The 228,601-nt window shown below is 70.2% G+C and carries 214 protein-coding genes, 1 tRNA gene, 8 pseudogenes and 1 riboswitch; of the genes and pseudogenes, 65 read left to right on the forward strand and 158 right to left on the reverse strand.

Annotated features, from left to right (window positions below; genetic code table 11):
* Positions 1-3: 3 nt before the first annotated feature.
* The 3 genes from H0524_RS03455 to H0524_RS03465 all read right to left on the reverse strand — a co-directional run bounded on the left by H0524_RS03455 (position 4) and on the right by H0524_RS03465 (position 4,301).
* Positions 4-77 (reverse strand) — tRNA-Met (locus H0524_RS03455).
* A 116-nt stretch (positions 78-193) separates the two neighbouring features.
* Complete coding sequence (locus tag H0524_RS03460; RefSeq protein ID WP_180197348.1) at positions 194-3,178, reverse strand: UPF0182 family protein; 2,985 nt, start codon at positions 3,176-3,178, stop codon at positions 194-196.
* Between the two features lie 109 nt (positions 3,179-3,287).
* Positions 3,288-4,301, reverse strand: coding sequence for a PDZ domain-containing protein (locus H0524_RS03465; protein WP_180197349.1), 1,014 nt, complete (start codon positions 4,299-4,301; stop codon positions 3,288-3,290).
* A 182-nt stretch (positions 4,302-4,483) separates the two neighbouring features.
* Here H0524_RS03465 and H0524_RS03470 point away from each other — a divergent pair, with 182 nt between their 5' ends.
* On the forward strand, positions 4,484-5,698 hold the full coding sequence (locus H0524_RS03470; RefSeq protein ID WP_180197607.1) for a zinc-dependent metalloprotease: 1,215 nt from the start codon (positions 4,484-4,486) through the stop codon (positions 5,696-5,698).
* 19 nt (positions 5,699-5,717) lie between these two features.
* Here the strand turns inward: H0524_RS03470 and H0524_RS03475 are convergent, their stop codons facing one another.
* Both H0524_RS03475 and H0524_RS03480 read right to left on the reverse strand, forming a co-directional pair.
* Entirely contained in the window at positions 5,718-6,380 is a 663-nt protein-coding gene (locus H0524_RS03475) for a hypothetical protein (protein WP_180197350.1), read from the reverse strand.
* Between the two features lie 29 nt (positions 6,381-6,409).
* A complete protein-coding gene (locus H0524_RS03480; RefSeq protein WP_026322487.1) occupies positions 6,410-6,928 on the reverse strand; it encodes a M48 family metallopeptidase in 519 nt (172 codons plus the stop codon).
* 478 nt (positions 6,929-7,406) lie between these two features.
* Between H0524_RS03480 and H0524_RS03485 the strand changes: the two genes are divergently transcribed.
* The 3 genes from H0524_RS03485 to H0524_RS03495 all read left to right on the forward strand — a co-directional run bounded on the left by H0524_RS03485 (position 7,407) and on the right by H0524_RS03495 (position 10,192).
* A complete protein-coding gene (locus tag H0524_RS03485; RefSeq protein WP_012014940.1) occupies positions 7,407-7,574 on the forward strand; it encodes a DUF5679 domain-containing protein in 168 nt (55 codons plus the stop codon).
* A gap of 179 nt (positions 7,575-7,753) precedes the next feature.
* Complete coding sequence (locus H0524_RS03490; protein ID WP_180197351.1) at positions 7,754-8,806, forward strand: TOMM precursor leader peptide-binding protein; 1,053 nt, start codon at positions 7,754-7,756, stop codon at positions 8,804-8,806.
* A 39-nt stretch (positions 8,807-8,845) separates the two neighbouring features.
* Entirely contained in the window at positions 8,846-10,192 is a 1,347-nt protein-coding gene (locus tag H0524_RS03495; protein WP_180197352.1) for an AarF/ABC1/UbiB kinase family protein, read from the forward strand.
* Positions 10,193-10,530: 338 nt separating this feature from the next.
* Here the strand turns inward: H0524_RS03495 and H0524_RS03500 are convergent, their stop codons facing one another.
* The 3 genes from H0524_RS03500 to H0524_RS03510 all read right to left on the reverse strand — a co-directional run bounded on the left by H0524_RS03500 (position 10,531) and on the right by H0524_RS03510 (position 13,561).
* On the reverse strand, positions 10,531-10,893 hold the full coding sequence (locus H0524_RS03500; protein WP_018726079.1) for a WhiB family transcriptional regulator: 363 nt from the start codon (positions 10,891-10,893) through the stop codon (positions 10,531-10,533).
* A gap of 131 nt (positions 10,894-11,024) precedes the next feature.
* Positions 11,025-11,279 carry a hypothetical protein gene (locus H0524_RS03505; protein WP_180197353.1) on the reverse strand — a complete coding sequence of 85 codons (255 nt, stop codon included), beginning with the start codon at positions 11,277-11,279 and terminating at the stop codon, positions 11,025-11,027.
* Positions 11,280-11,401: 122 nt separating this feature from the next.
* The gene (locus H0524_RS03510) at positions 11,402-13,561 is read right to left on the reverse strand and encodes an ATP-dependent DNA helicase UvrD2 (RefSeq protein ID WP_180197354.1); all 2,160 of its coding nucleotides are present in this window, start codon (positions 13,559-13,561) and stop codon (positions 11,402-11,404) included.
* Positions 13,562-13,642: 81 nt separating this feature from the next.
* Here H0524_RS03510 and H0524_RS03515 point away from each other — a divergent pair, with 81 nt between their 5' ends.
* Entirely contained in the window at positions 13,643-13,885 is a 243-nt protein-coding gene (locus H0524_RS03515; protein ID WP_018222747.1) for a mycoredoxin, read from the forward strand.
* Here the strand turns inward: H0524_RS03515 and H0524_RS03520 are convergent.
* Positions 13,854-15,194, reverse strand: coding sequence for an MFS transporter (locus H0524_RS03520; protein WP_180197355.1), 1,341 nt, complete (start codon positions 15,192-15,194; stop codon positions 13,854-13,856). The two genes, H0524_RS03515 and H0524_RS03520, sit on opposite strands and share 32 nt — an antisense overlap.
* A gap of 158 nt (positions 15,195-15,352) precedes the next feature.
* On the opposite strand from H0524_RS03520, the gene H0524_RS03525 reads away from it, so the two are divergent.
* From H0524_RS03525 to H0524_RS03535, 3 genes are all read left to right on the forward strand, one after another.
* A complete protein-coding gene (locus H0524_RS03525; protein WP_026322488.1) occupies positions 15,353-16,333 on the forward strand; it encodes a helix-turn-helix transcriptional regulator in 981 nt (326 codons plus the stop codon).
* Positions 16,334-16,404: 71 nt separating this feature from the next.
* On the forward strand, positions 16,405-16,632 hold the full coding sequence (locus H0524_RS03530) for a DUF397 domain-containing protein (RefSeq protein ID WP_180197356.1): 228 nt from the start codon (positions 16,405-16,407) through the stop codon (positions 16,630-16,632).
* A gap of 238 nt (positions 16,633-16,870) precedes the next feature.
* Entirely contained in the window at positions 16,871-17,146 is a 276-nt protein-coding gene (locus tag H0524_RS03535) for a hypothetical protein (protein WP_018726085.1), read from the forward strand.
* A gap of 182 nt (positions 17,147-17,328) precedes the next feature.
* Here the strand turns inward: H0524_RS03535 and nudC are convergent, their stop codons facing one another.
* The 9 genes from nudC to dapE all read right to left on the reverse strand — a co-directional run bounded on the left by nudC (position 17,329) and on the right by dapE (position 30,879).
* A complete protein-coding gene (gene nudC / locus H0524_RS03540; RefSeq protein ID WP_018726087.1) occupies positions 17,329-18,276 on the reverse strand; it encodes an NAD(+) diphosphatase in 948 nt (315 codons plus the stop codon).
* The gene (locus tag H0524_RS03545; RefSeq protein WP_018726088.1) at positions 18,273-19,616 is read right to left on the reverse strand and encodes a pitrilysin family protein; all 1,344 of its coding nucleotides are present in this window, start codon (positions 19,614-19,616) and stop codon (positions 18,273-18,275) included. Before H0524_RS03545 ends, nudC begins: the two co-directional genes overlap by 4 nt.
* Positions 19,613-20,926, reverse strand: a complete 1,314-nt coding sequence (locus H0524_RS03550; protein ID WP_180197357.1) for a pitrilysin family protein — start codon at positions 20,924-20,926, stop codon at positions 19,613-19,615. Before H0524_RS03550 ends, H0524_RS03545 begins: the two co-directional genes overlap by 4 nt.
* 51 nt (positions 20,927-20,977) lie before the next feature.
* Positions 20,978-21,160 carry a hypothetical protein gene (locus tag H0524_RS03555; RefSeq protein ID WP_018222739.1) on the reverse strand — a complete coding sequence of 61 codons (183 nt, stop codon included), beginning with the start codon at positions 21,158-21,160 and terminating at the stop codon, positions 20,978-20,980.
* Positions 21,161-21,273: 113 nt separating this feature from the next.
* Positions 21,274-24,753, reverse strand: a complete 3,480-nt coding sequence (locus H0524_RS03560; protein WP_180197358.1) for an ATP-dependent DNA helicase — start codon at positions 24,751-24,753, stop codon at positions 21,274-21,276.
* Complete coding sequence (locus H0524_RS03565; protein WP_180197359.1) at positions 24,750-28,220, reverse strand: ATP-dependent DNA helicase; 3,471 nt, start codon at positions 28,218-28,220, stop codon at positions 24,750-24,752. Before H0524_RS03565 ends, H0524_RS03560 begins: the two co-directional genes overlap by 4 nt.
* A 136-nt stretch (positions 28,221-28,356) precedes the next feature.
* On the reverse strand, positions 28,357-28,902 hold the full coding sequence (locus H0524_RS03570; RefSeq protein ID WP_180197360.1) for a TIGR00730 family Rossman fold protein: 546 nt from the start codon (positions 28,900-28,902) through the stop codon (positions 28,357-28,359).
* 2 nt (positions 28,903-28,904) lie between these two features.
* The gene (locus H0524_RS03575) at positions 28,905-29,756 is read right to left on the reverse strand and encodes a TIGR00730 family Rossman fold protein (protein WP_180197361.1); all 852 of its coding nucleotides are present in this window, start codon (positions 29,754-29,756) and stop codon (positions 28,905-28,907) included.
* A 49-nt stretch (positions 29,757-29,805) separates the two neighbouring features.
* On the reverse strand, positions 29,806-30,879 hold the full coding sequence (dapE, locus tag H0524_RS03580) for a succinyl-diaminopimelate desuccinylase (RefSeq protein WP_180197362.1): 1,074 nt from the start codon (positions 30,877-30,879) through the stop codon (positions 29,806-29,808).
* 24 nt (positions 30,880-30,903) lie between these two features.
* On the opposite strand from dapE, the gene dapD reads away from it, so the two are divergent.
* Positions 30,904-31,863, forward strand: a complete 960-nt coding sequence (dapD, locus tag H0524_RS03585) for a 2,3,4,5-tetrahydropyridine-2,6-dicarboxylate N-succinyltransferase (RefSeq protein WP_180197363.1) — start codon at positions 30,904-30,906, stop codon at positions 31,861-31,863.
* Positions 31,864-31,869: 6 nt separating this feature from the next.
* On the opposite strand, the gene H0524_RS03590 is transcribed toward dapD, so the two are convergent.
* The 5 genes from H0524_RS03590 to fdxA all read right to left on the reverse strand — a co-directional run bounded on the left by H0524_RS03590 (position 31,870) and on the right by fdxA (position 35,764).
* Complete coding sequence (locus tag H0524_RS03590) at positions 31,870-32,517, reverse strand: nucleoside/nucleotide kinase family protein (RefSeq protein ID WP_180197364.1); 648 nt, start codon at positions 32,515-32,517, stop codon at positions 31,870-31,872.
* Positions 32,517-33,155, reverse strand: coding sequence for an SIMPL domain-containing protein (locus H0524_RS03595; RefSeq protein WP_180197365.1), 639 nt, complete (start codon positions 33,153-33,155; stop codon positions 32,517-32,519). Before H0524_RS03595 ends, H0524_RS03590 begins: the two co-directional genes overlap by 1 nt.
* 118 nt (positions 33,156-33,273) lie before the next feature.
* Complete coding sequence (locus H0524_RS03600) at positions 33,274-34,314, reverse strand: prephenate dehydrogenase (RefSeq protein ID WP_180197366.1); 1,041 nt, start codon at positions 34,312-34,314, stop codon at positions 33,274-33,276.
* 20 nt (positions 34,315-34,334) lie between these two features.
* Entirely contained in the window at positions 34,335-35,441 is a 1,107-nt protein-coding gene (dapC, locus tag H0524_RS03605; RefSeq protein ID WP_304610796.1) for a succinyldiaminopimelate transaminase, read from the reverse strand.
* Complete coding sequence (fdxA, locus tag H0524_RS03610; protein ID WP_018216902.1) at positions 35,438-35,764, reverse strand: ferredoxin; 327 nt, start codon at positions 35,762-35,764, stop codon at positions 35,438-35,440. Before fdxA ends, dapC begins: the two co-directional genes overlap by 4 nt.
* 79 nt (positions 35,765-35,843) lie before the next feature.
* Between fdxA and H0524_RS03615 the strand changes: the two genes are divergently transcribed.
* Entirely contained in the window at positions 35,844-36,818 is a 975-nt protein-coding gene (locus H0524_RS03615; protein WP_180197367.1) for a GNAT family N-acetyltransferase, read from the forward strand.
* Between the two features lie 6 nt (positions 36,819-36,824).
* On the opposite strand, the gene H0524_RS03620 is transcribed toward H0524_RS03615, so the two are convergent.
* The 3 genes from H0524_RS03620 to mshB form a co-directional block, all read right to left on the reverse strand.
* Entirely contained in the window at positions 36,825-37,292 is a 468-nt protein-coding gene (locus H0524_RS03620; RefSeq protein ID WP_180197368.1) for a hypothetical protein, read from the reverse strand.
* A gap of 81 nt (positions 37,293-37,373) precedes the next feature.
* Entirely contained in the window at positions 37,374-37,817 is a 444-nt protein-coding gene (locus tag H0524_RS03625) for a hypothetical protein (protein WP_180197369.1), read from the reverse strand.
* Positions 37,818-37,828: 11 nt separating this feature from the next.
* Positions 37,829-38,836 (reverse strand): N-acetyl-1-D-myo-inositol-2-amino-2-deoxy-alpha-D-glucopyranoside deacetylase, encoded by a 1,008-nt coding sequence (mshB, locus tag H0524_RS03630; RefSeq protein ID WP_180197370.1) that lies wholly within the window; start codon positions 38,834-38,836, stop codon positions 37,829-37,831.
* 85 nt (positions 38,837-38,921) lie between these two features.
* Between mshB and H0524_RS03635 the strand changes: the two genes are divergently transcribed.
* Positions 38,922-41,054 carry a prolyl oligopeptidase family serine peptidase gene (locus tag H0524_RS03635; RefSeq protein WP_180197371.1) on the forward strand — a complete coding sequence of 711 codons (2,133 nt, stop codon included), beginning with the start codon at positions 38,922-38,924 and terminating at the stop codon, positions 41,052-41,054.
* A 68-nt stretch (positions 41,055-41,122) separates the two neighbouring features.
* Here the strand turns inward: H0524_RS03635 and H0524_RS03640 are convergent, their stop codons facing one another.
* A complete protein-coding gene (locus H0524_RS03640) occupies positions 41,123-41,623 on the reverse strand; it encodes a glyoxalase/bleomycin resistance/extradiol dioxygenase family protein (protein WP_180197372.1) in 501 nt (166 codons plus the stop codon).
* A gap of 104 nt (positions 41,624-41,727) precedes the next feature.
* Here H0524_RS03640 and H0524_RS03645 point away from each other — a divergent pair, with 104 nt between their 5' ends.
* The 4 genes from H0524_RS03645 (at position 41,728) to H0524_RS03660 (ending at position 46,615) form a co-directional block, all read left to right on the forward strand.
* On the forward strand, positions 41,728-42,486 hold the full coding sequence (locus H0524_RS03645) for a helix-turn-helix transcriptional regulator (protein WP_218941416.1): 759 nt from the start codon (positions 41,728-41,730) through the stop codon (positions 42,484-42,486).
* Positions 42,487-42,767: 281 nt separating this feature from the next.
* Positions 42,768-43,586, forward strand: coding sequence for a hypothetical protein (locus H0524_RS03650; protein WP_033665905.1), 819 nt, complete (start codon positions 42,768-42,770; stop codon positions 43,584-43,586).
* An 11-nt stretch (positions 43,587-43,597) separates the two neighbouring features.
* Positions 43,598-45,511: a fumarate reductase/succinate dehydrogenase flavoprotein subunit gene (locus H0524_RS03655; RefSeq protein ID WP_180197374.1), complete on the forward strand. Its 1,914-nt coding sequence runs from the start codon at positions 43,598-43,600 to the stop codon at positions 45,509-45,511.
* A gap of 3 nt (positions 45,512-45,514) precedes the next feature.
* Positions 45,515-46,615, forward strand: a complete 1,101-nt coding sequence (locus tag H0524_RS03660; RefSeq protein WP_180197375.1) for a succinate dehydrogenase/fumarate reductase iron-sulfur subunit — start codon at positions 45,515-45,517, stop codon at positions 46,613-46,615.
* An 84-nt stretch (positions 46,616-46,699) separates the two neighbouring features.
* Here H0524_RS03660 and H0524_RS03665 read toward each other — a convergent pair whose 3' ends face one another.
* Positions 46,700-47,140, reverse strand: coding sequence for a (deoxy)nucleoside triphosphate pyrophosphohydrolase (locus H0524_RS03665; RefSeq protein WP_180197376.1), 441 nt, complete (start codon positions 47,138-47,140; stop codon positions 46,700-46,702).
* A gap of 188 nt (positions 47,141-47,328) precedes the next feature.
* Here H0524_RS03665 and H0524_RS03670 point away from each other — a divergent pair, with 188 nt between their 5' ends.
* Both H0524_RS03670 and H0524_RS03675 read left to right on the forward strand, forming a co-directional pair.
* A complete protein-coding gene (locus H0524_RS03670) occupies positions 47,329-47,625 on the forward strand; it encodes a 4a-hydroxytetrahydrobiopterin dehydratase (RefSeq protein WP_018216914.1) in 297 nt (98 codons plus the stop codon).
* 88 nt (positions 47,626-47,713) lie between these two features.
* On the forward strand, positions 47,714-48,076 hold the full coding sequence (locus H0524_RS03675; RefSeq protein WP_018252323.1) for a PH domain-containing protein: 363 nt from the start codon (positions 47,714-47,716) through the stop codon (positions 48,074-48,076).
* A gap of 39 nt (positions 48,077-48,115) precedes the next feature.
* Here H0524_RS03675 and map (H0524_RS03680) read toward each other — a convergent pair whose 3' ends face one another.
* On the reverse strand, positions 48,116-48,922 hold the full coding sequence (gene map / locus H0524_RS03680; RefSeq protein ID WP_180197377.1) for a type I methionyl aminopeptidase: 807 nt from the start codon (positions 48,920-48,922) through the stop codon (positions 48,116-48,118).
* Positions 48,923-49,003: 81 nt separating this feature from the next.
* On the opposite strand from map (H0524_RS03680), the gene H0524_RS03685 reads away from it, so the two are divergent.
* Together H0524_RS03685 and H0524_RS03690 are read left to right on the forward strand one after the other, a co-directional pair.
* Positions 49,004-49,270, forward strand: a complete 267-nt coding sequence (locus H0524_RS03685) for a helix-turn-helix domain-containing protein (protein WP_018726113.1) — start codon at positions 49,004-49,006, stop codon at positions 49,268-49,270.
* Between the two features lie 560 nt (positions 49,271-49,830).
* Positions 49,831-51,096 carry a DUF1214 domain-containing protein gene (locus tag H0524_RS03690; RefSeq protein ID WP_180197609.1) on the forward strand — a complete coding sequence of 422 codons (1,266 nt, stop codon included), beginning with the start codon at positions 49,831-49,833 and terminating at the stop codon, positions 51,094-51,096.
* A gap of 179 nt (positions 51,097-51,275) precedes the next feature.
* Here the strand turns inward: H0524_RS03690 and H0524_RS03695 are convergent.
* The 5 genes and pseudogenes from H0524_RS03695 to H0524_RS03715 form a co-directional block, all read right to left on the reverse strand.
* A pseudogene (locus tag H0524_RS03695) lies at positions 51,276-51,850 on the reverse strand (endonuclease V).
* A gap of 79 nt (positions 51,851-51,929) precedes the next feature.
* A pseudogene (locus H0524_RS25315) lies at positions 51,930-52,283 on the reverse strand (hypothetical protein); the annotation flags it as partial.
* Between the two features lie 333 nt (positions 52,284-52,616).
* Positions 52,617-53,813 (reverse strand): helix-turn-helix transcriptional regulator, encoded by a 1,197-nt coding sequence (locus H0524_RS03705; protein ID WP_180197378.1) that lies wholly within the window; start codon positions 53,811-53,813, stop codon positions 52,617-52,619.
* A 173-nt stretch (positions 53,814-53,986) separates the two neighbouring features.
* Complete coding sequence (locus H0524_RS03710; protein ID WP_180197379.1) at positions 53,987-54,883, reverse strand: GNAT family N-acetyltransferase; 897 nt, start codon at positions 54,881-54,883, stop codon at positions 53,987-53,989.
* 106 nt (positions 54,884-54,989) lie between these two features.
* Entirely contained in the window at positions 54,990-57,323 is a 2,334-nt protein-coding gene (locus H0524_RS03715) for an acylase (protein WP_180197380.1), read from the reverse strand.
* Between the two features lie 98 nt (positions 57,324-57,421).
* On the opposite strand from H0524_RS03715, the gene H0524_RS03720 reads away from it, so the two are divergent.
* The gene (locus H0524_RS03720) at positions 57,422-58,120 is read left to right on the forward strand and encodes a GNAT family N-acetyltransferase (protein ID WP_180197381.1); all 699 of its coding nucleotides are present in this window, start codon (positions 57,422-57,424) and stop codon (positions 58,118-58,120) included.
* Here H0524_RS03720 and H0524_RS03725 read toward each other — a convergent pair.
* From H0524_RS03725 to H0524_RS25320, 3 genes are all read right to left on the reverse strand, one after another.
* Positions 58,024-59,283: a DUF418 domain-containing protein gene (locus H0524_RS03725; RefSeq protein WP_180197610.1), complete on the reverse strand. Its 1,260-nt coding sequence runs from the start codon at positions 59,281-59,283 to the stop codon at positions 58,024-58,026. The genes H0524_RS03720 and H0524_RS03725 overlap by 97 nt on opposite strands.
* A gap of 362 nt (positions 59,284-59,645) precedes the next feature.
* Positions 59,646-59,858: a hypothetical protein gene (locus tag H0524_RS03730; RefSeq protein ID WP_180197382.1), complete on the reverse strand. Its 213-nt coding sequence runs from the start codon at positions 59,856-59,858 to the stop codon at positions 59,646-59,648.
* 133 nt (positions 59,859-59,991) lie between these two features.
* Positions 59,992-60,288, reverse strand: coding sequence for a hypothetical protein (locus H0524_RS25320; RefSeq protein ID WP_309224993.1), 297 nt, complete (start codon positions 60,286-60,288; stop codon positions 59,992-59,994).
* A gap of 580 nt (positions 60,289-60,868) precedes the next feature.
* On the opposite strand from H0524_RS25320, the pseudogene H0524_RS03735 reads away from it, so the two are divergent.
* Positions 60,869-61,249, forward strand: a pseudogene (locus H0524_RS03735) (helix-turn-helix domain-containing protein); the annotation flags it as partial.
* Between the two features lie 30 nt (positions 61,250-61,279).
* Here H0524_RS03735 and H0524_RS03740 read toward each other — a convergent pair.
* Positions 61,280-62,478 (reverse strand): IS3 family transposase gene (locus tag H0524_RS03740; protein ID WP_375371987.1). Its coding sequence is split into 2 segments (ribosomal slippage): positions 61,280-62,190 and positions 62,190-62,478, totalling 1,200 coding nucleotides; the frame shifts between segments, so codons are not numbered across the junction.
* A gap of 74 nt (positions 62,479-62,552) precedes the next feature.
* On the opposite strand from H0524_RS03740, the pseudogene H0524_RS03745 reads away from it, so the two are divergent.
* Together H0524_RS03745 and H0524_RS03750 are read left to right on the forward strand one after the other, a co-directional pair.
* A pseudogene (locus H0524_RS03745) lies at positions 62,553-63,302 on the forward strand (transcriptional regulator); the annotation flags it as partial.
* Positions 63,299-63,907 carry an HD family hydrolase gene (locus H0524_RS03750; protein WP_180197384.1) on the forward strand — a complete coding sequence of 203 codons (609 nt, stop codon included), beginning with the start codon at positions 63,299-63,301 and terminating at the stop codon, positions 63,905-63,907. The pseudogene H0524_RS03745 and the gene H0524_RS03750, both read left to right, overlap by 4 nt.
* Positions 63,908-63,959: 52 nt before the next feature.
* On the opposite strand, the gene ychF is transcribed toward H0524_RS03750, so the two are convergent.
* The 3 genes from ychF to H0524_RS03765 form a co-directional block, all read right to left on the reverse strand.
* The gene (gene ychF / locus H0524_RS03755; protein ID WP_180197385.1) at positions 63,960-65,045 is read right to left on the reverse strand and encodes a redox-regulated ATPase YchF; all 1,086 of its coding nucleotides are present in this window, start codon (positions 65,043-65,045) and stop codon (positions 63,960-63,962) included.
* 65 nt (positions 65,046-65,110) lie between these two features.
* The gene (locus H0524_RS03760) at positions 65,111-65,842 is read right to left on the reverse strand and encodes a peptidase E (RefSeq protein WP_180197386.1); all 732 of its coding nucleotides are present in this window, start codon (positions 65,840-65,842) and stop codon (positions 65,111-65,113) included.
* Positions 65,843-65,895: 53 nt separating this feature from the next.
* Positions 65,896-66,396, reverse strand: a complete 501-nt coding sequence (locus H0524_RS03765) for a hypothetical protein (protein WP_018726123.1) — start codon at positions 66,394-66,396, stop codon at positions 65,896-65,898.
* A gap of 139 nt (positions 66,397-66,535) precedes the next feature.
* Between H0524_RS03765 and H0524_RS03770 the strand changes: the two genes are divergently transcribed.
* The 4 genes from H0524_RS03770 to H0524_RS03785 are packed head-to-tail and all read left to right on the forward strand — an operon-like array spanning position 66,536 to position 72,242.
* On the forward strand, positions 66,536-67,978 hold the full coding sequence (locus H0524_RS03770; RefSeq protein ID WP_180197387.1) for an AlkA N-terminal domain-containing protein: 1,443 nt from the start codon (positions 66,536-66,538) through the stop codon (positions 67,976-67,978).
* Entirely contained in the window at positions 67,975-68,487 is a 513-nt protein-coding gene (locus tag H0524_RS03775) for a methylated-DNA--[protein]-cysteine S-methyltransferase (protein WP_180197388.1), read from the forward strand. Before H0524_RS03770 ends, H0524_RS03775 begins: the two co-directional genes overlap by 4 nt.
* Positions 68,488-68,523: 36 nt before the next feature.
* Positions 68,524-70,341, forward strand: a complete 1,818-nt coding sequence (locus H0524_RS03780) for an ABC transporter ATP-binding protein (RefSeq protein ID WP_180197389.1) — start codon at positions 68,524-68,526, stop codon at positions 70,339-70,341.
* On the forward strand, positions 70,338-72,242 hold the full coding sequence (locus H0524_RS03785) for an ABC transporter ATP-binding protein (RefSeq protein ID WP_180197390.1): 1,905 nt from the start codon (positions 70,338-70,340) through the stop codon (positions 72,240-72,242). Before H0524_RS03780 ends, H0524_RS03785 begins: the two co-directional genes overlap by 4 nt.
* 13 nt (positions 72,243-72,255) lie before the next feature.
* On the opposite strand, the pseudogene H0524_RS03790 reads toward H0524_RS03785, so the two are convergent.
* Both H0524_RS03790 and H0524_RS03795 read right to left on the reverse strand, forming a co-directional pair.
* Positions 72,256-72,997: pseudogene (locus H0524_RS03790) on the reverse strand (ABC transporter ATP-binding protein).
* A gap of 3 nt (positions 72,998-73,000) precedes the next feature.
* Positions 73,001-74,134, reverse strand: a pseudogene (locus H0524_RS03795) (FtsX-like permease family protein); the annotation flags it as partial.
* A gap of 93 nt (positions 74,135-74,227) precedes the next feature.
* Between H0524_RS03795 and H0524_RS03800 the strand changes: the two are divergent.
* Positions 74,228-74,500 carry a LuxR C-terminal-related transcriptional regulator gene (locus H0524_RS03800; RefSeq protein ID WP_180197391.1) on the forward strand — a complete coding sequence of 91 codons (273 nt, stop codon included), beginning with the start codon at positions 74,228-74,230 and terminating at the stop codon, positions 74,498-74,500.
* A gap of 58 nt (positions 74,501-74,558) precedes the next feature.
* On the opposite strand, the gene H0524_RS03805 is transcribed toward H0524_RS03800, so the two are convergent.
* Genes H0524_RS03805 through H0524_RS03820 form a run of 4 tightly spaced genes read right to left on the reverse strand, consistent with a single transcriptional unit; the run spans position 74,559 to position 78,010 of the window.
* Positions 74,559-75,269 (reverse strand): ABC transporter permease, encoded by a 711-nt coding sequence (locus H0524_RS03805; RefSeq protein WP_180197392.1) that lies wholly within the window; start codon positions 75,267-75,269, stop codon positions 74,559-74,561.
* A gap of 2 nt (positions 75,270-75,271) precedes the next feature.
* Positions 75,272-76,228, reverse strand: coding sequence for an ABC transporter ATP-binding protein (locus H0524_RS03810; protein WP_018726132.1), 957 nt, complete (start codon positions 76,226-76,228; stop codon positions 75,272-75,274).
* On the reverse strand, positions 76,225-77,103 hold the full coding sequence (locus H0524_RS03815) for an ABC transporter permease (protein ID WP_180197393.1): 879 nt from the start codon (positions 77,101-77,103) through the stop codon (positions 76,225-76,227). The genes H0524_RS03810 and H0524_RS03815 overlap by 4 nt, the downstream gene beginning before the upstream one ends.
* Positions 77,096-78,010, reverse strand: coding sequence for an ABC transporter ATP-binding protein (locus H0524_RS03820; protein ID WP_018726134.1), 915 nt, complete (start codon positions 78,008-78,010; stop codon positions 77,096-77,098). The genes H0524_RS03815 and H0524_RS03820 overlap by 8 nt, the downstream gene beginning before the upstream one ends.
* A 125-nt stretch (positions 78,011-78,135) precedes the next feature.
* Here H0524_RS03820 and H0524_RS03825 point away from each other — a divergent pair, with 125 nt between their 5' ends.
* Entirely contained in the window at positions 78,136-78,714 is a 579-nt protein-coding gene (locus H0524_RS03825) for a DM13 domain-containing protein (RefSeq protein WP_180197394.1), read from the forward strand.
* A 91-nt stretch (positions 78,715-78,805) separates the two neighbouring features.
* On the forward strand, positions 78,806-80,332 hold the full coding sequence (gene cysC / locus H0524_RS03830; RefSeq protein ID WP_180197395.1) for an adenylyl-sulfate kinase: 1,527 nt from the start codon (positions 78,806-78,808) through the stop codon (positions 80,330-80,332).
* Positions 80,333-80,642: 310 nt separating this feature from the next.
* Here the strand turns inward: cysC and H0524_RS03835 are convergent, their stop codons facing one another.
* The 3 genes from H0524_RS03835 to H0524_RS03845 form a co-directional block, all read right to left on the reverse strand.
* A complete protein-coding gene (locus tag H0524_RS03835; RefSeq protein ID WP_018216947.1) occupies positions 80,643-81,857 on the reverse strand; it encodes an NADP-dependent isocitrate dehydrogenase in 1,215 nt (404 codons plus the stop codon).
* A gap of 235 nt (positions 81,858-82,092) precedes the next feature.
* Positions 82,093-83,043: a malate dehydrogenase gene (locus H0524_RS03840; RefSeq protein WP_018726137.1), complete on the reverse strand. Its 951-nt coding sequence runs from the start codon at positions 83,041-83,043 to the stop codon at positions 82,093-82,095.
* 122 nt (positions 83,044-83,165) lie between these two features.
* A complete protein-coding gene (locus H0524_RS03845; protein ID WP_180197396.1) occupies positions 83,166-84,026 on the reverse strand; it encodes a bifunctional methylenetetrahydrofolate dehydrogenase/methenyltetrahydrofolate cyclohydrolase in 861 nt (286 codons plus the stop codon).
* A gap of 432 nt (positions 84,027-84,458) precedes the next feature.
* On the opposite strand from H0524_RS03845, the gene H0524_RS03850 reads away from it, so the two are divergent.
* The 6 genes from H0524_RS03850 to H0524_RS03875 all read left to right on the forward strand — a co-directional run bounded on the left by H0524_RS03850 (position 84,459) and on the right by H0524_RS03875 (position 91,512).
* Positions 84,459-86,060 carry an ABC transporter substrate-binding protein gene (locus H0524_RS03850; RefSeq protein WP_180197397.1) on the forward strand — a complete coding sequence of 534 codons (1,602 nt, stop codon included), beginning with the start codon at positions 84,459-84,461 and terminating at the stop codon, positions 86,058-86,060.
* An 89-nt stretch (positions 86,061-86,149) separates the two neighbouring features.
* Positions 86,150-87,088 carry an ABC transporter permease gene (locus tag H0524_RS03855; protein WP_180197398.1) on the forward strand — a complete coding sequence of 313 codons (939 nt, stop codon included), beginning with the start codon at positions 86,150-86,152 and terminating at the stop codon, positions 87,086-87,088.
* A complete protein-coding gene (locus H0524_RS03860; RefSeq protein ID WP_180197399.1) occupies positions 87,081-88,049 on the forward strand; it encodes an ABC transporter permease in 969 nt (322 codons plus the stop codon). The genes H0524_RS03855 and H0524_RS03860 overlap by 8 nt, the downstream gene beginning before the upstream one ends.
* 5 nt (positions 88,050-88,054) lie before the next feature.
* Positions 88,055-89,140, forward strand: coding sequence for an ABC transporter ATP-binding protein (locus H0524_RS03865; RefSeq protein ID WP_180197400.1), 1,086 nt, complete (start codon positions 88,055-88,057; stop codon positions 89,138-89,140).
* Positions 89,124-90,164 carry an ABC transporter ATP-binding protein gene (locus H0524_RS03870; RefSeq protein WP_180197401.1) on the forward strand — a complete coding sequence of 347 codons (1,041 nt, stop codon included), beginning with the start codon at positions 89,124-89,126 and terminating at the stop codon, positions 90,162-90,164. Before H0524_RS03865 ends, H0524_RS03870 begins: the two co-directional genes overlap by 17 nt.
* A 154-nt stretch (positions 90,165-90,318) precedes the next feature.
* Positions 90,319-91,512, forward strand: coding sequence for a helix-turn-helix transcriptional regulator (locus tag H0524_RS03875; RefSeq protein ID WP_180197612.1), 1,194 nt, complete (start codon positions 90,319-90,321; stop codon positions 91,510-91,512).
* A gap of 691 nt (positions 91,513-92,203) precedes the next feature.
* On the opposite strand, the gene H0524_RS03880 is transcribed toward H0524_RS03875, so the two are convergent.
* From H0524_RS03880 to purN, 4 genes and pseudogenes are all read right to left on the reverse strand, one after another.
* Positions 92,204-93,469, reverse strand: coding sequence for an ATP-binding protein (locus H0524_RS03880; RefSeq protein WP_180197402.1), 1,266 nt, complete (start codon positions 93,467-93,469; stop codon positions 92,204-92,206).
* A gap of 64 nt (positions 93,470-93,533) precedes the next feature.
* Positions 93,534-93,608: pseudogene (locus H0524_RS24435) on the reverse strand (transcriptional regulator); the annotation flags it as partial.
* Between the two features lie 88 nt (positions 93,609-93,696).
* The gene (purH, locus tag H0524_RS03885; RefSeq protein WP_180197403.1) at positions 93,697-95,268 is read right to left on the reverse strand and encodes a bifunctional phosphoribosylaminoimidazolecarboxamide formyltransferase/IMP cyclohydrolase; all 1,572 of its coding nucleotides are present in this window, start codon (positions 95,266-95,268) and stop codon (positions 93,697-93,699) included.
* Complete coding sequence (gene purN, locus H0524_RS03890) at positions 95,265-95,885, reverse strand: phosphoribosylglycinamide formyltransferase (RefSeq protein ID WP_180197404.1); 621 nt, start codon at positions 95,883-95,885, stop codon at positions 95,265-95,267. The genes purH and purN overlap by 4 nt, the downstream gene beginning before the upstream one ends.
* A 212-nt stretch (positions 95,886-96,097) precedes the next feature.
* Here purN and H0524_RS03895 point away from each other — a divergent pair, with 212 nt between their 5' ends.
* Positions 96,098-96,718 carry a DUF4190 domain-containing protein gene (locus H0524_RS03895; protein WP_180197405.1) on the forward strand — a complete coding sequence of 207 codons (621 nt, stop codon included), beginning with the start codon at positions 96,098-96,100 and terminating at the stop codon, positions 96,716-96,718.
* Between the two features lie 11 nt (positions 96,719-96,729).
* Here H0524_RS03895 and H0524_RS03900 read toward each other — a convergent pair whose 3' ends face one another.
* A complete protein-coding gene (locus H0524_RS03900) occupies positions 96,730-97,998 on the reverse strand; it encodes a DUF6350 family protein (protein WP_180197406.1) in 1,269 nt (422 codons plus the stop codon).
* Positions 97,999-98,223: 225 nt separating this feature from the next.
* Between H0524_RS03900 and H0524_RS03905 the strand changes: the two genes are divergently transcribed.
* Positions 98,224-98,475, forward strand: coding sequence for a hypothetical protein (locus tag H0524_RS03905; protein ID WP_180197407.1), 252 nt, complete (start codon positions 98,224-98,226; stop codon positions 98,473-98,475).
* A gap of 60 nt (positions 98,476-98,535) precedes the next feature.
* Here H0524_RS03905 and sucD read toward each other — a convergent pair whose 3' ends face one another.
* The 3 genes from sucD to H0524_RS03920 form a co-directional block, all read right to left on the reverse strand.
* Positions 98,536-99,423: a succinate--CoA ligase subunit alpha gene (sucD, locus tag H0524_RS03910; protein ID WP_180197408.1), complete on the reverse strand. Its 888-nt coding sequence runs from the start codon at positions 99,421-99,423 to the stop codon at positions 98,536-98,538.
* A gap of 3 nt (positions 99,424-99,426) precedes the next feature.
* The gene (gene sucC, locus H0524_RS03915; protein ID WP_180197409.1) at positions 99,427-100,605 is read right to left on the reverse strand and encodes an ADP-forming succinate--CoA ligase subunit beta; all 1,179 of its coding nucleotides are present in this window, start codon (positions 100,603-100,605) and stop codon (positions 99,427-99,429) included.
* A 412-nt stretch (positions 100,606-101,017) separates the two neighbouring features.
* Positions 101,018-101,422, reverse strand: coding sequence for a cobalamin B12-binding domain-containing protein (locus H0524_RS03920; protein ID WP_012015020.1), 405 nt, complete (start codon positions 101,420-101,422; stop codon positions 101,018-101,020).
* A 418-nt stretch (positions 101,423-101,840) separates the two neighbouring features.
* Here H0524_RS03920 and H0524_RS03925 point away from each other — a divergent pair, with 418 nt between their 5' ends.
* Positions 101,841-102,554 carry a M23 family metallopeptidase gene (locus H0524_RS03925; protein ID WP_033665908.1) on the forward strand — a complete coding sequence of 238 codons (714 nt, stop codon included), beginning with the start codon at positions 101,841-101,843 and terminating at the stop codon, positions 102,552-102,554.
* A 273-nt stretch (positions 102,555-102,827) separates the two neighbouring features.
* A complete protein-coding gene (locus H0524_RS03930) occupies positions 102,828-103,661 on the forward strand; it encodes a M23 family metallopeptidase (RefSeq protein ID WP_180197410.1) in 834 nt (277 codons plus the stop codon).
* Between the two features lie 59 nt (positions 103,662-103,720).
* Here H0524_RS03930 and pcrA read toward each other — a convergent pair whose 3' ends face one another.
* On the reverse strand, positions 103,721-106,108 hold the full coding sequence (gene pcrA / locus H0524_RS03935) for a DNA helicase PcrA (protein WP_180197411.1): 2,388 nt from the start codon (positions 106,106-106,108) through the stop codon (positions 103,721-103,723).
* A gap of 366 nt (positions 106,109-106,474) precedes the next feature.
* Between pcrA and H0524_RS03940 the strand changes: the two genes are divergently transcribed.
* The gene (locus tag H0524_RS03940) at positions 106,475-106,813 is read left to right on the forward strand and encodes a chorismate mutase (protein WP_180197412.1); all 339 of its coding nucleotides are present in this window, start codon (positions 106,475-106,477) and stop codon (positions 106,811-106,813) included.
* A gap of 75 nt (positions 106,814-106,888) precedes the next feature.
* Here H0524_RS03940 and H0524_RS03945 read toward each other — a convergent pair whose 3' ends face one another.
* From H0524_RS03945 to H0524_RS03975, 7 genes are all read right to left on the reverse strand, one after another.
* The gene (locus H0524_RS03945; protein WP_180197413.1) at positions 106,889-107,899 is read right to left on the reverse strand and encodes an ABC transporter ATP-binding protein; all 1,011 of its coding nucleotides are present in this window, start codon (positions 107,897-107,899) and stop codon (positions 106,889-106,891) included.
* Positions 107,892-108,929 (reverse strand): ABC transporter ATP-binding protein, encoded by a 1,038-nt coding sequence (locus H0524_RS03950; protein WP_180197414.1) that lies wholly within the window; start codon positions 108,927-108,929, stop codon positions 107,892-107,894. The genes H0524_RS03945 and H0524_RS03950 overlap by 8 nt, the downstream gene beginning before the upstream one ends.
* Positions 108,930-108,934: 5 nt before the next feature.
* The gene (locus H0524_RS03955) at positions 108,935-109,876 is read right to left on the reverse strand and encodes an ABC transporter permease (RefSeq protein ID WP_180197415.1); all 942 of its coding nucleotides are present in this window, start codon (positions 109,874-109,876) and stop codon (positions 108,935-108,937) included.
* A 74-nt stretch (positions 109,877-109,950) separates the two neighbouring features.
* Complete coding sequence (locus H0524_RS03960) at positions 109,951-110,961, reverse strand: ABC transporter permease (RefSeq protein WP_018726167.1); 1,011 nt, start codon at positions 110,959-110,961, stop codon at positions 109,951-109,953.
* Positions 110,962-111,068: 107 nt separating this feature from the next.
* Entirely contained in the window at positions 111,069-112,694 is a 1,626-nt protein-coding gene (locus tag H0524_RS03965; protein ID WP_180197416.1) for an ABC transporter substrate-binding protein, read from the reverse strand.
* A 241-nt stretch (positions 112,695-112,935) separates the two neighbouring features.
* A complete protein-coding gene (locus H0524_RS03970; RefSeq protein WP_180197417.1) occupies positions 112,936-113,622 on the reverse strand; it encodes a response regulator transcription factor in 687 nt (228 codons plus the stop codon).
* Positions 113,622-114,869, reverse strand: a complete 1,248-nt coding sequence (locus H0524_RS03975; RefSeq protein ID WP_180197418.1) for a PspC domain-containing protein — start codon at positions 114,867-114,869, stop codon at positions 113,622-113,624. The genes H0524_RS03970 and H0524_RS03975 overlap by 1 nt, the downstream gene beginning before the upstream one ends.
* A 197-nt stretch (positions 114,870-115,066) precedes the next feature.
* Between H0524_RS03975 and H0524_RS03980 the strand changes: the two genes are divergently transcribed.
* From H0524_RS03980 to H0524_RS03990, 3 genes are all read left to right on the forward strand, one after another.
* Positions 115,067-116,458, forward strand: coding sequence for a PspC domain-containing protein (locus H0524_RS03980; protein WP_180197419.1), 1,392 nt, complete (start codon positions 115,067-115,069; stop codon positions 116,456-116,458).
* Positions 116,455-116,724 (forward strand): hypothetical protein, encoded by a 270-nt coding sequence (locus tag H0524_RS03985; protein ID WP_180197420.1) that lies wholly within the window; start codon positions 116,455-116,457, stop codon positions 116,722-116,724. Before H0524_RS03980 ends, H0524_RS03985 begins: the two co-directional genes overlap by 4 nt.
* Positions 116,725-116,899: 175 nt before the next feature.
* A complete protein-coding gene (locus H0524_RS03990) occupies positions 116,900-118,153 on the forward strand; it encodes a phosphatidylserine decarboxylase (protein WP_180197421.1) in 1,254 nt (417 codons plus the stop codon).
* Positions 118,154-118,231: 78 nt separating this feature from the next.
* Here H0524_RS03990 and H0524_RS03995 read toward each other — a convergent pair whose 3' ends face one another.
* From H0524_RS03995 to H0524_RS04005, 3 genes are all read right to left on the reverse strand, one after another.
* Positions 118,232-119,134 carry a phosphatidylcholine/phosphatidylserine synthase gene (locus tag H0524_RS03995; RefSeq protein ID WP_180197422.1) on the reverse strand — a complete coding sequence of 301 codons (903 nt, stop codon included), beginning with the start codon at positions 119,132-119,134 and terminating at the stop codon, positions 118,232-118,234.
* 434 nt (positions 119,135-119,568) lie between these two features.
* Positions 119,569-120,549, reverse strand: a complete 981-nt coding sequence (locus H0524_RS04000) for an NUDIX hydrolase (protein ID WP_180197423.1) — start codon at positions 120,547-120,549, stop codon at positions 119,569-119,571.
* A 94-nt stretch (positions 120,550-120,643) separates the two neighbouring features.
* Positions 120,644-121,591, reverse strand: coding sequence for an NUDIX hydrolase (locus tag H0524_RS04005; protein ID WP_180197613.1), 948 nt, complete (start codon positions 121,589-121,591; stop codon positions 120,644-120,646).
* 144 nt (positions 121,592-121,735) lie between these two features.
* Here H0524_RS04005 and H0524_RS04010 point away from each other — a divergent pair, with 144 nt between their 5' ends.
* Complete coding sequence (locus H0524_RS04010) at positions 121,736-122,035, forward strand: PspC domain-containing protein (RefSeq protein WP_180197424.1); 300 nt, start codon at positions 121,736-121,738, stop codon at positions 122,033-122,035.
* Between the two features lie 7 nt (positions 122,036-122,042).
* On the opposite strand, the gene guaA is transcribed toward H0524_RS04010, so the two are convergent.
* From guaA to guaB, 5 genes are all read right to left on the reverse strand, one after another.
* On the reverse strand, positions 122,043-123,596 hold the full coding sequence (gene guaA, locus H0524_RS04015; protein ID WP_180197425.1) for a glutamine-hydrolyzing GMP synthase: 1,554 nt from the start codon (positions 123,594-123,596) through the stop codon (positions 122,043-122,045).
* A gap of 99 nt (positions 123,597-123,695) precedes the next feature.
* Positions 123,696-125,387, reverse strand: a complete 1,692-nt coding sequence (locus H0524_RS04020; RefSeq protein WP_180197426.1) for an FAD-dependent oxidoreductase — start codon at positions 125,385-125,387, stop codon at positions 123,696-123,698.
* 43 nt (positions 125,388-125,430) lie between these two features.
* Positions 125,431-126,846, reverse strand: coding sequence for a M1 family metallopeptidase (locus H0524_RS04025; protein ID WP_180197427.1), 1,416 nt, complete (start codon positions 126,844-126,846; stop codon positions 125,431-125,433).
* Positions 126,847-126,895: 49 nt separating this feature from the next.
* Complete coding sequence (locus H0524_RS04030; protein WP_180197428.1) at positions 126,896-128,059, reverse strand: GuaB3 family IMP dehydrogenase-related protein; 1,164 nt, start codon at positions 128,057-128,059, stop codon at positions 126,896-126,898.
* Between the two features lie 30 nt (positions 128,060-128,089).
* On the reverse strand, positions 128,090-129,652 hold the full coding sequence (gene guaB, locus H0524_RS04035; RefSeq protein ID WP_180197429.1) for an IMP dehydrogenase: 1,563 nt from the start codon (positions 129,650-129,652) through the stop codon (positions 128,090-128,092).
* A 205-nt stretch (positions 129,653-129,857) separates the two neighbouring features.
* Between guaB and H0524_RS04040 the strand changes: the two genes are divergently transcribed.
* The gene (locus H0524_RS04040) at positions 129,858-130,265 is read left to right on the forward strand and encodes a DUF5319 domain-containing protein (protein WP_180197430.1); all 408 of its coding nucleotides are present in this window, start codon (positions 129,858-129,860) and stop codon (positions 130,263-130,265) included.
* Between the two features lie 4 nt (positions 130,266-130,269).
* Here H0524_RS04040 and H0524_RS04045 read toward each other — a convergent pair whose 3' ends face one another.
* Positions 130,270-131,076: a response regulator transcription factor gene (locus H0524_RS04045; RefSeq protein ID WP_180197431.1), complete on the reverse strand. Its 807-nt coding sequence runs from the start codon at positions 131,074-131,076 to the stop codon at positions 130,270-130,272.
* Between the two features lie 1,368 nt (positions 131,077-132,444).
* Between H0524_RS04045 and H0524_RS04050 the strand changes: the two genes are divergently transcribed.
* Entirely contained in the window at positions 132,445-132,957 is a 513-nt protein-coding gene (locus H0524_RS04050) for a GNAT family N-acetyltransferase (protein ID WP_180197432.1), read from the forward strand.
* A 216-nt stretch (positions 132,958-133,173) separates the two neighbouring features.
* Here H0524_RS04050 and H0524_RS04055 read toward each other — a convergent pair whose 3' ends face one another.
* The 3 genes from H0524_RS04055 to groES all read right to left on the reverse strand — a co-directional run bounded on the left by H0524_RS04055 (position 133,174) and on the right by groES (position 136,915).
* On the reverse strand, positions 133,174-134,769 hold the full coding sequence (locus H0524_RS04055; RefSeq protein WP_180197433.1) for a molybdopterin-dependent oxidoreductase: 1,596 nt from the start codon (positions 134,767-134,769) through the stop codon (positions 133,174-133,176).
* Between the two features lie 127 nt (positions 134,770-134,896).
* Positions 134,897-136,528, reverse strand: coding sequence for a chaperonin GroEL (groL, locus tag H0524_RS04060; protein WP_180197434.1), 1,632 nt, complete (start codon positions 136,526-136,528; stop codon positions 134,897-134,899).
* A gap of 72 nt (positions 136,529-136,600) precedes the next feature.
* Positions 136,601-136,915 (reverse strand): co-chaperone GroES, encoded by a 315-nt coding sequence (gene groES, locus H0524_RS04065; protein ID WP_018222648.1) that lies wholly within the window; start codon positions 136,913-136,915, stop codon positions 136,601-136,603.
* A gap of 307 nt (positions 136,916-137,222) precedes the next feature.
* Between groES and H0524_RS04070 the strand changes: the two genes are divergently transcribed.
* Complete coding sequence (locus H0524_RS04070) at positions 137,223-138,479, forward strand: methyltransferase domain-containing protein (protein ID WP_180197435.1); 1,257 nt, start codon at positions 137,223-137,225, stop codon at positions 138,477-138,479.
* 147 nt (positions 138,480-138,626) lie between these two features.
* Entirely contained in the window at positions 138,627-139,556 is a 930-nt protein-coding gene (locus tag H0524_RS04075) for an alpha/beta fold hydrolase (RefSeq protein WP_255435762.1), read from the forward strand.
* A gap of 171 nt (positions 139,557-139,727) precedes the next feature.
* On the opposite strand, the gene H0524_RS04080 is transcribed toward H0524_RS04075, so the two are convergent.
* Both H0524_RS04080 and H0524_RS04085 read right to left on the reverse strand, forming a co-directional pair.
* Positions 139,728-140,465 carry an ABC transporter permease gene (locus tag H0524_RS04080; RefSeq protein ID WP_180197437.1) on the reverse strand — a complete coding sequence of 246 codons (738 nt, stop codon included), beginning with the start codon at positions 140,463-140,465 and terminating at the stop codon, positions 139,728-139,730.
* Positions 140,446-141,355: pseudogene (locus H0524_RS04085) on the reverse strand (ABC transporter ATP-binding protein). The gene H0524_RS04080 and the pseudogene H0524_RS04085 overlap by 20 nt, the downstream one beginning before the upstream one ends.
* 87 nt (positions 141,356-141,442) lie before the next feature.
* On the opposite strand from H0524_RS04085, the gene H0524_RS04090 reads away from it, so the two are divergent.
* From H0524_RS04090 to H0524_RS04110, 5 genes are all read left to right on the forward strand, one after another.
* Entirely contained in the window at positions 141,443-142,033 is a 591-nt protein-coding gene (locus H0524_RS04090; protein ID WP_180197439.1) for a TetR/AcrR family transcriptional regulator, read from the forward strand.
* A gap of 198 nt (positions 142,034-142,231) precedes the next feature.
* Positions 142,232-143,320, forward strand: coding sequence for a sugar ABC transporter substrate-binding protein (locus H0524_RS04095; RefSeq protein WP_180197440.1), 1,089 nt, complete (start codon positions 142,232-142,234; stop codon positions 143,318-143,320).
* A gap of 106 nt (positions 143,321-143,426) precedes the next feature.
* Complete coding sequence (locus tag H0524_RS04100) at positions 143,427-144,242, forward strand: ATP-binding cassette domain-containing protein (RefSeq protein WP_018729165.1); 816 nt, start codon at positions 143,427-143,429, stop codon at positions 144,240-144,242.
* Positions 144,239-145,501, forward strand: coding sequence for a sugar ABC transporter permease (locus H0524_RS04105; RefSeq protein WP_018726195.1), 1,263 nt, complete (start codon positions 144,239-144,241; stop codon positions 145,499-145,501). The genes H0524_RS04100 and H0524_RS04105 overlap by 4 nt, the downstream gene beginning before the upstream one ends.
* Positions 145,502-145,565: 64 nt before the next feature.
* Entirely contained in the window at positions 145,566-146,747 is a 1,182-nt protein-coding gene (locus H0524_RS04110) for an ROK family transcriptional regulator (protein ID WP_180197441.1), read from the forward strand.
* Positions 146,748-146,782: 35 nt separating this feature from the next.
* Here the strand turns inward: H0524_RS04110 and H0524_RS04115 are convergent, their stop codons facing one another.
* The 11 genes from H0524_RS04115 to glmS all read right to left on the reverse strand — a co-directional run bounded on the left by H0524_RS04115 (position 146,783) and on the right by glmS (position 156,874).
* Positions 146,783-147,037, reverse strand: coding sequence for a hypothetical protein (locus tag H0524_RS04115; protein ID WP_180197442.1), 255 nt, complete (start codon positions 147,035-147,037; stop codon positions 146,783-146,785).
* Positions 147,038-147,039: 2 nt separating this feature from the next.
* Positions 147,040-148,098: a tRNA (adenosine(37)-N6)-threonylcarbamoyltransferase complex transferase subunit TsaD gene (gene tsaD / locus H0524_RS04120; protein WP_180197443.1), complete on the reverse strand. Its 1,059-nt coding sequence runs from the start codon at positions 148,096-148,098 to the stop codon at positions 147,040-147,042.
* A complete protein-coding gene (gene rimI / locus H0524_RS04125; RefSeq protein WP_180197444.1) occupies positions 148,091-148,594 on the reverse strand; it encodes a ribosomal protein S18-alanine N-acetyltransferase in 504 nt (167 codons plus the stop codon). Before rimI ends, tsaD begins: the two co-directional genes overlap by 8 nt.
* Positions 148,591-149,268, reverse strand: a complete 678-nt coding sequence (gene tsaB, locus H0524_RS04130) for a tRNA (adenosine(37)-N6)-threonylcarbamoyltransferase complex dimerization subunit type 1 TsaB (protein WP_180197445.1) — start codon at positions 149,266-149,268, stop codon at positions 148,591-148,593. Before tsaB ends, rimI begins: the two co-directional genes overlap by 4 nt.
* A gap of 55 nt (positions 149,269-149,323) precedes the next feature.
* Positions 149,324-150,025, reverse strand: coding sequence for a uracil-DNA glycosylase (ung, locus tag H0524_RS04135; RefSeq protein ID WP_180197446.1), 702 nt, complete (start codon positions 150,023-150,025; stop codon positions 149,324-149,326).
* Positions 150,026-150,176: 151 nt separating this feature from the next.
* Positions 150,177-150,686: a tRNA (adenosine(37)-N6)-threonylcarbamoyltransferase complex ATPase subunit type 1 TsaE gene (gene tsaE / locus H0524_RS04140; protein ID WP_180197447.1), complete on the reverse strand. Its 510-nt coding sequence runs from the start codon at positions 150,684-150,686 to the stop codon at positions 150,177-150,179.
* A complete protein-coding gene (locus H0524_RS04145; protein WP_180197448.1) occupies positions 150,683-151,777 on the reverse strand; it encodes an alpha/beta fold hydrolase in 1,095 nt (364 codons plus the stop codon). Before H0524_RS04145 ends, tsaE begins: the two co-directional genes overlap by 4 nt.
* Positions 151,774-152,892, reverse strand: coding sequence for an alanine racemase (gene alr / locus H0524_RS04150; RefSeq protein ID WP_018726203.1), 1,119 nt, complete (start codon positions 152,890-152,892; stop codon positions 151,774-151,776). The genes H0524_RS04145 and alr overlap by 4 nt, the downstream gene beginning before the upstream one ends.
* Before the next feature lie 21 nt (positions 152,893-152,913).
* A complete protein-coding gene (locus H0524_RS04155) occupies positions 152,914-154,419 on the reverse strand; it encodes an NAD(P)H-hydrate dehydratase (RefSeq protein WP_180197449.1) in 1,506 nt (501 codons plus the stop codon).
* 45 nt (positions 154,420-154,464) lie between these two features.
* The gene (locus H0524_RS04160) at positions 154,465-154,833 is read right to left on the reverse strand and encodes a holo-ACP synthase (RefSeq protein ID WP_018222629.1); all 369 of its coding nucleotides are present in this window, start codon (positions 154,831-154,833) and stop codon (positions 154,465-154,467) included.
* A gap of 127 nt (positions 154,834-154,960) precedes the next feature.
* A complete protein-coding gene (gene glmS, locus H0524_RS04165; RefSeq protein ID WP_180197450.1) occupies positions 154,961-156,874 on the reverse strand; it encodes a glutamine--fructose-6-phosphate transaminase (isomerizing) in 1,914 nt (637 codons plus the stop codon).
* Positions 156,875-157,036: 162 nt separating this feature from the next.
* Between glmS and H0524_RS04170 the strand changes: the two genes are divergently transcribed.
* Entirely contained in the window at positions 157,037-158,224 is a 1,188-nt protein-coding gene (locus tag H0524_RS04170) for a pyridoxal phosphate-dependent aminotransferase (protein WP_180197451.1), read from the forward strand.
* Between the two features lie 43 nt (positions 158,225-158,267).
* On the opposite strand, the gene glmM is transcribed toward H0524_RS04170, so the two are convergent.
* The 6 genes from glmM to H0524_RS04200 form a co-directional block, all read right to left on the reverse strand.
* Positions 158,268-159,623, reverse strand: coding sequence for a phosphoglucosamine mutase (glmM, locus tag H0524_RS04175; protein ID WP_180197452.1), 1,356 nt, complete (start codon positions 159,621-159,623; stop codon positions 158,268-158,270).
* A gap of 114 nt (positions 159,624-159,737) precedes the next feature.
* Positions 159,738-160,202, reverse strand: coding sequence for a 30S ribosomal protein S9 (gene rpsI / locus H0524_RS04180; RefSeq protein ID WP_180197453.1), 465 nt, complete (start codon positions 160,200-160,202; stop codon positions 159,738-159,740).
* A gap of 20 nt (positions 160,203-160,222) precedes the next feature.
* The gene (rplM, locus tag H0524_RS04185) at positions 160,223-160,666 is read right to left on the reverse strand and encodes a 50S ribosomal protein L13 (protein WP_018217015.1); all 444 of its coding nucleotides are present in this window, start codon (positions 160,664-160,666) and stop codon (positions 160,223-160,225) included.
* 241 nt (positions 160,667-160,907) lie between these two features.
* A complete protein-coding gene (locus tag H0524_RS04190; RefSeq protein WP_180197454.1) occupies positions 160,908-162,275 on the reverse strand; it encodes a NarK family nitrate/nitrite MFS transporter in 1,368 nt (455 codons plus the stop codon).
* A 199-nt stretch (positions 162,276-162,474) separates the two neighbouring features.
* Positions 162,475-162,780, reverse strand: a complete 306-nt coding sequence (locus H0524_RS04195; RefSeq protein ID WP_180197455.1) for a type II toxin-antitoxin system PemK/MazF family toxin — start codon at positions 162,778-162,780, stop codon at positions 162,475-162,477.
* Positions 162,758-163,015 (reverse strand): DUF6364 family protein, encoded by a 258-nt coding sequence (locus H0524_RS04200; RefSeq protein ID WP_018222622.1) that lies wholly within the window; start codon positions 163,013-163,015, stop codon positions 162,758-162,760. The genes H0524_RS04195 and H0524_RS04200 overlap by 23 nt, the downstream gene beginning before the upstream one ends.
* Positions 163,016-163,136: 121 nt before the next feature.
* Between H0524_RS04200 and H0524_RS04205 the strand changes: the two genes are divergently transcribed.
* The 5 genes from H0524_RS04205 to H0524_RS04225 are packed head-to-tail and all read left to right on the forward strand — an operon-like array spanning position 163,137 to position 170,657.
* Entirely contained in the window at positions 163,137-165,284 is a 2,148-nt protein-coding gene (locus H0524_RS04205; protein WP_180197456.1) for a molybdopterin oxidoreductase family protein, read from the forward strand.
* Complete coding sequence (locus H0524_RS04210) at positions 165,281-166,717, forward strand: FAD-dependent oxidoreductase (RefSeq protein WP_180197457.1); 1,437 nt, start codon at positions 165,281-165,283, stop codon at positions 166,715-166,717. Before H0524_RS04205 ends, H0524_RS04210 begins: the two co-directional genes overlap by 4 nt.
* Positions 166,714-169,227, forward strand: coding sequence for a nitrite reductase large subunit NirB (nirB, locus tag H0524_RS04215; protein WP_180197458.1), 2,514 nt, complete (start codon positions 166,714-166,716; stop codon positions 169,225-169,227). Before H0524_RS04210 ends, nirB begins: the two co-directional genes overlap by 4 nt.
* Positions 169,224-169,568, forward strand: coding sequence for a nitrite reductase small subunit NirD (gene nirD / locus H0524_RS04220; RefSeq protein ID WP_180197459.1), 345 nt, complete (start codon positions 169,224-169,226; stop codon positions 169,566-169,568). The genes nirB and nirD overlap by 4 nt, the downstream gene beginning before the upstream one ends.
* Complete coding sequence (locus tag H0524_RS04225; protein WP_180197460.1) at positions 169,569-170,657, forward strand: uroporphyrinogen-III synthase; 1,089 nt, start codon at positions 169,569-169,571, stop codon at positions 170,655-170,657.
* Between the two features lie 114 nt (positions 170,658-170,771).
* On the opposite strand, the gene H0524_RS04230 is transcribed toward H0524_RS04225, so the two are convergent.
* From H0524_RS04230 to H0524_RS04245, 4 genes are all read right to left on the reverse strand, one after another.
* Positions 170,772-171,389, reverse strand: a complete 618-nt coding sequence (locus H0524_RS04230) for an ATP/GTP-binding protein (RefSeq protein ID WP_180197461.1) — start codon at positions 171,387-171,389, stop codon at positions 170,772-170,774.
* Positions 171,370-171,735, reverse strand: a complete 366-nt coding sequence (locus tag H0524_RS04235) for a DUF742 domain-containing protein (RefSeq protein ID WP_180197462.1) — start codon at positions 171,733-171,735, stop codon at positions 171,370-171,372. The genes H0524_RS04230 and H0524_RS04235 overlap by 20 nt, the downstream gene beginning before the upstream one ends.
* An 86-nt stretch (positions 171,736-171,821) precedes the next feature.
* Entirely contained in the window at positions 171,822-172,229 is a 408-nt protein-coding gene (locus tag H0524_RS04240; RefSeq protein ID WP_026184686.1) for a roadblock/LC7 domain-containing protein, read from the reverse strand.
* Entirely contained in the window at positions 172,229-175,390 is a 3,162-nt protein-coding gene (locus H0524_RS04245; RefSeq protein ID WP_180197463.1) for a sensor histidine kinase, read from the reverse strand. Before H0524_RS04245 ends, H0524_RS04240 begins: the two co-directional genes overlap by 1 nt.
* Positions 175,391-175,822: 432 nt before the next feature.
* Here H0524_RS04245 and H0524_RS04250 point away from each other — a divergent pair, with 432 nt between their 5' ends.
* Positions 175,823-177,001 (forward strand): ABC transporter substrate-binding protein, encoded by a 1,179-nt coding sequence (locus H0524_RS04250; protein WP_180197464.1) that lies wholly within the window; start codon positions 175,823-175,825, stop codon positions 176,999-177,001.
* A gap of 56 nt (positions 177,002-177,057) precedes the next feature.
* Here H0524_RS04250 and H0524_RS04255 read toward each other — a convergent pair whose 3' ends face one another.
* Together H0524_RS04255 and H0524_RS04260 are read right to left on the reverse strand one after the other, a co-directional pair.
* Entirely contained in the window at positions 177,058-177,906 is an 849-nt protein-coding gene (locus H0524_RS04255; RefSeq protein ID WP_018726219.1) for an ABC transporter permease, read from the reverse strand.
* 87 nt (positions 177,907-177,993) lie between these two features.
* Positions 177,994-179,013: an ABC transporter substrate-binding protein gene (locus tag H0524_RS04260; RefSeq protein ID WP_180197465.1), complete on the reverse strand. Its 1,020-nt coding sequence runs from the start codon at positions 179,011-179,013 to the stop codon at positions 177,994-177,996.
* A 260-nt stretch (positions 179,014-179,273) separates the two neighbouring features.
* On the opposite strand from H0524_RS04260, the gene H0524_RS04265 reads away from it, so the two are divergent.
* The 4 genes from H0524_RS04265 to H0524_RS04280 all read left to right on the forward strand — a co-directional run bounded on the left by H0524_RS04265 (position 179,274) and on the right by H0524_RS04280 (position 182,715).
* A complete protein-coding gene (locus tag H0524_RS04265; protein WP_018726221.1) occupies positions 179,274-180,050 on the forward strand; it encodes an ABC transporter ATP-binding protein in 777 nt (258 codons plus the stop codon).
* On the forward strand, positions 180,050-181,000 hold the full coding sequence (locus H0524_RS04270) for an LLM class F420-dependent oxidoreductase (protein WP_180197466.1): 951 nt from the start codon (positions 180,050-180,052) through the stop codon (positions 180,998-181,000). Before H0524_RS04265 ends, H0524_RS04270 begins: the two co-directional genes overlap by 1 nt.
* Complete coding sequence (locus tag H0524_RS04275) at positions 180,997-181,299, forward strand: cupin (RefSeq protein ID WP_180197467.1); 303 nt, start codon at positions 180,997-180,999, stop codon at positions 181,297-181,299. The genes H0524_RS04270 and H0524_RS04275 overlap by 4 nt, the downstream gene beginning before the upstream one ends.
* Before the next feature lie 78 nt (positions 181,300-181,377).
* A complete protein-coding gene (locus H0524_RS04280) occupies positions 181,378-182,715 on the forward strand; it encodes a hypothetical protein (RefSeq protein WP_180197468.1) in 1,338 nt (445 codons plus the stop codon).
* A gap of 91 nt (positions 182,716-182,806) precedes the next feature.
* On the opposite strand, the gene thiC is transcribed toward H0524_RS04280, so the two are convergent.
* The 55 genes from thiC to rplK form a co-directional block, all read right to left on the reverse strand.
* Positions 182,807-184,399, reverse strand: coding sequence for a phosphomethylpyrimidine synthase ThiC (thiC, locus tag H0524_RS04285; protein WP_180197469.1), 1,593 nt, complete (start codon positions 184,397-184,399; stop codon positions 182,807-182,809).
* 17 nt (positions 184,400-184,416) lie between these two features.
* Positions 184,417-185,205, reverse strand: a complete 789-nt coding sequence (gene thiD, locus H0524_RS04290) for a bifunctional hydroxymethylpyrimidine kinase/phosphomethylpyrimidine kinase (protein WP_180197470.1) — start codon at positions 185,203-185,205, stop codon at positions 184,417-184,419.
* Entirely contained in the window at positions 185,202-185,810 is a 609-nt protein-coding gene (locus H0524_RS04295; protein WP_180197471.1) for a thiamine phosphate synthase, read from the reverse strand. The genes thiD and H0524_RS04295 overlap by 4 nt, the downstream gene beginning before the upstream one ends.
* Positions 185,807-186,586 carry a thiazole synthase gene (locus H0524_RS04300; protein ID WP_180197472.1) on the reverse strand — a complete coding sequence of 260 codons (780 nt, stop codon included), beginning with the start codon at positions 186,584-186,586 and terminating at the stop codon, positions 185,807-185,809. Before H0524_RS04300 ends, H0524_RS04295 begins: the two co-directional genes overlap by 4 nt.
* On the reverse strand, positions 186,583-186,783 hold the full coding sequence (thiS, locus tag H0524_RS04305) for a sulfur carrier protein ThiS (RefSeq protein ID WP_018726228.1): 201 nt from the start codon (positions 186,781-186,783) through the stop codon (positions 186,583-186,585). Before thiS ends, H0524_RS04300 begins: the two co-directional genes overlap by 4 nt.
* Entirely contained in the window at positions 186,774-187,970 is a 1,197-nt protein-coding gene (gene thiO, locus H0524_RS04310) for a glycine oxidase ThiO (protein WP_180197473.1), read from the reverse strand. The genes thiS and thiO overlap by 10 nt, the downstream gene beginning before the upstream one ends.
* Positions 187,964-188,590 (reverse strand): thiamine phosphate synthase, encoded by a 627-nt coding sequence (locus H0524_RS04315; RefSeq protein ID WP_180197474.1) that lies wholly within the window; start codon positions 188,588-188,590, stop codon positions 187,964-187,966. The genes thiO and H0524_RS04315 overlap by 7 nt, the downstream gene beginning before the upstream one ends.
* A riboswitch (TPP riboswitch) is annotated at positions 188,585-188,694 on the reverse strand. It overlaps the preceding gene by 6 nt.
* A 142-nt stretch (positions 188,695-188,836) precedes the next feature.
* Positions 188,837-189,805 (reverse strand): aldo/keto reductase, encoded by a 969-nt coding sequence (locus tag H0524_RS04320; protein WP_180197475.1) that lies wholly within the window; start codon positions 189,803-189,805, stop codon positions 188,837-188,839.
* Positions 189,806-189,821: 16 nt separating this feature from the next.
* Positions 189,822-191,501, reverse strand: a complete 1,680-nt coding sequence (locus tag H0524_RS04325; RefSeq protein WP_180197476.1) for an ATP-binding cassette domain-containing protein — start codon at positions 191,499-191,501, stop codon at positions 189,822-189,824.
* Between the two features lie 59 nt (positions 191,502-191,560).
* Positions 191,561-192,166 carry a methyltransferase gene (locus H0524_RS04330; protein WP_018726233.1) on the reverse strand — a complete coding sequence of 202 codons (606 nt, stop codon included), beginning with the start codon at positions 192,164-192,166 and terminating at the stop codon, positions 191,561-191,563.
* Positions 192,167-192,204: 38 nt separating this feature from the next.
* Positions 192,205-193,035: a tRNA pseudouridine(38-40) synthase TruA gene (gene truA / locus H0524_RS04335; protein ID WP_180197477.1), complete on the reverse strand. Its 831-nt coding sequence runs from the start codon at positions 193,033-193,035 to the stop codon at positions 192,205-192,207.
* A 69-nt stretch (positions 193,036-193,104) separates the two neighbouring features.
* Entirely contained in the window at positions 193,105-193,677 is a 573-nt protein-coding gene (gene rplQ / locus H0524_RS04340) for a 50S ribosomal protein L17 (RefSeq protein WP_180197478.1), read from the reverse strand.
* Between the two features lie 32 nt (positions 193,678-193,709).
* Positions 193,710-194,732, reverse strand: coding sequence for a DNA-directed RNA polymerase subunit alpha (locus H0524_RS04345; RefSeq protein ID WP_018217041.1), 1,023 nt, complete (start codon positions 194,730-194,732; stop codon positions 193,710-193,712).
* A gap of 97 nt (positions 194,733-194,829) precedes the next feature.
* Complete coding sequence (gene rpsD, locus H0524_RS04350) at positions 194,830-195,456, reverse strand: 30S ribosomal protein S4 (RefSeq protein WP_018217042.1); 627 nt, start codon at positions 195,454-195,456, stop codon at positions 194,830-194,832.
* A 14-nt stretch (positions 195,457-195,470) separates the two neighbouring features.
* Positions 195,471-195,878, reverse strand: a complete 408-nt coding sequence (gene rpsK / locus H0524_RS04355; RefSeq protein ID WP_007073011.1) for a 30S ribosomal protein S11 — start codon at positions 195,876-195,878, stop codon at positions 195,471-195,473.
* Positions 195,879-195,896: 18 nt separating this feature from the next.
* Positions 195,897-196,277, reverse strand: a complete 381-nt coding sequence (gene rpsM / locus H0524_RS04360; protein WP_018726236.1) for a 30S ribosomal protein S13 — start codon at positions 196,275-196,277, stop codon at positions 195,897-195,899.
* Between the two features lie 264 nt (positions 196,278-196,541).
* A complete protein-coding gene (gene rpmJ, locus H0524_RS04365; protein WP_012015104.1) occupies positions 196,542-196,655 on the reverse strand; it encodes a 50S ribosomal protein L36 in 114 nt (37 codons plus the stop codon).
* A gap of 92 nt (positions 196,656-196,747) precedes the next feature.
* The gene (gene infA / locus H0524_RS04370) at positions 196,748-196,969 is read right to left on the reverse strand and encodes a translation initiation factor IF-1 (protein WP_007073013.1); all 222 of its coding nucleotides are present in this window, start codon (positions 196,967-196,969) and stop codon (positions 196,748-196,750) included.
* A 271-nt stretch (positions 196,970-197,240) separates the two neighbouring features.
* Entirely contained in the window at positions 197,241-197,837 is a 597-nt protein-coding gene (locus H0524_RS04375) for a DUF1707 domain-containing protein (RefSeq protein ID WP_180197479.1), read from the reverse strand.
* Between the two features lie 61 nt (positions 197,838-197,898).
* A complete protein-coding gene (gene map / locus H0524_RS04380) occupies positions 197,899-198,744 on the reverse strand; it encodes a type I methionyl aminopeptidase (RefSeq protein ID WP_180197480.1) in 846 nt (281 codons plus the stop codon).
* A 79-nt stretch (positions 198,745-198,823) separates the two neighbouring features.
* Entirely contained in the window at positions 198,824-199,477 is a 654-nt protein-coding gene (locus H0524_RS04385; RefSeq protein WP_180197481.1) for an adenylate kinase, read from the reverse strand.
* Positions 199,478-200,803 (reverse strand): preprotein translocase subunit SecY, encoded by a 1,326-nt coding sequence (secY, locus tag H0524_RS04390; protein WP_180197482.1) that lies wholly within the window; start codon positions 200,801-200,803, stop codon positions 199,478-199,480.
* 913 nt (positions 200,804-201,716) lie between these two features.
* Positions 201,717-202,160: a 50S ribosomal protein L15 gene (gene rplO, locus H0524_RS04395; RefSeq protein WP_018217048.1), complete on the reverse strand. Its 444-nt coding sequence runs from the start codon at positions 202,158-202,160 to the stop codon at positions 201,717-201,719.
* Positions 202,160-202,342, reverse strand: coding sequence for a 50S ribosomal protein L30 (gene rpmD, locus H0524_RS04400; protein WP_012015110.1), 183 nt, complete (start codon positions 202,340-202,342; stop codon positions 202,160-202,162). Before rpmD ends, rplO begins: the two co-directional genes overlap by 1 nt.
* Positions 202,342-202,956, reverse strand: a complete 615-nt coding sequence (rpsE, locus tag H0524_RS04405; RefSeq protein ID WP_018217050.1) for a 30S ribosomal protein S5 — start codon at positions 202,954-202,956, stop codon at positions 202,342-202,344. Before rpsE ends, rpmD begins: the two co-directional genes overlap by 1 nt.
* Before the next feature lie 34 nt (positions 202,957-202,990).
* Positions 202,991-203,380 (reverse strand): 50S ribosomal protein L18, encoded by a 390-nt coding sequence (gene rplR / locus H0524_RS04410; RefSeq protein ID WP_018217051.1) that lies wholly within the window; start codon positions 203,378-203,380, stop codon positions 202,991-202,993.
* Positions 203,377-203,919, reverse strand: a complete 543-nt coding sequence (gene rplF, locus H0524_RS04415) for a 50S ribosomal protein L6 (RefSeq protein WP_180197483.1) — start codon at positions 203,917-203,919, stop codon at positions 203,377-203,379. The genes rplR and rplF overlap by 4 nt, the downstream gene beginning before the upstream one ends.
* Positions 203,920-203,935: 16 nt before the next feature.
* A complete protein-coding gene (gene rpsH / locus H0524_RS04420; RefSeq protein WP_012015114.1) occupies positions 203,936-204,343 on the reverse strand; it encodes a 30S ribosomal protein S8 in 408 nt (135 codons plus the stop codon).
* A gap of 93 nt (positions 204,344-204,436) precedes the next feature.
* On the reverse strand, positions 204,437-204,622 hold the full coding sequence (locus tag H0524_RS04425; RefSeq protein ID WP_007073023.1) for a type Z 30S ribosomal protein S14: 186 nt from the start codon (positions 204,620-204,622) through the stop codon (positions 204,437-204,439).
* A 1-nt stretch (position 204,623) separates the two neighbouring features.
* Complete coding sequence (rplE, locus tag H0524_RS04430) at positions 204,624-205,193, reverse strand: 50S ribosomal protein L5 (RefSeq protein ID WP_012184318.1); 570 nt, start codon at positions 205,191-205,193, stop codon at positions 204,624-204,626.
* A complete protein-coding gene (gene rplX, locus H0524_RS04435) occupies positions 205,193-205,513 on the reverse strand; it encodes a 50S ribosomal protein L24 (RefSeq protein ID WP_013288626.1) in 321 nt (106 codons plus the stop codon). The genes rplE and rplX overlap by 1 nt, the downstream gene beginning before the upstream one ends.
* The gene (gene rplN / locus H0524_RS04440; protein WP_007465279.1) at positions 205,510-205,878 is read right to left on the reverse strand and encodes a 50S ribosomal protein L14; all 369 of its coding nucleotides are present in this window, start codon (positions 205,876-205,878) and stop codon (positions 205,510-205,512) included. The genes rplX and rplN overlap by 4 nt, the downstream gene beginning before the upstream one ends.
* Positions 205,879-205,976: 98 nt before the next feature.
* On the reverse strand, positions 205,977-206,252 hold the full coding sequence (gene rpsQ / locus H0524_RS04445) for a 30S ribosomal protein S17 (RefSeq protein WP_018744657.1): 276 nt from the start codon (positions 206,250-206,252) through the stop codon (positions 205,977-205,979).
* Positions 206,249-206,485, reverse strand: coding sequence for a 50S ribosomal protein L29 (rpmC, locus tag H0524_RS04450; RefSeq protein ID WP_180197484.1), 237 nt, complete (start codon positions 206,483-206,485; stop codon positions 206,249-206,251). The genes rpsQ and rpmC overlap by 4 nt, the downstream gene beginning before the upstream one ends.
* The gene (gene rplP / locus H0524_RS04455; protein WP_007465292.1) at positions 206,485-206,910 is read right to left on the reverse strand and encodes a 50S ribosomal protein L16; all 426 of its coding nucleotides are present in this window, start codon (positions 206,908-206,910) and stop codon (positions 206,485-206,487) included. The genes rpmC and rplP overlap by 1 nt, the downstream gene beginning before the upstream one ends.
* 3 nt (positions 206,911-206,913) lie before the next feature.
* A complete protein-coding gene (gene rpsC / locus H0524_RS04460; RefSeq protein WP_180197485.1) occupies positions 206,914-207,780 on the reverse strand; it encodes a 30S ribosomal protein S3 in 867 nt (288 codons plus the stop codon).
* On the reverse strand, positions 207,780-208,235 hold the full coding sequence (rplV, locus tag H0524_RS04465) for a 50S ribosomal protein L22 (RefSeq protein ID WP_180197486.1): 456 nt from the start codon (positions 208,233-208,235) through the stop codon (positions 207,780-207,782). Before rplV ends, rpsC begins: the two co-directional genes overlap by 1 nt.
* Positions 208,236-208,275: 40 nt before the next feature.
* Complete coding sequence (gene rpsS, locus H0524_RS04470; RefSeq protein ID WP_012015121.1) at positions 208,276-208,557, reverse strand: 30S ribosomal protein S19; 282 nt, start codon at positions 208,555-208,557, stop codon at positions 208,276-208,278.
* Positions 208,558-208,569: 12 nt separating this feature from the next.
* Positions 208,570-209,409, reverse strand: coding sequence for a 50S ribosomal protein L2 (rplB, locus tag H0524_RS04475; protein ID WP_018217060.1), 840 nt, complete (start codon positions 209,407-209,409; stop codon positions 208,570-208,572).
* Positions 209,410-209,421: 12 nt separating this feature from the next.
* Entirely contained in the window at positions 209,422-209,724 is a 303-nt protein-coding gene (gene rplW / locus H0524_RS04480) for a 50S ribosomal protein L23 (RefSeq protein ID WP_012015123.1), read from the reverse strand.
* Positions 209,721-210,371, reverse strand: coding sequence for a 50S ribosomal protein L4 (rplD, locus tag H0524_RS04485; protein WP_018217061.1), 651 nt, complete (start codon positions 210,369-210,371; stop codon positions 209,721-209,723). The genes rplW and rplD overlap by 4 nt, the downstream gene beginning before the upstream one ends.
* Positions 210,368-211,027: a 50S ribosomal protein L3 gene (rplC, locus tag H0524_RS04490; RefSeq protein WP_018217062.1), complete on the reverse strand. Its 660-nt coding sequence runs from the start codon at positions 211,025-211,027 to the stop codon at positions 210,368-210,370. The genes rplD and rplC overlap by 4 nt, the downstream gene beginning before the upstream one ends.
* An 11-nt stretch (positions 211,028-211,038) precedes the next feature.
* Entirely contained in the window at positions 211,039-211,347 is a 309-nt protein-coding gene (gene rpsJ / locus H0524_RS04495) for a 30S ribosomal protein S10 (RefSeq protein ID WP_007073037.1), read from the reverse strand.
* A gap of 348 nt (positions 211,348-211,695) precedes the next feature.
* Positions 211,696-212,889, reverse strand: coding sequence for an elongation factor Tu (tuf, locus tag H0524_RS04500; protein ID WP_180197487.1), 1,194 nt, complete (start codon positions 212,887-212,889; stop codon positions 211,696-211,698).
* Between the two features lie 221 nt (positions 212,890-213,110).
* Positions 213,111-215,207: an elongation factor G gene (fusA, locus tag H0524_RS04505; protein WP_180197488.1), complete on the reverse strand. Its 2,097-nt coding sequence runs from the start codon at positions 215,205-215,207 to the stop codon at positions 213,111-213,113.
* A gap of 74 nt (positions 215,208-215,281) precedes the next feature.
* On the reverse strand, positions 215,282-215,752 hold the full coding sequence (gene rpsG / locus H0524_RS04510) for a 30S ribosomal protein S7 (protein ID WP_012015128.1): 471 nt from the start codon (positions 215,750-215,752) through the stop codon (positions 215,282-215,284).
* 1 nt (position 215,753) lies between these two features.
* On the reverse strand, positions 215,754-216,128 hold the full coding sequence (gene rpsL / locus H0524_RS04515; protein ID WP_007465318.1) for a 30S ribosomal protein S12: 375 nt from the start codon (positions 216,126-216,128) through the stop codon (positions 215,754-215,756).
* A 482-nt stretch (positions 216,129-216,610) separates the two neighbouring features.
* Complete coding sequence (locus tag H0524_RS04520; RefSeq protein WP_180197614.1) at positions 216,611-216,982, reverse strand: hypothetical protein; 372 nt, start codon at positions 216,980-216,982, stop codon at positions 216,611-216,613.
* 372 nt (positions 216,983-217,354) lie between these two features.
* Entirely contained in the window at positions 217,355-217,726 is a 372-nt protein-coding gene (locus H0524_RS04525; protein WP_180197489.1) for a hypothetical protein, read from the reverse strand.
* A gap of 127 nt (positions 217,727-217,853) precedes the next feature.
* A complete protein-coding gene (locus tag H0524_RS04530) occupies positions 217,854-221,747 on the reverse strand; it encodes a DNA-directed RNA polymerase subunit beta' (RefSeq protein ID WP_018726249.1) in 3,894 nt (1,297 codons plus the stop codon).
* Positions 221,748-221,827: 80 nt separating this feature from the next.
* The gene (locus tag H0524_RS04535; RefSeq protein WP_180197490.1) at positions 221,828-225,259 is read right to left on the reverse strand and encodes a DNA-directed RNA polymerase subunit beta; all 3,432 of its coding nucleotides are present in this window, start codon (positions 225,257-225,259) and stop codon (positions 221,828-221,830) included.
* A gap of 579 nt (positions 225,260-225,838) precedes the next feature.
* Positions 225,839-226,225, reverse strand: a complete 387-nt coding sequence (rplL, locus tag H0524_RS04540) for a 50S ribosomal protein L7/L12 (protein ID WP_018217070.1) — start codon at positions 226,223-226,225, stop codon at positions 225,839-225,841.
* A 55-nt stretch (positions 226,226-226,280) separates the two neighbouring features.
* Positions 226,281-226,826: a 50S ribosomal protein L10 gene (rplJ, locus tag H0524_RS04545; protein WP_018217071.1), complete on the reverse strand. Its 546-nt coding sequence runs from the start codon at positions 226,824-226,826 to the stop codon at positions 226,281-226,283.
* Positions 226,827-227,224: 398 nt separating this feature from the next.
* Positions 227,225-227,941 carry a 50S ribosomal protein L1 gene (gene rplA / locus H0524_RS04550; RefSeq protein ID WP_018217072.1) on the reverse strand — a complete coding sequence of 239 codons (717 nt, stop codon included), beginning with the start codon at positions 227,939-227,941 and terminating at the stop codon, positions 227,225-227,227.
* 80 nt (positions 227,942-228,021) lie between these two features.
* Positions 228,022-228,456: a 50S ribosomal protein L11 gene (gene rplK / locus H0524_RS04555; RefSeq protein WP_180197491.1), complete on the reverse strand. Its 435-nt coding sequence runs from the start codon at positions 228,454-228,456 to the stop codon at positions 228,022-228,024.
* Positions 228,457-228,601: the final 145 nt, after the last annotated feature.

A 228,601-nucleotide genomic window follows, 5' to 3' on the forward strand; every position in this document is an offset into this window, starting at 1 on the left:
AAGTAGCGGGGACAGGATTTGAACCTGCGACCTCTGGGTTATGAGCCCAGCGAGCTACCGAGCTGCTCCACCCCGCGTCGGCTCGTAAACGTTAGCGCACTACCCCGGGCCAACGCAAAACGTCCTCCGCCGAGCCCCCACAACAACGCCCCCGGGGAATCCCGGAGGGCGTCGTTGATCGTACGTGCTGGGGTCAGCCGCCCGGCGACGGTGAGCCCGACGGTGCCGTGGTCGGCGTGGCAGCGGGTGGCGACCCCGCTGCCTGCTCGAAGGCCGCGGTCGCCTCATCCAACGCCTGCAGCGCCCGGCCGTAGCGCTCGAAGTCGCCGGACTCCTGCGCGGCCCGGAGCTCCACGATCGCCTCCTGAACCCGCTGGGCCGCCGCCGCCACGTCGCCCGTGAGCGGGGGTGGGGTAGCGCTCGGAGTCGTCGGTGTCGGGGTCGGACCCGGGCTTGGGGGCGTCTCGTCGTCGGAGGGTGGCGGCGATGGTGCGCCGGCCTCTTCGCCCTGCTCGACGAGCTGTTTGATGCCGTCGGTGAGGTTGTCGGCCAGGACGACGAACGACCCACCGTCGCCGTAGGAGAGAAGCACCTTCTGCAACAGGGGATAGGCCTGCTGTTGGTTGCTCTTCACATAAACCGGCTCGACGTAGAGCATGCCGTTGCCGAACGGCAGGGAGAGCAGGTTGCCGTACTGGACCTGTGCCTGGTTCGACGAGAGCAGGTTCAGCTGCTGCCGAATCTGGGCGTTGTTGGTCATCTGCTGGTGCACCTGCACCGGGCCGGAGATCCGCGTGTCTTCCGGCAACTCGTACACCTCAAGCCGCGGCTTGCCGTCCACGTACGAGCCAGACATCAGCGCCGCGAGGTTCTGCCGTCGGTTCGGCGTCACCGCCGAGGTTAGCTGGAACCGCGGCTCCTCCTGCCCCGGCATCTGGGTGAAGAGGTAGTACGGGGGCTGCTTCTGACCGCTGTCCGGCGCGTCCGGCACGTTCGGCACCTGCCAGAAGTCCTGCCCGGAGTAGAAGTCACCAGGGCTGGTCACGTGGAACCGGGTGTACACGTTTCGCTGCACCTTGAACAGGTCAGCCGGGTAGCGGAAGTGGGCGCTCAGCTCGGTCGGAATCTCCGTCTTCGGCTTGATCAGGTCGCCGCCGAAGGCCTTGTTCCACGCCCGGAGTACCGGGTCACCGTCGTCGAACTCGTAGAGGGTGACCGTGCCGTCGTACGCGTCGACCGTCGCCTTGACCGAGTTCCGGATGTAGTTGATGTTTTCCCGGGCCTGCTGGAAGGTGCCCCGGTTGGTGAGCTCGTCGGTGGTCTCGGTCTGGAGGTTGATCCGCTCGGCGTAGGGGTAGGTCGCGGCGGTGGTGTAGCCGTCGATGATCCAGGTCACCCGGCCATCGATCACCGCCGGATACGGGTCGCCGTCCACGGTGAGGAACGGGGCGACCTTCTCCACCCGCTCCCGGGGGTTACGAACGTAGAGCAGCTTCGAGTTCTCGTTGACCGCCTCGGAGAGCAGGAAGTTCGACTCCTGCTCCTTGATCGCGTAGAGCAGCCGGCGACCGAACGAGCCGACGTCCACACCGCCCGAGCCGGTGTAGGTGTAGTAGGACTCGGATCCGTCCTCGCCGACCGGCCGGTCGAACTCGGCGGGGCTGGCCTCCGGGTTCGTCTTACCGACGATGGCGTAGTCGCCGGCCTCCATCCGCTCGCCGTAGTAGATCCGCGGCTGGCTGGCCGGGATCTGGTCGACCTGGGCCGCGCACCCCTCCTGCGACCGCTCCCCGAGGAAGCCGGAGACGAAGTACGGCTGGCCACCGCAGACCACCCGGTTCGCCGGGGCCGCGACCAACCCGTAACCGTGGGTGTAGACGGTGTGCCGGTTGATCCAGTTGCTCTGCTGCGTGGTCAGCTCGCCATAGTTGATCTCACGGACCCCGACCACGTAGTCCTGGGTCGCCCCATCGACGGTGTAGCGGTCGATGTCGAGCTTGGGGCCGAAATCGTAGAAGCCGCGGACCTGTTGAAGCTGCGTGTACGTCTCGCTGACCAGCTGTGGATCCAACAGCCGGGCATTTGGCACCACCGCGGTGTCGGTGGCGAGACTCGCCGGTGGTTGCAGGTTACTCGCCGCGTATCGCGTGGTATCGGCCTCGCCCAGACTGAAGGCCGCCCGAGTCGCCTCGATGCTGCGCTCGATGTACCGCGCCTCCTTGTCCCGGGCACTCGGCTTGACCTCGAAGGTCTGCACCGCCCACGGATAGATGCCGCCGATGGCGACCGCGGAGACCCCGAGCAGGGCCAGCGAGATGCCCGGCCAGACCAGGTTCCGCATCCAGGCGTTGGAGAAGACGAGGACCGCGATCGCCACGACGACCGAGATGTAGGCGAGGATCTCCTTCGCCGGAAGCAACGCGTTGACGTCGGCGTAACCGGCACCGTAGACGTTGGCGCCGTCGTTGTACTCCAGCAGCATCGTCCGCCGGTCGAGCACGTACGCGACGGCCTTGAGCAGCACGAAGAGCGCGATCAAACTGCTCAGGTGCGCCCGCGCCGCGGTGCTCATCCGGTCCCCCACGCCCTGGAGCCGGATCCCGCCGAAGACATAGTGCACCGCGAGCGCCCCGAGCAGGGCCAACACCACGGCGGTGAAGGCGGCCCCGAGCAGATAACGCCAGAACGGCAGGTCGAAGATGTAGAAGCCGATGTCCACCCCGAACTCCGGGTCCTTGACTCCGAAGTCCCCACCGTTGCGGAACAGCAGCCACTCGCTCCACCTGCCCTGCGCGGACAGCCCCGCGAAGAGGCCGACCACGACGGCGACCGTCGTGAACCAGATGCCGAGCCGAGGGCTGAGCAGCATCCGGTACCGCTCCAGGGTGGCCTGCTCCGGCGACTGCGGTCGCAGCCGGGGCCGCAGGCGATGCGCCAGCCAGAGGTTGCCACCGACGATGGCCGCCATGGCCAGGCCGACCACGAGGAAGAGCAGCAGCCGGGTGACGAGCACCCCGCTGAAGACCGCGGTGTAGTCGACCTCGCCGAACCAGAGCCAGTCGGTCCAGGCCTGCACCCCCCAGCCGAGCAGGGTGAAGAGCACGAACACCCCGACCAGGACACCAATCGTGACGCGTCCGCGTCGGCTCATCCTCGGCATGGGGGCGCTGCTACGCATAACCACTGTTGGCTCCGCACGTTCGATTGATCGGCTCCGACCAGGCCACCAGAGTACGGGGTCTTCCCAAACCTGTCGTCCGCGGTCACGCCGAGTGCCGGCGGTTGGGTCAGCAGCGGGTCGGTTCGCCCCCTGCTCGCAGCTCCTCGAGGGCGGTCAACGCGTCATCCAGCGTCGCCACCCTGAGCAGCGGCAGGTCCGGCTGGCGGTTGCGGACCGCCTCGGCGCAGTTCTCGGCCGGGACCAGGAAGGCGGTGGCGCCGGCGTCCTTGGCGCCGACCAGTTTCTGGGGGATGCCGCCAATCGGGCCGACCCGGCCCAGGTCATCGATCGTGCCGGTGCCCGCGATGATCTGCCCACCGGTCAGATCCTCCGGGGTCAGCTTGTCGATGATGCCGAGGGCGAACATGAGCCCGGCGCTCGGGCCACCGATGTCCGTGAGGTCGATCGTCAGCGTGAACGGGTGCGGTTGCTGCTGCTCGATCCCGATCCCGATCCGGGGCTTGCCGTCCCGCTCCTGGGTCGTGATCCGCGCCGTCGCGGGGGTCCCGTCGCGGGTGTAGCCGACCTCCAGGACGGTGCCGGCCGGCTCGGCCTGGATCAACTCGGTCAGCCGGACGGCCACCGGGACCGGCTGACCGTCAACGGAGGTCACCACGTCGCCCGGACGGAGCAGACCGGCCGCGGGCCCGTCCACGGCCACCGTCTTGACCTGGACCGTCACCGGGAATCCGAGCTCGCGCAGCGCGACCGTCTCCGCGCTGGACTGGGAGGCCTCGAAGTCCTCCGCGTTGCGTTCCTCGACCTCCTCGCGGCTCTCCCCCGGCGGGTACACCAGTTCCCGCGGTACCACCGCCTCGTCGTCGGAGAACCAACCCTGGATCGCCCCGCGCAGCTTGACCGAGGGCTGCACCCCCACCGTGGTCAACCGCAGCTCTCCCGCCGAGGTGAAGGTCTCCCGGTCCTTGACCTGAATGACCTCCTTGTCGTCCTCGACGCCCAGCGTGTTGACGGTGGGGCCGGGACCCAGCACCACGTACGGAATGGGCGCCGCGAGCACACCGATGCCGAGCAGGGCAACAAAGATGGCACCGAGCAGGACGGTCATGCCGCGACGTCTCATGCGGCAGAGCGTACCGACCGGGTGCGCTGGCACCGGCGGACCTTCCAGGACTTCACCGTTGACGCGATGCCAGCCGACGCGACCTGGGGCGCGGCGCGCGTACCGTAGACCCCGTGCCTGATATTCCGTTCGGTTTCGCGCTCCCCGGTGGCCAGCCACCCGACCCCAACGACCCCGCGCAGATGCAGCAGTTCATGTCCCAGCTGCAGCACCTGCTCGCCGCGCCCGGCAGTGGACCGGTGAACTGGGACCTGGCCCGCCAGGTGGCGGCGAGCCAGCTCAGCGCCGGTGGTGATCCGGCTGTCTCGCCGTACGAGCGCAACGCGGTGGAGGAGGCGCTACGCCTGGCCGACCTCTGGTTGGAGTCGGGCTCGGCGCTCCCGTCGGGCATCCGCGCCTCGGTGGCGTGGAACCGGAATGAGTGGATCTACAAAACCCTCGACGTCTGGCGCAAGTTGTGCGACCCGGTGGCCAGCCGGATGGTCGGCGCCATGGGTGACCTGGTGCCGCCGGAGGCGCGGGCCCAGCTCGGCCCGATGCAGTCGATGGTGGCCACCCTCGGCGGGGCCCTGTTCGGGGGCCAGTTGGGCCAGGCCCTCGGCTCGCTCGCCGCGGAGGTGCTCTCCGCCGGCGACATCGGGCTGCCGCTCGGCCCGGCCGGCACGGCGGCACTCGTCCCGGCCAACATCCGGGAGTACGGTGCCGGGCTGGAACTGCCGGAGGACGAGGTACGCCTCTACGTGGCCCTGCGCGAGGCCGCCCATCAGCGCCTCTTCGAGCACGTGCCGTGGCTGCGCGGACACGTGCTCAACGCGGTGGAGATGTACGCCTCGGGCATCCGGGTCAATCGCGAGGCGATCGAGGAGGCGATGGGTCGGGTCGACCCGACCGACCCGGAGTCGATGCAGGCGATCGCGCTGGAGGGGATCTTCACCCCGGAGGACAACCCGGCCCAGAAGGCGTCGCTGGCCCGGCTGGAGACGGCCCTCGCGCTCGTCGAGGGCTGGGTCTGCCACGTGGTTGACAGCGCGGCCGGGGAGCGGTTGCCCAACGTCGTCCGGCTCGGGGAGGCGTTCCGGCGGCGGCGGGCCGCCGGAGGTCCGGCCGAGCAGACCTTCGCCGCCCTGGTCGGCCTGGAGCTTCGGCCACGGCGGCTGCGCGAGGCGGCGGCGCTCTGGGCGGCCCTCACCGAGCACCGGGGGATCGCCGGGCGGGATGCGCTCTGGGGTCACCCCGACCTGCTGCCCTCCGACGACGACTTCGCCGACCCGGTGGCCTTCGCCCAGGCCCGGCTCGATGCGGACGAGCTGGAAAGCTTCGACTTCAGCGCGCCGGGTGGCCCGCCGGAGAAGGCCCCCGGCGAGCCCGGCGGGGAGGACCCACCCACCGCCAGCTGACGCTCCGGACCCGGCGCGGTCAGCGCAGGATGCCGGCGGCGGCGAGCAGGGTGCGGGTGGCGTCCCAGCCAGCCAGGGCGGGGTCAAGCCGGGCCAGGTCGGCCGGACTGCGCAGTCGATGCCACCCCGCGGTGACGGCGAGCTCGCCGGGGTGCGGCGCCGCCGCACGCACCGCGGCGGGCACCGCCCGATCCAGGTCCAGCGCCGGTAGCCACTCCGGTAGGGGCAGTCGGGCCGCCGCACCGAGCAGGCCGGTGTCGGCACCCACCACCGGGGCCACGGCCATCGGCCGGGTGGTGAGCGGCCGAAGTAGCTTGCCGATGGTCAACCCCGGCAGGTCCGGGGCGTCCCCGGCGACCACGGCCACCTGGTCGTATCCGTGCCCGGCCCCGGCACGGTTGACGTTGGCCGGCCGGCTCGGCCGGGCGGTCCGCCCGCAGCTGGCGAGGACGGCCGCAACGGTGGGACGCGGGAGCTGGTAGACGGTGGTGCCGGGCCAGACCACGGCGTCGGCCAGCCACCGGTCGGCCTCGGCCACGGCAACGGCGGTCTCCACCTCGTTCAGCGTGGCGAGTAGGTCAACCACGTCCTCGGCGAGCGCCGTCCGCCAGTCAGTCGGGTCGATCTCCGGCGGCGTCCAGGAAACCGGCGCGAGTAGGGCAACCACCAACCGTCGTACCACGCACCGACCCTACGCCCCGCCGACCGGGGTCAGGAGGAGGCGACGGCCGCGACGCCCTCCAGGTAGCCGCGGGCCCGTTCGGTCTTCGGGTACCGGCCGACGAGCTGCCAGAACCGGGCGTTGTGACTCGGGACGATCAGGTGGGCCAGCTCATGCAACAGGACATAGTCGATCACCCAGTCCGGCATGTCCTGCAGCCGGTGGGAGATGCGAATCGTCCGATCGGCTGGGGTGCATGAGCCCCAACGGCCGGTCTGATTGGTCACCCAACGGACGCTGGCCGGGATCGCGTCACGCCCATGGTCGGCCAGGTAGAGGGCGATCAGTCGAGTGGCGCGGGCGAGCAGTTCGTCGTCGGACCGGACCAGCCGGCCCTCCCGGGCGGCGAGCCGAGCAAGCATTCGGTCCACCCACTCGCTCTCCTCAGCTCGGGAGAACTGGTCGGGGATCAGGACGACAACCCGCTCGCCGTCGCGGTACGCGGACACCGTGCGCCGGCGGCGCTGGCTGCGCCGCACCTCGACCACCGGCTTCCGCGGTGCTGCCATCAGCCGGCCGTGCCGCCTCGGATTCCTGCCACGAGGAAAAGTTACTTCGTGGTGGCCAGGGGTCCGCAAGGGTCAACCCGCGACACGCGCCCGAAAAATAAGCGTTGGTCGCCAGGAGTCCCGAAATTTTTCCGCGTTAGAGTGCTCGGGAAATAGTCCGAAGGCAAGCCCCCGCACCAGGTGATCACGTCGGCTCCCGTCACCTGTGGGCACCCTGCGCCGTTTTTCAGGGCATCCGTCCGGCGTGTCCCCACCAAACTCACTTATCCAAGCTAATTCGCCGTGCACACTCTCGTCGTCAACTTGCTCACAGTGTCGATGAGGAGTTGACATGGAACCCCCCAGTCCTGGGTAGGGTCCGCGGACCAGTGGTCACGCCTGTGACCACGACGGAAGGCCTAGCGCCGGCGCCCTCATGGCCCGCCGCTGGAACCCCGCCGGATGAGCGTTCGCCGGTGGACGAGACGAGGAGGCACCCGTGGCCGACCAGGCCCAGACTTACAACGGCTACTGCGTCAAGTGCAAGGAGAAGCGAGACTTCGAGGGGCGCGTCGAGGTTTCCAAGACCGGGATGAACATGGCCAAGGGCAAGTGTCCGGTGTGCGGCACAACAGTGAACCGCATTCTGGGTAAAGCGAAGGTCTAACGCCTTTCTGGGTGGTGGAAGGGCGATCCTTCCACCACCCAGCCAATGTCGGTTGCCGGACAGGCGGGTCCGCGGCCTGTGGAGAACCCACCACTTCCTGTGGAAAACCCCGGGCCGGACTCCGCGCACCTGTGGACAACGTTCGACGGAAAGCTCAGACACGATCACTATTCGTACTCATGAGCCTTACCGCCCTGCCCCGGCCAACCCTGCTACCCGGTCTCACCCGCCTCTGGCGGGACCGACACACGCTGCAACTGGGTGTCGATCCGAGCCGGGCCGTCCTGCTGGAGCTGGCCAACCCCCGCACCGCCCGCCTCCTCGACCTACTCGACGGCGCGCACAGCGAGCGGCACGTCCTGGACCAGGCCAACCGAATCGAGGTGGGACGAGACGAGGCCCGCACCCTGCTCGAGGCGCTCCGCACCGCCGGCCTGGTCGTACCCGCGCACACCCTCCTACCCCGTGACCTGACCGGTCCGCCACGAACCCGGCTCGCCGCCGAGGCCGGCGCCCTCGCCCTGGCCAACCAGCGAAGCGCCGGCACGCCCGCACAGGTACTGCGCCGCCGTCGCACGGCACGGGTGCTGGTAACCGGCGCCGGTCGCCTCGGCGCTCCCGTCGCCGTCGCCCTGGCCCAGGCCGGGGTCGGGCACGTGCAGCCACGCCTGGCCGGCCCCGTGGCGCCGGCGGACCTCGTCGGCACCGGAATACCCGCCGCCGACCTCGGCCAGCCACTCACCAACGCAGTCCGGGACGCCCTCGGCCGCACCGCCCCCGGCACCGCCACCGGCCCGCTCCGACCCGGCCGGATCGACCTCGTGCTCCAGTGCGGTACGGACCGCCCGGCTCCCCTGCTCGCCGCCGCTCACCACCAACGCCGGCAGGTACACCTGCTGCTCGACCTCCGGGAGGGCGTGCCGGTCGTCGGCCCGCTGGTCCGGCCACCGACCGGTCCCTGCCTGAACTGCCTCGACCTGCATCGAAGGGACCGCGACCCGGGCTGGCCGACGCTCGCCGCCCAGCTCGCCGGCGGCACACCGGAGTGGGCCTGCGCGACGACAACGCTGCTCGCCGCCGTGGCGTACGCCGCCAGCGAAGCCCTGGGCCACCTCGACGGCGGCGTCCCGGCCACCGTCAGCGGTTCCGTCGAGGTCACCGCCGACGGCCGGCTACGTCGCCGGCATTGGGCACCCCACCCCTCCTGCACCTGCTCCGGTCGCGGAACGTGAGGCGCCGCGCTCGCCGTCGCGGTCGGTCACAATAGCCAGGTGACCGAAATCCCGCGCCGGGCCGTCTCCCGGACCGCCAAGCTCGCCACCCTGCCGCTCGGCTTCGCCGGCCGGACCGTCCTCGGTGTGGGCAAGCGCGTCACCGGGCTCGCCTCTGACGTAATCTCCGCGGAGATCCAGCAACGTACCGCCGAACAGCTCTTCAGCGTCCTCGGGCAGCTCAAAGGCGGCGCGATGAAGTTCGGCCAAGCGCTGTCGGTCTTCGAGGCGGCGCTACCCGAGGAGATGGCCGCCCCCTACCGACAGGCGCTGACCAAACTCCAGGAGGCCGCGCCGCCGCTACCCGCCGCCTCCGTACACCGGGTGCTCGCCGAGCAACTCGGCCCGGACTGGCGGGACCGGTTCGTGGAGTTCGACGACACACCGGTCGCCGCCGCCAGCATCGGGCAGGTACACCGTGCGCAGTGGCGGGAACCGGGCTACGACGCGAACGGCGCGCCGAACACCCGCGACGTGGCGATCAAGATTCAGTACCCCGGCGCGGGGGAAGCCCTGCTCACCGACCTCAAACAGCTCTCCCGGCTCGGTGGGATGTTCCGGGCGATCCAGCCGGGGCTGGACATCAAACCACTCCTCACCGAGCTCCGGGAACGCATCACCGAGGAGCTCGACTACGAACTGGAGGCCGAGTCGCAGCGCGCCTTCGCCACGGCGTACGCGGATGACCCGGAGATCTGCATCCCGGCCGTGGTCGCCGCGTCGCCTCGGGTCCTCGTGACCGGGTGGGTCGAGGGAACTCCGCTGTCTCAAATCATCCGGGAGGGCTCCGAACAAGAGCGGGACGAGGCCGGCCGGTTGATGGCCACCCTGCACCTCTCCGCGCCCATGCGGGCCGGGCTGCTCCACGCCGACCCGCATCCGGGCAACTTCCGGTTGCTGGCCGACGGCCGGCTTGGGGTGGTGGACTTCGGCGCGGTGGCCCGGCTACCCGAGGGGACCCCCGAGCCGATCGGCCGCATCGCCGGACTGGCCTTGCGGGGAGATGCCGAAGAGGTGATGGCCGGCTTGCGTGACGAGGGCTTCGTCAGCAACAGCGCGGCGATCGACGGGCCGGCGCTGTTGGACTTCCTCCAACCGATGCTGGCGCCGGTCGCCGCCGAGGAGTTCCGGTTCACCCGGGCCTGGCTACGAGCTGAGGCGGCCCGGCTGGCCAACCCTCGCTCCCCCGCCTACCAACTCAGCCGACACCTCAACCTGCCCCCGTCGTACCTACTGATCCACCGGGTCACGCTCGGCTCGATCGGGGTGCTCTGCCAGCTGGAGGCGAAGGCGCCGTACCGGGGAATCCTGGAACGCTGGCTACCCGGCTTCGCCCCGATAGCGTGATGCGGTGACGGGCGCATCCGGCGGTAGCCGAACGCGCCCGTCCCAGCGGTGTTAGCCAACGGGCCCGCTCCCCACCGAAAGGGAAGCGGGCCCGCTGTCTAACCGATGCCCAACTCGCGCGCCGACCGCCTGCGAGCGGCCATGGCGACGGTACGGGCGGAGCGATAAGCCTCAGTGCTCGTGGTGGTGCGACCGGCCTGAGGCCGGAGCATTCGAGCCCTCGACAACACTTCGTTCAGTAATTGCAGTTCGAAACCGTTCGATTGCTTCAGCATCCTCGTCAACTTTCTCGTGGCCAGTGCGAACACCGGCGAAGGGTGGAACAGATCGGGTGGTTGTCAGGCCGCCAGCCGGACCGTGTCGCGCCGGGCCAACCCACTGGCCTCCAGTCGCGCCTCGGCCTCGACCCGGAGCGTGGCGTCTCGGGCAACATCTTCCTTACGGGGACGGCCTCGGGGCCGCTTCCGCGGGACCACCGCGCCACGCTCGAAGATCTCGCCACCCCAGACGCCCCAGGGCTCAGCTCGCTCCACCGCGCCAGCAAGGCACTCGACGCGCAGCGGGCAGTCCCCGCAGAGCGACTTGGCCACCTCAAGCTCGGGGGGCGAGTCAGAGAACCACAGGTCGGGGTCGAACTTCCGGCAGGGCAGGTTCGCCTCCAACTCGACGCTCAGGTCGAGTGGGGCCAACGCCAGACTCATCGCCCGGTCACCTCTCTCTCACTTTTCGATCTCTTGGATCGCATTTCCGACATACTTCGGCGGGACAAAAACTAAGGCCGCGGATCCCGGTATGCGGGTTCCGCGGCCTCAAGGTGAGCCGGTGGTCTGGATCAGACCGGTCTACCTCGAGGTGGAACACCGCGGACGTCCATGCGCCGCTTGGCGCTATCAACGCCCTTGCCCGTGAAACCACTGGTGCCCTGGGTGCCGCATGGCGCCAGCGCGAGAATCAGCTCGGCCTGGGTCTCGACCTGGTGCGTCTGCGGAGCCAACGGTCGCGCAGCGGTGAGGGCCACCTGGACGGCCGACAGCGGAGCGACGGCAGCGGGGGACACCAACGGACGCGCGTTGTTGTAGATCTCCATTGGGGCCACCTCCCTGACTTTCTCTCGTGCCGACCGAATCACGCCCGTGAGCAGCCCGAATGCCGCCGCTCGCGAGGTATGCCCCGAGGCTATGCCGCGCCCAGGGGCGAGGGCAAACGAATTTACGGCAAGATTTCGGAAGTTTTCTCTGGGCAGACCTCGTCCACCGTCGCGCCGGCTACCAAGGCAAGCACCGCCTCCCCGTAGAGCCCCAGCTTGCGGGCCCCGATCCCCGCGATCGCGGTGAGGTCGCGGGGCTGCTGCGGGCGCCGCTCCGCCAACGCGACCAGGGTCGCGTCGGTGAACACCACATAGTCCGGTACCCGCTGGCCGCCGGCCACCCGACGCCGCCACTCACCCAGCCGCCCGTGCAGCTCCTTGTCCAGGTCAGACGGACAGGCGGTGCACCGGCCCAGCTTGCGCTCCGCGCCAGCAAGCAGCGTCGTACCGCAGACCCGGCAGGAGACGATCTGGGTACGCCGACGTTCCGCCCGCCGTACCCCGCTCGCACCGGCCCGCCCACTGGTACCGGAGGAGTCCAGCCGGGGCAGGAAGCGACAGGGCCGCCGGGGACGCCCACCCGGTGCACGGGCTGAGGCGTACGACAGCCAAAGCCACTCCCGCGCCCGGGTGATGCCCACGTAGAGCAGCCGGCGCTCCTCCTCCACCTGCTCCGGTGTCTTCGCGTAGGTGGTGGGCAGGGTGCCCTCGGCGAGGCCGACCAGGAAGACGGCATCCCACTCCAGCCCCTTCGCCGAGTGCAGGGAGGCGAGGGTGACGCCCTCCACCGTCGGCACGTGCTGAGCGGCGGCCCGGCGGGCCAGCTCATCGGTGAAGTCGGCCAACGTGGCCGGCCGCTCGACCGCGGCAGCCGGCCCGATCGGCAGCACCGGGGCGCTGGCCGCGTACTCCTCGGCGAGTTGGACCAGGGCGGCGAGGGCCGCCCACCGTTCCCGGGCGGCGCCACCAGCCGGCGGCGCATCCGGTGCCCACCCGACCGCGGCCAGCGCCTCGACCACGGCCGCCGGCAGCGGGGTGTCACCGGGAAGGGAGCGGGTGGCGGCGCGCAGCGCGACCATCGCCTGTCGTACCTCGGTGCGCTCGAAGAACCGCTCCGCACCCTGCACCTGGTACGGCACCTCGGCCTCGGTCAGCGCCTCCTCGTACGCCTCGGACTGCGCGTTGGTCCGGAACAGCACGGCGATTTCCCGGGCCGGAGTACCGGCGTCCACCAGGGCACGGCAGCGGGCGGCGACGGCGGCGGCCTCGGCCGGCTCGTCGGTGAAGATCCTCAACTCGGGCTCGGGGCCCGGCGGGCGCTGGCCGACCAGCTCCAGCCGAAGCCGCGCCTCAGTGCCCCGCGCCGGCGCGATGACCGAGTTGGCCAGCCCGACCACCTGGGGGGTGGAGCGGTAGTCGCGCACCAGGCGGACCACCGTCGCGCCCCGGTGCCGACGGGGGAAGTCAACCAGGTAGGACGAGGTCGCGCCGGTGAACGAGTAGATCGTCTGACTCGCGTCACCCACCACCGTCAGGTCGTCTCCACCGCCGAGCCACGCCTCCAGCAGCCGCTGTTGCAGCGGGTTGACGTCCTGGTACTCGTCGACGACGAAGTGCCGGTACTGGGCGCGTACCTGGTCGGCCACGTCCGGGTGTTCTTCGATTCCCCAGATCGCGGCGCGCAGCATGTCCTCGAAATCGATCACTCCGCCGGCGCGTTTGACCTTCTCGTACGCGGCGAAGACCTCGGCCACCTTCGCCGGCTCGTACGGGGTGTCCCGCAGCGCCCGGGCGGCCGCGACCACGTACTCCCCGGGCTCGACCAGGGACGACTTCGCCCACTCGATCTCGCCCGCGAGGTCCCGTACGCCGGTCCGGTCGGAGCGGATCCCCACCTTCGCCGCGGCGAGGGTGACCAGCCGGACCTTACTGTCCAGCAGCTCGGGCATCGCCCGACCGGCGAGCAGCCGGGGCGCGAAATAGCGCACCTGACGCAGCGCCGCGGCGTGGAAGGTGCGCGCCTGCGCACCCGGCACCCCGAGGGTGGTGAGTCGGCTGCGCAGTTCGGCGGCGGCCCGCGCGGTAAAGGTGACCGCGAGCAGGTGCCGGGCCAGGATCTCCCCGGTCAACGTCCGGTGCGCGATCCGGGAGGTGACCGCCCGGGTCTTCCCGGTGCCGGCGCCGGCCAGGACGCAGACCGGGCCGGCCGGGGCGGTTACCGCCGCCCGCTGCTCTGGGTCGAGGCCGGCGAGCACCCGGTCGGACGCTGAGTGGGACACCACAGCGAGGAATTGTTCCAGCCGCTCCCAACGTTGGTGTGGTTAGCCTGGCTTGAATCACGACCAACCCTTGGAGGTCTGCCGATGTTGACGATGTACTCCACGCCCTGGTGCGGCTACTGCCACCGGCTGAAGTCACAGCTGGACCGGGAGGGCATCGGGTACGAGGTGGTCGACATCGAGCAGGAGCCGGCGGCCGCCGAGTTCGTGATGAGCGTCAACGGCGGCAACCAGACCGTGCCGACGCTGCGCTTCGCGGATGGCAGCGCGCTGACCAACCCCACTATTCGTCAGGTCAAGGAGCACCTGTCGGAGATCTCCGCCTGACCGGTGCGGGCCCGTCGGGCGCCGGCTGGGCCGATGGGCTCAACCGGCGCCCGCCCCAGAGGTAGCTGCTGGCCAGGAGGGTGACCAGGCCCACCGCCACGAAGAGCAGCCGGTAGTCGACGACGCCGACGAGCAGTGCGCCACCCCCGATGGAGATGGCCCGCGGGCCGCTGATCACCGCGTCGGCGCCGGCGGCGACCCGGCCGATCAGCGGTGCCGGCGTACGCCGCTGGATCAGCGTGTGCAGGCCGACCATGGTGAGCGGCAGCGACACCCCGGCCAGCAGGAGGGCGGCGCAGCCCAGCCAGAGGTTGGGGTGGGCGAGCGTCAGCGCGGCCGACCCGAACAGCGCCACCCCCACGGCGAGCGCGCCGACCTCTCCCACCCGCCGGATCACGCCGGAGGAGACCAGCCCACCAGCGAGGCCACCGACTCCCTGCACGGTCACGAGCACTCCCACGAACGCCGCGTCGCGGCGAAGGCCGTGGTCAACGTAGGCGAAGATCAGCGACTCGCTGAAGCCCATCACCAGCGAACCGAGACCGTAGCCGAGCAGTGCCCGGCGCAGCGCCGGCTCGTCGGCCAGGTACCGCAGGCCCGCGCCGAGTTCGGCCGACCAGCGCGACGGGCGGCGCGGTCGCCGCGCCGCGCTGGACGGCTGGGTGCAGCCCCGGGGGCAGTAGCCGCATCGAGCCGCTCCGGCCGGTCGGTCGGGACGGCTACGCCCCGGTCGCGGCCGGGGCGACTCGGTGACTCGGAGCAGGCCCACCAGCACTGCCGCGGCCACGAAGCCGACGATCGCCACGCCGGCCAGCAGTCCGCCGCCGACGGCGGTGTAGAGGGCGGCCCCCGCCAGCGGGCCGAGCAACCGCAGTCCCTGCCGCACCGTCTGGAGCACGCCGTTCGCGTCGGCCAGCAACGCTGCCGGCACCAGGTGCCGCAGGAGGCCGCTGAGCGCCGCGCTGAGGGTGATGTACGACAGACCGTAGAAGATGGCGACCAGGTAGATGAGCCAGAGGTCGGTACGGTCTCCGACGGCGAACAACGGGGTGAGTAGGGCGGCCGTGACCAGGTTGGCAGCCACGAACAGGGGCTTGCGCGGATACCGGTCGACGACCCAGCCGACCAGGGGTGCCAGCGTCATCGGGGCGATGATCGCGAAGATGGTGGCCCCGGCCAGTCCACTCGACCCGGTCAGTTCCTTGACCCAGATGGCGAGCGCGAGCAACAAGATCGACTCGGCGGTCATGCTGGCCACCAGGCCACCGAAGAGCAGCCGGAAGTCCGGGCGGCGCAGGACGGTACGCATCTTCCCTCCGTCAGAAGTGGTACACGGCGTGCCGCCTTTGGTCGAGACACGCCCCCACCAGAACCTCCGGCGCCGGCCGCGTCGTTCCATACTGAGGGTTAGGGGCGAATTCAGAGAGTTACCGTCGCATCTACGACGGTCTACGGAAAAGAGGACACGTGCCTCCAGTCGCACCCAGCCCCATCCTGCGGCGCCGCAGGTTGGGCTCCGAACTGCGGCGGTTACGCGAGACCACCGGCCTCACCGGGGACCAGGTAGTCGAGCGGGTCGGTTGGGCCTCCGCCTCCAAACTGTCTCGCCTGGAGAATGGCCGCAGCCGGCCAGACCCGCAGGATGTCCGCGCACTGCTCGATCTCTACCGGGTCGACATCACACTGCGGGACGAGTTGCTGACCATCACCGGCGAGGCCGGCGACATCCGTGGCTGGCTGCGGAACTACCCGGTCATGACCCCACAGCAGCGCGGCTTCGCCGAGTTGGAGGCGGGCTGTGTGGAGATCTCGGAGTATCACCCGCTGCTCGTACCGGGGCTACTCCAGACGCCCGGTTACGCCCGCATTCGCATCGCCTCCGCCCGGGATGTCGACGAAGCGGCTGGCGAGCCGGATGGCACCGAGGACATCGAGACCGAGGTGGGCGCCCGGCTGGCCCGCCAGTCGCTGCTCACCCGGGGACCGGACGCACCCCGCTACACGGCCGTACTCGAGGAGACGGCGCTCGGGGGCCGCGCCGGGCCGGCCGACGTGCTCCGGGAGCAGCTCGGGCAGCTCTACGAGTTGGCCAAGCTGCCCAATGTCACGCTGCATGTGCTGCCTCGGGACACCCAGGCGAGCGGTTGGTACCTGCCGCCGACGGCGTTCTCCCTCTACCGGTTCACCGACCCGCAGGATCCCGAGACCCTGGCGATCGAAAGCGGGTTCTTGAACACCATGTCAACCGAGGCAAAAATCCTAAATCGCTATAAAGTGGTCTTTGAGTGGTTATGCACGGCAGCACTCCCCGCATCGGAGACTCTCTCCTGGCTGAATCAGGCCAGGAGACAGCCATTCGAGGCAGCACCCTCGTCGGCATCGGCGTTCGGGGCGGCAACACCGCCGGCCCAGCGCCGCCGACGCCCCGGGCGATTGACGGAACGCTGACCCACCGGCACCCAGCGTCGGTCCGTGCGGGCACTACTCGTCCATCGGCCGGTTCACACAGGAGTGCAACCATGAACGAAATCCACGACACGCCGACTGCCTGCCCCGACCTGGCGCGGGCAGCGTGGCGAAAGAGCACCCGCAGCCAGACCTCAAACTGCGTCGAGGTAGCGCCGCTGCCAGCCACGGTGGCCCTGCGGGACAGCAAGGATCGGGGCGGTCCGGTGCTGCTGTTCGACCGAGGTGAGTGGCAGAGCTTCCTGGCCGCGGCCAAGGAAGGCCAGCTCGACCGGATCTGACCCGCCTCCGTCGGGGCCGCCGGTGCGTAGGTGCACCGGCGGCCCCGCGTCGTCCTCGCACGCCAGGGCGGCGGTCAGTTCGGGCACCCGGCCCGGACGCCCCTCGCCCGATCGGCCAGTCTGCCGGCCCATCGCGGCATTTCGGTTGCCAGGCCCGCTACGCGGCGTAGCATGACCCGCAGTGACGTGGAACTTCCACTCCGTTCCCGATCGTCGCGGCACCCATCCGGAGACCGACATGCGGTTCCTGATCGTTCGCACCGACGTCCGCGCGGCGGCTGACGTGGACCTCACCACCGCCTGGGCCGGCGGCGGCCGGCTGCGCGACGAGACCGTCGCGCCCGAGCCACGCCGGCAGGTCGTCCACGCCGACGACCGCGAAGCCGCACTCCTGCTCGCCCGCGCCCTCGCCGCGGTCGGCGCGGTCCGTGCCGGCCGGCAACGGGTCAAGGTGCTCCCGCTCGACGAACCCCCGTCCGCCTGGCCGAGTTGGCCGGACGACCGAGGCGGCTGAGCGGTTACCCGTCCGTCGGAACCGGCCCGGCTCCCCGCCGTGCTCCTCACCCCAGCCGGTCTCGACGGCACGGTCCCCGGCCCGTGACCGTCGCGGCAACGGCGGTCGCGGGCCGGGACCACGTTCGGAACCGACCACCACCGCCCGGCGACGCCCGCCCGCAACCGCCAGCGGCGCCGCCGTCAACAGTGGCCGTCGAGCCAGTAGCGCAGCAGGAAGGACGCGATCGAAGACGACGGCGGCAGGACCAGCCGAGCCTCCTGGACGGCAACGCTCTGCCCGCCCAGCGCCGCGCTGACCTCGGACCGGGTGAACCAACGGGCCGCCGTGATCTCCGCCGGGTCGACCCGCACCGGATGCCGCGGGTCGGCCACCGCCTGAAAACCCAGCATCAACGAACCGGGGAACGGCCAGGCCTGGCTACCCACGTACGTGATATCCGTGACCGGGACGTCCACCTCCTCGCGTACCTCACGCAGCACCGCCGCCTCGGCCGACTCCCCGGGCTCCACGTAGCCGGCGAGGCAGGAGAAGCGCAGCTCACCCGGCACCCGCGGCCAGGCGGCATTGTTGCCCAACAGGCAGCGCCCATCCCGACCGGACCGCCCGTCGTGCACCAGGACGATCATCGCCGGGTCGGTCCGCGGCCACATCCGCTCCCCCGCCGGGGCAACCCGGGACCATCCGGCCTCATCCATCGTGGTTTCCTGCCCGGTCCGTGGGGAGTACCGGTGCCCACGGTGCCAGTTGAGCAGCGCCAGACCGGTGGTGAGCAGGCCCGCGTCCCGGTCGCTGAGCAGGTGGCCGACCTCCAACAGGTGCGCCGCGCGGACGCCGGGGAGCACCGGCAGGGGCGCGTCCACCGTAAACACTGGTACGCCATCGGGCTCAACGCCGAGGAAGATCGCCCGGGCAGCTGCGTCCGCCGGCACCTCCTCCGGGTCGACCAGCACCAACACCGGCGACTCCGGACCGGCGGACACCAACGCCCGCCCCACGTTGCCGCTGTCCAACACGAGCACCCGGCACCGTCCCCAGGCCCGACCCAACCAGTCGGGATCGGTACGCCGGTGTGCGGCCCGGTCCAGGGTGGAGCGGGCCAGCGCCGGGGCCGGGCCACCGTCTGTCACGGAGCCGCCGGTTCGGTCACAACCTCGGCGAGCGCCCCCAACTGCCCGGCGACCCGCTGCGCATCCCCCAGCACGACGGTGACCGCGCGGGCCGGGGCGAGGTACCGGGCCGCCGCGTCGGCGACATCAGCCACCGTCGCCTTCGCCAGCCGGGCCGCGTGCTCGGCCAAGAAGTCCAGACGCAGGCCACTACTGGCGTACGCACTGGTCAGCGCCGCCAGCCCAGCCTGGGTGGAGATGCCGAGCTGGAGCGTGCCGAGAGCGTACTGACGGGCCTGCTCCAGCTCCTCCGCACCCGGTGCGACGCAGGCCAGCCGACCCAACTCGTACTGGGTCTCCAGCAGCGCCGCACCGGTCACGTCGGTGGCCACCTCGGCGGCGGCGAGCAGGACCGACCCGGCGACCGAGTGCTCGACCAACGAGTACGGTCCGTACGTGTAGCCCTTCTCCTCGCGAATGTTCTCCACCCATCGGGACGAGAAGTAACCTCCGAAGATCAGGTTCGCGAGCTGCAGGGCGGCGTGGTCGGGGTCGGTGCGCGGCACCGCCGGCAGTGCGATCCGCAGCGACGACTGAACCGATTCGGGGCGGTCAACGAGGAGCAGCGGCCCCGGTTCCAACGGCGGCGTCGCCGGTAGCCCGACAACCTGACCGGCGCCATTCCACCCGCCGAGCGCCTGCTCGGCCGCGTCCAACGCCCGTTCCGGCTGGACATCACCGACCAGCACCAGGACCGCACCGGTCGGATGCACCCGCTGGTCATGCAGCTTCCGCAGCACGCTCGGACGCACCGCGCGGACCTGATCCGGGGTCGGTGTCTGCACCGCGTACGGGTGCCGGCCGTAGATCCGCTTGAGCAGGGCGGTACGGGCCAGGTGCCCCGGCTGGCACTGGGCCAGCTGGATCCGGTCGACCAGCCGATCCCGCTCGGTGGCGACCTCGTCGGCCGGGTAGGCCGCCGCAGTCAGCACCCCGGCCAGCAGCTCCAACATCCGGTCCAGGCCAGTCGCCAAGCCCGCGCCGGAGAGCATCAACCGGTCTGGGTCAACCCCGGCGGAGAGCCCACCACCGACCTTCTGCAACTCCGCGGCGATCTGCACCCCGGTCAGCGTCGTCGTACCGGAGAGCAGGGTCTCTGCGAGCATCGCGGCCCGGGCTGGATGCACCTGCCCGAACGGTATCCCGAGCCGCACCTCGACCAGGGGCACCGCCGGCCGGCGGACCGCGATCACGGTGAGACCGTTGCCGAGCCTCCGCTCGGCCTGCTTCGGCAGCTTCAGTTTCCGGGTCGGCCCGAGCGGCGGCAGGGCGCGCGAGGCGGTCGTCATCGCGGCGCTCACTGCTCCGCCCCCGCGAGCACCTCGACGGTGGCCCGACGCTGGGGGCGCAGGGTGGCGGCGGCGGTACGGATCGACTCCTCGGTGACCTCGCCGACCAGGCGGGGCAACTCGTTGAGCAGACCGGGCTCACCGCGTTGCTGCTCCAGGACGGCCATTCGTAGGGCCCGCCCCAGCACCGCGTCCGTGTCGCGCAACAGGTGCGTGGCCATCCGAGCCTGGGTACGGGCCAGCTCACCGTCGGCCAGCCCGTCGGTGGCCAGCCGGTCCAGCTCCTCATCCACCGTCTGCAGCACCTTGTCCACGTCACCATCGGGTGGCAGGTGTGCTTGGAGCAGGAGGGCCGTCGGATCGCGGACGTCGAACGGGTCCCCCATGAAGCCCAGATAACCGCCGACGCCGGTGACCGACCGGTCCCGCTGGACCAGCCGTTCGACCAACCGGGCGGCGTCCCCGTCGGTGAGCACCTCGGCGAGCACCGCGTACGGGAGGTAGCCGGCGAAGTCGCCGATCGGGTCCGGCACCCGCCAGGCCGAGGCGACCGCCGGCAGTGGGGCCAGTCGATCGGTGTACGACACCCGCCGCTCGGCGGTCAGGTCCGGCTCGGCGAAGCTTGGCCGGACCGGGGCCGGACGGGCCGGCACATCGCCGAAGTGCCGCTCGACCAGCTCGACCGCCTCGGCTACGTCGATGTCGCCGCTGACCGCCAGTACCGCGTTGCCGCTGGCGTAGTAGTGCTGGAAAAAGTCGGCGGCGTCGGCCACCGTGGCCGACTCAAGGTCCGTGAAGGACCCGTAGCCGTCGTGCGCGTTGGGGAAGGTGTCGAAGAGCACCGGTGGCAGGGTGAGCCACGGAAAACCGCCGTACGGCCGGTTGAGCACGTTGACCCGGATCTCCTCCTTGACCACGTCGACCTGGTTGCGCAGATTCTCCTCGGTCAACCGGGGGCCGCGCATCCGGTCCGCCTCAAGGAAGAGAGCCCGTTCGAGGGCGTTGCCGGGCAACGTCTCGTAGTAGTCGGTGTAGTCCAGGTGGGTGGAGCCGTTGAAGGTGCCGCCCGCCCCCTGTACGTGCCGGAAGTGGGCCAGCTTCTCCAGATTCTCCGAACCCTGGAACATCAGGTGTTCGAAGAGGTGCGCGAAGCCGGTGCGCCCCTCCGGCTCGGAGCGAATACCGACGTCGTAGACGACTGCCACCCCGATCACCGGGGCGCTACGGTCCGGGGTGAGCACCACCCGCAGACCATTGTCGAGTGTGAAGCGCTCGACGGGGTACCTCGTTGCGGGAATCGTCGCTCTGCGGGTGGTCGACACGCGTCGACCCTAACCCGTCCACGCGGACGCACCGATGGCCTCCCGCCGCACTCAGCCCACGGTCGCTGTCGGTTCCGGACTGCGCAGCTCAACCGGGGCCGCCGGCGCGGCCTTGTCCGGCACGGCGTGCCACGGGCTGAAGACGACGATCAGGGCGAGCAGTACCCCGACCCCGGCGACCGCCGCCACCAACAGTAGTTCCCGTACCGCGTCCAGGCCGCTTTGCCCCGTCATGCATACCCCTTCCACCCTGAGCGGACGGCGGTGTCATCCCCCTCGGACCAGCCTCGCGGGCCCTGCCGCCGGACGCAATCACCATTCGGACCCATCCGCCGCCAATTGCTGACTCAGCCAGCGATGGTTCCCTCCGCCCCACGTTCCGGGACCGAGGCGATCAGCGCGGCGAGACCCGCGGCGTCAAGCAGGTCCACCGGCCGCACCGTCGCCCCGTCCCGGACGTAGTGGAACGCCGCACCCACCTGCGCAACCGGAACCCCCGCCAGCTCCGCCCAGGCCAGTCGATAGACCGCGAGCTGCACCGCTGCCGCCGCGGCGGCGGCTCCGGTGGGCTGCCGGCCGGTCTTCCAGTCCACCACGTCGAACCGGCCGCCGGGCCGACCGAAGACCGCGTCCATCCGGCCCCGGACGACCACCCCGGCGATCACCGTCGCGAACGGCACCTCGGCCTCGACCGGCGTCCGATCCGCCCACTCACTGGCCAGGAAGCGCTCCTGGAGTTCGGTGAGCGCCTCGTCCGGTGCGGCGTCCGCATCCGCCGCACCGGGTAACTCGTCCACGTCGAGCAGCCGGCCAGCCCCGAACCGCTGCTCCAGCCAGGTGTGGAAGGCGGTACCCCGACGGGCGTACGGATTTGGTTCGGTGGGCAGGGGCCGGCGCAGTGACCGGGCCAGGGCCGCCGGGTCCCGTCGCAGCGCCACCAGTTGGGTGACCGAGAGCGCGGCGGGCAGCACGACCTCAATCGGGCCAGCCTGTCGGGTCAGCTCGGCCCGCTCGGCGAGCAGCAGATCGGCCTCCCGGCGCCAACGCGCCACCTCCGGGTCGTCGCCACCCAGGACATTGCCACCCAGATCGTCGCCGCCCAGATCGTCGCCACCCGGATCGTCGCCACCCGGTTCGCCCACGCTCGGCACCGGCGGGCCGGCCACCGCGATGCCGCCGGCTGCCGGACGGGGCGGCACCCCCGCTGTCAGGTAGCGCCGCACCAGGGTTGCCGCCTCGGTGAGCACCGGTCGACGGGCACCCAACGGGTCAGCCGGCCACTCCGCCCGAAGCACCACCTCGGTCGTGGGATTCACGGCGTCCGGGGCGGGCTCCGCCGCCCACTCGTCCACCACCTGCCCAGCGCCCCCGTCCCGGCAGGCCTGATGCAGGTCCCGCAGGAGCGCGGAGGGGCCGCGCGGACGTTTGGTGCCCTCCCCCCACCAATGCCCGGAGCAGAGCAGCAGCCGGCGGGGACGAGTCACCGCGACGTACGCCAACCGCCGCTCCTCCCGCTCGTCGTGCGCCCGCCACGCTGCGGTGAAGTCCGCCAGAGCCTGCGCCACCCCGCGCTGCTCCTCCGCCGCGGCCAGCGCCAACACCGGCAACCCGGCAGCGTCGCCGCGCAGCGGGAACGGCAGCACGCCCAGCCCGCCCAGCCAGTGATCGGAGTTGCGCGCCGGACCCGGCCACACCCCGCGACTCAGCCCCGCCACCGCCACGATGTCCCACTCCAGGCCCTTGGCCGCGTGCGCGGTGAGAACCTGCACCGCTCCCTCGACCACCTCCACCTCGCCGGGGGCGAGCCCACGCTCCTCGTCCTCCGCCGCCGCCAGGTAGGCCAGGAAGGCCGAGAGCGTGGCGCCCGGTGTCTCCCCGCTGAACCGGGCCGCGACGTCACCGAGCGCATCCAGGTGCCCCCGGGCCAGCCCAGCGTCGCCGGCCTCGTCCCGGCCGGCACGCACCGCCACCTCCACGTCCAGCCCGATCGTCCGCTCAATGTCCGCGATCAGGTCTGGCAGCGACTGATCCAGCCGGTAACGCAGCAGGCCCAGTTCCTGGGCGGCGGCGCGGAGCCGGGCATAGCCCTCCGCCGAGTATGCCGGCGCCGGCCCCAGATCGGCCAGGGCCTCCACCAGGGTCGCCTCGTCCAGCACATCCGGGACGATCTCCGGCTCGTCATCGGCCGCGAGCTGCCGGCGTGCGGCGGCGATGGCCCGAGCCCGACGGTGCAGGGCCACCAGGTCCCGCGGCCCGATCCGCCACCGGGCACCGGTCAGCAACCGAAGCAGCGCCGCCCCGTCGGTCGGGTCGGCCAGCACCCGCAGGGTGCAGACCACGTCCCGCACCTCCGGGGTGTCCAGGAGGCCGCCCAGCCCCACCACCTCGACCGGCAGGCCCCGGGCCCGCAGCGCCGACTCGATCGCCGGAATCTGGCTGCGCAGCCGGACCAGCACCGCGGTGGTGGGACGCGCCACGACCGGAAGGTGCTCGGGCAACGCCCCGGGCATCCCCGCCGCTCCCTGCCAGGCGCGCAGCAGGCTGTCGGCGATCCAGTTCGCCTCGTCCGCGTAGGTGTCCAACAACGCGCAGTGGACGGTGCCGGCAGCCACCCCACGGGGGGTACGGTGCGGGATCGGGTCCTTGACACTGAGCGCCGCACGTAGCTCCGGCACCCGGGCGCCGGCGGCGCGGAGCGGGGTGGCGAGGGCGTTCGCCACCGCCAGAATCTCCGGCCGGTTACGCCAACTGGTGGTCAGGGTGCGTACCTCGGCCGGAGCGCCGTCGGCCTGGGCGAAATCCGTGCGGAACCGGTCGAGGGTGCCCGCACTCGCCCCCCGCCAGCCGTAGATCGACTGGCAGGGGTCACCGACCGCGGTCACCGGGTGCCCGGCACCGAAGAGCGCGTTCAGCAGCACCACCTGGGCATGGCTGGTGTCCTGATACTCGTCGAGCAGCACCACCCGGTAGCGGTCCCGCTCGAGCGCACCGACCACCGGGTGGTCCCGGGCGACCCGGGCCGCCCGAGCCAGCTGGTCGGCGAAGTCCATCGCCTCGAAATCCTCCTTGCGCCGGGCGTACGCCCGGACCAGCGGCAGCAGCTTCAACCGGACCTGCGCGAGGGTGAGCGCCCGGCGCACGTCGGCGTAGACCCGGCCGGGGCGGGACTGCACGTCGGCGAAGAACCGCCCGGTCCAGGCCGCCAGCTGGTCCGGCTCGACCAGGTGCTCGTCCAACTCACCGGCGAGGGCCAGCACCGCGTCGGTGATCGTGCTCGGCATCCGGTCCACCTCGGACATGTCGCCGTCGTAGGTCCGCACGATCAGGTCAACGAGCTGCCAGCGGGACGCCTCGGTGAGCAGCCGGGTGGCGGGCTCGTACCCAGCGCGCAGCCCGTGTTCGGTCACCACCCGCCCGGCGTACGAGTGGTAGGTGGCGACCGTCGGCTCGCCGGACAACGGATCGTCGAGCGGGTGTCGCCCGGTGCGCCCGAGCCGGCGAACGAGCTGACCGAGCCGGGTCCGGACGCGGTGCGCCAGCTCCCCGGCGGCCTTGCGGGTGAACGTCAGACCGAGCACCTGCTCCGGTTGGACGTACGAGTTGGCCACCAGCCAGACCACCCGGGCGGCCATCGTCTCGGTCTTGCCGGAACCGGCGCCCGCGACGACGAGCAACGGCTCCACCGGGGCGGCGATGATCGCCGCCTGTTCCCGGGTGGGCGCCGGCAGTCGCAGCAGCTTCGCCAACTCGACCGGGGTGTACCGGGGCCCGGCGTCGGCCCGGCGGGGAGTCGGGGTCGCCGCGCTGAACAGGGTCGGCTGGGTCACGGGCCCTCCGCTGGGCGAGTACTCGGCGGTTCGACGACCTGGCGCCCCTGCCCAGACACCGGGCAGCTGGTGCGCACCGGGCAGACCCGACACTTCGAGTTGGCGACCGCGGCGAAGGTGGCGGCGGCCATCGTCTCGGCGGTCCGCCGGACCAGGGCGGTCGCCCAGCCAGCCGCCGGCCCCTCGCCGGCCGGCGGCTGGGCCTGTTCCCGGGCTTCCTTGGTGCCGGTGCCGAGCTGCACCAGGGATGCGCCCCCGGACTCGGTCCCGAACTCGCCGAACGCACCCGCCTCGACCGCGGCCTGGTACGCGCCCAGCTGCGGATGCTCGGCGAGGTCCGCTGCGGTCACCGCGGTCGACTTGCCGGTCTTGAGGTCAACCACCACGAGCCGGCCGTCCGGGTCCACCTCCAGCCGGTCCACCCGGCCCACCAGGTCGACGGGGTGGCGTGGGTCGTCCAGTCGGACGGCGAACTCGTGCTCGATGGCGAGCAGCCGACGCGGGTTGGTGGCCAGCCAGCGCAGCAGCTTGTCCACCATCGCCTCGGCGCGGGCCTGCTCCGGGCCGACCAGCCAACGGGCCGCCAGCTCGATCGCGTCGAACCGGGCCGCCACGTAGTCGAGCAGCGCCCGCCGGTCCGAGCTGGCGTTCTCGGCCAGCATCGCGGCGGCGTGCACCAGATTTCCCACCCCCTGCGCCGCGCTGGCCGGCGCGCCACCGCCATGCCGTTCGAGCAGCCAGCGCAGGCTGCACCGCAGGGCGCTCTCCATCCCGGACGGGGTGACCCGCACCGGCTCGCCGTCGGCGACCAGCGGCCGTTCGTCGGAGAGCGGACGCAGGCCCCACCAGTCGTCCGGGTGCGCCCCGGCGACCCCCTCGGCGGCGAGCCGGGCCAGCTCAGCCGCGGCCGCCCGCCGCCGGGGCACCGGCGCGCTCGGGTCGGTCACCGCGGTGCGCAGCTCCGCCACCAGCGACGCCAGCGTGAGCGCCCGGGGCGGCCGGCTGAGCGGCAACGTGGCCGTCCGGGCGTCGTCCGGTCCCGCGCCCTGGCCGGGTCGCACACCTCCGTCCGGTCCCGCGCCCGCGGCCGGTGGCGCGGCTCCGTCCGGTCCCGCATCCTCGGCCGGTGACGGGTCGGCCACGCCGAGTTCGTGCAGGAACCGGCTCGGCTGCTCGTCGTGGTCATCGCCCCCGACGGCGGCGCTGGCCACGGCGCTGACCAGCAGCCGGCGTCGGGCCCGGGTCACCGCGACGTGGAAGAGCCGCCGCTCCTCGTCCAGCAGGGCCGAGGTCTGGCCAACGACGGAGACCCGCCGCCCCTCGCCGGCCGAGCGGCCGGCGAGCACGTCCACGAGGCGCTCCGACCCCAGCAGACTGCCCCGCAACCGCAGGTCGGGCCAGACCCCCTCCTGCACTCCGGCGACGGCGACCAGATCCCACTCCAGCCCCTTCGCGGCGTGCGCGGTGAGCAGCCGGACCGCGTCGCCCCGGTCCGCGGTCGGGGCGAGAGTGTCGGCGGGCAGGTCCTGCCCGAGCACGTGGTCGAGGAAGACCTCGACCCGCGCCCCGGGCAGCCGGTCGGTGAACCGGGCGGCGGCGTCGAAGAGCACCAGCACCGCGTCCAGGTCCCGGTCGGCGGCCTCGGCGCGACGACGCCGGGCGACCTCCCCCTCCCCGGCCGCCGCCGGGGTGCGGGCCAGCGCCGCCGACCAGAGGTCGGCGAGGCCACTGGCCCGCCACACCGCCCAGAGCACCTCCTCGGCGGTGGCGCCCGGCCGGGCGGCGGCCTCGCGGGCAATCGCCAACAGACCGGCCACCGTCTGCGCCGGCTCCGCCCACCGGCGGTCGATGCCGGCCAGCTCGGCCGGGTCCCGCAGCACCTCGACGATCAGCTCGCCGGAGGGTCGGCGGTCGCCGGCGGCCAGAGCCATAACCCGCAGCCCCTGCCGCAGCCGCCGCTCCGCCAGCGGATCCGCCCCGCCCAACGGTGAGTGCAGCAGGGCGACGGCCGCCTCCTCATCGAGCCGGTCCGGGGCGAGCGCACAGCGCAACAGCAGCAGCAGCGGGGCAACCGCCGGTTGCAGGTGCAGCGGCAGGTCCTCGCCATGCACCACGGTGGGCACCCCGGCGGCGTGCAGGGCACGCCGCAGCGAGGGCAGCGCTCGCCCGGTGGAGCGCACCAACACGGCCATCTCCGACCAGGGCACCCCGTCGAGCAGGTGCGCCGCCCGCAGCGCATGCGCCAGCCAGGCCGCCTCGCTGGCGGCCGAGCGGAACGTACGGACCTCCGCCGTGCCCGCCGCCGCTGCGGGTAACGCCCGGGTCCGCCGGTGTGTGGCCGGGCCACGCAGCCGGCGGGCCAGCCGCGCGTGCGCCGCCAGCAGTCCGGGACCGGCCCGGTACGACGTGGTGAGGACGACCCGCGCCGCCGGCGCACCGGAGGCGGTCCGGAATCGGTGCGGAAAGGTCACCACACCGTCCGGGTCGGCACCACGGAAGGCGTACGTGGAGGAGTCGGGATCGGCGAGGACGACCAGCGCCTTGCCGCCCCCCGCCACGGTCGCCAGCAGCTCCTGCTGGGCAGGGTCGGTGTCGGCGTACTCGTCCACGTAGACGTGCGCCAGCCGGCGCCGCTCCGCGGCCAGCAGCGCCGGATCGTCGAGCAGCATTCCGGTGGCGGCGCGGACCAGCTCGGCCGGGTCGTAGGCGATCGAACCGCGGTTGCCGACATCGCGCAGCGCCAGCACGGCGACGTACTCCCGGAGGAACCGGGCGGCGGCCGGCCAGTCGGCCCGGCCGAGCTGCTCACCCAGCCGAGCCAGCTCCACCGGACCGACGCCCCGCTCGGCGGCCCGCATCAGCAGGTCCCGCAGCTGGCTGGCGAAGGCGCGGGTACGCAGGGCCGGGCGCAGGTCCTCCGGCCAGCCCACCGGATCGTCGTCCGGCTCCTCGCCCACCAGGTCCAGCAACTCCCGAATGATCAGATCCTGCTCGGGGCCGGTGAGCAGCCGGGGCGAGGGTTCGCCGCGCTCCGCGGCGGCCCGACGCAGCAGCCCGAACGCGTACGCCGGGAAGGTGCGTACCAGTGGTTCCCGCAGCACCCGGTGGCCCGCGGCGGCGATCCGGGACTCGATGCGCTGGCGCAGGCCGGTCGCTTGTCGACGACTGAAGGTGAGCACCAGAACGCGCTCGGGATCCACCCCCTCGGCTACCCGCGCGGCAACCGCCTCGACCAGGGTGGCGGTCTTGCCGGTGCCCGGACCACCGAGCACCAGCATCGGCCCGACGGCGTGGCCGATCACCTCCGCCTGCCGGGGGTCGTCGAGCCGCTCGCCCCACCGGCCGTGCTCACCGAACCGACCGTGCTCGCCCCACCGACCGTGCTCGCCCACCGGGGCACGGTCGCTCGGCGGAGTGAACGCCCCTGCCGGCCCGCCGGACCGGCGTACCAGCCGGTATGCCTGCATCCCCTCATCCCACCAGATCCGGCCGACAGATCCACATCCGCCCACGCCCACCGGGCGTCCTGACCTTCACACCGGCGGGGGCGGCCAGGTCGGGCTGCCGCCGACCGGGCCCAACGCAGGAACCGTGCGGTGGCGCTCAGCTCAGCCGGGACTCCAGGAGATCGAGGGCCGCGGGGACGGTCGCCACGACCGGGAGCAGTTCCAGGCCCGCGGGCTTCAGGAAGGTCTGCCTGGCCAGACCACCCAGCCAGTCGAGGAGCGGACGGTAGAAGCCGTCGGCGTCCACCACCGTCATCGGCTTGCTGTGCAGCGTCAGGGTGGCGGTCGTCCAGACCTCGAAGAGCTCGTCCAGCGTGCCGAGGCCACCGGGGAGGGTGAGGAAGGCATCCGACTTGTCGATCATTACCGTCTTACGGTCGGCCATCGACTCGGTGACCAACAGCTCGTCGGAGGCGAGGTCGGCTACCTCCAGATCGACCAGGGCCTGCGGGATTACGCCCAGCGTCCGCCCGCCGGCGGCCCGCGCGCCGGCCGCCACCGCTCCCATCATCCCGACCCGACCACCACCACTGACGAGCGTGTGACCACGGCGGGCCAGCTCCGCGCCGGTCTCGGTCGCCAGGTCCAGAAAGCGTTGGTCAAGCGTGCGGGAAGACGCGCAGAAGACACAGATCGCCGCCATGGTCAGCCCCGACCCCCCTCTTCCGCCGCGGCCTGCTGCTCGGCCGCGGTGACGGCGACGGACTCCTCGCGGATCGACTCCTGCTCGGCGGAGAGCACCGCCTCCGCCTCGACGATGTGCCGCACGGCCGCGTTCACGTCGTCGGTGAGGCAGATCAGATCAAGATCAACCGCTCCGATCTTACCCTCGGCCGCCATCGTGTCCCGCAGCCAGTCGAGCAACCCGCGCCAGTAGTCAGCGCCCATCAACACCACCGGGAACCGGGTCACCTTGCCGGTCTGCACCAGGGTGAGGGCCTCGAACAGCTCGTCCATCGTGCCGAAACCACCCGGAAGCACCACGAACGCCTGGGCGTACTTGACGAACATGGTCTTCCGCGCAAAGAAGTACCGAAACTCGATCGCGACATCGACCCAGTCGTTGAGGCCCTGCTCGAAGGGGAGCTCGATGCCCAGGCCGACAGAGAGCCCGCCGGCCTCGCTGGCCCCCCGGTTCGCCGCCTGCATCACCCCCGGCCCCCCGCCGGTGATGACCGCGTAGCCGGCCCGGGCCAGTGCCCCACCCAACTCCTCGGCCAGCTGGCACTCCGGGCTGTCCGGCCGGCTCCGCGCCGAACCGAAAACGCTCACCGCCGGCTGCAGGTCGGAGAGGGTGTCGAAGCCCTCGACGAACTCGGAGAGGATCCGCAGCGCCCGCCACGCGTCCCGGGTCTTCCAGTCACTGCGTTGGCGGGAGTCGAGCAGCCGCTGATCGGCGGTACTGCCGCCGATCACTGACCGACGTGGTGCCCCGGTGCCCCGGTGCTGGTCCCGCGGGGCCGCACCGGCCGCCTCCCGCCCGTTGCTCTCGCTCATGCAGGCAACCGTAGTGGAGATACGCCGACGGGCGGGGGGACCGGGCCGTTCAGGCGACCGACAGCCAGCGACGCAGCACCGCCGCACCGTCGCGGATCTTCCCGATCTCGACGTGTTCGTCCGGGTGGTGGGCGAGGTTGGGATCCCCCGGGCCGAAATTCAGCGCCGGCGTGCCCAACGCCGCGAAGCGGGCAACGTCCGTCCAGCCCAGCTTGCCGACCGGTGCGGTACCGACGGCGGCCAGGAACTCCTGCGCCGGCGCGGCCTCCAGCCCCGGCAACGCGCCGGACGCCAGGTCGGTGATCGCCACCTCGAAGTCGGCGAACACCTCGCGCACATGCGCCTCGGCCTGCTCCGGGCTGCGGTCCGGGGCGAACCGGTAGTTGACCTCGACCGTGCAGCGGTCCGGCACCACGTTGCCAGCGACCCCGCCGTTGATGCGCACCGCGTTCAAACCCTCGCGGTACTCGCAACCATCGACCGTCACCCGGCGGGCCTCGTACGCCTCGAGCCGGCGCAGCACCTCCCCGGCGGCGTGGATCGCGTTCACGCCGTGCCAGGAGCGCGCCGAGTGCGCCCGTACGCCGCTGGTGCCGACGGTGGCCCGCAGGGTGCCCTGGCAGCCCGCCTCGACGATCCCGTGCGTCGGCTCCAGCAGCAGCGCGAAGTCCGCCGTGAGCCACTCCGGGTGCGCCTCGGAGACGAGGAAGAGACCGTTGTACGCCGACTCGATCTCCTCCGCCTCATAGAAAAAGTACGTCACGTCGTACCGCGGCTCGGTCAGGGCCACCGCGAGGTGCAGCGCGTACGCGACCCCGCTCTTCATGTCCGAGGTGCCGCAGCCGTACATCAGGTCACCGCGCACGGTGGCGGGAAAGTTGTTGTTGATCGGGACCGTGTCGAGATGGCCGGCGAGCACCACCCGCTGGTCCCGGCCGAGGCTGGTACGGGCCATCACGGTGTTGCTGTACCGGTAGGTGGTCAGGTGCGGCACCCCGCGCAGCACATCCTCGACCCAGTCCGCGATCGCCTTCTCGTTCCGGGAGACGGACTCGATGTCGACCAGGGCGCGGGTCAGGGCCACCGGATCAGCAAGGACCTCGGGGGTCAACGGGTTCTTCATAATCCGCACGGTACCGTCACAGAGGTGACCACTACGCAGTCTGCCTGGGGCATCGGCCTGGCCACCGTGACCGCTGACGACCAGGTGCTCGATACCTGGTACCCGACCGGCAAGCTGGGCCTCGGCGAGCTGCCGCTGGTCCCGGGCGAGGATGAGGCGGACGTCCTCGACCTGCCGCCGGGGGCGGTCGGCGACCGGGCGCTGCCGGGTCTGCGGACCGTCCAGCTGGTGACCGTTCTCGGCTCACTGGCCGACCCGATCAAGGACGCCGCGGACGCGTACCTCCGGCTGCACCTCCTCTCGCACCGGCTGGTGCGGCCCAACGAGCTCAACCTCGACGGCATCTTCGGCAAGCTGGCCAACGTGGCCTGGACCTCGGCCGGGCCCTGCCCGCCGGAGCGGGTGGACGAGCTGCGGGTCATCGAGCGGTCCGCCGGCCGCCACCTCACCGTGTACGGGGTGGACAAGTTCCCCCGAATGACCGACTACGTGGTGCCCTCCGGCGTCCGGATCGCCGACGCGGACCGGGTCCGGATCGGCGCCCACCTCGCCTCCGGCACGACGGTGATGCACGAGGGCTTCGTGAACTTCAACGCCGGGACGCTCGGCGCCTCCATGGTCGAGGGGCGCATCACGCAGGGCGTGTTGATCGGGGACGGCTCCGACATCGGTGGCGGCGCCTCGATCATGGGCACCCTCTCCGGGGGCGGCACCGAGAAGATCCGCATCGGTGAGCGGAGCCTGATCGGCGCGAACGCGGGCGTGGGCATCTCGCTCGGCGACGACTGTGTGGTCGAGGCGGGCTGCTACATCACGGCCAGCTCCAAGCTCACGCTGCCGGACGGTCGGGTGGTGAAGGCCCGCGAGCTGACCGGCGTCGACGGTCTGCTCTTCTGGCGCAACTCGGTCACCGGCGGACTCGAGGCGAAGCCGCGTACCGGGCAGGGCATCGCGCTGAACGCCGCGCTGCACGCCAACGACTGACCGGACTCAGCCCGGCGGTGGCTCGGCAAGGCGCACCACCAGGTCAGCCCGGTGCGTCGTGCCCGCCACCAGCTCAGCGTTCACCTCGTCGGTGCCGCCTGCCCAGGCCCGAGCCTGGGCAGGCGAGCGTCCGTACGCCTCGTGCCGGGCGGTGAGCCGGCGCCGCCGCTGCTCCGCATCGAGATCCAGGAACCACGCCTCGTGCAGCAGCGGCCGGATCTCCTCCCACGGCCAATCCGGCAGCAACAAATAATTGCCCTCGGTAACCACCAGCCGGACCGAGGGCGGCACCTCGACCGCCCCGGCGACCGGCTCCTCCCACTCCCGCCGGAACTCCGGCGCGTAGACCGAGGTGGGCTCGGGACGCCGCAGCCGGCGCAGCAGCGAGACGTAGCCGTTGGCGTCGAACGTGTCCGCGGCGCCCTTGCGCTCCGCCCGGCCCAATCGGACGAGCTCGGCCTGCGCAAGGTGGAACCCGTCCATCGTCACCAGCCGGGCCGCCGGCCCGACCGCGGCGACGATCTGCGCGGCCAGGGTGGACTTGCCCGCACCGGGAGCGCCGGTGATGCCCAGCAGCTGGCGGGGGCCGGTGTCGGCGAGCGCGCGGGCCCGCGCCACCAACTCGGCAACAGGTACGACTCGGGCCGGCCCCATCAGCGCAGGACCGGCTCGCTGATCGTGAACCGTGCCTGCACCGCCGCCTGCACCGACTGGGGTTGCGGGTCCAGATCGAGCTCCGGCAGCCTTTCGGCCGTGGCCGAGTAGGACCGGGCGGCCAACGTGGCTGGTCGATCGATGCCGGCATCGGCGAGCTCGACCAGCGCGGTCACCCGGGCGCCGAGGGCCTCCGCGTACTCGTGGGCCCGCCGCAGCGCGTCGGCGATCGCCGCGTGCCGGGCCTCGCGGTAGACCGGGCTGTCCGGACGCAGCGACCACCACGGCCCCGACACCTCGACCTGGTCCTGGTCAGCCAGGCGCAGCATCATCTCGCCCAGGGTGGTGAAGTCGGTAACCGTGACGGTGGTGCGCACGCTGCCGTGGTAGGCGCGCACCTTCTCCCCCGAGCGGCGTAGCTCCGGGGAGACCCGCAGCTCGCCGGTCTCCCGCCGCTCAATCATCGGGCCGTAGGCGTCAAGGAGCACCCGGACGGCGGCCGCCCGCTCGGCCAGCCGGCTCAGCGTGGTCTCCCGGTCCCGGTCCCGGGCCAGCACGGCCACGGCGAACCGGGCCCGCTCCGGCGCGATCTCCCGAAAGGACTCCCCGCGAACCGCCACCACCGGTCCAGCCACCATGCGCACACCCTAGCCGCGATCAGACGACGCCGGCAGGCCCGCCGGCCGCGCGTCACACCCCACCGAGCCGCTCATCACGCCCCACCGGGCCGCACGTCACGCCCCACCGGGCCGCACGTCACGCCCGGCTGGGCCGCGGCAGCCCGGCGGTGTAGCGGACCCGGCCCGCGCGCAGCTGGCAGCCGCCCAGATAACCGCCGGCCGCGCCGACCTCCCGAAGCCAGCCGACCTCCGCGGTGTAGTCCGCACCGACCGGGAATTCGCGGACCTGGGTGGTGTACTCCCGGTCGGACAGCAGGCCCCGGATCGCCCCCGCCTCGTCGTAGCGCGCGGAGAGGCGCTCCCGGTCATCGGAGCGCAGTGCCTCGACCAACTCGTCCAGGTAGGCCCGCACCCCGGCCAGCTCCCGCAGCACCTCGTCCCGGTTGCCCAGCAGCAGGTTGGCCGTCCGCGCCGCCGGGGTGGCCGCGACCCGGGTGCCGTCGCGGAAGCTGCCGGCGGCGAGGGCGAGAACGGCATCCGGTGCCGCTGCCCGACCGGTCGCCCCGGCCAGCGCCCCGGCGAGCAGGTGCGGCACGTGCGACGCGAGGGCGGCGGCCCGGTCGTGCTCGGCCGCGGCCAGCGGCACCACCCGGGCCCCGAACACCGCCAGGAGGAGCCCGGTGAGCCAGCGGAACGGGGCCGTCGCCGGCCCCGGGCACAGCACCCACGCGGCCCCGTCGAGGAGCGTCGGCCCGGCCGCCGCGAGCCCGGCGAACTCGGCGCCCGCCATCGGGTGCCCCGGCACGAACCGGTGTAGCAGACCAAGCCGGGCCGCTGCCGCGGCCACCTCGGCCTTGGTACTACCCACGTCGGTGAGGACGCAGTCGGGCCCGCTGGCCGTGGCAACGGTCGACAGGGTGGCCGGCAGGGTCGGTAACGGTCCGCACAGGAATACCAGCTCCCGTCCGGCGACCGCCGCCTCGACGGTCTCCGGGACCGCCACTCCCCGCTCCCGCGCCTGGTCCCGGGTCGTGGGGTCCGGATCCCAGCCGGTGACGTCCAGCCCGGCATCGCGGAGCCGAAGCAGGATGGACCCGCCGATCAGACCGGTCCCCACGACCGCGGCCCGGACCCCGCGGTACGCCGCCCCGGCCGCGGTGCTCCCCGCATCGGTCACGGTCACACCACCCGCCGTGCTCAGCCGGCCAACCGGTCGGCGACCGCCGCCACGTGCTGGTCGGACGCGGTCAGCGCCACGCGGACATGTCGAGCGCCGGTGGGACCGTAGAGGGCGCCCGCCGCCACCAGGATGCCCCGCCGGGCCAGCCAGTCGACCGTGGCCCAGCAGTCCTCGTCCCGGGTCAGCCACAGGTAGAGCCCGGCCTCCGAGTGCTCGACGGTGAACCCGGCGGCGGTGAACGCGGCGCGCAGCACGGCCCGCCGAGCCCGGTAGCGCTCCCGCTGCTCGGTGGCGTCCCGCTCGTCCGCAAGGGCGGTCACCATCGCGGCCTGCACCGGCGCCGGCATGATCATCCCAGCGTGCTTGCGCACCTTGAGCAGCTCGGCGGCGAGCACCGGGTCGCCGGCGACGAAGCCGGCCCGGTAGCCGGCGAGGTTGGACCGCTTGGAGAGCGAGTGCACGGCCAGGACGCTGTCGTACGAATCGCCGCAGACCTGCGGCGACAGCACCGAGACCGGCTCGGCCTCCCAGCCCAGCGGCAGGTAGCACTCGTCACTGGCGACGACCGCACCGCGCTCCCGGGCCCAGTCGACCACCTTGCGCAGATGGGGTGCAGGCAGCACCCGCCCCGTCGGGTTCCCCGGCGAGTTCACCCAGACCAGGCGGACCCGGGGGGTCGGACCGAGGGCGGTCAACGAATCAGCCCGCACGACCGTCGCTCCGGCGAGCCGAGCCCCGTCCTCGTAGGTCGGGTACGCCACCGACGGCACCACGACCACATCCTGCGGCCCGATCCCGAGCAGCGTGGGCAGCCAGGCGACCAGTTCCTTCGACCCGACCACCGGAAGCACGCCGAGCCCTTCCGGGTCGGCACCGCAGGCCCGCGCCGCCCAGGCCACCATCGCGGCCCGCAGTGCCGGCGAGCCGGCGGTCAGCGGGTACCCGGGGGCGTCCGAGGCGTCCGCCAGCGCCTGCCGGATCGACGGCGGCACCGGGTCAACCGGCGTACCGATGGAGAGGTTGATCAGGCCCCCCGGGTGCGCCGCGGCCAGAGCGGCCGCGGCCTCCAGGGCGTCCCAGGTGAACTCCGGCAGCCGCGCCGAGACCGGCGTGGGCCGGTTCAGTTCGCCTCTCCACGCGGCGCCTGTGCCGCGACGAAGGTGGCGTCCTTCTCCACCTTGCCGATCTTCGAGGCCCCGCCGGGCGAACCCAGGTCCTCGAAGAACTCGTAGTTGGCCGCGGTGTAGTCCTTCCACTGCTCCGGCACGTCGTCCTCGTAGAAGATCGCCTCGACCGGGCACACCGGCTCACAGGCACCACAGTCGACGCACTCGTCGGGGTGGATGTAGAGCATCCGGTTGCCCTCGTAGATGCAGTCGACCGGGCACTCCTCGATGCAGGCCTTGTCGAGCACATCCACGCACGGCTCGGCGATGATGTAGGTCACCGATCTTCTCCTCCGCAGACACGCCGCGATCATCCGCGACGGGTATGAGCCTAGTATCTCCTCGGGGAGGAGGTCGATCGTGCTCCAACCAGAGGATGTGGGACAGCGGGTGGTGGTCCGCCGAATTGTGGGGATTCGCGCAGGACGGCCCCGCTTTTCCGACGCCCTCGGCGAGTTGACCGAGCTGAGCGAGAGCCATCTCACCCTCGTCACCGCGCAGGGTCGACTCAGAGTGCCGAGGTCCGAGATCCACCGGGCGCGGCGGGTACCCCCCTCCCGCCGGCCGGCAGCTGCCGCGGTGGCCGCGCTGGAGCACGCAGCCGACGCTGCCTGGCCCGCACCCACCCGGGCCCGGCTGGGCGACTGGCTGCTGCGCAGCGCCGACGGCTGGACCGGACGCGCCAACTCGGCGTTACCCGTCGGTGACCCGGACCGGCCGCTGCCCGCCGCGATCGACGCGGTGCAGCACTGGTACGCCGACCTCGGCCGACCCGCCCTGATCAACACGCCGCTTCCACTCGCCGCGCCGATCGGCGCGGAGCTCGACGCCCGGGATTGGCGCGGTGGCCCGCCGGTACTCGTCCAGACAGCACCGCTGGCCGCACTGCTGGCCGCACTGCCGCCCGCCCGGCCCGACACCGCCGACGCACCGCCGGTCGAGCTGACCGCCGCGCCGTCGACGGACTGGCTGGCGGTCGCCGCCAACCGCAAGGGCGACCTGCCGGCCGCCGCCCGGCAGGTGCTCACCGCCGTACCCCAGATCCGCTTCGCCCAGGTACGCGTTGCCGGCCGGCTGGTCGCCATCGGCCGGGGAACGGTCACCGGGGCGGGCCGCTGGCTGGGCCTGAGTCTGATCGAGGTGGCACCCGAGGCACGCCGGCGAGGACTGGCCCGGCAGGTGGTCCGCGCCCTGGCCGACTGGGGTACGGCGGTCGGCGCGACGAACGCCTTCCTCCAGGTCGAACAGGGCAATGCCGAAGCGGTGCCGCTCTATCGAGCGCTCGGCTTCACCACCCATCACACCTACCGGACCCGAACCGCACCGGCGGACTGACCGGGGTCAGCGGCGGACCGGCTTCTGCGGCTTCGCCGCCCTCGACTCGGCGTACCGCTTCAATGCCTGGGAACGGTGGTCCAGGCCGAGCGCGACGGCCAGCAGATAACCCAGCAGCACCCCGACCCCGGTGACCGCGGCGTAGAGCCAGATCTGCGCGAAGAAGGTCCCCGCACCGTCACCAAACGGGTTCCTCCCCACCAGCAGCGGCCCGACCAGTACGGTCAGCGCCAGCGCGACGCCGACGGCGGCGGCGATGTCCGCCCCCCACTCGGCGGCAGGCCGGCGTCGGCTCCAGACGAAAGTGACCGCGGCCAGGCCCACCCCGATCACCACGAACATCCCGAGCGACACCCGATCAGCCGCGGTCGTGTCCGTATCGTCGAACCCCAACCAAATGATCAACCGAGCGACCATGTTCGCTACGAACAGCGCACCCGCCAGCCCTCCGGCCGTCCGCCACCGCTGCCTCATCGCACCCTCCCGCCATACCGCCCGCCACCACTCGTACGGGACGTCCTGGCAGGAATGTCTACCACCGGAGGGCGGGTGCCGTCAGGCCCCGGGTCGGCCAGTCGGCGGGGCGGCCAGGATCTGCCGGAACCCCAGCACCGCGAAGGTCATTGCGCCGGCCACGACGAGCAGCAGGTCCACCCAGGTGCCGGCCAGCAGCACGTCCCCCTCCGTGGTGCGGATCCCGGCGACCGCGACCAGGAAGAACCACGGCACGGCGGGCAGCGCCACCGCCCACCGGCGTCCGACAGTAGCCAGGGCGAACCAGCTCAGGGCCACGTTCAACCCGACCGCGACCAACACGGTCACCCCGATCAGATGGTTGCCGACCCGCAGCGGGGCGAGCAGGAGCTCCAGCACCGCGCTGAGGGCCCCGCCGACGACGGCCAACACGCCGCCGGCGAGCCGCAACGCCCGGCCGGCCAGCCGGGCGTTGCCCCGGGCCGGCGGCGGAGCGCTCTCGTCGGGCATCACCGACACCGGCATGGCAGGCAGACTCACCACTGACCGGTCGCGCCGACCGGGGCCCGGTTGACGCCGTCGGCGAGAGTCCGGTCCGAGACCTCCGCGACCGCAGTCCGGTCGTCCGACCCCTCCCCGGCCGAAGTCCGGGCCGAGCCCGCCCCGACCGGCAGCCCGGCGAAGAGGTCGTCCTCCCACCCGTACGGGCCGGAGCCGGGGCCCTTGTCACCGCTGGCGAGGGTGTAGTACTCCACCCCCATGAACTCGCTGCCGAAATTGCCGGCGATCGAGTACAGCCAGGAGTTGTCCGGAATCTGGGTGGCGTGCGCGCGCATCGCCGCCTCCTTCGCGGCGTGCTGCCCGCTCGCGTCGACCCGGGCGGCGATGCGCTCGTCCGGGGTGCAGAACGGCAACTCCACCGCCTCCTGGATGCCCGCGAACGGGTTGTCCGACGAGCCGGCGAAGTGGGTCATTCCGGCCTCCAGCACGCTGCGCGGCATCGCCGTCCAGTAGACCTTCGCCGGAGCGAACCCTTCGGCGGCGGCCAACTCGTGTGCCCGCATCGCCACCCGGTGGGCCTGGATGTGATCCGGATGGCCGTAGAACCCGTTGTCGTCATAGGTGACCATGACCTGGGGCCGGAGCTCCCGCATGAGCTCCACCAACTGCCCGGCGGCCACATCGAGATCGGCCTGCCAGAAGGCGCGCGGGTGCTCGTTGGTGGCCAGGCCCATCATCCCGGAGTCGCGATAGCGGCCGGCGCCGCCGAGGAACCGGTGGTCGGTGACCCCGAGCGCGCGGCAGGCCGCCGCCAGCTCCCCGATCCGGTAGCCGCCGAGCTGGTCAGCTTCGGCCGCGGCGAGCTGCGCCAGCTCCGGCACGTGCACCTCGCCCTCCTCACCCAGGGTGCAGGTGACGAGCGTGACGTGGGCGCCGGTGGCCGCGTAGTGGGCCATCGTCGCGCCGGTGCCGATGGCTTCGTCGTCGGGGTGCGCATGGACCAGCAGGAGCCGGCGATCGGGCAGTGTCGTCACGTCGGTCACTCTATCCGGCGGTTCTCGCCGCCGACCCGGATGCGTCCGGGCAGGTCCGCCACATCACCCACCGCGCCGCCCTACGATCCGACGTGTGGACTATCCGGAGCTGGCCGCACGGACCCGTCGGTTCCGCCACGGAGCGCCGCGGGCGATCTCGGTGGCCGACGACGGCTCCCGGGTGCTCTTCCTTCGCTCCGGCGGGCCGACGGACCCGACCGAGGCGCTCTGGCTCCTCGACGTCGACACCGGGCAGGAGCGGCTTGTCGCCGATCCGGCGGCGCTCCGGTCGGAGGACGCCGACCAGCTCAGCCCGGGAGAGCGCACGCTGCGGGAGCGGCTGCGGTTGAGCGCCGCCGGCATCGGCTCGTACGCCCTCGACTCGGCTGGCCGGGTGGCGATCTTCGCCCTCGGTGGCCGGCTCTTCCGGGCCGACCTGATCCACGGGGACGTGGTCGAGGTGGCCGCCGCCGGCCCGGTGCTCGACCCCCGCCCCGACCCGACCGGGCAGCGGCTGGCGTACGTGACCGATGCCGCGGCCGGGGTCCGTCGGGGGGAGCTTCGGGTGGTCGAGTACGACGGCACCGACACCATGCTCGCCGGCGAGGACGCGGGGGTCATCTGGGGGCTGGCCGAGCACGTCGCGGCGGAGGAGTTCCACCGGTTCCGGGGCTACTGGTGGGCGCCGGACGGTCGCTCGGTGCTGGCTACCCGGGTGGACGAGTCCCGGCTGGGCCGGTGGCACCTGCATGATCCGGCCGAGCCGGCGACCGCGCCCACCACCGTCGCCTACCCCCAGGCGGGCGGACCCAACGCCGAGGTCAGCCTGCACCTGCTCGATCTCGACGGCGGCTGGGTCGACGTGCACTGGGACCGGGAGACCTACCCGTACCTGACCGCGGTGCACTGGACCGACGGCGGACCACTGATCACCGTGCTGCGCCGCTCCCAGCAGCACGGACTGGTGCTCGCGGTGGACCCACGCACCGGGGAGACCCAGGTGCACGCCGAGCTGGCCGATCCGCGCTGGGTGGAGCCGGTCCCCGGTACTCCCGCCCACCTGCCGGACGGGCGGGTGCTGGTCGGCGGGGAACTGGCCCACGACGGCTACGACGCACGGTGCCTCTTCGCCGACGGAACGCTGCTGACGCCGCCGTCGCTCTACGTGCGCCGGGTGGTGGGCCGGCTCCCGGCCGGCTCCGGCACCGGAGCGGCCGACCTGCTGGTGGAGGCGGCCGAAGGCGAGCCGAGCGAGCAGCACCTGTTCCGGGTCCGCACCGCGGTCGGCGGCGGTATGAACGTCCGCCGGATCACCCCGGACTCCGGCTGGCACGTCGGTGTCGTCGGCGGGGACGTGTTGGTGGTGGGCAGCGCCTCCCTGGACCACCCGGGTCTGCGCTGGACGGTCTGGCGCGGTGACCGGGAGGTGGCGACGCTGCGGTCGTTCGCGGCGACCCCGCCGTACGCTCCGCTGCCGTTGTTGGAGCGGGTGACCGATCGGCGGCTGCCGGCGGCGGTGCTCTACCCGGAGAACCACGTCTCCGGCCGCCGGCTGCCGGTGCTGCTGGACGTGTACGGCGGCCCCGGCCACCAGGAGGTGCTGGCGGCGCGGTCGGCGTGGTTGGAGCGGCAGTGGTGGGCCGACGCCGGGTTCGCGGTGGTCGTGATCGACAACCGTGGTACGCCGGGGGTCGCGCCGTCGTTCGAGAAGGCGATCCACCGGCGGGTGGCGGACATGGTCCTCACCGACCAGGTGGAGGGGCTCACCGCGCTCGCCGACAAGCATCCGGACCTGGACCTCGACCGGGTGGCGGTGCGGGGCTGGTCGTTCGGCGGCTGGCTGGCGGCGCTGGCGGTGCTGCGCCGCCCGGAGCTGTTCCGGTGCGGGATCGCCGGGGCGCCGGTGACCGACTGGAGCCTGTACGACACCGCCTACACCGAACGCTACCTGGGCCTGCCCGAGGACGGGATGGACGTGTACGCCCACCATTCCCTGGTGGAGTTGGCCGCCGCCGCCGAGCAGGCCCGGCCGCTGCTGCTGGTGCACGGGCTGGCCGACGACAACGTGGTGGCGGCGCACACGCTGCGGCTGTCGGCCGCGCTGGTCGCCAACGGGCACCCGCATTCGGTGCTGCCGCTCACCGGCGCGACACACATGGCGGCGGGTGGTGTCAGTGAGCAGCTGCTGAGACTGGAGCTGGCCTTCCTCCGTACCCACCTGGGGTGAGCGCCGTCCCCGGCGGGTACGGAGAAAGTCGGGTCAGCCCGCGCGGTGCTGCCCGTTGCCCGCGCCGGTCACCCCACCTGTTTCCGGGCCCAGTCGGCGACCCGTCGCGCGCTCTCCTCCTCGGAGAGATCCTCCACCCGGGTCAGGACCGACCACCGTACGCCGAACGGGTCCCGGATGCTGGCGAAGCGGTCACCCGAGACGAACGTGGACGGGGCTTCCCGGATGATGGCGCCGGCCGCCCGGGCCCGTTCGACCACGGTGTCGACGTCCGGGCAGTAGAAGCCGATGGAGTAGCAGTCCTGCTCCCCCTCGGGGCCCGCGACGAGCCCATACTTGGGCATCGGCTCCCCGAGCTGCAGCAGCCCCTGGCCGAAGTCGAGGACGGCGTGGGCCACGACACCACCCAGCTCGGTCACGTCAACCACCCGCGCACCGAAAACCTTCTGGTAGAAATCGATGGCCCGGCGGGCGTCCGGGATGGCCAGAAAGGGAGTCAGGCTGGTAGCTCCGTGCGGCATGCCGTTCGTGGTGTGCGCGCCGTCGGCGGCTTGGTTCGGATCAGTCATGGGAGTTGACCATAGGTAGGCGCAGCACGCAGCGGCTTGAAGATTCGCGACAGGAATCCGAGCCGGGTACGGCGAACCGGCGGGGTGTCCTCTATCCGGCGCGGCTGCCCACGTTCGCCCGTCTTCCGGCACCAGATTCGGTGGCACAGCTGGTGCGCTGGTTCTGGATTCCAGAGTGGTGTCTCCCGGCCGGGCAGACCTCCCGACAGCAGCTGATCGCGTTTCCCGCCTGCAATCTCGTGGTCGAACCAGCCGGGGTCGGCCTCGCCGGGCCAACGACCCGCAGCTCGTACCGCGACCTCACCGGCACCGGTTGGGCGGTCGGAGCTCTGCTCCGGCCAGCGGCGGCGCCCCACTTCACCGGCGCGCCGGCGGCGCTGCGGGACCGGTACCAACTCCTGGACCTCCCGGTCCTGCGGGAGCGGGTGGGCCGAGCGATGCTCGGATCCCAGGATCCGCCCACCCGGCACCGCCAGGCGGTGGACGCCTTCGCAACGTGGCTTACCGGTACGGTGCCGCCGCCGCAGCACGAGGCGCTGTTGGCCAACCGGATGGCCGATCTCATCGACGGCGATCCGACGGTGCGCACCGTCGAGGATGTCGCCCGCCACCTACGCCTCTCCGCCCGGTCGGTGCAGCGGCTCGCTGCCCGGTTCGTCGGGTTGCCGCCGGCAGTGATGATCCGCCGCCGCCGACTACAGGACGCCGCCCAACGCCTACGGAATGATCCGGAGATGACGCTGGCCGATGTCGCTGCTGACCTCGGCTACAGCGACCAGGCCCACCTCGCGAACGAATTCCGGTCGGTGCTCGGCCTCACGCCGGGCGCGTACCGGCGTGAGGCCGGACCAACGGTCGGCTGATCCGCGACCGCCGGCCACCGCGGGCGGCCGGGCCGGGCCGTCGCGGTCAAAACGAACGGATGGGCCTCGATATGCCGACAGGCCTTTTCAAGAACGGGGACACACGGGACACTGCCTTGCGCGGACGGCTCGCAAAGATCGGCGTAACGTGTGTCAGTTAGCTGCGCCGTTTCTCCGGCGCGGTCGTTGGTGTGCGCATGACGTTGGCAAGCGGGTGCGGCCTGGTTGCCTACCGAACTTGATCCGCCGCCCATCCGGGGCCCGTCAGGGAGACGACTGGAATGACATCAACGGCAACGAGGCCGGGAGGACCGGGCGCGCGTCCACGTGCCGCCATCGCGGCCCGAACGTTGCGTACCGACCGCTGGTGGGTGCAGCCCGTCGGCATCGCCGCGATCCTGCTCTTCTTCATCGTCTATTCGACAATCCGCGTCTTCATGGCGAAGTGGTACTACGTGGAGGACTACCACTACCTCACGCCGCTGTACTCGCCGTGTCTGACCGACTCGTGCGTACCCGGCTCGTCGCACTTCGGCACCCCGTTCGGCGAGTTCCCCTTCTTCCTCCCCCTCGGCATCGTCGCCTTCCCGATCGTCGCCGGGTTCCGGGTGACCTGCTACTACTACCGCAAGGCGGGCTACCGCTCGTTGTGGGCGTCCCCGCCGGCCTGCGCGGTGACCGAGCCGCACCAGAAGTACACCGGGGAGACCCGGTTCCCGCTGTTCGTCATGAACTGGCACCGGTACTTCTTCTACCTGGCCTTCGTGGTCCTGCTGATCAACATCTACGACGCGATCCTCGCCTTCCGGGGACCGGACGGGGCTTTCGGCGTCGGTCTGGGCACCCTGATCATCCTGGTCAACATCGTCGCGCTGGCCGGCTACACGCTCTCCTGCCACGCCTGCCGGCACGTGATGGGCGGACGACTGAAGCACTTCTCCCGGAACCCGGTGCGGTACCGCTTCTGGACGGTGGTCTCGAAGCTGAACGTCCGACACGGCACGTTCGCCATGGTGTCGCTGTTCACGGTGCTCTTCACCGACTTCTACATCATGGCCGTCTCCGCCGGCTGGTTCACCGACCTGCGGTTCATCAACTAGAGGGCCCCGACATGACCACTACCACGCGAATCGAACGACACCACTACGACGTCGTCGTGATCGGGGCCGGCGGCGCCGGGCTGCGGGCGGCGATCGAAGCCCGGCTGGCCGGCAAGAAGACCGCGATCATCTCGAAGTCGCTCTTCGGCAAGGCGCACACGGTGATGGCCGAGGGCGGCGCCGCCGCCGCGATGGGGAACGTGAACAGCCGGGACAGCTGGCAGGTGCACTTCCGCGACACCATGCGCGGTGGCAAGTTCCTGAACAACTTCCGCATGGCCGAGCTGCACGCGAAGGAGTCGCCGCAGCGAATCTGGGAGCTGGAGACCTACGGCGCCCTCTTCGACCGGACGAAGGACGGGAGGATCTCCCAGCGCAACTTCGGCGGGCACGAGTACCCGCGCCTCGCGCACGTGGGCGACCGCACCGGCCTGGAGCTGATCCGTACCCTCCAGCAGAAGATCGTCTCGCTCCAGCAGGAAGATCGGCGCGAGCACGGCTCGTACGACGCCCGGATCCGGGTGTTCGCCGAGACCACCGTCACCGAGCTGCTGCTCGACGGCGACCGGGTCGCCGGCGCCTTCGGCTACTACCGGGAGTCGGGCGAGTTCATTCTCTTCGAGGCGCCGGCCGTGGTGCTGGCCACCGGTGGGGTCGGCCGCTCGTACAAGGTCACCTCGAACTCCTGGGAGTACACCGGGGACGGCCACGCGCTGGCGCTGCGCGCCGGGGCGACGCTGATCAACATGGAGTTTCTCCAGTTCCACCCGACCGGCATGGTCTGGCCACCCTCGGTGAAGGGCATCCTGGTCACCGAGTCGGTCCGCGGGGACGGCGGGATCCTGAAGAACTCCGAGGGCAAGCGGTTCATGTTCGACTACGTGCCGGATGTGTTCCGGAAGCAGTACGCGGACAGCGAGGCCGAGGCGGACCGCTGGTACGAGGACCCGGACAACAACCGGCGACCACCGGAGCTGCTGCCGCGCGACGAGGTGGCCCGGGCGATCAACAGCGAGGTCAAGGCGGGCCGGGGCACCCCTGCCGGCGGCGTCTACCTGGACATCGCCTCCCGACTGCCGGCGGAGGAGATTCGCCGTCGCCTCCCGTCGATGTACCACCAGTTCAAGGAGCTGGCCGACGTCGACATCACCCGGGAGCCGATGGAGGTCGGGCCGACCTGTCACTACGTGATGGGCGGGGTGGAGGTCGACCCCGACTCCGGTGCGGCCTTCGGCCACGTCCGTGGGCTGTTCGCCGCCGGTGAGGTCTCCGGCGGCATGCACGGCTCCAACCGGCTCGGCGGTAACTCCCTGTCGGACCTGCTGGTCTTCGGCAAACGGGCGGGCGGGCACGCCGCCTCGTACGCGGACGGGTTGGCTTCCCGACCCCGGGTCCCGGTGCCGGCGGTGGAGACCGCGGTGGAGACGGCCCTGGCCCCGTTGCAGCGGGACACCGGCGAGAACCCGTACGTCCTGCAGCAGGATCTCCAGGCGGTGATGGGCGAGCTGGTCGGCATCATTCGCCGGGAGGGCGAGCTGGTTGACGCGCTGGCCCGCCTCGGCGAGCTCCGCGAACGCGTGGCGAAGGTGAGCGCGGCGGGCGGCCGGCGCTACAACCCGGGCTGGCACCTCGCCCTGGATCTCCGCAACATGCTGGTGGTCTCGGAGTGCACCGCGAAGGCAGCGCTGGAGCGGCGGGAGTCGCGGGGCGGCCACACCCGTGAGGATCATCCGACGATGGACCCGGCCTGGCGACGGGTCAACCAGGTCTGCTCCCTGGAGGGCGACATCGTGCACCTGGACCGCAAGCCGCTACCGCGGATGCGGCCGGAGCTGTTCGCGCTCTTCGACCGCGCGGAGTTGGCCAAGTACCTGACCGACGAGGAGCTGGCGGAGTTCGACGGCCTCACCGAGGAGGAGCGCTGAGGAATGGGAACTGAGAAGAGCCAGGCGGCCGGCGCACCGGCCACGAAGCGACAGTTCCGCATCTGGCGGGGCGACGAGACCGGCGGCGACCTGAAGGAATACCTGGTCGAGGTGAAAGAGGGCGAGGTCGTCCTCGACATCATCCACCGACTGCAGAGCACCGAGGCGCCGGACCTCGCCTGCCGCTGGAACTGCAAGGCCGGCAAGTGCGGCTCCTGCTCGGTGGAGATCAACGGCAAACCGAAGCTGGCCTGCATGACCCGGATGTCGACCTTCACCGCGGACGAGACGATCTCAGTCACGCCGCTACGGACGTTCCCGATCGTGCGGGACCTGGTCACCGATGTTTCGTTCAACTACGAGAAGGCCCGGGAGACACCGGCCTTCGCACCGCCACCCGGTGTCACCCCGGGCGACTACCGGATGCAGCAGGTTGACGTCGAGCGCTCGCAGGAGTTCCGCAAGTGCATCGAGTGCTTCCTCTGCCAGACGGTCTGTCACGTGATCCGGGACCATGAGGAGAACAAGCCCGCCTTCGCCGGGCCGCGGTACTTCATTCGCGCGGCCGAGTTGGACATGCACCCGCTGGACGCGCGGGACGACCGCAAGGAGTACGCGCAGGCCGAACAGGGCTTGGGCTACTGCAACATCACCAAGTGCTGCACCGAGGTCTGCCCCGAGCACATCAAGATCACGGATAACGGGATTATCCCCATGAAGGAGCGGGTAGTCGACCGGAAGTATGATCCTCTTGTTTGGCTCGGTAACAAGATCTTCCGGAGGGGTCAGGTGCCTCAGACCAGCGTGACCAGCGAGCACTCCCCGGGCGCCGTGCGCACCCCCGCCGCCGGCCCGCCCGGGTTCCACTCCCACGCGGGAGCCTCGCACGACCCGGAGGCCGAGGCGCAGGCGCAGGCGGGTGTCAACTGGCACCGCGAGGTGCCGAAGCCGACCGCCCCAACACTCGACGAGTCGGGCAAGCTGCCCCTGACCGAGCTCACCTTCGACCGGCCGGCGGCACCGTCACCGTTCGGCGAGGACGTGAGTTTCCCGCTGCCGCCGGAGCACCTGAACTACGCCCACCCGGAGCAGGACAAGCACTGAACACGGCAGCGACGATGACAGGGCCGGCGGCTAACTCCGCCGGCCCTGTCCGTTTTCGGGTCGCCCTTCCGGTTCTGCTGCGGGTCAACCAGCCGCCAGCAGTCGGCGGAGCGCGGCGACAATCGGAGCATCGGCGGGTAGCCAGGTGACGCTGTCCAACTCGGCGGCCGAGAGCCAACGCAGCGCCGAGTGTTCCAAGGCCTGCGGCTGGTCGCCGGGGAGCAACCGGGCCAGATACACCTTCAGCACGGAGCGCCCGTGGGCCATCCGCACACTCCGGCCGACCCGCTCGCCGATCTCCACCCGGACAGCCAGTTCCTCGGCGCACTCGCGCCGTAGCGCCGCGGTCTCGGTCTCCCCCGGCTCCACCTTGCCGCCGGGGAACTCCCACCGGCCCGCCACCTCCGGCGGGGCAGACCGTGCGCAGGCCAGCACCCGGCCGTTCTGGATAATTGCCGCGCCGACGACCACCTTCGGCTCGGATCGCTCGACCCGGCCGCCATCGCTTGCCTGTTCGGTTCGCACGAGCGTCCAGCGTGCCAGATCAATCGTCGGTTTGGGTACCGTGACCAACCCATCAGGCCAGGAAGACCCAGAAGTGTGGCCGTGGACACAGCTCCCACCAAGGGACAGACTTAGGCCACCGAAAAGACACGGAAAAGCGACGTTTAGGCTACAAGACCGCAACGATGCCGGGAGGTGTGGTGGTACGGATGCCGTTCGGGCGGGGTAAGCACAACTATCTCAACGATGCGCTGACGCTGCTGCCCGGTTGGACCCGGGAGGGCGAAGGGATCCGACGGACGCTCCCCATCGACGACTCACAGCACGCGGCCCTCACCGAGCGGGTGAAGGTGGTCGCCGACGCGCTGCACCTCCGTCCCGACATCAGCCGCTACGCCGACCAGACCGAGATCCGAGTCGGCCACGAGACCGTGCCGCTGACCGAGGGCGAGGTCCTACTGGCCGCCCGCATCGAGGACGCGTACCGCGCCGTCACCGAGCCCTGAGACGACGACGGGCCACCGGCAGCCACGAGCCGTCACCGCAGGTCATTTCGTCAAGCTTCGATGTGCTTTCCACGCCTACGCTGAGGTCATGGCGAACGCGACGTACGACCGCAAGGAGCAGTTCCAGCAGATCCAGAGCGGGCTGCTCGAGGGCGAGCAGATCATCGCCGTCTACGACGCCGTCGGCACCGGTACCGGCTTCATCGGCGTGACCGACCGACGCGTGATCATTCAGGATCGCTCGTTCATCGGCAAACGCTACGCGATCACCAGCATCCCGTACGCGAAGATCACCAGCGTGAGCGTGGTCAGCAACAAGTCGTGGGGCGGCTCGTTCTTCTCCACCGGCGCCATCGCCATTCACGTCGGCACGCACACCTACGAGGTGGAGTTCCGCGGCTCCCAGAAGAGCCACCACGTGCACAACGTGATCCTGCACTACATCAGCTGACCCGCCCCGATCCGGGTACGGCGGTCTCTTGGGGTCGGGTCAGGAGGCCGCCGCAGGCACGCCGCCGGCGGCACCGCGGCCGGGGCGGCGGGTCAGCACCTGCGGGCCCGTGGCGGTGATGGCGATCGTGTGTTCGGAGTGGGCGGTACGGGAGCCGTCGGCGGAGCGGATCGTCCAGCCATCCTCGTCAAACTTAATCTTGTTGGTGGAGGCGCAGAACCAGGGCTCGATGGCGATGGTGAGGCCGGGCTGCAGCTTCAGGCCGCGACGGGCACGGGCATTGTTGGCCACGTGCGGAGCCTCGTGCATGGTGCGGCCGACGCCGTGCCCACCGAACTCGCCGTTGACCCGATAGCCGTAGGAGTCCGCGACCCGACCGATCGCGGCGGAGATGTCGCCGAGCCGGCCCCCCGGCTGGGCGGCGGCGATGCCGGCGTCGAGGGCGACCTCGGTGGCCTCGATCAGCTTCAGGTCAGCCGGGGCGGGGGCGCCCACGATGAGGGAGACCGCGGAGTCGGCGACCCAGCCCTGGATGCTGACCGCCATGTCGATGCTGAGCAGGTCACCGTCGCGGAGGAGATAGTCGTGCGGCAGGCCGTGCAGCACCGCGTCGTTGACCGACAGGCACAGGACGTTACGGAAGGGGCCGCGGCCGAAGGACGGAGCGTAGTCCCAGTAGCAGGACTCGGCGCCGCGTTGCGCGATTCGACGGCGGGCGTGGTGTTCGAGGTCCATCAGATTCACGCCGACCGCGGCGACCTCGCCCAGTTCGGCGAGCAGCTCGCCGACGAACCGGCCGGTGACCGACATCTGGCCGATCTCCTCGGCGGACTTCAGCTCGATCACGACGCCTCCCAGGCAGCGGTATTTTAATACGGTATTTTTATACCACCCCCGGGGGAGAACGCCGGGAGCTATCCTGCCGGCATGGTTCGCCAACCCCTGACCGCCGAACAGATCGCCGCGGGTCAGCGCCTCGGGACCGCCCTCCGGGCCGCGCGGGCCGACCGCAGCCTCGTCGAGGTGGCCCTGGCGGCCGGCATCTCCCCCGAAACCCTGCGCAAGATCGAGTCGGGTCGCCTGCCCGCACCGGCGTTCGGCACCGTGGTCTGCCTCAGTCGTGCCCTCGACGCCCCCCTCGCCGACCTGGCCGAGGCGTGGCTCACCAACCCGTCCATCCGCCAGGCATCCTGACCAACAGCGGCGGCCGATCCCCGGCCAACCAGCCCGGCGGCCACCTCCACGTGCCGGAGCCCCCGGTCAAGCGCCGGAACTACTCCGTTGCCGTGGGCCGCAAGGCGCACACCCGCCCCACCGCCGGCAACCCAGAGCCCCGCAAAGGCCCGTCAATCGACGGATCTCGAACCCTGGGTCGGACCCTCGCCCGCCATGCGAATCTTCAAAGCTACCGCAGCGACCCAGGGTTCGGTGCGCGAAGCCGGACAGACTCCGCCTTCGGGTGACACGAGCTGTTTCGCGGAATTGCGGCTCATAGTTTGCGAGACTGTGAACGATCATCAGATTTGGTCTGAAGTAATCGCCCACTCGGTTGCGAATTCGTGATGCCCACCTACGCATCATTTGAAGGAGGCTTCATGGCCCGCTTGATCCGATCCCTCTGTGCCTCCCTCTGCGCCGTGGTGATCCTACTTACCGTCCCCTCGCACACCACTGCGAGATCACCATCTTCCGGGGGATCAGAAGGAGGGGCCGACAGTCAGGCAACGGACGTTTATGACGTGACTCGCCGTTATGTGACGAAATTCTATCCCCGCTGGTTCACCCACCAACAACAGCTCATCCTGGTCCCCAACCTGCTTTTCGGGCCAGACCGGATGTCCCCACTATTTCGCTCCGTCGTAGCACCCAATGACGACACGCTGTACACTTCTGCGCTCGTCGGCGTACGGAACGAACCAGCGGTACTGGAAATCCCGGACACCATGGCCACCTACGGCGTACTCGTCACAGACGTCTACGGAAACATCATCAAGACGGATATCTCGACAACCTCTGGGGGGCGCTACGCCCTTACCGGACCCGGCTGGAGCGGAACCCTTCCTCCGGAACTAACCGAGATCCCACTTCCGGTGACGAATCCGCTGATGATCATCCGAACCAACAGATTCTCACCCGACGGGGAGAACCAGATCGCGCTGGCCGAAGAGTTCCGGCGATCCCTCCGCATGGGCCCCCTGCTGGCCTACGAGCGGGGCGTACTGGCAGAGACCCTGATTGTCCCGGTGTCTTTCTGGGCTCGCTCGTTCAAACTCGACGCGGACCGGATGATCAGAGACAACCCACTTCGCTTCCTGCGAGAACTCCAGCGGGGGGTTATGGATATCCGGACACCACCGCTCACTGGCGACAACAGGGCACTTGCGGAAGAGTTCGACCGGCTGTTCGCTACCGGGATGTTCGAGGACGAATTCGCGCGAGCAACCCAGGACGCGCAGGCCGACATCATTTCGAACTATCTTGACAACACCGACCAGAACAACTGGATCAACTTCCGGAACATCGGCTTCTGGGGAACCAACTACCTCGACCGATCCTCGATTACCCAATTCTGCCAGTACTGCAATGACATCGAGAGTTCAGCGTACTATGACGTTTTCCGAGACAGCAATGATCAACAACTGAATGGCGCCTCCGGCGGATATGTCCTCACGTTCGAAAGAGACCAAATCCCCCAGGCCCGCGAGTTTTGGTCCGTTACCTCCTACATATCCGAAACAATTACCCTGCATCGCAACCCGGAGGACAAGTACGTCGTAGCAGGCTATACGCCCGGGCTCGAGACCAACGAGGACGGATCGATCAGCATCTACGCAACGCCAACTCCGCCACCCGGAGTGAGTATCGCCAACTGGCTACCCGTTCCCGATGGGCCCTTCAGCATGATGCTCCGCGTCTACGGCCCGGAGGGGAGCGTGGCCGCCGGAACGTACGTCCCGCCGGCCGTCCGCGAGATCAACCGACCTGGACGGAGCGGAAGCGGTCCCCGTGGGAGCGGTTGAGCCTCCCTCGTAGCGAATCACGCACCGCCCACCTCGACGAACGACCGTGTGAGGGCGGGAACCGGAAAGCGCCCTCCGGGCTGGGCCGACGGGACCATGCCGAGTTAACCTCACTCCGCCCGGGGCGTTCTGGGGATCCGGCAACGAAGACTCCGTCCTCGACCAGGCCAGCCGCCCGATCAGCCTCCGGACCGGCCCGACCCGCGCAGCCTTCGACGGGACACGATGTCCGCCTGACGGGTCGCCTCAGGATTCGATAGCGCCGACACAAGCTCAGGGTTATGTCGCACGCCTGATCAAGACCAATTCGGTGGCCAACCGAAACGAAGACGGGCTTGACCCCATCCCGCGTACGTAGCGCACGCCCAAGCGTCTCCCCACCCTCCTCCAGCGGCGATCCGGCGCCACGGCGAAGGTCTGGGTACGCAAAATCGGCGGTGAAGGAGGTCTTGGCGACCCCGAACGCTGGCAGCCCAGTCAACACACCGACATGGCAGGCCAGGCCGAAGCGCCTCGGATGTGCGACGCCGTAGCCGTCACAGACCAACACCTCCGGCTCATCCGCCAACCCCTGGAGCGCCTCCAACAGAATCGGCGCCTCCCGAAACGCCAGCAGGCCAGGGACGTACGGAAACGTGACCTCCCCGACCACGGTCGCCACATCTGTCACCGCCAACGACTCCAGCTCGATCACCACCGCCGCCGCACATACCCGGTTGGTAGCTTTCTCGTAGGACACGTCGAGCCCCACCACCGACTCCGGGAAGGAGGTCAGTCGGGTCGACAGGTCAACCTGACGCCGAAGCTGTCGCTGAACTTCCTCAGCATCCTCTTCACTCCAGGGCACAGCTGAGGCTATCCAGGAACCGGGCGACGCTCGCGCGCGCCTGCCGCCGGGTCGCCCACTCCACCTGCCAACACGGGTACAGCACCAACCGCGACCACCACGCCAGACAGCCGACACACATGCCGTCGTGCCCCCGAAGGTGCACCGTGAGGATCGTCCGCTCCAACTCGCCGCTCACCACTCCCCCTCCGCTGGCCAGTGGCCGCGATTAATCGGAATCTGATGTCGCGCACGGCACGGTAATTCTCCGCCACATCGGCAGATCCGCCGCCACCGTCGCCAGCACCAGACCGAACGATGCCGACGCGCCAGGGTCAGCGCGACCGCCAAGACGTACGCGTCATAAGGGACCCGCCGCTCCACAGACATCAAAACCTCTACCTGCTGCCTGTTGCCGACTGCTGATGCGCGCCTCGCGCCTGCTCCAACAGGCGCTGTCGCGCGGCTTCCTGTTCCATTTCCTGGATGCGCTGGCCGACACCTGAGCCAGCCGGTGCCGACACGAGGTATCGACTGACGATTCGACGCAGAAAGCCAATTGCCACGGCCATAGGTCCGCCCCTCAATCCTGAAAGCGCGGAGGGACATCTGCCCATGTATCTCGTTCCGCGCCCGGTGTGGTCAGGTCCAGCGTCCCGCCGGGCACGTCATCGATCCAGCAGCTAAGTGTCCGCTAACCAGGTTTGCTGTCCGCTGGTAGTCGGCGTCCCGGGGCGTACTCCACGCACAGGTCACGCAAGGTCGCGGCCTCCGGTGCCCCCGACTGTTCCACCTTTGTCAACAGTTCCGCAGCTCGCCACCAGTTCGACGGCACCACCCGCCCGGACGCCACAGCCTGCACCCCCAGAGCGACCGCCTCGTCGGGCTGACCGGCGGCGACCAGGGCAAGGCCAAGATCGAGACGAGCTGACGCGGACCGGCGAGGCCGCGCTCCCCCATCTCCGTGCGGGTCCAAGTCAGCCAGCACCGCCCGCGCTACCTGCTCGGCACCGGGGTCCCCCGCCCACGCCAACGTCGTGGCCGTATAGGCGGCAGCCTTGGCCGGGTCGTAACGATAGTGGTGCTCGGCCCGCTCCGGAACGGGCAGATTCGCCGTCAACCGCTCCACCCGGTCCAGCACTCGACGGGTCGCACCGACCTCGCCCATCCGTGCCCACGCACGTGCCTCCTGAGCGGTCGCCTGGATGCGAGCAGAGCTGCCCTTCGGGGCGACCCGCTGAGCTTGAATGGAAAGATCGAGCGCCCTCCGGTAGTCACCTTGAGTCAGCACGTCCCAGGCCCGGGTTTCCAGGCACCATGCCTGAATCTCACCGTGCTCGGCATGTTCGGCAAGGTCCCGCGCAGCTCGCAGGTGGGCAGCCGCAGCGACCCGCTGCCGAAGGTCAATGTGAACGGTCGCCCGTAGCACCGCCAACCAGGCACCAGCAACCAACAACCGCCGTTGGTGAGCAAGCGTGACCCGTCCATCCAGTAGCCGCCGCACAACGGCGAGGTGCCGCCGTACCAGCGGCAACAGGTCCGCCGGAGCCAACGTCGGATAGGAACTGGCCAGGTCGTCAACGCCCTGCTCGATCCGGTCGAGCACCTCTCCACTCACATCACTGGCAGCGACTCTCGCCCGGAGTTCGCCGGCCTCCGCCGCATGGTCGATCGGCGCGTCAACCAGGCGAGCCAGCACGCCTCCCGCGCCGAGAATCCGGTCCAGGTGGCGCGCCGTGTCGAGTGTCGGAGCCTTGATTCCTGCCTCCAGCTCCTGCAGATGGCTCTTACTCCGATGAGCGAGCTGCCCGAGGGATCGAAACGACAGACCACGCCGCTCCCGGAACTCACGCAGTGCTACCCCGAAGCGCGGGTCGACGGACGAGGCCATAACGCCACTCCAAGCTAAACAGGCCCGGCGAACTCACCCAGCCGGCCATCACATTGACGGTACCCCGAACGTCATGAATCGATGCCCCCCCGACACGTTACCGACCGCATCGATGCCACCCTCCACCCCGATGCTGTCCCCTACAGCTCCCCGCGGGCCGCACGCCGAGTGGGTCACCGAGGGCCGCGGCGCAGATCAGTCACCTCGGCGGACGGAGTGAAGCCGGCCGAGGCGTAGGTGGCCATGGCACCGAGGTTGGAGCTCTGCACGCACACGCCCGCGCTGGAGGAGCCCAGGTCGCGAAGGGTCGCGGCGGCGGCGAGCGTGACCGCGGTGCCGTAGCCACGGCCTCGGTGACCATGGTGGACGCCGATCGGTTCCAGCAGTCCCGGCCGTCCGGGGCCGGCTGACCACACGGCCGCCACCGCCACGGCATCGTCGTTCTCGTCGAATATGGCGAGGCTGCGTGCGTCACCGTAGAACGGGCCACCGGCCATCGTGAGCCAACGCCCGACCGTACGGCGTCGGTCGGCATCAGTGCGGACCGAGCCACGGAATGCGGACCAGTGAACGGCGACCCACACCTCGGCGCGATCGGGCTCGATCGTCTCGACGCGCAGACCGCGCTCCTCCACCGGGTCCGAGAGGGTTCGATGGAACGTTGTCCACGGCTCGTCCCGTTCCCAACCCCGCTCCAGCAGCAGCTGGGTCAGAAGCTCCGCACCCCGGGCTTCAACGGTTGCGCCGCCGTCGCCGTCGCCGGCCAGGACACCTGCCGGGTCGTCCAGATCGGCGGTGAGCCGGCGGGCCAGTGCCGCATCCTCGCGCCGGTGCGGAGCGACCGCCAGGCGCACCAGCCCCCGGCCGTCCAGCAGCCCGATCGCGACAACCTCCCCGTCGCGCGACCACATCCGAATCGCAGCGGCGGTAGCCTCGACACCGTTTTGCGAGTGCCAGCCGAGGTCGCCGGAGTGCAACTGCAGCGCTCCCTCGTCGAGCTGCCACCGCTTGAGCGCCTCGGCCGCCGATGACAGCTCGTCGACCTTCGGAGTGCTCAGAATGATGCTCATCGACGCATCCAATCCCACGAATCGGCCTGGCACCATCGAGTTTCGCCGGTAGCCGGGCGGTGGGGTCGGCGACCGGTGGGGCTGGCCCACCGGCCGCCAGCCGCGGTCAGTCGCGCCGCTCCCCCACCCGGTACGTGACCAGGTTCGGGTCGGCTCGGAGCTGGCGCTGCGTGAATTTGATGGTGTCCCAACCCTTGCCCGAATACAGCCGGGTCTGATCGGCGTACCAGGGGGAGTTCGGGTTGGTCGACTGCGAGTAGGTGAGGATCTGCCGGCCCGACGGCCCGTCGCTACCCAGCTCGACGGCCATCAGGAACGAGGTGCCATGGACAATCTTGGAATAGCCGACGCCGGGCTCAAACCCTCCGTGGATCAGGTTGAAGACGCCGGCGTCGTCATGTCCACCGTGGATCGGAATGCGTTCGGCACCCCGCGGCTCGGTCTGGATGTCGCCGAGCCGGGCGTCGAGCGGGATGCCCTCCAGTTTCTGGACGGCGTCCGCGAGCGCGGTCCGCACCTCCGGGTCGGCGACGGCGAGTCGGCTCGGCGTGGTCAGCGGGGCGGTCGGGTCGAACGAGTCGGCGAAGCGCAGGCCCTCGGCCAGGGCGAACTCGGTGAACAGGTGGGCGCCCCGGCTGTCCAGATCGACCCGCAGATCCCACCCGCGCAGGGCGGCGCAGGCTGCGGTCAGGTCGACGGTGGCGCCGTCGGAGGTGGTCGCCGTCGGCTGCGCCTCGCAGCTCCGGACCAGGTCGTCGCGGACCAGTTCACCGCCGTAGGCCCGGTTGCCGAGGGTCACGTCCCACAGGTTGCTGGTGGTGAAGCCCCTCCCGGGAAGTCCATCGGTGCCGGTACGGCGCTGCTGCACCTGATGCACGCCGAGCCGGGTCCGCAGGCTGCGCTGGGTCTGCTCGTCGCCGACGATGCGCGGGTAGCCCTCCAGCGGATGCTCCGGATTGGCCAGCCAGTAGCTGTCGTTGGAGTTGGTCACGTAGTCACTGCGGACCAGGGTGGGCAGGTTGGCCGGGCCGAGGATGCCGGGCACCGCGGCGTCCGGATCCCGGCCCAACTCGCACGAGGAGCGGGAACCGTCGAGGACCGCCTCCCCCTCGCTCTCGTACAAGTCCTGGAATGGGGCCGGAATGCAGGCGGCGGCCAGGGAGTCGGTCACCCGGGGCACGACCGAGTGGTCGGCGTAGAGGGCCTGGCCACGACGGTCCACGGCGACGACGTTGACCCAGGGCAGGAACTGCCGCTCGTCCAACACCGTCCGCAGCTCGCCCACCGACCCGGCCTGCCCCATGGCCAGCCAGCCGTCGAGTGCGCGGTTGTTGGTGGCGTTGGCGTCCGTGATCGCGTACGCCGTGGTGGTGGTCCAGTCGAGCGCACCGGGCACCACGACGACCGGGCCGAAGTGGGTGTCGTAGAGGGTCCGGCTGACCGGCCCGTCGGGAGTCTGGACGGTGACCGTACGGGCGGTCATCTTCCGGGGCTCGCCATCGTAGCGGTAGCTGGTCGGGTCACCGGGCACCAGCTCCAGCCGGTGCCAGACGTATCTCTTCGCGGTGGAGACGGTGTGGCTCCAGGCGACCTGGCCGTTGTGGCCGATCTGGATGGTTGGGCCACCGACCAGTGCCGCGCCCTCGACGTCGTAGCGGCCGGGCACCTTCAGATGCATCCGGTAGAAGCGGTCGGCGCCGTCCCACGGAAAGTGCGGGTTGGCCAGCAACATGCCGGCGCCGCTGGTGGTGGCATCCCGTCCCAAGCCGTACGCGTTGCTGCCCAAATCGGTCGCCGTACCCTCCGAGCCGGTGACCACCGCACCCGGTGGGGCGCTCGCCGACATGCTGTTCCCGCTGGCGGTGGGGGGCGCAGCGGCGACGATACCGTCGGCAAGCCCGCCAGAGCTGACCAGGACCATGTCGGCCCACTGCGCCCGCCACATGTCCAGTTCGCTGATCGGGCGTACCCATTCCTTCCCGGCACAGGCCGGGTCGGTGGTCGCCTTCCCGTCCCGGAGGTACGCGTTGTAGCCGGCAGCGAAGCCGCGGACCTGATCGCGCACCTGTGTGGAGGGTGCCCGGACGCCGTCGTGGGGACCATCGAGTAGCTTCTCGGCGACCTGGTCGTCGATGGCCTTCTGGTGGAAGAGGTCACTGCTGACGTTGCCGTCCGCGCCGAACCAGCGGGACCGTTCGGCGCGGACCGTCACCATCCGCTCGGCGATCAGGCAGATGTTGTCCTCGGCTTGCACGTAGCCGGCACCGAAGCCGAGGCTGGCAAAGTCACGGGCGGTGATGTGCGGCACGCCGTACGACGCGCGCTGGATCAGGGCCGAGTAGCCATCGCCGTACGCGACAGCGGTGCTGCCGGTGACGGTGAGGCTGGCGGCGGCCAGTCCGACGACGGTGGCCGCGGCGGCGAGCCGGCGTCGGCTCATCGGTGGGCTCTATTCACGGTGCGTCCTCCTCGTGGGGCTTTGTCCATCCTCGACAGACACTAGCGGTGGAGAACTGCCCCAGACATCAGTAGTTGACCATGAATGTTGTCAGGGTTCACCCCGAGGGGCCGCTCGACGATGATGACCAGATGGACGACCTCAGCATCCGCGATCGGGTCCCAGCCGACCTGCACCGCTGCATCTCGGTCCTCGCGGACGTGCACCGGCGGGACCGCTACCCGCTGCACTGGCCCACCGACCCATACCGGTGGTTGTCCCCCGCCAACACCCGCCACGCCTGGATCGCCGAGCGCGGAAACACCATCGTCGGCCACATCGCCATCCACCACCCCGTGGCCACGACCGACCCCGCCTCCACAACCGACCCCGACTCTGCGACCGGCCCTGGCTCCGCGACCAGCCCTGTCGCTGCGACCGGCCCTGGCTCCGCGACCGTGGCCGAGGTCAGCCGGCTGTTCGTCGCGCCGGCCGCCCGTCGCCTCAACGCCGCGACCAGGCTCCTGTACCACGCCCGCCAGTGGGCCACCGAGCACCAACTCGACCTCACGCTGGAGATCGTCGACGAACCCCGGTCAGCCGCCGCCGTCGCCCTGTACGAGCGCACCGGCTGGCGGCACACCCACACCGCCACCGCTGCCGCCTGGACCAACCCCGAGGGCCGACCCGTACGGCTGCGCCGCTACACCCTCCGCGAAACACCGGACCGGGGCGTCGGACCCGGGCGATCCGGCCCTCGACGAGGGCGCGGCCCCGCCGATCGGGCCGGCGGCCGGTAGGTGAGCCGGCGTAGCAGCACCTCGGCCGGGCCACGGACGGAGAGCCGGTCCATCAACAGCGCGCTGAGAACGCCGACGACCCAGACACCGACCGCCACCGCAGAGTTCACCGCGATGCCGAAGTTGTCGCCCAGCCCAAAAAAGTCCGGGTCGAAGAGGACGAGGAACAGCAGGGATTGGCTCAGATACAGAGTCAAGGAGCGTTGCCCGCTCACCGACAGTGCCTTTACCAGCGGGCCTGGAGGCTGCCGTACGGCAGCCGCGAGTAGCGCAAAAAGGGCCAGATAACCTGCTGCGGCGGCATACCCGCCCGCCAGGTGAAGCGTTCCCGCGACCGCACTGATACCGAGTGCCGGGTCAGTCCATATTGATGCCGCCATCAGCGCCGAGGGCACCCCCGCAAGGATGCCGACCGCCAGTCCGGCAACCGCGACCAGGCCCAGTACCCGTTTCCGCTCCGGCCCCCAGGTCAAGACTGACCTACGCCCCGCGTAGACACCGAACAGCACCGCCGGCATCAGGCCGAACAGGCGAATCGCCCCCACGGCCCACTCACCTACCCTCGCCTGCAACGCCCCGAGGGCTTCACCGCCGAATATCGTCGGCGTCGCCGTGACCACCTCCGCCTGGCCAAGCGCCTCCGCGGGCAGCCCGCGGAGGGCACCGGACAGCAGGGCGAGCGCCGTCAGCGACAGGGCCACGGCCAGCAGTCCACGGTCGCTGAGCCGCACCACGAGCCCGGCGAAGAGGAGGGCACACAACCCGTAGAGCGCAACAATGTCGGCCGTGAACAACAGCATGCCGTGCACGAACCCGATAGCCACCAACCAGATGCCACGTCGACGCAACAGCCAAGTGGAACGCCCGGCTCTTACCGAACCCCGGTTTTGTAGAAGCTGCGTGAGACCATAGCCGAACAACGCGGCGAAAAGCGGAAAGGCCCGGCCGTCAACCAAGACCATCCGCACCACGGTGAAAACGCTGTCGAGCACAGATTGCTCGACCGGGTACCCACGGAATCCCGGCAGGAAGCCGAAGGCGAAAACATCAACATTTGCCAGCGCGATCAACAGCAGCATGCCCCCGCGCGCCAGGTCGGGCCCCAGCAGGCGCGCTCGGACCGGGGTCGCCCGGGCAGTTACATCTTGACGTACGGCAACCACACCGTTCACCTCAGGTTCCTACTCAAACGAGGGAGATGTCGATGTCAGTCACGCTATCGGCCACCACTTCGGATGGCACTGAAGCCAACCACCGTACCGCCGGTAGGGATAGCCCATCCACGGTCACGACGACACAACGCGCAGTTCACGAAATTTGCCGGGTTCTTGTCGCCTGTGCGCCCGCCCCTCCGGACGCCTCCTGACAGAACGAGGCTGGTTCACCCACAGTCGCCCCATGGAGGGGGATCTTCGCCGGCTTGGGCCTGACGCTCTGTGCAGGGTTTGCCGGCCTCTGCCTCAAGTAGAGCTATGGGTGCTCCGAGCTGCGCGGGCACCAGAGCCAGAACGGCCGCCGCGAGCCGTTACTCTCCCCCACCGCCCCCACCGCCCCCGCTGTCGCCGCCCCCGCTGGCACTGTCATCGCCACTCCGGCGACCGCTCCCGGCGACCCACCATCCGTCGGAGTAGGCGCTGCCCCCCAGCCCTTCCAATCGCTTGACCCGCACTTTGCGCACCACCACTATTCCGAGCACGGTAGCTACCAGAGCGGCCAACACGAACAGAACCTCGAACATACGGCCAAGGTACGGCGGCGAACCGGGGCACCGCAATCGACGCCGACAAGCTGGAATGCCTCGTCCAAGCCGTCGAATACCGCCACCAGGGCAGCAACAACGTCCAACGCCCCGGTTCCGGCCTGATCCGAGGTCAGCGAGCCCACTGGGGTGCATCTCGGTTCGGTTCGGCTGGCATGGTTGCTGTCCTTCGCTGCGGTAACTCCGGCGGGTGTCGGGTCCAGCCGAGAAAGCGGTGGTGCAACGCGCCGGCCGGTGTCCAGGGCATGTCTTCGGCGGCTTGGACAAGGTGGGAGCCAAGGTAGAGCGCCAGCGACACCGGAGCGCCGACAAATTGCGCCCGCAACTCCTGCTTCCGTGTGGTGCAGGGCCAGGGCAGGCCACAGCCTCCGCAGTTCCAGACGGGCATGACCGGGCCGTGGGTGGTCACCGCACACCGCCGAGAAACCGGGCGACGCTCGCGCGGGCCTGTCGGCTGGTCAGCCATTCCACCTGCCAACACGGGTACGGGACCAGGCGTGACCACCACGCACGGCAGCCGGCGCACAGACCGTCCACCCCTGGCCGATGCGCGAGCAGGATCCGTCTCTCGGCGTCGTTGGTCACTGCTCTTCCTTAGCCGGCCAGTGCCGGCGGTTGATCGGGATACGGTGGCGGCTCCGACAAGGCAGATCGGCCCCACAACGGCACAGCCACCTCCATTTGCGCCACGACCACGCCGGCCGATGTCGCCGTACCAGGGTCATCGCGACGGCGATCAGGTACTGGTCGTAGGACACTCGTCGCCTCGGTGACGTCCTGTCCCGCATTACTGGCTCCCTCCACCGGGCAGCACCCCATGTCCGGCCCCGAGCCACGGGACCAGATCTGGAACGTTCGGTAACTACGACGCTACGATCACAACGACGGCGGTGGGACTCACCCGAAGTACGAGTGAGCAGGCCACATGTCCGCCACAGCGTTAATTTCACGGCGGAAACGTTGACCACCGGTCAACGGAGGGATGACGCATGGCAGGTCGCGGACGATCAGCACCACAACGCGGCGAGGTGACCGGCTACCTTCTCAAACTGATCCGGGAGTCCATCCCGCTGACGCAGGAGCAACTCGCCGCCGACCTGGGCGTGGACCGCGTGACCGTACCGAGCTGGGAGTCCGGACGACGGCCATTCGCGGCGGTGCCGCTCGGGCAGGCAATCGCCGTCCGGCGCAGACTCGGACGGCTCGGAGCGAACGTGACCCTGCTCGCCGCTCTCGACGATGCCGCCGAGGCAGACTTCATCCTCACTGCGGTCCTCAACGAGCAGGTGGACCGCATCGACATCGCCGAACAGCCGCTCGGCTGGTCCGTCCTCACCCACCGACTGACCGACCTGATCCTCTGGGCTGTTGGGGCTTGACCCCTGATCCTGGACACGGGTTTATGCGGCCAGGGGCAGCGTAGCTGCTGCTGGCCGGGTGGTCTTCTCGTAGGTGATCGGGGATTGCTGTCCGAGCCGGGAGTGGCGTCGGATGGTGTTGTAGCGGTGTAGCCACCGGAACGCGGTGAGTCGGGCTTGCCGTTCGTCGGTGAAGGCGCGGCGGCCTTGCAGGGTTTCGCGTTTGAAGGTGGCGTTGAACGACTCCGCGAGGGCGTTGTCGGCGGAGCTGCCGACCGCGCTCATCGACTGCTGGACCCCGGCCGTGGTGCAGGCGTCCGCGAACGCCTTCGACGTGTATTGAGCTCCGTGGTCGGTGTGCATAATCGCCCCGGTGAGGCTGCCCCGGGTGCGTTGGGCGACGTACAGGGCATCGATGACCAGTTCGGTGCGCATGTGGTCGGCGATCGCCCAGCCCGCCAGCCGGCGGGAGTGCAGGTCGATGACGGTGGCCAGGTACAGGAACCCGCGCTCGCCGACCGGTAGGTACGTGATGTCGCCGACGTAACGCTGATTCGGTTCCGGGGTGGTGAAGTCCCGGCCGATCAGGTCCGGGGCCTTCGCCGCGGCCGGGTCCGGCACCGTCGTACGCAGGCGGCGACGCAGCCGCAGGCCCCGCACGCCGAAGCGTCGCATCACCCGGGCGACCCGCTTACGGTTGACCGCCAGGCCGGCGTCGCGGAGTTCGGCGGTGATCCGTGGTGCTCCGTAGGTGCCGTCATGCTCGGCGTGCACCGCCCGGATCCGGTCCGCGAGGGCGGCGTCCGCAGCCTGCCGTGCCGCCCTACCAGCGGTGGCGGACCGCCAGTGGTAGTAGCTGGACCGGGGCACCCCGACGATCTGACACAACCGCTTCACGCCGTAGCGCTGCTGGTAGTCGGCGACGAACTGGAAGCGGTTCACCAGCGCGTCTCCCCGGCGAAATACCGGGCCGCCCTACGTAGAATGTCGCGTTCCTCCTCCAACTCCCGGACCCGTCGACGCAACGCGGCGTTCTCGTCCTCGATCGAACCGGCCACCGGCGGCCCCGCTGGCCCGGCCGTCGCGCCTCGCCGTTGATCGTCGGCGCGGACCCAGCTACGCAACGTCTCCCGGTTGACCCCGAGGTCGCCAGCGACCTGCGCGATCGTCGCGCCCGGCCTCGACCGGTACAACGCCACGGCGTCCGCCTTGAACTGCGCGGGATAGTGCTTCATCACCATCTGTCAGGGACTCCTGATCTCCCCGGACCATCACGATCCAAGGTTCAAGTGTCCAGGGTCAGGGGGCAACGCCCGTTCTCGGGCAGACACCAACCTTCGCCAGAGGACTAACCGTCACCCATGCCCGCCGAGGTCCGGTGGCATCGGGGCCAACGCTGCCCACCGACGAGCAACGCTTGTTCTTCGCGCGGCTGCACGTGCTCGCTGAACGCGCAGCCGCCGGTCGCGACCCGAACGTTCTGCTGCACCGGCAAGCTTGCTTCCTCGCGGGCATGGACCCCACCAAGACCACGGCCGCATGGCTCGCCCAGACCAGCACCCGCGCCCGGCGGGCGATCACGTTCCGCACCTGGTCACCGCTGTGGCCCGACGCCCGCTCCGTGGTCACGTCCCTGGCCAACCAGGGCGACCCGGAACCGTTGCGGGACTTCCTCGCCCACGCGCATCCGGACGATGCCTGCCAGCGAGCAGCCCTCAACTACTCGGCCTACTGGGTCGGGGAGATCCCGTACCGCCAGTGCGACGACTCCTTCATGCCGGCACCGCTCGCAGATTGGCACGGCTCGGTCCTCTTACGGCACCTGGTCCAGCGCCTCAACCCAACGCATCCCTTTATCGATCTCAACATCCACAACATCTGGGCGCTGCTCGCGGTGCGACGCGGCCTCACTATCGACAACCCCGATCAGGGCCGCATGCTCCTTGAGCGCAGTACCCGCATCCTGGACAGCGACCGCACCTGTCCACAGTCCCGACAGGAACTAACCTCTATCGTCTACAGCCTGCGCGCAGACGGAATCAAAAGCACAGGGACGGACCGATGACCGATGACCACAACGCCGACGCCGACGGAGCCATGAGCTTCATCTTCGAAGCCGGCGTCCTCAAGCGCGCCGCCCGCACCGGCTGGTGGTTCGCCGGCGTCAAGCAGCCCGAGTCCATCGCCGACCACTCGTTCCGCACCGCGCTGATCGGTTTGATGCTCGCTGCCATGGAAGGCGCTGACCCGGCCCGGGTGTCGATGCTGTGCGTCCTGCACGACACCCAGGAAACCCGGATCACCGACATCCCCCACATCGCCAAGCGCTACCTCACCGCCACACCCAACACCACCGTCACCGCCGACCAGGTCGCCGCCGGCCCACCAGCCGTCGCTGACCTCATCACCGCCGCCGTCGCCGAGTACGAAGCGGGCGAGACACTCGAGGCCATCGTCGCCCGCGACGCCGACAAGCTGGAATGCCTCGTCCAAGCCGTCGAATACCGCCACCAGGGCAGCAACAACGTCCAACGCTGGATCGACAGCTCACGCGCGGCGCTCAAGACCACCAGCGCCCACCGCCTCGCCGACGCCGCCCTCAACGGACAGCCCCTCGCCTGGCTCACCCCTGCCCCACCACCGGAGCAGCCCTCAGACACCAGGCCCTGACCTACCAGCCGGGCTTCAGACAGGTGAACGTCCTCGCACGGCAACGCTCAACTCAGACGTTGAAGCGGAACTCCACCACGTCGCCGTCCTGCATGATGTAGTCCTTGCCCTCGATGCGGACCTTGCCCACCGCCTTCGCGGCGCTCATCGACCCGGCCTCGAGCAGGTCGTGGTAGGAGACGACCTCCGCCTTGATGAAGCCGCGCTGGAAGTCGGTGTGGATGACCCCAGCGGCCTCCGGTGCGCTCGCACCGACCGGCACGGTCCAGGCCCGCGCCTCCTTGGGGCCGGCGGTCAGGTACGTCTGGAGCCCCAGCGTGCGGAAGCCGACCCGAACGAGCTGGTCCAGCCCGGGCTCGGCCTGCCCAATCGACTCCAGTAGCTCGCGGGCCTCCTCCTCGGGCAGGTCCACCAGCTCCGATTCGATCTTCGCGTCCATGAAGACGGCCTCGGCGGGGGCGACCAGGGCCCGCAGCTCGTCGAGGAACTCGGCGTTGGCCAGCTCGGCCTCGTCGACGTTGAAGACGTACAGGAAGGGCTTGGTGGTCAGCAGGTGCAGCTCGCGCAGGTGTTCCAGCGCGACACCAGCGGCAGCCGCGCCCGCGTACAGGGTGGTGCCGTTGTCGAGCACCTCCACGGCGGCCTTGGCGGCGGTCACCGCAGCAGCCCGGTCCTTGCGGAGCTTGGCCTCCTTCTCCAGCCGGGGAATTGCCCGCTCCAGCGTCTGCAGGTCGGCGAGGATCAGCTCCGTGTTGATCGTCTCGATGTCGTCCGCCGGGGCGATCTTGCCGTCGACGTGCACGACGTTCGGGTCGGAGAAGGCCCGGACGACCTGACAGATCGCGGCGGCATCCCGGATGTTGGCGAGGAACGCGTTGCCCCGCCCCTGGCCCTTCGAGGCGCCGCGGACCAGCCCGGCGATGTCGACGAACGACACCGGCGCGGGGATCACCTTCTGCGACTCGAAGATCTCGGCGAGCTTGCCCAGCCGCTCGTCCGGCAGGCCGACCACACCGACGTTGGGCTCGATGGTGGCGAAGGGGTAGTTCGCCGCGAGCACGTCATTCTTGGTCAGCGCGTTGAAGAGGGTGCTCTTGCCGACGTTGGGCAGGCCGACGATGCCGATGGTGAGACTCACGACGAGCCAGCTTACGCCGCTGCCAGTTGGCCATCGGCACCTGGCCAACGATTCCTGCCGCCGGCTCAGTCCAGCAGGCGTGGGCTGATGGGTGTCTCCCGGATGCCGCCGTCGGGGCCGCGACTGACCTCGTACGCCGACACACCCGGCCGGTCCGCGACCGCCTCGACCAGCCGCTCGCCCCGGTAGAGCAGACCGACGCCGTCGTCGGTGCAGTGGCTGGTGGGCAGGGTGCCGTCGCCGACCAGCCGGTGCATCAACGGGCGCCGCTGGTCTTCACTGTCGTAGTGCACCCCGTTGCCGTACGGCAGCCAGCCCAACCCGTCGGTGAAGCCCCGCAGGGTGGTCCCGAAGCTGTCGGTGGCGCCACCGGAGTGCCAGCAGATCGAGCCGGCGGACACCCCGCCGAGCACGACTCCGGCCTCCCAGCACTCCCGCAGGATCTCGCCGAGGCCGTGCACCCGCCACACCGCCACCAGATTGGCCACGCTGCCGCCGCCAACCCAGATCACGTCCTGCGCCCGCAGGTGGGCCCGCACGTCCTCGACGTTCGGCATCGGGAACAGCGCCAGGTGGGACATCCGGAACCGGCTGCCGGCGAACCCCTCGTAGACCCGGGTCAGCGTGGCCGGCTGGTCCCCCTGGGCCTGGTCGAGGAAGCAGATCCGCGGCTCCGCCGCGCGGGCCAGGTCGGCGGCCAGGTCGAAGACCGGGTTGATCCGCCGGGGCTGGCCGGCGCCTCCCGGCGCGAAGATGCCCATGCTGGTGGCGAGGATGGTGGGTTCGGTGGCGGTCACGGTTGTCCTTTCCGTCGGGTGCCTCGCCCATCCTGCCCCGAGGGCGGCCCCGATCAGTCCCGGGGGCGGGCCTGGCGGGGAATGACCGGCTCGATCCGCGGAATGACCGGCTCGATCCGCGGCGTTTCCGGGGGCAGTTCGGCGGCGGCGGCGAGCGGCAGGGTGAAGCGTGCGTCGGCCGCCGGCCCGACCGCGTGCGACTCGCGGAGCATCCAGCGAACCTCGTCGGCGGTCCACCCCAGCCCCGGCCGGGCAGCGATCTCGCCGAGCAGCCGCAGCGCCGCGCGGGTGTCATCGTCGTAGAAGCGCACGCACCAGTGGTGCACCCACATGCCGAGGGCCCGGAGCCGGTCGTCGTCCAGTGAGCGGACGAGCCGGCCGCTGGCGGTCTCCTCGAACGCCCGCTCCGGGTTCCCGGCACGGTCCCGGTCCAGCGCTCCGACCGCCGCCGGTGCGACCGCCCGCATCCGGGTGAAGAAGCCCTGCGTGACCGCCGGATCCAGCGGCGGGTGCCCGTCCCGTGTCGGCGCCTGCCCGCCCGCCCCGCTCGCCATCGCCGCACCCTTCTCCCATGATCTGGTGTGCGAGACGGTACCGACCAGGACCGACCGTTCCTGCCCCGGGCACCCCCGCGGTACGCCGACGTCCGTTTCCCGCCAGCCGACGGGCTCCGGACGGAGGCATCATCGGTGCGTGGACCTGGACTTTGAGCGGTGCTATCGGGCCGTTGACAGCCGTGACCAGCGGTTCGACGGCTGGTTCTACACCGGCGTGCTCTCCACTGGCATCTACTGTCGGCCGTCCTGTCCGGCAATCACCCCGAAGCGAAAAAATGTACGATTTTTCCCGTCTGCTGCCGCGGCGCAGGGGGCCGGGCTGCGGGCCTGCCGCCGCTGCCGGCCGGATGCGACCCCTGGTTCACCACAGTGGGACCTCCGGGCGGACCTGGTGAGTCGCGCCATGCGGCTGATCGCCGACGGCGTGGTCGACCGCGACGGGGTACCCGGTCTGGCGGCGCGGCTCGGCTACACCGAACGGCACCTGCACCGGCTGCTCCGCACCGAGTTGGGCGCCGGCCCGCTCGCGCTGGCCCGCGCGCAGCGCGCCCAGACCGCGCGCACCCTGATCGAATCCACCGACCTCGGGCTGGCGGAGGTCGCGTTCGCCGCCGGCTTCGGCAGCGTACGACAGTTCAACGACACCCTCCGCGCGGTGTACGCGGTCCCGCCGTCCGAGCTGCGGGCCACCAGGGGAGGTCCAACCGCACCTGCGGGACCCGGCACCATCACGGTACGGCTGGCCTACCGCCCCCCACTGCACGTCGGGGCGCTGCTGGACTTCCTCGCCCCGCGGACGCTACCCGGGGTGGACGAGGTACGCGCCGGCACCTACCACCGGGGCCTGCGACTGCCGCACGGCACCGGTGCGGCGGCGCTGACCCCGACGGGGCGGCACGTGGTGGCGACGCTGCGCCTGACCGACCTGCGGGACCTGGCGCCAGCGGTGGCCCGGTGCCGGCGGCTACTCGACCTCGATGCCGATCCCACCGCGGTGGACGCCGCCCTGGCCACCGATCCCGCCCTGGCCCCGATGGTCAGGGCGGAACCCGGGGTCCGGGTGCCCCGTACGGTCGACGGTTTCGAGGTGGCCGTCCGCGCGGTCGTCGGCCAGCAGGTCTCGGTGGCCTCCGCCCGTACCACGCTCACCCGGCTCCTGCGCCAGCTCCCCACCCCGGTAGCCGAGGCGGAAGGCGGCGGGCTGTCCGGGTTCCCCGCCGCCGCGGAGGTGCTTGCCGCGCCGGATTCGGCCTTCCGGATGCCCGCCGCCCGCCGCGATACGCTGCGTCGGCTCGCGGCGGCGGTGGCCGCCGGTGAGGTCGACCTGGAGCCGGGTGGGGATCGGCAGGAGACCCGGCAACGGCTGCTGGCCCTCCCCGGGATCGGGGCGTGGACCGCGGACTACGTGGCGCTCCGCGCGCTCGGCGACCCGGACGTCCTCCTTCCCACCGATGTGGCCGTTCGCCGCGGCGCCGCCGCCCTCGGCCTCCCCACCAGCCCGGACACCCTGCACTCGTACGCCGACCGCTGGCGCCCCTGGCGCTCGTACGCGCTGAGCCGACTCTGGAGAGCAGCATGAACACGATCGACGCCACCATCGCCGACACCCCGTCCGGCCCGCTCGGCATCCTCGCCGGGCCGGACGGGGCGGTCCGAGCCGCCGGCTTCACCACCGACCTGCCCGCCCTACTCACCCTGGTTCACCCACGCCTGCGCGGCCCGTTGCGCCACCGACGCGACCTCGGCCCGGTCACCGCCGCCGTCACCGCGTACCTGGAGGGGGAGCTGACCGCGGTGGCCGGGGTTCCGGTCGAGCAGCACACCGACGGTGCGTTCCTGGCCCACGCCTGGGACGTGCTGCGGGACCTGAAGCCGAGTGATCCGGTCACCTACTCGGAGCTGGCCGGGCTCGCCGGTCGCCCAGCGGCGGTCCGCGCCGCCGCGGCGGCCTGCGCCCGGAACGCTGCCGCGCTCTTCGTCCCCTGTCACCGGGTGCTGCGCACCGACGGAACGCTCGGTGGCTACCGCTGGGGGCTGGATGTGAAGAAGTGGCTGCTGAATCATGAGCGGCAGTTGACAGCAAGCTGACACCGGCGACGATCCTAAAAGACGTAACGTCGGGTAGTGCCCGCGGAGGTTGACGGTTATCCGGGCCCCACCACGGGCCGACATCCGCTCGACAGCCTCTGGCAGCTGCGGCACTACCTACGCCCATACGCACCGGAGTTCGCCTGGCTCTTCCTCGCCGGCCTGGCCGCCGTGGCGGCGGGGATCGCGGTACCGCTGGTGGCCCAGCGGGTGGTGGACGGGCCGGTCGCGCGGCAGGATCCCGCCGGGCTGTTCCGCCTCGCCGGGCTGGCGCTGCTCTTCGGGCTCGCCGAAGCAGTGCTGATCTTCATCCGCCGCTGGGTGCAGTCCTCCTCCTCGCTCGGGATCGAGGCGGCCATCCGGGCCGACATCTACGCCCACCTGCAGCGGTTGCCGGCCAGCTTTCACGACCGGTGGCAGTCCGGCCAGCTCCTCTCCCGGATCACCACCGACCTTTCGGCGATCCGTCGGTTCCTCTCCTTCGGCCTACTCTTCCTCGCCCTGAACCTGGTCACGTACGCCGTGGTGGTGGCGCTGCTGATCCGGCTGCACCCCGTACTGGGCCTGGTCGTGGCGGTCAGCGCCGTCCCGCTGTTCCTGCTCGCCCGGCGGTTCGCCCGGGCATACCACGCCGCCTCCCGACGGATGCAGGACCAGCAGGGCGACCTGGCCACGCTGGTGGAGGAGACCGCGCAGGGGCTCCGCACGGCGAAGGCGTACGGGCGCGGGCCGGAGCTGGCCGCCCGGTTCGCCGTCAGCTCCCGAGCGCTACACGACACCGCGGTCGGCAAGGGACGGCTGCTCGCCGACACCTCCGCCCGGCTCGACCTGGTGCCGAACCTGACCCTGGGCGTCGTCCTCGTCGCCGGCGCGGCCGCCGCCGCGGCCGGCACGCTCACCATCGGCGAGCTGGTGGCCTTCGTCAGCCTCCAGCTCCTGCTGATCTGGCCGGTGCAGGGCCTGGGGTGGATCATCGCGGGCGGGCAGGAGGCGGCGACCGCGGCCGACCGGATCCGGGAGGTGTTGGACACCCCACCCGCGATCCTGGACGCTCCCGACGCCGCCGCACCACCCCGCACCCAGCTCCTCGGTCGGCTGCGGTTCTCGGGTGTCTCGTTCCGGTACCCGGGTGCCCGCGAGCCCGTGCTGCGCGACGTCGACCTCACCATCGAGCCGGGCGAGACGGTGGCGCTGGTCGGTGCGACCGGCTGCGGCAAGAGCACCCTGCTGTCGCTGGTGCCCCGGCTGCACGACGTGACCGGCGGCCACATCACCATCGACGGATACGACGTGCGGGACCTGCAGTTGGCGACGCTGCGCCGGCTGGTCGGGGTGGCCTTCGAGGAGCCGACGCTCTTCTCCATGTCGGTGTGGGAGAACGTGACCCTGGGCCGGCCCGACGCCGGTGACGACGAGGTCCGGGCCGCGCTCACGCTGGCGCAGGCCACCTTCGCCTACGACCTGCCGTGGGGCTTGGCGACCCGGGTCGGCGAGCAGGGCCTGTCCCTCTCCGGCGGGCAGCGACAGCGGCTCGCGCTCGCCCGGACGGTACTCAGCCGCCCCGCCCTGCTCCTACTCGACGACCCCCTGTCCGCTCTCGACGTGCGCACCGAGGCGCTGGTCGAGACGGCGCTACGCCGGGCTCTGCCCGACACGACAACGCTGGTCGTGGTGCACCGACCGGCCACGATCGCGCTCGCCGACCGGGTCGCCCTGCTGGAGGCCGGCCGGATCACCGCGCTGGGCCGGCACACCGACCTGCTCGCCACCGTGCCGGCGTACCGTGCCCTGCTCTCAGCCGAACCAGGGCCACCGGCGGGCGATCCAAGCCCCAACGGCCTGGTGCACTCGTGACCGATGGCCCAGATCCGGGCGGTGACCCGCTGTCGGCCGTCCCCGTGCCGAGACCGCGGCCGGCCCAGGAGAACTGGCGCGGGATCGCGGTCGACCCGGACGCCGACCGCAGCCGCGCCGAGGACACCGACCCGGCGGCGGTGGCCCGGCTGCGCGCCCGCAGCCGGGCGCTGCTGCGCAACCTGCTCCACCCGCACCGCCGACAGCTCGCCGTCGCCGTCGCGCTGCTGCTCATCCAGAACGTGGCGGGCATGGCCGGACCGTATCTGGTGATGCTCGGCATCGACCGCGCCATTCCGCCGCTGCGGGCCGGTGACGCCGGGCCGCTGGCGTATATCGCGGCCGCGTTCGTCGTCGCCACGGTCGCCGAGTACGCCGCCCGCCGCGGCTTCCTCATCCGCTCCGCCCGGATCGGTCAGGCGGTGCTCCTCGACCTCCGACGCCGGGTGTACCGGCACTTCCTGCGCCTGTCGGTCACCTTCCACGAGCGGTACACCTCCGGGCGGATGGTCTCCCGGCTCACCAGCGACCTGGACTCCATCGGCGAGTTGGTCGGCGGCGGCATCGACAGCCTGGTCCTCGCCGCCCTGTCAATCCTGTCGGTGGCGGCGATCCTGCTCTGGCTGGACCTTCCGCTGGCCGCCGTGACGCTGCTGGCCTTCCCGTTCCTGTTCTGGTTGTCCCGCTGGTTCGCCCGCACCTCGGCCGTCGCGTACCGGTGGACCCGGGACACCATCGCCCTGGTTATCGTGCACGCCGTCGAGTCGCTGCGCGGGATCCGGGCGGTGCAGGCGTTCCGCCGCGAGCCGCGCAACCAGCGGATCTTCACCCGGGTCAACGACGACTACCGACGGGCCAGCCTGCACGCGTTCCAGCTGATCGCCACCTACTCACCCGGGGTCAAGCTGATCGGCAACGTGACCATCGCCGCGGTGCTCTGCTACGGCGGCTGGCGCGTCATCAACGGTCACGCCGAGGTCGGGGTGCTCGCCGCCTTCCTGCTCTACCTGCGTCGGTTCTTTGAGCCGATGCAGGAGCTGAGCCAGTTCTACAACTCGCTGCAGTCAGCCACCGCGGCGCTGGAGAAGCTCGCCGGGGTGCTGGACGAGCGACCGGACGTACCGGAGCCAGCCCGCCCGGTGCCGCTGCCGGCCGCGGGAGCCGGGCGCGGTGCGGTGACGTTCCACTCGGTCGCCTTCGGGTACTACCCGCAGTCCCCGATCCTGCACGGGCTGGATCTGGATATCCCGGCTGGACAGACCGTCGCGCTGATCGGGGCGACCGGTGCCGGCAAGTCGACCATCGCGAAGCTGCTCGCCCGTTTCCACGACCCGGACACGGGCGCCGTTTCGCTGGGGGGCGTGGACCTGCGGGACATCGCCGACGCCGAGCTGCGGCAGGCACTCGTCCTGGTCACACAGGAAACCCACCTCTTCGGCGGTACGGTCGCGGAGAACATCCGCTTCGGCCGGCCGGATGCCGACGACGCCGCGGTGGTGGCGGCGGCGAAGGCGATCGGCGCGGACGAGTTCATCACCGCGCTGCCCGACGGGTACGCGACCCAGGTGCATCGCCGCGGCAGCCGGCTCTCGGCCGGTCAGCGGCAGCTCGTCGCGTTCGCTCGGGCGTTCCTGGCCGACCCGGCGGTACTGATCCTCGACGAGGCGACCTCGTCCCTCGACGTCCCGACCGAACGAACGGTCCAGCGGGCCCTGGCCACCATTCTGCGGGACCGTACCGCGCTGGTGATCGCGCACCGGCTCTCCACCGTCGAGATCGCCGACCGGGTGGTGGTGCTGGAGTCGGGACGGATCGTCGAGGACGGTCCACCGGCGCGACTGGTCCACAACAACGGACGGTACGCCGCGCTGCACCGCCAGTGGCTGGACTCCCTTAGCTGAGCGGAGAAGCAGGTCAGGCGACACCGGGCCCGACGGCGCTGACCACCTTGCCGTCCCGGACCTGAACGATCTGGTCCGAGCGGTCCGCCAGCCCCTCGTCGTGCGTCGCGATCATGATTGTGGTTTTCGCCGTGGTGCGGAGGTTGAACAGCAGATCGATGATCTGCGCCCCGGTCTGCGAGTCGAGATTTCCGGTCGGCTCGTCCGCCAGCAGCAGGCTCGGTCGCTGAATCAGCGCACGGGCAATCGCCACGCGTTGCTGCTGCCCCCCCGGATAGCTTCGACGGCAGCGCATCCTCGCGCCCGGCGAGTCCAACCTCAGCCAGGAGTTCGCGGGCACGTTCCTTCTTGTCGAAAGCGACCTTCAGCGGGAGCACCGGTGCCATGACATTGTCCAGGGCGGTCAGGGTCGGCAGCAGGTGGAAACGCTGGAAGACGAAGCCGATCGTGCGTCGGTAGCCAGCCAGCTCCCGACCCCGCAGCGCCGTCACCTCACGACCGTCCACCATGATCGTGCCGCTGTCAGCGCTGTCCAGCGCCCCGATGAGGTGCAGGAGAGTGGACTTGCCCGAGCCGGACGGTCCCGTCACCGCCACGAGCTTCCCACGCTCGACGGCCAGGCTGATCCGATCGCAGGCACTGATCGGATGCGCGGCACCGGTTTCGTACACCTTGGTCAGGTCGGTCACGCGCACCATCACGTCGTCGTCCGACGTGCCGGGGCTGACCTCGGCTTCAGCTGACACTGTCGTCATCCCTCAATCGTCCTCGGCGAGCAGGCGAACGGTGTTCTGCCGGCGCTGGGCGGTGATCGGCGCGACGAGAGCGAGGGCGGCGACCGCCGCTCCGGCCACTGCGGTCACTCCCCCCAGGACCAGCAGCGCGTTCAGCGAGTCAGCGGACCCGCTGAGCCCCAGCGCTGCCGCCACGCCCACGCCGGCTCCGACCAGGGATCCGAGCAGGCCGACAGCGACCCCCTCCACCGCGATGAGGGCGGCGATGCTCGTCTCGGTCCAGCCGGTGGCGCGAAGGGTCGCGAACTCGGCCGCCCGCTCGCGTACGTTGAGATAGAGCACGTCCGCCACGCAGATCACCGCCAGGACCAACATCGCGATGACCGCCGCGTAGTCGGCCTCGCGTACCTGGACGGAGACCACATCTCCGAGCAGGGTGCCGACCAGCCTCCCCTCGAACTGGGTGGTGATCGCGACGAGCAGCGTCAGGGCGCTGGTGCCCAGCGCCAGTGCCGCCCCGCCGAGCAGACTCCGGGAGCTGCGACGCCGCAGGTTGGCCAGCCCCAGGCCGACGACTCGGAACCGGAGGGAGGTACGGCGCCCCGTCGCGACCGCGGGCCGGACGGCGGCCATGGGCACCACCCGGGAGGCGGACCAGGCCGGGATCAGGCCCGCACCGGCGGAGATCACAATTGCTGCGGGGATCGCCAGCAGGCAGTGCTGCCAGCTCAACGTCAGCCCCAGGGCACCAGCAGTCGTCCAGGCGATCCCGGCGCCGACGAGGCCCGCGACCACCGCCAACAGCATCAGCTCGCCGAGCACCAGGGTGAACCGGGCCCGCCGGGACCAGCCCACACAGGCCAGGATGCCAAGCTCGGTGCGACGGGTCCGCACCGCGGCCGCCGAGGCGTTGCCGATGAAGAGGGCGCAGACGACCAGCACCAGTACGAACAACAGGAGGCTCTTGCGGTCGACGGCCTCGGTGATGACGGCGGCGACGCCCTTCTTGGTCCACAGTTCGGTCAGGCTGAGTGCCGGACGGCCCAGCTCGCCCTCGGGCAGGCTGATGGCCTGCGGTGACCGCGACGCCCCCAGCATGATGTCCACCTCGAGCCCGGTCCGCTCGTTGATCTCCTCGGCGACCAACCGGACCTGTTGACAGGCAGGGTAGGGGCCCCGATGATGGTTCGACCCCTTGGGCTGCCTCTGGGCAACCGGGGGCCGCGCCACGGGGAAAGGGCCGCAGGACCCATGTCGAAGACAGATGTCAGCCCAACGTCGCTGCAGATCGCCATTCTGAGGTCCAAAGCCTCCGGTAAGGATGACGCCGCCGCCGCACGGGAGCTCCACATCAGCGAACGCACGCTACGCCGGCACCTCGACCGGCTGACCCGGACGCTCGGAGTCGCGGGGCGGCTGGCCCTCGGCATTGAGGTCGGCCAACGCGGCTGGCTCAGCAGCGAACGAATCGGCGCGCAGCACCACACCGCCTGCGGCTGCCACACGTTGGACGACTCACCCTGACCCCGCGCTGTCCGGAGTAGACCCCGCCGACGATCCACTGGTGCGGCGCTGACCTGCCTCAGCTGGTTTCGCCGGCCACGCTGAACGACCGGAGCCGATCAACCGCCAGGGCGGTGAAACCGACCGCGATCAACGTGCTCATCACCGCCGCGACCGGCACCGAGACATCCGTGGCGAGTAGCTGGGTCGGGGCGAACCGGTCGGCGAGCGCGATCACGTACTGCTGGATGGAGAGCACCTTCGTCCCGGTGACGAAGTTGCCCAGCAGCCCCTCCCAGATCAGCACGTAGACCAGCCCGAGCAGCACCGGACGCCGCGTGACCAGGCTGAGCGCGAGGAAGAACGCGCAGTAGGCCAGCGCACCGATGGAGGCGGCGACGGCGAGCGCCAGACCGACCCGGACCGAGCTGGCGAGGACACCGGCCACATACAGCGGTACGGCGACGGTGACCGCGGTGACCCCGGCCGCCACCGCCAGCTTCGGCAGCACGATCTGCCAGCGCGGCAACGGCTTGGTGAGGATGTGCACCACGGTGCCGTCGTCGATCTCCGCGCCGAGCACCCCGGTCCCGACGATCAACGCGATCACCGGCAGCACCACGGCCAACCCGAGACCGACCAGCACCGGCGGCCCCCACTCGCCGGGATCCACCCCCAGCGAGCGGGAGAGCACCGCGAGCAGAACCAGCAGCACCGGCAGCGGGAACAGCAGCAGGAAACGACGCCGCCCCAGGAGCCCCCGGGCGGTGATCCAGGAAACAGTCGACATGGTCAGGCCTCCACCAGGTAGGAGAACACGCTCTCCAGGGACTCGTCCTCGGGCACCAGCTGCCGCACCCGGATCCCCCGGGCCGGGGCGACCTTGGGCAGCACCCGGGTGAACGCGCCGTAGTCGCTCACCCGCACGGTCAGCCCGGCCTGGCCCAGCTCCACGCCGGTCACCGACGGTTCCGCCATCAGCGCCACCGCGAGCGCCCGATCGTCGGTGGACCGCACCGCGAAGACGTGCGGCCGGTTGGTCATCAGTCGGCGGATCGTCCGGAAGTCGCCGGAGGCGGCGAGCCGGCCGGCGACCATCACCTGCACCGTGCCGGAGAGCTGCTCGACCTCCTCCAGGATGTGCGAGCTGAACAGGATGGTGCGCCCGGCGCCGCCGAGGCGGTGCAGCAGGTCCATCATGTGCAGCCGCTGTCGCGGGTCCATCCCGTTGAACGGCTCGTCGAGCAACAGCACCTGCGGGTCGTGGACCAGCGCCGCCGCCACCCGCGCCCGCTGCCGCATGCCCTTGGAGTACGTGCCGATCCGGCGGGACTGCGCCCCCTCCAGCTCGACCAGGGCGATCGCCCGGTGAGCCGCCTCCGCCGGGTCCGGCAGCTGGTGCATCCGCGCACTGGCCAGCACGAACTCGTACGCGGTGAGGAAGGTGTGCACGGCCTCCCGTTCACTGACCAGGCCCAGTCGCCGATAGGCCTCGGGGTTGCGCCAGGTGGGCGCCCCGTCCAGGGTCACCGCGCCACGGGACGGCGCGAGGAAGCCGGCCATCATGTGCAGCAGCGTCGTCTTACCGGCACCGTTGGGGCCGAGCAGGCCGGTGACCCCCGGCCCCAGACTCATGCTGACGTCGTTGACGGCGACCACGTTGCCGTACCAGCGGGAGACCCCCGCCAGATCTAGTCGGCTGCCCGTGGGGGCCGGCGTCGACCTCGGCTCCACACTGGTCACGCTCATCGGGTGGCCACCTTCCGGTAGCGGGCCAACAGGAGGACGACACAGCCGGCCACGAGCAGCACGGCCGCGAGGGCGTAGAGCGGGCCGAACCCACCGATGGGCAGCCCACCCCCGCCCTCGAAGAGCAGGTCACCGAGCGCCCAGGTGCCCACGCCGTTGACCATGGTCATGGGGGAGGCGAGGAAGGCCAGCTCATTGATTGTCTGCGCGGGCAGGATGGCGAGGATGCCGACGATCGGCGTGGTCATCAGGAAGACCGCGACGATCCCGCCGGCGGCGAACGCCCGCTTGCCGGTGAGCGCGGCGACCAACAGCCCGATCGCGCCGAAGACCGCCGCCCAGAGGCCGGCGTAGAGCAGGCCCGGCAGCAGGTCGAGCAGCTCGTTCCAGACCCCCCGTGGCCCCTCCTCGGTGGTGAAGGCGGCGCCGAGGAACATCACCAGCTGCGGGCCGCCGAGCAACAACCAGAGCGCGGTGACCAGGGAGAGGAGCTTGGCCAGCGGATAGTCCGACCGGGCCAGCGGCCGGGAGAAGTACAGCGGCAGCACTCCGCTGCGCAGGTCGCGACTGACCAGTTCGGGTGCGGCGACGGCGGCGAAGAAGATGATCAGCCAGCTCATCGTGTCGGCGAACTGCGCGTACGTGATCACCACCTGACCGATCTGACTCCGGACGGCGGCGACCACGGCGGCGACCACGATCACGATGCCCACCACCAGCCAGGGAAAGATCTTCGCCTTGGCGCTGCGGCCGAAGCCGAAGACCGTGCGCAGCCCGTGCAGGTAGAGCGCGGCGAAAACCGGACCACGGCCGAGGCGGGGGCCCGAGTAGCGCTGGTAGCCGATGTCGTGAATGACTCCGGTCGACTCAGACATGGCTGGGCTCCCTCGTGGCGAACAACTCGGCCACCCGGTGGCGACGCTGGTCCAACCGGTGCAGTGGCAGGTCCAGCTCGGCGACCGCGCCGAGGATCTGATCATAGGTGTCGTCATCGGCCAGCTCGACGAGGAGCAGGCGGCCGTCCCGGCGGACCGGCAGCCGCAGCGCGGCCAGGTGGGCGGCCAGTTCCTCGGTGCCCTCGCTGACCTCCACCGCGAGCACGTCGGTGGCCGAGGTCATGGCGTCGATCCGGTCGGCCCGCAGCAGCCGGCCGCCGTCGATGGCGACCAGCGTGTCGCAGATCCGCTCGACCTCGCCGAGCAAGTGCGAGCAGACCAGCACCGAGATGCCGAACTCGGTGCCGATCCGGTGGATCAGGGCGAGCATCGCGTCCCGCCCGGCCGGGTCGAGCCCGTTGGTGGGCTCATCGAGCAGCAGCAGGTCCGGGTCGTGCACCAGGGCCTGCGCGAGCTTCACCCGCTGCTTCATGCCGGTCGAGTAGCCGCCGACCGGGCGGTAGCGCTCCTCGTAGAGCCCGACGTGTCGCAGTGCCTCGCTGGCCCGCTCCCGGGCCACCGTCCGCGGCAGGCCGCTGACCCGGCCGAGGTGAGTAACCAGCTCGGCGGCGGTGAGGTCGGGTGGCAGGGCCTCGTGCTCGGGCATGTAGCCGACGCGCGCCCGGACCTGGTCGGGCTGGGTGGTCGGATCCAGGCCGAGGACCCGGACCTGCCCGTTGGTCGGCGGGAGCAGGCCGAGCAGGATCTTGATCAGGGTGGACTTGCCGGCGCCGTTCGCGCCGACGAGACCGACGATGCCGGGCTCGACCACGACGGTCAGATCAGCCAGCGCGGTGACCCCACCCCGGTAGGTTTTGGTCAGCGACTCGGTCGCAATGAGTGCCACGCTCCCAGCCTAGGCAGGCGCCGCCCGCCGCCGACACCCGACGCGCCCCTGATCATTCCCGTAGGGGCGGCAATCGTAAGCCTCCGGTAATTTCACCCACCGGCCCCGACCGGCAGACTGGACGTATGGCCTCAAGACTGCTGCGCGCCCCGCTCACCTGGGTCGCGGTCATCGTTCTCGCCGCCGGCACCGCCTTCGGTCTCTACTGGTTCCAGCCGTGGAAACTGGTCACCGACACCGAGGTGAACGAAGAACTGTCGGTCGTGGCCACCGATGCGCCGTCATCGCCGGCCAACTCCACGACCGCCGGAGGCTCCACTCCGGATGGGGGCTCCGTCTCGGACGCCGGCCCGGTGATCGTGCGCAGCGGCGAGTTCATCACCCACGAACACGACACCAGCGGCACCGCCCGGATCATCCGCACGGCCGAGGGCAAACTGCGCCTGGAACTGGTCGGCCTGGCCACCTCCAACGGCCCTGACCTGCGGGTTTGGTTGACCGACCAGCCGGTGCAGAGCGGCGAGGCTGGGTGGCATGTGTTCGACGACGGCCACTGGGTCGAGTTGGGCCGGCTCAAGGGCAACCGCGGTGACCAGGCGTACGACATCCCGGCCGAGGTGGACCTGGACAAGCTGACCAGCGTGTCAATCTGGTGCAAACGGTTCGCGGTGTCCTTCGGCGCGGCCCCCTTGGCCACTGCCTGAAGTCCGGCCACGCCCCCATCTCCTGGAGTGGCACTCGACCGATCCCCCGGTCGGCTGAGAAACTAATGCCGAACAGTGATTTGGGGGGTTCATGAGTAACGGTTGGGTGCCGCCCGACGAGGTGCTGCGGGACGCGCCGGCGTACTCGCCCCGCCCGGGTGAACTGGCCGACCTGGAGCTACTCCTCACCGGGGCGTACACCCCGCTGACCGGCTTCATGACCCGCGCCGACCTGGTCTCGGTGAGCCGGCGGGGCCGGCTCACCGACGGCGTTCCCTGGTCGGTGCCGGTAACGCTCCAGGTGCCCGCGGCCCTCGTCGAGCGACTCGACGCCCGCGATCCGGCCCACCGCACGTTGGTGCTGACCGACGGCGAGGGGGCCCCGATGGCCGCGCTGGAGGTCGCCGACACCTGGCCGGTCCGCGACGGGGTGACGGGGGTCGGCGGTCCGGTTCGCCGGCTCGGTGACGGCGGGCACGGCCCGTTCCAGCGGCTGCGCCGCACCCCGGAGGAGATTCGCTCACTGCTGCCACCCGGCCGGGTGCTCGGGGTGGTCGCCGACCGGCCGCTACACCGGCCGCAGCTCGCCCAGATCGCCCACGCGACCCGTACCCTCGGCGCCCACCTGCTGGTGTTGATCCCGGTCGGCGCGGACGGCGGCGAGCTGCCGCCGGAGGCCCTGGTGCGCAGCGTCTTCGCCGCCCGGGACCGGATGCCGCCGGCGACCCTGGTCGCCGTTCCACTGCCCCGCCGACGCGAGGAGATCGCCGACGCGCTGCTCCGGGCACGGGTCTCGGCGGCGTACGGGGTGACCCATCTGCTCTCCACCGGCGAGACGCTCTCCGGTGCCGGGCTGCGGGTGCTGGTCCCACGGGAGTTGGCCTACGACAACCGCGACGGGCAGTGGCGGTGGCGGGAGGACATCCCGCCGCGCAACCGGCGGCAGGCCCTGACCCAGGCCGAGATCGACGACCTGCTGGACCGGGGATTCCCGCTGCCGGAGTGGCACACTCCCCCGGCGGTGGCGAAGGAGTTGGTACACGCCCGCCCACCCCGCCGCTACCGAGGACTGGTCATCTTCCTGACCGGCCTCTCCGGTTCCGGCAAGTCCACCATCGCCCGTGGTCTCACCGATGCCCTACGGGAGCAGGGCGAACGGACGGTCACCCTGCTCGACGGCGATATCGTGCGCCGGGAGCTGTCGGCGGGGCTCGGCTTCAGCAAGGCCGATCGGGACACCAACATCCGCCGGATCAGCTGGGTGGCTGCCGAGATCGCCCGGCACCGCGGGGTGGCGATCTGCTGCCCGATCGCCCCCTACGAGCAGGCGCGGGCCGCCGCTCGAAAGATGACGCTGGCCACCGGGGCTGGCTTCCTACTGATCCACGTCTCCACCCCGCTGGAGGTCTGCGAGCAGCGGGACCGGAAGGGCCTGTACGCGCGCGCCCGCGCCGGCCTGCTGACCGGGATGACCGGAGTGGACGACCCGTACGAGGAGCCGACCGACGCTGACCTCACACTCGACACGACCGACCTGTCGGTGGAGGAGGCGGTGCAGGCGGTCCTGCACCAACTGGCCGAGACGGGGTGGGTCGAGCCCCGCCACCCGAGCGGATAGTTTCCCGGAACCGGAACCGGAACCGGGAGCCGGGAAGGGCTCAGAACCGGGGCGCGGGGGGCCCGGGACAGGGCCCCCCGCTGGGAAGGGACGGCTGGCTGTGCGCGACAGCCGGGAAGCTGACGGGCGGCGCACATCGTGGGCGACCACGGTCAACTTTCCTGGACGCGACTGGCATCTCGTCCATCTGGGTCAACGAGGCGCGCCGGAGAAAGTCGCGCTACCCGCCGGCTCGACCCCGCCCCGCCGGCTCGACCCCGCCCCGCCGACTACCCAATCGGTAGTCGGCGGCCCCGCCGGTCGGAATTGATCAGGCGAGCTTGCGGGCCAGGTTCTCGTCCAACGCGTTCATGAACTCGTCGGTGGTCAGCCACGGGGCGTCCCGCGAGATGAGCAGCGCGAGGTCCTTGGTCATCTGACCGCCCTCGACGGTCTCGATGATGACCTTCTCCAGCGTGTTGGCGAACTCGGCAACCGCCGGGGTGCCGTCCAGCTTGCCCCGGTGGGCCAGGCCCCGGGTCCAGGCGTAGATCGAGGCGATCGGGTTGGTCGAGGTCTTCTCGCCCTTCTGGTACTGCCGGTAGTGCCGGGTGACGGTGCCGTGCGCGGCCTCGGCCTCGACGGTACGGCCGTCCGGGGTCATCAGCACGGACGTCATCAGGCCGAGCGAGCCGAAGCCCTGCGCGACGGTGTCGGACTGCACGTCACCGTCGTAGTTCTTGCAGGCCCAGACGAAGCCGCCCTCCCACTTGAGCGCCGCGGCGACCATGTCGTCGATCAGCCGGTGCTCGTAGCTGATGCCGGCCGCCTCGAACTCGGCCTTGAACTCGGCCTCGTAGACCTCGGCGAAGATGTCCTTGAACCGGCCGTCGTACGCCTTGAGGATGGTGTTCTTGGTCGACAGGTAGACCGGGTAGCCACGGTCGAGGCCGTACCGCATGGAGGCGCGGGCGAAGTCCCGGATCGACTCGTCGAAGTTGTACATGCCCATGGCGACGCCGCCGCCGGGGAAGTTGGCGATCTCCATCTCGACCGGCTGGGTGCCGTCGGTCGGGGTGTAGGTGATGGTGACCTTGCCGGGCCCGGGAACGACGAAGTCGCTGGCCTTGTACTGGTCGCCGTGGGCGTGCCGGCCGATGATGATCGGCTTCGTCCAGCCGGGCACCAGCCGCGGCACGTTGGACATGATGATCGGCTCGCGGAAGACGACGCCGCCGAGGATGTTGCGGATGGTGCCGTTCGGCGACCGCCACATCTTCTTCAGGCCGAACTCCTCGACCCGCGCCTCGTCCGGAGTGATCGTGGCGCACTTGACGCCGACGCCGTGCTCCTTGATCGCGTTGGCGGCGTCAACGGTGGCCTGGTCGTCGGTCTCGTCCCGGTGCTGGATCGAGAGGTCGTAGTACCGCAGGTCGACGTCGAGGTAGGGCAGGATCAGCTGCTCCCGGATCTGCTTCCAGATGATCCGGGTCATCTCGTCGCCGTCGAGCTCTACGACCGGGTTGTTTACCTTGATCTTCGCCATCGGCCGGCGCTCCTCTCGGGGGACACATGCTCAAGCAGTACGAGCGTACTGCAAACAATCTCGGCCTCCCCAGCCGGCCTCATCCCGGGCCCCGAGCCCTCCGCGTAGGCGACGGCGGCCCGCGGCCGGGTGGCCCCGGGACCAGGTGACCCCGGGACCAGGTGACCCCGGGACCAGGTGGCCGCAGGCCGGGTGACCCCGGGACCAGGTGGCCGCGGGGCCGCCGTCGGGATGATCACATGCTGGCGACGTCGCCCTGCTTGGCGCGAACCGCCTCGGCGGCCTCCTTCAGCGCGGCCAGCTCATCGGCGTCCAGGTCGGTCTCGACGACCCGCCGGACTCCCTGCGCGCCGATCTCCGCCTCCACCCCGAGGTAGACGCCGGAGATGCCGTACTCCCCGTCCACCCAGGCGCAGACCGGCATGACGTCGCCGGAGTCCTCGGCGACGGCCTTCGCCATCCGGGCGGCGGCGGCCGACGGGGCGTAGTAGGCCGAGCCGGTCTTCAGCAGCGCCACCACCTCGGCGCCACCGTTACGGGTCTTGACCACCAGCTCCTCGATCTGCTCCGCGGGCATCGCCTCGCGCAACGGCTTGCCGGCCACGCTGCTCTTCGACGGCACCGGGACCATGGTGTCCCCGTGCGAGCCCAGCGTCAGCGTCCGCACCGAGGCCACCGGTACGCCGAGCGCCTCGGCCACGAAGTTGGTGAACCGGGCGGTGTCCAGCATGCCCGCCTGGCCGAGCACCCGGTTGTGCGGGAACTGGGTGGCGATCTGGGCCAGCGCGGTCATCTCGTCGAGCGGGTTGGAGACCACGATCACGACGGCGTTCGGCGCGTACTTGGCGACGTTCTCGGCTACCTGCCGGACGATCTTGGCGTTGGTCTCCAGCAGGTCCATCCGGCTCATGCCCGGCTTACGCGGCAGGCCGGCGGTGACAACAACCACATCCGAGCCCTCGATGGCCTCGTAGCCCTCGCCGTTGGGGCCGGTGGTCACGCCAACCAACTTGGTCTCGAAGCCCTCGACGGCCCGCGACTGGTTGAGGTCCAGGGCGAGACCCGCCGGCTTACCCTCCACGATGTCGGTGATCACGACGGTGTCGAAGACGTCGTACTCGGCCAGACGCTGCGCGGTGGTGGAGCCGTAGAAGCCGGCCCCGACGACAGTGACCTTCTTACCCATTGACGTCCCACTCCCTGATACCAGTCGGTTTTTCCGGACCGTATCAGCCATCCTGGCACCGATCCGGTCAGGGGCGGACGGTTACACCCCCGATGCGTGCGCTTCGGTGCCGCTGCGGGACCTCAGCCGCGTTCGGCCCGCTCCACGACGTTGGTCAGCAGCATCGCGCGGGTCATCGGCCCCACTCCGCCGGGCATCGGGACCAGGGACCCGGCCACCTCGGTGACGCCGGGATCCACGTCGCCGGTGTAGCGGCCCTTACCATCGGGGCCGATCACCCGGGTGATACCGACATCCACCACCACCGCACCCGGCGTGATCATGTCGGCGGTGAGGAGCCCCGGCACCCCGGCCGCGACGATCACGATGTCCGCGGCCCGGGTGTGCGCGGTGAGGTCGAGGGTGCCGGTGTGGCAGAGGGTGACGGTCGCATTCTCGCTGCGCCGGGTGAGCAGCAGTCCGAGCGGGCGGCCGACCGTGTTACCCCGACCGACCACGACAACCCGGGCACCTCGCAGCGCCACGTCGTGCCGGCGGAGCAGCTCGACGATGCCGCGCGGGGTGCAGGGCAGCGGCCCCGGGTAGCCGAGCACCAGCCGGCCCAGGTTGACCGGGTGCAGACCGTCGGCGTCCTTGTCCGGGTCGATCAGCTCCAGCACCCGCTGGGTGTCGAGGTGGCCGGGGAGCGGCAGCTGCACGATGTAGCCGTGACAGGCCGGATCGGCGTTCAGGTCCGCCAGCACGGCGTCCACCTGCTCCTGCGAGGCGTCGGCCGGGAGCTCCCGACGAAGCGAGGCGACGCCGACCTCGGCGCAGTCCCGATGCTTGCCGTTGACGTACGCCTGGGAGCCAGGATCGCCGCCGACCAGGACGGTGCCGAGACCGGGAGTGACACCCCGTTCCGCCAGAGCCTTCACGCGCACCCGCAGCTCATCCTTGATCTGGGATGCGGTCGCCTTGCCATCCAGAAGCGTCGCCGTCACCTCCAGATCGTCTCACGCCGGCCACCGTGCGGAGCCGACGACCCGGGCAGCCGACGGCCGACACGGTGGTGACCGGGGACACCCGGGACCGCCCGTCACGTGCAATAAGTCACTCTGAGTAGCGCAGAATGACCCAAACCTGGACGACCAACTGCGGGCGGGGGCACGCCGGACGGGTCGGCGACGGCGGGTTCGGTGTCGCCGTTGCGGGTCGACACCCCCGCCCGATCCACCCATCCAGTGGGACAAAAGTGCAGTTCAGCCACGGATCCCTAGCACGGAGGGGTGCCCCAGACAAGCCTCCTCCCCACCCTCCGTTACGGCTTCGCAACCCTTCCGTTGTCGATCGCTGACCGGCGGCCTACCGTTGCCGGTCGTTGCGCAGCGTTACCCAACGTCGGGTCCTGCGCAGCGTGAGGATGAGGAGGCTTCATGCGCGTTCGTAGACTCGCCGCCTGGACGGCCCTCCCGCTCGCGGTTGCCCTGGGCCTGACGGCCTGCGGCTCCGGCAGCGGTGGTTCCGGCGGGACCGACCCCAACGCGGCCGTGCGGATCGAGATCGCCGAGCCGCAGCATCTGGTTCCGACCAACACCAACGAGACCAGTGGCTCGCAGGTGCTCGCTGCCCTGTTCAGCCCGCTGGTCGACTACGACGACGCCCACCAGGCGTACGAGGTGGCAGCCGAGTCGGTGACGTCCGAGGACAACATCACCTGGACGATCACGCTCAAGGACGGCTACACCTTCCACAACGGCGAACCGGTCACCGCCGACAACTACATCGACGCCTGGAACTACGGCGCCTACGCCCCGAACGGCCAGGGCTCGAGCTACTTCTTCGAGAAGATCGCCGGGTACGAGGAGCTGCAGGGCGAGACCCCGGCGGCGCAGACGCTGTCCGGCCTGGAGAAGGTTGACGACCTGACGTTCACCGTCACCCTGTCCGCGCCGTACTCCGATTTCCGGACCATGCTCGGGTACAACGCTTTCTACCCGTTGCCGAAGGCCGCATTCTCGGAGCCGGGCGTGCTCGACGAGGGCTACGAGCAGGCGCCGATCGGGCAGGGCCCGTTCCAGATGAAGGGCACCTGGCAGCACGACGCCCGGGTCGAGGTCGAGCGGTACGACGCCTTCCCCGGCGAGCAGCCGAAGGTGGCGGGCGTCGAGTTCCGGATCTACCAGCAGCCCGCCGCCGCGTACGCGGATGTCCTCTCGGACAACCTCGACGTGATCAAGGTGATCCCGACCGAGAACCTGTCGACGGCCCCCACCGACCTGGGGGACCGGTTCCAGACCAGCCCCGGGTCGTCCTTCCAGTTCCTCTCCTTCCCGACCTACCAGGAGGAGTTCAGCGACCCGGACGTGCGTAAGGCGATCTCGATGGCGATCGACCGGGAGGAGATCACGAAGGCGGTCTTCAAGGACTCGCAGGCGCCGGCCCGCTCGTTCGTCTCCCCGGTTGTCGCGGGCTACCGCGACAACACCATCGGCGACGCGGGTACCTTCGACCCGGCCAAGGCCAAGGCGCTCTACGAGAGCGCGGGCGGCCCGAGCCAGATCGAGATCTCGTACAACGGCGACGGCGGCCACAAGGACTGGGTCGACGCCACCTGCAACCAGCTCCGGGCGAACCTGGGTGTGGAGTGCGTCGGCAGCGCCGAGCCGAAGTTCTCCGACCTGCTGACGAAGGTCAAGGCGGAGCAGCCGGTCGGCCTGTTCCGGATGGGTTGGGTCATGGACTACCCGTCCATGGAGAACTACCTGGGCCCGCTGTACAGCAGCAACGGCTCGTCGAACTTCTACGGCTACGAGAACCCCGAGTTCGACAAGCTGGTCGCCGAGGGTTCGGCGGCGGCCTCCGAGGAGGAGGCGATCGCGAAGTACCAGCAGGCCGAAGACCTGCTGGCCGAGGACATGCCGGTGATCCCGCTGCGCTACGGCCAGAACGTCTTCGGGCACTCGAGCAACGTCACGAACGTGGAGTTGGACCTCTTCAACCGGGTCGACCTGCTGAAGATCGAGGCAGTCCAGTAGTTCCGTAACGAGCGGCGTGGTCGGGTCACCGGGTAGCTGGTGACCCGACCACGCCTCCCCTTCGCCCTTTTTCAGAGAGACTGCCTAGTATGGTCCGCTTTATTCTGCGACGACTGCTCCAGATGGTCCTCGCCTTCTTCGGGACCACGCTGATCGTCTACGCGCTGATGTTCGCCGGTCAGGGTGACCCCATCCAGGCACTCGCCGGCGAACGCCCGGTCACCGACGCCCAACGGGCATACCTGACGGAGAAGTTCCACCTGGACCGGACCGGTATCGACGGCTTCTTCTACCGCTACTTCGACTACATCCGGAACCTGCTCCAGGGCGACCTCGGCGAATCCCTCACCGGGCGACAGATCGGCGACATCCTCGCCGCCGCCTGGCCGGTGACGATCAAGCTGGCCCTGATCGCGATGACGGTTACCGTGCTCGTCGGAGTCACCGCCGGTGTGCTCGCCGGAATTCGCCGGGCCAGCATCTTCGACAACTCGACGCTGCTGCTGACCCTGGTCGTCCTTGCCGTGCCGACCATCGTGCTGGCACCCATCGCGCAGTACCTCCTCGGCGTCCGGTGGCAGCTCTTCCCGCCCACCGCCGGCGCCGACCCCGACTTCTACGCGCTCCTCCTGCCCGGGATCGTCCTCGGTTCCCTCTCCCTGGCCACCGCGCTGCGGCTGACCCGAACCTCGGTGGCCGAGAACCTGCGCGCCGACTACGTCCGCACCGCCCGGTCGAAGGGCCTGGTCAAACGACGGATCGTCAGCGTCCACGTACTGCGCAACTCGCTCATCCCGGTGGTCACCTTCCTCGGCGTCGAGCTGGGCAACCTGATGGGCGGCGCGATCATCACCGAAGGGGTGTTCAACATCCCCGGGGTCGGTTTCAACCTCTTCCGCGCTATCCGTACCGAGGACGGCCCGTTGGTGGTGGGGATCGTCAGCGTGCTGGTCGTGGTCTACCTCGTCGCCAACCTGGTGGTGGACGTGCTCTACGCCGTACTCGACCCGAGGATCCGCTATGAGTGATTTCCAGACGGTGGCCGGGTCGGAGGACCCCAACGCCCGGCGCGGCCCCTCCGGCGAACCCCACGCGCCGAACCAGGTCGGCGGTACCTCCGTCACCCCCGGCCGACCCCGCAGCCTCGCCGGCGACGCCTGGCGGGACCTACGGCGAAAGCCGATCTTCTGGATCAGCTCCGCCCTGGTCCTGGTGGTCACCGCGATGGCCGCCGTGCCCGCGCTGTTCACCGCCGCCGACCCGGCCGACTGCCTCCTCTCCCGACAGCACGCCGGCCCGTCCGGCGGAGCGATCTTCGGGTACGACTTCCAGGGCTGCAACACGTACGCCCGGGCGGTCTACGGCGCCCGCGCCTCGCTCCTGGTCGGCGCCCTCTCGGCGCTGCTCACCGGGCTGATCGCGCTCACCGTCGGCATGCTCGCCGGGTACTTCGGCCGGTGGATCGACGCCATCCTCTCCCGGGTGATCGACATCGTGCTCGGTATCCCGCTGCTGCTCGCCGCGATCGTGCTGCTCAAGCGAGTCGCCAGCGACAGCGCGACGATCCGCATCGCGGCCGTCATCTTCGTCCTGGCGGTGCTGGGCTGGACGACGACGGCCCGGGTGGTCCGCTCGTCGGTGATCACCGCGAAGGAGCAGGACTACGTCTCCGCCGCCCGGATGCTCGGCGCGAGCAACAGCCGGATCATGTGGCGACACATCCTGCCCAACACGCTCGCCCCCGCCATCGTGGTGCTGACCATCGCGCTCGGATCGTTCATCGCGGCCGAGGCGACACTCTCCTTCCTCGGCATCGGGCTCAAGGAACCCACGATCTCCTGGGGCATCGACATCAACAACGGCCGGGTGCACATGCGGGAGTCGGCCACCCCGCTGATCGTCCCGTCGACCTTCCTCGCGCTGACCGTGCTGGCGTTCATCATGCTCGGCGACGCGATCCGAGACGCCTTCGACCCGAAACTCCGGTGAGCCCCATGCGCGGGAACCGGCCCACCCGTGGCAGCGAGCGAAAGGCAGGCACTGTGTCCCAGTCCGCCGTCCAACCCACGCCCGCCTCCCCCACTCCGGAGGGCGGCCACCTGCTCGAGGTACGGGACCTGCACGTCGAGTTCCGCACCGGAGAAGGTGTGGCGAAGGTGATCAACGGTGTCTCGTACCACCTGGACGCCGGGGAGACCCTAGCCGTGCTCGGCGAGTCCGGCTCCGGCAAGTCGGTCACCGCCCAGGCGATCATGGGCATCCTGGACACCCCGCCCGCGGTAATCCGCTCCGGGCAGATCCGCTACCAGGGCCGCGACCTGCTCACCCAGTCGGAGGAGCAACGCCGGCAGGTACGCGGCACCGAGATCGCCATGATCTTCCAGGATGCCCTCTCCGCGCTGAACCCGACCTTCCCGGTCGGCTGGCAGATCGGCGAGACGCTGCGCCAACGGGCCGGGATGTCCCGCGGCGACGCCCGCCGACGGGCGATCGAACTGATGGAGCTGGTCAAGATCCCGGCCGCGGCCAGCCGGCTCGGCGACTACCCGCACCAGTTCTCCGGCGGGATGCGGCAACGCGTCATGATCGCCATGGCGTTGGCGCTGAACCCGAAGGTCCTCATCGCCGACGAGCCGACCACCGCGCTGGACGTGACCGTGCAGGCCCAGATCATGGACCTCCTGTCCGACCTGCGCCGAGACCTCGGCATGGCGATGATCCTGATCACCCACGACCTCGGCGTGGTGGCCGGGGTCGCCGACCGGATCGCCGTCATGTACGCCGGGCGGATCGTCGAACACGCCGACGTCCGATCGCTGTACAAGTCACCTGCCCACCCGTACACCAAGGGGCTGTTGGAATCGATCCCCCGGCTGGACTTCCACGGCCAACAGCTGTCGACCATCCGCGGCCTGCCGCCGAACCTGATGCGCATCCCGTCCGGCTGCCCCTTCCACCCCCGGTGCCCCTACGTCCAGCAGGTCTGCGTGGACGTCGTACCGCACGACCTGGTCCTCGGCGACGGCCGGACCAGCGCGTGCCACTTCGCGCAGGAGGTCCGCGATGACCGCGCCCGCTAGCCCGCCGAAGAAGGTACGCGGCGAGCCGATCCTGTCCGTCGAGAACCTGGTCAAGCACTTTCCAATCACCCGGGGCGTCGTCTTCCAGCGCCCGGTCGGCGCGGTCCGCGCCGTGGACGGGGTCAGCTTCGACCTGCGCCGCGGGGAGACCCTCGGCATCGTCGGCGAGTCCGGCTGCGGCAAGTCCACCCTGGCCCGGCTGCTGATGCGGCTGGAGATCCCGACCTCCGGAGCGGCGACCCTGGAAGGGCGGGACCTCTTCGCCGCCCGCGGCGGGGAGTTGCGCCGGCTCCGCCGCAACATGCAGATGGTCCTCCAGGACCCGTACACCTCGCTGAACCCGCGGATGACCGTCGGCGACATCATCGGGGAACCCTTCGAGATCCACCCGGATGCGGCGCCCAAGGGCAGCCGGCAACAGCGAGTCCAGGAGCTGCTGGACATGGTCGGGCTCAGCCCCGAGCACATCAACCGGTACCCGCACCAGTTCTCCGGCGGCCAGCGCCAGCGCATCGGCATCGCACGCGCGCTCGCGCTACGCCCCGAGGTGATCGTCTGTGACGAGCCGGTCTCCGCCCTGGACGTCTCGATCCAGGCGCAGGTGATCAACCTGCTGGAGCAGCTGCAGGACGAGCTCGGCCTCTCGTACATCTTCATCGCCCACGACCTGTCGGTGGTACGGCACATCTGCGACCGGGTCGCGGTGATGTACCTGGGCCGGATCGTCGAGCTCGGCACCGAGGAGGAGATCTACCAGCGGGCCACCCACCCGTACACCCAGGCGCTGCTGTCGGCGGTGCCGGTGCCCGACCCGGAGCAGCGGGACAACCAGAACATGATCCGCCTGATCGGCGACGTGCCGAGTCCGGCGAACCCGCCGAGCGGCTGCCGGTTCCGCACCCGGTGCTGGAAAGCGCAGGACATCTGCGCCACCCAGGACCCGGACACCGTGCCGCGCGCCGCCGACCCGCACCCGTCGGCCTGCCACTTCGCCGAACTCCGCGAGCCAACGTCCCCCTCCTGACGACCGCACCCCAGCTCGCGGCCATCAGGGATCCGGGCAGGATCGCTGGCACGCCTCCGTATCGGTGACGGCGAGTACCGTCAACTGTGGTGGCGCGCCGGAGTACCCGGCCGGCGGTCCGCCGCCCAGAATCGCTACCTGGGAGGCGACGATGATGGACCAGACGACCTTCGGTGCACGCCTGCGCGCCCACCGCGAACGTGCCGGGAAGACTCGACCGGTCCTCGGCGGTCTGGTCGGTCGCAGCGCGGAGTGGGTCAAGGCGTTGGAGAACGGACGCCTACTTCCGCCCCGCCTTCCCATGATGCTTCGCCTGGCTGAGGTATTGGGGCTCGCCGACCTGGCCGACCTGACCGGAGATCAGACCCTGCCCGTGGCGTCGGTGACCCGCGCTGGTCATCCCGCTCTCGACAAGGTCGCCGCCGCGATGCAACGCTCTCCCCTGCCGGCCGGTCCGGCTACTCGGGTCGAGGTGCTGCGCGGCCTGGTCGGTCAGGCGTGGGAGTTGTGGCACCGTTCAACCAACGAACGGACGGCGGTCGCCGGGGTACTTCCCGGACTGCTGAGCGAAGCGCAGCGCAGCGCTCGCCGGCTGGACGGCCTGGCCCGCCGACACGCGCTCGTCGAACTGGCCCGGGTCTACCACCTCGCCCAGTTGTACCTGGCCCACCAGCCGTACCCAGAGTTGGTGTGGCTGGCCGCTGACCGGGCGATGCTTGCCGCGCAGGACGCCGACGACCCTGCCGCGATCGCGGCGGCCGGCTGGTACTACGCCCACGTTTACCGCGGAGCCAACCAGATCGACGCCGCCGAGCAGGTGCTTGTCGACGCTGCCGCTCTGGTTGACCCCGCCGCCGACGACGAACAGCTGGCCCGGTGGGGGCAGGCCCAGCTCGGCATCGCGCTGGGGCGCAGCAAGGCTGGTCGAGCCGGGCAGGCGTGGCGGGCATGGGACGCCGCCGACGAGGCCGCCAGCCGGCTTGGCAGCGGGTACACCCACCCGTGGTTGATGTTCGGACCTGCCGCCTGCACGACCTACGCGGTCACTATCGAAACGGACCTGTGCCGGCCGGGTGCGGCGGTTCGGCGTGCGGACACCATGGACTACCGTGCGCTTCCGTCGTGCACCCGTCGGGCCGCCGCCCTGATCGAGGGCGCACGGGCGCATGTGCTGCACCGAGGTGAGGTGGCGGCGGTGCACCTGCTCGGACGGGCACTGCGGGAGAGCGCGGACACCGTGCGACACCATCCGTACGCCCGCACCGCTGTCCTGGAGCTGTCCAGCCGGCCCGGCATGGTCGGGGAGGAGGCGAGGGAACTCGCCCTCGCGATCGGCGTAACGGGGTAGCGCTCCCTCAGGTACAGACTCTCCCCGCCGCCACCCGCGACCGTTCGTAGCGTCCAGGTCACTGGTGGCGGGCAACCACTTCGGCCGCACTCCCGAGAGTGCCGGAACTCGCCGCCTTACGGAACTCGACGAAAGGCGAACCCGTGGCGGCCTCTTCCAAGCTATCCAGTGTGGTGCGGTGTTTACTCCGGCGGCAGGAGTTGCCGCCACGAACGCAGGTCGGGGAGCGTCACCAGGCGATTGAGCGGGAAGCTGCCCGGCAGCGGCTGCTCGACCAGGCGAAACGGCTACGGGACACGCAGTGGCACCGCGAGCCGACTCAGCCCGCGCGCCCTACCCCGACGACGGTAGAGCAGAGCACCGATGCCGAGACAAGAGGCCACCGGTGAGACGAGGGGCCATCGGCGGGGCCGGCGGCCGCTTCCGGCGCGGTGCCGGATGACCGCCCACAGCCCGGTCACCCGAGCATGGACCTGCAACGGCTGCGGCCTGCCCTGGCCCTGCCCAACCCGAAAGCAGGAGCTACAGGCGGAGTACGACCGTGCCCCGGTCTCGCTGGCCCTCTACCTCGGCGCGCACCTCGTCCAAGCCACCGAGGACATGCCCTGGACCCCCGCCGGAATCCTCCACCGACGATTCCTCGGCTGGACCCGCAGCCGTGCAGTCCACGCCAGCGGCACGCGGGAAAACCTCAGTGCAGTCGATCTCCGGTCGGGGCAGGTAGCCGCCACAGGGCGCTGACGGGCAGTGCGCGCAGTCGGTCGCCGAACGGCAGCGTGGACGTTCCGGTGTAGAGGACAACGCCAGCGAGGAAATCGTCGCCGAGGCGGTCGGCGAGTCGGCGCAGCCCCCGGAAGTCGTCGGGTCCGACCGTGCTGGCGGCTTTGACCTCAACCCCGACGACCTGTCCGGATCGGTTTTCGAGCACCGCGTCGACCTCGTACTGGCTCTGGTCGCGGTAGTGGTACAGCTCGACGAGCTGCTCGGACCAGGTGAGCTGACGAGAAAGCTCGGACAGCACGAATGATTCGAGCATCGGGCCGAATGGGGCACCCGGCCGGAGCAGCGCCCGGGCATCGGTCGCGAGCTCGTTGGCGGCGATACCAGAATCAACGAAGATCAGCTTCGCTGCGGCGGTGGCCCGGGTGCCCAGGTTGCGGGACCAGCCGGGGATCCGCTTGACCAGGAAGATCTCTTCCAGCGCCTGGAGGTAGCGGGCGACCGTCGGCCGACTCAGTCCGAGTGCGGACTCGAGAGAGTTGGCGGCGGTGATCGTCGCGGACCTGGCCGCGAGCAGGCGGATCAGCTTCCGCAGCTCGCCCTTGTGCTGGATGTCGGACAACTGCCGGACGTCGCGGTCGATCAGCGCTTGGATGTACGCGTCGAAAAACCGTTGGCGGCGTCGCGGGTCGATACGGGCCGTCGCTTCGGGCAGACCGCCGCGCACGATTCTGGCAGCGTAGTCGGCGCGGGTCACATCCGACTCGTGTCGCAGGTCCGCCCCGACAGTGAAGACCGTGTCAACGAATCCGTCCGGCTCGCCGTCGAGTTCACCTTGGGAGAACGGCCAGAGTTCGATGGTTTCCATCCGGCCTGGCAACGCATCCGGGGCGGCCACCATGCCGAACAGCCGCGATGACCCGGTGAGCAGATACCGGCCGGGGCGGGGGTCCTCGTCAACCGCCGCCTTGATCGCCAACAGCAGCTCCGGAACGCGCTGAATCTCGTCGATGACCAGGAGTTCTGCGGAGCCCACGAAGCCGACCGGATCGGTAGCCGCTGCGGCCCGGTCCTGCGCCCGGTCGAGATCGTGCCGCTCGGCGAGCCGGTCCCCGGCGAGGACCCGAACCAGAGTGCTCTTGCCAGCCTGGCGCGCCCCGCTGATCAGCACGACGCGAGTGTCCGCCAAGGCGGCGTTGACCTGCGCGGCAGCATGGCGTGGGATCAGATGAGGCACGTCTGATGATACCCCGGGGGTTTCGATCTGCGAGGCATTCGGCTTTCGATCCGCGGGGCATCCGACTTTCGATCTGCGGGGCCCCAGGCTTTCGATCTGCGAGGTCCTCAGGTAGGCCATCGACGACGCCGACGTGGCCGTCCCGCGCCTGGCCGACCCGGCCAGCACCTTTGGCTGACCGGGCAGGCCTCACTGTCGACGGCGGGTTGGAACTGACCTGACCTCGGTCAGTGGAAAAAGTGCCGGGTGCCGGTCAGGTACATGGTCACGCCGGCCGCCTTGGCAGCGGCGATGACCTCCTCGTCCCGGATCGATCCACCGGGCTGGACGATCGCCCGCACTCCGGCGTCGAAGAGGACCTTCGGCCCGTCGGCGAACGGGAAGAACGCGTCGGAGGCGCACACCGCCCCCCGCGCCCGTTCGGCGCCTGCCCGCTCCACCGCCAGCCGGGCCGAGTCGACCCGGTTGACCTGCCCCATGCCCACGCCGACGGTCGCGCCGTCGCGGGCCAGCAGGATCGCGTTGCTCTTCACCGCTCGGACCGCCCGCCAGGCGAAGGCCAGGTCCCGCAGGGTCGCCTCGTCGGCGGCCTCGCCGGTCGCCAGCTGCCAGGTGGCCGGGTCGTCGCCCGCGGCGTCCACCCGGTCCCGGAGCTGTACCAGCATCCCACCGGTGACCGGTCGCCACTCCGCCGACGCCGGGGCGTAGGCGGGGGCGCGCAGCAGACGCACGTTCTTCTTGCCCCGCAGCACCTCAAGGGCGTCGGGTTCGAACTCCGGGGCCACAACGACCTCGGTGAACACCTCCGCCACCTGCCCGGCGAGCTCGACGCCGACCGGCCGGTTCACGGCGATCACGCCACCGAAGGCGGACACCGGGTCGCAGGCGTGTGCCTTGCGGTGCGCCTCGGCGACGTCCGCGCCCACCGCGATGCCGCACGGGTTGGCGTGCTTGATGATCGCCACCGCCGGCTGGTCGGGGAAGTCGTTGGCGGCCCGCCAGGCGGCGTCGGCGTCAACGTAGTTGTTGTACGACATCTCCTTGCCGTGCAGCTGCTCGGCCTGGGCGAGCCCGGCCGGGCTCGACGGGTCGGTGTAGAGGGCAGCCGGCTGGTGCGGGTTCTCCCCGTACCGCAGCACCGCGTCGCGGCGCAGCGCCAAGCCGGCGAAGCCCGGCCACGGCGCGTCCTCCTCGACCAACTCCCGCGCGCACCACTCGGCGACGGCCACGTCGTAGTCGGCGATCACCGCGAACGCCCGGGCCGCGAGCGCCCGGCGCTGCGCCAGGGTGAAGCCACCCGCCCGTACCGCCGCCAGCAGTTGGGGGTAGCCCGACGGGTCGGTCACCACGGCGACCGAGGCGTGGTTCTTGGCGGCGGCCCGCACCATCGCCGGGCCACCGATGTCGATCTGCTCGACGCACTCGTCCTGCCCCGCCCCGGAGGCGACGGTCGCCTGGAACGGGTACAGGTTGGACACCAGCAGGTCGATCGCCCCGATGCCGTGCTCAGCGAGCTGCCCCACGTGCGAGTCCTTGCGCAGGTCCGCGAGGAGCCCGCCGTGGATCTTGGGATGCAGCGTCTTGACCCGGCCGTCCAGGATCTCCGGGAACCCGGTCACCGAGTCCACCGCGGTGACCGGCACGCCGGCACCGGCGATGGCCGACGCGGTGCTTCCGGTCGAGACGATCTCCACGCCGGCGTCGTGCAACGCCTGGGCCAGCTCGGCCAGACCGGCCTTGTCGTAGACGCTGACCAGCGCCCGCCGGATCGGGCGGCGCTCGTCCTGACTGGAACTCACGGGACCGTGACCTTTCTTCCGGTGATCGTCCAACCTGTACGGACCAGGCGGCCCACCTGCTCGACGAGCTGGTGGCGCTCGGCCTCTTTGATGCGCTCGGTGAGCGTCTGCTCGTCGTCGCCGTCCCGGACCGGCACCGCGACCTGGGCGACGATCGGGCCGGTGTCCGTGCCCGCGTCGACGAAGAAGAGGGTGGCCCCGGTGATTTTCACTCCGTAGGCGAGCGCATCGCGGGGCCCGTGAATGCCGGGGAAGGCCGGCAGCAGGGTGTTGTGCGTGTTCAGATAGCGGTCGCCGAACGCGGCGAGGAAATGCGGGCCGACCAACTTCAGGAAGCCGGCGGAGACGACCAGGTCGGGGGTGTGCTCGGCGACCCGCGCGGTGAGCGCGGCGTCCCAGTCGGAGCGGGTCGGATAGTCCTTCACCCGCTCAACGAAGGTCGGCACCCCGGCCGCCGCGGCCCGGTCCAGCCCGGCGATGCCGTCGCGGTCCGCCCCGACCGCAACCACCCGGGCCCCGTACCCGGGATCGGTGGCCGCGTCGAGCAACGCCTGAAGGTTACTGCCGGAGCCGGAGACGAGAACGACGATACGGGCGGCAGACGCGGGCTCAGGCACCGGACAACCCTATCGGGGTGCCCCGGCCGCCGGTCCGCTGGGCGGCAAGCCGACTCTGCACCCTGGGCTGGACCCGGTACGCTGCCGGTCGCTCCCCCGCGCACCGATGGCGACAGTTGTCCCGTTGCCGCACCCGTTCGAAGGAGTATCGAGAGGTGTAGCCGGAATCCCGCCCCAGTCCTCGAACTCCTGCTGATTAACCGGGGAACCACATGCAGCCCGACCCGTCCACGCCACAGCCCGACCCATCCACCCCACAGCCCGACCCATCCACCCCGCCGGCGGACCCGTTCCACCCACCCGTCGACCCGTACACCCCACCCGTCGACCCGTGGGCCCCACCGGCCGACCCGTACGCCCCACCGGCTGCCTCGGTTCCGCAGCAGCCGTACCCCCCGCCGCCGGTGAACCCGTACGCCGCGCCCACCACACCGCCGAACCCGCCACCACCGAACCCGTACGCCGCGCCCACCACACCGCCGAACCCGCCACCACCGAACCCGTACGCCGCGCCCACCGCTGCGCCGTACCCGGGGCCCTACGGTGGGGTGCAGATGTACCCGAACGCGGGCTACCCGCTCCCGGCGGGGAAGCAGAACGCACTCGGACTGCTCTCCATGATCCTCGGCATCGTGTCGGTCCCGCTGGCCTGTTGCTATCTCGGCCTGCCGGTGGGCATCGCCGCGATGGTGACCGGATGGCTCGGCCAACAGAAGGTCGAGCAGGGGCTCGCGGACAATCGTGGTCAGGCCCTGGCCGGCATGATCTGCGGAGCGATCGGTGCGCTGCTGGGCCTCGGCTGGATTGCCTTGAGCATCCTGCGCGCCATCTAGTCGCGGCGGCGTCAGCTGCGGGACAGGAAACGGGCCGCTACCACGCCACCCAGCACGCCGGTCCCGGTCACCACGGTCGCCACCACCGCCACCTGCCACGGCACCGGCCCGACCTCCGCCAGCCGGCCCGCACCCAGCGGGCCGGCTGACGCCGCCGCCGCGGCCCCCACCAGTAGGCCCGTCACCGGGCCGGCGAGCACCACCGGGCGCAGTAGCGGCCCCCACTCTTCCCGGGCACTGTCGCTGCCGGACCGCAGCACCCGACGGGTCAACGACCAGCCCGCCACCATCCCGACCAGAACCGGCGCCGCGAGCAGGCCCGTCCCCAGGCCGTCCACCGGTCCACCGGGGAGACCCGCCACCAGCGGCAGGGCCGGCAACGCCCCCACTGTCACCTCGCTGGTCTGCACCGTGGTGTCGGTGCCAACCGCGAACCCGGGGCCGAGCAGGTAGCTGGTTGACCAGATCGCCGCGTTCGGGGCGTACGCCAGGTTGACCAGGGTGATCCCGGCCTGGCCCGCCACCCCGGTGTGGTAGGCCGCGATCAGGTCGGCCGCGTCACCGCCGCCGGTCGCCACCGCCAGCCCCGCCACGCCGGCCCCCGCCGCAAGTAGCAGCAGCGCCGCGACCAGACCGGTCCGGATCCCCTCCCGCAGCGGTAGCGGCGCCCGCGCGGCGAGCAGGTCACCGAGCCCGGTCGTGCGAACCGCCCCGACGAGGGCAGCGACGGTGGCGACCGCGGCGAGGGTCAGGCCGGTCCGTACCGGCGACACCTCCACCGTCCCCCCGGTGACCAGCAGGGCGGCGAGCACTCCGAGGACGGTGTAGGCGATCCCGACCGACCCCGCGGCGACGAACGCGCGCTTCGGCGACCTGCTGCCCCGGGCGCCGATAGCCCGGGTGACGTGCACTCCGGCCCGGGTGAGTCGCCAACCGGCGAGCAGGGTCACCGCCAGCGGGGCGAGGCCGAGCGGACCGGCGTTCGTCGTCAGCGGGACACCGTGCCCGAGCAACCAGCCGGCCAGCCCGACCCGGACCGCGTCCGGCAGGCTCGACGCACCCGCACTGAGCTGGAAAAACCAGAGCACAACTGCCACCGGTAGCCAGGAGGTGAGCGCCGCACCGACCGCGGCGACGCCCGCGGCGACGGCCAGCGGCGGACGGCTCGGCGGCCCTTCCGCCCGGGGCGCGGGTACCCGGCGAGCCGGCCCGGGTCGCCCCGGTGGGCGGGCACCCACCCGGGTGCGCCGGCCGGGCTGATCGGGGGTGACAGAGGACATCAGGTCTACTCTGACATGCCGTGGGGGTAGTAGCAGGTCGATAAACCCCCCGGGCGGGTTCGAGTTGCGTGATCCACCGTCTCCTGCCTCCGATCCGGTCTAGCCTCGGCCACAGGACGCCACCGTGGCCGACCGGTGGGTCGAGTGGGGACCTCCACCACCGGAGGTGTTGACCGTGCCCCCCGTACCCCCGGCGGGCGCGGCACCGATGCGAGGAGGCACGCCGTGACCGCTGCATATCCGCCGTCCGACGCGGCGGCGGGCAAGGACCGGACGACGCTCTGGGGCGTACTCGGCATCGTCGTCGGCCTGCTCTGCTGCGGCGTCCTCGGGATTGTCTTCGGCTACCTGTCAATCCGCGATGCGCGGCGCTTCGGCAACTCGCCGGTGCTCGGCTGGTTGGGCATCGCCTTCGGCGTGTTCAACATCATCGCCAACGGAGTTCTCTACCTGGGTGGCAGCAATCCGTTCAGCTGAGTTGACGACTGGGGGGATCAGCCGTGGACGGCTGATCCCCCCAGCGGTCGTCGCCAGGGCTCAGCCCGCGGACATGATCTCCCGCATCAGCCGGGCCGTCTCGGTCGGAGTCTTGCCGACCTTGACGCCGACTGCTTCCAGCGCCGTCTTCTTGGCCTCCGCGGTGCCGGCCGAGCCGGAGATGATCGCACCCGCGTGCCCCATCGTCTTCCCGGGCGGTGCGGTGAAGCCGGCGATGTAACCGACTACCGGCTTGGTGACGTTCGCCTTGATGAACTCGGCAGCCCGCTCCTCGGCGTCGCCACCGATCTCACCGATCATGACAATCGCATCGGTGTCCGGGTCATCCTCGAACGCGGCCAGCGCATCGATGTGCGTGGTGCCGATGATCGGGTCACCGCCGATACCGACACAGGTGGAGAAGCCGATGTCGCGCAGCTCGTACATCATCTGGTAGGTCAGCGTGCCGCTCTTGCTGACCAGGCCGATCCGGCCGGCGCCGGTGATGTCGGCCGGGATGATGCCGGCGTTGGAGGCACCCGGCGACACGATCCCCGGGCAGTTCGGACCGATGATCCGGGTCCGCTCGCCCTGCGCCACGTTGTACGCCCAGAAGGCGGCGGTGTCGTGCACCGGGACGCCCTCGGTGATCACCACGGCGAGCGAGATGCCGGCGTCGATCGCCTCGATCACCGCGCCCTTGGTGAACTGCGGCGGCACGAAGATGACCGTCACGTTGGCGCCGGTCTCCCGCATCGCGTCGGCGACGCTCGCGAAGACCGGCAGCTCGGCGCCGTCGAAGTCAACGGTGGTGCCCGCCTTGCGCGGGTTCACCCCACCGACGATGTCGGTGCCCGCGGCGAGCATCCGCCGGGTGTGCTTGGAACCCTCGGAACCGGTCATCCCCTGCACGATGACCTTCGAGTCCTTGGTCAGCCAGATCGCCATTTGTCAGACCCCCGCAGCGGCCAGCTCGGCGGCCCGCTCGGCCGCACCGTCCATCGTGTCGACCCGCTGGATCAGCGGGTTGTTCGCGCCGTCGAGAATCGCCCGACCGGCCTCCGCGTTGTTGCCGTCCAGGCGGACGACCAGCGGCCTGGTCACCTTCTCGCCCCGCTGCTCGAGCAGGGCCAGCGCCTGCACGATGCCGTTGGCGACCGCGTCGCAGGCGGTGATCCCGCCGAAGACGTTGACGAAGACGCTCTTCACCGCGGGGTCGGAGAGCACGATCTCGAGGCCGTTGGCCATCACTGCCGCGCTCGCACCGCCACCGATGTCGAGGAAGTTCGCCGGCTTCACGCCGCCGTGCCGCTCACCGGCGTACGCGACCACGTCGAGGGTCGACATGACCAGTCCGGCGCCGTTGCCGATGATGCCGACCTCACCGTCGAGCTTGACGTAGTTGAGGTCCTTCTCCTTGGCGGCCTGCTCAAGGGGGTCCACCGCGGCCTGGTCCACCAGCGCCTCGTGGTCCGGGTGCCGGAACGCCGCGCTCTCGTCCAGGCTGACCTTGGCGTCGAGCAGGAGCAGCCCGCCCTCGGCGGTCTTGGCGAGTGGGTTCACCTCGACCAGCGTCGCGTCCTCCGCGACGAACGCCTGCCAGAGGTCCACCGCGATCTCGACGGCCTGGTCGACAACCTCGGCCGGGAAACCGGCCTGGGTGACGATCCGCCGGGCCGTCGCCGCGTCCACGCCGACGTTCGCGTCGATCGGCGCCTTGACGACCTTCTCCGGCGTCTCGGCGGCCACCTGCTCGATGTCCATCCCACCGGCGACACTGGCGATGCAGAGGAAGGTGCGGTTCGCCCGGTCCAACAGGTAGGAGAAGTAGTACTCCTCGGCCACGTCCGCGGTCACGGTGATCATGACCTTGTGGACGGTGTGCCCCTTGATGTCCATGCCGAGGATGTCGGTGGCCCGGGCCGCCGTCTCCTCCGCGCCCTCGGTCAGCTTCACGCCGCCGGCCTTGCCCCGTCCGCCGACCTTCACCTGCGCCTTGACAACCACCCGACCGCCGAGGCGTTCGGCGATCGCGCGGGCCTCCTCCGGGGTCGTGGCGACGCCGCCGGCGAGCACGGGCAACCCGTGCCGCTCGAACAGGTCCCGCCCCTGGTACTCGTACAGGTCCACGATTGCGCGTCCCGTCCCGTCTCCGCGGCGCGCCGTCGCGCCGCCACCAGCGTATGGAAAACAGTTTGACGCCTGTCATCAGTTGTAACAGGCCATTGAAGTCAGCCTAGCGAGGTCGACACCACCAACGACCAAGCGGGTACGCGATGTGCGGTTTTGCACAGCCGACTGGCCAGCACCCACCGTTTGGTCGGGTGTCAGCCTTCCGGACGATGTTTTCCCCGACACGTAACCCCGGAGGCCAGACCTCGTTGAGTCAGATGTCAAAGCGCTGATCAGCGCGGCGACGAGACGGCCGATGCCCTGTCGGTCGAGGGGTGGCGGCGGGGCATCGTGCATAGAGAGGCCGGGCGTGTGAGGGGTGCGTCCGGCCTCTCCCCCTGCCCGGCCCGTGAACTCCCCGGGCCGATCGTCAGGCGACGGCCTGCGCCACGTTCTGCCGAACCCAGTCCACGATCGACCCCGTGGTGGCCCCCGGCGTGAAAATCTTGGCCACGCCAATCTGCTGCAGTTCCGGGATATCAGTGTCCGGGATGATGCCCCCGCCAAAGACGACGATGTCTCGCGCGTCCCGCTCGGCAAGGAGCTCCAACACCCGCCGGAAAAGGGTCATGTGCGCCCCGGACAGAACGGAAAGTCCGACCGCGTCGGCGTCCTCCTGGATCGCGGTCTCCACAATCTGCTCCGGGGTCTGATGCAGACCGGTGTAGATGACCTCCATCCCGGCGTCCCGGAGGGCACGCGCGACGACCTTTGCGCCGCGGTCATGGCCGTCCAGGCCCGGCTTGGCGACGACGACCCGAACACGAGAGCTCATCTGCGCATCCCTTTCACCGGCTCCGCGGCTTGACCTTAACGAACGGTAACCCGACCGGTCCGGGCCGCGGAATCCGGGCCGCCGAACACCCCCGCCACCTCGGTGCCCGCCCACCCACCGGAGACGGGGTCACCCTGACTCGGTCAAGTCGGACGGCTCCACCTTTCGGTCACCCTACGCGACGAACAGGATGAGATAGGGGACACCTTCACCGGCCTAGCCCCAGGACAATAGTGGATACAAACGGACAGAACATCACACGAATTTAGCGATGCGGCTTGTGACGGACGTGGTGGTTGGTTACCGTGTCCAACGGTTGTCATCAGGTCCATGGACGGGTGACGACGCGGTCGGAGGAGTTCACCCAGCTTCGCGAACCCACCCGATCGCCTCGATACCCCGACAACGGAGGGTGTGCGTGCGCCAGCGCCTGTCGTCTGAGCCCGATAGATATCGCGGCCGCCGCCGCGTACCCACCCCACCGCGGAGCCGCTACGCCGCCGTGGTCACCACTGCCCTCGTCGGCGCCAGCGGGGTCGCCCTCTTCGCCGGCAGCGCCCTCCCCGACGCCAAGAGCGTCAGCCCAACGGTCCTGGACGAGCTCAAGGCGGCTTCCGCGCTGAGCGAGGACGCCGCGGAGCGCGCCGACGCCGCCGACCGCTCGTCGCGGGACGGCGAGCGGTTCAGCTTGGAGGCGGAGAGCGGAGTCTGGTGCCTCCCACTCAAGGACTACGAGTTCAACTCCCCGTACGGCGTACAGGGTGAAGAGCTGCACACCGGCGTGGACCTGGTCGCCCCGGAGGGCACCCCCTACGTCTCCGTCCATGACGGCACCGTCACCAAGGCCGGCTGGTTCGGCGGCTACGGCTACACGGTGATCGTCGCGCATGCCGACGGCAGCGAGGCCATCTACGGGCACTCCTCCACCCTCAGCGTGCAGGAGGGACAGCAGGTCAAGGCCGGCGACCAGCTCGGCCTGGTCGGCAACACCGGCCTCTCCTACGGCTCCCACCTACACCTTGAGGTCCATGTCAAGGGCGAGCCGCTCGACCCGGTGCCCTGGCTGATGGAGCGCGGAGTGGACATCAAACTCCAGATGGAACCTTTCTACAGCGAGGTAGCGACACCCTGACGCTGTGTCATGCCCTACTGCCGCCCGGATCGAAGGATCCGGGCGGTTTTCTCTCTCCACCAGCCGGTGCAGGTGTTTGAGGTCACCTCCAACACTGTGACTGACCTCATGCACGAGCCGGGGTCGCTGCCGCCGCTATTCGCGACACGGGCCGACATAGCTCCGACGATCGCACCGGACCGCGCCCGCCCGCGGGCCCCTCGTCTCCGGCCGGCTCCGGGCAGACCTCAGGATGTCGAGGTCACGTGCCCCTACGAGCAGTGAAGGTCCGCTGTGCAGAACGACACCTCCCGCTCGCGCAGGAACACCGCCCCGACCCGCCACCGGCGACCAATCAACACCCGAGGTCGGGTACTGCGGGCCACGGTCACCGCGGTAGCCGGACTCGCCCTCGCCGGAGTCGCGGTAACAGCGATCGTCGGCGATGACCAGGACGCCACACCGAACGAAGCTGTCCACGTCGACCTGCGGGGCCAAGCCGAGGCCCGGGCCCGGGCCGAGGCCGAGGCCGCCGCTGAAGCCGAGGCCGCCGCTGAAGCCGAGGCCGCCGCCCGCACTGCGGCGGCCGCCCGCGCCGATCGCTCCGCCCGAAAGTCGGCGAGCAGCAGTCCGAGCGCCAGCGCCTCGGCGAGCCCCACGGCGCAGCCCTCGGCGAGCGCGACACCACCGAAGGTGACAGCCAAGCCGACAACGACCGCGTCGACACCGGCCTGGGTCATCCCCATGGCCGACGCCTCCATCACCTCCTGTTACGGCCCCCGGGGAGGAATGCTGCACGCCGGCATCGACTTCGCCCTGCCCGCCGGCACCCCGGTCCGCGCCGCTTCCGGCGGCACCGTGACGAAAGCCGGCGACGCCGGTGACGGGTACGGCATCTCGGTCGTCATCGACCACGGCAACGGATATCTGACCCACTACGCCCACCTGAGCACCGCGAAGGTGAGCGTCGGCGACCCGGTCGACACCGGTGACACCATCGGCCTGGAGGGCTCCACCGGCGACTCCACCGGCCCGCACCTGCACTTCGAGGTGCATCAGGGACAGCTGTGGAACCAGATCGACCCGGCGCCGTTCCTCCGTGAACGCGGCATCGACGTGGCCTGCTGACCGAGTGACGCCGCGCCTCCCGGGGCCGACGGCGACCGAACAGCGCCCGGACCGTCCGCTCAGAGTCGATCGATCGGTGCGTGCCGGAGCACCAGCCAGACCGTCTGGTCGCCGAAGTCGATCTGGGCACGGGCGCCAGGGCCATGCCCCTCCACCGCGAGCACCCGACCCAGCCCGTACCGCTGGTGGTTGACCCGGTCCCCGACCGCGACCCGCGGGGGCGCCGACGGCAACTCGCTGGCCGTGGCGAGGCGGCTACCGTCCACGCCGAGCCGACGCGCCAGCTGCGTGGCTTTCGGCGTGCCCCCGGTGAAGCCGCCTGGCCCCCGGTCCGCGCGACCGCCCACGCCCCCACCGCCACCGGCCCACGAGGTGTACGAGCCCTCGGTGCGCTCCCAGCGCACCAACTCCACCGGCAGCTCCGCGAGAAACCGGGACGGCGCGTTGTAGGCCGGCTGGCCCCACGCCGAGCGGGTGACCGCCCGGGACAGGTAGAGCCGCTGCCGGGCCCGGGTGATCCCCACGTACGCCAGGCGTCGCTCCTCCTCCAGTTCGTGGTTGTCGCCGAAGGTGCGGGCGTGCGGGAAGACCCCGTCCTCCAAACCGGTCAGGAATACCACCGGAAACTCCAGCCCCTTGGCGGTGTGCAGTGTCATCAGGGTGACCACCCCCTGGTGCTCCGGGTCGTCGGCGGGCAACTGGTCGGCGTCGGCTACCAGCGCGACCTGCTCCAGGAAGCCGGCGACGGTGGCTCGCTCGCCCTCCTCACCCAGGCCCTCCACCCGCTCCGTGTACTCCCGGGCCACGCTGACCAGCTCCTGGAGGTTGTCGACCCGGCCGGCATCCTGCGGGTCCAGGCTCTCCTCCAGCTCGGCCAGGTACCCCGACCGGTTCAGCAACGCCTCCAGCACCTCCTCGGGTGCGCTGGTCTCCGCGACCTCCCGGGCCCCATCGAGCAGCGCGATGAACTCCGCGATGCCGTTCGCCGCCCGGGTGGAGATGCCCGGCGCGTCCCTGGCCCGGCGCAGGGCCGCGCCGAACGAGATCCGGTCTCGGCTGGCCAGCGCCTCGACGCACGCCTCGGCGCGCTCCCCGATGCCCCGGCGGGGGGTGTTCAGCACCCGACGAAGGCTGACCGTGTCGTCCTCGTTGACCAACGCCCGCAGGTAGGCCAGGGCGTCCCGGACCTCCTTCCGCTCGTAGAAGCGGACCCCGCCGACGACCTTGTAGGGGAGGCCGACGCGGATGAACACCTCCTCGAAAACCCGGGACTGGGCGTTGGTGCGGTAGAAGACCGCCACGTCCCCCGGCCGGGTGTCGCCGTCGTCCACGAGCCGGTCGATCTCCCGGGCGACCCAGTCGGCCTCGGTGTGCTCGGTGTCGGCGACGTAGCCGACGATCGGGTCACCGGTCCCGGCCTCGCTCCAGAGCCGCTTGGGCTTACGGGAGGTGTTTCGGTCGATCACGGCGTTGGCCGCGTTCAGGATGGTCTGGGTGGAGCGGTAGTTCTGCTCCAGCAGGATTGTCCGGGCATCGCGGAAGTCCCGCTCGAACTCCAGGATGTTGCGGATCGTCGCGCCCCGGAACGCGTAGATCGACTGGTCGGCGTCGCCCACCACGCAGAGCTCCGCCGGGTCGAGCCCGTCGGTACCCGACACCAACTCCTTGATCAACACGTACTGGGCGTGGTTGGTGTCCTGATACTCGTCAACCAGCACGTGCCGGAACCGACGCCGGTAGGTCTCCGCGACGTGCGGATGCGACTGGAGCAGGTGCACCGTGGTCATGATCAGATCGTCGAAATCGAGCGCGTGCGCCTCCCGGAGCCGCCGCTGGTAGAGCGCGTACGCCTCGGCGAGCGCCCGCTCGTTCGGCCCCTTGGCCCGGGCGGCGAACTCCTCGGGGTCAACCAGCTCGTTCTTCAGGTTGGAGACCTGGGCGGCCAGCCCCCGCGCCGGGTAGCGCTTCGGGTCGAGGTCCAGCTCCCGGGTGACCAGTTGCATCAGCCGACGGGAGTCGTCGGCGTCATAGATCGAGAAGGTCGACTTCAAACCGGCGTGCTCGTGCTCGGCCCGCAGGATGCGGACGCACGCGGAGTGGAAGGTCGAGACCCACATCAACCGGGCACGCGGCCCGACCAGCTGGGCCACCCGCTCCTTCATCTCGCCCGCGGCCTTGTTGGTGAAGGTGATCGCGATGATCTCGCCTGGGTGCACCTGTCGCTCCGCGAGCAGGTACGCGATCCGATGGGTGAGCACCCGGGTCTTGCCGGAGCCGGCCCCGGCCACGATGAGCAGCGGTGACCCGGTGTGGGTGACCGCCTCCCGCTGGGGGCCGTTCAGCCCGTTGAGCAGCGCCTGCGGGTCGAGGCGCACCGGAGTGGGCCGGCGCGGCGGAGCAGGGTCGGGCGCGGACGAGGGCACGGGAAGGTCAAAGAGAGGATGCATCGCACGGCGAGTCTATGCCGTCGCCCCGACGAATCTCTTCGGCCACGGCCCGGATGTGTGCGACAGCGGGCGACCACAGCCCTGCCCGGCGCACGGCGCGCCCGCCCCGCCCCCGCCCCGGGTCCTCCCCCCGCCGGTGGCACCGGCCGCCCTGGTCCGGGCTTTCCTTGCGCCGCCAGGCGGGAGCGGGCATACTCGGACCCGTGTTCGATCAGCGCGACTACTTTTACTACGGCCCGGAGAGTCCGGCAGCCGTAGGTCACGCCTGATCAACCAAGACCTACGAAAAGGCCCCGGGCTCGCGAGCCCGGGGCCTTTTCGTCTCGGGATCCGGGCACCAGCGCCCGACACCCGAAGGGTACGACGATGATGACAGGCGTGGCGAAGCAGAACGGCAGCGCGGACGGAACGAATGGCGCGGCGGGCACCGACGACCGCAACGCCGGCACGAAGGAGCCGTTGGCTGCAGCGCAGATCGCGGATATCCGGCAACGGATCGACGAGATCGACGGCACCCTGATCGACCTCTGGCAGGAGCGGGCCCGGCTCTCCCGGCAGGTCGGTGTGACCCGGATGGCCTCCGGTGGCACCCGCTTGGTGCTCTCCCGGGAGCAGGAGATCCTGGAACGCTTCCGGTCCGCCCTGGGTGCGGACGGCACCCAGGTCGCCCTCCTGCTGCTACGCGCCGGTCGTGGCCCGCTCTGATCCGGCGGCCCGGTAGCGAAAACAGGACCGGGGCGTCGGCCAGGAATAGCCAACGCCCCGGTCACCGTGGAGCTGCTACCGCTGCGCGTGCACCACGTCCCGAACCTCGGCGAAGTGGCAGGCACTCGGGTGGGCCGAACTCTGCCGGACGGCCAGCGCCGGCTCCTGCTGAGCGCAGATCTCCTGCGCCTTCCAGCAGCGGGTCCGGAACCGGCAGCCGGAGGGCGGGTTCGCCGGCGACGGAACATCACCGGTCAGCACGATCTGGTCCCGCAGACCCCGCAGCTTCGGGTCCGGCACCGGCACCGCCGAGAGCAGCGCCTGCGTGTACGGGTGGGTGGGGTTCTCGTAGATCTGGTCCTCGGTGCCGACCTCCACGACCCGACCGAGGTACATCACGGCGACCCGGTCGGCGATGTGCCGAACCACGGACAGGTCGTGTGCGATGAAGATGTACGACAGCCCCAACTCGTCCTGAAGCTTCTCCAGCAGGTTGATCACCTGCGCCTGGATCGACACGTCCAGGGCGGAGACCGGCTCATCGCACAAGATGATCTCCGGGTTGAGTGCCAGGGCACGGGCGATACCGATGCGCTGGCGCTGACCGCCGGAGAACTGGTGCGGGTACCGGTTGATGTGATCGGGGTTCAGACCGACCAGATCCAGCAGCTCCTGCACCCGGGCCCGCCGCTTGGGCTTAACCAATACCTCGGGGTGCACCTCGAACGGCTCGCCGACGATGTCGCCGACGGTCATCCGCGGGTTGAGGGACGTGTACGGATCCTGCATCACCAGCTGGATGTTGCGCCGGCCACGACGCCGCTCGGCGCCACTGACCTTCGCCATGTTCCGGCCCTGCACGAACAGGTCACCGGAGGTGGGCGTCTCCAGCCCCACCAGCAGCCGGGCCAGGGTCGACTTGCCGCAGCCGGACTCGCCGACGATGCCGAGGGTCTCGCCCCGGCGCAGCTGCAGGTTGATCCCATCGACCGCGCGGACCGCACCGATCTGCCGCTTGAGGAGGATCCCCTGGGTAAGCGGGAAGTGCTTCACCAGGTCACGAGCCTCCAGCACGATGTCAGACATCGGCCTTGACCTCCTTCCAGAAGTGGCAGGCGGAGCTTCGGGACGGCGCCACCTGATACAGCGGCGGCACCGGGTCCCGGCGGCACGCGTCCCGCGCGTACCGGCACCGGGGGTTGAAGGCGCATCCCTTCGGGATGTCGGTCAGCAGCGGCGGCAGCCCCTTGATGGCGGAGAGTTCCTGGCCCTTGAGGTCCAGGCGGGGGATCGACTCCAGCAGACCCTTGGTGTACGGGTGGGACGGGCTCTCGTAGATCTCCCGGACCGGAGCCTCCTCAATGACCCGGCCGGCGTACATCACCGAGATCTGGTCCGCCACGTCGGCGACCACACCCATGTCGTGCGTGATCAGCAACAGGCCCATGTTCCGTTCCCGCTGCAACTCGGCGAGGAGGGACATGATCTGGGCCTGCACGGTGACGTCCAGGGCGGTGGTCGGCTCGTCGGCGATCAACACCTCCGGGTCGAGCGCCAACGCCATGGCGATCATGACACGCTGCCGCATACCACCGGAGAACTGGTGCGGGTACTCGTTCACCCGCTGCTTCGCCGCCGGAATCTTGACCAGGTCAAGCAGCTCGACCGCGCGCACCTTGCTGTCCGCCCGGGACATGCCCCGGTGCTTGCGGAACAGCTCGCTGAGCTGGAAGCCGACCGTGAAGACCGGGTTCAGCGCGGAGAGGGCGTCCTGGAAGATCATCGCGACCCGGTTGGCGCGGACCTTACGCCGCTGCGCCTCCCGGAGCTTGAGCAGGTCAACACCGCGGTAGCGAATCTCCCCGCCGGTGACGAACCCGGGCGGGGTGTCGAGGATGCCCATAATCGCCTGGGCGGTGACACTCTTACCGCAGCCGGACTCACCGAGAATCGCGCGGGTCTCGCCGGCCCGCAGGCTGAAGCTGACGCCGTTGACCGCGTGGGCGATGCCGTTGCGGGTGCGGAACTCGACGTGCAGATCCTTGACCTCGAGCGGCAACGCATCCGAATCAAGGCCGGGCAGGGCGTCCAGCTTGACGTTCACATCAGTGCTCATGGCGCTCACCGGAACTTCGGGTCGAGGGCGTCACGCAGGGCGTCACCCATGAGAATGAAGGACAGCACCGTGCCAATCAACAGCCCGCAGGGGAAGAGCAGCAGCCACGGGTCCTCCAGGAAGTAGACGTCGTGGGCCGAGATCATGATGCCCCAGGACTGCGCCGGCGGCTGGAGCCCGATACCGAGGAAGGTCAGCGTGGCCTCCGCGGCCACGAACGAGCCCAACACGATCGTGGCGTACACCAACATCGGCGCGATCGCGTTCGGCAGGATGTGCCGGAACATCAACCGGCCGTTACCCGCCCCGACCGCCTTGGCGGCCTGCACGTAGTCCAGGTCCTTTGAGGAGATGACGCTACCGCGGATGATCCGGGCGATCGTCGGCCAGCTCAGCAGGAACAGCACCAGGGCGATGGTCACGACGTTCTGCTGCTTGATCAGGGTCAGGAAGACAATCGCACCGAGCAGGAACGGCAGCGAGAAGAAGATGTCCATCAGCCGGGAAATGATCCCGTCGACCCAGCCGCCGTAGTAGCCGGCGAGGAGTCCCATCAGACCGCCGAAGACCACAATGCCGCTGGTTGCCATGATCGCGATAATCATCGACGGCCGAGCGCCGTAGATGGCGTGCGAATAGTAGTCGCAGCCCTGAATGTTGAAGCCGAACGGGTGTTCCCAGCTCGGCGCGAGCCGGGACTGGTCGGTGTCACACGCCCGGGGGTCCTGACCGGTCCAGAGCTTCGGGAAGGCCGCCATCGTGCTGACCACGAGAATGTACAGCACGGCGATCATGAAGACCGGGTCGCGGACCAACTGCCGGCGGGCATCCGCCCACAGGCTGGCGTTGTGCTCCTTACCGCTCGTGCTCGCCTTCTCCGGGGCCCGGCCGTCGCCGGAACCCGGGGCACCGCCGACGGCGGGGCCGGCACTCGTCGCGTCACTCATGTCCACACCTCGTTTCGCTTCGCCTGCCGCGGATCGCCGGGCTCGCCGGCCCCCGGTTGCTGATCACGGTGCCGTCACTCATAGCGGATCCTCGGGTCGAGCACGGCGTACAGGAGGTCGACCAGAAGGTTGACGAGCAGAATGACCAGCACCAGCAGGGTCACCACGCCGATGATCACAGGCGATTCACCGGTACGGGCGGCCTGCGTCACCAGCCGGCCGATACCGGGAACGTTGAAGATGGTCTCGGTGACCACCGCGCCGGCCATCGCCGAACCGATGTCGACACCGAGGTACGTGATCACCGGAATCAGCGAGTTACGCAGCGTGTGCACGCCGATGACCCGCTTGTTCGCCAGGCCCTTGGCCCGGGCCGTCCGGACGAAGTCGGCGCGGATGTTCTCCATGATGCTGGTCCGGGTCAGGCGCGCGGTGGTGGCGAGCGCGACCGAGCCGAGCACCATGCCGGGAATCAGGAGACTGGCGAAGGGGTAGTCCGGCTTGAAACCGGGGCTGAAGAACCCGTACGCGATGACGTCGGGGATCCACTCCTGATCGCGCAGGATGTTGCCGAACTTGACCCCGACGAACTCTCGTACCACCACACCGAGCACGAAGATCGGCACGGAGATCACGAAGACGGTGCTGATCTTCACCAGGTTGTCGGCGAAGCTGCCGCCCCGCAGACCCGCCCACACCCCGGCGGCGATACCGACGACGGCCTCGAAGATGATCGCGATCACCAGCAGCTTGAGGGTGAACGGCAGGGCGTTGGCCATCAGGTCGGTGACCTCCTGCCGCCGCAGGTTGATGCCGAAGTCAAAGTGCAGGAAGACTCCGCTCACCCGGTCGAGGAAGAGCCCGAAGCAGGGGTTGCCCTTCTGCTCGAGGCAGGGGTCGCCGTAGCCGAGTCGCTCGGTGACCGCCTGGAGCAGGGCCGGCGGTGGGGTCCGGTCGCCGAAAAGCGCTCGGACCGGGTTCCCGCTGAACTGGATCGCCAGCGAGGTCATGTAGTGGAGCAGGAACATGGTGCCCAGCACGGTCGGGATGAACTGGAGCAACCGTCGAATGACGTAGCGCCCCATGTCGGGGTCTCCTCTCGGCGCTGATATGGCGGCAACGATCACCCTGGTGGGGTGACCGTTGCCGCCACATCCTGGTTACGGCTGGATCAGGTTGCCGAAGCTCTGTTCTACTTCAGCGAGGTCGCACCGTAGTCGGCACCAGAGACCTGGTTCCAGACGAAGGTGTCGACGTTCTCGCTGTAGACCGCCGCCTCCTTCCGCCAGAACATCGGGATGACCGGCATCTCCTCGGCCAGGATGTCCTCGGCCTCCTGGTAGAAGGGGATGGCCTCTTCCATGCTCTTGGCCGAGTCGCCCTTCTGCAGCAGGCTGTCGAACTCGGGGCTGCTGAAGGTGGTCTTGTTGCCGTCGGAGTTGCTGCCGTAGACCGGAGTCAGGAAGGTCTCCAGGTACGGGTAGTCCGGGCCCCAGCCGAGCCGGAACGGGCCGGTGAAGTCCCGGGCGTCACCAACAGCCAGGTACTCGGGGAACTGCAGGTTGACCTTCAGGTCGTAGTCGATGCCCAGCGCGGCCTTGATCTGGTCGCCGACCGCCTGCAGCCAGTCCTCGTGGCTGGCGCCCGCGTTGGCCCACAGGGTCAGCTTCTTCCCCTCCGGCCAGCCGCCGGCGGCCGCGAGCAGCTCCTTGGCCTTCTCGACGTCCTTCGCACAGTAGGTGCAGACACCGTCGCGAGCACCCTCGAAGGCCGGCGCGACGAAGCCGGTGGCGGGAGCCCACCGTCCGTCGAAGACCGCGTCGGCGATGGACTGCCGGTCGATCGCCAACGAGAATGCCTGGCGGATCCGCTTGTCCTTGAAGCTGTCGTCGTACAGCGGCAGGCCGACGTAGTTGAGGCTGTCACCCGCCTGCTCGTACAGCCGGTCGCCGTAGCTGGCCTTGGCCTCCTTGAAGCGCGCCGGCGGGATCGTGTACATCACGTCCAGCTCGCCGGCCTGGAAGGCGGCGTAGGCGCCGTCCACGTCCGCGAAGATCCGGTAGTTGATCGATTCTGGCTTGCCCGGCTCGCCCTTCCAGCTGTCGCTGCGGACCAGGTTGATCTGGATGCCGCGCTCCCACGTACCGTCGATCTTGTAAGGGCCGTTGCCGATCGGGGTCTCGTTGCAGGCTTCCGCGTCATCGATGCAGGCCTGGGCCATGGGCGAGAAGCCCGTGTAGCCAAGCACGGTCGGGAAGCCGCTGAACGGCTCCTTGAGCTCGACGGTGAAGGTCAGGTCGTCGACCTCCTTCAGGCCGGACAGCGTCTCGACCGTCGGCTCCGGGGCCTCCTCCGGACCATCGTCGTCCGGGTCCTTGGGCTGGACCGCGTCGATGCCGGCGATCCGCTTCATGAAGTAGCCGTTGTTCTGCGCGTTCGGCGCGTAGGCGGCGTAGTTCCACGAGCGGATGAAAGCCGCGGCGTCGACCGGCTCACCGTTGTCGAAGGTGTAGCCGTCCTTCAGCTTGATCGTCCAGAGCTTCTGGTCCTCCGAGTCGATCGACTCGGCCAGATCATTCTCTGACTCACCGGTCTCGGCGTTGTACTTGACCAGACCACGGTAGAGCTGACGGATCACGTAGATCGACGGCTCATCGTCACCATTCGACGGCAGCAAGTATGCCGGCGGTGACGCGTATACGCGAAGCGTACCACCGGACTCGCCGTCGGCGTCGCTCGCGCCGCCACTGCCACAGGCGGTGGCCAACATAGCGGTGGCGGTCGCCGCGACCGCCACCTTCAGAAATTTCCCGCGCATGGGAGTGCCTCCTCAGGGCGCTCAGCTCACGAGGGGGTGTGAGGTGCCTGCCACTGTGACACCAGACGCGCGCTAGCGGGAAGGCGTGTTATCAACCCGATACCCGGCCGGGACGGTGTGTACATCCACCCATAGGTGGATTCATCGACTCCGGGCAAGCGTGGTAATAGCCGGGAAAACAACATCGACAGTAGCCAGTACTGTCACGTTAAGCAACCCGTCGTAACAGCCGGTCGGCGACTCAGACGAGCCGACGATCCGCCGCCCAGCGCGACAACTCGTAGCGGCTGGACATCTGGAGCTTGCGGAGGACGTTCGACACGTGCGTCTCCACCGTTTTGATCGAGATGTACAGCTCCCTGGCGATCTCCTTGTACGCGTACCCCCGGGCGAGTAGACGCAGCACCTCCCGTTCCCGGTTGGTCAACTGGTCCAGCTCGGGGTCCGAGACCGGCACCTCCGGCCGGGCGGCGAAGGCGTCCAGCACGAAACCGGCCAGCCGGGGACTGAAGACGGCGTCGCCCTCGGCGACCCGGCGGACCGCCGCCGCCAACTCGTCCGGTGAGATCGTCTTGGTGACATAGCCACGGGCGCCAGCGCGGATCAGCCCGATCACATCCTCGGCCGCGTCCGAGACGCTGAGCGCGAGGAACCGCACGTACGGGTGCGTCCGCCGGATGGCCTCGAGCACCGCCCGGCCGCCCCCCTCCGGCATGTGCACATCAAGCAGCACCACATCGGGCTCGGTGGCGGCGATCCGACTGACCGCCTCCCCCACCGTGCTCGCCTCGCCCACCACGTCAACATGCGCACCCAGCTCGGCGCGGACTCCGGCCCGAAACATCGCGTGATCGTCAACGAGAAAGACCCGCAGCCGCCGCGCGGCCACACCCGCCTCCACCGCTGAGTCCGGCGTCTGGTCCGCCATCACCTACTCCTCTCCGCCGTGGACCCGTCACGGGAGATCGGCAGGATCAACCGGACCTCGGTCCCTTCCCCGGGCTCGGAGCGGATCTCCGCCCGGCCACCGTGTCGCTTCATCCGACCGATAATCGAGCCGCGAACGCCGTGCCGGTGTTCCTCCACCGTAGCCGGATCGAAACCCCTCCCCCGATCCCGGACGAAGACGCTGACCTGCTCCGGTTCGACCTCGGCGTAGAGCGAGACGGTCTGCACCCCAGCATGCCGGGCCGCGTTCACCAACGCCTCGCGCGCGGCGGCCACCAACGCGCCGACCCGCTCGTCGGTCTCCCGGTCACCGACGACCACCGTCTCCACCGGGAGTGCGTAGGTGTCCTCCACCTCGGCCGCCACCAGCTCCAGCGCGGCCGCGAAGCGCTCCGTCGGCGAGGCGGTCGGCCGGTAGAGCCAGTTGCGCAGCGAGCGTTCCTGCCCCCGGGCCAGCCGCGTCACCATCTTCCCGTCGCTGGCGTTGCGTTGGATCAACGCGAGGGTGTGCAGCACCTGGTCATGCACCATGGCAGCCAGTTCGGCCCGCTCCTGTTCCCGGATCCGCCCCTCCCGCTCCGACCGGAGCTGGTTCCAGGTTCGCCAGAGCACCGGCGCGGCCACCACCCCGACCCCCGCCAGACCGACCAAGGCAAAGATCACGCCGTTGAGCACCGCGTCGAAGTTCTGTGTCGGGGAGTACACCGCCGCAACCCCGATCAACCCCACCGCGACCAGGATTCCGCCGCCGATGAAGCGAAGCACGAACGCCCGCCGGTCACTCTCCTCCACCACCGCGCTCAGCCAGGGCACCGGCAGCGTCCCGTCCCACTGCCGTCGCCGCTGCGGTGCGGACTGGTGCCAGATCAGCCCGGCCCCGACCGCGATGATCGTGACCAGCCAGCTGGCGGTGCCGGCCACACCGGTCGCACCCACCGAATCAAAGAAGATCATCTGAACGATCAGCACTCCCAGGCCGATCGCCACAAACGGCAGCAGCTGAGCCACATCACGACGGGGCGGGGTGGCGGTATCCCCCGGTCGCAGCGGCACCACCGCCCAGAAGGCCGCGTACAGCAGCAACCCGAGGCCGTTGAAGCCGAGCAACACCAGGAACGCGACCCGAACCCAGAGCACCGGAATGCGAAGGTGCCCGGCGATCCCTGCCGCCACCCCAGCAGCGATCCGGTGCTCGCGGGCGCGATGGAGGCGCGGGGGGTTGGTCACGACACTGATCGGGGGCTCCCTAGCTAGTCGCGGCGGGTCTCGCTGCCGAGCGGCACGCGCCGCTGGTTCCGATCGTCACACGCCAGGTAAACACTCGACCACGGGGGCGTCCCGGAGATCCTGCTGCCCTGATCTCAGGGTGAGGTCAGGGTCTCCGCCGGAGGCCGGCGAGGCGACGAGGGAGCAGGATCGAGGTCATGACCGAGGAAGCCGCCCAGCACCAGCCAGCCGGGGCGACGCCACCACCTGCGGCACCGACGGGTGCACCGCCACCACCCACGGGTCCGCCCACCCCGCCGCCACCCGGGGGCCCACCCGGGGACCCGCCCACCCCGCCGCTCGGGGGCAGCGGCTTCACCTCGCGGTACGGGCTGGTCCGTCCGCACGACGGCCGCTATCTAGCTGGCGTCTGCGCGGCGATCGGCCGGGCGACGAACACCGATCCGGTGCTCTGGCGGGTGCTGCTCGCGGTGCTCGGCTTCTTCGGCGGCATCGGCATCCTGGTGTACGTCTCCGCCTGGCTGATCATCCCGGGCGAGGGGGACACCGCCGCACCGATCGAGTCGATGCTGGGTCGGGGACGCTCCAGCATGTCCCCGGTCACCGTGATCGTGCTCGGCATCCTGGTGGCGGTCAGCTTCGCCTTCATCGTCACCGACGCGTTCCGGGCCGTGCTGCTCGGCGCGGCGATCCTGATCAGCGGGGCGCTGCTACTCAACCGCGAACGTCCCGGGCGACCCAGCCCGGACGTTCCACCGCCGCCCGCCGGGCCGACCTGGGCACCACCGCCGACCGGGCCGACCTGGGCACCGCCGCCGGCAGCACCGACCTGGGCACCACCGCCGGCGGCACCGACAGCTCCCGAGGCTCCACCTGCTGGCGTCCGCCTGCCGTTCGCCCCGCATGGGCCGTACGCCTCGCCGACGCCGCCGCTCCCGCCGCCGACCCCGCGACGGGAGCGGAAACGACCGCGGGAACGGTCCGCACTCGGTGGGGTCACCTTCTCGCTGGTCTTCCTCGTCCTCGGGTTGCTGACCCTCCTCGACCTGACCGGCGTGCCCGCCCTGGGCGCCTCCGCGTACTTCGCGGCCGTCCTGGCCACCATCGGCCTCGGCCTACTCGTCGGCGCCTGGTTCGGCCGGGCCCGCTGGCTCATCGCGCTCGGCCTGATCACCGCCGCTGCACTGGGGGTGGCCACCGTGGCCGAGTCCGACCGGTTCCGATCGGTGAACCAAGCGGTGACCTGGGCGCCGGGCAGCCACGCCGAGCTCGCGAGCCGGTACGAGAACCTCTCCGGCAACTCGCTACTCGACCTGCGCTCGGTGGATTTCACCGGAGAGCGCAGCGAGATCACGGTGGCGGTCACCGCCGGGAAGGCCACCGTGATCCTGCCCCCGGACGTTGACGCCACCGTCACCGCGACCGTCACCGTCGGCGACGCGGTCGTCTTCGACCAGGACGTCGCCAAGCGCAGCGGCTCCACCGGTTCGCACCGCGAAAGCACCGACCTGGGGGCGGACGGCCCCGGCGGCGGGACGCTGCGCCTCTTCGTTCACGTTGACGTCGGCAAGCTGGAGGTGACCCGGTGAAGCCCCACCGCACCGACTCGGTGTCGCTGATCTTCGGGCTGCTCTTCCTTCTCCTGGCCGTCTGGTGGCTGGTCGCCCGGTTACTCGAGTTCACGCTTCCCCCGGTGGGCTGGTTCCTGGCCGGAGCACTGCTACTGATCGGCGTACTGGGGCTGGTCGGGGCGCTTCGCGCGGCCCGTTCCGGCAGCCCGGCCGCTCCGGAGGCGGAGGCCACACCAACCGATGCGACGCCGGAGCCCGGGCCAACCGAGGGGGATCGGCGCTGAGCGCGACGTCGGGCCGAACCGACTCGGGGCATATGCTGGCCGGTGGCGCCCGCCCCGCCATGCACTCGCCAGTTCGACCCGGCAGCCCCGCCCTCCGGGCGACGCCGAGCGACCCGACGCCGATCGCGCCGATCTCACCAACCCGTCGTCCCGACCCGTCAGGAGCGTGTCCGACATGACCCAGTCCCCCGCCGTGCCTCCCACCGGCCGCTCCGGTCCGGTCCGCGTCGGCGAGCGCGCCGCCCGTGTCCTCGTCTCGGAACTCGCCCGGATCAACGAGCCGAAGGCTGCCCTGCTGGTCGACGCCAGCCTGGAGTCCCCGGTACTCGCCGCGGCGATCGAGGCGCTGTTGCCCGGTGACACGCTCACCGTCGTACCGGCCGGGTGGTCGGACGCCAAGATGCTGCGCGCGCACGTAGCCGCCCAGGGCCCCTGGGTTGCCGAGCGGGTCCGGGTCGTTGACGCGCTGGCCGACGCCGAGGCCGCAGCGGTGGCGATCATCGGTGCACCGCTCACCGGGACGACGGAGGAGACCCGCGCCACCCTCGACGGGCTCGGCAAGTACCTCGACAACGGGGCCACGTTAAGCGTCGCCACCCCCGCCATCACCACGCGCACCGGCGGCGCGAGCGACGAACTGGACCGCCAGGCCGCGCTGCACGGCGTCGGTAGCGACCTGCTGCTGCGCAACAACCCACCGCTGCGGGTGCACCGGCTCCGCTTCAGCCCGGCCACCGCAGCGGCGGCGGTGGGGTTGGCCCCGGCCTACCGACCCGCCAGCGTGCCGCTGACCCGCACGATGCACATCGACAGCAACGGGGTGGCCGCCGCCGGAATCGCCCTCGGGTTGGCGGCGGCGGCCCGTGTCGCCCGGCCGAGCTCGAAGCTGTGGCTGCTGCCGGCCCTCGCCGCCGCACCGGTCGCCGCCTTCTTCCGGGACCCGGAGCGGGAGGTGCCAGCGGATCCGTCCGCGGTGGTCGCCTCCGCCGATGGCAGGGTGCTCTCGGTACAACGGCTCTCCGACGAGCGGTTCGGCGACGGCGAGTGGCTACGGATCGCCGTGTTCCTGTCGGTGCTCGACATCCATATCAATCGTTCCCCGGTGGCGGGCAAGGTGGTCGACCACTTTGTTACCGACGGCGGCTTCGCCAACGCGATGAAGCCCGATGCGGAACACAATGTCGCCGCGTACACGGTGTTGGACACCACGAACGGAACGGTGGTCGTGGCGCAACGTACCGGATTGATCGCCCGGCGGATCGTGCAGCGGGCGCCCATCGGTTCGCTGCTGGCCAAAGGCGAGCGGTTTGGGCTGATCAGGTTCGGCTCACGCACCGATGTCTACCTGCCGGCCGAGGCCGCGCAGCCACTGGTCGGCCCCGGCGACCGGGTCGTCGGCGGGTCGTCGGTCATCGCCCGCTGGCACTGACCGCGTCTACGCCGGGCGCTCGAAGGGAGCGGTGGCGGGGCGCCGGGAAGCCCCGGCGCCCCGCCCGCGAGACCCGAATCAGACGGTACGGCGCTGCCGTAGCCAGAGCACCGGGCCGCTGAGCAGGTAGCCCATCACGACCAGGGCGAAGGTGAGCCGGATGTCGACCAGCGCGCCGACCAGCGGAGCCAGCCACACCCAGGGCGGCAGCTTCACCAGACGGGCGAGCTTCGCGTACGGAAAGCTGGAGACCATCGCGAAGGCGAGCAGCGCCACCCCGCCGAGCAGGACCAGCCCGGACACCGGCAGCCCGATGGCGACGGTCAGGGCCAGCATGGCGGCCGCCATGGTGGTGGGCACACCGCAGAAGAAGCGGCTGTCCTTCGGCGAGACATTGAACCGGGCGAGGCGGATCGCGGCACAGGACGCGACGAGCGCACAGGCCACCGCGGCGGCGGCCGGGGGCACCGAGCCAGCCAGTGAGGCGTAGACCACGACCGGGGCGGCGAGGCCGAAGGAGCACATGTCGGCCAACGAGTCCATCTGGGCGCCGAACGGGCTGGCCACGCCGAGTCGGCGGGCGAGGGCACCGTCGAGACCGTCGAAGGCCACGCAGGCGATCAGGCAGAGGGCCGCGGGCCGCACCTCGCCCTGCATGGCCAGGAAGATCGCCAGCATGCCGAGGGTGAGGCTGGCGAGGGTGCAGCCGTTGACCAGCACGAATTTCATCCGCCGGGCCGGCGTCCGGGCACCGGGAAGGAGCGGAGCCGAGCTCGCTGCCGCTTCGTCCACCGGCGGCGCCGGGGCGACCGCAGGGCTGACCGGGACGATCGTCTCCACCTCGGCGTCGTACCGCGGGTAGCGGCGCCGTGGGAACCGGCGCTCGACCAGCTTGCGGTCAACGCCGGCACGGAGGCCACCGTCCTGGCGGCCCGCCCGGACCCACAGCACCTGACGGGCGATTGTGCCGCTGCGCCGCAACGGGCCTGCCCATCGACGCCCTGCAGGACGTGGACTGTCTGTCGTACGACGCCGGCGCCAGGGGGCTCTCGGCACGTTCCCTCCATCACCGGATCGGCGCACCACCGCAGTGGCAGGGCGTCCGGCTGTCTCGTGCCAGACCTTCGTGGCCCAGCAGCCGTTTTGCGGGCTACACCATCGCACAGGCAAACGGGGCTTGGCGATAGCTGCCGGCGGTACTTAAAACTCCCTTAAACCGCGCGTACCGCCCTCTTACTCCTAATCCGGATTGGATCGCCCGTTACACCGTTAACTTCCCGCACTCAAATGTACCGGAGCCCAGCGGCGCCACATGACGAGCACTCTTCGGCACCCGGAATGCCCCGATTGCAGCTAAATTGGGGACCGTATATCCACGGGTCACTCCGCCCCGGAACCAACACCGGACAGGGCAGTCAGCAGAGCTCGGCGACCGTCCGGGCAGCGATATCGCTGAGCCGCAGCCCCCTGAGCTCGTCGCCGGTAAACCAGCTCGCCCGCGCGGTCGACCCCCCAGCCAGCTCCAGCACCCGCGCCTCGGTCGGCTCCTCCACCACCACCGTGTAGATGGCCCGAACGGTGTGCCAGTTCAACGGACGCCCCTCCGGCCCGACCCGGCTGGGGTGGTGAAAGCTGTCCACACCGATCAACCTGACGACCCGTCCGACCTGACCGGACTCCTCCACCAGCTCGCGGAGCAGCCCCGTCTCCGGCGCCTCACCGTAGTCGGTGCCACCGCCGGGTAGGTGCCAGCTGCCAGCGCCCGGGTAGCCCTCCGCGATGAGCGTCAGCAGCACCCGCCCGGCCGGGTCGGTGACCAGCCCGTACGCGCCAAATCGGTGCCGCAGAGCGGTCGGCCCCGGAGCCGTTGCCACCGGAGCCGATGCCCCCGAGCTCGACAGCGCCGGAGCCGTTGCCACCGAGCTCGTCGGCACCGGAGCCGTCGGCGCCGGCGGCAGCACCCGGGACGACCCCGAAGGCAGGGGTGCGCCCGGCAGACCGAGCAACTCCGCCGTGAACGGCATCACGGGCACCGCCGTCGCCGAGTCGGGCGTGAACCACCCCAGCCTGGCACCGCCGCCGCCCTGCTCCGACCGGAGTACGCCATCCGTCGCGGTCACGTCGAACACCAGCCGGTCGGTGTGAAGCCCGGATCCGGCGGCGTAGGTGGCCACATCGGCTACCGCCGCCCGGACCCCGGCCACCGTCACGGCCAACCCGGTCTCCTCGGCGAACCCGCGGACGACCGCGGCGGCGGGATGCTCGGCGTGCCGAAGGTCACCACCCGGCAGCCGCCAGGCACCGCGATCCGGGCGCCCGTCCCCGCCCCGTACGAGTAGCACCTGCCCGCCGTCATCCCGAAGCACCCCATATGCCGCCATCCGCCGCTGCTGCACCCTGCCCCCGCCCTGCACCGAATCGATGAGAAGTTGCCGCGACCGACGATAGCTACGGGAACGTCCGGCTGGGGCGGTCAGATCAGTCGGGCGGTCAGGTCAGTCGGGCAGCCTGGACCGCCTCGGCCGTCACCTCGGTCAGCCGGTCGACCGGGAGGGCGCCCAGCTCCTCCTTCGCGAACCAGCGAGCCTCACAGGTTGATCCGCCAACGTCGATCACAGTGGGCGGGGCGGGTCGGTCAACCACGACTCGGTAGAAGGCCCGGACCCCGTGCCAGTCGATCGGGTAGCCCTCCGGACCGAGCGAGGCGGCATCCCGGTGACTCGCCACGCCGAGGAGCTCGACCAACCGCCCGGTCTGCCCGGTCTCCTCAACCAGCTCCCGGATGAGCGCCGCGCCCGGCTGCTCACCGTAGTCCGTCCCACCACCCGGCAGGTGCCAACAACCGGCACCCGGGTACCCGTCCGAGACCCGGGTGAGCAGGACCCGCTCGTCCGGGTCGGTGACGACGGCGTACGCGGCGAAGCGCTGCGCCCGGTGCAGGCCGTCCGGCCCCTCGACCGCGTAGAAGGAGGGAAACTCGGGCGGCTCGTCCGGCACAATGTCCGCCGACGAGGCGGGTAGGCCGATAGCCCGCGCCGTGAACGAGCGCAGGGGCAGCTCGCGGGCCTGCTCAGGGGTGAACCAGCGGGCCAGGTCGGTGGGCTGGTCAGCACGGTCGGCGAGCGTCCCGCCCCGCACCGACACCCGGTAGAGCAGGCGGTCGGTGTGGATGGTGATGCCCCGTTCGGGCAACGCGCGCATGTCGGCGAGCACGTCGGTGAGGGTGGCGACGCTGACCGACAGCCCGGTCTCGGCGGCGGTCTCCCGCACCACCGTGTCGCAGGGGTCCTCGCCGTGGTCCACCGCACCCCCGGGCAGCGACCAGGTGCCGGGGGTGCCCGAGCGCTGCGAGGCGCGGACCAGCAGCACCTGACCGACCGAGTTTGTACAAACCGCGTACGCCGCAATCCTACGGAGCGGCTCCAGCATGAGGGTCACAGAGCTAAATTCTCCCCGCTCCCCGCCACCGACGCCGAAAAGGGTCGGAATCATGACTCCCGGGTCGCGGGTGAGGGGCAGATCAGGGTATGGCCCCGGGAAGTCACCGAGGTCGGCCAGGGCCAGGCGACGCACCATGGGGAGATGACCGGCACCGGAACCGCCCAGCCCCCGTACAAACAGCTCCGTCGCCCCACCACCGACCGGATGATCGCCGGAGTGGCCAGTGGCGTCGGCCGCTACCTCAACGTCGACCCCACGCTGATTCGGGTCATCTTCGCGGTGGCCGGCCTGCTCACCGGCGGGATCGCGGTGCTCGCGTACCCGGTCATGTGGTTCCTGATGCCGGTGGAGCCGGCAGGCGCGCCGGCCTGGCCGCACCCGACGACAGCCGCTACCCCCACCTGGCCGGGGCCGCAGCCGCCGGCTCCCCCCGTCAGCTGAGCACGACTCACTCCCACTCGATGGTGCCCGGCGGCTTGCTGGTGACATCCAGCGCCACCCGGTTCACCTCAGCGACCTCGTTGGTGATCCGGGTGGAGATCCGCGCAATCAGGTCGTACGGCAGCCGCGACCAGTCGGCCGTCATCGCGTCCTCGCTGGAGACCGGGCGCAGCACCACGGGGTGCCCGTAGCTGCGTCCGTCGCCCTGCACACCCACACTGCGTACGTCGGCCAGGAGGACCACCGGGAACTGCCACACGCCCCGGTCCAGGCCAGCAGCGCTGAGCTCCTGCCGGGCGATGAAGTCGGCCCGGCGGAGCACGTCGAGCCGCTCCTGATCCACCGCGCCGATGATCCGGATCGCGAGCCCCGGCCCGGGGAACGGGTGCCGCCAGACCATCGCCTCCGGCAGGCCCAACTGGAGGCCGAGGGTGCGAACCTCGTCCTTGAAGAGCGTGCGCAGCGGCTCGACCAGGGAGAATCCGAGATCCTCCGGAAGCCCGCCGACATTGTGATGGCTCTTGATGCTGGCCGTGCCCGCACCGCCGCCGGACTCCACCACATCCGGATAGAGGGTGCCCTGCACCAGGAACTCCACGTCGCCGTGGGCGGCGATGTCCCGGGCCGCGGCCTCGAAGGTCCGGATGAACTCCCGGCCGATGATCTTGCGCTTCCGCTCCGGATCAGTCACCCCGGCCAACGCGGTCAGGAACTGGTCCGCCGCGTCAACCACCCGCAGCTTGATTCCGGTGGCGGCGACGTAGTCCTTCTCCACCTGCTCGGCCTCGCCCGCCCGCAGCAGGCCATGGTCAACAAAGACGCAGGTCAACTGGTCGCCGATGGCCCGGTGCACCAGCGCCGCGGCGACCGCGGAGTCAACGCCGCCGCTGAGACCGCAGATGACCTCCTTGGTACCGACCTGCTCCCGGATCCGGGCCACCTGCTCGTCGATGATGTTCTCCGGCGTCCAGGTGGGCTCGATGCCGGCGAGGTCGTAGAGGAAACGGGTCAGCATCTCCTGGCCGTGCGCCGTGTGCCCGACCTCCGGGTGGAACTGCACCCCGGCCCGGCGCCCGGCCCGATCCTCGAAGGCCGCCACCGGGGCCCCCGCCGACTCGGCGGTCACCGCGAAGCCAGCCGGCGCCTCCGTCACACAGTCGCCGTGGCTCATCCAGACCGGAAGATCATCAGGGAGATCGCGCAGCAGCACCCCGGCCTCCGGCCGCGGGCGCAGCACCGTGCCGCCGTACTCCCGGTTGCCGGTCTGCGCGACCGTGCCCCCGAGTGCCTGCGCCATCGCCTGGAAGCCGTAACAGATGCCGAGGACCGGCACCCCGGCCTCGAACACCCCGGCGTCGATACCGGGCGCGTCGGGCGCGTAAACGCTGGACGGGCCACCCGAGAGGATGATCGCTGCCGGGTCCTTCGCCAGCATCTCGGCCACCGACATCGTGTGCGGGACGATCTCCGAGTAGACCCGGGCCTCCCGTACCCGACGTGCGATGAGCTGGGCGTACTGGGCTCCGAAGTCCACCACCAGGACAGGGCGCGGGGTGCTCATGTGCAGCAAGCCTACCCACCGACACGCCCGGCGCCGACCCGGGACCCGAATCGGCGCAGCGGCCCCGCCGACCACGCCGCGCCGCGGTCTCCGCCGGCGCTACCGCAGCGCACCGGGGGCGTGCGCCGGCACCGCCGGACGGGCCGGGGTCACCGGGGCCAGCCGGACGTACGGGGAGCCGAGCGGCGGGCGGGGATCCGGCTCACCCTGGTTCGGCCAGAACGACAGGGCCCGCTCGGCCTGGGCGGTGATGGTCAGACTCGGGTTCACCCCGAGATTGGCAGAGACCGCCGCGCCGTCAACGACGTGCAGCCCGGGATACCCGTACACCCGCTGCCACGGGTCCACCACGCCGTCCTCCTCGGTGGCGCCGATCACCGCGCCGCCCAGGATGTGCGCGGTCACCGGGATGTTGAACGGTTCGGTGAGCGCACCACCCGGCACCCCGTTGATCTCCTCGGCCAAGAGCCGAACCGCCCGGTTGCCGGCCGGTATCCAGGTCGGGCTCGGCTCCCCGTGACCCGGTTCGCAGACGAGTCGCAGGCCGCGGAGGCCACGGCGTAGCCGGGTGGTCAGCGAATTGTCCGCCGACTGCATGACCAGGGCGATCACCGTACGCTCGGACCAGTTGCGGACCGACAACAGCTGCGCCGCCGCACGCGGCCGCCGCACGAGGGTGCCCAGCCAGCGACGCACCCGACGTGGGCCGCCGTCCACCAACAGGGTCTGGAGCAGCCCCATCGCGTTCGAGCCCCGGCCGTAGCGGACCGGCTCGATGTGGGTCTGCGAGTCGGGGTGGAACGAGCTCGTGATCGCCACCCCCGCGGTGAAGTCGACCCCCGCCGCCCGTGCCGCGCGCCGGGGCACCGACACGCCCAGCACCGCCTCCGAATTGGTCCGGGTCAGCGCGCCGAGGCGGGACGAGAGCCGCGGCAGCGCCCCCGCCGCCTTCATCCGGTGCAGCAGACGCTGGGTACCCAACGCACCGGCGGCGAAGACCACCTGATCGGCGTGGATCACCTGCGAACGCCCCCGCAGCCAAGAGCCGGTACGCCGGGTGTGCACCGCGTACCCGCCCCCCTCGACCGGCGCGACGGCGGTCACGGTCGTCAACGGGTGCACTTCGGCACCGAGCCGCTCGGCCAGCCACAGATAGTTCTTGGCCAGCGTGTTCTTCGCGCCGAACCGGCAACCCGTCATGCAGGCGCCGCAGTGCGTGCAGCCGGTTCGCTCCGGCCCCGCCCCGCCGAAGTAGGGATCGGGCACCCGCTGTCCCGGCCGGCCGAGGTGCACGCCGACCGGGGTGGCCCGGAAGGTGTGCCCGACCCCCATCCGCTCCGCCACCGCCCGCATCGCCCGGTCCGCCTCGGTGGTTTCCGGGTACGTGCTGACGCCGAGCATCCGCTTCGCCTGATCGAAGTGGCGGGTCAACTCCTCCCGCCAGTCGGTGATGTCCCGCCACTGCGGATCCTGGAAGAAGGCGTCCAGCGGCTCGTACAGGGTGTTCGCGTAGACCAGGGAACCGCCGCCCACCCCGGCGCCGGAGAGCGCCAGCACGCCACCGGCCCGGCGCCGGCCCGCCCGCAGCAGGGTGATCCGCTGGATGCCGTAGCAGCCCAGCCACGGTGCCCAGACGAAGCGGCGCAGCTGCCAGGAGGTCTGTGGGAAGTCGCCGTCGGCGAAGCGTCGGCCCGCCTCCAGCACCCCGACCCGGTAGCCCTTCTCGGCCAGCCGCAGCGCGGCGACGCCCCCGCCGAAGCCGGACCCGATGACGACCACGTCGTACCGCATAGACGCATCATTACCGACCGGTAGCAATCGCGCCAGAGGCAGCTCAGCCCCGTTCGGGGAGAGCGGGTGGGGTGGTGCCGGAGAGCCAGGCGTCGAAGAACTCGCCGAGCTGCGCCCCGGAGACCCGCTCAGCCAGTTCGATGAGGTCATCGGTGCTGCCGTAGCCGTCGCGCCGCTCGGCCGTCCAGGCCCGCAGGATGGCGAAGAAGGCATCGTCGCCGACCGTCCGCCGCAGCGCGTGCACGGTCAGTGCTCCGCGCTGGTAGACGGCGGTGCCGAACATCTGCTCCGGCCCCGGGTCCAGGGCCGGCAGCGACCAGTCGGTCACCGCGTAGAGGCTCTCGAACACACGCTGCAACGACCGATCCTCCTGGTGCTCCGCCCAGAGCCACTCGGCGTAGGTGGCGAAGCCCTCGTTCAGCCAGATGTCCCGCCACCGGGTCACCGCCACGCTGTTGCCGAACCACTGGTGCGCAATTTCGTGGACGACCACATCGAAGTTGGGGCGCCCGCTGAGAAAGAAGGCAGGGCCGTACACCGGACGGGACTGCGTCTCCAACGCGTACCCCACCCGTTGGTCGGCGACCACCACCCCGCCGTAGGAGTCGAACGGGTACGGCCCGAAGCGGTCGGCCAGGAAGTCGGCGATCTCGCCGGTACGGGCCAGCGAGACGGCCTCCGGGCCGGTCTCCGCGAGCGACTCCGACACGGCGGTGACGATCGGCTTCCCGGCGTGGGTGCCGGTCTCCACCCGGTAGTCGCCGATCACCAGGGTGGTCAGATAGCTCGCCATCGGGGCCCGCTGCGCCCAGCGCCACGTGGTCCGGCCGTCAGCGCTGCTCTGCTCCCCGGGCACCCCGTTGCTGAGCGCGGCGAGCCCGTCCGGGACAGTGACCTCGATGTCGTACGTCGCCTTGTCGCTCGGGTGGTCGTTCACCGGGAACCAGGCGGCGGCCGAGTAGGGCTGGCCGAGCACGATCGCACCGTCCTCGGTGTGCAGGAAGCCGCCACCGCCCAGCGGACCGTTCGGCCGGGTGCCGGGTTGGCCGGCGTACTCGACCGCGACGGTGAAGCGGCCGCCCTGGGCCAGCCCCCGCGCCGGCGTCACCACCAGCTCGTCGCCGTCGCGGCGGTACCGGGCCCGGTCCCCATCCACCGTTACCGCCGTGACCTCCAGACCCTGCAGGTCCAGGTTGAACCGGGACAGCGGTTGGGTGGCGACGGCGGTGACCGCCGCCTGCCCCTGGAGCCGGTCGCTGGCCGGGTCGTAGTCGACGGCGAGCCGGTAGTGCTCCACGTCGTATCCGCCGTTGCCCGCCCCCGGCACGTACGGGTCACCCAGCTCGACGGCGCCCGGGCGGAAGTCGTCGCCCGGGCTCGCGGAGGAGCAGCCGGTGAACAGGGTCGCCGCCACGACGACGGCGAGGCCCGGTCGAACCCGGGCGGAGGTGGACCGCACCGGTCGAGCCTAACCACCCGACCGGCGCGATGATGCCCCTCCGCGTCGCTCAGCGATCCAGGACCAGGCCGACCTTCTGGAACTCCTTGAGGTCCCGGTAGCCACACTTGGCCATCGCCCGGCGCAGCCCACCGAAGAGGTTGAGCTGGCCATCCGGCTCGTCGGCCGGGCCGTACAGCAGCCGTTCCATCGAGCCGGCCGGCTCGCCGGCGGCCTCGAAGGCGCCCCGGGGCAGTGCCGGGTGGCTGGCGGCCGAGTGCCACCAGGCGCCACCGGCCGGCGCCTCCGGGCAGAGCGAGAGCGGCTCACCCAGCATCACCGCGTCGGCGCCGCAGCCAAGTGCCTTGGCGATGTCACCGGACGTCCGGATATCGCCGTCGGCGATCAGGTGGACGTAGCGGCCGCCGGTCTCGTCCAGGTAGTCCCGGCGCGCCGCCGCGGCGTCGGCGATCGCGGTGGCCATCGGCACCCGGATGCCGAGCACCGACTCGGTGGTTGACCAGTCGTCGCCACCGATCCCCACGATCACCCCGGCGGCGCCGGTGCGCATCAGGTGCAGGGCGGTCTTGTAGTCGGTGCAGCCGCCGACGACCACCGGTAGGTCGAGGTCGGCGATGAACTCCTTGAGGTTCAGCGGCTCGTCGGTGGTGGAGACGTGCTCGGCCGAGACGATGGTGCCCTGGATCACCAGGATGTCCACCCCGGCGTCGAGGATCACCGGGGCGAGCGCCAGGGTGTGCTGCGGCGAGACGCGTACCGCCACCGTCTGGCCGCCGGCCCGCAGTTCACGAACCCGCTCGGCGATCAGGTCCGCGCGGATCGGCTCGGCGTACACCTCCTGAAGCCGCCGGGTGTGGTGCAGCCCGGTCCCGCCGGCGCGGGTGGGGCGGGGCGACGGGCCGGTGGCGTCCGCGCCCAGGCTGGCCAGCTCCGCCAGCACCTTCGCCGGGTTCTCGTACCGGGTCCACAGACCCTCCACGTTGAGCACACCGAGGCCGCCGAGCTGGCCGAGCCGCACCGCCGAGGCCGGGCTCATCGTCGCGTCGGAGGGGTGACCGACGCAGGGGATGCCGAACGGGTACGCGTCGAGCTGCCAGGCCGTCGACACGTCATCGACGTCCCGGGTACGGCGGCTCGGCACGATCGCGATGTCGTCCAGGTGGTAGCCGCGCTGCGCGGTCTTGCCCAGCCCGATCTCGACCACGTCACGCATGGAAACTCCAGACGGTAGGGGGTGGTGGGGTCAGCGGGTTTGGTAGTTGGGTGCCTCAGCGACCATCTGGATGTCGTGCGGGTGGCTCTCCTTGAGCCCGGCCGCGGTGATCCGAATGAGCTGTCCGCGCTGGTGCAGCTCGGCAACGCTCTCCGCGCCGGCGTACCCCATCGCCAGGCGCAACCCGCCGACCAGCTGATGGGCGACCTGGGCGAGCGGGCCACGGTACGGCACCTGACCTTCGACGCCCTCGGGGACGAGCTTCTCGTCGCTGGTGACATCCTCCTGGAAGTAGCGGTCCTTCGAGTACGACCGGACCTGGCCCCGGGACTGCATCGCGCCCAGCGAGCCCATCCCCCGGTATGCCTTGTACTGCTTGCCGTTGATGAAGATCAGCTCGCCGGGGCTCTCCGCGCAGCCGGCGAGCAGGCCGCCCAGCATCACCGTATCGGCACCGGCCACCAGCGCCTTGGCGATGTCGCCGGAGTACTGGATGCCACCGTCCCCGATGACCGGAACGCCGGCCGGTCGGGCCGCCCGGGCCGCTTCCATGATCGCGGTCACCTGCGGCACACCGACGCCGGCCACGATCCGCGTCGTGCAGATCGCCCCCGGCCCGACCCCCACCTTGACCCCGTCCACACCGGCCTCGACGAGCGCCTTCGCCCCCGCGTACGTGGCGACGTTACCGCCGACGACATCGACCCGGACGTCCTTCTTGATCCGGGCGACCATCTCCAGCACCGCCCGCTGGTGGCCGTGCGCGGTGTCCACGATCAGTACGTCCACGCCGGCGTCCACCAGGGCACGGGACCGCTTGTACGCGTCCTCGCCCACGCCGACGGCGGCGGCGACGCGAAGCCGGCCGGCGGAGTCCTTGGTGGCGTTCGGGTACTGCTCGCTCTTGGTGAAGTCCTTGACGGTGATCAGGCCACGCAGCTTGCCGCTGCCGTCAACGATCGGCAGCTTCTCGACCTTGTGCTGCCGCAGCAGGCCGAGCGCGTCCTCCTTGCTGACGCCGACCGGGGCGGTGACCAGCGGGGTCCGGGTCATGATCTCGCGGACCGGCGTGGCCGGGTCGGAGACGAAGCGCATGTCGCGGTTGGTGACGATGCCGACCAGTTGCCCGTCGCCGTCCACCACCGGCACCCCGGAGATCCGGTACTGCCCACAGAGCGTGTCCACGTCCTTGAGGGTGTCGCGCGGGCCCGCGGTCACCGGATTGGTGATCATGCCCGACTCGGAGCGCTTCACCAGATCGACCTGGAGCGCCTGGTCCTCCACCGAGAGATTGCGGTGGAGCACGCCGATTCCGCCCTGGCGGGCCATGGCGATCGCCATCCGGCCCTCTGTCACCGTGTCCATCGCGCTGGACAGCAGTGGGATGTTCAGCTCGATGGTGCGGGTCAGCTTCGTGCGGGTGTTCACCCGGCTCGGCACGACATCCGACTCGCCCGGCTGGAGCAGCACATCGTCGAAGGTCAGACCGAGGGGAACCACCCGCGCCGAACCGGCGGGCAGCTCCGGTAGGTGACCGCCCAGCTCACCGCTTTCGGCGTCGGTCGGTTGAACGGTGCTGGGCGAATTTTCCACGATTGCTCCCCTGAGCTGCTCGAACGGGCTTCAGCGAGGTGGCGCGGGCGGGCACCGGCAGAAACCGGGTAGCGGCGCTTCGCCCATCGTACCCATCGACTGGCCGCGCCCCTGCTGCCGGCGGGCAGGTCACGTATGCCCAGGGCGGGCAGGTCACGTCGGCCCAGGGCGGGCGGCGAACGAGCGTTGGGTCTACGGTGAGGGGGTGCACGACGAGCCCATCGATCCCTTCAACGGAGAGCCAGCCGACCCGGTGGCGGGCCAGCCCGGTTCCGGCGACGCTGAGCTCGACCCACTGAGCGACGCCGAGCGGCAGGAGGTGCTGGAGGACCTGGCCGACCTGGAGATCTACCAGGCACTGCTGGCGCCGATCGGCGTACGCGGCCTGGTGATCAAGTGCGAGGACTGCCGGGAGCCACACTACTTCGACTGGGATCTACTTCGTGGCAACCTGCGCCACCTACTCAGCTCCGGGCACCCCCGGGTGCACGAGCCGGCGTACGACCCCGATCCGGATCACTACGTGACCTGGGACTACGCCCGCGGGTACGCCGACGGGGTGCACGACACCCTCAGCGACGGCACCGACGAGGAGCCGGACTCCAACCGCTGATCCATCAGGCGACCAGTCCGGCGCGGAAGCCGGCGGCGACGGCGTGGGCACGGTCCCGGGCGCCAAGCTTGCGGAAGAGTCGTCGGGCGTGGGTCTTCACCGTGTCCTCGGAGACGAACAACTCCCGGCCGATCTCGGCGTTGCTCTTGCCCTCGGCCATCCCCAGGAGCACCTGTAGCTCCCGCTCGGTCAGCCCGACCCCGGGCCGCGACTCCCGAGCTGGGGCGCCGGCGGGCACCGCCGCGGGCTCACCCGCCGGGTCGGCGGGATCGTCGCCGCGCTGCACCGGTACGACCGTGGGCCCCCCACCGGCCCCCTCGGCGGCCCCGGCCGGCCACCCCGACGGTGGGTCAGCAGGAGCCCGGCCACCGGGAGTAGCGCGGGCCGACCCGCCCACCGAAGCCGCGTCCCGGGCCGGATCGACCCGGTGGCGGTTGGCCCGCCCGGGGGCGGAGAGCAGCAGCAGCGCCTTCGCCACCGAGCTGGTGAGGTCGTGGTCGGCGCCCTGAATCAGCCCACGGGCACCCGCGCTGATCGTCGCCGCCGCCGACTCGGACTCCTCGACTCCCAGCAGCACCACCGCCGCCTGCGGTGCCCGGGCCAGGACCCGGCGAACGAACCCCGCACTGTCTGGCCGGGTCAGCGCCGTATCAACGAGCACCACATCGGCGGGGCGTTCAGCGAGACGCAGCATCACCTCCGGGTCGGAGACGGCAGTCCGCACCGCCCCAGACAGCCCCAGCCGCGCCGCGGCGGAGGTCAGGTGTTGCGCCGCCAAGGGCGTCCGAACGCACACGAGAACCGTACGCACAGTGGTCTCCTCTCCGTCAACGAGCAGACCATGACGGAGTCCGGTCGGGAGGGGGTTCCCGCCAATCCTTCGAACTTTTCCGACAGTTGGGGTATTTGCCGCAAGTTGTCCGGGGTTACCGTTCCTGGGGGACGACCAGATGGACAGGCAACACGATCAACCGGGCCACACCGAGGCGCTGGCGCGGTTGGCGGCGAGTGACCGGGGCGGGGGGTCGGGGGTTGGCCCTGGGCGTGGTGGCCGCCGGGGTGAGGTGGCGGCGCTGCAGCGCCGCCACGGGTGAGGTGGCGGCGCTGCGGCGCCGCCACGGGTGAGGTGGCGGCGCTGCGGCGCCGGTTCTCTCCGACCGGACTCTCACCAGAGCCCGGTGCGGTCAACGCACCCGCGTGGCGGGCGGCTCGCCGCTCCAGGACCCAGCCGCGATGCGTCGTTGTTTGCACTCCGCCGTGAACGTCCGCCGTTTCGGGCGTCCGCCCGGCTCAAGGGTTGCGCCGAAGCGAGCGCCGTTACTACTTCGTGGGCTGGCGGGTTCCGGGGCAGTCGCCCCGGCCGCCCATCGCCGTGTGTGGTGGGCAAGAGCTGCCCGGCCTCACACCGACCCGGGCACCGCAGGCTGGGCACTGTGACTGAGGCGACATAGCTGGGCTCCCTTCTCAGCTGAACCACCGGGAGGGCGCGCCAACCGGACCGTCGACACACCCGGGCCCGGCTCCGGGCCCTCCACCGGCAGCTGAGCTTTCCCCCGCACGGCGCCGTCAACCCCGCGAACTGTTGCGCGCCAGCTAAATGTCAGTGGTCGCGCCGGATGTCAGTGACATCAGGCGTGAGGCGGTGTTGGCGCGGGCTGGCCACACAGTTAGGGGTCGGGGCTGTCGCCGGCCAGGGGTGGCCCAGTCGTGGCGGCTGTCCCATCCGTGGTCAATCTCCTGCAGCGAGGTCCAGCGGTAGTACCCGACGATGGCGGCCGGGTGCCACCATCGGTAGCGATCCACCCCGCAGCCCGGTAGAACGCGCTTCGCGGGAGTTGCCGCCGCGGCACAGCACTCCTCGGATCTGGCCCGGTAAGTATCCTTGATTGCTTGCCGAACTCTTTTTGAGGTTGACCGCGGCCGCACCGCAAATCAATGTTGCAATGGTCCTCAATCTGGGGGGCGCCCCGCAGTCCTGGCGGAAAACCAACGGATATGGCCGACCTACGGAGACACAAGGGTCGATGATCGTCGCAGTGATGGTTTCCACTATGTTCACGACGGATTTGTCCGGTGAACGTAGTGGAGGACACCGCCGATCCTGTCGCGTGCCGATGCCGGCATCACCTGGGCGGTTAATGTGTTGCGTCGGTCGAAAGGGGCGGTAAAGATTACCGACATGCCGCAGGTGGAGATCGAGATTCGGCCCTACACCAACGACGACTGGGATGCGATCGCGCGCATTCACGACGCCGCGCGACGTGACGAGTTACGCGGATCCGCCGGGGTTGAGGCTTTCCTGACCCTTGCGCAGACCGCCGAGGGAGAAGGGCTTTTCGACGGGCACCTGTGGGTGGCGGAGGCCGGTGGCAGCGTAGCCGGCTTCGTCGCACTCGACGACGACGAAGTAACCTGGCTGTACGTCGACCCGCAACACTACCGGCAGGGAATCGGCAGGGCGCTGCTGTGCTACGCGGTCGCCGCAGCCGGGCCCCGGGTCGAGGTCACCGTGCTCGACGGTAACCCGGCCGCCGAGGCGCTCTACGCCAGCGAGGGGTTCACCGTCACGCAGACCCGGACCGGCCCGCTGGTCGGCAACGAGACGTTCACCGCCACCGGTCACATCATGCACCTCGACAAGTCCGACGCGGCACCGGACGAGCGTCGGGTGCCGACCGTCGACACGGTGTGACCGGCCGACCCTCCGCCGGGGCGCACCGTCGCCCCGCCGGCTTACGGGCGCGAGGTGACAAACAGCTGAACGGGCGTTGGAGCGATTTGTGGCGAAGTCCAAGCCGCTGTTCGGGATGCAGGCGCCTCTGTCTGTCAAGTGGCCGCTGGGTGTGTTTGTTTCTGATCTCTGAGGATTCGTCGGTAGATGACGTTGGCGAGACGGCGTACCGGCGGGTCAGCCAACCGTGACGCGCACCGTGTGCCAACCGGTAGCGCCGTCCGGAGCCACCGGCGCGCTCCGGCCGGTCTGCGTCTCACCGGTCACGTCGGTGGCCCGAACCTGAAGCGTGTGCTCCCCCGGCGTCGCGTCCCACCGCCACGACCACTGCACCCAGGTATCCACCGAGACCGTCGGCGCGAGGTCCGCCTCCCGCCAGGGCCCCTCGTCCACCCGGACCTCCACCCGCCGGATCCCCCGGTGCTGCGCCCAGGCGACACCGGCGACCACCACCTCCCCCGCCACCAGCCGACTCCGCCGCCGGGGCGTGTCGATCCGCGACTGGGTCTTCACCGGGCCCTGCGGCGACCAGCCGCGCGGCACCCAGTACGCGTCGAAGTCCGCGAAGCTGGTCAACTCCAGCTCGGTGATCCACTTACAGGCCGACACGTAGCCGTACAGGCCCGGCACCACCATCCGAACCGGGAAGCCGTGCTCGACCGGCAGCGGCTCACCGTTCATGCCGACCGCCAGCAACGCGTCCCGGCCGTCCCGCAGCACCGCCGTGGGGGTGCCGCAGGTCCAGCCGTCAACCGACCGCCCAACGACCTGATCCGCGCCCGCCAGCGGCTCCGCCTCGGCCAACAGATCCCGCAACGGCACCCCCAACCAGCGGGCGTTGCCGATCAGGTCACCACCGACCTCATTCGACACACAGGCCAATGTGACGTACCGCTCGACCAGCGGCCGGGCCAGCAGGTCGGCGAAGCTGAGGGTGATCGGGTTGCGGACCCGGCCATGGATGCGCAACCGCCAGGTGGCCGGATCCACCTGCGGCACCACCAGGGCGGTGTCGATCCGGTAGAAGCTGGATCTGGGCGTGACGTAGGAGGCGAGCTGGGCCAGGTCCAGGTCGGCTCCGGCCGGCACCGCGGCAGCCGGCGAGGCCGGGGCCGGTAGCACGACCGCCGCCCGGGCCGCCGACACTCCCCGCCGGCCGCTCAGCCACCGGCCGCCGACGCCGGCCGCCGACGCCGCCCCGAGCAGTAGCCCACTCGCGGTGAGGAACCGTCGCCGGGACTCCGGACTCGGACCCGCGGCCTGCTCCCGGTCAGCTGGCCCCGCCACCGGCGCCCCGGAGTCGGCCGGTGGGGTGGGGGCGGACCAGGGCCATGGATCCAGCTCCAACGGGCCCTGGATGAACGCCCAGAGCACCAACCCACCGAGGCTGCCCCCGGCCAGCGCCGGCAGGGCGGCGGCGAGGTCCGCATCGGCCCGGGTCAGGGCGGCGAACGCCCCCAGCGCGGTGAACGCCGTAACACCGGCCAGCCCGTACGCCAGGTGCCGCCGGGACAGTACGCCGAGCAGCGCGGCGAAGCCGGCCAGCAGCAGGGCCGTACCCACCAACAGGGCGACCTTGTCGTAGCTGCCGAAGAGCGCGATGCCGAACTGTTTGAGTGGCTCCGGCACGGTGTCGACCACCAGCCCGCCGACGGCTACCAGCGGAGCGGAACGGGGGCCGGTCAACACCGCGACAAGCTCCGCCGAGCCGATCGCCACCGCAGCGGCGATCACCCCGGCCGAAGCGGCGTGGCGACGGGTCGTACTGGTCACGCGGACCAGTGTTTCCGATCTCGGTCCACACCGGTAGCCACGTCAGCGTTCCGTAAGCAGTCTGGAAGACGCGTCGGGGCGCGTCGCCACTGTGGACGAAGCGCCCCGACCGAGCGTCCGGCGTGGGTCAGAAACCCGGGCCGTGCTGGTGACCGTGGCCGTGGCCAGCCGCAGCCGGCTCCGGCTCCTGCGGCTTCTCCACCACGAGGCTCTCGGTGGTGAGCAGCAGGCCCGCGATCGACGCGGCGTTGACGACGGCGTTGCGGGTCACCTTCACCGGGTCGAGGATGCCGGCCTTGGCCAGGTCGACGTACTCGCCCGTCGCTGCGTCGAGGCCGTGACCCCAGTTCTTGTCGACGACCTTCTGCACCACGACATAGCCGTCGTGGCCAGCGTTCTGGGCGATCCAGCGCAGCGGCTCGACCAGCGCCTTGCGCACGATCGAGACGCCGACCTTCTCGTCCCCGACGAGGCCGAGGTCACCGTCGAGCGCCGGCAGGACCTGGGCCAGGGCGGCGCCACCGCCGGGCACCGTGCCCTCCTCGACCGCGGCCTTGGTGGCGGCGATGGCGTCCTCGATGCGGTGCTTGCGCTCCTTCATCTCGACCTCGGTCGCCGCGCCCGCCCGGATCACGGCGACGCCGCCGGAGAGCTTGGCCAGCCGCTCGGCGAGCTTCTCCCGGTCCCACTCGGAGTCCGAAGCCTCGATCTCCTTGCGGATCTGCGCGACCCGGTCGGCGGCGTCGGCGGCCTTGCCGCCGCCGTCAACGATGGTGGTGTTCTCCTTGTCGACCACCACCCGGCGGGCGGTGCCGAGCACCTCCAGCCCGACCTGGTCAAGCTTGTAGCCCAGCTCCGGGGCGACCAGCTCGGCGCCGGTCAGGATCGCCATGTCCTGCAGCATCGCCTTGCGGCGGTCACCGAAGCCGGGAGCCTTCACCGCGCAGACCTTCATGGTCTTACGGAGTGCGTTGACCACCAGCGTGGACAGCGCCTGACCCTCGACGTCCTCGGCGATGATCAACAGCGGCTTGCTCTCCTGGAGGACCTTCTCCAGCAGCGGCAGCAGCTCCTCGATCGCCGAGATCTTCTGCGTGGTGATGAGGATGTACGGGTCCTCCAGGACCGACTCCTGCCCCTCCGTGTCAGTGACGAAGTTGGGCGAGATGAAGCCCTTGTCGAACTGGAGACCCTCGGTCACGTCCAGCTCGGTGGCGAGGGTGGAGCCCTCCTCGACGGTGATGACACCGTCGCGGCCGACCCGCTCCATCGCCTCGGCGATGAGCTCACCGATCGTGGCGTCCTGCGCGGAGACGGTCGCGACGTGCGCGATCGCCGCCTTGTCCGACACCTCGACGGCCTTGCCGAGCAACGCCTCGGAGACCTTGGTGGCCGCCGCGTCGATGCCCCGCTTGAGGCCGGTCGGGTTGGCGCCGGCCGCCACGTTGCGCAGGCCCTCCCGGACCAACGCCTGGGCCAGCACGGTGGCGGTGGTGGTCCCGTCGCCGGCGACGTCGTTGGTCTTGGTCGCCACCTCCTTGACCAGCTGCGCACCGAGGTTCTCGTGCGGGTCGGTGAGCTCGATCTCCTTGGCGATGGTCACGCCATCGTTGGTGATCGTGGGCGCACCAAATTTCTTGTCCAGGACGACGTTGCGCCCGCGGGGGCCGAGGGTGACCTTGACCGCATCCGCGAGGGCGTTGACACCGTGCTCCAGCTGGTGCCGAGCGTCGTCCGAGAAGCTCAGGATCTTCGCCATGAATGTCCCTTCAAAGCGTCGTCGCCCCGGCCCGGCGAGCCGGACCGGGGCGACCACACTGCTCTCGGTTACCTACTTCTCGATGACCGCGAGGACGTCGCGGGCGGAGAGCACCAGGTACTCCTCGCCGGCGTACTTGACCTCGGTGCCGCCGTACTTCGAGTAGAGGACGGTGTCGCCGACCTTGACGTCGATCGGCACGCGGTTGCCCTTGTCGTCGATCCGGCCCGGGCCGACAGCGAGGACGGTGCCCTCCTGCGGCTTCTCCTTGGCGGTGTCGGGAATCACGATGCCCGACGCCGTGGTGGTCTCAGCCTCATTCGCCTGGACCACGATGCGGTCCTCAAGCGGCTTGATCGCAACCTTGGTCGCGGTAGTCACGGGCATACCCTCCTGGGGTACTTGGTTTCGTTACCGACCGGCAAACCGGCCAGCTCAATCTGCCACATGCCACCGGGCGGGGCCGTCGTCGCGGGTGCCGGTCCGCCTGGCGTTAACCTGCCGGGCACCAGGGCCCGGAGGTTGGCACCCTCACCTCGAGAGTGCTAATCGCAGGTTATTCCTCGGCTAGCACTCCGTCAAGGAGAGTGCCAACAACCGCCCCAGCGCGTCGCGGTACGACGTGAGGTGGGCCGGCGCACGCCCGGCAACACCCCGGCTCCGGCCCCCGCGGACCAGCCGGAAGAATGACGGGGTGGACCTGGGACAGCTGGCACGGCTGCGTACCCCCGCGGGGTCGGCAGCGCTGACGGCGGCCACCGAGCTGGCCGGGGGTGATCCGCTGGCCGCGGCGACGGCGCTCCGCTCCGCCGGGTTCCCGGCCGACCTGGCCGCGGCGGCGCTGACCCAGGCCGAGCTGCGCCGGCGTGCGGTGGGCAAGTTCGGTCCGGTGGCGGCCGACATGTTCTTCACCCGAGCCGGTCTGGAGCAGGCCACCCGCCAGGTGGTGGCGCGGCGACGCGCCGAACGGCTGCGCACCAGCGGCGTCCGCGCCCTGGCCGACCTCGGCTGCGGAATCGGCGCGGACGCGCTCGCCGCCGCCCGGGCCGGGATCCGGGTGTTCGGGGTGGAGGCCGACCCACTCACCGCCGCGACCGCCACCGCGAACGCCGAGGCGACCGGATTCGCCGAACGCTTCACCGTCGAACGCCGGGACGCAACCACCTTCGATCTGCACCGGGTGGACGGGGTCTTCTGTGACCCCGCCCGCCGGGCCTCCGGTCGACGGATCTTCGACCCGAACGCCTACTCCCCGCCGTGGGACTTCGTACTCTCGCTGGCCGAACGGGTGCCGCGGACGGTCGTCAAGGTGGCACCCGGCCTGGACCACGCACTGATCCCACCCGGCGCGGAGGCGGAGTGGGTCAGCGTCAACGGCGACCTGGTCGAGGCCGCCCTGTGGTGCGGCGAGCTGGCGACGGCGACCCGCCGGGCGACCGTGCTGCGGGAAGAGCCGCCGACCGAACCCGTCGGCCGGGTCGGACCCGCCACGCAGCACACGAGGGCGCACGAGCTGACCAGCTCCCGCGTCACCGAGGCCCCGGTCGGGCCGGTCCGCCGCTACGTTTACGACCCGGACCCGGCGGTGATCCGCGCACACCTCGTCGCCGAGCTGGCCGGCGCCCTCGACGCCACGCTCGCCGACCCGACGATCGCCTACCTGTACGCCGACACTCCCACCCCAACCCCCTTCGCCCGCTGCCTGGAGATCACCGACGTACTGCCGTTCTCGCTGAAGCGGCTCCGTGCCCTGCTGCGCGAGCGGCGGGTCGGCCGGGTGGAGATCCGCAAGCGGGGTTCGGCTCTCGAGCCGGAGCAGCTCCGCCGCGATCTGCGGTTGACCGGCGACCAGCCGGCCAGCCTCGTGCTGACCCGGGTGGACGGCGCCCCCACGGTGCTGATCTGCCGTCCCGGCCCCGGCTGGATCGGCGCCAGGCGCGGCCGCTACTGATACCTGTTGACGTGGGCGAAAACAGCATCAAGATCAGCCCGAATCAGAAGCACGCCGACAGCACGACGCACATAAGATTCACGTATGGAACTACCCAATTTAGATAGAAGGAAGCTGCTCGGACTCGGCGCCGGATCGGCGACCACAATGGCCCTCGGCACCAGCGCACACGCTGCACCATCGGAAGTAGACGCTCGCAGAAGACCATCGGCGAGCCGCCTCGCGGCCAGTCTTCCCGGATCGTTCACCAGCGAGTACGTACAGACCAACGGCGTACGCCTGCACTACGTCGCCGGCGGCAGCGGAGCGCCCCTGATTCTGCTGCACGGCTGGCCGCAGACATGGTGGGAATATCGCGCCGTTATGCCCGATCTTGCCAAAAAATATCGTGTTATTGCCGTGGATCTACGCGGCGGCGGCGATTCCGGCAAGCCTCAGTCCGGTTATGACAAGAAGACGATGGCGGCCGACATCGCGGGTTTGATTACCGCACTCGGATACACCAAGGCACATGTCGCCGGCCACGACATCGGGGCCATGGTGGCCTTCAGCCTCGCGGTGAACACGCCCCAGGCCGTGGACAAACTCGTGATGCTGGATGTCACCCACCCCGACAGCGGATACTACGAGGCCCGCATGCTGCCCGTACCGGGCGCGGGGTTCCACCCGTGGTGGTGGGCCTTCAACCAGGTGAACGGCCTGCCCGAACGCCTCGTCACCGGCCGCTCCCGCATCCTCATCGACTGGATGTTCGACAGTTTCCTGGTGAACCAGGATGCGATCAGTGCCGCCGACCGCGCCATCTTCGCCCACGCGTACGCAACACCGGACGCAATCCGGGGTGGCAACGGCTGGTACCAGACGTTCGGTCAGGACATCATCGACAACGAGGCGTACGGGCAGATCGCCACACCGACCCTGGGCCTGGCGTCCCCGGCGTTCTACCCCAGCTTCGCCGCGGTCCTCAGCCAGCAGGCGACCAACCTCCAGTTGGCGCAGATCGAGGACACCGGCCACTACTTCCTCGACGAACAACCAGCGGCCGTCGTCGCGCACCTGATGGCCTTTCTCGGCTGACCCACGAACGCGGGAGCCCGCACGTCTCGCGCGGGCTCCCGGAACCATCCCCGCCTTCCCGAAGCTTTTGTGATCAACACTCTGGCCACCTTCGCCGAGTTCGAGGTCAACCTCCTGCGGATACGACCCCTGATCTGCCCCCGGCCCAGGCGGGGTCGGCGGCGGGTCGGCTCAGTCGCGTCGGGTCATGATGTGCAGGGTGGCGGCGAGGCCGAGGACGCACCACGCGGCCAGGACCGCGTACGGCCCGGCCGAAACGCCCGCCGGGCCGGCGGTGAGGGAGTCGCGGACCACCTGCGCCATGTGCTGGAACGGCAGCACCTGGTGGATCGTCTGCAGCCACTCCGGGAGCCGGTCGGCGGGGAAGTTGATCGGCGAGAACATCAACGCGATGAAGACGATGAGCTGGGTGACCATGTTCGTCACCGGTGGCGGGGCCGCGTAGGCGATCGCGAGGCCGACGGTGGTCGCGGCGAGCGCGACCAGAACCGCGGCGGGTACGGCCAGCCAGCTCACCCGCAGGGTGAGATCGAAACGCAGCTCCGCGACCAGCAGCCCGAGGAGTAGTCCCGGCGCCCCGACGACCAACCAGGTGGTGACCTCCGAGAGCACCACCGCGGTCCGCGGTACGGGCAGTGTCTGGTGGTAGGTGAAGGTGCCCTCGGTCTTCGCGGTGGCGACCAGTTGCGGTGCCATCACCATGCCGATCGTGATCAGGCCCAGGGTCGGCGCCCCGGTGGCGAGGTAACGCGCGGTGGCCGGGTCGATCTGCGGCAGCAGGAACGCGAACCCGAGGACGATCCCCACCGAGAGGAAGATCTGGACGACCAGCACCAGCGAGAGCAGGTAGCGCAGCCGGATCGCCGACCAGCGCAGCAGGAGCAGGTAGCTACGGAACCAGTGTCGCATCAGGGTTACTCCGGGTTCGCGGTCAGGGTGAGGTAGAACTCTTCGAGGCCGACGGGGTTGAGCGAGAAGCGGCTGGTCACTGACGCCGCCCAGGCCACCGCGAGCTGCGCGTGCTCGGCGGCGAGGGTGATGGTGAGCCGGTCGCCCGCCCGGCTGGTGCGCAGCGCCCAGGCGGGCACCGTCGGTGCGGCGGTCCCGCTCACCTCCAGGCGCAGCTGTCGGTCCGGGGCCAGCGCGGCCGGCGGGCCGGTGGCGGTGACCCGGCCGCGGTCGAGGATCACCACCGTGTCGATCACCCGTTCGGCCTCGGCGATGTTGTGGGTGACCAGGACGACTCCGTGCCCCGCCGCGGCCAGTTCCCGAACCTGCGCCCGGAGCAGGCGCCGGCGGGCCGGGTCCACGTCGTTGGTGGGTTCGTCCAACATGACCAGCCGGCCCGGCTGGACGACCGCCATGCAGAACGCGGTGAGTCGCCGCACCCCGCCGGAGAGGCGTTCGCCGGGCTGGTCCGCCCACTGCTCGATGTCCAGGGCGGCGAGCAGTTCGGTGGTCCGGCGTCGCACCGCCCGGCCGTGGCCACCGCGGATTCTGCCGATGCTCTCGATCGCCTGGCGGACGGTGACACCGGTGAGTGGGGCGTGGGCCTGCGGCTGGAACGAGCAGACCGAGCGCGCCCAGGCGGGTTCGGCGACCGGGTCGCGGCCGAGCAGGGTAATCGTGCCGCCGGTCGGTCGAGCCAGGCCGACGACCTGGTTCAGCAGGGTGGTCTTGCCGGCGCCGTTGTGTCCGAGCAGGCCGAGGAGTTCACCGCCGGCCACCGCCAGGCTGATGCCGTCGTTGGCGCGCACCCCACGGCGATAGACCTTGGTCAGGTTGTCGAGGTACAGCATGAGGACTCTCCGAATACCGATGAGTATCTGGATACCGAACGGTATGCAAGTACCGGAGCGTATGTCAATGGGGTAGGTTCGGTACCCATGGCGGAACGACTCACCCGGGCACAGCGACAGGAGCTCACTCGGGCCCGCCTACTGGACGCCGCGGAGGCCCGGTTCGGCGACCGCGGGATTCACCAGACCTCACTGGATGAGATCGCCGCCTCCGTCGGCCTGACCAAGGGCGCCATCTACGCGAACTTCAGCAGCAAGAACGACCTCATCGCGGCGATCCTGGAGCGCAAGGTCGGCAGCCACGAAGAACCGCACCCGATCCAGTCCCTGGCCACCTGGGCGGCTCGCCTCGGCGACAGCTTCGAGTCCAACGCGGATCGCGCGGAGACGCGCCGCTTCGCGCTGGCGCTCATCGAGTTCTGGCTCCACGGCATGCGTAACGAACCCACCCGAGCGCTCCTGGCCCAGTGGCTCCGGACCGCCCGCGAAGTCAACGCCCAGGACGCCGCCACCCTGACCGGTGCCGACCTCCCCCTCCCCGCCGACCAGCTGGCCACCCTGCTCCTGGCGCTCGACATCGGTGTTGGCCTCCAACGTCTACTGGACCCCGAGGCGGTACCGGCCGAGGTCTACACCGCCGGTGTCGAGGCGATTCTGGGGCGCGAACACCCGAAGTGACCCCGTGCCGGTGACCTCGCCAGGCAAGGACACGGCGGACCGGGCCCCGGCACAGCCCAAGACCACGACGTTGCCGAATTGTTACTGCCGGCAACAAACTCATGACCTCGCCACTCTTGTGTCGTCCAGGGATCGCGGAATAGGTTGCCGGGCACAACAAACCATCCCCCAATCCCCCACCTGGAAAGGACCCTGCAGATGCGCAAGGGTTTCCTCGCCGCTGCCACCGTCGGCCTCCTGGCCACCGGCAGCATGGCGGCCTGTGGCGACAACTCCGACGAGGAGTCGGCCGGCAAGACCCCCAAGGTCGGCGTGATCCTCCCGGACAGCAAGTCCTCCGCCCGCTGGGAGGGCGCGGACCGCAAGTTTCTGGAGGAGGCCTTCAAGGAGGCCGGCGTCGAGGCCGACATCCAGAACGCGCAGGGTGACAAGACCCAGTTCCAGACCATCGCGGACCAGATGATCACCCAGGGGGTCACCGCCCTGATGATCGTCAACCTGGACTCCGGCACCGGCAAGGCCGTCCTGGACAAGGCCAAGTCGCAGGGGGTCGCCACCATCGACTACGACCGCCTCACCCTCGGCGGCTCGGCGGAGTACTACGTCAGCTTCGACAACGAGGCCGTCGGCAAGCTCCAGGGCGAAGGCCTGATCAAGTGCCTCACCGACGGCGGCGTGCAGAACCCCTCGATCGTGTACCTGAACGGCGCGCCGACCGACAACAACGCCACCCTGTTCAAGAACGGCTACGACTCGGTCCTCAAGCCGAAGTTCGACGCCGGCGAGTACCAGCAGGTCGCGGACGACTCCGTACCGGACTGGGACAACGCGCAGGCCGCCACCATCTTCGAGCAGCAGCTCACCGAATCCGGCGGCAAGATCGACGGAGTGCTCGCGGCGAACGACGGGCTCGGCAACGCCGCCATCTCGGTGCTGAAGAAGAACAAGCTCAACGGCAAGGTCCCGGTCACCGGCCAGGACGCCACCCCGCAGGGCCTACAGAACATCCTCGCCGGTGACCAGTGCATGACCGTCTACAAGGCGATCAAGCAGGAGGCCCAGGCCGCCGCCGAACTGGCCATCTCGCTGGCCAAGGGGGAGCGGAAGGAGACCGGCCAGACCGTCACGGACCCGGAGAGCGGCCGGGATGTGCCCGCCGTGCTGCTCACCCCCCAGGCGATCTACAAGGAGAGCGTCAAGGACGTCATCGCCGACGGCTTCGTGACCAAGGACGAGGTCTGCACCGACGCGTACGCCGAACTCTGCGCGAGCGCCGGCATCAGCTGACCTTCGCCGCGGCGGCGTCGCCCGGCACGGGCCACCCCGTGCCGGGCGATGTGTCGCCGCATCCGGTGGTACGACGATCTCCCCTCACGTGCGTTAAGGAGTCCCCGTGTCCGCGACCCCCCTGCTGGAGCTGCGCGGGATCGACAAGAGCTTCGGTCCCGTCCAGGTCCTGCGTGATGTCGCTCTCTCCGCCTTTCCCGGACAGGTGACCGCGCTGGTCGGCGACAACGGCGCCGGTAAGTCCACCCTGGTCAAGTGCATCAGCGGCATCTACCCGACCGACGCTGGCGAGTTCCTCTTCAACGGCCACCCGGTGAGCATCCACAACCCCCGCGACGCCGCCGCACTCGGCATCGAGGTCGTCTACCAGGACCTCGCGCTCTGCGACAACCTCGACATCGTGCAGAACATGTTCCTCGGCCGGGAGAAGCGGCACGGCCTCGTGCTCGACGAGCCGACCATGGAGCAGATGGCGGCGGACACGCTCGCCGGGCTCTCCGTCCGCACCGTCAAGTCGCTCCGCCAGCAGGTTTCCAGCCTCTCCGGAGGCCAACGGCAGACCGTGGCGATCGCCAAGGCGGTGCTCTGGAACAGCAAGGTCGTCATCCTAGACGAGCCGACCGCCGCGCTCGGGGTCGCGCAGACCGCACAGGTGCTGGAGTTGGTTCGCCGGCTGGCCGACAACGGCCTCGCGGTCGTACTCATCTCCCACAACATGAACGATGTCTTCGCCGTCTCCGACCGGATCGCCGCGCTCTACCTGGGCCAGATGGTCGCCCAGGTGAAGACCACCGACATCACCCACGCCCAGATCGTTGAGCTGATCACCGCCGGCCGCTCCGGTGCGCTCGGGCTCAACGCGGGCAACGGATCGAACGACACCGGCGGGGAGCCCGCCGCCGCCCCGGGAGCCGCCCGATGACCAGCACCGCCCTCCCCGACCAGGAATCCGTGGCCACCCCCGCCGCCGTACCCACCCTCACCGGCCACGTGCGCGGCTACCTCAGCCGGGTACGCGGCGGGGAGATCGGTGCCCTACCCGCCGTCCTCGGCCTGATCGTGCTCTGCACCGTCTTCGCGATCATGCGGCCGTCGTTCCTCACCACCGCCAACTTCGCCAACCTGTTCACCCAGGGGGCAGCGGTCACGCTGATCGCCATGGGGCTGGTCTTCGTCCTGCTGCTCGGCGAGATCGATCTCTCCGCCGGCTTCGCCAGCGGCGTCTGTGCCGCGGTGCTGGCCAACGTGGTCACGGTCCTCGGCTACCCGTGGTACGTCGCGGTGCTCGCCGCTGTTCTCACCGGAGTGTTGATCGGCAGCGTGCTCGGTATGCTGGTCGCGAAGATCGGTATTCCGTCCTTCGTGGTCACCCTCGCCGGCTTCCTGGCCTTCCAGGGCATCGTGCTGCTGCTGATGGAGGAGGGCAGGAACATCTCGGTCCGCGACCCGGTGCTGGTGGCGATCGCGAACCGCAACCTGCCACCGGCTCTCGGCTGGGCCCTGGCCGGGCTCGCCGTCGCCGGCTACGCCGCGGTCCAGACGATGCGGTACCGCAACCGTGCGGCCCGGGGCCTGGTCACCGACCCACGCACCGTGGTCCTCGCCCGGGTCGTCGGGCTGGCCGCCGTACTCGGCACGACGGTCTACCTCCTCAACCAGGAACGCAGCTTCAACGTCCTGATCAATTCACTCAAGGGCGTACCGATCGTGGTGCCACTGATCGCGGTACTGCTGATCACCGGGACCTTCGTACTGCAGCGCACCAGCTACGGCCGGCACATCTACGCGGTCGGCGGCAACAAGGAAGCAGCCCGCCGAGCCGGGATCAACGTCGACCGGATCCGTATCTCCGTCTTCGTGATCTGCTCCGCGATGGCCGCGATCGGCGGCATTGTCGCCGCCAGCCGGGCCAACTCGGTCGACCCGAACACCGGTGGCAGTAACGTACTGCTCTACGCCGTCGGCGCGGCGGTGATCGGTGGCACCAGCCTCTTCGGTGGCAAGGGTCGGGTCCTCGACGCGGTGCTCGGCGGTGCGGTCGTCGCGGTGATCGACAATGGGATGGGTCTGATGGGCTACAGCTCAGGGGTCAAGTACGTGGTAACCGGGGTGGTCCTACTCCTCGCCGCCAGTGTGGACGCGCTGTCCCGGCGCCGGGCCGCCGCCAGCGGCGGCCGCTGACCGGGCCGGCCCGACCAGGCCACCGACGCCGCCCCGCCACCGCACTGAGGAGCAGTACGTCGCAATGCGCGCAGGACCGAGCCAGGACGAGATCCGTCGGCAGAACCTCGGAGCGCTGCTGCGGTACGTCCACATGCACGGGGCGACGTCCCGGGCCGAGCTGACCACCACGCTGGGGCTGAACCGCAGCACCATCGGCGCACTCACCACCGACCTCGCCGCCGCCGGCCTGGTGAGCGAGGGTGCGCCGAAGGAGACCGGCCGGGCCGGACGACCGTCGCTGGTCGTCCGGCCCGAGTCGGCCCGGGTGCACGCGTACGCGTACAGCATCGAGGTGGACCGGCTGCGGGCCGCGCGGATCGGGCTCGGCGGCGGGGTGCTCGACCGGCGGGAACTGGCGCGTCCGCGCGGCATCACCGCCGCCGAGGCCGCGCCGTTGCTGGCCCGGGCGGCGCGGGAGATGCAAGAGTCCGTGCCCGCCGACGCGATCTGCGTCGGCGCGGGCGTCGCCGTCTGCGGCCTGGTCCGTCGGGACGACGGACTGGTCCGGCTCGGCCCCACGCTGGGCTGGGTGGACGAGCCGATCGGTGCGGCGATCGGCGCCGAGCTGGGGCCGGACGTTCCGGTCGTCGTCGGCAACGTCGCCGACATGGCGGCCTTCGCCGAACACACCCGCGGCGCCGCCACCGGCTGCGACAACCTGATCTATCTGTACGGCGATGTCGGCGTCGGCGCCGGCATCATCACCGGTGGGCGTCGGCTGACCGGACACGGCGGCTACGGCGGCGAGGTCGGACACATGGTGGTCCGGCGGGACGGCACCCGCTGCGAGTGTGGGTCACGCGGCTGCTGGGAGACGGAGATCGGCGAACACGGGCTGCTGCAGGCCGCCGGCCGCTCCGACACCCAGGGCCGGGACGCGCTGCTGGCCGTCTTCGAGGCCGCCGACCGGGGCGACGCCCGAGCCCAGACCGCGGTCCGCACCGCCGGCGACTGGCTCGGCTTCGGCGTGGCCAACCTCGTCAACATCTTCAACCCGGAGTTGGTCATCTTCGGCGGTGCCATGCGGGACCTCTACCTGGCCGCCGCCGCCCAGGTGCGCAGCCGGCTCAACGCCAGCGCCCTGCCCGCCTGTGTGGAACACGTCCGGCTGCGCACCCCCGAACTCGGCGACGACGCCGCCCTGATCGGCGCGGCCGAACTCGCCTTCGAACGGCTCCTCGCCGACCCGCTCGACGTCAACTGAACCCCGTCCCCCGGGTGGACTGATCGGCGCGGGGGTCAGCGATCGACCGGCGTGAAGTCCCAGGAGTACGGGGGACGCGCGACCAGGGTCACCGGCGCCTCGGGCAGCGGACGGGGGTTGCCCCGCCACTTCGAGATCACCACGACCCGGTCATCGGTGGAGGAGAAGACCTCGCTCGACACGTGCAACGGGTCGTGTTCAAACTCCGGCAGGGCGGTCTCGCACACCCAGGTGATCAGGTCGGCCATCCCGTACGGCTCAGCCCGTACCTCCCACATCCGCACGATCATGTCTACTCCTCCCCGGTAACACTGACTGTCGTCAGTGGCATCGCCGAATCGGCGGGCAGGTCCAGGCGGCTCGGCGCGACACCGGCGGCGACCAGGTGTGAGCCGAGCGCGGCGACCATCGCGCCGTTGTCCGTACACAACGTCGGGCGGGGCGTTCGCACCCGAATGTCGTACTTCGCCGCGCGCTGCTCGGCCATCGCCCGCAGCCGCGAGTTGGCCGCCACTCCGCCCCCGATCACCAGGGTCTGCACCCCGCTCGACCGGCAGGCATCCAGTGCCTTCCCGATCAGCACGTCGCAAACCGCCTCCTGGAAGGAGGCGGCGACATCGGCGACCGGGATGGGCTCGCCGGCCCGCTGCCGACGCTCCACCCAACGCGCCACCGCGGTCTTCAACCCGGAGAAGGAGAAGTCGTAGCGGTGCGCTGCCAGGTCCTTGGCCGCGGTCAACCCGCGGGGGAACGCGATGGCGGCCGGGTCACCGGCGCGGGCCTCGCGATCGATGTACGGGCCACCGGGGAAGGGCAGCCCGAGGAGGCGGGCGACCTTGTCGAACGCCTCGCCGGCCGCGTCGTCGATCGTGGCGCCGAGCGGGGTGACACCCTGGGCCAGGTTGTCAACGAGCAGCAGCGACGAGTGCCCGCCCGAGACCAGCAGGGCGATCGCCGGCTCGGGCAGCGGCCCGTGTTCCAGGGTGTCCACGGCGACGTGCGCGGCCAGGTGGTTCACGCCGTACACCGGCTTGTCGGCGGCGACCGCGTACCCCTTGGCCGCGGCGACCCCGACCAGCAGCGCCCCGGCCAGACCGGGGCCGGAGGTTACCGCGATGGCGTCGATGTCAGCGAGCGTCACCCCCGCCTCCGTCAGCGCCCGGTTCATCGTCGGGACGATCGCCTCCAGGTGGGCCCGGCTGGCCACCTCCGGCACCACGCCGCCGAACCGGGCGTGCTGCTCGACGCTGCTGGCCAACGCGTCGGCGAGCAGGGTGTGGCCCCGGACAACACCGACCCCGGTCTCGTCGCAGGACGTCTCGATCCCCAGGACCAGGGGTTCGTCAGCCATCGGTCAACTCCTCGTCCCGGCGCATGACCAACGCATCGGTGTTGCGCGGCTGGTAGTACCCGCGCCGCACTCCGATCGCCTCGAAGCCATGCGCCGCGTAAAGCTTCTGCGCCGGGGCGTTGTCCGCGGCCACCTCCAGCAGGGTGGCCTGCACCCGCAGTCGCGCCGCCTCGGCCAACAACGCGCGCAACAGCAGCCGCCCGACCCCGCGCCGCTGCGCGGACCGGCAGACGGCGATGTTCTGCACCCACGCCTCCTCGCCGGCGACAGCGGTGAGTCCCGCGTAGCCGAGCAGGGCTCCCCCCTCGGTCGCCACCAGGTAGTGGTGCCCGTTGGCGAGTTCGTTCCAGAACATCGCGGAGGACCACTGCTCGACACCGAAGAGGTCCGCCTCGATCGGCAACACCTCGGCGATATGCCACCAGCGGAACCGCTCCAGGTGGAGGCCACTCCCCCCGCCACCCGGTTCGCCGCCCGGGTTCGCTTCCCTACTCACGGCAGGACCGACTTGCGGCCCGCCGCCGCGACCGCGTCCGGGCGGCGCAGGTAGAGCGGGGTGAGCGGCTCACCGGGGGCACCGGCGGCGATCCGCTCCGCCGCGAGCTGCGCCAGGGCCACCGGCATCGGGTAGCGGGGCTCGTCGCCGACCGGCACCTCCAGCGTCGGCGCGTACCGGTGCGCGCCGTCGCCGACCGCGGCGACAACCGCCAGGTCACGGGCGCGGGCGGCGGCGACCGGCGGAGCGGAGACCTCGGGGCCGACGATCCGTTGGCCGGCCCCGTCGTACACCGCCCAGTAGATTTCCCGGCGGCGCGCATCGGTCGCCGCCAGGACCGGCTCACCGGCGGCGGCCGGGAAGCCGATGGCGTCCAGTGAACAGACCCCGTAGGTCGGCACGCCGAGCGCCTGCCCCATCGTGGCAGCGGTGACCAGCCCCACCCGCAGCCCGGTGAACGGGCCCGGCCCGAGGCCGGCGACGATCGCACCGAGAGCGGAGGGGCGCACACCGACGTCGGCCAGGACCGCGTCAACCTGTGGGGCGAGCAGCTCACCGTGTGCTCGGGCGTCGACGGCGCAGCGCTGCGCCCGCACCTCGACGCCGGCCGCCGTGACCTGCACCAGCGCGGCGATCACCGCGGGAGTCGAGCTGTCCACCACCAGTACGAGCACGGTGAACCAGCCTAGCCGCCCGGCTGTCGGGCCCGGCCCCACCCCGGCAGAGTGATCAGGCGGCGGCGCGTTCCCAGTCGATCGTCGGCAGACCGGCGTCGGCGAGCGCCTTGTTGGCCGCGCTGAACGGGCGGCTGCCCAGGAACCCCCGCGGGTTCATCGGGCTGGGGTGTCCCGCCTCCAGCACCACGTGGCTCGGATTTGTCACCAACACCGCCTTCTTCCGGGCATAACCGCCCCAGAGCAAGAAGACCACCCGGTGCTGCACCGCGTTCAACGCCCGAATCGTCGCGTTGGTGAACTCCTCCCAGCCGCGGTTGGCGTGGGAGCCGGGGCTGGCCTCGCGGACCGTCAGCACCGAGTTGAGCAGCAGCACACCCTGCGCGGCCCAGCCGCCCAGATTTCCACCGGCCGGCCGCGGCACCCCCAGATCGGCGCCCAACTCCTTGAAGACGTTGCGCAGTGAGGGCGGCGTCGGCACCCCGGGGCGGACGCTGAAGCTCAGCCCGTGCGCCTGCCCGGCCCGGTGATAGGGATCCTGGCCGAGGATCACCACCCGGGTCTCCGTCGGCGGGCAGAGCCGGTAGGCCGAGAAGAGGTCCGCCACGGGCGGAAAGACGGTCTGGGTGGCGTACTCCTGCGCGACGAAACCGGCAAGCTCAGCCGTGCGGGCCGGGTCGAGCTGCGGGGCGAGCACGGACCGCCACCCCGACGGCAGCAGGGCCAGCAGATCCAGGGTGGGTGCGTCGTCGGGCATCAGCGGCCTTTCCGGTCGGGGCGTCCCGCGCACTCTAGTCGCCGGCTCCGACAGCACCGGCCACCTCCCCGCGCCACCGGGCGCGGCCTCCGGGTCGCCACCTCAACCCAGCCAGGACGGCCCACCTCCCGTACGGGACCGGTCGACCGGGTCAGCTGTCGATGAATCCGGGCGTGCCGGTCAACCGCGCACTCCAGTCGCCACCGACCGGTTCCAGATCGACCAACCGGGTGTCGTCGTCCCGGCGGTCGATCCGAACCCACAGGTGCGCCGCGACGAGCTGCTCGGCGAGCCCCTCGCCCCACTCGACCACGGTCACCGCCTCGTCCACCGACGCGTCCAGGTCCAGGTCGTCAAGCTCGGCACGGGGGTCGCTCGCAGCACCCAGGCGGTACGCGTCGGCGTGCACGAGGGGCACCGAGCCGCCCCGAACCGGATCGGGTTGGTGTACCCGCGCGATCACGAAGGTGGGGGAGGTGACCGCCCCGGCCACCCCAAGACCGGCACCGATGCCCTGGGTGAGGGCCGTCTTGCCGGCACCGAGGGGACCCGTCAGCAGCAGCAGGTCCCCCGCCCGGAGGAGGCCGGCCAGCTGGCGGCCGAAGGCGTGCGTGTCGGCGACGGTCGGCAGGGTGAATCGGATCGGCCTTCCGGGGTTCACAGCTCCTCCAGGAACCGGGTCAACGCCGCGTTCACCTCGTCGGCGTGCTCCAACATCACCACATGCCCACTGTCGGGAATCTTGACGAATTCGGCGTGCGGCAGCCGGCGGACGATCTCCTCCGAGTGCGCCACCGGGGTGATCATGTCTTTCTCCCCCACCAGTACCAGCACCGGCGCGCTGGTGAGCGCCGCCAACGCCGGAAACCGGGAGTGGGTGGCGAGCGTTCGCAGGTAGCGGGTGACGGTGTCGGCGGAGGTCCGGGAGTTCATCTCCTCGACGTAGGAGACCAGAGCCGGGCTGGGGTGACCGGTGCCGAAGCCATACCGGCGGGTGAGCAACCAGGCCACGTTGGAGGTGGACCGACGCGCTCGGTCGATCACCGGGCTCCCGTAGCGGGCGGCGTTGCTCATCAGGTGCAGCACCGGCGGACCGACCCGCCCCAGCAGTGCCGGGGCGACCAGCTTGGTCTCGGCGAGCAGGCCGCCGGAGGTGGCCAGCAGCACGGTGCCCACCACCCGGTCTCCGAACAGCTCCGGGAAGAGTTCCGCGAACGCCATGATGGTCATGCCACCCATCGAGTGGCCGACCAGCACCAGCGGGCCCTCCGGCGCGGTCTGGTCGAGCACCGCGCGCAACGTCCGACCGAGTGCGGTCAGGTCGTACTCGCCGGTTTCCAGCCGGCCGGAACGCCCGTGCCCCGGCTGGTCGTACGCCACGATCCGGTGCTCACCCCGGGCGGCGAGCAGCTTGCGCTGGAAGTGGAAGGTCCCCTGGTCCAGGCAGAACCCGTGCACCAGCACGATGGTGGGGTTCCCGGTGACCGGCCGGGTCGGCTCGACCACCTCCACGTGGATGTCGGTGCCGTCCGGCATCTCCACCCGCAACGCCTCGTCGAACCGCCGCTCGCCGAAGTCCTCGCCGGCGTACCGGTCGGTGGGGTCGGCCTTCAGCCGACGGACCAGAGCGCGTTCGGTCGCGACGCCGGCGACGAGACCGGCGGCCGCGACACCGACGGCGGCCAGCGCGCCGATCGCCGCCCGGGGGTGGCTGGCCCGGGGCATCGGAACCCGGAACCGGGACGCCGTCACGGACGCTCGCCGTCGTAGCAGCGGGGCACCCGGGTGCTGCCGAAGCGGGTGACGATCTCGTAGTTGATCGTGCCGACCGCCTCGGCCCAGTCGTCGGCGGTGGGCTCCCCGTTCCGGCCGGCGCCGAAGAGGGTGGCCACGTCTCCCGGCGCGACCGGATCGTCGCCGCAGTCGAGCACGAACTGGTCCATGCAGACCCGGCCGGAGATGGTCCGCCGAACGCCACCGAGCTGCACCGGGCCGCTGTTGGACGCGGCCCGGGGGACCCCGTCGGCGTACCCGAGTGGAATCACGGCGAGGTTGCTCGCCCGTTCGGTGGTGTACGTGTGGCCGTAGGAGACCCCGGACCCCGCCGGGACCTGCTTGGTGAGCATGACGCGGGCCCGGGCGGTCATCGCCGGTCGCAGGCCGAATCGCTCTCCGGCCACCGGCGAGAGCCCGTAGACGGCCAGCCCGGGACGGACCAGGTCAAAGTGGGCGTCCGGCCGGGTCAGCGTGGCCGCCGAGTTGGCCAGATGGCGGTAGCGCGGGCGTAGCCCCGCCTGCTCCACCATGCTCAACCCCTCGTGGAAGACGGCAAGCTGCCGGTCGGTGGTCGGGTGTCCGGGAGCGTCGGCGTACACGAAGTGGCTCCACACCCCCACCACCTCGACCGCGCCGTCAGCCTGCGCCTTCGCCGCGGCATCGAGCAGCTCCGGCCACTGCGAGACGGTCGCGCCACCCCGGGACAGCCCAGTGTCGATCTTGAGGTGCAGCCGGGCGGGACGCCCGGCCACCCGGCCCGCCTCGACCATCTCGTCGAGCTGCGGCACGCTGGCCGCGCCGAGATCAATACCGGCCAGCACCCCTTCGTGCAACGGCAGGCCCGGCGCGAGCAGCCAGGCCAGGATCGGCACGGTGATCCCAGCCCGGCGCAGGGTGAGCGCCTCGTCGAGGGTGCAGACACCGAGCCAGTCGGCACCACCATCCAGCGCGGCGTGGGCGGCCGGGACCATGCCATGGCCGTACCCGTCCCCCTTGACCACCGCCATCAACTCGGCGGCGCTACCGGAGCGCAACCAACTCACGTTCTCACGGATCGCGTCAAGGTCGACGCGTACCTCGGCCTGCCACATGCCCCCAGCCTACTGAGTTGATCAGGAATTGGCCCCGGCCCAGGTCGATCCACCGATCCACCCGAGCCCGGCCAGCACCGGGCGCAGGGCGACGGCGACATCGGGCGAGGCCACCGGGCCGCCCCGCGCCGCCTCCCGGCCGGCGAGCCCGTGCAGGTAGGCCGCCGCGGCGGCAGCCCGCTCCGGTGCGAGCCCCGCGGCCAGCAACGAGCCGAGCAGCCCGGCCAGCACGTCGCCGGTACCGCCGGTGGCCAGGGCCGCGGTCCCGGTCTGGTTGACATAGGCCCGGCCGTCGGGCGTGCCGATCACCGTCCGGTCGCCCTTGAGTAACACCACGGCGTTCAGCCGGGCAGCCAGGTGCAACGCGGCAGCGACCCGGTCGTCGCCCGGAGCCCCACCGGCGAGCCGGGCGAACTCCCGGTCATGCGGGGTGACCACGACCGGGGCGTCCCGACCCCGGAATTGGTCGGCGAGGGAGCCCGCAGCGATCAGGGTCAACGCGTCCGCGTCGAGCACCACCGGCACCGGTGCCGCGAGCACCGCCCGCAGCTCACCCGCCGCCTCGTCACCGGTACCCAGCCCGGAACCGCACACCCACGCCTGCACCCGACCGGCCTCGGCGACCCGGTCGGTGGCGATCACCGACGGGTGTTGGCGCAACACCTCCGCCCGGGCGCTGCCGGCGTAGCGGACCAGGCCGGTCGGGCCGGCCAACGCACCGGCCACCGAGAGCACCGCCGCGCCGGGGTAGCCGGCCGAGCCGGTGGCGAGACCGACCACGCCCCGGCTGTACTTCTCGGCCGCCGGTCCGGGTCGGGGCCACCAGTCGGTCACATCCGCCCCCTCGGTGACCTGCAGCGCCGCAGTGCCACGCAGCCAGGGCTCCAGCCCGATGTCGACCAACTCCACCTGGCCGGCCAACGGCGCCGCCGCGCCCACGACCAGCGCCGGCTTCAGGGCGCCGAAGGTCACCGTGACGTCGGCGTGGATCGCCGACGGCTGACCAGCCGCGGTCAGCGGCACCTGCCCGGTGTCGACCGAGACCCCACTCGGCACGTCCACCGCGACCACTGTCGCCCGGCCACCGGACCGCCCGCGACACTGCGCGAGGCCCGCCGCGAGCTGCGCCGCCGGTGCCCGGAGCCCACCGCTGCCACCGATCCCGACGATGCCGTCGAGCACCAGGTCCACCCGGGCCGGCGGGCGGTCAACCAGCCGGCCGCCGGCGGCCCGGAACGCCGCCAACGCCTCGGCGTGCGCCCGGCCGGGAGTCAGCAACAGGGCCGACACCGCCGCCCCGCGCCGGGCCAGCCGGGCGCCGGCGAAGAGCGTGTCGCCGCCGTTGTCGCCCGAGCCAACCAGCAGCAGCACCGGGGCGCCGTAGACACCACCCCGGTCGGCGAGGAGCAGCGCACAGCGGCGGGCGAGCCCCGCGGCGGCCCGCTGCATCAGCGTCCCGGGCGGGAGCGTCGCCAGCAAGCCCGCCTCAGCGGCGCGTATGTCCGCCACCCGCCACACCGGTCTCATCCCACTCCGTCCCCGTGCCCGACCCGACGCCGGGCACGCCACCGATCAGCGTTCCGCGACCACCATGGCCGACGCGATGCCCCCGTCGTGCGACAGCGACAGGTGCCACCGGTTGGCCCCCCGCTCGACTGCCGCCGCCGCGACCGTGCCGGAGACGGTCAACCACGGCCGGCCATCCGGATCCGGCACGATCTCGCAGTCATGCCAGCTCAGCCCGCTCGGCGCACCGAGCGCCTTGGCCACCGCCTCCTTCGCCGCGAAGCGGGCGGCGAGCGACTCGGGCGAACGGGCGTTTCCAGAACTGGTGTACCGCTCGGCTTCGGTGAAGAGCCGGTCGGCGAGCAGCGGCGTCCGGGTCAGCGCACGCGCGAACCGCTCCACCAGGACCACGTCGATGCCGACCCCGACGATCATGCGCCCACCCTACCGGCGCGGTTCCCCGCGCATGCTGCCGTTGCCGCCACTCGCGACACCCCACCGGGCCGCGGTGCATGGCCACGTCGGCCGGCGGGCCCACCGCATTCCCGGCGACCCCCGGTACTCACTCGACGGTGACGGACTTCGCCAGGTTGCGGGGCTGGTCAACATCGTGGCCCCGGGCGGCGGCGATCTCCGCGGCGAAAACCTGCAACGACACGGTGGTCACCAGCGGCGCGAGCAGGGTCGGCGTACGCGGCACGTAGACCAGGTGGTCGGCGTACCGGACGACGGACTCGTCCCCCTCCTCCGCGATCACGATGGTCCGGGCACCCCGGGCCCGCACCTCCTGGATATTGGAGACGATCTTGTCGTGCAGCATGCCGCGACCGATCGGCGACGGCACGATGCAGATCACCGGCGTGCCCTCGTCAATGAGCGAGATCGGTCCGTGCTTCAGCTCGCCCGCGGCGAAGCCCTCGGCGTGCATGTACGCCAGTTCCTTGAGCTTCAGGGCGCCCTCCAGGGCTACCGGGTAACCGACGTGCCGACCGACGAAGAGCACGGTCGACTCGGACTTCAGCTCCCGGGCCAGCTCGCGTACCGGCTCGATCCGCCCCAGCAACTCGCGCAGCTTGCCCGGAACGTCCTGCAGCTGGGACACCACCGCGGCGACCTCGTCGGCGAACTTGATCCCGCGCACCTGGGCCAGGTGCAGGCCGATCAGGTAGCAGGCGACGAGCTGGGTCAGGAACGCCTTGGTGGAGGCGACCGCGACCTCCGGCCCACCGTGGGTGTAGAGGACCGCGTCGGACTCCCGCGGAATGGTGGAGCCGTTGGTGTTGCAGATCGCCAGGACGCGCGCCTTCTGGTCCTTGGCGTGCCGCAGCGCCATCAGGGTGTCCATCGTCTCGCCGGACTGCGAGATCACCACGATGAGAGTGGACCGGTCGAGCACCGGGTCGCGGTAGCGAAACTCGCTGGCCAGCTCCACCTCGCAGGGGATCCTGGTCCAGTGCTCGATCGCGTACTTGGCCACCATTCCGGCGTGGTACGAGGTACCGCAGGCGACGATGAAGATCTTGTCCACGTCGCGCAGGTCCTGGTCGCTGAGGCGAACCTCGTCGAGCATGATCTCACCGGTCTCGGTGAGCCGGCCCAGCAGCGTGTCGGCGACGGCCTGCGGCTGCTCCGCGATCTCCTTGAGCATGAACCAGTCGTAACCGCCCTTCTCCGCGGCGGAGGAGTCCCAGTCGATGTGGAAGTCCCGGCCGGTAGCGGGCTGGCCGGCGAAGTCGGTGATCTCGATGCTGTCGGCGGTGATCAGGACGATCTGATCCTGACCCAGCTCGATCGCTTCGCGGGTGTGCTCGATGAACGCCGCGACGTCGCTCGCCAGGTAGTTCTCGCCGTCGCCTCGGCCGACGACCAGGGGCGAGTTACGCCGCGCGCCGACCACCGCACCCGGAACACCGGCGTCCACGGCGAGCAGGGTGAAGGCGCCCTCCAGGCGCTGACAGACGACCCGCATGCCGGCGGCGAGCAGCTGCGGCCCCTCCGGATGCCCGGCGGAACGCAGGTCGGCGAGGGCCCCGGCGAGCAGGTGGGCGGTGCACTCGGTGTCGGTGTCGCTGCCGAACTGGACCCCGTCGGCCTCCAACTCGGCGCGCAGCTTCGCGAAGTTCTCGATGATGCCGTTGTGGATCACCGCAACCCGTCCGTCCGGGGAGAGGTGCGGGTGGGCATTGCGGTCGGTGGGGCCGCCGTGGGTGGCCCAACGGGTGTGGCCGATTCCGGTGACCCCATCCCCGATCCCGATCGGGGATGCGGCACAGGCCTCCGGATCGCGCGCGGACCGCTCGGCGAGGACCTTCTCCAGGTTGGCCAGCTTGCCGGCCTTCTTCTCCGCCAGCAGCTCATCCGCGCAGATGATGGCGACGCCGGCCGAGTCGTAGCCGCGGTACTCCAGCCGTCGCAGCCCATCGAGCACAATGCCGAGCGCCGGCCGCGCACCGGCGTAACCCACGATTCCACACATGGGTGGCAGCCTAACCCAGTTTCACTCATCCGGAGTGCTCGAAAGGCGGGTAAACAAGCATCTGCCTTGAGCGAAAGGTGCGAGTGGCTACCGAGCGTCACGAAGAACGATCGGCGACCGCGGCGGGTTGAACCGACACGGACAGTCCGTAGGCTGACAGACGTGACGACCGCCCATGTCGATGCCCTGGTAGCCCGAATGCGCCCCTTCGGGACGACGATCTTCGCCGAGATGTCCGCCCTCGCCAGCCGTACCGGGGCGGTCAATCTCGGGCAGGGCTTCCCGGACAGCGACGGTCCACCCGAGATGTTGGCGGCCGCGGCGGAGGCGCTGCGCGGCGGACAGAACCAGTACCCGCCCGGGCCCGGCATCCCCGCCCTCCGCGCCGCCGTGGCCGCACACCAGCAACGGTTCTGGGGCCTGGAATACGACCCCGATGGCGAGATCGTGGTGACCGCGGGCGCCACCGAGGCGATCGCGGCGGCGATCCTGGGCCTCTGCGAGCCCGGCGACGAGGTGGTCTGCTTCGAGCCCTACTACGACTCGTACGCCGCCTCGATCGCGCTCGCCGGCGCCCGTCGACGCCCCGTGACGTTGCGCCCCGGAGCAGCCAGCCGGTACGCGGTCGACCCGGACGAGCTGCGCGCCGCGTTCGGGCCGCGTACCCGGCTGGTGCTGCTGAACTCCCCGCACAACCCCACCGGCAAGGTCTTCACCCCCACCGAGCTGGCCCTGGTGGCCGAGCTGTGCCACGAGTACGACGCGTACGCGGTCACCGACGAGGTCTACGAACACCTCGCCTTCACCGATGCCGCCGCCGCCCACGTGCCTCTCGCCACGTTGCCCGGGATGCGGGCGCGGACGCTGCGGATCTCCTCAGCCGGCAAGACCTTCTCCTGCACCGGCTGGAAAGTCGGCTGGGCGAGTGGGCCGCCGTCGCTGGTGTCGGCGGTCCTGCGGGTCAAGCAGTTCCTCACCTTCGTCAACGCCGCGCCGTTGCAACCCGCGGTCGCGGTGGCGCTGGGCCTGGGCGAGCAGTACTTCACCGAGTTCCGGGCCGGGATGCAGGCCCGCCGGGACCAACTCGTCACCGGCCTCGCCGATGCCGGGTTCGGGGTCGGACCACCGGAGGGCACCTACTTCGTCACCGCCGACGTGACACCGCTCGGCGCCCGGGACGGGGTGGAGTTCTGTCGCGCGCTGCCGGAACGATGTGGCGTGGTCGCGGTACCGACCCAGGTCTTCTACGACGACTCGGAGGCCGGCCGGCGGCTGGTCCGGTTCGCCTTCTGTAAACGCCCGGAGGTCCTGGCCGAGGCCGTTACCCGGCTGCGGCAGCTGGCCTGGTGAGCGTGGCCCCGCCGGCACCCGTCGCCGGCGGGGCCACACCAGGTCAGCTGACCGGGCTGGCGGTGCGGACCTGCGCGGCGATCCGCTCGGCCACCGCCCGCGCCGTCGTCTCGGTACCGGCCTCCACCATCACCCGGACCAGTGGCTCGGTGCCCGAGGGACGCAGCAGGACCCGGCCGGCTTCGCCCAACTCGGCCTCGGCCCGCGCGACCTCGGCCCGCACCGTCGGAGCCGCCGCACCCACCGTACGGTCACCGACCGGCACGTTGATCAGCACCTGAGGCAGCGGAGTAACCACGGCTGCCAGCTCGGCCAGGGACTTGCCGGTCCCCGCCATCCGGGACATCAGGTGCAGGCCGGTCAGCACGCCGTCGCCGGTGGTCGCGTGGGCGGGCATCACGATGTGCCCGCTCTGCTCGCCACCGAGCGCCAGGCCGGAGGCGCGCAGCTCCGCCAACACGTACCGGTCACCGACCTTCGTCTCGACCAGCCGGATCCCCTCCCGCGACATGGCTATCCGCAGGCCGAGGTTACTCATCACGGTCGCCACCAGGGTGTCGCCGGTGAGCGTGCCGGCCTCCCGCATCGCCAGTGCGAGGATCGCCATCACCTGGTCGCCGTCCACCTCGTCACCGTCGGCGCTGACCGCCACGCAACGGTCCGCGTCGCCGTCATGGGCGATGCCCAGCTGCGCGCCGTGCTCGACGACGGCCTGCCGGAGCGCCGCCACGTGGTTGGAGCCGCACTCGTCGTTGATGTTGAGGCCGTCGGGTTCCGCGTGGATCGCGACCACCTCGGCGCCGGCCTCCCGGTACGCCGCCGGGGCCACCTCGGCGGCGGCGCCGTTGGCACAGTCCACCACGACCTTGATCCCGTCCAGCCGGTGTGGCACGGTGCCAACCAGGTGCTGCACGTAGTGGTCGGCACCGTCGAGCAGGTCGTGGACCCGACCGACCCCCGCCCCGACCGGACGCTCCCAGGCGGTCGTCGCGTTCGTCTCGACCGCCGTCTCGATCTTCATCTCGATCTCGTCCGGTAGCTTGTGCCCACCGGCGGCGAAGAGCTTGATGCCGTTGTCCGGCATGGGATTGTGCGAGGCGGAGAGCATCACCCCGATATCGGCCTTGGCCTCCGCGGTGAGGAACGCCACCGCCGGGGTCGGCAGGACGCCGACCCGTACGACGTTCGCGCCGGCACTGGTCAGCCCGGCCACCACCGCGGCTTCCAGCATCTCGCCGCTGGCCCGGGTGTCCCGGCCGACAACGGCCAGCGGGGGGTGGCTCCGGTCCGCCTCGGCGAGGGTGTGCGCGGCGGCGACCGCTACCGCGAGCCCCAACTCGGGCGTGAGATCCGCGTTCGCCCGTCCCCGTACCCCGTCCGTGCCGAACAACCGACCCATTCCCGCCAAACCTCCGATGCGACTGCCGATGGTGAAAAACGGGAACGGCCGGACCACCTCCGTTCGCAGGAGGCGGTCCGGCCGTCCGTCAGAAGTACAACGAGCAGCTGATCGTCAGCGCTTCGAGTACTGAGGAGCCTTACGGGCCTTCTTGAGGCCGTACTTCTTGCTCTCCTTGACCCGCGCGTCCCGGGTCAGGAAGCCGGCCTTCTTGAGCGCCGGACGGTCGTCCGGCTCGCTGGTGATCAGCGCGCGGGCGATGGCCAGCCGGAGCGCACCGGCCTGACCGGTGGTGCCGCCGCCCCGCAGGTTCGCGATGACGTCGAACTGCTCCGCCTTCTCGGTGGTGACCAGCGGGTCCTTGATCAGCTGCTGGTGCACCTTGCTCGGGAAGTACGCCTCAAGGTCGCGGCCGTTGCAGGTGATCTTGCCCGTGCCCGGGACGATACGGACCCGGACGATGGCCTCCTTGCGGCGACCCACGGTCTGGATCGGCCGGTCACCAAGGGGCGCGCGGACGACGGGCGCCAGCGCCTCGGCGGCCTCGGGGGCGACCTCGGTGGCGATGATGTCGGTCATGCTGCTTCCTTCGCCCGCGCTCACTGCGCGATCTGCTTGATCTCGAACGGCACTGGCTGCTGCGCGCCGTGCGGGTGCTCGGCACCGGCGTAGACCTTCAGCTTCTTGATCAGCTTCCGGCCCAGCTTGTTGTGCGGGAGCATGCCCTTCACGGCCAGCTCAACGGCCCGCTCGGGGCGCTTGGTCAGCAGCTCGTCGTAACCGACCTGCTTGAGGCCGCCGGGGTAACCGGAGTGCCGGTAGGCGATTTTCTGCTGCCGCTTGTTACCGGTCAGCGCGACCTTGCCGGCGTTCACGATGACGACAAAGTCGCCCGTGTCGACGTGCGGCGCGAAAGTCGGCTTGTGCTTGCCGCGCAGCAGCGTGGCGGCATGGGTGGCCAAGCGGCCCAGCACGACATCAGAGGCGTCGATAACGTGCCACTGACGCTCGATCTCACCCGGCTTCGGGCTGTACGTACGCACAGGTTTACCTTGTCTCGTCGTCGGTCTGGGGCCTGCGCACCGGGTGACCATGACTTTCGGCCGAGCCAGCGCGCACGAACGACCAAGCGCACCTCAGACGGCACGCCCCTAGATGTCGCACAACAGCAGGTAACGATACCCAACGCCGGGCCAGCCGGCAAAACGGGGTCCGGCCGGCCCGGCGGGCCGGGCCGGGGCCGGCCGGTTTCCCACCCACGGCACCGGTCGACGATGATCGAAATCACACCCGAGCCGAGGCCAGCCGGGCCCCCGGGCGCAGGTACACCGCCCACGTCAGCACGGTCAACAGCAGGAAGAAGCCGACATAGAACCACAGCGCGGGCTGGATGCTGCCGTACGCCGACTTCGCCCACGCGTAGCAGATCGGGACCAGGAAGCCGCCGAAGGCGCCGATCGCGGAGATGATCCCGAGCGCCCCGGCCGCCTGCCGGCGCATGGCCCGCATGATCTCCGGCGAACCGCCGAGTTCCTCCCCCCGCACCTGGAAGATCCGCGAGATCATCCGGTACGTCGATCCGTTGCCAACCCCGGTGGCCACGAACAACAGCATGAAGGCCAGGAAGAAGAGCTCCAGCCACCGCTCCCGTACCGACCACAGCGCCAGGTACGCACCGCCGGTCATCAACACGAAGCTGGCCACGGTGACCCGGGCGCCACCGATGGCATCGGCGAGACGACCACCGAAGGGCCGGCAGAGTGAGCCCACCGCCGCACCGAGGAACGCCCAGGACAGCGCGATGTCGGGCCGGCCGAAGACCCCGTTGAGCAGCGTCGGGAAGGCCGCCGAGTAGCCGATGAAGGAGCCGAACGTGCCGACGTACAGCAGCGACATGATCCAGGTGTTCCGGTCCCGCAGCGAAGACCAGACCGGCCCCACGTCCGCCTTGGCCTCGACCAGGTTGTCCATGAACAGGTAGGCACAGACCGCCGCGATCACCGCGAGTGGGAGGTACATCAGACCGGCCCGGGCCAGCGCGAGGCCACCGCCGAGCACGATCACCTGCGGCACCAGGAACTGCACGACGGCGACCCCGATGTTGCCGCCCGCCGCATTCAGCCCAAGTGCCCACCCCTTCTCCCGCTCCGGGTAGAAGAACGAGATGTTCGCCATGCTGGAGGCGAAGTTCCCGCCGCCGAACCCGGCCGTGGCCGCGATCAGCAGCAGCGGCACGAAGCCGATCTCCGGGTGCTGCACCGCCCAGGCCAACCCGGCAGCCGGAATGATCAGCAGCAGGGCGGAGATCACGGTCCAGTTCCGCCCACCGAAGATCGGCACCGCGAAGGTGTACGGCAGTCGTAACAACGCGCCGACGCCGCTGGGCACGGCGGTCAGCCAGAGCGCCTGGCTGGTGGTGAGCGTCCAGCCGACATCGCCCAGCCGGACCACCACGATGCTCCAGAGCAGCCAGACGGAGAACCCGATGTGCTCGGCGAAGATCGAATAGATGAGATTGCGCCGGGCGACAGCCCGGCCGACGGTCTGCCAGAAGCGCTCGTCCTCCGGATCCCAGTGGCCGATCCAGCGGCCCCGGCCGCGGTGCAGGTCGACCTCCTCCGCGGTGGTCGTCGCGGGCACGCTCGTCGTCATCAGGCGCTCCTTCCGGCCGGGCCGTCCTGGCCCGCCGGCCGCACCGGTTGTTCGGTGTCGAGCGGGCCCGGCTGGAACCTAGGAAGCCGGCGTTACCGCAGCGTTCGTCGCCGGATTCGGGGAGGCAACGGTGCGCGCACCGAGCTGGACACCGGCCGGTGAGGAGCGCTCCCGGTCCACAGGGCGACCGGCGGGTGGCTCAGAGCTGTTGCAGGATGCGCAGCGCCCGGTCGACCCGACGCATGACCTCGTGGTCGGCCACGTCCACACACTCGGAGAACCACTGCTTCATCGGCGAGGAGAGCCGGTCCGGCATCACCACCCGCTCGCCCATCGACACCGCGAGGGGGGAGTCCCGCAGCAGCGCCGTCTCCACCACCTCCGCCACGATCACGATCGGTACCGCGGTGGAGTTGTAGACGTCGGAGCTGACGACCAGCCCCAGCCGTTCCCGGGCCCCCGAGATCCGCCAGACCTCGCCCCTATGCAGCACGCGGACGGCCACCGCGGAGCAGGTCGTTGACCAGCCCCACCTCGTGGGCGTCAGCGAGCGCGGGGGTTTCCCAGTCGAGACCGGCACGGCTGACCGCGTCGGCGTGGGCGGAGAAGACCGCCCGCAGCGTCTTCTCCCGGGCGGCCTGGTCCATCCAGGCGGACAGGGAGAGCCCCTCGCGGCGGGCGAACCACCGGGCCTGCTCGATCGTCTCGTCGGCGAGCGACAGGGTCACCTTGGCAGTCATGCCGGCAGCCTACCCAGGGGTACGACCATCAGTCAGCCCACCAAGGTGGTGCGCCCGACTTGACCGGACCGAAACACGTGGGAACCGGGCCGGAAATCCCCTACCGGCACGCTTCACCGGCATGACAGACGGTACGCGCCCCGCTACCGCACCCGGACAACCCCACCTCGAGGCGGCGACACACTGCCCATACTGCGCGCTCCAGTGCGGGATGACCCTGCGCGAGACGGCCGGCGAGGTGGCCGTACTCCCCCGCTGGTTCCCCACCAACCAGGGCGGGCTCTGCCAGAAGGGCTGGACCGCCGCCGAGCTGCTGGACCACCCGGATCGCCTCACCACCGCGCTGCTTCGCGACCCGGCCAGCGGCGAGCTGCGCCCGGCGAGCTGGGAGGCGGCCCTGGACCGGATCGTCACCGGCATCCGCACCATCCAGGCCAACCACGGGCCGGACGCGGTCGCCGTCTTCGGCGGCGGTGGCCTCACCAACGAGAAGGCGTACGCGCTGGGCAAGTTCGCCCGGATGGTGCTCCGAACCCGACACATCGACTACAACGGGCGGTTCTGCATGTCGTCGGCGGCTGCCGCCGGGATGCGCGCCTTCGGTGTCGACCGGGGTCTTCCCTTCCCCCTGGCCGACCTGGGCACGGCCGACACCCTGCTGCTGGTCGGCGCGAACCCGGCCGAGACGATGCCCCCACTGGTGCGCTGGCTGACCGCGCAACGCCGCCGGGGCGGGCGGCTGATCGTGGTGGACCCACGCGTCACCGCCACCGCCCGCCAGGCCGACCTGCACCTACAGCCACTACCCGGCACCGACCTGGCGGTGGCCAACGCGCTGCTACACATCGCGCTCACCGAGGGGTTCGTGGACCACAGCTACGTCGCCGGCCGCACCACCGGCTTCGACGAGGTCCGCCGGACGGTGGCGGAGTGGTGGCCGGCCCGCGCCGAGGCGCTGTCCGGGGTGTCGGTCGCCGATCTGGAGACGACCGCACGGGCGCTGGGTGGCGCCCGCCGGGCGATCATCCTCACCGCCCGCGGCGCCGAGCAACACGCCAAGGGGGTCGACACCGTCACCGGGTACGTGAACCTGGCGCTCGCCCTCGGCCTGCCCGGCCGCCCCGGCTCCGGTTACGGCTGCCTGACCGGGCAGGGCAACGGCCAGGGCGGCCGGGAACACGGCCAGAAGGCCGACCAGCTTCCCGGCTACCGCCGCATCGACGACCCGGCCGACCGGGAGCACGTCGCCGCGGTCTGGGGCGTACCAGCGGAGGAGCTACCGGGGCCCGGGATGCCCGCCTATCGGCTGCTGGACTCGCTCGGCACCCCGGACGGGCCGAAGGCCCTGCTGGTGTTCGGCTCCAACCCGGTGGTCTCCGCGCCCCGGGCGGCCCGGATCGAGCGCCGCCTGCACGACCTCGACCTGCTGGTGGTCGTCGACTTCCTGCGCTCCGAGACGGCAGCCCTCGCCGACGTGGTGCTGCCGACCGCGCAGTGGGCCGAGGAGGACGGCACCATGACCAACCTGGAGGGACGGGTCCTGCGTCGGCGGGCGCTCCGCACACCACCGCCCGGCGTCCGTACCGACCTGGAGCTCCTCGCCGCCCTCGCCACGGCGCTGGAGCAGGGCCCCGGACGCCAGGCCGACCGGGACCGGGGGCCCGCCCTCTCCCCCGAGCCACAGGTGGTGTTCGAGGAGCTCCGAGCGGCCTCGGCCGGCGGGCTCGCCGACTACGCCGGGATCAGCTGGGAGCGGATCGACACGCAGGAGGGGGTGTTCTGGCCCTGCCCGGAGCCCGACGGGCCGGACGCCCCCCGGCTCTTCGCCGACCGGTTCCCCACCCCGGACGGGCGCGCCCGATTCCACGCCGTACAGCACCGACCCGCCGCGGAGCAGGTGTGCGCCGCCTACCCGCTGCACTTCACCACCGGACGGGTACTCGCCCAGTACCAGTCGGGAACGCAGACCCGCCGGGTACCCGCGCTGCGCCGGGCCGCGCCAGCGGCCTTCGTCGAACTGCACCCGGACGTGGCCGACCGCCTGGGCGTGACCGATGGCGAGCCGGTCCGGGTGCGCTCCCGCCGGGGCGAGCTGGTCGCGCCTGCCCGGCTCAGCCCGGCGATTCGGCCGGACACCGTCTTCGCCCCGTTCCACTGGGGTGGCACCGCCCGCGCCAACACGGTCACCAACGACGCCGTCGACCCGATCTCCGGAATGCCGGAATTCAAGATCTGCGCGGTCCGGGTGGAGAAGGTGGCGGCGACGTGACCGACCGAATTGTGATCATCGGCAACGGAATGGCCGGTACCCGCCTCGCCAGTGAGCTCTCCGCCCGCGGCGGGGACCGGAAGGTAACCACATTCGGGACAGAACCGCACAGGGCGTACAATCGGATCATGCTCTCCACCCTGCTGGCTGGAGCGATCGGGGAGCCGGACGTGCAGCTGGCCGAGGCCGCCGGACACGGAATCGACCTGCACACCGGGGTCTGCGTCACCGCCATCGACCGCGAGAACCGTGCCGTCCGCACCGACCGGGGCGACCGGATCCACTACGACCACCTGGTCCTGGCCACCGGTAGCCGCGCCGTCGTCCCCCCACTGGCCGGGCTGACCGGCAGGGAACTGCCAGAGCGGGTGGTGTCGTTTCGCACCCTCGATGACTGCCGCCGCATCCTCGCGGTTGCTGACCGGGCCCGCCGGGTGCTGGTGCTCGGCGGCGGGCTACTCGGCCTGGAGGCGGCCCGCGGGCTCGCCGGTCGCGGGCTCGAGGTGACGGTGGTGCACCCGGTGCCGTACCTGATGGAGCGGCAACTCGACCCGGCCGCGGCGGCTGTGCTCGCCGACACGCTCGCCGACCTCGGGGTAACCACCCAGCTGGCCGTACCGGCCACCGCCGTGCTCGCCGACTCCCGCGGCGTCCGCCTCGAGCTGGCCGACGGCCGGTCGTTCGACGCCGACCTGCTGGTGCTCGCCTGCGGCGTACGCCCGGACACCGCGCTCGCCACCGCCGCCAACCTGGCCGTACGGCAGGGGGTCCTCGTTGACGACCAGCTACGCACCAGCGACCGGCGCATCTCGGCCATCGGCGACTGCGCCCAGCACGGCGACACCCTGACCGGCCTGGTGGCCCCGGCCTGGGCACAGGCACGGGTGCTGGCACAGGTGCTCAGCGGCGCGGACCCGGCGGCCCGGTACCGGCCGAGACCGGTGGTGACCCGGCTCAAGACCGCCGGCATCGACCTGGCGGCGATGGGTGACCCCGGCGACGGCCCCGGTGAGGAGCTGACCTTCACCGACCCGGCCGGTGGCACGTACGCCCGGCTGCGAATCAACCACGAACGGCTGACCGCCGCGATCCTGGTGGGCGACAACCCCTCCGTCGGTACGGTCATCCAGCTCTTCGACCGGGGGCAGCCGGTGCCCAGCGACCGGCGGTCGCTGCTGCTCGGCCGGGCACCCGGCCCGGGACCGGCGGAACCGGCCACGACACCGGCGCTGATGCCGGCCGCGGCGACGGTCTGCCACTGCAACAACGTCAACAAAGGAACGCTGGTGGAGAGTTGGCGCCGCGGGGCGCGGACGGTTGACGAGGTGGTGGCGGCCACCCGCGCCGGTACGGGCTGCGGCTCCTGCCGGGACGCGGTCGCCGGCATCACCGATTGGCTCTCCACCGTGGAATCTGTGGAGGTGGAACGATGAAGAAAGGCCGACTGGTCGTCGTCGGCAATGGCATGGTCGGGCAGCGGTTCGTGGACGCGCTGCGGGACCGCGACAGCCACGGTCGGTGGCGGGTGACCGTGCTCGGCGAGGAGCCCCAACCCGCGTACGACCGGGTGCGTCTCTCCGCCCTCTTCGACGGGGTGGACGCAGCTGAACTGAACCTGCACACCCCGGATCCGGAGGTACGGCTGCGGCTCGGTACATCGGTCACCGCGATCGACCGGGCCCGACGCGTCGTGGCAACGGCCGCCGATGAGTACCCGTACGACGCGCTGGTGTTGGCCACCGGCTCAGACCCCTTCGTGCCGCCGATCGACGGCGCCGACCTGCCGGGCGTCTTCACCTACCGCACCCTGGACGACCTGGCCGCGATCCGCGCGCACGCCCGGGGCCGCCGGCGGGGCGTGGTGATCGGCGGTGGGCTACTCGGCCTGGAGGCGGCGAACGCGCTGCGGCTGCTCGGGCTCGCCACCAGCGTCGTGGAGTTCGCACCACGGCTGATGCCGATCCAGGTGGACGCCGCCGGCGGGGCGCTGCTGCGCCGCTACGTCGAGGAGTTGGGCGTCGCCTGCCACCTCGGGGTCGCCACCAGCGCGCTGCACCCCGGTCCGGACGGCTCGGTGGCCCAGCTGGAGCTGGCCGACGGCAGTCGGGTGGACGCCGACCTGGTCGTTGTTGCCACCGGCATCCGTCCCCGGGACGAGCTGGCCCGCGCCGCCGACCTGCCCCTTGGCCGCCAGGGCGGGGTGCTGGTCGACCGCACCTGCCGCAGCGCCGACGAGCGGATCTGGGCGGTCGGCGAGTGCGCCGCCGTGGACGGCACCTGCCACGGTCTGGTCGGCCCCGGCTACGCGATGGCGGAGACGGTGGCCGACCGGCTGGTCGGTGGGGCGGCCACCGTCCCCGACCCGGACACCGCCACCAAGCTGAAGCTGCTCGGCGTGGACGTCGCCTCCTTCGGCGACGCCCACGGCACCACCCCGGGCTGTCTCGACGTGACCTTCACCGATCCGGCCACCCGGGTGTACGCGAAGCTGGTCCTCTCCGACGATGCGCAGACGCTGCTCGGCGGCGTACTGGTCGGCGACGCCGACGCGTACCCGACGTTGCGGGCCAGCGTCGGGCAGGCGTTGCCTGCCGCGCCGCTCGCGCTGCTCGCCCCGGCCGGTGCGGGCACCACAGCAGCGGCGCTCCCCGGTTCCACGCAGGTTTGCTCCTGCAACGCGGTGACCCGCGCCGATCTGGACGCGGCGATCGCCGGCGGTGCGACCGACGTGCCGGCGCTGAAGGCGTGCACCCGGGCCGGCACCAGCTGTGGCTCCTGCGTACCGATGCTCCGGCAGCTACTCGACGCCGCCGGAGTTGGGCAGTCCCGCGGGCTCTGCGAACACTTCGAGCTGAACCGCCAGGAGCTCTTCGACCTCATCCGGGTCCGGGAGATCCGCACCTTCTCCAGCCTGATCGCCGAGTACGGCCGCGGCGATGGCTGTGACATCTGCAAGCCGGTGGTGGCGTCGATCCTGGCCTCCCTCGGCACCGGACACCTCCTCGACGGCGAGCGGGCGTCGCTACAGGACACCAATGACCACTTCCTGGCCAACCTGCAGCGGGACGGCAGCTACTCGGTCGTGCCCCGAATCCCCGGTGGCGAGATCACCCCGGAGAAGCTGATCGTGCTCGGCGAGGTGGCCCGGGACTTCGCGCTCTACACGAAGATCACCGGCGGGCAGCGCATCGACCTGTTCGGTGCGCGGGTGGAGCAGTTGCCGCAGATCTGGCGCCGGCTGGTCGACGCGGGCTTCGAGTCCGGCCACGCGTACGGCAAGGCACTGCGGACGGTGAAGTCGTGCGTCGGGTCCACCTGGTGCCGGTACGGGGTGCAGGACTCGGTCGGGTTGGCCATCGCGCTGGAGCTGCGCTACCGCGGGCTCCGCGCCCCCCACAAGATCAAAGCAGCGGTCTCCGGCTGTGCCCGGGAGTGCGCCGAGGCGCGCGGCAAGGACTTCGGCATCATCGCCACCGACGCCGGCTGGAACCTCTACGTCGGCGGCAACGGCGGATTCCAGCCCCGGCACGCCGACCTCTTCGCCACCGACCTGACCACCGAGGCGCTGGTACGGCTGGTTGACCGGTTCCTGATGTACTACATCCGCACCGCGGACCGGCTGCAACGTACCGCCGCCTGGATCGAGGCGATGGACGGCGGCCTGGAGCACCTCAACGCGGTCATCGTGGACGACTCGCTCGGGCTCTGTACCGAACTGGACGCGGCGATGGCGCGGCACGTCGGGTCGTACTCCGACGAGTGGCGCGACGTCCTCGATGATCCGGTCCGGTTGGGCCGGTTCACCTCGTTTGTCAACGCTCCCGAGGTGCCCGATCCCTCAATCCGGTTCACCGCCGAACGTGGACAACGGGTACCGGCGGGGGCCGGGGGGACCGAGAACCGACAGCCCGTCGGCCTGGGAACGCCGGAGGTACGGCGATGACCGGGCAGCCGCGGGAGTGGACGGTCGTCTGTCCCCTGACCCGCCTGGACCCGGGTCGGGGGGTGGCAGCGCTCGTCGACGGCGTCCAGATCGCGCTGTTCCGTACCGCCGCCGACCTGTTCGCCATCGACAACCGGGACCCGGTCACCGACGCGTACGTGCTCTCGCGCGGCATCGTGGGCAGCCGGGATGGTGTGCCGACAGTCGCCTCCCCACTACACAAACAGGCATACGACCTGCGTACCGGAGACTGCCTGGACCAACCGGGCGTCGCGGTCCGGTGGCACGAGGTGCGGTGCCGGGCCGGGCTGGTCGAGGTACGGCTGCGAGAGGAGGAGTAGATGCGCGACGAACTGGCCGGCTTCACCGTCGGGGTGACCGCCGACCGGCGTCGGGAGGAACTGGCCGCGCTCCTCCAGCGGCACGGGGCCCGGGTGGTCTTCGCGCCGGCCCTACGGATCGTGCCACTCGCCGACGACACCGAGTTGCGCGCGGCGACGCGGGCCTGTCTCGATCGGCCACCGGATGTCCTGATGGCCGACACCGGGATCGGGATGCGGGGCTGGCTGGAGGCGGCCGAGGGCTGGGGGCTGGCCGAGCCGCTTCGCGCGGCGCTGCGCGGAGCGTACGTGGTGGCGCGCGGCCCGAAGGCCCGCGGCGCGATCCGGGCCGCCGGCCTGCAGGACCAATGGTCGCCTGGCTCGGAGAGCTGCGCCGAGGTGGTGGCACACCTGCGTGACCGGGGGGTCGCCGGCCAGGTGATCGCCATGCAGCTGCACGGCGGAGCGCAACCCGAGTGTACGAGGGCGCTGGTTGCCGCCGGCGCGACCGTGGTCGCGGTGCCGGTCTACCGCTGGGCCCCGCCGACCGACCCGACCCCGCTGCATCGACTGATCGACCTGGTTGCCGACCGGATGGTGGACGCGGTGACGTTCACCTCGGCACCGGCCGCCGAGGCGTTGCTGCACGCCGCCGGGGACCGGGCCGACCGGGTGCTCGACGCGTTCCGGGGTCCGGTGCTGGCGAGCTGCGTGGGGCCGGTAACCGCGGAGCCGCTGCGGCGGCGGGGGGTGCCGGTCAGCGCCCCCGAGCGGGCCCGGCTGGGCGCTCTGGTCCGAACGATCGTGGCGGAGCTACCGCGGCGCGCGGTCACCCTGAAAGCCGCCGGTCACCTACTCACCCTGCGCGGGCATGCCACCGTGGTCGATGGTGAGCTGCGACCGCTGGCGCCGGCCCCGATGGCGGTGCTGCGGAGGCTGGCAGCGTCCCCGGGGCGGGTCCTGTCCCGAGCGGCGCTGCTCCAGACGCTGCCGCGCGGGGCGGACGAACACGCGGTGGAGATGGCGGTGGCGCGGCTGCGCGCCGGGTTGCGGGCCCCCGGGGTGGTACAGACGGTGGTGAAGCGCGGCTACCGCCTCCGGGTCGACTGACGCGGTGCCGCCGCAGCCCCGGCCCGCAGCTGGTTGCGGGCCGGGCTCGCAGACCGATGCCGGGGGAGCCGGCCACCGAGGCGGAGGTGACGGTGCCGGTCCACCGGCACCGTCTCACCCGACCGGAGTCGGGTAACCGCGCTCGTGCTCCGCCTGCAGGCGGCTCATGGCGTGCTCGACGACGGTCACCAGCACCTGCTTGACCGAGTCCCGGCCGCGCGCATCGGTCAGCACGAGCGGCACATCCGCCGGGATGGCGAGCGCCTCCCGCACCTCCGCCAACTCGTAGTTGGGGGCGTCGTCGAACCGGTTGAGCGCGACCACGTACGGCAGTTTACGGTTCTCGAAGTAGTCCAGCGGGGCGAAGGCATCGGTGATCCGGCGGGTGTCCACCAGGACAGCCGCGCCAACCGCACCACGGATGATCTCGTCCCACATGAACCAGAACCGAGTCTGTCCGGGCGTGCCGAACAGGTACAGGATCAGATCCTGCGCCATGGTGATCCGGCCAAAGTCCATGGCGACTGTCGTCGTCTCCTTGCCCGGCACTTTGGATGGATCGTCGATGCCGACACCGGCTGCGGTCATGACCGCCTCGGTGGTCAGCGGCGTGATCTCCGAGATCGCACCGACCAGCGTCGTCTTTCCCACGCCGAAGCCGCCCGCGACGACGATCTTCGCGGAGGTGATCTCCCGGCTCGCCCTGGCGGGGTCATAGTTCGCGAAGTCCACTTAGCACCCTTCCAAGCAGGTTCATCCGCTCCACAAACCCCATCGTGGGAGCGGCAGTGTGTAGCGTCAGCAAGCCCTCGGCCACCATGTCGGCCACCAGCACCCGGGTAACACCGAGGGGCATCCGGGTGTACGCGGCGATCTCCGCCAACGACTGCGCCCGGCCCTCACAAATCGTCGCGATACGGTGCTTGTCGTGCCCCGCGAAACGTGACTCGGCAACCGCCGTAGCGCTCGCGGACAGCACCGCCTCCAGGGTGATGTCCTGCCGCGGCTCCGTCCGGCCCCGAGTGACCGCGTACGGACGCACCAGCGCCCCACGCGGTTCGGTCCGCCGGCCTTCCATCCGCTGTCACCTCCCCTCTCGCCCGACCTGCGCCCCCTCGGCGCCGGATCTGCTCTCTTCAGGTGGCGCTACCCGGAGCCCGGTGATCATGAAGAAACCGCGTCCCGAGGCAGCGGCACCAGTGCGGCACCGACCCGTTCCACCAGGAGTGCCATCTCATAGCCAACCTGGCCGACGTCGCAACTGCGGGCAGCGAGCACCGCCATCGACGAGCCGTCACTGATGGACATCAGGAAGAGGTAGCCGCTGTCCATCTCGATGACCGTCTGCAGCACCCCGCCGGCGCTGAACATGCGGGACGCGCCGTCGGTCAGGCTCACCACGCCGGAAGTGATCGCCGCAAGCTGATCTGCCCGGTCCGCGGGCAGGTCCCGGGACGAGGCGAGCAGCAGCCCGTCGGCAGACACCGCAACCACGTGGGCGATGCCCGACACGCTGTCAGCGAAGTTGCTGAGCAGCCAACCCATGTCCTGCATGGTTGCTGGCCTGTTCATCAGCTCGTCTCCTTGCTCGAAGTGCTGTTGGGGTCCGAGCCGGCCGCGCGGCCCCGCTGCACGCCGCGGTGATAGGCCGACAGCAGGCCGCGGACTTCGTCCGGCGTCCGGCGGGTCCGTTCCCGGGTCCGGGGCTCGATCCCGCCGGGCACGAGTTGCGCCTTTGGCACCCGCTTCGGCAGACCGGAACGGGTGGTACCACCGTTGGACGGCTCGGCAGCCTGGGTGGCGCGGCTCCACCCCTCATCCGCGATGGTGCGCCACGCATTGCCACCGCTGGCCGGGGCCCCGGAGGCACTCGGCGAGGCCGGCGGTGCGCTGGCTGGCGGCACGACAGTCGGCGGCACGGCGGGCGGCGGCACGGCGGGCGGCGGCACGACAGACGGCGTCGCGATCGGGGGTGGCACGACAGACGGCGTCGCGATCGGGGGCGGCACGACAGGCGGCGGCACCACGGGCGGCCGTCCGGTGGAAGCGGGAGCGGCGGGAGCGGAAACGGGAGCGGCGGAATACGACGGCGCCGGGGTGGCGGCCGGCGGAGTCGTCGTCCTTCCGGGCACCCGGGTGGGTAGCTGCGACTCGACCGGGGGGCTCGCCGTCGCGGACGGCGCCGCTTTGTCGAAGTCCGGCCGGGTGAAGATGGTGGTCGCGTCGTTGCCGTGCGTCCGGAACCAGACCGCCTCCATCTCCCGGAAGATCGGCGCCTCCGCCGGCGCCTCCACCGGCGGCGCGGACCACCGTGCCGCATCGATCGATGCGGTGGCGGCCAGGTCGGCGCCGAGCCCACCGGTCAACGCGCTGTCGGTGCCGAGCGGGCTGGCGGGCGGCGGGTCGACTGGTGATGGCGGGGTAGCGGCCACGGTAGGGAAGGCCGCAGTCGCCACCGACGACTCGCCCGAGGGATTCCGTTGGGGCAGTGGGTGCGACGCGGTGGGCGCTGCAGCCAGACCGTCGGCGACGCTGCGGCTGGGCTCGGTCCCGCTCACCCCGACGGTCTGGTCCGGCACCACGCTGACCACCGCCGGCGCCGGCCACGGGGCCGGCTCGGGCTGCCGCTGCTCCGGCAGGGTAGCGGCGCTCGCGGCGACCGCCACCGGGTCCCCAAAGCTGACCGGGGCGGACGGGCCCTGCTCCACCGCGAGCGGCTGGCTGGGCCGGGTGAGCTGGGCCGGCCCCCGCCCGACGGGCAGCACAACCGCAGCCGTCGGCAGGGTCACCTGGGCGACGATGCCCCCCTCAACGTTGCGGCGCAGCTCGACCCGAATGCTGTGCCGCTCGGCGAGCCGGCTCACCACGGCCAGGCCCATCAGTCGGAACGCCGCGACATCGACGCTCGGCGGCTCCGCCAGCCGCCGGTTGAGCGAGTCGAGCTGCTCGTCGGAGAGGCCGAGACCGCGGTCCTCGACCTGGATGAGCACGTAGTCACGGATTCGCCGCCCGTCCGCGACCACGGTGGTGTTCGGCGGCGAGAAGCGGGTGGCGTTGTCGAGTAGTTCGGCGACGAGCCGGACCGCGTCGTTGACCACGTGGGCGGCCACCGACACGTCCGTGTCAACGGTGCCGAACTCGATCCGGTTGTAGAGCTCGACCTCGGACTGCGCGGCCCGCAGTACGTCCACCAGGAGAGCGTCCTCCCGCCGAGGTACGGTCGAGTCGGCTCCCGCGAGGACCAACAGGTTCTCGTCGTTGCGGCGCATTCGGGTGGCCAGGTGGTCCAGTTCGAAGAGTCGGGCCAGCCGCTTCGGGTCCTCCTCACCACGCTCGATCGCGTCCAGTTCCCCGATCATGCGGTCAACCAGCGTCTGACTCCGTCGGGCCAGGTTGAGGAACATCGCTGAGACGCTGGTCCGCAGGGCGGCCTGCTCCGCCGCCACCCGGACCGCCTCCCGGTGCACCACATTGAAGGCGACGGCGACCTGACCGACCTCGTCCTGGTTGGTGAGCCGGATCGGATCCCGAATCTCCCGGACGATCCCGTCGACCCCGCCCTCGTCAACCGCCTCCATGCTCTGCAGACGACGTACCGCTTCCGGCAGATCGTGGTTGGCCACGGCCAGGGCGCCCTCCCGCAGCCGATGCAGCGAGCGGTTCAGCGAACGGGCCAGCACCACGGCGAGGGTGACCGCGATGATCAGGGTCACCAGCACCAGTAGCAACTCGATGACGGCCTGCCGGAGGACGTCCGAACGGTTCTGCTCGGTATCGGCGAGCAGCTCCGCCTGGAGCCGGGCCTCGGTCCACCGCATGAGGTCGTGGACGGCACCGACGGCGGCGCTGGCGTCCTCCGCGCTCACCAGGGACTGCTGCCCGACCGAGCGCCCGATGTCCACGGCGACGGTGTCCGACAGCGTGACCGCGTCGCCCGAGATGGTGTTCTCCACGAACGAGCGTTGCCACGGCTCGGCCGCGAGGGCGAAGCCGAGTAGCGCCTCCTGCTGGCTGGTCAACGTCGCCAGGAAGGAGGAGTGCTGCTCCTCGTCGAAGCCGCCGGCGCTCAACGCGGTGTAGGCGACGGACTCTTCCTCGGCGACTGCTGCCTTGGCCCGGGCGAAGGCCGCGACCGCCCGCCGGGCCTCTGCCAGCCGCTCGTCGCCGGGGAGTTGGGCGAGGCCGTCGCTGTAGGCCACCAGGTCGGTCAGGATGACGCCGTAGCGCAACGCCGACTCGGCGACCGCCATCTGCCGACGCTCCAGCACCTGCTGTCGAATCGCGTCCAGCGTCTCGAGGTGCCCGTCGATAGCCGCCACCCGGTCGCCGACAACGGCGGGCAACTCGTCGAAGAGCTCGCGCTCCTCCCGGTATGCCCGCACCCGCTCGTCGGTGCTGCGCACCCGCAGGTTGTAGGCGTCGGCGGCTGCTTCCGCCTTTCCCGTCGACGCGACATAGACCGCAGCCGCCATTCGTTCGGTGTGCAGGTCCTGAGTAAGGGCCGAGATGTCGATGGAGAGTTCGGTGAGCGCTTTGGCCCGCGTGGCGTCGTACGCACCCTCGCCGACTGTGATCAGACGAACAGTCGCCAGCGCGACGACCGCGGCGACCGGTACGACCAAGATCAGCGCCAGCTTCGAGCGGATTCGCGCATTGTGGAGCCGAGGCAGTCGCCGCCGCTTCGGCTGCTCAATGCCGCTGCTTGCGGGCAGGGTCGTCGGTCCGGTGCTCACGACATCGCCTCCGTCATTTCATCCACGCCTGAACCGCTGACCATGTCTGGTCCAGCAGAGGAGAAGCCATGCGCGGCACGGCCGCGATTTCATCAGACGGGACGGGATTTGGAAAGTCGAGCTGGAGGCCGAAAGGGCCGGAGGACGGCCCGCCGATGCGACTGTCCACAAATGCCGCCAATCCCGCACCGCCCTGAACAGGCAATGTAGATGCAGATTGCTATAACAATACGGCTTGGAATCAGACGCGAACTTTACGTTACCCCAGCATGTGAGATTTTCGTCCCGAAACGCCTCCGCCCGGCCCGCTTGACCACGGGGGCCCGACATTGGCAAGGTTTTCCCGGCTGCGCGCACCCGTACGGGAAAGTGATCGACTCCCCACGATAACGGACGATCTGCCGGCTCCCGTGCCGTACCTGGAGGACAACGTTGAGCCCCATCCGCTCCGCAACCGCGGCACTCACCTCGGCCGTCCTGGCCGCCACACTCACCGCCTGCCAACTCGGCACGGAGGAGCAAGACACCAGCCCGATCATCATCGCCGCCGACCTCGAACTGTCCGGGCCCGGCGCGCAACTGGGCAAGACCTACCAACGGGCACTCGAGCTCAAAGCCGAACAGCTCAACTCATCCGGGGCGCTGAACGGGCGGCAGATCGAGCTCCGGGTCAAGGACAACCGCTCCGAGGCGAGCGAGTCCCTCCGCAACGTCACCGACTTCAGCACCGACCCCCAGGTCAGCGCGATCGTCCTGGGCGGTTGCAACGAATGCGCGGTGGGCGCGGTGGAGACCGTCAACAAGCAGCAGCTGCCGACGGTGGCGCTGGCCGCCGCCGAGGCCATCGCCAGCCCGGCAACGGAGCGCCGGTACGTGTTCAAGCTGGCTCCGAGCGCACCTGACAGCGCCGAAGCCCTCGCTGTCGAGCTTCGCCGCAACAAGATCGGCGCGGTGGGGGTACTGCGCAGCGACGACGCCTACGGCGAAGAGGGGCTCACCGTCCTCCAAGCCGCGCTGGACAAGGCCGCCATCGAGATCCGGGGTGTGCAGACCGTCCGCGCCACCGACACCGACGTCTCCAGCCAGGTCACCGCGCTGACCGGGAGCGGGCCCGAAGCGCTGGTGCTCTGGGCCCCCGCCGAGCAGGCTGATCTCGCCGCCGTCGCCGCACGTAAGGCCGGCTTCGAGGGCGCGCTCTACTTCGATGCCTCTGCCGCGGGCGAGCTCTTCCTCGGCGCAACGGCCCAGGCCGCGGAGAACGCCACGATGGTCTTCACCCAGACCATGGTGATCGACGACGTGATCGCCACCACCCCGGCGAAGGCGGCCCGGCGACAGTGGTTCCAGGACTACACCGCCCGCTTCGGCGGATACCACGGCTCGGCCTCGTTCGCCGCCGACGCCCTCCAGCTCATCACCGATGCCGCCGTGCGGTCCGGCAACAGCGGTGGCAAGCCCGACCGGGAGGGCATCCGGGACGTGCTGGAGACCACCCAGATGGACGGACTCTCGGGTCCGATCCGACTGACTCCGGACAACCACTCCGGCCTCATGCCGCAGGCACTGACCACACTGGTCGTGCGCAACGGCCGCTGGCATCTGGCCGGGTGACATCTCGGCCCGGCCCGGTGACACCGGGCCGGGCTGGCCCGGTCATGCAGGCTGGGTCACCGAGCCGAGGTGGTCGCGCGAACCCAGGGCAGGGCGAGACGTTCGACGAGGTAGAGCAGGGAGTAGAGCCCGATGCTCATCGCGGCGATCAACACGATCGCCGCCCACGCCGTCGCGGTCTCCCCAATCCCGTTGTACTGCAGGATCTGGTAGCCCAGGCCCGGCTGGTCCGAGTAGAACTCCCCGATCACCGCCCCGATGGCGGCCAGCGGCATCGCCACCTTGAGGCCGACGAAGACCTGCGGTAGCGCGGCCGGGAAGCGTACCTTCCGGAACGACTGCCACCAGGAGGCGTGCAGCGACCGCGCCAACTCGGCGAGGTCCGCCGGGGTGGTCGTCAGGCCAGTCGCGGTGGAGAGCACGATCGGGAAGAAGCAGAGCAGGAACACCATCGTCAGGACCGGCTTCGCACCCCAGCCGAAAGACACCACGAGTAGCGGGCCAAGCGCGATCTTCGGCACCGCGTTGACGGCGACGAGCAACGGCGCGAACATCCGCTCGAGGTGTCGAGACGCGGCCAGCGCAATCCCGATCAGCACCCCGGCGGCCGTCGAGAGCAGGAACCCCACCACCGTCATCGAGGTCGTGATCCCGAGCGCGGGCAGGAGCACACCGCTCCGTTCGACCATCGCGGCCCCGACGGCCTGCGGTGACGGCAGGGCAGCCGGGTGCACCAGGCCGAACCCGGTGGTGACCAGCCACCAACAGGCCAGTGCAATCACCAGTCCGAGGAACGGAAGCCCGGCGGCCCCGACCGGGATCGCACGACGTCCGCGGGCGGCCGGCGCGGGCGGGTTCACCACCCCTGCCGACGGTCCCTCGGGACGGGTCCGGGTCTCGGTCACCGCCTCCCTCCTTCCTGCCGGCTGCGGGCCGGCACACGGCGGGGGTGTGGACCGGGGCCCCGGTCCACACCCCCGAACGGTGGTCGATCAGGCCTTCGGGGTGAGGCTGAAGTCGATGACCTGGTCGGGCTCGAGCTCCTGCTTGAGCTGTCCCGCACCCCGCAGGATGGCGATGCTCTTCGCTACCCGGGCACTGTCCAGCGTGCCCAGCGTCGCACCGCTGTTGCTGGACCGGACGTAACCGGCCATCAACTCCAGCTCCGCCTGGGCGGACTCGACGTTCGTCGAATCCACGTTCTTCTTCAGCAGCTCGGCCGCCTCCTGCGGGTTCTCCAACGCGTACTCCAAGCCCTTCAACAGGGCCTCGCTGAACCGCTTGACCATCTCCGGCTTTTCTTTGGCGATCTGCGCGGAGGTGATCAGCACGTTGCCGTAGAGGTCCTGCATGTACTCGCTGTACGGCAGCATGAACGCCTTCTTCTTGGCGATCGCCTCGATGGTCGGCTGGCCCACGACGAACTGCCCGATGCCGTCGACCGTGCCGGAAGCGAGGGTGCCCATCAGGTCCTGCGGCTGACCGTTGACCCAGGTCACCTTACTCGCGTCCACGCCGGCCAACTCCGCGTACGTGGGGAAGAGGTTACGGACCACCGAGGTGGGGGAATCCGCGATCTTCTTGCCCTCGAGGTCCTTCGGGGTGGCGATGTTCGTACCCTCGACGGTGGCGATGCCGGCCATGGTGCGCTGCTGGATCGCGGCGACGACAACGAAGTCCTTGGCCTCGCCGTTGCCGAACTGGAGCAGGCTACCGGTGAGGTCGACCGGTCCGAAGTCGGCCTTGCCGCCGGAGACCGTCTGAATGGTGCTTCCGGTGCCCTGCCCCGGCTTGATCTCGACATCAAAACCCGCGTCGCGGAAGAAGCCCTTCTCCTTCGCCACCCAGGCGTAGGAGTCCCGGCCGAAGTTTCCGAAGGAAGTGAGGTAGGTTACCTTCTCCATCGCGCCGTCACCCCCCTCAGTGGAGTCCGAGTCGCTGCTACACGCCCCAACCATCGCCAGCGCAGCGGCCATCGAAGCCGCGGCGACCGTACGGGTCAGCCTTCTCATCAGTGCACCTTGTCCTTTCCGACCGGGGCCGAGCGCCACCGGAGGGTAGTCGGGTGGCGGCGGCCCGAAGGGTGAAGCCGGCGCCGCCATCGTGAGGGGACTCTTCGGGGGCACAGCGTACGAGAAAAACACCGCCGCACCACCAGGCATATCGGGTTGCGGAACGGACACAACTAATCCCACCCCAGCCAGCATTGCTGCCCCGCCCGACCGGTACCCTGTCGCCTGATCACTGATTGTCAACTCAGGGAGGTCCGCGGATGATCCGGCTGTCCGGGGTATCCCGGAACTTCAATGGCCGCTCCGGCCAGGTCGAGGCCCTGCGCGGCATCGACCTTGACATCGGCGACGGTGAGTTCGTCGCCGTACTCGGCCGCTCCGGCTGCGGTAAGTCCACTCTGCTCCGACTCATCGCCGGGCTGCTCCCGGTCACCATCGGGGAGGTCACCGTGGCTGACGCACCGGTCACCCATCCCCGACCGGACGTCGCGATGCTGTTCCAGCGACCGGCCCTACTGCCCTGGCGCACGGTGCTCGACAACGTCCTCCTCCCGGTGGAGATCTTCGGCTGGAAGCGGGCCCAACACCGCGACCGGGCCCGGCAGCTGCTGGAGCTGACCGGCCTCGCCGGGTTCGAGAAGCGGCTGCCACACGAGCTCTCCGGCGGCATGCAACAGCGGGTCTCGCTCTGCCGCTCACTGATCGGCGAGCCCCGGGTGATGCTGATGGACGAGCCCTTCTCCGCACTGGATGCGCTCACCCGCGAGGAGCTCTCCGGCGAGCTGCAACGGGTGCACATGGAGACCTCCGCGACGGTCGTCTTCGTCACCCACTCCATCGAGGAAGCGGTCCTGCTGGCCGACCGGGTGGTGGTGCTCAGCCCTCGCCCCGGCCGCATCCGCGACATTGTTGACGTCTCCATCCCCCGTCCGCGCACGCTTGGCCGCAACGCACATCTGGCTGATGTCGCCCGGGTCAGCGCCGACCTGCACGAGCTGCTCGCGGAGAAGGATCCCGTATCGGTGGAGGTACCCTGATGCGCATCTCGGTATTTACCGAGCCACACCGTGGCGCCAGCTACGAAGACCAGCTCCGGTTTGCCCGCCACGCGGAACGCTGCGGCTACGACGCCTTCCTCCGCGCCGACCACTACCGGGCGATGGGCGACGACCCGGCGTTGCCCGGTCCCACGGACGCCTGGCTGACGCTGGCTGCGCTGGCCCGCGAGACCAGCCGGATCCGGCTCGGCACGCTGGTCACCTCGGCCACCTTCCGGCTACCCGGCCCACTGGCCATCATGGTCGCGCAGGTCGACCAGATGAGCGGTGGCCGGGTCGAGCTGGGCATCGGCGCCGGCTGGTACGAACGGGAGCACACCGCGTACGGGATTCCCTTCCCCAGCGTCAGCGAACGGTTCGACCGGCTGACCGAACAGCTGGAGATCGTCACCGGCCTGTGGCGTACCCCTCCGGGGGCCGGGTTCAGCTACACCGGAGAGCATTACCAACTCGTTGACGCGCCAGCACTGCCGAAGCCGGTCCAGCACCCCGGTCCACCGGTGATCGTGGGCGGTCGCGGCGCGAAGCGTACCCCGGACCTGGCTGCCCGATACGCCGACGAGTTCAACATGCCGTTCACCCCCGTCGGGCAGACGGCGGCGGCGTACGAGCGGGTCCGGGAGGCGTGCGATGCCGCCGGCCGGGCCGAGTCCGGGCGGCAACCGCTGACGCTCTCGGCGGGGATTGTGGTGGCCGTCGGCCGTACCGACGCCGAGGCACGCCACCGCGCCGCTCCGCTGCACCGCCCCAGCGCCCTGCCCCCGGAGGATGCGGTCGTGGGCTCGCCCGCGCAGCTCGTCGACCGCATCGGCGAGTTCGCCGCGATCGGAGCGAGCCGCGTCCACCTGCGCCTCATCGACCTCGCCGACCTCGACCACCTGGAGCTCATCGCCGCCGCGGTGCTCCCCCAACTGGATGGACCGCAATGAGCACAACCGACCTTGAGCTGGGCCCGGTGGGCCAGGAGATCGTTTTCGAGAATGACCGGGTACGGGTCTGGCACATCCGGCTGGCACCCGGCGAGCGGCAGCCGCTGCATCGGCACGACCACCCGTATCTGGTGGTGGCGATCCAGGGTGCCAAGAACGTCGTGCAGACCATCGACGGCGACCGGATCGACGCCGACGAGCCGACCGGCGGCGTCGTCTATCGGGATCCGGGTGCGGTGCACATGCTCACCAACACGGGCGACACGACCTACCTGGCCCGGCTGGTCGAGCTCAAGTAGCCCAGCGCCGGGGGGCTACCGCACCCGAACCGGCGTGCCAGTGGCGCGCGCCCGTACCGGGACCGTAACGTGCCCGGCATGGCGTTTCGGACCTTGGGCAAGCTACTGCTCACGGCACTTGGGGTAAGCCTGCTGGCCGGAGCCGGACAGCTCGGCGTCGCATTCGGCCTCGGCATCGTGCGCTTCTCCGGCTCCTTCACCGGTGCGGGTGTCGACCAGTGGCCAGCACAGCTCGCCTGGGTCGCCTGGTTGGCGGCGAACGCCGCGGTCACCGGTGCCGTCGGTGCCGACCGGCTGGCGCGTCGGGGAGCCCCGCTGATCAGCGCTGGTCGGCGGGCCGCCGTGGCGGGCGCCGCCGCGCTCGGCGCCACGGTCGTCGCGCCGCTGGGAATGCAGTCCGCCCGAGCCGCCGACGTGGGTGCCGTGGAACCGGTCTGGTCCGTCGCCGCTGGTGCACTCCTTGGCGCGGTACTCGGCGGGGGCGCGGCGCTGGCCGTCCTCATCCGACCCCCACTGCTCTGGAACCTGGCGTTCGTCGCCGGCCTGGGCTGGTTCCTCGCCCTGGCCTCGGTTGCCCCGTCGCTGAACGACATCGGCCCACTTCGGGCAGTACGCCTCGGGGTGTGGGAACCCTCCTGGCTCGATCCCGCCGCGGCGGACCGCCTCTGTCTGCTGGGCCTTCCGGTGGCGGCGCTGCTGGCCGGAGCCGGCAGCGGCGGCCTCGCCCGTCGGCGCGGGCAGGCCGCATCCGTCGGCGCGCTGACCGGGCTCCCCGGGCCGATGCTGCTAGCCGGCGCGTACCTGGCCGCGGGCCCCGGGGCGGATACGGACCAGTACCAGGCCACGCCGTACTACGCCGCCCTGCTCGCGGTGGTCGCCGGCGGGCTCGGCTCGGCCGCCGCCGCGATGCTGCGCTGGCCACTGATCGAACGCCCCGTCGAACGAGCCACCACGATACTGCGCTGGCCGCCGAACAAACGCCCACCGGCATCCAACCCCGGGCCGACACCGCTGCTCACCCCCGAGCCGACGGCAGTCTCCCCGACACACCCGGCTCCGGCCGAGGTCGATTCGGCCGCACCGACCACCAGCGACCCCGTACCGGCGGCCCCGCCGCGTCCGGTAGCGGACGAGGACGAAGCCGACCCGGGCACTGCAGCCGACCCGGGCACCGCAGCCGAGCCGTTGGTGGCCGGCGCGACGCCGCCCGCCCCGCGCCGCCGAAGCCTGTTCCGACGCAGTCGCACCCGGGTCGACGAGGCGGGGAAGCCGCCAGCGGAGGTCCGGCTACCAGCACAGGACGAGGAGTTCGTTGACTGGGTCACCGGTCTGAGCGAGCCGGTGCCCAACAACGAACCCGATCGGGAAAGCGCTCGCCGCTCGTTGCGCTCGGTCGGCCGGCATCACGCCGACTGACCCGGGCCGCCCCCGGCCTCGACCGGCCCGGTCAACGTGGGTGCCACGGTGGCACCCCGCCCGCTGGTCGGGGTGCCACCGTGGTCAGAGATCAGGCAAGCGGAAGGTAGACCCGACCACCGGAGGCGACAAACTCCTCCGACTTGTCCTTCATGCCGCGTGCGGCGTACTCCTTGAGATCCTGGGTGATCTTCATGGAGCAGAACTTCGGGCCGCACATCGAGCAGAAGTGGGCCGTCTTCGCTGGCTCAGCCGGCAGGGTGGCGTCGTGGTAGGCACGCGCGGTCTCCGGGTCCAACGCGAGGTTGAACTGGTCCTCCCAGCGGAACTCGAACCGTGCTTTGGAGAGCGCGTCGTCCCACTCCTGGGCGCCCGGGTGCCCCTTGGCCAGGTCCGCGGCGTGCGCCGCGATCTTGTAGGCGATCACGCCGGCCTTCACATCGTCCCGGTCCGGCAACCCGAGGTGCTCCTTCGGGGTGACATAGCAGAGCATCGCGGTACCGAACCAGGAACTCATCGCCGCGCCGATAGCGGAGGTGATGTGGTCGTACGCGGGCGCGATGTCCGTGGCCAGTGGGCCAAGCGTGTAGAACGGCGCCTCGTGACACCACTCCTGCTGCAGTTCCACATTCTCCTTGATCTTGTGCATCGGCACGTGCCCGGGGCCCTCGATCATCACCTGGACGTCGTACTCCCAGGCGATCTTCGTCAGCTCACCGAGGGTGCGTAGCTCGGCGAACTGCGCCTCGTCGTTGGCGTCCGCGATGGAGCCGGGGCGCAGCCCGTCGCCGAACGAGAAGGTCACGTCGTAGCGAGCCATGATCTCGCAGAGTTCCCGGAAGTTCGTGTAGATGAAGTTCTCCTCGTGGTGGGCGAGGCACCACGCCGCCATGATCGAACCACCCCGGGAGACGATCCCGGTCACCCGCTCCACGGCGAGCGGCACGTACGCCAGTAGCACCCCGACGTGCACGGTCATGTAGTCGACGCCCTGCTCGGCCTGCTCAATGACGGTCTCCCGGAACACCTCCCAGCTCAACTTCGCCGGATCGCCACCGACCTTCTCCAGGGCCTGGTAGACCGGCACGGTGCCGATCGGCACCGGGGAGTTCCGGACGACCGCCTCGCGGGTCTCGTGGATCCGCTTGCCGGTCGACAGGTCCATCACCGCGTCCGCGCCCCACCGGGTCGCCCAGGTCAGCTTCTCCACCTCGTCGGCGATCGAGGAGGTTACCGCCGAGGTGCCGATATTCGCATTGATCTTCACCAGGAAGGCTTTGCCGATGATCGCCGGCTCGCACTCCGGGTGGTTGACGTTCAGTGGCAGCACGGCTCGCCCGGTCGCGATCTCCTCCCGCACCAACTCCGGCGCCACCCCCTCACGGATCGCCACGAACTCCATCTCCGGCGTCACCACTCCGGCCCGGGCGTACGCCAGCTGGGTCGGCCGCTGGCCGTCCACCCCCGCCAACGGGGTACCGGCGCCGCGTACCGGGGCGACGTCCCCCCGCGACGCGATCCACTTGCCGCGCATCGGCAGTAGCCCCGCCTCCGGGTCGGAGCCCGGTCCCGAGGTGTCGTAGAGCCGTACCGGCGGGTTGTCTCCGGCGAGGTCGACCTCGGCGAAGGGCACCTGGATGTCCGGCCGCGACCCCTCGACGTAGACCTTGCGACGTTTCTGCATGACAGCCTCCCTATAGGTCAGACGGACCAGCTGAAGTGATCGAGTGGTCCGCGTCCCGCGCCCAACTCCCAGCCCCGAGCGCCGATCAGCGCCCGGGTCACGTATTCCTTGGCCGCCGCGACGGCTGTCGGCACCGAATCACCGAACGCCAGCCGGGCGGCGACGGCCGCCGAGAACGAGCACCCGGTGCCGTGGTTGTGCCGGGTCGACACCCGGGCCGCGCGGAACCGGGTGGTGCCGTCCTCGCCGTGGAGCACGTCCACCGCCGCTTCATCACCGTCGGTGTCCCCGCCGGTGACCACGACATACTCCGGTCCGCCGGCGGCCAGTGCCTTCGCGGCGACGACCATCTCCTCGACCGTCTCGACCCGGCCGCCGGTGAGGGCCGCGGCCTCCGCCCGATTCGGCGTCGCCACCCGGGCGAACGGCAGCAACCGCTCCACCGCCGCGGCCGTGCCCAGCCGACGCCCACTGGTCGACACCAGCACCGGGTCGACGACGAGGTGCGGCAGTCGGCCCTCCCCCGCCGCAACAGCGACCGCGTCGGCGATCGCCGGGCTACCGAGTGTCCCGGTCTTCACCGCCCGCACCGTGAAATCGGTGAGCACGCTCTCCAGTTGGTCGGTGACGGTCTGCGGTGGCAACGGCAGCACGGCGTCCACCCCGCAGGTGTTCTGCGCGGTGACGGAGGTGATGACGCTGGTGCCGTACGCCCCCAGCGCCGCGAAAACCTTCAGGTCGGCCTGGATGCCGGCGCCCCCGCCGGAGTCCGAGCCAGCGATGGTGAGGACGGTACGGGGCGTCATCGCACGCCTACCCTGGAGCCGGCGTCGAACGCTCCCTGAAGGGCGGCGGCTACCGCGCCCGGGTCCTCGGCCCGCATGATCGCACCCAAGACCGCCACCCCGGCGGCTCCCGCCCGCACACAGTCGCGCACCTGCCCGGACGTCTCGATCCCGCCCAGCGCCACCGCCGGGACTGGACTGGCCTTGATCAAGCTTGCCAGCCCGGACGGAAGCAGCGGTGGGCCGTAGCCGGGCTTCGTCCGCGTCGGATAGACGGGGGAGAGAGTGGCGTAATCCTCAACCGTGAGCCGGCCCAGTTCCGCCTCGTCGTGGCAGGAACGGCCGATCAGCCCGAGCCGCGGCGGCGGGTACGGCCCAGCCGCCGGCAGGTGCACCGCGGCGCCGCCCAGCGGGTCCGGGCCGGCAACGACCAACGTACCGCCGACCGGGGTGAGGACCTGACGCAGGTCATCGGCGAGGGCGACGCGCTCGGCCCGGGGAAGGTCCCGCTCGCGCAGCACCACCCAGCGCGTACCGCCGGTCACGGCCGCGGCGACAACCTCGACGAGCGGTCGCCGCGCCGCCCGGCGATCCGTGAGCACCACCAGGCCGGTCGGCCCGGTCACAGCTCCGGCCGCCCATCGTCCGGAGTCGAGGCGAGGGCATGGAAGCGGCGCGGTATCCGGCCCGCCTGGTAGGCGAGCCGGCCGGATTCGACCGCGTACCGCATCGCCGTCGCCATCGCCACCGGATCGGCGGCCCGGGTCACCGCGCTGGCCAGCAGCACCGCGTCGCAGCCCAATTCCATGGCGAGCGCCGCGTCGGAGGCGGTGCCGATCCCCGCATCCAGGATCACCGGCACCGCCACGCTCTGCCGGATGAGCCGGATGTGGTGCGGGTTCGACACCCCGAGCCCCGAGCCGATCGGCGAACCCGCCGGCATCACCGCCGCGCAGCCGACATCGGCGAGCCGACGCGCCAGGATCGGGTCGTCCGAGGTGTACGGCAGCACGGTGAACCCGTCGGCGACCAACTCCTCCGCGGCCCGCAACAGCTCCACGCCGTCGGGCAGCAGGGTGCGCTCGTCACCGATCACCTCAAGCTTCACCCAGTCGGTCTCGAACGCCTCCCGGGCCAGCTGGGCCACCTTCACCGCCTCACCCGCCGTGTAGCAGCCGGCGGTGTTCGGCAACAGGCGGACCCCGCAACGGTCGACCAGGTCCAGTAGGCCGCCCGAGGGGCCCCCGGTGGTGTCCACCCGGCGCAGCGCCACGGTGACCAGGCCAGTGCCGGAGGCTCGGATCGCCTCTTCCAGGACGGTGAGGTTGGCGGCCCCGCCGGTGCCGAGGACCAGGCGCGACGGGATCGGTACCCCACCCAGTTCGAAGGTCACCCCGCTCACCCGCCCTGCGCGGCGCTGAGCACCTCGACCCGGTCACCCTCGCACAGCAGGGTGACCGGCCAGCCGCCCCGCGGCACAACCTCGCCGTTGACGGCGACCGCCAGGCCACGCTCCTGTTCGGTCACCGCCCGGACCAGGTCCGCGAGCGTGGCGCCGGTGGGCAGGCTGCGCCCAAGGCCGTTCACCATCAGTTCCACGACTCCTCCAGTGGGGTCGGCCGGGGCACGGCGGATCCGCACGCCGGGTCGGCGGTGGCGGATGGATGGGACAGCCCCGGACCGAGGCGCTCCGGGGTGAAGGCGGCGAGTAGCGGATCCGGCGTACCGGTGGTGATCAGGTCGGCGATCAGGTCGGCGGTCACCGGGGTGAGCACCACCCCGTGCCGGTGGTGCCCGGTCGCGGCGAGCACCGCCGGCCGGCCCGGGAGCGGGCCAAGGATCGGCGCGTTGTCGGGGCTGCCCGGACGGAGCCCGGCGACCGCCTCGACCAGCTCGTACTCCGCCACCTCGGGTACCAGGTCGGTGGCCGCCCGGAGTAGCCGCAGCACCGCACCGCTGGTCACCATGGTGTCGGTGCGCTCCTCCGAGGTCGCCCCGACCACGACCTCCCCGTCCGGCCGCGGGACGAGATAGACCTGCTCCCCGTCGGCGAAGCCCCGGATCACGTGCTGGAAGCCCGGCGCACCGGGAGCCCGGAGCCGAAGCACCTGGCCCTTGACCGGGCGAACCGGCAACCCGGTCAGCGCGGCGGAGCCGCAGCCGGCCGCGACCACCGTGGTCCCCGCGGTCACCTCGGTCAACCGCTGGACCGGCGTCGGCACCAGCACTCCCCCGGCCCGCTCGGTGGCGGTGCGCAACGCCGACACCAGCCGCCGCGGGTCCACCTGGTGATCGGTACCGGCGTAGGCGCCGCCCCGCATCCGGGGTGACAGCGCCGGCTCCCGGTCGCGAAGCTCGGAGGGGCGCAGTGGGGTGACCGGCAGCCCCAGCCCCTGCTGGTACGCCCAGAGCCGGCGGGCCACCGCGAGATCGTCGGTGGTGAGCCCGACCATCAGGGTGCCCTCGCTGCGGTAACCGACGTCGGTGCCGGAGGCGGCGGCCAGCTCGGCGGCGAACGCCGGCCAGCGCGCCGCCGACTCGGTGAGCAGGCCGGTCAGCTCGTGCTCCCCGAAGTACGCCTCGGCGACCGGCGCGAGCATGCCCGCCGCGGCGTGCACCGCACCCGAGCCGGGATCCGGGTCGTGTACGACGACCCGCAGCCCGCGGGCCGCACACCGCCAGGCGATGGCCAAGCCGATCGGCCCGGCCCCGACCACCGCAACGTCGGGGGTGGACAGCGAGTTCCGGTTGCCGCCCCGGTGGGTGTCGGGGAGTCTGCTCACCATGTCAGTGCCGCCATCAGTTCGGCGGTGGTCCGGGCGGGGTCGGCGGCGCGCGAGAGCGCGCCGATCACCGCCACTCCGTACGCGCCCGCGGCCCGCAGGGCGGGCACGTCCGCTGCGGTCACCGCCCCGATGGCGATCACCGGCACGCTGGCCGCGGCGGCAACCGCTTGTACCCCCGGCACGCCGATCGGGGGCGGCAGGCCGTCCTTTGAGGTGGTGGAGTGGACCGGCCCGACCCCGAGGTAGCTGGCCCCGGCGGCGACCGCCTCGACGGCGGTGTCCGCGTACCGGGCGGTGGCGCCGAGGACAGCGGCGGAGCCGAGCACCGCGCGGGCCGCACCGACCGGCAGGTCCTCGGCACCCACGTGCCCACCGGCAGCACCAACCGCCAGGGCCACGTGTAGCCGATCGTTCACCAGGCAGGTCGCACCGTACGGGGCGCAGAGCGCGGTCACCTGGCGGGCCAGGTCGTACGCCTGCCGGTCGGTCGCGTCGTCGGTCACGCGGACCTGGACGACCAGTTCGGTACGGGCCACCGCCAGGGCGCCCCGCACCACGGTGAGCGGGTTGTGCCCAGGTCGAGTGTCGGTAATCAGATGTAGACGCCCAAGGGACGACACGGCAACTCTCCTCCCTGCGCCGGCACTATCCGGATCAGGTTCAACGGTCGGGGGCTCTCAGCCCCCCTCTCAGCCCGGTTTACCGGGCTCCCGTGGGTTACTACCAACCACCGTACGGCAGAAGCCGTACGGCTGCCAAGACGGCGTCTACGGCACGGTGGTGCGGACCGGCCGCGGCCGGAGCCGACCCGGACACGAATCGGCCTCCCACCGCCGGGACGATGGGAGGCCGAGATTCTCCACCTGCTAGCTGTCGAGTACCGCCCGCAGGGCCGCCAGATCGTCGGCGCCGGGCACCCAGGCACCCGCCGCCGCGTTGGCCCGTACCTGGTCGGGGGTAGTGGCACCGGCGATCACCGAGGCCACCGCGGGCTGGGCGGCGAGCCCGCCGATGGCGACCTGAAGCAGGCTGAGCCCCCGCTCGGCCGCGTATGCCCCGAGCGCCTCAATGGTGTCCCAGTCGGCGGCGGCGAGCCGGGCCGCGTACCGGCCGCCACCGGCGAGCCGGCTGCCCGACGGCGGGGCCTCACCGCGCTTGTACTTGCCGGTGAGCAGGCCGTTGGCGAGGGGGAAGAAGGGCAGCAGGCCCAGCCCGAACCGCTCACACGCCGGGACAACCTCGGCCTCGATGCCCCGTTCGAGCAGCGAGTAGCGGTTCTGGGCGGAGATGAACCGGGTCGATCCGCGCGAGCTGGCGGTCCAGTCCGCGTCGGCGATCTGCCAGCCGTTGAAGTTGGAGTTACCCAGGTACCGCACCTTGCCGGCGGTGACCAGATCGTCCAGTGCGGCGAGCGTCTCGTCGATCGGGGTGCCGGGGTCCCGTTCGTGCAGCTGATACAAGTCAATGTGGTCGGTCTGCAACCGACGCAACGAAGCCTCCACCGCCCGCATCACGTAGCGCCGGGCACCGCGGGCGCCGTAGTCCGGTCCGTTGTGGCCGTCCATGTCCATGCCGAACTTGGTGGCGATCACCACATCGTCCCGGCGTCCCTTGAGCACCTGGCCGAGGAGTTCCTCGGAGCCACCCGGCGGAGCACCATAGATGTCGGCGGTGTCGAAAAAGTTGATCCCGGAATCGAGAGCGGCCGCCACCACCGCCCGGGTCCCGTCCAGGTCGACCCGGCGGCCGAAGTTGTTGCAGCCGACGCCGACTGCGGACACCACGAGCCCGGAGTCGCCCAACCGGCGGTACGTCATCTCAGTCACGAAATCCACCCTATGCCGCCCGCGCTCAGGCCACCTCCCAGACCGGCTCGGCGGCCTCCGCCACCTCGCCGTCCCCTTGGAACAGCAAGAATCGATCAAAGGAACGGGTGAACCATCGATCATGGGTCACCGCCACCACCGTCCCCGCGAACGCGGCCAGCCCCGCTTCGAGCGCCTCGGCCGAGGCCAGGTCCAGGTTGTCCGTCGGCTCGTCAAGCAGCAGCAGGGTCGCCCCGGACAACTCCAGCAGCAGCACCAGGAACCGGGCCTGCTGGCCGCCGGAGAGAGTTCCGAACCGCTGGTCCCCCTGCCCGGCCAGCTCGTACCGGGACAGCGCGGCCATCGCCGCGTGCCGATCCATGCCGGCGCGGTGCTCGTCACCCCGCCAGAGGATGTCGACCAGCGTCCGCTCCATCAGCTCCGGCCGGTCGTGGGTCTGGGAGAAGTGCCCGGGCCGGACCCGGGCACCGAGGCGGGCCACCCCGTCATGCCCGACGGGTGCGAGCCCCGCACCGCCGTCAACCGGCTGGTTCACCGGATCGGGGTCGGTTCCGCCCCGGGCGATCAGGCGGAGGAAGTGCGACTTCCCGGTCCCGTTGGCACCGAGCACGGCGAGCCGGTCGCCGTACCAGAGCTCCAGGTCAAAGGGGTAGGTCAGACCGTCGAGCTCCAACTGCTCGCAGACCAGGGCACGCTTACCGGTGCGGCCCCCGGCCAGCCGCATCCGGATGTCCTGCTCCTTCGGCGGTACGGGCGGCGGCCCGGCATCCTCGAACTTCCGCAACCGGGTCTGGGCGGCCTGGTAGCGGGAGGCCATACCCGAGTTGTACGCGGCCTTCTGCTTGTACATCAGCACCAGTTCCCGCAGCTTCTGGTGTTCCTCGTCCCACCGCCGACGCTGCTCGTCGAGACGGTCGTGCCGGGCGAGGCGGGCCTCGTGCCAGCTGGCGAAGCCACCGGGGTGCACCCACGCACCACCGCCCTCGACCGCCACCACCCGGTCCGCGGTACGGGCCAGTAGCTCGCGATCGTGTGAGACGTACAGCACCGACTTGCCGGACTCCCGCAGTCGCCCCTCCAACCAGCGTTTCCCGGGCACGTCGAGGAAGTTGTCCGGCTCGTCGAGCAGGAGCACCTCCTCCGGACCACGCAGCAGCAACTCCAGGGCGAAGCGCTTCTGCTGGCCGCCCGAGAGCGTCCGGACCGGACGGTGCCGCGCCGTGTCCCACGGCAGGTCGAGCACGATCGTGGTCACCGTGTCGAAGAGCACCTCGGCGTCGTACCCGCCGGCCTCCCCCCAGGCGGCGAGCGCCTCCGCGTACGCGAGCTGGGCCTTGCCGGCGGCGGTGCTGTACTTGCCGCGCACCTCAGCCGCCCGCATCGCCGACTCCGTACCGGCGACCCGCCCACCCGCCTCGCGCAGCCGGGGCGAGGCGAGGGAGAGCGCCAGGTCGGCGAGGGTTGACTCGTCGCCGATCATCCCGATGAACTGGCGCATCACGCCCAGCCCGCCGGCCCGGGCGACCGCACCGCGCTGCACCGGCAGGTCGCCGGCGACCATGCGCAGCAGCGTCGTCTTGCCCGCGCCGTTCGGCCCGACCAGAGCGATCTTGGCGCCATCACCGACCCGGAACGACACATCGCCGAAGAGCTGCCGCCCGTCGGGCAGCCAGTGCCCAACGGCTGCCACGTCCACGTAACCCACGTTGGCATCCTGCCGGGCCGACCCGGCCCGGCCAACCCGTTTTACCGGACCAACCCGCTCTACCGGGTCACCCGCAGCACCCGGTAGCCCTTCTGGCTCGCCGGCCGCGCCACCTGCCAGCCCCGCTCGGACAGCCAACGGTGTAACGAGTCACCACCGAGGTGCCGGGCGACAACCAGCCAGGCCACCCCGTCCGGCGCCAGCCGCGGCAGCCAGCGCAGCAGGAGCTGATGCAGCTCGTCCTTGCCGATCCGGATCGGCGGATTCGACCAGATCTGATCGAATGTCACCGCTGCTGGCACCGCGTCCGGCGGGGCGACCCGGACCCGGGCCGCCGCACCGACCCGCGCGGCGTTGGCCGTGGTCAGCTCCCGCGCCCGCTCGTTGACATCGACCGCCCAGACGGTGGCCGACGGCACCGAGGTGGCGAGCACACAGGTGATCGGTCCGAAGCCGCAGCCGAGGTCGAGCAGGTGACCGGCGCTCTCCGGTGCCGGTAGCTCGGCCTTGCGCAGCAGCACCGCCGTGCCCGGGTCGAGCCGCCCGGCGGAGAAGACGCCGCCGGCGGAGGCCAGGGTGTAGTCGCGGCCGGCCGCGGAGAAGACCACCTCCCGGGGTTGGGCGGCAGTCGCCGGTTCAGCAGTGAAGTAATGGTCGCCGGTCACACCGTTGATTCTCGCACCGGCCCCGCCGACGCCCCGCCTCAGGCTGGCGGCGGCACCCGCAACCGGCGGGTCCGAACGGCCCGCCCGCCATAGTCGGCGGGGTCGTCCGGGTAGCCCACCTCGACCAGGGTCAAGCCGTGTGCCGGGGCGACGTTCACCTCGCTGGCGCGCTCCCGACGGGCGAGCAGCCCGGCCGGCCAGTCAGCGGGGCGGCGGCCATCCCCGACGGCCAGCATCGCACCGACCAGACTGCGCACCATCGCCTGGCAGAAGGCATCAGCCTGCACGGTCGCCACGAGAATCCCGCCCGGGGTACGCCGCCAGTCCAGCCGGGTCACCTCCCGCAGCGTCGTCGCGTTCTCCTTACGCCGGCAGTACGCGGCGAAGTCGTGCTCCCCCACCAGCCCCTCGGCGGCCGTGTTCAGCGCGGCCAGGTCGAGCCGGCTCGGCCAGGCCAGGATGTCGTGGCGCCGCAACGGCTCGGCCCCCCAGGGCGCGTCCGTGACCCGGTACTCGTACCGCCGGAAGGTCGCCGAGAAGCGGGCGTCGAAGTCGGCCGGCGCGTCGGTCATCGCCCGTACCCGGACGTCGGTGGGGAGCAGCCGGGCCAGCCGCCGCAGCAGGGTGGTCTGGTGCTGGTGCCACAGATCGGTCCGCAGGTCGACGTGGCAGACCTGCCCGGTGGCGTGGACGCCGGCGTCGGTTCGGCCGGCCACGGTCAGCCCGGTCGCCGCGCCGGCACCGAGCACCAGGTCAAGCGCGGCCACGAGGGCACCAGCGACCGTACGCCGCTGCGGCTGGACCGCCCAGCCGGAGAAGTCGGTGCCGTCGTACGAGACATCCAGCCGTACCCGGGTGCGCTCCTGCACTCGTGTCCCCTTCCGCGCGTCGGGCCCGACACCCGGATGGGTGTCGGGCCCGACGCCGAGCCTGGCCGATCAGGCCTTGTTCTGCTCGTTGTTCTCCTCGACAGCGAGGTCGCTGTCTGCGCGGGCCGCAGCGGTGTCACCCGAGACCGAGACGGGCGCCTCGGCGTCCTGGTCGCCGCTGCTCGGCGCCGGGGCCTCCGCAGCCGGGGCGAGTGCCTCGACCTTGTCCTGCTGCGCGGCCTTGCGGGCGGCGGTCTTCTTGTTCGCCTTCGGCTGCGCGACGGCCAGCTCCTCGACCAGCTCGATGATCGCCATCGGGGCGGCGTCACCCTTACGCGGACCAGTCTTCACGATCCGGGTGTAGCCACCGTTGCGGTTGGCGTACCGGGGCGCGATCTGGTCGAACAGGGTGTAGACCACGTCCTTGTCCTTGACGACCCCGAGCACCCGACGCCGGGCGGCAAGGTCACCGCGCTTCGCCTTGGTGATCAGCTGCTCCGCGAGCGGGCGCAGCCGCCGGGCCTTGGTCTCGGTGGTCTGAATCTTGCCATGCTGGAACAGCGACATGGCCAGGTTGGCCAGCATCAACCGCTCGTGCGCCGGGCTGCCGCCGAGGCGGGCACCCTTGGTGGGCGTGGGCATTCTCGGTGCTCCTCGTCAATCCTCAGCCGCGCTTACAGCTGCTCAGTCTCGCGGTAGTCCTCGGTGTCGTAGTCGGCCTCACCGAAGGCGTCCACGACGTTCGCCGGGTCGAAGTTCGGGGCCGAGTCCTTCAGCCCCAAGCCCATCCCAGCGAGCTTCATCTTGACCTCGTCGATCGACTTCTGGCCGAAGTTACGGATGTCGAGGAGGTCAGCCTCGGTACGCCCGATGAGCTCACCAACGGTGTTGATGCCCTCGCGCTTGAGGCAGTTGTAGGAGCGGACGGTGAGGTCCAGCTCCTCGATCGGCAGCGCCAGATCCGCTGCCAACTGGGCGTCCTGCGGGGACGGCCCGATGTCGATGCCCTCTGCGGTCTCGTCCAGCTCCCGGGCCAGGCCGAAGAGCTCGACCAGCGTGGAACCGGCCGAGGCCAGGGCCGTGCGGGGCCCCATCGACGGCTTCGACTCGACGTCGATGATCAGCCGATCGAAGTCGGTCCGCTGCTCGACCCGGGTCGCCTCGACCCGGTAGGTGACCCGCAGCACCGGCGAGTAGATCGAGTCGACCGGGATCCGACCGATCTCGGCGCCCGCCTGCTTGTTCTGCGCCGCGGTGACGTAGCCACGGCCCCGCTCGACGGTCAGCTCCATGTCGAGCCGGCCCTTGCCGTTGAGGGTGGCAAGCTTCAGGTCCGGGTTGTGCACCGAGACACCAGCCGGGGGCTGGATGTCACCCGCGGTCACGTCACCCGGGCCCTGCTTACGCAGGTACATGCTGACCGGCTCGTCATGCTCGGAGCTGACGCAGAGCTCCTTGATGTTCATGACGAGCTCGACCACATCCTCCTTGACCCCGGGGATCGTGGTGAACTCGTGCAGCACACCATCGATCTTGATCGAGGTCACCGCCGCGCCGGGGATGGACGACAGCAGCGTCCGGCGCAGCGAGTTACCCAGGGTGTAGCCGAAGCCGGGCTCCAGCGGCTCAATGGTGAACCGGGACCGGGTCTCGTTGATCGACTCCTCGGAGAGCGAGGGCCGCTGGGAGATGAGCATCTCTTCTCTTTTCTTCCGGGGCGCCCGCCATATGACGCCCACGACACACACCGTTGTGGTGGTCCGCCCGGGAAGGGGCGGACCACCACCCGAGCACCTACTTGGAGTAGAGCTCGACGATCAGCTGCTCCTGGACCTGGGTGTCGATCACCTGGCGGCTCGGGAGCGAGTGCACGAGCACCTTCATCTGGCTCGGAATGGCCTCCAGCCACGCCGGCACGCTCTTGGAGCCGGCCTCGGCCTGCGCCACCAGGAACGGGGTGAGCTCCTTGCTCTTGCCCCGGACCTCGATGATGTCGTGCTCCTTGACGCGGTACGACGGGATGTCGACCTTCTTGCCGTTCACCGTGAAGTGACCGTGCTTGACCAGCTGCCGGGCCATGTCCCGGGACTTGGCGTAGCCGGCCCGGTAGACCACGTTGTCCAGCCGCGACTCGAGGATCTGCAGGAGGACCTCACCGGTCTTGGCCTGCTTCGCCACGGCCTCGTCGTAGTAACCGCGGAACTGCTTCTCCAGCACGCCGTACACCCGGCGGGCCTTCTGCTTCTCGCGGTGCTGGAGCAGGAACTCCGTCTCCTTCGTGCGGCCACGACCGTGCTGTCCGGGCGGGAACGGCCGGGACTCGAACGGGCACTTCGGGCCATCGCACTTGCTGCCCTTGAGGAACAGCTTCATCTTCTCCCGCCGGCAACGGCGGCAGTCAGCACCGGTGTAACGAGCCATCTCTTCCTAACCTCTCAGACCCGGCGACGCTTCGGCGGACGGCACCCGTTGTGCGGCTGCGGAGTCACGTCGGAAATTTGACCGACCTCCAGGCCGACGGCCTGCAGCGAACGGATGGCGGTCTCCCGGCCGGAGCCGGGGCCCTTGACGAACACGTCGACCTTGCGCATGCCGTGCTCCATCGCACGACGCGCGGCGGCCTCGGCGGCCAGCTGCGCGGCGAACGGAGTCGACTTGCGGGAGCCCTTGAAGCCAACCTGGCCGGCGGAGGCCCAGGAGATGACCGCACCGGTCGGGTCCGTGATGGACACGATGGTGTTGTTGAAGGTGCTCTTGATGTGCGCCTGGCCGTGGGCGACATTCTTGCGTTCCTTGCGCCGGACCTTCTTGACGGCGGCTCCGGCACGAGCCTTCGGTGGCATAAGTCTTCTGCGCTCCTATTACTTCCTGCCGGGCTTCTTCTTGCCGGCGACGGTCCGCTTCGGGCCCTTGCGGCTGCGGGCGTTGGTCCGCGTCCGCTGACCACGAACGGGCAGGCCCCGGCGGTGCCGGATACCGGCGTAGCAGCCGATCTCGACCTTGCGACGGATGTCCGCGGCGACCTCGCGGCGCAGGTCACCCTCGACCTTGTAGTTGGCCTCGATGTGGTCGCGGAGCTGCACGAGCTCCTCGTCCGTGAGGTCCCGGGCGCGCCTGTCCGGCGAGATGCCGGTGGCGGCGAGCGTCTCCAGGGCGCGGGTGCGACCCACGCCGAAGATGTAGGTGAGCGCGATCTCCAACCGCTTCTCGCGGGGGAGATCCACGCCGACTAGCCGTGCCATGTGCGGGCGTACTCCTCGTGGTTTCTGGCGGAGGTGTGGTCCCGTCCCATCCCGCTACCGACCATCCCCGTTCTCCGACGCCGATATCGACGCCGGCGACCGGTTCGGTCGCTGCCCGAGCGGGCCCCGGCCTCCGACCGGGGGTTAACCACGACGAGGTACGCGCTGCGCACTCCTGCGGCTGGAACGAGCATGTGCTGTGTTGTGACGAATCTGCGGCTGGGCCGGTGTCAACCGGTCGCGGTGTCACGACCGGCTGAACAATCAGCCCTGACGCTGCTTGTGGCGCGGGTCGGCGCAGATGACCATGACCCGGCCGTGCCGGCGGATCACCCGGCACTTGTTGCAGATCCGCTTGACGCTCGGCTTGACCTTCACGGTTGCCTTACTTCCGATCTGGCCCGGCGACGCGGCGGGCGCGGCTCCGGGCGACGAAGACGGACACGGGATTCACCCGGCCGCCGTCAGGCTTACTTGTAGCGGTAGACGATGCGCCCTCGGGTCAGGTCGTACGGCGAAAGTTCGACGACGACCCGGTCCTCCGGCAGGATGCGGATGTAGTGCTGCCGCATCTTGCCACTGATGTGAGCCAGCACCTTGTGCCCGTTCGCGAGCTCCACCCGGAACATGGCGTTCGGCAGGGGCTCGATGACCCGGCCCTCGATCTCGATGGCTCCGTCTTTTTTCGGCATGTCCTCCGCTGTCCTGACGTCGGTTGCTCCGGACGGCCCACAACGCCTTTCACGGGATGACTGATCGAAATCAGGTGACCCGCGCCAGCCGCGGCTCCAGCACCCGCCGAAGCGCGGGCGGGCATGCCGGAGTGGACGCTGTGCGCCGATCAGAAAGTCTACGCCGGCCCGTACGCCGTCGCCAAACCGACCACCCGACCGGGCGGTTGACCCCGCCGAACCGGACTATCGAGCAGCCAACTCCCGGGCCCACCCGGACATTGAGGGACGGTCAACCAGACGTGCCCGGAAGCTCCCGGCCATCCGGTTCAGCGGGCCGCCTCGCCTCTTTACGGAGTTGCTTCTCCCGCTTGCGCTGCCGCCGGCGCTCGCGTCCGGCCGCCCAACGCGCCGGCTCCCCTGTCGCGAGCCCCTGAACCGTCCGAACCGCCAACACCACGCCCCAGGGGCCAGCCACCCAGCCAGGCCAGAAGAAGAGGAGATTCTGGGCTAACAGCGACGTCACCGCCCAGATGCCGATGACGATCGGTACCGCCCTCAGCCACGGCCCCCACACCTCGACGACCCACCTCCGGGTGACCGACCTCCCCCCGGGGGTCGAGAGCACGGTCGAATCGACCGCCCCAGTTGCCACCAGCTCACCCGGCAGGGCCGTACCGGCGCCACTCGCAACAACGGGCGCCGATCCAGTCGGTAGGTCGGCCAGCAGGACATCAAGCTCGCCATAGGTCTTCGCGGTGTACGCCCGGTGCAGGCGCTCGTCGTACTCGTGCAGGTCGAGTCGGCCCTCGTCAACAGCCACCCGCAACTGGTCGGCGACCGCCTGCCGATCGTCGTCGGCCGCCCGCATCCCGGCACGATCCCGCATGTATTCAGAATGCCATCGCTTTGCAAACCAGGCGATACCCGAACCCGGGTCTGATTTCAGCTCAGGCGGTGGCCGCTGGTTGTTGGGCGGTCACCAGGTCACCGAGGCGCTCCCGCCCGCCGTCAACCGCGGTGAGTACCCACACCCCGTCCGGCAGCAGAGCCATGCTGTGCTCCACGTGCACCGCCCGAGAGCCGTCCCGCGTCACCACCGTCCAGCCATCGGCCAGCTCTGCCGTCCGCGGCGAGCCCAGGGTGATCATCGGCTCGATGGCCAGCGCCACCCCCGGCACCAACCGGGGACCCTTTCCCGGACGGCCGTAGTTGAGCACATGCGGATCCTGGTGCATCTCGGTGCCGATTCCGTGACCGCCATACCCGTCAACGATGCCGTACCGCCCGCCCTTGCGGACCGCCGTCTCGACGGCGTGGGAGATGTCGGTAAGCCGTCCCCTGCCGCTGGCGGCACCGCGGGCGGCCGCGGCGATTCCGGCCCACATCGCGTCTTCGGCGACCTCGGCCATCCTCAGCAACGCCGGATCCACGTCGCCCACCGCGACGGTGATGGCGGCGTCCCCGTGCCAACCGTCCAGCACCGCACCGCAGTCGAGGGAGATGATGTCTCCGTCCCGGAGCACCTGGGTGGGGGCCGGAATACCGTGCACGACCTGCTCGTTGACCGATGCGCAGATCGAGGCGGGGAAGCCGTGGTAGCCCTGGAAGGACGGGGTTGCCCCCGCCGCCCGGATCGTCGACTCGGCGACCGCGTCCAGCTCCGCGGTGCTGACGCCGGGAGCCACCGCCTCCCGCATCCGGCGCAACGCCTCCGCCACCACCAGGCCGGCGGCGCGCATCTTCGCGATCTGGTCAGGGGTCTTCAGCTGGATATCCAGCTGGGGACGACGCATCGGGGTAAACCTTTCTCACCGAAAAGCGGGCACGCCGCAACGTACCCCACTACCGGGGCTCTATCCGCGGTGCGGGGACTCAGCCGCCGTAGGACCGCAGAGCATCGATTGCCCGAACGGTGACATCCTCGACCGGGCCGGTGGCGTCGATGCCCACGAGTTTGCTCTGGGCACCGTAGTAATCCACCAGTGGCGCGGTCTTGTCCGTGTACTCCCGCAACCGGGTGGAGATGGTCTCCGGCTTGTCGTCGTCGCGCTGGAACAGTTCAGCGCCGCACCGGTCGCAGCGCCCCTCCCGGCTGGGGGCGTCGAACTCGACGTGCCACACCTTGCCGCAGCCCCGGCAGGTACGACGGCCGGAGAGCCGCCGAATGACTTCGTCGTCGTCAACCACCAACTCCAGCACCAGGTCCAGCCCGGCGCCCAGGTCAACGAGGAGCTTGTCCAGCGCGGCCGCCTGTGGGGTGGTCCGCGGGAAACCGTCGAGAAGGAACCCCGCACCGGCGTCCGGTTCGGCGAGCCGGTCCCGGACCATGCTGATGGTCACCTCGTCCGGCACCAACTCGCCGGCGTCCATGAATCGCTTGGCCTGAACCCCGAGGGGCGTGCCCTGCGAGACGTTGGACCGGAAGATATCCCCGGTCGAGATCTTCGGCACCGCGAGGTGCGCGGCGACGAACTCTGCCTGCGTGCCCTTACCCGCGCCCGGCGGGCCAACCAGAACGAGTCTCATCTAGCGCAGGAACCCTTCGTAGTTCCGCTGCATCAGTTGGCTCTCGATCTGCTTGGTGGTCTCAAGGCCGACACCAACCATGATCAGAACTGCGGTACCACCGAACGGGAAGTTCAGGTACTGCTGACGGTCGAGCCAGATGAAGAAGAAGTTCGGCAGGATCGAGACGACGGCCAAGTAGAGCGCGCCCGGCAGGGTGATCCGACTGAGGATGAAGTCCAGGTAGTCGGCGGTCGGCTTGCCCGGCCGGATGCCCGGAACGAAACCGCCGTACTTCTTCATGTTGTCCGCGACCTCGGTCGGGTTGAAGGTGATCGAGACGTAGAAGTACGTGAAGAAGATGATCAGCAGGAAGTAGACGACGATGTAGATCGGGCTGGTCGGGTCGACCAGGTTGTTCTGAATCCACACCTGGGTCCGGCCCGGGTTGTTCTGGTCGAAGAACTGCAGGGCCAGCTGCGGCAGGTAGAGCAGCGACGAACCGAAGATGACCGGGATAACACCAGCCTGGTTCACCTTCAGCGGGATGTAGGTGGACGTGCCGCCGTACATCCGCCGGCCGATCATGCGCTTGGCGTACTGCACCGGGATCCGGCGCTGCGACTGCTCGATGAAGGTAACCGCGGTGATGATGACCAGCACCAGGGCGATGACGAGCAGGAACTTGGCCCAGCCCTGGCTCTCCTTGATCGTCCAGCCCTCGGCGGGGAGCCGCGCCGCGATCGAGGTGAAGATCAGCACGGACATGCCGTTACCGACACCCCGGCCGGTGATCAGCTCGCCGAGCCACATGACCACACCGGTGCCCGCGGTCATCGTCATGACCAGGATGCTCAGGGTCAGCCAGTTCGGGATGCCGGTCCCCTCGGGGATGATCGGGAACTGGTCGCACTGGTTCTGGAAGAGCTGGCCCGAGCGGGCGAGCGCGACGAACGCCGACGCCTGCAGCACACCGAGCCCGAGGGTCAGGTAGCGGGTGTACTGCGTGATCTTCGCCTGGCCGGCCTGGCCCTCCTTACGGAGCTGCTCCAGCCGGGGGATCACCACCGTCAACAGCTGCAGGATGATCGACGCGGTGATGTAGGGCATGATGCCCAGCGCGAAGACCGAGAGCTGCAGCAGCGCCCCACCAGAGAAGAGGTTGAGCAGGTTCAGTACGCCGGTGCTGCCCTGGGTCGCATCGATGCACTTCTGCACGTTGGTGTACGACACGCCGGGGCTGGGTAGCGCGGCACCGAGGCGGTAGATCGCAATGATGCCGATCGTGAACAGCAGCTTCTTGCGCAGGTCAGGCGTACGGAACGCACTGAGAAAGGCAGACAGCAAGTTCTTCCTCCTGCGCGAAGGCCGCGTGGCCTTTCGCCAACACGGGCACCATCAGACTGGCGACCTAGACGACGCCGAAGTCACACCTTAACAGGCTTGCCCAACACCACACCACTGGGTGCCTACATGTCTTGTTCCGTCAGGTCGCGGCATACGAAGCTGACAGGCGAGGGAGCGAACCTCCACGGCCTCCCACATCGGGACCCGGCGCAGCTTACGCGCCCATCCGGCCACCAGAGAGCGACGTACCGATTTATCGAGCCCATAATCTTCTATTGACCCCGGCACCACCCGTACGCTAGCGTGCAGAATTGTTGGCAACTATAGCGAACGCCGCTGGGGCAACTCATGTGCGCCCCGACCTGGCTCCGGCCCCGATACACTGATCTCGGTTCTGGATCTCAGGCTCGATCTCGCTACGGCCGTCCCGCTGGTGCTCACCCCAGTCCATCCGGACCTCAGCCGCACCTCCACCATGGCCGGCGAAGTCCACATCAGGTATGCCACGCGAATATGAAAGTGGTATCGCTACCATTAACACATCGGGGCTTCGACTCCGCTGGATCGTAACGCGGCAGCACCTGTAAACAGAGTTTCCCGGACCCGTCGGTCAATTCGAGCCAATTCTACCGGGATCGGCGCGGCCACATTTCCCGAAGCTACCGCAGCCGTAGCGAACGCGGGCGACAAGACTACGGTCTCACTCTTTCGGGAAACAAAACCGAAAGCGGTTGTGGACGGCATTACCAAACGCGGTGCGACTCTCTGGTCATTCAATCAGCCCGACCACACCGCGGCCGGTTCAGGACGCTTCACGTTTCCCATGAACCAAAGCCCACGCCGCATAACGACGGCCAATGAGTCGCGGCGTGGGCATGGCCGGCTTCCCGACCATGCCCACGCCGCAGAACTCTTACAGCTCGGTGATCGAACCACCGGCAGCAGTGATCTTCTCCTTGGCCGACGCGCTGAACGCCTGCGCCGAGACCTGGAGGGTCACGCCACCGAGGTCACCGGTCCCGAGGACCTTGATCGGCTGCCCCTTGCGGACCGCACCGGCATCAACCAGCTCGGCCGGGCCAACCTGACCGCCGTTCGGGAACAGCTCGGCGAGCCGCTCCAGGTTGACGACCTGGAAGGTCACCTTGAACTTGTTCTTGAAGCCCTTCATCTTCGGCAACCGCATGTGGATAGGCATCTGCCCACCCTCGAACGCTGCCGAGATGTTCTTCCGGGCCTTGGACCCCTTGGTACCGCGACCGGCGGTCTTGCCCTTGGAGCCCTCACCACGACCCACCCGGGTCTTGGCGACCTTGGCACCCGGCGCCGGACGCAGGTGGTGGACCTTGATCGTCATTACTCGACCTCCTCGACCTTCACGAGGTGGTTGACCGTGAAGATCATGCCGCGAATCTCCGGACGGTCTTCCTTGACCACCACGTCGTTGATCCGCTTGAGCCCGAGCGAACGCAGCGAGTCCCGCTGGTTCTGCTTGGTCCCAATCTCGGACCGGACCTGGGTGACCTTCAGGCGAGCCATCAGGACGCCACCTCCGCCCGCGACGCCAGCATGGCCGCCGGCGCGACGTCCTCAACCGGCAGGCCCCGCCGGGACGCGACAGCCTCGGGAGACTCAAGCCCCTTCAGCGCCGCCAACGTGGCGTGCACGATGTTGATCGGGTTGGACGACCCGAGGCTCTTCGAGAGCACATCGTGAATGCCGGCGCACTCCAGCACGGCACGGACCGGGCCACCGGCGATGACACCGGTACCGGCCGAAGCCGGCTTCAGCAGCACGACACCAGCGGCGTCCTCGCCCTGCACCGGGTGCGGGATGGACTGACCAATCCGCGGCACCTTGAAGAAGTGCTTCTTGGCCTCCTCGACACCCTTGGCGATCGCCGCGGGCACCTCCTTGGCCTTTCCGTAGCCCACACCGACGGTGCCGTCGCCGTCGCCCACGATCACCAGGGCGGTGAAGCTGAAGCGACGACCACCCTTCACGACCTTTGCGACGCGGTTGATTGCGACGACCCGCTCAAGGTGCGGGGTCTTCTCGACGGGCGCGTTTCCGCGGCCGCCCTCACGGCGGTTGTCGCGGCGACCACCCTCGTTGCCACCGGACCCGCCGCCACGGCGCTGTTGACCTGGCATCAGCAGCCTTCCTTCTCTCTCGTGACGGGGTTTGTCAGAACTCGAGCCCGGCTTCGCGGGCAGCGTCGGCTAGCGCGGCGACCCGCCCCGCGTACCGGTTGCCACCGCGGTCGAAGACGACCTTGGCGATACCAGCGGCCTTCGCCCGCTCGGCGAGCAGGACACCGACCTTGCCGGCCAGAACACTCTTGTCGCCCTCGGTGCCCCGCAGCGAGGCATCCAGGGTCGAGGCCGACACCAGGGTGTGACCCTTGGTGTCGTCCACGATCTGGGCGACGATGTGCCGCAGCGAACGGGTGACCACCAGGCGGGGACGCGCGGGCGTCCCACTGACCTGCCGCCGGACCCGGAAGTGCCGGCGCGCCCGCCCGACGGCGCGCTTGGCGGCGACACCGCGGCGACGCTTGAGCAGCGTGGCGCTCACTTCTTACCTGCCTTTCCGGCCTTACGGCGGATCACTTCACCCTGGTACTTCACGCCCTTGCCCTTGTAGGGCTCCGGCGGACGGATCTTCCGGATGTTCGCGGCGACCTCACCGACCAGCTGCTTGTTGATGCCAGCCACGTGGAACAGCGTCGGCCTCTCCACCGAGAAGGTGATGCCCTCCGGCGGCACCACGGTGACCGGGTGCGAGAACCCGAGCGCAAACTCGAGGTCCTTGCCCTTCGCGGTCACCCGGTAACCGGTGCCCGCGATCTCCAGACTCTTCCGGTACCCCTCGGTCACGCCGACAATCATGTTGGCGACCAGGGTACGGCTCAGTCCGTGCAGTTCCTTGGCCTTGCGCTCGTCGTTCGGGCGAGCCACGTTCAGCTGCCCGTCCTCCGCCCGCTCGATCGTGATCGGCTCGGCGATGGTGTGCGAGAGTTCGCCCTTGGGGCCCTTGACCGTGACGGTCTGGCCGGCGATCGTGACGTCAACGCCGGCTGGTACCGGGATCGACTTACGTCCAATACGCGACATTTCTACCTGTCTCCCGTTACCAGACGAAGGCGAGGACTTCCCCGCCAACGCTCCGCTTGCGGGCCTGCCGATCGGTGAGCAGCCCCTGGGACGTCGAAATGATCGCCACGCCAAGCCCGCCGAGCACCCGCGGGAGCTCACCCGACTTGGCGTACACCCGGAGGCCGGGCTTGGACACACGCTTGATGCCGGCCAGGCTCCGCTCGCGGCTCTGGCCGTACTTCAGCTCGACGACCAGTCGCTTGCCGACGGCGCTCTCCTCGGGCTCCTCGACCAACCAGGTGCTGATGTACCCCTCGGACTTGAGGACCTCGGCGATATTCGCCTTGATCTTCGAGTAGGGCATCGTCACCCGGTCGTGGTACGCCTGGTTGGCGTTACGCAGACGCGTGAGCATGTCTGCGATCGGGTCGGTCATCGTCATTAAACTCGTCAACCTTTCTCGCCGGGGTTCCCGGGTGATCCCGGGCCTACGGCGAAGAGACAGTGCAGCTGACGCGCGGAGCGCGCCGGGCTATTACCAGGAAGCCTTGGACACGCCGGGCAGCTCACCGCGGTGGGCCATCTCCCGGATGCAGACCCGGCAGAGACCGAACTTGCGGTAGACCGCCTTCGGACGCCCGCACCGCTGGCAGCGGGTGTACGCGCGAACCGAGAACTTCGGCTTCGCGGCCGCCTTGAGGATCAGCGCCTTCTTGGCCATCTCAGTTCTCCTTGAACGGGAAGCCCAGGAACTTGAGCAGCGCCCGGCCCTCATCGTCGGTCGTGGCGGTGGTGACCACCGTGATGTCCATGCCCCGCTGGCGATCGATCTTGTCCTGGTCGATCTCGTGGAACACCGACTGCTCGGTCAGACCGAACGTGTAGTTACCGTTCCCGTCGAGCTTGCGCCCGTCGAGACCGCGGAAGTCACGGATACGCGGCAGCGCGATGGAGAGCAGCCGATCCAGGAACTCCCACATCCGGTCGCCGCGCAGCGTGACCTTCGCGCCGATCGGCATCCCCTCCCGCAGCTTGAACTGCGCGATGGACTTGGTGGCCCGCCTAACCTGCGGCTTCTGGCCGGTGATGGTGGCCAGATCGCGGACCGCACCGTCGATCAACTTGGCGTCCCGAGCGGCCTCGCCGACACCCATGTTGACGACGATCTTGACCAGGCCCGGCACCTGCATCGGGTTGCCGTACTTGTACTGCTCCCGCAGCTGGCCCACGATCTCGTTACGGTACCGCTCCTTGAGGCGCGGCATGGTCTTGGTTTCGGTAGCCGTGGTCATCACAGGTCCTTACCGGTGCTACGCGCGATGCGGACCTTCTGGCCGTTGTCGTCGATCCGGTAGCCGACCCGGGTCGGCTTGCCGTCGGAGTCCAAGACCATCACGTTCGAGACGTGGATCGGAGCCTCCTGGGTGACGATGCCACCGGTCTTCGCGCCACGCTGAGTGGTGCTGATGCGGGTGTGCTTCTTGACCCGGTTCACGCCCTCGACCAGGACCTTGTCCTGCCGCGGGTAGGCCGCGATGACCTTACCCTTGGCGCCCTTGTCCTTGCCGGCGATGACGACGACCGTGTCGCCCTTCTTGACCTTCACGGTCACAACACCTCCGGCGCGAGAGAAATAATCTTCATGAACCGCTTGTCCCGCAGCTCCCGGCCAACCGGGCCGAAGATACGGGTGCCACGCGGATCCCCACCGTCCTTGATGATGACGGCGGCGTTCTCGTCGAAGCGGATGTACGAGCCGTCCGGCCGCCGCCTCTCCTTGGCGGTACGAACGACGACCGCCTTCACGACATCGCCCTTCTTGACACCGGCGCCCGGGATCGCGTCCTTGACGGTGGCCACGATGACGTCGCCGATGCTCGCGTAGCGCCGACCGGAGCCACCGAGCACCCGGATGCACAGGATCTCCCGGGCACCCGTGTTGTCGGCGACGCGCAGTCGCGACTCCTGCTGAATCACGTCTATCTCCTATGTCTGCCGGTTCTCCGGCCGCACCACGGCGGCCGGAGCCTGGCGGAACCTGCGCCCGACCGGAACCGGCCGAGCTCGAGCCTTCGCTACTTGGCCTTCTCGAGGATCTCCACGAGCCGCCACCGCTTGGTGGCAGACAACGGCCGGGTCTCCATGATCAGGACCCGGTCGCCGAGGCCGGCCGAGTTCTGCTCGTCGTGGACCTTAAGCTTGCTGGTGCGGCGCATGATCTTGCCGTACAGCCCGTGCTTGACGCGGTCCTCGACCTCGACGACAACGGTCTTGTCCATCTTGTCGCTGACCACGAGGCCCTCACGAACCTTCCGGCGGGCCCGCGTGGTCGCGGTGGTGTTCTCGCTCATCCTGCAGTCACCTCAGTCGGCGCGGCCGAGAGCCCCAGCTCGCGTTCACGCATGATCGTGTAGATCCGGGCGATCTCCCGACGAATGACCTGCAGCCGCCGGTTGTTGTCCAGCTGCCCGGTTGCGGCCTGCACGCGGAGGTTGAACAGCTCCGCCTTAGCCTCGCGCAGCTTCGTGACCAACTCCTCCTCGGAGAGCTCACGCAGCTCGGCGACCTTAACGCCCGCTGCCATCAGGATTCACCCACTTCGCGTGTAACAATCCGGCACTTCATCGGGAGCTTGTGAATCGCGCGACGCATCGCCTCACGCGCGATCTGCTCGTTGGGGAAGGACATCTCGAAGAGAACCCGCCCCGGCTTCACGTTCGCGACCCACCACTCGGGGGAGCCCTTACCGGAACCCATCCGGGTCTCCGCCGGCTTCTTGGTGAGCGCCTGGTCCGGGAAGATCGTGATCCAGACCTTGCCACCACGCTTGATGTGCCGGGTCATCGCGATACGCGCCGACTCGATCTGGCGGTTGGTCACGTAGGCCGGCTCGAGAGCCTGGATCCCGAACTCGCCGAACACCACCCGGTTACCGCCCTTGGACGCGCCACTGCGGTCCGGGTGGTGCGGCTTGCGGAAGCCCTTCGGGGGCTTGCGCGGCATCAGCATCTGTCAGCCCTCCTGCTGCGTTTCTGCCGGCTGGGTAGCGGCCGACGCGATCGCGCCAGCGTCCACCGACTCGCCGCTCGGCGTCTCGGCCGCCTGCGCGATGGTGGTTGCGGCGGCTCGGCCGGTCTCGGTGCCACCAGCGGTGGTGCCGGCCGAACCAGACCTACCCCGACGCGGCCGCTCCGAGCGGTCGCCGCGCTCCCGGCGCGGACGCGACGGAGCCTCGGCCGGGGTCTCCCGGCCCGGTACCGCGTCGCCCTTGTAGATCCAAACCTTCACGCCGATCCGGCCGAAGGTGGTCCGGGCCTCAAAGAAGCCGTACTCGATGTTGGCCCGCAGCGTGTGCAGCGGGACCCGGCCCTCGCGGTAGAACTCGGTCCGGCTCATCTCGGCACCACCGAGCCGCCCCGAGACCTGCACCCGGATGCCCTTGCAGACCGGGTTCTTCATCGCCGACTGCATGGCCTTACGCATCGCCCGACGGAAGCTGACCCGGCTGGACAGCTGCTCGGCCACGCCCTGCGCGACGAGCTGCGCGTCCGACTCGGGGCTCTTCACCTCGATGATGTTGAGCTGGACCTGCTTGCCGGTCAGCTTCTCGAGCTTGCCGCGGATCCGGTCGGCCTCAGCACCCTTACGGCCGATCACGATGCCCGGCCGGGCGGTGTGGATGTCGACGCGGACCCGGTCCCGGGTGCGCTCGATGTCAACCTTGGAGATTCCCGCCCGCTCCAGGCCCTTGGACATCATCCGACGGATCTTGACATCCTCGCCGACGTAGTCCTTGTAGAGCTTGTCCGCGAACCAGCGCGACTTCCAGTCGGTCGAGATGCCGAGCCGGAACCCGTGCGGGTGAACCTTCTGACCCATTACTCGGCACCCTCCGTCTTGCTCTCGGTCGCAGCTGGCGTGGTCTCCGTCGCCGGGGCCGCCTTCTTCGCCGCCGCCTTCGGCGCAGCCGGCGCGACCGCCTCAACCACCACCGTGATGTGACAGGTGCGCTTCCGGATCCGGTACGCCCGACCCTGGGCGCGCGGCTGGAACCGCTTCATCGTCGGGCCCTCGTCCACGTACGCCTCGCGGACGAGCAGCGCATCGGGGTCCAGCCGCTCGTTGTTCTCCGCGTTGGCGATCGCGCTCGCGAGTACCTTGTACACCTGCTCGCTCGCAGCCTGTGGCGCGAACTGCAGCACCGTGAGCGCCTCCTTCGCGGGCAGGCCGCGGACGAGGTTGACCACCCGGCGCGCCTTCATCGGCGAGATGCGCACGTACCGCGCAACCGCCCGCGCGCCCGGAAGCACCGGAGCGTCGCCCTTTCCTGGCATCGCTGTAACCCCTTGTTCCTCTATCCGTATGCCCGCGGCGTCAGCGCCGACGGCTCTTCCGGTCGTCCTTCTCGTGACCCTTGAACGTGCGGGTCAGCGCGAACTCGCCGAGCTTGTGCCCGACCATCGCCTCGGTCACGAATACCGGGACGTGCTTGCGTCCGTCGTGCACAGCGATCGTGTGACCCAGCATCTCCGGGATGATCGTCGAGCGCCGCGACCAGGTCTTGATGACGTTCTTGGTGCCCTTGTCGTTCTGCGTCTCCACCTTCTTGAGCAGGTGGTCGTCGATGAACGGGCCCTTCTTCAGGCTGCGAGGCATCTCTTATCTCCCTCAGCCGCGCTTACGCGTGGCGTAGCGACGGCGGACGATCAGCCGGTCACTCGGCTGGCCCTTACGGCGGGTACGGCCCTCGGGCTTACCCTGCGGGTTGACCGGGTGACGGCCACCAGAGGTCTTACCCTCACCACCACCGTGCGGGTGGTCGACCGGGTTCATGGCCACACCACGGACGGTCGGGCGCTTGCCCTTCCACCGCATCCGGCCGGCCTTGCCCCAGTTGATGTTTGACTGGTCGGCGTTGCCGATCTCACCAATGCTGGCCCGGCAGCGCACGTCAACGCGGCGGATTTCACCGGAAGGCATCCGCAGAGTCGCGTAGGCGCCCTCCCGACCGAGCAGCTGGATTCCGGTCCCCGCGGAGCGGGCCAGCTTGGCGCCGCCACCCGGACGCAGTTCCACGTTGTGGATGGTCAGACCGACCGGGATGTTCCGCAGCGGCAGGTTGTTGCCCGGCTTGATGTCGGCGCCCGGACCCGACTCGACGATGTCGCCCTGCTTCAGGTCCTTCGGCGCGAGAATGTACCGCTTCTCGCCGTCCCGGAAGTGCAGCAGCGCGATCCGCGCGGTGCGGTTCGGGTCGTACTCGATGTGCGCGACCTTCGCCGGCACGCCGTCCTTGTCGACTCGCTTGAAGTCGATGATTCGGTACTGGCGCTTGTGGCCGCCACCCTGGTGCCGGGCGGTGATCCGGCCGTGGGCGTTCCGCCCGCCCTTCTTCGGCAGCGGGGCCAGCAGCGACTTCTCCGGCGTAGACCGGGTGATCTCGGCGAAGTCGGCAACACTCGAGCCACGCCGGCCCGGCGTCGTCGGCTTGTACTTACGGATAGCCATTGTCTACACCCCTCAGCTGACCGGGCCGCCGAAGGCCTCGATGCGGTCACCGTCAGCCAGCTTCACCATCGCCCGCTTGGTGTCCTTGCGCTTACCGAACCCGGTCCGGGTCCGCTTACGCTTGCCCACGCGGTTGAGCGTGTTGACCGTCAGGACGCGGACGTTGAAGATCTGCTCAATGGCGATCTTGATCGCGGTCTTGTTCGCGTCCGGGTGCACCAGGAACGTGTACCAGTTGCGGTTCAGCTCGCTGTAGCTCTTCTCCGAGACGACCGGCGCAATGATGATGTCGCGCGGGTCGGCGATCGTGCTCACTTGCCACCCTCCTCGGTGGTCTCAGCGGGAACGCCCAGGAACTCCTCCAGGGCCTCCTTGGTGAAGACCACATCGTCGGCCAGCAGCACGTCGTACGTGTTGAGCTGGCCGGACTCGATCAGGTGCACCCGCGGCTCGTTGCGCAGCGACACCCAGTTCACCTCATCGGTGCTGCTCAGCACCACCAGCACCCGGCGTGCGTCGGTCAGCTTCGCCAGGGTGGCCAGAGCCGCCTTCGTTGACGGCTTCTCACCGGCGACGAACGCCTCGACGACGTGCACCTTCTCGGCGCGGGCCCGGTCCGACAGGGCACCCCGCAGCGCGGCGGCCTTCATCTTCTTCGGGGTGCGCTGGCTGTAGTCACGCGGCACCGGGCCGTGGACCACGCCGCCCCCGGCGAACTGCGGAGCGCGGATCGAGCCCTGGCGGGCCCGGCCGGTGCCCTTCTGCTTGTAGGGCTTCTTGCCGCCGCCGGCGACCTCGCCCCGCGTCTTGGTCTTGTGCGTGCCCTGTCGAGCCGCCGCGAGCTGAGCTACCACGACCTGGTGCATCAGCGGGATGTTGGCCTGCGCGTCGAAGATGTCAGCGGGCAGCTCGACGGAGCCGGCCTTGGTACCTTCGACGGTGTGGACATCAACGGTGGTCACTTGGCTGCCCCACCCTTCTTCGCCTTGGCCGCAGTGCGAACCAGGACCAGCGCGCCCTTGGGGCCAGGGATGGCGCCTCGGACGAGCAGGAGATTGTTCTCGGTGTCAACCGCCTGGACGGTGAGGTTCTGGACGGTGTAACGCACACCACCCATCCGGCCGGCCATCCGGGTGCCCTTGAAAACGCGCCCCGGAGTGGCGCAGCCGCCGATCGAGCCCGGCGAGCGGTGCTTGCGCTCGACACCGTGGCTGGCGCGCAGGCCGTGGAAGCCGTGCCGCTTCATCGGGCCGGCGTAGCCCTTGCCCTTGGTCTTTCCGGTCACGTCAACCGAGATACCGGCCGGGAACTCCTCGACCGTGACCTCCTGGCCGAGCGAGTACTCGGCGGCGTCGGTGGTGCGCAGTTCGACGATGCGCCGGCGCGGCGCGACCTCGGCCTTTGCGAAGTGGCCGCTGATCGGCTTCTTGACCTTGCGCGGGTCGATGGCGCCATACGCCAACTGGACGGCCGCGTAGCCGTCCTTTTCCTGGCTACGGACCTGGCTGACGACGCACGGGCCGGCCTGCACCACAGTCACCGGGACAACACGGTTGTTGTCCCAGACCTGGGTCATGCCGAGCTTCGCGCCCAGGATCCCCTTGACTTGCCTGTCCATTTGTCCGATCCCTACAGCTTGATCTCGATGTCGACGCCAGCCGGCAGGTCGAGGCGCATGAGCGAGTCGACCGTCTTCGGGGTCGGGTCGATGATGTCGATCAGCCGCTTGTGCGTGCGCATCTCGAAGTGCTCGCGCGAGTCCTTGTACTTGTGCGGCGAGCGGATAACGCAGAAACGGTTGATCTCCGTGGGCAGCGGCACCGGCCCTGCGACCTGCGCCCCGGTACGCGTCACCGTCTCGACGATCTTCCGAGCCGAGGAGTCGACGACCTCGTGGTCATAGGCCTTGAGCCGGATGCGGATCTTCTGTCCCGCCATAGTGGCTTCTGTTCCTTCTCTCGATGCCGCTGTGTTGCGGACGCCCGCGCCGAGTGGCACCGGGCCCGCTTCGCCGACCCCCGCGGTCGGGCGTGTCGCGCCCTCGGTTCAGAATCCGCCCCGGGATTCCGGAGCGATTCTGCCGCGGTGGGTCATCACGTCGATCGCACAATGGCGACCTAGACGCCGCGCGAGGGTGGTCAGCGACAGAATCGCCAACCACCCTGCGCCCGACTGGCCCCCCGTCCGGAGGTTCGGCGCTGCCGAACGCGAACGGACGAACCATCGTTACGCAACCTGACTAGTATGCCGCACGAGCGGCGGCACACCTAATCGGGGTTACCTAGCTCACTTCATGATCTTGGTGACGCGACCCGCGCCAACCGTGCGGCCACCCTCGCGGATCGCGAACTTGAGGTTCTCCTCCATCGCGACGGGCTGGATCAGCTTCACGGTCATCGTGGTGTTGTCACCCGGCATGACCATCTCGGTGCCCTCGGGGAGGGTAACCACGCCGGTAACGTCCGTGGTCCGGAAGTAGAACTGCGGACGGTAGTTCTGGAAGAACGGCGTGTGGCGGCCGCCCTCCTCCTTGGAAAGGATGTAGACCGTCGCCTCGAACTCGGTGTGCGGGGTGGCGGTGCCCGGCTTGATGATGACCATGCCGCGCTCGACGTCCTCGCGCTTCACACCACGCAGCAGCAGACCGACGTTCTCGCCCGCGCGCGCCTCGTCCAGCAGCTTGCGGAACATCTCGATGCCGGTGCAGGTGGTCTTCGTCGACTTCTCACGGATGCCGACGAGCTCCACCTCCTCGTTCGGCTTCAGCACGCCACGCTCGGCGCGACCGGTGACAACCGTGCCCCGGCCGGTGATCGTGAAGACGTCCTCGATCGGCATCAGGAACGGCTTCTCGGTCTCGCGCTCCGGCTGCGGGACCGAGGTGTCGACCGCGGTCATCAGCTCCATGAGCTTGCCGGCCCACTCCGGGTCACCCTCAAGGGCCTTCAGCGCGGAGACCCGCACGACCGGCAGGTCGTCACCCGGGTACTCCTGCGAGGAGAGCAGCTCACGGACCTCGAGCTCGACGAGCTCAAGGAGCTCCTCGTCGTCAACCATGTCGCTCTTGTTGAGCGCCACGACGATGTACGGCACGCCGACCTGGCGGGCCAGCAGCACGTGCTCGCGGGTCTGCGGCATCGGGCCGTCGGTCGCCGCGACCACGAGGATCGCGCCGTCCATCTGGGCCGCACCGGTGATCATGTTCTTGATGTAGTCGGCGTGCCCGGGGCAGTCGACGTGCGCGTAGTGCCGCGCCTCGGTCTGGTACTCGACGTGCGCGATCGAGATCGTGATACCGCGGGCCTTCTCCTCCGGCGCCTTGTCGATCTCGTCGAACGGCATGTACGGGTTCAGGTCCGGGTACTGGTCGTGCAGGACCTTGGTGATGGCCGCCGTCAGCGTCGTCTTACCGTGGTCGATGTGACCAATGGTGCCGATGTTGACGTGCGGCTTAGTCCGCTCGAACTTCGCCTTCGCCACTGGTGTCCTCCTGTGGACTTTCTTGGTTCGTTCGCCCCGGCGCGCCGGTCGGCGCTTAGGACTCTGTCGACAGCCTTTCCGGCCTGACGGCCGGGAAGCCATTTGTGGGCTCTGCGGCGATGAAGCTTACAGGCCCAGATTCATGCCCTCCGACCGAGGTGGTCGCGGGCGGGAGACCCTCCCGCGACCCGCCCCGGCTCATCAACCGGCTCAGGCGAGTGTCACTCGCCGGTCGCCTTGGCGATGATCTCCTTCGCCACCGAGGCCGGGACCTCGGCGTAGGAGTCGAACTGCATGCTGTAGCTAGCCCGGCCCTGGGTCTTCGACCGCAGGTCGCCGACGTAGCCGAACATCTCCGACAACGGCACCAGGGCACGGACGACGCGGGCACCGCCGCGATCCTCCATCGCCTGGATTATGCCTCGACGGGAGTTAATATCGCCGACGACGTCACCCATGTTCTCCTCTGGAGTGGTGACCTCAACGGCCATCATCGGCTCGAGCAGCGCCGGATCGGCCTTGCGGGCCGCATCCTTCAGCACCATCGAACCAGCGATCTTGAACGCCATCTCAGACGAGTCGACCTCGTGGTATTGACCGTCCACCAGGGTCATCTTCACACCAACCAACGGGAAGCCGGCCAGAATGCCGTATCGCATGGCATCCTGCGCACCCGCGTCCACCGAGGGGATGAACTCCCGGGGGATGCGACCACCGGTGACCGCGTTGGCGAACTCGTAGGTCGGAGAATCGTTGTCCAGCGGCAACGGCTCCAGGCTGATGATCACCCGGGCGTACTGACCGGAACCACCGGTCTGCTTCTTGTGGGTGTACTCGATCTTCTCCACCTTGCGGCGGATGGTCTCGCGGTACGCCACCTGTGGCTTACCGATGTTCGCCTCGACGTTGAATTCGCGGCGCATCCGGTCCACCAGGATATCCAGGTGTAGCTCCCCCATCCCGGAGATGACCGTCTGCCCGGTCTCGTCGTCCAGCTTGACGCGGAAGGTTGGGTCCTCCTCAGCCAGTCGCTGGATGGCGGTGCTGAGCTTCTCCTGGTCGGCCTTGGTCTTCGGCTCGATGGCCACCTCGATGACCGGCTCCGGGAAGGTCATCGACTCAAGAATAACCGGGTTCGCCGGGTCGCAGAGGGTGTCACCGGTGGTGGTCTGCTTCAGACCCTGAACCGCGATGATGTCGCCAGCCTTGGCGGAGCCGCGCTCCTCCCGCTTGTTGGCGTGCATCTGGTAGATCTTGCCGATCCGCTCCTTGCGGTCCTTGGTGGAGTTGACCACCTGCGAACCGGTCTCGACCACACCGGAGTAAACCCGGACGTAGGTCAGCTTCCCAAGGTGCTTGTCGGTCTGAATCTTGAATGCCAGACCGGAGAAGGGCTCCGAGGTGGACGGCGTCCGCAGCAGCGGAGTCTCACCGTCGGTCGCGGTGCCCTCGATCGCCGGGACGTCCAGCGGCGACGGCAGGAAGTCGACCACGGCGTCCAGCATCGGCTGGACGCCCTTGTTCTTGAAGGCGGAGCCACAGAGGACCGGGTTGGCCTTACCGGCGATGGTCGCCCGACGGATAGCGGCCTTGATCTCCTCGACGGAGAACTCCTCGCCCTCCAGGTACTTCTCCATCACCGCGTCGTCGACGTCGGCCAGCGTCTCCATCAGCTTCTCGCGCCACTCGGCGGCGACGTCGGCCAACTCAGCCGGGATCTCCTCGACCGCGTAGTCCTCGCCCTTCTGGGTTTCCCCACGCCAGGTGAGGGCACGCATGTCGATCAGGTCAACGACGCCGATGTGCTCGGACTCGAGCCCAATCGGGACCTGAAGCACCAACGGAGTGGCGTTGAGCCGGTCCACCATCATCTGGACGCAGCGGAAGAAGTCCGCACCGGTCCGGTCGAGCTTGTTGACGAAGCACATCCGCGGGACGTTGTACTTGTCGGCCTGACGCCAGACGTTCTCCGTCTGCGGCTCCACGCCGGCAACGCCGTCGTAGACCGCGACCGCACCATCCAGAACCCGCAGCGACCGCTCGACCTCGACCGTGAAGTCGACGTGGCCGGGCGTGTCGATGATCTGAATCGTGTGGCCCTTCCACTCGCACTTCGTGGCGGCGGAGGTGATCGTGATACCGCGCTCCTGCTCCTGCTCCATCCAGTCCATGACGGCAGCGCCCTCATGAACCTCACCGATCTTGTAGGTAATACCGGTGTAGAACAGGATTCGCTCGGTGGTAGTGGTCTTACCGGCATCGATGTGCGCCATGATACCGATATTGCGTACGTTGGCGAGCGCGTCTGCGGCGGCCACTTCAATCCCTACTTATCGTCGTCTCGACACAACTGGTGTGGTTCCGGCGCCGAGACGGCGCCGGAACCCGGGTGTTACCAGCGGTAGTGCGCGAAGGCCTTGTTGGACTCGGCCATCTTGTGGGTGTCCTCGCGCCGCTTGACGGCGGCACCGAGGCCGTTGCTCGCGTCCAGCAGCTCGTTCATCAGCCGCTCAACCATGGTCTTCTCGCGCCGGGCACGGGCGTAGGTGACCAGCCAGCGCAGGCCCAGGGTGGTGGCGCGGGCCGGACGAACCTCGACCGGCACCTGGTAGGTGGCGCCACCAACCCGACGGCTGCGCACCTCGAGCGTCGGCTTGACGTTGTCCATCGCCCGCTTGAGGGTGACCACCGGGTCGGTGCCGGACTTCTCCCGGCAGCCCTCCAGCGCCGCGTAGACGAGGGTCTCGGCGAGCTGACGCTTGCCGCGCAGCAGGATCTTGTTTACCAGCTGGGTGACCAGCGGCGAGTTGTACACCGGGTCAGCGACCAGCGGCCGCCGCGGAGCGGGTCCCTTACGCGGCATCTCAGCTCTTCTCCTTCTTAGCGCCGTAGCGGCTACGCGCCTGCTTGCGGTTGCGGACACCCTGGGTGTCCAGCGAGCCACGTACGATCTTGTACCGCACGCCGGGGAGGTCCTTCACCCGGCCACCGCGGACCAGCACGATCGAGTGCTCCTGGAGGTTGTGACCGACACCCGGAATGTAGGCGGTCACCTCGATCTGGCTGCTGAGCTTGACCCGAGCGACCTTACGCAGTGCCGAGTTCGGCTTCTTCGGGGTGGTGGTGTACACCCGGGTGCACACGCCCCGCCGCTGCGGGGACCCCTTCAGGGCGGGGGTTTTCGTCTTGGTCGTCTTGGCCTGACGGCCCTTTCGGACCAGCTGCTGAATGGTGGGCACCGGGTTTCTCCGCTCCCTTCGGTCGCCAGCAGGCAACCGCGCCGTCTGCTTCTAGCCGGCCGGATGGACGGCTCTCCTACATTTCAACCAGGGCCACCTGCCGGGGTCCCAGCACCCGCGGTCGGGCGTGTCGCCGATTCGCGGTTTCCCGGTCGTCACTCACGGGCGAAAACCGGGTTTGGTCACCGGCGCGAGGTGGCCGGATCTCTGGCTGTCGTCGTGCACCGCGAGCACACCCACGAAGCGAGATCACAGCGCACGCACGAACTGCCCAGGCATGCCTGGGCACAAGGGGAAAGGGTACCTACCACAACCGCGCAGGTCAAAACTGGGCGGCCAGCGGGTTCACCCACCGGTCGAGACCGTTCGGCCTGCGCGCCCGTGCCGGGCACCTACCTAGTCAAGTGTACCGGCTGCACCTGGCGACGATCCCGCGGCCCTCGGTTCCCAATGCGCCGCACAATCAGCCATAAACCCAACGATCAGGACAGCCCCACGAGCAGCGCCAACCCAAGCCCGCTCAGGTTGAGGAGCAGCCCGGCGCCACCGCAGCCCACCCCGGCCCAGGCCAGTCCCCGCCCGGAGAACCGGACCGCCGGCGGCGGCATCGGCCGACGGATCTGCCGCAGCCCGAACAAACCGACACCAACAGCGCTCGCCCCGGTAAGGACACCCAGCATGGCGAAGGCTCCTGCAGCCCACGCACCGTCCCCACCCGCCCCAATTACGCCGAAACCGGCCACCGGCAACGACACCAGAATCGAAACAATCCCCACGACCAGGGACCCCACCGCGAGACCGGAGGTGACCGCCGGTACGTCGAGGTGCACAACCCCGAACGGCGTACCCGGCACCGGATGAATCTGACTCGGCCGACCCAACGCCTCCCGCGGCGGAGGCGGAGCCACCACCGGCAGGGGGCCCCAACCGGGGGTTGAGGTCGGTGGCGTGCCCGCCGGGCCGGACGGCGCTGGTGGCCGGGCCCACGGGTCTGGCGTCGGCGCCCCCAGCCGCGGCGGAGCGGACGCGCCCTCCGCTGGACCCCGCGGCCCGCCGGGCGCCGTCGGGTCGGTGCCCGGCGGGGGTACCGGATCGGTGCCCTGCGGGCGTGCCGGATCGGTCACAGGTCCTCCAAGTCGGCAGTCGACGCCCAGGCGCCGAACATCGGTCAGGCTACCGCTGCGCGGCCAGCGGGCAATGCCCGACTTGGTCAACGCTCCCACCGGTCAGTCCACGTTTGGGGCGAAATCCTGGCCGTAGGGGGCCTCCGCCAGCCGGATGACACCGATCACCACCAGAACGGTCACCACGACCATGGTCAGCACCAGGCCGGTCCAGGCCAGTCGCTCCCCTCGCCGTAGCCACGCCGCTCCGGTCAGAAATCCCCCAGACAGGTACGCCTCACGACGCGCCTGCCGCGCCAACACGAGTGCCACGGTGGCCGGCACCACTCCCCCGACGAAGAGGCCGGTCAGTGCTCCGAACAGCCCGAGCGCGAAGACCGCCCGCGCCTTGGTTGACCGCATCGGATCCGGGTCCTGCGGGTGCCGGGGCAGCCCCGGCAGGGCGAGCGGGGAGGGCCCGGCAGCGGTGCTCATGCCCCCATCATGCCCGGACTCAGATCGGAACAGACCTCGAGCCGGCTACCCAGCGGATCACCGACACCGACACCACCGAACACGACGCGGCCCCCGGCATCGCCGGGGGCCGCGTCAATCGTGGGATCTAGCGGTACGACCCGAAGTCGAAGTCGTCCAGCGGGACCGCCTGGCCACTGGCCGGCCCGAAGCCGTAATCGGTCTCCGGGTAGCCGGTCATCGAGTAGACCTTGGCCTTCGCCTCCTCGGTCGGCTCGACCCGGACGTTGCGGTACTTGCTGATGCCAGTACCAGCCGGGATGAGCTTACCGATGATCACGTTCTCCTTGAGCCCGATCAGCGAGTCGCTGCGAGCGTGGATCGCCGCATCCGTCAGCACCCGGGTGGTCTCCTGGAAGGAGGCCGCCGAGAGCCAGGAGTCGGTGGCCAGGGAGGCCTTCGTGATACCCATCAGCACCGGACGGCCAGCGGCAGGTTCGCCGCCCTCGGAGACGAGCCGGCGGTTCTCCGACTCGAACAGGGCCCGGTCCACGAGCACGCCCGGCAGGAACTCGGTCGAGCCGGAGTCGATCACCGTCACCCGCTTGAGCATCTGCCGGATGATGATCTCGATGTGCTTGTCGTGAATGAGCACACCCTGCGAGCGGTAGACCTCCTGGACCTCCTGGGTCAGGTGGACCTGGACCGCACGCGGACCGAGGATGCGGAGCAGCTCGTGCGGGTCGATCGTACCCACCGTGAGCTTCTCGCCGACCTCGACGTGATCGCCGTCGTTGGCCAGCAGTCGGACCCGCTTCGAGATCTTGTCGTAGGCGATCTCGTCGCTGCCGTCGTCCGGCACCACGATGATCTTCCGGGACCGCTCGCCATCCTCGATCCGGACCCGACCAGGGGTGTCCGCGATCGGGGCCTTGCCCTTCGGGATGCGAGCCTCGAAGATCTCCTGGACCCGGGGCAGACCCTGGGTGATGTCCTCCCCAGCGACACCACCGGTGTGGAAGGTACGCATCGTCAGCTGCGTACCCGGCTCACCGATCGACTGGGCGGCGATGATGCCGACCGCCTCGCCGACATCCACGGTCTTGCCGGTCGGGAGCGAACGGCCGTAGCAGGCCCCACAGACGCCCAGCTTCGACTCACAGGTGAGCACGCTGCGGACTCGGACGGACTCCACCCCGGCGGCGACGATCTTGTCCACCAGAATCGAGTTGATGTCCGCGCCCCGCTCGGCGACGACGGTGCCGTCCGGCCCCTTGATGTCGTCAGCCAACGTACGGGCGTGCACGCTGGTCTCCGCGTGTTCGTGCACGACCAACGAACCGGCCTCGCCGGCGAGCTGACCCACCTGCATCGGAATGGCCCGGTCGGTGCCGCAGTCCTCCTCGCGGATGATCACATCCTGCGAGACGTCCACCAGACGACGGGTCAGGTAGCCCGAGTCGGCGGTACGCAGGGCGGTGTCCGCCAGACCCTTACGGGCACCGTGCGTGGAGATGAAGTACTCCAGCACCGACAGGCCCTCACGGTAGGAGGCCTTGATCGGACGCGGAATGATCTCACCCTTCGGGTTCGCCACCAGGCCACGGATCGCGGCGATCTGCCGGAGCTGAAGCAGGTTACCGCGGGCCCCCGAGTTGATCATCTTCCAGAGCGGGTTCTCCTGCGGTAGCGCGGTGTCCATCTCCTTGGCGACCTCGTTGGTCGCCTTGGTCCAGATCTCGATGAGCTCACCGCGACGTTCCTCGGCGGTCATCAGACCACGCTGGTACTGCTTGTCGATCCGGTCGGCTTCCTTCTCGTACCGACCAAGGATCTCCCGCTTACGCGGCGGCGCGAGGACATCCTCCATCCCGATGGTCACGCCGGACCAGGTGGCCCAGTGGAAGCCGGCCTCCTTGAGACCATCCAGGGTGGCCGCGAGAGCGACCTTCGGGAAACGCTCGGCGAGGTCGTTGACGATCGCGGAGAGCTGCCCCTTGCGGATCTCGTAGTTCACGAACCGGTATCCCGGCGGCAGGGTCTCGTTGAACAGAACCCGACCGAGTGTCGTCTCCACCGTGATCGGATCGCCCTCGACCCAGCCCTCCGGCGCGGTCCACGGCTCGGCACCGGGGCCACTCTCGACCCCGACGAGACCCCGCAGCCGAATCTTCACCGGCGCCTGCAGGTGCAGTTCACCGTTGTCGAACGCCATCCGGGCCTCGGCGTCCGAGCTGAACGCCCGGCCCTCGCCCCGCTCACCCGGGGTGCGGTGGGTGAGGTGGTAGAGACCGATGATCATGTCCTGGGTGGGCATGGTCACCGGCTTGCCGTCCGCCGGCTTGAGAATGTTGTTGGACGAGAGCATCAGGATCCGTGCCTCGGCCTGCGCCTCGGCTGACAGCGGCACGTGCACCGCCATCTGGTCACCGTCGAAGTCGGCGTTGAACGCGGTGCAGACCAGCGGGTGGATCTGGATCGCCTTGCCCTCGACCAGCTGCGGCTCGAACGCCTGGATACCCAGTCGGTGCAGGGTCGGCGCCCGGTTGAGCAGCACCGGGTGCTCGCCGATGACCTCCTCGAGCACATCCCAGACGACCGGCCGCTGCCGCTCGACCATCCGCTTGGCGGACTTGATGTTCTGTGCGTGGTTGAGGTCCACCAGCCGCTTCATCACGAACGGCTTGAACAGCTCCAACGCCATCTGCTTGGGCAGGCCGCACTGGTGCAGCTTGAGCTTCGGACCGACCACGATAACCGACCGGCCCGAGTAGTCGACCCGCTTGCCGAGCAGGTTCTGCCGGAACCGGCCCTGCTTGCCCTTGAGCATGTCGGACAACGACTTGAGCGGACGGTTACCCGGACCGGTGACCGGTCGACCACGACGGCCGTTGTCGAACAACGCGTCAACGGCCTCCTGAAGCATCCGCTTCTCGTTGTTGACGATGATCTCGGGAGCACCGAGATCGATCAGCCGCTTGAGCCGGTTGTTCCGGTTGATCACACGGCGGTAGAGGTCGTTCAGGTCGGAGGTCGCGAAGCGGCCACCGTCGAGCTGCACCATCGGGCGCAGGTCCGGCGGGATGACCGGGACGCAGTCCAGCACCATGCCGAGCGGCGAGTTGCTGGTGTTCAGGAACGCGGCGACCACCTTGAGTCGCTTGAGCGCCCGAATCTTCCGCTGCCCCTTGCCGGTACGGATGGTCTCCCGCAGGCTCTCCGCCTCGGTGCCGAGGTCCATGTTCTGGACCAGGGCCTTGATCGCCTCGGCCCCCATCCCGCCGGTGAAGTACTCGCCGAACCGGTCGCGCAGCTCCCGGTAGAGCAGCTCGTCGGTGACCAGCTGCTTCGGCTCCAGCTTGCGGAAGGTTTCCAGCACCTCGTCCAGGCGGTCGATCTCGCGCTGGGCCCGGTCGCGGATCTGGCGCATCTCGCGCTCTCCGCCCTCCTTGACCTTGCGCCGGACGTCCGCCTTGGCGCCCTCGGCCTCCAGCTCGGCGAGGTCGGCCTCGAGCTTGCCCGCCCGCTTCTCGATCTCCGAATCCCGGCTGTTCTCGGACTGCCGCTTCTCGGCGAGAATCTCGTTCTCGATCGTGGCCAGATCCCGGTGACGCGCATCGGCGTCCACACTCGTCACCACGTACGAGGCGAAGTAAATGATCTTCTCAAGGTCCTTGGGGGCAAGATCCAGCAGGTAGCCCAGCCGGCTCGGCACGCCCTTGAAGTACCAGATGTGGGTCACCGAGGCAGCGAGCTCGATGTGCCCCATCCGCTCCCGGCGGACCTTGGACCGAGTCACCTCAACGCCGCAGCGCTCACAGATGATGCCCTTGAAACGGACCCGCTTGTACTTACCGCAGTAGCACTCCCAGTCCCGCTGAGGACCGAAGATCTTCTCGCAGAAAAGCCCGTCCTTCTCCGGCTTGAGAGTGCGGTAGTTGATGGTCTCCGGCTTCTTGACCTCGCCGTGGGACCACTGCCGGATGTCGTCGGCGGTGGCGAGGCCGATGCGCAGCTCGTCGAAGAAGTTGACGTCGAGCACGTTATATCCCTCGTGTCGTGTCTGATCTCTAGCTAGCTCTCGGCGGGGTTGCGGGCCGGCCGGCCCGCAACCCTCGCCACTCACACCTCTTCGACCGAGCTCGGCTCACGCCGGGACAGGTCGATGCCCAGCTCCTCCGCGGCCCGGAACACCTCGTCGTCGGTCTCCCGCATCTCCAGGGCCACACCGTCGCTGGAGAGCACCTCGACATTGAGGCAGAGCGACTGAAGCTCCTTGAGTAGCACCTTGAACGACTCCGGGATGCCCGGCTCCGGGATGTTCTCGCCCTTGACGATCGCCTCGTAGACCTTCACCCGGCCGAGGACGTCATCGGACTTGATCGTCAGCAGCTCCTGCAGGGCGTACGCGGCACCGTACGCCTGCATCGCCCAGCACTCCATCTCACCGAAGCGCTGGCCGCCGAACTGCGCCTTACCACCCAGCGGCTGCTGCGTGATCATCGAGTACGGACCGGTCGACCGCGCGTGGATCTTGTCGTCAACCAGGTGGTTGAGCTTCAGGATGTAGATGTAGCCGACCGCGATCGGGTCCGGCAGCGGCTCGCCGGAGCGACCGTCCAAGAGTTGGGCCTTACCGGACGAACCGATCAGCTGCTTGCCGTCCCGGTTGGCCCGGGTGGAGGCGAGCAGACCGGAGATCTCCTCTTCGCGGGCACCGTCGAAGACCGGGGTGGCCACGTTGCTGTCCGGCTCGGACTCGGCGGCACTGATCGCCTGGAGCTGCCGCTTCCACTCGGCGTCGTCCCCCTCGACCTTCCACCCGGTCTTGGCCACCCAGCCGAGGTGCGTCTCCAGCACCTGGCCGATGTTCATCCGGGATGGCACACCGAGCGGGTTCAGCACGATGTCGACCGGGGTCCCGTCCTCAAGGAACGGCATGTCCTCCACCGGCAGGATCTTGGAGATGACACCCTTGTTGCCGTGCCGGCCGGCGAGCTTGTCGCCGTCCTGAATCTTCCGCTTCTGGGCGACATAGACCCGGACCAGCTCGTTGACGCCCGGCGGCAGCTCGTCGCCGTCCTCGCGGGAGAAGGTACGCACCCCGATGACCGTGCCGGTCTCGCCGTGCGGCACCTTCAGCGAGGTGTCCCGGACCTCGCGCGCCTTCTCGCCGAAGATCGCGCGGAGCAGCCGCTCCTCGGGGGTCAACTCGGTCTCACCCTTGGGCGTGACCTTACCGACCAGGACATCGCCGGGGACGACCTCGGCACCGATCCGGATGATGCCCCGCTCATCGAGGTCGGCGAGCATCTCCTCGCTGACGTTCGGGATGTCGCGGGTGATCTCTTCCGGCCCAAGCTTCGTGTCCCGGGCGTCAACCTCGTGCTCCTCGATGTGAATCGAGGTCAACACGTCCTGCTGCACGAGGCGCTGCGACAGGATGATCGCGTCCTCGTAGTTGTGGCCCTCCCAGGTCATGAACGCCACGAGCAGGTTGCGCCCGAGCGCCATCTCGCCGTCGTCGGTACACGGACCGTCGGCGATCACCTGGCCGGCCTCGACCCGGTCCCCCTCGAACACGACCGGCTTCTGGTTGACGCAGGAGCCGGCGTTGGAACGGCGGAACTTGTGCAGCAGGTAGGTACGACGGTGGCCGTCGTCCTGGTGCACGGTGATGTAGTCGGCGCAGAGGTCCTCGACGACACCGCCGAACTCGGCGACCACCACGTCGCCGGCGTCCACGGCGGCCCGGTACTCCATGCCGGTGCCGACCAGCGGCGCCTCGGCCTTGACCAGCGGCACCGCCTGGCGCTGCATGTTCGCGCCCATCAGCGCACGGTTGGCGTCGTCGTGCTCGAGGAACGGGATCATCGCGGTCGCGACCGAGGTCATCTGTCGCGGCGACACGTCCATGTAGTCCACGGCCGCCGGGGGCACGTCCTCGGTCTCGCCACCCTTACGACGGACCAGGACACGGTCCTCGGCGAACGAGCCGTCCGCCCGCAGCGGTGCGTTGGCCTGCGCCTTGACGAAGCGGTCTTCCTCATCCGCGGTCAGGTAGTCGATCTGGTCGGTGACCCGACCGTCAACGACCTTCCGGTACGGCGTCTCGATGAAGCCGAACGGGTTGACCCGGGCAAAGGTGGACAGCGCGCCGATCAGCCCGATGTTCGGGCCTTCCGGCGTCTCGATCGGGCACATCCGACCGTAGTGCGACGGGTGTACGTCGCGGACCTCGAATCCGGCCCGCTCCCGGGACAGACCACCGGGGCCAAGAGCACTGAGCCGACGCCGGTGGGTGAGGCCCGCCAGCGGGTTGGTCTGATCCATGAACTGGGACAGCTGCGACGTGCCGAAGAACTCCTTGATCGCCGCCACCACCGGACGGATGTTGATCAGGGTCTGCGGCGTGATCGCCTCGACGTCCTGCGTGGTCATCCGCTCCCGGACAACCCGCTCCATCCGGGACAGGCCGACCCGGACCTGGTTCTGGATCAACTCACCCACGGTACGTAGCCGACGGTTACCGAAGTGATCGATGTCGTCGGCCTCGTAGCCCTCCTCCCCGGCGTGCAGCCGGCAGAGGTACTCGACGGTGGCGACGATGTCGTCCTGGGTGAGCACCCCGGTGTCGATCGACAGGTCCAGTTCGAGCTTCTTGTTGAACTTGTATCGGCCGACCTTGGCGACGTCATACCGCTTCGGGTTGAAGAAGAGGTTGTCGAGCAGGGTCTGGGCGTTCTCCCGGGTCGGCGGCTCGCCCGGACGCAGCTTGCGGTAGATGTCCAGCAGCGCCTCGTCCTGGCTGCCGATGTGGTCCTTCTCGAGCGTGGTCATCATCAGCTCGGACCAGCCGAACCGCTCGCGGATCTGCTCCGCCGTCCAACCGATAGCCTTGAGCAGCACGGTGACGGCCTGCCGACGCTTACGGTCGATCCGAACCCCGACGGTTTCGCGCTTGTCGATGTCGAACTCGAGCCAGGCACCCCGACTCGGGATGACCTTCACGCTGGAGAGGTCGCGGTCGGAGGTCTTGTCCGGCTGCTTGTCGAAGTAGACACCCGGCGACCGGACGAGTTGGCTGACGACGACGCGCTCGGTACCGTTGATGATGAAGGTGCCCTTCGGCGTCATCATCGGGAAGTCACCCATGAACACCGTCTGGCTCTTGATCTCGCCGGTGGTGTTGTTGGTGAACTCCGCGGTCACGAAGAGCGGGGCGCAGTAGGTGAGATCCTTCTCCTTGCACTCCTCGATCGAGGCTTTGACCTCGTCGAAGCGTGGGGCCGAGAAGGAGAGTGACATAGTGCCGGAGAAGTCCTCAATGGGACTGATCTCGTCGAGAATCTCCGCGAGACCCGAGCGCGCGTGCGGATCGTCCGCCGACCGGCCCTGCCACGCCTCGTTGCCTACCAACCAGTCAAAAGACTCGTTCTGAATGGCAAGGAGGTTGGGGACCTCGAGGTGTTCGGTAATCCGACCGAAAGAAACTCGGCGGGGAGCGAAAGCGCTCGACGTACGACTGGTCTTCGCAGGGCGGGAAGCTGCCAAGATGCGTCCTTCCGAGGACCGGTGCTGCAGAACGGCTGGTACGCGCGCACTCCAATAACCCCACCAGAAATATCCACAAACGGACATTTCCGAGCAGGGGTAAATTCGGAAGGCAGCGCAAACTAGCAGTGTAGCCGAGAGTCTGGCCGCTGTCCAGCCAACCCCGCAGGTCATCGCGGAACGCGCCTCGGAACCTCATGCCGGGCCGCTCAGAACGCGACACTCCCACCGGGCCACCTTGCGGCCACCGGGCGACTCGCCGAGCCCGCACCCAAGTGGTGGCCGTTGCAAGCGCGGAAAGTCTTGCTGGTTTCAGCGTGCCTGCCCGGCCGGGCCGCGTCAAGGGCCGGCTACCGCCGGCTGCGACCCCACCGCTGCCCGCCAGCATCGGAGACCCGGCGCAGCCAGATGGGCAGCACCGACGGGCCAGGCTCCCACCAACCGCGCGGAACACCCAGCTCGACTGGGGCAACCCACGCCACCAACACGGACGGGCGGCGATCCGCTGACCGGATCACCGCCCGTCGTGCCGCAGGGCGCCCCCGCACACGGGGACACCCTGCCGGGGTTAGCAGAAAGTCACTTGAGGGTGACCTTGGCGCCCTCGCCCTCGAGCTTGGCCTTGGCCTTGTCGGCGGTCTCCTTGTTGGCCTTCTCCAGGATCGCCTTCGGCGCGGACTCAACCAGGTCCTTGGCCTCCTTGAGGCCCAGGCCGGTCAGCTCACGCACGACCTTGATGACCTGAATCTTCTTGCCGCCATCGGCCTCGAGGACGACGTCGAACTCGTCCTTCTCCTCCTCGACCGGCGCAGCAGCACCGGCGGCCGGGGCACCAGCGGCCACGGCGACCGGCGCCGCGGCGGTGACCTCGAAGGTCTCCTCGAACTGCTTCACGAACTCAGAGAGCTCGATCAGCGTCATCTCCTTGAACGCGTCGAGCAGCTCGTCGGTGCTGAGCTTCGCCATATCTGGCGTCCTTTCTCAAGTGGTGTTGCTAAGAATCGTGTGCACCGGGACAGCCTCAGGCCGCCTCGGCGCCTTCCTTCTCGCGCTTGTCCTGCAGGGCAGCCGCCAGGCGGGCCGTCTTGGCCATCGGCGCCTGGAACAGCGACGCGGCCTTGCTCAGGTTGCCCTTCATGGCACCGGCCAACTTGGCCAGCAGCACCTCGCGGGACTCCAGGTCGGCGAGCTTCGTGACCTCGGCCGCAGAGATGGCCTTGCCCTCGAAAACGCCGCCCTTGATGACCAGCTTCGGGTTGGTCTTCGCGAAATCGCGAAGCCCCTTGGCCGCCTCGACGACGTCGCCCGAAACAAAAGTCAGCGCGGTAGGACCGGTGAACAGCTCGTCGAGCCCGGAGATACCCGCGTCCGCCGCGGCACGCTTGGCCAGCGTGTTCTTGGCGATGGTGTAGGTGGTCTCCGTGCCGAGCGAGCGCCGCAGCTGGGTGAGCTGGGAGACCGTCAGACCACGGTACTCGGTCAGCACGGTCGCACCCGCGTTGCGGAAGCTCTCGGTCAGCTCGACGACGGCCGTGGCCTTGTCGGCCCGGATCGGCTTGTCCGCCATGTCCCTCCTCTCTCGTTACTCCAGGCTGGTCACCGTCATCGGCGGTAGCCGACGGCGGATCCGGAGGAAACACAGCAACGAGAAAAGCCCCGGCGCAGGGCGCACGGGGCGAAAGGCTGGTGCTGGCACCACAGTCGGCGGACCGTGGGAGACAACCTGTTTTCGCTTACCGCCCTGCGCGGGTCGCCCGTCGTCGCGGAACCTTCGACCGTGCCGAGGCACGGTGACCAGCGGTCTCTGGGTGGAACTTCGCGACAAGAATACGCGATGCCCGCGAGGGCTGCCACACCGCCCCCACCAGCCCTACCGCCCACCACCCGGCCGACCTCCACCCGGTCAGCCAGAAAGCCGAACGGGGCCCCACCAGCCGGCAGGGCCCCGTTCGCACGCAGTCGTGCTCAGCCCTCGGCGGAGCTCTCCTGCAGGTTCTTTACCGCGTTCGGGTCGACCGGAACACCCGGGCCCATCGTGGTGGTGAGGGTGACCTTCCGCAGGTACTTACCCTTGGCCGCGGACGGCTTCACCCGCAGGATCTCGTCGAGGACCGCCGCGTAGTTCTCCACCAGCTGGCTCTCGGAGAACGAGGCCTTCCCGATGATCAGGTGCAGGTTGGAGTGCTTGTCCACCCGGAAAGCGATCTTACCGCCCTTGATGTCCGCAACGGCCTTGGCGACGTTCATCGTCACCGTGCCGGTCTTCGGGTTCGGCATCAGACCGCGCGGGCCCAGGATCCGCGCGATCCGACCAATCTTGGCCATCTGGTCCGGCGTGGCGATCGCCGCGTCGAAGTCGAGCCAGCCGCCCTGGATCCGGGCGACCAGCTCGTCCGTGCCCACCTCGTCGGCACCGGCGGCAACGGCCTCCTCGGCCTTCGCGCCGGCGGCGAACACGATCACACGCGCGGTCTTACCAGTGCCGTGCGGCAGGTTGACCGTGCCGCGCACCATCTGGTCCGCCTTACGCGGGTCGACGCCGAGGCGCATCGCGACCTCGACCGTGGCGTCGAACTTCGTGGAGGTGCTCTCCTTGGCCAGCTTGACGGCCTCGGCGGGGGTGTACAGCTTCGACCGGTCGATGGCCGCAGCCGCCTTGCGGTAGTTCTTGCTGTGCTGCATCTGTGGTTACTCCTGTGGTCTCTGGCGGGCCGCGGTGCTCGCGAGCCCTCCCACAAACGGGATCGGCGGGTCGGCTTGGATCAGTCGACGACGTTCAGGCCCATCGACCGGGCGGTGCCGGCGATGATCTTCTCGGCCTGGTCGAGGTCGTTGGCGTTGAGGTCAGCCATCTTCTTCTCGGCGATCTCCCGCAGCTGGGCGCGGCTGACCTGGCCGACCTTCTCCATGTGCGGGACACCCGAGCCCTTCGCCACACCAGCGGCCTTGATCAGCAGCCGGGCGGCGGGCGGGGTCTTCAGCACGAAGGTGAACGAGCGGTCCTCGTAGACGCTGATCTCGGCGGGGACGATGTCGCCCCGCTGGGACTCGGTCTGCGCGTTGTAGGACTTGCAGAACTCCATGATGTTCACACCGTGCTGACCCAGCGCGGGGCCAACCGGCGGCGCCGGGGTGGCCTGGCCCGCCGGCAGCTGAAGCGTGAACGTCTTGACGAGCTTCTTCTTCTTCGGAGGCATGTCACTTCCTGGGACGTGAAATGGAAATTCGCACCGCCCGTCGGTCATGCACGGTCAGCATGCCGCATAGACGGCGACGTTCTAGGGTAGCGCACGCCGGCTGCCGGCCTTCCGGGGTCCGGCTGCCAGCCGCCCGGGCCAGAAA

This window comes from Salinispora sp. H7-4 (assembly GCF_013416675.1).
Lineage (GTDB): Bacteria > Actinomycetota > Actinomycetes > Mycobacteriales > Micromonosporaceae > Micromonospora > Micromonospora vitiensis.

What these genes read in the sequence shown, in the direction of transcription:
- rplK (WP_180197491.1), bottom strand. Translation starts at nt 228,456, where the DNA reads ATGCCTCCGAAGAAGAAGAAGCTCGTCAAGACGTTCACGCTTCAGCTG.
- H0524_RS03640 (WP_180197372.1), bottom strand. Translation starts at nt 41,623, where the DNA reads ATGACTGATCCGAACCAAGCCGCCGACGGCGCGCACACCACGAACGGC.
- H0524_RS03895 (WP_180197405.1), top strand. Translation starts at nt 96,098, where the DNA reads ATGCAGCCCGACCCGTCCACGCCACAGCCCGACCCATCCACCCCACAG.
- rplE (WP_012184318.1), bottom strand. Translation starts at nt 205,193, where the DNA reads ATGACCACGGCTACCGAAACCAAGACCATGCCGCGCCTCAAGGAGCGG.
- H0524_RS03620 (WP_180197368.1), bottom strand. Translation starts at nt 37,292, where the DNA reads ATGAGGCAGCGGTGGCGGACGGCCGGAGGGCTGGCGGGTGCGCTGTTC.
- H0524_RS03765 (WP_018726123.1), bottom strand. Translation starts at nt 66,396, where the DNA reads ATGGCGAGCGGGGCGGGCGGGCAGGCGCCGACACGGGACGGGCACCCG.
- H0524_RS03815 (WP_180197393.1), bottom strand. Translation starts at nt 77,103, where the DNA reads ATGTCTGAGTCGACCGGAGTCATTCACGACATCGGCTACCAGCGCTAC.
- H0524_RS04190 (WP_180197454.1), bottom strand. Translation starts at nt 162,275, where the DNA reads ATGACGACGAGCGTGCCCGCGACGACCACCGCGGAGGAGGTCGACCTG.
- H0524_RS03565 (WP_180197359.1), bottom strand. Translation starts at nt 28,220, where the DNA reads ATGCAGGCATACCGGCTGGTACGCCGGTCCGGCGGGCCGGCAGGGGCG.
- H0524_RS03875 (WP_180197612.1), top strand. Translation starts at nt 90,319, where the DNA reads ATGGACCAGACGACCTTCGGTGCACGCCTGCGCGCCCACCGCGAACGT.
- H0524_RS04095 (WP_180197440.1), top strand. Translation starts at nt 142,232, where the DNA reads ATGCGCAAGGGTTTCCTCGCCGCTGCCACCGTCGGCCTCCTGGCCACC.
- groL (WP_180197434.1), bottom strand. Translation starts at nt 136,528, where the DNA reads ATGGCGAAGATCCTGAGCTTCTCGGACGACGCTCGGCACCAGCTGGAG.
- H0524_RS03960 (WP_018726167.1), bottom strand. Translation starts at nt 110,961, where the DNA reads ATGGGGCGCTACGTCATTCGACGGTTGCTCCAGTTCATCCCGACCGTG.
- nirD (WP_180197459.1), top strand. Translation starts at nt 169,224, where the DNA reads ATGACCGGGCAGCCGCGGGAGTGGACGGTCGTCTGTCCCCTGACCCGC.
- rplB (WP_018217060.1), bottom strand. Translation starts at nt 209,409, where the DNA reads ATGGCTATCCGTAAGTACAAGCCGACGACGCCGGGCCGGCGTGGCTCG.
- H0524_RS04345 (WP_018217041.1), bottom strand. Translation starts at nt 194,732, where the DNA reads ATGCTCATCTCCCAGCGGCCCTCGCTCTCCGAGGAGTCGATCAACGAG.
- H0524_RS03670 (WP_018216914.1), top strand. Translation starts at nt 47,329, where the DNA reads ATGCCGTTCGGGCGGGGTAAGCACAACTATCTCAACGATGCGCTGACG.
- H0524_RS03530 (WP_180197356.1), top strand. Translation starts at nt 16,405, where the DNA reads ATGAACGAAATCCACGACACGCCGACTGCCTGCCCCGACCTGGCGCGG.
- H0524_RS03555 (WP_018222739.1), bottom strand. Translation starts at nt 21,160, where the DNA reads ATGACGGGGCAAAGCGGCCTGGACGCGGTACGGGAACTACTGTTGGTG.
- ung (WP_180197446.1), bottom strand. Translation starts at nt 150,025, where the DNA reads ATGCCCGACGACGCACCCACCCTGGATCTGCTGGCCCTGCTGCCGTCG.
- H0524_RS03570 (WP_180197360.1), bottom strand. Translation starts at nt 28,902, where the DNA reads ATGGCGGCGATCTGTGTCTTCTGCGCGTCTTCCCGCACGCTTGACCAA.
- H0524_RS04050 (WP_180197432.1), top strand. Translation starts at nt 132,445, where the DNA reads ATGCCGCAGGTGGAGATCGAGATTCGGCCCTACACCAACGACGACTGG.
- H0524_RS03805 (WP_180197392.1), bottom strand. Translation starts at nt 75,269, where the DNA reads ATGTCGACTGTTTCCTGGATCACCGCCCGGGGGCTCCTGGGGCGGCGT.
- H0524_RS03825 (WP_180197394.1), top strand. Translation starts at nt 78,136, where the DNA reads ATGGCCTCAAGACTGCTGCGCGCCCCGCTCACCTGGGTCGCGGTCATC.
- H0524_RS03625 (WP_180197369.1), bottom strand. Translation starts at nt 37,817, where the DNA reads ATGCCGGTGTCGGTGATGCCCGACGAGAGCGCTCCGCCGCCGGCCCGG.
- groES (WP_018222648.1), bottom strand. Translation starts at nt 136,915, where the DNA reads ATGCCCGTGACTACCGCGACCAAGGTTGCGATCAAGCCGCTTGAGGAC.
- rplF (WP_180197483.1), bottom strand. Translation starts at nt 203,919, where the DNA reads ATGTCGCGTATTGGACGTAAGTCGATCCCGGTACCAGCCGGCGTTGAC.
- H0524_RS04385 (WP_180197481.1), bottom strand. Translation starts at nt 199,477, where the DNA reads ATGAGACTCGTTCTGGTTGGCCCGCCGGGCGCGGGTAAGGGCACGCAG.
- H0524_RS04200 (WP_018222622.1), bottom strand. Translation starts at nt 163,015, where the DNA reads ATGACTGCCAAGGTGACCCTGTCGCTCGCCGACGAGACGATCGAGCAG.
- dapE (WP_180197362.1), bottom strand. Translation starts at nt 30,879, where the DNA reads ATGAAGAACCCGTTGACCCCCGAGGTCCTTGCTGATCCGGTGGCCCTG.
- rpsH (WP_012015114.1), bottom strand. Translation starts at nt 204,343, where the DNA reads ATGACGATGACCGACCCGATCGCAGACATGCTCACGCGTCTGCGTAAC.
- rpsE (WP_018217050.1), bottom strand. Translation starts at nt 202,956, where the DNA reads ATGCCAGGTCAACAGCGCCGTGGCGGCGGGTCCGGTGGCAACGAGGGT.
- glmM (WP_180197452.1), bottom strand. Translation starts at nt 159,623, where the DNA reads ATGGGTCGGTTGTTCGGCACGGACGGGGTACGGGGACGGGCGAACGCG.
- rplC (WP_018217062.1), bottom strand. Translation starts at nt 211,027, where the DNA reads ATGGACAGGCAAGTCAAGGGGATCCTGGGCGCGAAGCTCGGCATGACC.
- H0524_RS03480 (WP_026322487.1), bottom strand. Translation starts at nt 6,928, where the DNA reads ATGGCAGCACCGCGGAAGCCGGTGGTCGAGGTGCGGCGCAGCCAGCGC.
- H0524_RS04275 (WP_180197467.1), top strand. Translation starts at nt 180,997, where the DNA reads ATGAGCACAACCGACCTTGAGCTGGGCCCGGTGGGCCAGGAGATCGTT.
- guaA (WP_180197425.1), bottom strand. Translation starts at nt 123,596, where the DNA reads ATGAGCACCCCGCGCCCTGTCCTGGTGGTGGACTTCGGAGCCCAGTAC.
- H0524_RS04110 (WP_180197441.1), top strand. Translation starts at nt 145,566, where the DNA reads ATGCGCGCAGGACCGAGCCAGGACGAGATCCGTCGGCAGAACCTCGGA.
- H0524_RS03660 (WP_180197375.1), top strand. Translation starts at nt 45,515, where the DNA reads ATGGGAACTGAGAAGAGCCAGGCGGCCGGCGCACCGGCCACGAAGCGA.
- map (WP_180197480.1), bottom strand. Translation starts at nt 198,744, where the DNA reads ATGCGTCGTCCCCAGCTGGATATCCAGCTGAAGACCCCTGACCAGATC.
- H0524_RS03500 (WP_018726079.1), bottom strand. Translation starts at nt 10,893, where the DNA reads ATGAGTCTGGCGTTGGCCCCACTCGACCTGAGCGTCGAGTTGGAGGCG.
- thiC (WP_180197469.1), bottom strand. Translation starts at nt 184,399, where the DNA reads ATGCAGAAACGTCGCAAGGTCTACGTCGAGGGGTCGCGGCCGGACATC.
- H0524_RS04270 (WP_180197466.1), top strand. Translation starts at nt 180,050, where the DNA reads ATGCGCATCTCGGTATTTACCGAGCCACACCGTGGCGCCAGCTACGAA.
- rplO (WP_018217048.1), bottom strand. Translation starts at nt 202,160, where the DNA reads ATGACGATCAAGGTCCACCACCTGCGTCCGGCGCCGGGTGCCAAGGTC.
- H0524_RS03655 (WP_180197374.1), top strand. Translation starts at nt 43,598, where the DNA reads ATGACCACTACCACGCGAATCGAACGACACCACTACGACGTCGTCGTG.
- H0524_RS04115 (WP_180197442.1), bottom strand. Translation starts at nt 147,037, where the DNA reads ATGATCGTGCGGATGTGGGAGGTACGGGCTGAGCCGTACGGGATGGCC.
- H0524_RS04260 (WP_180197465.1), bottom strand. Translation starts at nt 179,013, where the DNA reads ATGAGAAGGCTGACCCGTACGGTCGCCGCGGCTTCGATGGCCGCTGCG.
- rpmD (WP_012015110.1), bottom strand. Translation starts at nt 202,342, where the DNA reads ATGGCTCGCCTGAAGGTCACCCAGGTCCGGTCCGAGATTGGGACCAAG.
- H0524_RS03990 (WP_180197421.1), top strand. Translation starts at nt 116,900, where the DNA reads ATGACCCAGTCCCCCGCCGTGCCTCCCACCGGCCGCTCCGGTCCGGTC.
- H0524_RS03800 (WP_180197391.1), top strand. Translation starts at nt 74,228, where the DNA reads ATGTCGAAGACAGATGTCAGCCCAACGTCGCTGCAGATCGCCATTCTG.
- H0524_RS04080 (WP_180197437.1), bottom strand. Translation starts at nt 140,465, where the DNA reads ATGCGACACTGGTTCCGTAGCTACCTGCTCCTGCTGCGCTGGTCGGCG.
- pcrA (WP_180197411.1), bottom strand. Translation starts at nt 106,108, where the DNA reads ATGCATCCTCTCTTTGACCTTCCCGTGCCCTCGTCCGCGCCCGACCCT.
- H0524_RS04105 (WP_018726195.1), top strand. Translation starts at nt 144,239, where the DNA reads ATGACCAGCACCGCCCTCCCCGACCAGGAATCCGTGGCCACCCCCGCC.
- rplL (WP_018217070.1), bottom strand. Translation starts at nt 226,225, where the DNA reads ATGGCGAAGCTCAGCACCGACGAGCTGCTCGACGCGTTCAAGGAGATG.
- H0524_RS03855 (WP_180197398.1), top strand. Translation starts at nt 86,150, where the DNA reads ATGGTCCGCTTTATTCTGCGACGACTGCTCCAGATGGTCCTCGCCTTC.
- H0524_RS03750 (WP_180197384.1), top strand. Translation starts at nt 63,299, where the DNA reads ATGACCGATGACCACAACGCCGACGCCGACGGAGCCATGAGCTTCATC.
- H0524_RS04155 (WP_180197449.1), bottom strand. Translation starts at nt 154,419, where the DNA reads ATGAGACCGGTGTGGCGGGTGGCGGACATACGCGCCGCTGAGGCGGGC.
- H0524_RS03955 (WP_180197415.1), bottom strand. Translation starts at nt 109,876, where the DNA reads ATGAGTGACGCGACGAGTGCCGGCCCCGCCGTCGGCGGTGCCCCGGGT.
- H0524_RS04280 (WP_180197468.1), top strand. Translation starts at nt 181,378, where the DNA reads ATGGCGTTTCGGACCTTGGGCAAGCTACTGCTCACGGCACTTGGGGTA.
- H0524_RS04525 (WP_180197489.1), bottom strand. Translation starts at nt 217,726, where the DNA reads ATGAGCACCGCTGCCGGGCCCTCCCCGCTCGCCCTGCCGGGGCTGCCC.
- rplJ (WP_018217071.1), bottom strand. Translation starts at nt 226,826, where the DNA reads ATGGCGGACAAGCCGATCCGGGCCGACAAGGCCACGGCCGTCGTCGAG.
- alr (WP_018726203.1), bottom strand. Translation starts at nt 152,892, where the DNA reads ATGTGGCAGGCCGAGGTACGCGTCGACCTTGACGCGATCCGTGAGAAC.
- H0524_RS03515 (WP_018222747.1), top strand. Translation starts at nt 13,643, where the DNA reads ATGTTGACGATGTACTCCACGCCCTGGTGCGGCTACTGCCACCGGCTG.
- rpsI (WP_180197453.1), bottom strand. Translation starts at nt 160,202, where the DNA reads ATGACCGACATCATCGCCACCGAGGTCGCCCCCGAGGCCGCCGAGGCG.
- H0524_RS03575 (WP_180197361.1), bottom strand. Translation starts at nt 29,756, where the DNA reads ATGAGCGAGAGCAACGGGCGGGAGGCGGCCGGTGCGGCCCCGCGGGAC.
- H0524_RS04240 (WP_026184686.1), bottom strand. Translation starts at nt 172,229, where the DNA reads ATGAACAGGCCAGCAACCATGCAGGACATGGGTTGGCTGCTCAGCAAC.
- rpsG (WP_012015128.1), bottom strand. Translation starts at nt 215,752, where the DNA reads ATGCCGCGTAAGGGACCCGCTCCGCGGCGGCCGCTGGTCGCTGACCCG.
- H0524_RS03590 (WP_180197364.1), bottom strand. Translation starts at nt 32,517, where the DNA reads ATGGGGCCGGCCCGAGTCGTACCTGTTGCCGAGTTGGTGGCGCGGGCC.
- rpsC (WP_180197485.1), bottom strand. Translation starts at nt 207,780, where the DNA reads ATGGGTCAGAAGGTTCACCCGCACGGGTTCCGGCTCGGCATCTCGACC.
- H0524_RS03685 (WP_018726113.1), top strand. Translation starts at nt 49,004, where the DNA reads ATGGTTCGCCAACCCCTGACCGCCGAACAGATCGCCGCGGGTCAGCGC.
- H0524_RS03950 (WP_180197414.1), bottom strand. Translation starts at nt 108,929, where the DNA reads ATGAGCACTGATGTGAACGTCAAGCTGGACGCCCTGCCCGGCCTTGAT.
- rpsJ (WP_007073037.1), bottom strand. Translation starts at nt 211,347, where the DNA reads ATGGCGGGACAGAAGATCCGCATCCGGCTCAAGGCCTATGACCACGAG.
- H0524_RS03940 (WP_180197412.1), top strand. Translation starts at nt 106,475, where the DNA reads ATGATGACAGGCGTGGCGAAGCAGAACGGCAGCGCGGACGGAACGAAT.
- H0524_RS04020 (WP_180197426.1), bottom strand. Translation starts at nt 125,387, where the DNA reads ATGCGGTACGACGTGGTCGTCATCGGGTCCGGCTTCGGCGGGGGCGTC.
- H0524_RS04425 (WP_007073023.1), bottom strand. Translation starts at nt 204,622, where the DNA reads ATGGCCAAGAAGGCGCTGATCCTCAAGGCGGCCGCGAAGCCGAAGTTC.
- H0524_RS03505 (WP_180197353.1), bottom strand. Translation starts at nt 11,279, where the DNA reads ATGGAGATCTACAACAACGCGCGTCCGTTGGTGTCCCCCGCTGCCGTC.
- infA (WP_007073013.1), bottom strand. Translation starts at nt 196,969, where the DNA reads ATGCCGAAAAAAGACGGAGCCATCGAGATCGAGGGCCGGGTCATCGAG.
- H0524_RS03980 (WP_180197419.1), top strand. Translation starts at nt 115,067, where the DNA reads ATGACCGAGGAAGCCGCCCAGCACCAGCCAGCCGGGGCGACGCCACCA.
- H0524_RS03965 (WP_180197416.1), bottom strand. Translation starts at nt 112,694, where the DNA reads ATGCGCGGGAAATTTCTGAAGGTGGCGGTCGCGGCGACCGCCACCGCT.
- H0524_RS03705 (WP_180197378.1), bottom strand. Translation starts at nt 53,813, where the DNA reads ATGGCCTCGTCCGTCGACCCGCGCTTCGGGGTAGCACTGCGTGAGTTC.
- rpsS (WP_012015121.1), bottom strand. Translation starts at nt 208,557, where the DNA reads ATGCCTCGCAGCCTGAAGAAGGGCCCGTTCATCGACGACCACCTGCTC.
- rpsQ (WP_018744657.1), bottom strand. Translation starts at nt 206,252, where the DNA reads ATGAGCGAGAACACCACCGCGACCACGCGGGCCCGCCGGAAGGTTCGT.
- H0524_RS04160 (WP_018222629.1), bottom strand. Translation starts at nt 154,833, where the DNA reads ATGATCGTCGGGGTCGGCATCGACGTGGTCCTGGTGGAGCGGTTCGCG.
- thiO (WP_180197473.1), bottom strand. Translation starts at nt 187,970, where the DNA reads ATGGTGAGCAGACTCCCCGACACCCACCGGGGCGGCAACCGGAACTCG.
- rpsK (WP_007073011.1), bottom strand. Translation starts at nt 195,878, where the DNA reads ATGCCACCGAAGGCTCGTGCCGGAGCCGCCGTCAAGAAGGTCCGGCGC.
- H0524_RS03470 (WP_180197607.1), top strand. Translation starts at nt 4,484, where the DNA reads ATGCAGCAGTTCATGTCCCAGCTGCAGCACCTGCTCGCCGCGCCCGGC.
- H0524_RS04075 (WP_255435762.1), top strand. Translation starts at nt 138,627, where the DNA reads ATGGCCCTCGGCACCAGCGCACACGCTGCACCATCGGAAGTAGACGCT.
- H0524_RS03945 (WP_180197413.1), bottom strand. Translation starts at nt 107,899, where the DNA reads ATGTCTGACATCGTGCTGGAGGCTCGTGACCTGGTGAAGCACTTCCCG.
- H0524_RS03840 (WP_018726137.1), bottom strand. Translation starts at nt 83,043, where the DNA reads ATGGGTAAGAAGGTCACTGTCGTCGGGGCCGGCTTCTACGGCTCCACC.
- H0524_RS03730 (WP_180197382.1), bottom strand. Translation starts at nt 59,858, where the DNA reads ATGTTCGAGGTTCTGTTCGTGTTGGCCGCTCTGGTAGCTACCGTGCTC.
- glmS (WP_180197450.1), bottom strand. Translation starts at nt 156,874, where the DNA reads ATGTGTGGAATCGTGGGTTACGCCGGTGCGCGGCCGGCGCTCGGCATT.
- sucD (WP_180197408.1), bottom strand. Translation starts at nt 99,423, where the DNA reads ATGGCGATCTGGCTGACCAAGGACTCGAAGGTCATCGTGCAGGGGATG.
- H0524_RS03535 (WP_018726085.1), top strand. Translation starts at nt 16,871, where the DNA reads ATGCGGTTCCTGATCGTTCGCACCGACGTCCGCGCGGCGGCTGACGTG.
- H0524_RS03835 (WP_018216947.1), bottom strand. Translation starts at nt 81,857, where the DNA reads ATGGCGAAGATCAAGGTAAACAACCCGGTCGTAGAGCTCGACGGCGAC.
- rplA (WP_018217072.1), bottom strand. Translation starts at nt 227,941, where the DNA reads ATGCAGCACAGCAAGAACTACCGCAAGGCGGCTGCGGCCATCGACCGG.
- H0524_RS03520 (WP_180197355.1), bottom strand. Translation starts at nt 15,194, where the DNA reads ATGCGTACCGTCCTGCGCCGCCCGGACTTCCGGCTGCTCTTCGGTGGC.
- H0524_RS04375 (WP_180197479.1), bottom strand. Translation starts at nt 197,837, where the DNA reads ATGCGGGATCGTGCCGGGATGCGGGCGGCCGACGACGATCGGCAGGCG.
- H0524_RS03900 (WP_180197406.1), bottom strand. Translation starts at nt 97,998, where the DNA reads ATGTCCTCTGTCACCCCCGATCAGCCCGGCCGGCGCACCCGGGTGGGT.
- H0524_RS04090 (WP_180197439.1), top strand. Translation starts at nt 141,443, where the DNA reads ATGGCGGAACGACTCACCCGGGCACAGCGACAGGAGCTCACTCGGGCC.
- H0524_RS03860 (WP_180197399.1), top strand. Translation starts at nt 87,081, where the DNA reads ATGAGTGATTTCCAGACGGTGGCCGGGTCGGAGGACCCCAACGCCCGG.
- H0524_RS03460 (WP_180197348.1), bottom strand. Translation starts at nt 3,178, where the DNA reads ATGCGTAGCAGCGCCCCCATGCCGAGGATGAGCCGACGCGGACGCGTC.
- H0524_RS03720 (WP_180197381.1), top strand. Translation starts at nt 57,422, where the DNA reads ATGAATGTTGTCAGGGTTCACCCCGAGGGGCCGCTCGACGATGATGAC.
- rpsM (WP_018726236.1), bottom strand. Translation starts at nt 196,277, where the DNA reads ATGGCACGGCTAGTCGGCGTGGATCTCCCCCGCGAGAAGCGGTTGGAG.
- cysC (WP_180197395.1), top strand. Translation starts at nt 78,806, where the DNA reads ATGAGTAACGGTTGGGTGCCGCCCGACGAGGTGCTGCGGGACGCGCCG.
- H0524_RS03595 (WP_180197365.1), bottom strand. Translation starts at nt 33,155, where the DNA reads ATGGTGGCTGGACCGGTGGTGGCGGTTCGCGGGGAGTCCTTTCGGGAG.
- thiD (WP_180197470.1), bottom strand. Translation starts at nt 185,205, where the DNA reads ATGACGCCCCGTACCGTCCTCACCATCGCTGGCTCGGACTCCGGCGGG.
- rpmC (WP_180197484.1), bottom strand. Translation starts at nt 206,485, where the DNA reads ATGGCAGCGGGCGTTAAGGTCGCCGAGCTGCGTGAGCTCTCCGAGGAG.
- H0524_RS03810 (WP_018726132.1), bottom strand. Translation starts at nt 76,228, where the DNA reads ATGAGCGTGACCAGTGTGGAGCCGAGGTCGACGCCGGCCCCCACGGGC.
- rpsD (WP_018217042.1), bottom strand. Translation starts at nt 195,456, where the DNA reads ATGGCTCGTTACACCGGTGCTGACTGCCGCCGTTGCCGGCGGGAGAAG.
- H0524_RS03850 (WP_180197397.1), top strand. Translation starts at nt 84,459, where the DNA reads ATGCGCGTTCGTAGACTCGCCGCCTGGACGGCCCTCCCGCTCGCGGTT.
- H0524_RS04235 (WP_180197462.1), bottom strand. Translation starts at nt 171,735, where the DNA reads ATGGAAGGCCGGCGGACCGAACCGCGTGGGGCGCTGGTGCGTCCGTAC.
- rplQ (WP_180197478.1), bottom strand. Translation starts at nt 193,677, where the DNA reads ATGCCCACGCCCACCAAGGGTGCCCGCCTCGGCGGCAGCCCGGCGCAC.
- H0524_RS03870 (WP_180197401.1), top strand. Translation starts at nt 89,124, where the DNA reads ATGACCGCGCCCGCTAGCCCGCCGAAGAAGGTACGCGGCGAGCCGATC.
- rplP (WP_007465292.1), bottom strand. Translation starts at nt 206,910, where the DNA reads ATGCTGATGCCGCGCAAGCCCCCGAAGGGCTTCCGCAAGCCGCACCAC.
- H0524_RS03465 (WP_180197349.1), bottom strand. Translation starts at nt 4,301, where the DNA reads ATGAGACGTCGCGGCATGACCGTCCTGCTCGGTGCCATCTTTGTTGCC.
- H0524_RS03710 (WP_180197379.1), bottom strand. Translation starts at nt 54,883, where the DNA reads ATGAGCATCATTCTGAGCACTCCGAAGGTCGACGAGCTGTCATCGGCG.
- nirB (WP_180197458.1), top strand. Translation starts at nt 166,714, where the DNA reads ATGAAGAAAGGCCGACTGGTCGTCGTCGGCAATGGCATGGTCGGGCAG.
- H0524_RS04030 (WP_180197428.1), bottom strand. Translation starts at nt 128,059, where the DNA reads ATGCGTGACGTGGTCGAGATCGGGCTGGGCAAGACCGCGCAGCGCGGC.
- H0524_RS03490 (WP_180197351.1), top strand. Translation starts at nt 7,754, where the DNA reads ATGAGCCTTACCGCCCTGCCCCGGCCAACCCTGCTACCCGGTCTCACC.
- H0524_RS04225 (WP_180197460.1), top strand. Translation starts at nt 169,569, where the DNA reads ATGCGCGACGAACTGGCCGGCTTCACCGTCGGGGTGACCGCCGACCGG.
- H0524_RS04265 (WP_018726221.1), top strand. Translation starts at nt 179,274, where the DNA reads ATGATCCGGCTGTCCGGGGTATCCCGGAACTTCAATGGCCGCTCCGGC.
- H0524_RS03865 (WP_180197400.1), top strand. Translation starts at nt 88,055, where the DNA reads ATGCGCGGGAACCGGCCCACCCGTGGCAGCGAGCGAAAGGCAGGCACT.
- H0524_RS04205 (WP_180197456.1), top strand. Translation starts at nt 163,137, where the DNA reads ATGACAGACGGTACGCGCCCCGCTACCGCACCCGGACAACCCCACCTC.
- rplV (WP_180197486.1), bottom strand. Translation starts at nt 208,235, where the DNA reads ATGCCAGGAAAGGGCGACGCTCCGGTGCTTCCGGGCGCGCGGGCGGTT.
- H0524_RS03775 (WP_180197388.1), top strand. Translation starts at nt 67,975, where the DNA reads ATGAACACGATCGACGCCACCATCGCCGACACCCCGTCCGGCCCGCTC.
- H0524_RS03920 (WP_012015020.1), bottom strand. Translation starts at nt 101,422, where the DNA reads ATGAGCTCTCGTGTTCGGGTCGTCGTCGCCAAGCCGGGCCTGGACGGC.
- H0524_RS03970 (WP_180197417.1), bottom strand. Translation starts at nt 113,622, where the DNA reads ATGGCGGACCAGACGCCGGACTCAGCGGTGGAGGCGGGTGTGGCCGCG.
- H0524_RS03715 (WP_180197380.1), bottom strand. Translation starts at nt 57,323, where the DNA reads ATGAGCCGACGCCGGCTCGCCGCCGCGGCCACCGTCGTCGGACTGGCC.
- H0524_RS04010 (WP_180197424.1), top strand. Translation starts at nt 121,736, where the DNA reads ATGACCGGCACCGGAACCGCCCAGCCCCCGTACAAACAGCTCCGTCGC.
- tsaD (WP_180197443.1), bottom strand. Translation starts at nt 148,098, where the DNA reads ATGGCTGACGAACCCCTGGTCCTGGGGATCGAGACGTCCTGCGACGAG.
- H0524_RS03650 (WP_033665905.1), top strand. Translation starts at nt 42,768, where the DNA reads ATGACATCAACGGCAACGAGGCCGGGAGGACCGGGCGCGCGTCCACGT.
- H0524_RS03675 (WP_018252323.1), top strand. Translation starts at nt 47,714, where the DNA reads ATGGCGAACGCGACGTACGACCGCAAGGAGCAGTTCCAGCAGATCCAG.